General features: G+C 63.6%; 218 protein-coding genes, 2 tRNA genes, 1 other RNA gene, 3 pseudogenes and 2 riboswitches (2 of these 226 running past the window's edge). Of the genes and pseudogenes, 79 read left to right on the top strand and 145 right to left on the bottom strand.

What is annotated here, in order from left to right:
* From AAG813_RS04190 to panC, 10 genes are all read left to right on the top strand, one after another.
* Positions 1 to 486, top strand: partial view of a ShlB/FhaC/HecB family hemolysin secretion/activation protein gene (locus AAG813_RS04190; RefSeq protein WP_341912122.1) — the 3' end only. 1,269 nt of this gene lie to the left of the window's left edge; only the last 486 of its 1,755 coding nucleotides appear in the window; its start codon lies beyond the left edge, outside the window; it ends in the stop codon at positions 484 to 486.
* A gap of 47 nt (positions 487 to 533) precedes the next feature.
* Positions 534 to 2,768, top strand: a complete 2,235-nt coding sequence (locus tag AAG813_RS04185) for a filamentous hemagglutinin N-terminal domain-containing protein (protein ID WP_341912120.1) — start codon at positions 534 to 536, stop codon at positions 2,766 to 2,768.
* Positions 2,769 to 3,125: 357 nt separating this feature from the next.
* A complete protein-coding gene (locus AAG813_RS04180; protein ID WP_341912119.1) occupies positions 3,126 to 3,671 on the top strand; it encodes a L,D-transpeptidase in 546 nt (181 codons plus the stop codon).
* A 75-nt stretch (positions 3,672 to 3,746) separates the two neighbouring features.
* Positions 3,747 to 3,860, top strand: a riboswitch (TPP riboswitch).
* A gap of 93 nt (positions 3,861 to 3,953) precedes the next feature.
* Positions 3,954 to 5,855, top strand: coding sequence for a phosphomethylpyrimidine synthase ThiC (thiC, locus tag AAG813_RS04175; protein ID WP_341912117.1), 1,902 nt, complete (start codon positions 3,954 to 3,956; stop codon positions 5,853 to 5,855).
* Between the two features lie 36 nt (positions 5,856 to 5,891).
* Positions 5,892 to 6,968 carry a glycine oxidase ThiO gene (gene thiO / locus AAG813_RS04170; protein ID WP_341912115.1) on the top strand — a complete coding sequence of 359 codons (1,077 nt, stop codon included), beginning with the start codon at positions 5,892 to 5,894 and terminating at the stop codon, positions 6,966 to 6,968.
* Positions 6,965 to 7,174 carry a sulfur carrier protein ThiS gene (gene thiS / locus AAG813_RS04165; protein ID WP_341912113.1) on the top strand — a complete coding sequence of 70 codons (210 nt, stop codon included), beginning with the start codon at positions 6,965 to 6,967 and terminating at the stop codon, positions 7,172 to 7,174. Before thiO ends, thiS begins: the two co-directional genes overlap by 4 nt.
* Positions 7,175 to 7,258: 84 nt before the next feature.
* Positions 7,259 to 8,038 (top strand): thiazole synthase, encoded by a 780-nt coding sequence (locus AAG813_RS04160; RefSeq protein WP_341912111.1) that lies wholly within the window; start codon positions 7,259 to 7,261, stop codon positions 8,036 to 8,038.
* Complete coding sequence (locus AAG813_RS04155) at positions 8,035 to 9,246, top strand: thiamine phosphate synthase (RefSeq protein WP_341912109.1); 1,212 nt, start codon at positions 8,035 to 8,037, stop codon at positions 9,244 to 9,246. The genes AAG813_RS04160 and AAG813_RS04155 overlap by 4 nt, the downstream gene beginning before the upstream one ends.
* Positions 9,247 to 9,266: 20 nt before the next feature.
* A complete protein-coding gene (gene panB / locus AAG813_RS04150; protein ID WP_341912107.1) occupies positions 9,267 to 10,160 on the top strand; it encodes a 3-methyl-2-oxobutanoate hydroxymethyltransferase in 894 nt (297 codons plus the stop codon).
* Positions 10,161 to 10,325: 165 nt separating this feature from the next.
* Positions 10,326 to 11,174 carry a pantoate--beta-alanine ligase gene (gene panC / locus AAG813_RS04145; protein WP_341912105.1) on the top strand — a complete coding sequence of 283 codons (849 nt, stop codon included), beginning with the start codon at positions 10,326 to 10,328 and terminating at the stop codon, positions 11,172 to 11,174.
* A 121-nt stretch (positions 11,175 to 11,295) separates the two neighbouring features.
* Here the strand turns inward: panC and AAG813_RS04140 are convergent, their stop codons facing one another.
* From AAG813_RS04140 to AAG813_RS04130, 3 genes are read right to left on the bottom strand one after another with little or no spacing between them, the layout of a single operon-like run.
* Positions 11,296 to 11,673: a hypothetical protein gene (locus AAG813_RS04140; protein ID WP_341912103.1), complete on the bottom strand. Its 378-nt coding sequence runs from the start codon at positions 11,671 to 11,673 to the stop codon at positions 11,296 to 11,298.
* On the bottom strand, positions 11,666 to 12,109 hold the full coding sequence (locus AAG813_RS04135; RefSeq protein ID WP_341912101.1) for a phage holin family protein: 444 nt from the start codon (positions 12,107 to 12,109) through the stop codon (positions 11,666 to 11,668). Before AAG813_RS04135 ends, AAG813_RS04140 begins: the two co-directional genes overlap by 8 nt.
* Positions 12,110 to 12,155: 46 nt before the next feature.
* Entirely contained in the window at positions 12,156 to 12,461 is a 306-nt protein-coding gene (locus tag AAG813_RS04130) for a DUF883 family protein (protein WP_341912099.1), read from the bottom strand.
* Positions 12,462 to 12,640: 179 nt separating this feature from the next.
* Between AAG813_RS04130 and AAG813_RS04125 the strand changes: the two genes are divergently transcribed.
* Positions 12,641 to 12,997 carry a hypothetical protein gene (locus AAG813_RS04125; RefSeq protein ID WP_341912097.1) on the top strand — a complete coding sequence of 119 codons (357 nt, stop codon included), beginning with the start codon at positions 12,641 to 12,643 and terminating at the stop codon, positions 12,995 to 12,997.
* A 629-nt stretch (positions 12,998 to 13,626) separates the two neighbouring features.
* Here the strand turns inward: AAG813_RS04125 and AAG813_RS04120 are convergent.
* From AAG813_RS04120 to AAG813_RS04105, 4 genes are all read right to left on the bottom strand, one after another.
* On the bottom strand, positions 13,627 to 14,676 hold the full coding sequence (locus AAG813_RS04120; protein WP_341912095.1) for an NAD(P)H-dependent glycerol-3-phosphate dehydrogenase: 1,050 nt from the start codon (positions 14,674 to 14,676) through the stop codon (positions 13,627 to 13,629).
* A gap of 42 nt (positions 14,677 to 14,718) precedes the next feature.
* On the bottom strand, positions 14,719 to 15,186 hold the full coding sequence (secB, locus tag AAG813_RS04115; protein WP_341912093.1) for a protein-export chaperone SecB: 468 nt from the start codon (positions 15,184 to 15,186) through the stop codon (positions 14,719 to 14,721).
* A gap of 123 nt (positions 15,187 to 15,309) precedes the next feature.
* Positions 15,310 to 15,567: a glutaredoxin 3 gene (gene grxC, locus AAG813_RS04110; RefSeq protein WP_341912090.1), complete on the bottom strand. Its 258-nt coding sequence runs from the start codon at positions 15,565 to 15,567 to the stop codon at positions 15,310 to 15,312.
* 39 nt (positions 15,568 to 15,606) lie between these two features.
* Complete coding sequence (locus AAG813_RS04105; protein WP_341912088.1) at positions 15,607 to 16,017, bottom strand: rhodanese-like domain-containing protein; 411 nt, start codon at positions 16,015 to 16,017, stop codon at positions 15,607 to 15,609.
* Positions 16,018 to 16,204: 187 nt separating this feature from the next.
* On the opposite strand from AAG813_RS04105, the gene gpmA reads away from it, so the two are divergent.
* From gpmA to AAG813_RS04090, 3 genes are all read left to right on the top strand, one after another.
* Positions 16,205 to 16,948, top strand: coding sequence for a 2,3-diphosphoglycerate-dependent phosphoglycerate mutase (gpmA, locus tag AAG813_RS04100; RefSeq protein WP_341912087.1), 744 nt, complete (start codon positions 16,205 to 16,207; stop codon positions 16,946 to 16,948).
* A gap of 201 nt (positions 16,949 to 17,149) precedes the next feature.
* The gene (locus AAG813_RS04095; RefSeq protein WP_300536674.1) at positions 17,150 to 18,586 is read left to right on the top strand and encodes a S41 family peptidase; all 1,437 of its coding nucleotides are present in this window, start codon (positions 17,150 to 17,152) and stop codon (positions 18,584 to 18,586) included.
* Positions 18,587 to 18,664: 78 nt separating this feature from the next.
* Positions 18,665 to 19,420, top strand: coding sequence for a HesA/MoeB/ThiF family protein (locus AAG813_RS04090; RefSeq protein ID WP_341912084.1), 756 nt, complete (start codon positions 18,665 to 18,667; stop codon positions 19,418 to 19,420).
* Between the two features lie 54 nt (positions 19,421 to 19,474).
* On the opposite strand, the gene AAG813_RS04085 is transcribed toward AAG813_RS04090, so the two are convergent.
* A complete protein-coding gene (locus tag AAG813_RS04085) occupies positions 19,475 to 21,475 on the bottom strand; it encodes an AsmA family protein (RefSeq protein ID WP_341912083.1) in 2,001 nt (666 codons plus the stop codon).
* Positions 21,476 to 21,859: 384 nt separating this feature from the next.
* Here AAG813_RS04085 and AAG813_RS04080 point away from each other — a divergent pair, with 384 nt between their 5' ends.
* Positions 21,860 to 22,258, top strand: a complete 399-nt coding sequence (locus tag AAG813_RS04080; RefSeq protein WP_096698226.1) for a response regulator — start codon at positions 21,860 to 21,862, stop codon at positions 22,256 to 22,258.
* Positions 22,259 to 22,281: 23 nt separating this feature from the next.
* On the opposite strand, the gene AAG813_RS04075 is transcribed toward AAG813_RS04080, so the two are convergent.
* Entirely contained in the window at positions 22,282 to 22,914 is a 633-nt protein-coding gene (locus AAG813_RS04075) for a response regulator transcription factor (protein WP_096698225.1), read from the bottom strand.
* Between the two features lie 154 nt (positions 22,915 to 23,068).
* Here AAG813_RS04075 and AAG813_RS04070 point away from each other — a divergent pair, with 154 nt between their 5' ends.
* The 6 genes from AAG813_RS04070 (at position 23,069) to AAG813_RS04045 (ending at position 26,483) form a co-directional block, all read left to right on the top strand.
* Positions 23,069 to 24,385 carry a CHASE3 domain-containing protein gene (locus AAG813_RS04070; protein ID WP_341912080.1) on the top strand — a complete coding sequence of 439 codons (1,317 nt, stop codon included), beginning with the start codon at positions 23,069 to 23,071 and terminating at the stop codon, positions 24,383 to 24,385.
* Between the two features lie 218 nt (positions 24,386 to 24,603).
* Positions 24,604 to 24,768, top strand: a complete 165-nt coding sequence (locus tag AAG813_RS04065) for a DUF1328 domain-containing protein (protein WP_096667256.1) — start codon at positions 24,604 to 24,606, stop codon at positions 24,766 to 24,768.
* Positions 24,769 to 24,841: 73 nt separating this feature from the next.
* The gene (locus AAG813_RS04060; protein ID WP_341912077.1) at positions 24,842 to 25,240 is read left to right on the top strand and encodes a hypothetical protein; all 399 of its coding nucleotides are present in this window, start codon (positions 24,842 to 24,844) and stop codon (positions 25,238 to 25,240) included.
* Between the two features lie 41 nt (positions 25,241 to 25,281).
* The gene (locus AAG813_RS04055) at positions 25,282 to 25,647 is read left to right on the top strand and encodes a hypothetical protein (RefSeq protein ID WP_341912075.1); all 366 of its coding nucleotides are present in this window, start codon (positions 25,282 to 25,284) and stop codon (positions 25,645 to 25,647) included.
* 7 nt (positions 25,648 to 25,654) lie between these two features.
* Positions 25,655 to 26,074, top strand: a complete 420-nt coding sequence (locus tag AAG813_RS04050) for a hypothetical protein (RefSeq protein ID WP_341912073.1) — start codon at positions 25,655 to 25,657, stop codon at positions 26,072 to 26,074.
* A 94-nt stretch (positions 26,075 to 26,168) separates the two neighbouring features.
* Positions 26,169 to 26,483, top strand: coding sequence for a BON domain-containing protein (locus AAG813_RS04045; protein WP_096698221.1), 315 nt, complete (start codon positions 26,169 to 26,171; stop codon positions 26,481 to 26,483).
* A gap of 246 nt (positions 26,484 to 26,729) precedes the next feature.
* Here the strand turns inward: AAG813_RS04045 and AAG813_RS04040 are convergent, their stop codons facing one another.
* The 19 genes from AAG813_RS04040 to AAG813_RS03950 all read right to left on the bottom strand — a co-directional run bounded on the left by AAG813_RS04040 (position 26,730) and on the right by AAG813_RS03950 (position 46,108).
* Positions 26,730 to 27,185 (bottom strand): BON domain-containing protein, encoded by a 456-nt coding sequence (locus tag AAG813_RS04040; protein ID WP_341912070.1) that lies wholly within the window; start codon positions 27,183 to 27,185, stop codon positions 26,730 to 26,732.
* A gap of 42 nt (positions 27,186 to 27,227) precedes the next feature.
* Positions 27,228 to 27,425 carry a CsbD family protein gene (locus AAG813_RS04035; RefSeq protein ID WP_341912068.1) on the bottom strand — a complete coding sequence of 66 codons (198 nt, stop codon included), beginning with the start codon at positions 27,423 to 27,425 and terminating at the stop codon, positions 27,228 to 27,230.
* Between the two features lie 140 nt (positions 27,426 to 27,565).
* Complete coding sequence (locus tag AAG813_RS04030) at positions 27,566 to 27,979, bottom strand: thermonuclease family protein (RefSeq protein WP_341912066.1); 414 nt, start codon at positions 27,977 to 27,979, stop codon at positions 27,566 to 27,568.
* 68 nt (positions 27,980 to 28,047) lie between these two features.
* On the bottom strand, positions 28,048 to 28,881 hold the full coding sequence (locus tag AAG813_RS04025; RefSeq protein WP_341912064.1) for a DUF429 domain-containing protein: 834 nt from the start codon (positions 28,879 to 28,881) through the stop codon (positions 28,048 to 28,050).
* Between the two features lie 13 nt (positions 28,882 to 28,894).
* Positions 28,895 to 29,776: a DMT family transporter gene (locus tag AAG813_RS04020; RefSeq protein ID WP_341912062.1), complete on the bottom strand. Its 882-nt coding sequence runs from the start codon at positions 29,774 to 29,776 to the stop codon at positions 28,895 to 28,897.
* 64 nt (positions 29,777 to 29,840) lie between these two features.
* Positions 29,841 to 30,266: a BLUF domain-containing protein gene (locus AAG813_RS04015; RefSeq protein WP_096698215.1), complete on the bottom strand. Its 426-nt coding sequence runs from the start codon at positions 30,264 to 30,266 to the stop codon at positions 29,841 to 29,843.
* A gap of 9 nt (positions 30,267 to 30,275) precedes the next feature.
* Entirely contained in the window at positions 30,276 to 31,004 is a 729-nt protein-coding gene (gene folE / locus AAG813_RS04010) for a GTP cyclohydrolase I (protein ID WP_341912059.1), read from the bottom strand.
* Between the two features lie 162 nt (positions 31,005 to 31,166).
* Entirely contained in the window at positions 31,167 to 32,420 is a 1,254-nt protein-coding gene (clsB, locus tag AAG813_RS04005; RefSeq protein WP_341912058.1) for a cardiolipin synthase ClsB, read from the bottom strand.
* A 57-nt stretch (positions 32,421 to 32,477) separates the two neighbouring features.
* Entirely contained in the window at positions 32,478 to 32,924 is a 447-nt protein-coding gene (gene nudB, locus AAG813_RS04000; RefSeq protein WP_341912056.1) for a dihydroneopterin triphosphate diphosphatase, read from the bottom strand.
* Between the two features lie 163 nt (positions 32,925 to 33,087).
* Positions 33,088 to 34,875, bottom strand: a complete 1,788-nt coding sequence (gene aspS / locus AAG813_RS03995) for an aspartate--tRNA ligase (RefSeq protein WP_341912054.1) — start codon at positions 34,873 to 34,875, stop codon at positions 33,088 to 33,090.
* 63 nt (positions 34,876 to 34,938) lie between these two features.
* The gene (locus AAG813_RS03990; protein ID WP_341912052.1) at positions 34,939 to 35,559 is read right to left on the bottom strand and encodes a DUF502 domain-containing protein; all 621 of its coding nucleotides are present in this window, start codon (positions 35,557 to 35,559) and stop codon (positions 34,939 to 34,941) included.
* The gene (locus AAG813_RS03985; RefSeq protein ID WP_341912050.1) at positions 35,559 to 35,897 is read right to left on the bottom strand and encodes an FmdB family zinc ribbon protein; all 339 of its coding nucleotides are present in this window, start codon (positions 35,895 to 35,897) and stop codon (positions 35,559 to 35,561) included. Before AAG813_RS03985 ends, AAG813_RS03990 begins: the two co-directional genes overlap by 1 nt.
* A 170-nt stretch (positions 35,898 to 36,067) precedes the next feature.
* Positions 36,068 to 37,513 (bottom strand): sodium:solute symporter family protein, encoded by a 1,446-nt coding sequence (locus AAG813_RS03980; RefSeq protein WP_341912048.1) that lies wholly within the window; start codon positions 37,511 to 37,513, stop codon positions 36,068 to 36,070.
* A gap of 44 nt (positions 37,514 to 37,557) precedes the next feature.
* Positions 37,558 to 39,111: a ubiquinone biosynthesis regulatory protein kinase UbiB gene (gene ubiB, locus AAG813_RS03975; RefSeq protein WP_341912046.1), complete on the bottom strand. Its 1,554-nt coding sequence runs from the start codon at positions 39,109 to 39,111 to the stop codon at positions 37,558 to 37,560.
* On the bottom strand, positions 39,108 to 39,692 hold the full coding sequence (locus AAG813_RS03970; RefSeq protein WP_341912044.1) for a hypothetical protein: 585 nt from the start codon (positions 39,690 to 39,692) through the stop codon (positions 39,108 to 39,110). Before AAG813_RS03970 ends, ubiB begins: the two co-directional genes overlap by 4 nt.
* Before the next feature lie 160 nt (positions 39,693 to 39,852).
* Positions 39,853 to 40,803: a Tim44-like domain-containing protein gene (locus AAG813_RS03965; RefSeq protein WP_341912042.1), complete on the bottom strand. Its 951-nt coding sequence runs from the start codon at positions 40,801 to 40,803 to the stop codon at positions 39,853 to 39,855.
* A gap of 23 nt (positions 40,804 to 40,826) precedes the next feature.
* Entirely contained in the window at positions 40,827 to 41,558 is a 732-nt protein-coding gene (gene ubiE / locus AAG813_RS03960; RefSeq protein ID WP_341912040.1) for a bifunctional demethylmenaquinone methyltransferase/2-methoxy-6-polyprenyl-1,4-benzoquinol methylase UbiE, read from the bottom strand.
* Between the two features lie 160 nt (positions 41,559 to 41,718).
* The gene (locus tag AAG813_RS03955; protein WP_341912038.1) at positions 41,719 to 42,132 is read right to left on the bottom strand and encodes a DUF971 domain-containing protein; all 414 of its coding nucleotides are present in this window, start codon (positions 42,130 to 42,132) and stop codon (positions 41,719 to 41,721) included.
* 22 nt (positions 42,133 to 42,154) lie between these two features.
* Entirely contained in the window at positions 42,155 to 46,108 is a 3,954-nt protein-coding gene (locus tag AAG813_RS03950; protein WP_341912036.1) for an FAD/FMN-binding oxidoreductase, read from the bottom strand.
* Positions 46,109 to 46,296: 188 nt separating this feature from the next.
* Here AAG813_RS03950 and ugpB point away from each other — a divergent pair, with 188 nt between their 5' ends.
* From ugpB to ugpQ, 5 genes are all read left to right on the top strand, one after another.
* Positions 46,297 to 47,610, top strand: a complete 1,314-nt coding sequence (gene ugpB, locus AAG813_RS03945) for a sn-glycerol-3-phosphate ABC transporter substrate-binding protein UgpB (protein ID WP_341912035.1) — start codon at positions 46,297 to 46,299, stop codon at positions 47,608 to 47,610.
* Positions 47,611 to 47,673: 63 nt separating this feature from the next.
* Complete coding sequence (ugpA, locus tag AAG813_RS03940) at positions 47,674 to 48,555, top strand: sn-glycerol-3-phosphate ABC transporter permease UgpA (protein ID WP_341912034.1); 882 nt, start codon at positions 47,674 to 47,676, stop codon at positions 48,553 to 48,555.
* Complete coding sequence (gene ugpE / locus AAG813_RS03935) at positions 48,555 to 49,409, top strand: sn-glycerol-3-phosphate ABC transporter permease UgpE (RefSeq protein WP_341912032.1); 855 nt, start codon at positions 48,555 to 48,557, stop codon at positions 49,407 to 49,409. The genes ugpA and ugpE overlap by 1 nt, the downstream gene beginning before the upstream one ends.
* Positions 49,410 to 49,416: 7 nt before the next feature.
* A complete protein-coding gene (locus AAG813_RS03930; RefSeq protein ID WP_341912030.1) occupies positions 49,417 to 50,433 on the top strand; it encodes a sn-glycerol-3-phosphate import ATP-binding protein UgpC in 1,017 nt (338 codons plus the stop codon).
* On the top strand, positions 50,430 to 51,167 hold the full coding sequence (gene ugpQ, locus AAG813_RS03925; protein WP_341912028.1) for a glycerophosphodiester phosphodiesterase: 738 nt from the start codon (positions 50,430 to 50,432) through the stop codon (positions 51,165 to 51,167). Before AAG813_RS03930 ends, ugpQ begins: the two co-directional genes overlap by 4 nt.
* A gap of 7 nt (positions 51,168 to 51,174) precedes the next feature.
* Here the strand turns inward: ugpQ and AAG813_RS03920 are convergent, their stop codons facing one another.
* Positions 51,175 to 51,465 carry a hypothetical protein gene (locus AAG813_RS03920; protein WP_341912026.1) on the bottom strand — a complete coding sequence of 97 codons (291 nt, stop codon included), beginning with the start codon at positions 51,463 to 51,465 and terminating at the stop codon, positions 51,175 to 51,177.
* A 127-nt stretch (positions 51,466 to 51,592) separates the two neighbouring features.
* Here AAG813_RS03920 and hemA point away from each other — a divergent pair, with 127 nt between their 5' ends.
* From hemA to grxD, 4 genes are all read left to right on the top strand, one after another.
* A complete protein-coding gene (hemA, locus tag AAG813_RS03915) occupies positions 51,593 to 52,873 on the top strand; it encodes a glutamyl-tRNA reductase (RefSeq protein WP_341912024.1) in 1,281 nt (426 codons plus the stop codon).
* Positions 52,874 to 52,977: 104 nt separating this feature from the next.
* Entirely contained in the window at positions 52,978 to 54,096 is a 1,119-nt protein-coding gene (gene prfA, locus AAG813_RS03910) for a peptide chain release factor 1 (protein ID WP_341912022.1), read from the top strand.
* Positions 54,097 to 54,195: 99 nt separating this feature from the next.
* On the top strand, positions 54,196 to 55,068 hold the full coding sequence (prmC, locus tag AAG813_RS03905) for a peptide chain release factor N(5)-glutamine methyltransferase (protein ID WP_341912020.1): 873 nt from the start codon (positions 54,196 to 54,198) through the stop codon (positions 55,066 to 55,068).
* A 92-nt stretch (positions 55,069 to 55,160) separates the two neighbouring features.
* Entirely contained in the window at positions 55,161 to 55,481 is a 321-nt protein-coding gene (gene grxD / locus AAG813_RS03900) for a Grx4 family monothiol glutaredoxin (RefSeq protein ID WP_341912019.1), read from the top strand.
* Between the two features lie 84 nt (positions 55,482 to 55,565).
* Here the strand turns inward: grxD and AAG813_RS03895 are convergent, their stop codons facing one another.
* From AAG813_RS03895 to AAG813_RS03855, 9 genes are all read right to left on the bottom strand, one after another.
* Entirely contained in the window at positions 55,566 to 55,811 is a 246-nt protein-coding gene (locus tag AAG813_RS03895; RefSeq protein WP_341912017.1) for a hypothetical protein, read from the bottom strand.
* An 86-nt stretch (positions 55,812 to 55,897) separates the two neighbouring features.
* Positions 55,898 to 56,104, bottom strand: coding sequence for a DNA gyrase inhibitor YacG (locus tag AAG813_RS03890; RefSeq protein ID WP_341912145.1), 207 nt, complete (start codon positions 56,102 to 56,104; stop codon positions 55,898 to 55,900).
* Between the two features lie 55 nt (positions 56,105 to 56,159).
* A complete protein-coding gene (zapD, locus tag AAG813_RS03885; RefSeq protein WP_341912015.1) occupies positions 56,160 to 56,915 on the bottom strand; it encodes a cell division protein ZapD in 756 nt (251 codons plus the stop codon).
* Between the two features lie 38 nt (positions 56,916 to 56,953).
* Positions 56,954 to 57,553 (bottom strand): dephospho-CoA kinase, encoded by a 600-nt coding sequence (gene coaE, locus AAG813_RS03880; RefSeq protein ID WP_341912012.1) that lies wholly within the window; start codon positions 57,551 to 57,553, stop codon positions 56,954 to 56,956.
* Positions 57,554 to 57,557: 4 nt separating this feature from the next.
* Entirely contained in the window at positions 57,558 to 58,418 is an 861-nt protein-coding gene (locus AAG813_RS03875; RefSeq protein WP_341912010.1) for a prepilin peptidase, read from the bottom strand.
* Positions 58,418 to 59,635: a type II secretion system F family protein gene (locus AAG813_RS03870; RefSeq protein WP_341912008.1), complete on the bottom strand. Its 1,218-nt coding sequence runs from the start codon at positions 59,633 to 59,635 to the stop codon at positions 58,418 to 58,420. Before AAG813_RS03870 ends, AAG813_RS03875 begins: the two co-directional genes overlap by 1 nt.
* Positions 59,636 to 59,718: 83 nt before the next feature.
* Positions 59,719 to 61,455 (bottom strand): type IV-A pilus assembly ATPase PilB, encoded by a 1,737-nt coding sequence (gene pilB / locus AAG813_RS03865; protein WP_341912006.1) that lies wholly within the window; start codon positions 61,453 to 61,455, stop codon positions 59,719 to 59,721.
* 158 nt (positions 61,456 to 61,613) lie between these two features.
* Positions 61,614 to 61,690: transfer RNA gene (locus AAG813_RS03860), tRNA-Pro, on the bottom strand.
* A gap of 19 nt (positions 61,691 to 61,709) precedes the next feature.
* Positions 61,710 to 62,693 (bottom strand): polyprenyl synthetase family protein, encoded by a 984-nt coding sequence (locus tag AAG813_RS03855; RefSeq protein WP_341912003.1) that lies wholly within the window; start codon positions 62,691 to 62,693, stop codon positions 61,710 to 61,712.
* Positions 62,694 to 62,852: 159 nt separating this feature from the next.
* Here AAG813_RS03855 and rplU point away from each other — a divergent pair, with 159 nt between their 5' ends.
* The 4 genes from rplU (at position 62,853) to proB (ending at position 65,894) form a co-directional block, all read left to right on the top strand.
* A complete protein-coding gene (gene rplU / locus AAG813_RS03850) occupies positions 62,853 to 63,164 on the top strand; it encodes a 50S ribosomal protein L21 (RefSeq protein ID WP_300511790.1) in 312 nt (103 codons plus the stop codon).
* 28 nt (positions 63,165 to 63,192) lie between these two features.
* Positions 63,193 to 63,450 (top strand): 50S ribosomal protein L27, encoded by a 258-nt coding sequence (rpmA, locus tag AAG813_RS03845; protein ID WP_096667180.1) that lies wholly within the window; start codon positions 63,193 to 63,195, stop codon positions 63,448 to 63,450.
* 131 nt (positions 63,451 to 63,581) lie between these two features.
* Positions 63,582 to 64,667 (top strand): Obg family GTPase CgtA, encoded by a 1,086-nt coding sequence (gene cgtA, locus AAG813_RS03840; protein WP_341912000.1) that lies wholly within the window; start codon positions 63,582 to 63,584, stop codon positions 64,665 to 64,667.
* 90 nt (positions 64,668 to 64,757) lie between these two features.
* Positions 64,758 to 65,894, top strand: a complete 1,137-nt coding sequence (gene proB / locus AAG813_RS03835; RefSeq protein WP_341911998.1) for a glutamate 5-kinase — start codon at positions 64,758 to 64,760, stop codon at positions 65,892 to 65,894.
* On the opposite strand, the gene AAG813_RS03830 is transcribed toward proB, so the two are convergent.
* Together AAG813_RS03830 and AAG813_RS03825 are read right to left on the bottom strand one after the other, a co-directional pair.
* Positions 65,884 to 66,381 carry a CNP1-like family protein gene (locus AAG813_RS03830; RefSeq protein WP_341911996.1) on the bottom strand — a complete coding sequence of 166 codons (498 nt, stop codon included), beginning with the start codon at positions 66,379 to 66,381 and terminating at the stop codon, positions 65,884 to 65,886. The two genes, proB and AAG813_RS03830, sit on opposite strands and share 11 nt — an antisense overlap.
* The gene (locus tag AAG813_RS03825; protein WP_341911995.1) at positions 66,371 to 67,069 is read right to left on the bottom strand and encodes an RNA pyrophosphohydrolase; all 699 of its coding nucleotides are present in this window, start codon (positions 67,067 to 67,069) and stop codon (positions 66,371 to 66,373) included. Before AAG813_RS03825 ends, AAG813_RS03830 begins: the two co-directional genes overlap by 11 nt.
* A gap of 113 nt (positions 67,070 to 67,182) precedes the next feature.
* On the opposite strand from AAG813_RS03825, the gene AAG813_RS03820 reads away from it, so the two are divergent.
* Positions 67,183 to 68,928, top strand: coding sequence for a proline--tRNA ligase (locus AAG813_RS03820; protein ID WP_341911993.1), 1,746 nt, complete (start codon positions 67,183 to 67,185; stop codon positions 68,926 to 68,928).
* A gap of 119 nt (positions 68,929 to 69,047) precedes the next feature.
* Positions 69,048 to 69,617: a lytic transglycosylase domain-containing protein gene (locus AAG813_RS03815; RefSeq protein ID WP_341911991.1), complete on the top strand. Its 570-nt coding sequence runs from the start codon at positions 69,048 to 69,050 to the stop codon at positions 69,615 to 69,617.
* A 117-nt stretch (positions 69,618 to 69,734) separates the two neighbouring features.
* Here the strand turns inward: AAG813_RS03815 and AAG813_RS03810 are convergent, their stop codons facing one another.
* The 5 genes from AAG813_RS03810 to AAG813_RS03790 form a co-directional block, all read right to left on the bottom strand.
* Entirely contained in the window at positions 69,735 to 70,205 is a 471-nt protein-coding gene (locus AAG813_RS03810) for an NUDIX domain-containing protein (protein WP_341911989.1), read from the bottom strand.
* Positions 70,202 to 71,182: an ATP-binding protein gene (locus AAG813_RS03805; protein ID WP_341911987.1), complete on the bottom strand. Its 981-nt coding sequence runs from the start codon at positions 71,180 to 71,182 to the stop codon at positions 70,202 to 70,204. The genes AAG813_RS03810 and AAG813_RS03805 overlap by 4 nt, the downstream gene beginning before the upstream one ends.
* 17 nt (positions 71,183 to 71,199) lie before the next feature.
* Positions 71,200 to 72,441, bottom strand: coding sequence for a bifunctional glutamate N-acetyltransferase/amino-acid acetyltransferase ArgJ (gene argJ, locus AAG813_RS03800; RefSeq protein ID WP_341911985.1), 1,242 nt, complete (start codon positions 72,439 to 72,441; stop codon positions 71,200 to 71,202).
* 37 nt (positions 72,442 to 72,478) lie between these two features.
* Positions 72,479 to 75,244, bottom strand: a complete 2,766-nt coding sequence (gene secA, locus AAG813_RS03795) for a preprotein translocase subunit SecA (RefSeq protein ID WP_341911983.1) — start codon at positions 75,242 to 75,244, stop codon at positions 72,479 to 72,481.
* A 135-nt stretch (positions 75,245 to 75,379) separates the two neighbouring features.
* Positions 75,380 to 76,360, bottom strand: a complete 981-nt coding sequence (locus tag AAG813_RS03790) for a M23 family metallopeptidase (RefSeq protein WP_341911981.1) — start codon at positions 76,358 to 76,360, stop codon at positions 75,380 to 75,382.
* Positions 76,361 to 76,395: 35 nt separating this feature from the next.
* On the opposite strand from AAG813_RS03790, the gene AAG813_RS03785 reads away from it, so the two are divergent.
* Entirely contained in the window at positions 76,396 to 76,713 is a 318-nt protein-coding gene (locus AAG813_RS03785; protein ID WP_341911979.1) for a DciA family protein, read from the top strand.
* 112 nt (positions 76,714 to 76,825) lie between these two features.
* Here the strand turns inward: AAG813_RS03785 and AAG813_RS03780 are convergent.
* The 6 genes from AAG813_RS03780 to petA all read right to left on the bottom strand — a co-directional run bounded on the left by AAG813_RS03780 (position 76,826) and on the right by petA (position 81,195).
* Positions 76,826 to 76,901, bottom strand: a tRNA-Thr gene (locus AAG813_RS03780).
* Positions 76,902 to 76,913: 12 nt separating this feature from the next.
* Positions 76,914 to 77,447 carry a ClpXP protease specificity-enhancing factor gene (locus AAG813_RS03775; RefSeq protein ID WP_341911978.1) on the bottom strand — a complete coding sequence of 178 codons (534 nt, stop codon included), beginning with the start codon at positions 77,445 to 77,447 and terminating at the stop codon, positions 76,914 to 76,916.
* Positions 77,448 to 77,610: 163 nt separating this feature from the next.
* Positions 77,611 to 78,222 (bottom strand): glutathione S-transferase N-terminal domain-containing protein, encoded by a 612-nt coding sequence (locus AAG813_RS03770; RefSeq protein ID WP_096667159.1) that lies wholly within the window; start codon positions 78,220 to 78,222, stop codon positions 77,611 to 77,613.
* Between the two features lie 87 nt (positions 78,223 to 78,309).
* Entirely contained in the window at positions 78,310 to 79,077 is a 768-nt protein-coding gene (locus AAG813_RS03765) for a cytochrome c1 (RefSeq protein ID WP_341912143.1), read from the bottom strand.
* Positions 79,078 to 79,096: 19 nt separating this feature from the next.
* On the bottom strand, positions 79,097 to 80,497 hold the full coding sequence (locus AAG813_RS03760; protein WP_341911975.1) for a cytochrome bc complex cytochrome b subunit: 1,401 nt from the start codon (positions 80,495 to 80,497) through the stop codon (positions 79,097 to 79,099).
* Positions 80,498 to 80,571: 74 nt separating this feature from the next.
* The gene (petA, locus tag AAG813_RS03755; protein WP_341911973.1) at positions 80,572 to 81,195 is read right to left on the bottom strand and encodes a ubiquinol-cytochrome c reductase iron-sulfur subunit; all 624 of its coding nucleotides are present in this window, start codon (positions 81,193 to 81,195) and stop codon (positions 80,572 to 80,574) included.
* Positions 81,196 to 81,428: 233 nt separating this feature from the next.
* On the opposite strand from petA, the gene mscL reads away from it, so the two are divergent.
* Positions 81,429 to 81,851 carry a large conductance mechanosensitive channel protein MscL gene (gene mscL / locus AAG813_RS03750; protein WP_341911971.1) on the top strand — a complete coding sequence of 141 codons (423 nt, stop codon included), beginning with the start codon at positions 81,429 to 81,431 and terminating at the stop codon, positions 81,849 to 81,851.
* 105 nt (positions 81,852 to 81,956) lie between these two features.
* Here mscL and pdxA read toward each other — a convergent pair whose 3' ends face one another.
* Positions 81,957 to 83,009 carry a 4-hydroxythreonine-4-phosphate dehydrogenase PdxA gene (gene pdxA, locus AAG813_RS03745; RefSeq protein ID WP_341911969.1) on the bottom strand — a complete coding sequence of 351 codons (1,053 nt, stop codon included), beginning with the start codon at positions 83,007 to 83,009 and terminating at the stop codon, positions 81,957 to 81,959.
* Positions 83,010 to 83,207: 198 nt separating this feature from the next.
* On the opposite strand from pdxA, the gene AAG813_RS03740 reads away from it, so the two are divergent.
* Entirely contained in the window at positions 83,208 to 84,500 is a 1,293-nt protein-coding gene (locus AAG813_RS03740; RefSeq protein WP_341911968.1) for a GGDEF domain-containing protein, read from the top strand.
* A gap of 10 nt (positions 84,501 to 84,510) precedes the next feature.
* Here the strand turns inward: AAG813_RS03740 and AAG813_RS03735 are convergent, their stop codons facing one another.
* Together AAG813_RS03735 and cysK are read right to left on the bottom strand one after the other, a co-directional pair.
* Positions 84,511 to 85,302: a Nif3-like dinuclear metal center hexameric protein gene (locus AAG813_RS03735; RefSeq protein WP_341911966.1), complete on the bottom strand. Its 792-nt coding sequence runs from the start codon at positions 85,300 to 85,302 to the stop codon at positions 84,511 to 84,513.
* Complete coding sequence (cysK, locus tag AAG813_RS03730; RefSeq protein WP_341911964.1) at positions 85,299 to 86,222, bottom strand: cysteine synthase A; 924 nt, start codon at positions 86,220 to 86,222, stop codon at positions 85,299 to 85,301. Before cysK ends, AAG813_RS03735 begins: the two co-directional genes overlap by 4 nt.
* Positions 86,223 to 86,467: 245 nt before the next feature.
* Between cysK and AAG813_RS03725 the strand changes: the two genes are divergently transcribed.
* Positions 86,468 to 87,622: a trypsin-like peptidase domain-containing protein gene (locus tag AAG813_RS03725; protein ID WP_341911962.1), complete on the top strand. Its 1,155-nt coding sequence runs from the start codon at positions 86,468 to 86,470 to the stop codon at positions 87,620 to 87,622.
* 233 nt (positions 87,623 to 87,855) lie between these two features.
* On the opposite strand, the gene tatC is transcribed toward AAG813_RS03725, so the two are convergent.
* From tatC to AAG813_RS03540, 37 genes are all read right to left on the bottom strand, one after another.
* The gene (gene tatC, locus AAG813_RS03720) at positions 87,856 to 88,656 is read right to left on the bottom strand and encodes a twin-arginine translocase subunit TatC (RefSeq protein WP_341911960.1); all 801 of its coding nucleotides are present in this window, start codon (positions 88,654 to 88,656) and stop codon (positions 87,856 to 87,858) included.
* 63 nt (positions 88,657 to 88,719) lie between these two features.
* On the bottom strand, positions 88,720 to 89,199 hold the full coding sequence (gene tatB, locus AAG813_RS03715) for a Sec-independent protein translocase protein TatB (protein ID WP_300541498.1): 480 nt from the start codon (positions 89,197 to 89,199) through the stop codon (positions 88,720 to 88,722).
* Between the two features lie 43 nt (positions 89,200 to 89,242).
* Complete coding sequence (tatA, locus tag AAG813_RS03710; RefSeq protein ID WP_096667138.1) at positions 89,243 to 89,485, bottom strand: Sec-independent protein translocase subunit TatA; 243 nt, start codon at positions 89,483 to 89,485, stop codon at positions 89,243 to 89,245.
* Between the two features lie 364 nt (positions 89,486 to 89,849).
* Entirely contained in the window at positions 89,850 to 90,224 is a 375-nt protein-coding gene (locus AAG813_RS03705; RefSeq protein WP_341911955.1) for a histidine triad nucleotide-binding protein, read from the bottom strand.
* Positions 90,225 to 90,248: 24 nt separating this feature from the next.
* A complete protein-coding gene (locus AAG813_RS03700) occupies positions 90,249 to 90,620 on the bottom strand; it encodes a hypothetical protein (RefSeq protein ID WP_341911953.1) in 372 nt (123 codons plus the stop codon).
* A gap of 22 nt (positions 90,621 to 90,642) precedes the next feature.
* Entirely contained in the window at positions 90,643 to 91,023 is a 381-nt protein-coding gene (locus tag AAG813_RS03695; RefSeq protein WP_341911951.1) for a phosphoribosyl-ATP diphosphatase, read from the bottom strand.
* A 3-nt stretch (positions 91,024 to 91,026) separates the two neighbouring features.
* Positions 91,027 to 91,416 carry a phosphoribosyl-AMP cyclohydrolase gene (gene hisI / locus AAG813_RS03690; protein ID WP_341911949.1) on the bottom strand — a complete coding sequence of 130 codons (390 nt, stop codon included), beginning with the start codon at positions 91,414 to 91,416 and terminating at the stop codon, positions 91,027 to 91,029.
* 214 nt (positions 91,417 to 91,630) lie between these two features.
* Positions 91,631 to 92,410 carry an imidazole glycerol phosphate synthase subunit HisF gene (hisF, locus tag AAG813_RS03685; protein WP_341911947.1) on the bottom strand — a complete coding sequence of 260 codons (780 nt, stop codon included), beginning with the start codon at positions 92,408 to 92,410 and terminating at the stop codon, positions 91,631 to 91,633.
* 26 nt (positions 92,411 to 92,436) lie between these two features.
* Positions 92,437 to 93,177 carry a 1-(5-phosphoribosyl)-5-[(5-phosphoribosylamino)methylideneamino]imidazole-4-carboxamide isomerase gene (gene hisA / locus AAG813_RS03680; RefSeq protein WP_341911944.1) on the bottom strand — a complete coding sequence of 247 codons (741 nt, stop codon included), beginning with the start codon at positions 93,175 to 93,177 and terminating at the stop codon, positions 92,437 to 92,439.
* A gap of 92 nt (positions 93,178 to 93,269) precedes the next feature.
* Complete coding sequence (gene hisH, locus AAG813_RS03675) at positions 93,270 to 93,938, bottom strand: imidazole glycerol phosphate synthase subunit HisH (protein WP_341911942.1); 669 nt, start codon at positions 93,936 to 93,938, stop codon at positions 93,270 to 93,272.
* A gap of 83 nt (positions 93,939 to 94,021) precedes the next feature.
* Complete coding sequence (gene hisB / locus AAG813_RS03670) at positions 94,022 to 94,642, bottom strand: imidazoleglycerol-phosphate dehydratase HisB (protein ID WP_341911940.1); 621 nt, start codon at positions 94,640 to 94,642, stop codon at positions 94,022 to 94,024.
* Positions 94,639 to 95,715: a histidinol-phosphate transaminase gene (gene hisC, locus AAG813_RS03665; protein WP_341911938.1), complete on the bottom strand. Its 1,077-nt coding sequence runs from the start codon at positions 95,713 to 95,715 to the stop codon at positions 94,639 to 94,641. Before hisC ends, hisB begins: the two co-directional genes overlap by 4 nt.
* Positions 95,712 to 97,031, bottom strand: a complete 1,320-nt coding sequence (hisD, locus tag AAG813_RS03660; RefSeq protein WP_341911936.1) for a histidinol dehydrogenase — start codon at positions 97,029 to 97,031, stop codon at positions 95,712 to 95,714. The genes hisC and hisD overlap by 4 nt, the downstream gene beginning before the upstream one ends.
* A gap of 7 nt (positions 97,032 to 97,038) precedes the next feature.
* Positions 97,039 to 97,686 (bottom strand): ATP phosphoribosyltransferase, encoded by a 648-nt coding sequence (hisG, locus tag AAG813_RS03655; protein ID WP_341911934.1) that lies wholly within the window; start codon positions 97,684 to 97,686, stop codon positions 97,039 to 97,041.
* A gap of 28 nt (positions 97,687 to 97,714) precedes the next feature.
* Entirely contained in the window at positions 97,715 to 99,001 is a 1,287-nt protein-coding gene (gene murA, locus AAG813_RS03650) for a UDP-N-acetylglucosamine 1-carboxyvinyltransferase (RefSeq protein ID WP_341911931.1), read from the bottom strand.
* A gap of 4 nt (positions 99,002 to 99,005) precedes the next feature.
* Entirely contained in the window at positions 99,006 to 99,251 is a 246-nt protein-coding gene (locus AAG813_RS03645; protein ID WP_341911930.1) for a BolA family protein, read from the bottom strand.
* Between the two features lie 17 nt (positions 99,252 to 99,268).
* Positions 99,269 to 100,024, bottom strand: a complete 756-nt coding sequence (locus tag AAG813_RS03640) for an ABC transporter permease (RefSeq protein ID WP_341911928.1) — start codon at positions 100,022 to 100,024, stop codon at positions 99,269 to 99,271.
* A complete protein-coding gene (locus tag AAG813_RS03635; RefSeq protein WP_341911926.1) occupies positions 100,021 to 100,962 on the bottom strand; it encodes an ABC transporter ATP-binding protein in 942 nt (313 codons plus the stop codon). The genes AAG813_RS03640 and AAG813_RS03635 overlap by 4 nt, the downstream gene beginning before the upstream one ends.
* Positions 100,963 to 101,075: 113 nt before the next feature.
* Positions 101,076 to 101,363 carry an STAS domain-containing protein gene (locus AAG813_RS03630; RefSeq protein ID WP_341912141.1) on the bottom strand — a complete coding sequence of 96 codons (288 nt, stop codon included), beginning with the start codon at positions 101,361 to 101,363 and terminating at the stop codon, positions 101,076 to 101,078.
* An 8-nt stretch (positions 101,364 to 101,371) separates the two neighbouring features.
* Positions 101,372 to 102,025: an ABC transporter substrate-binding protein gene (locus AAG813_RS03625; RefSeq protein WP_341911924.1), complete on the bottom strand. Its 654-nt coding sequence runs from the start codon at positions 102,023 to 102,025 to the stop codon at positions 101,372 to 101,374.
* Between the two features lie 148 nt (positions 102,026 to 102,173).
* The gene (locus AAG813_RS03620; protein ID WP_341911922.1) at positions 102,174 to 102,902 is read right to left on the bottom strand and encodes a VacJ family lipoprotein; all 729 of its coding nucleotides are present in this window, start codon (positions 102,900 to 102,902) and stop codon (positions 102,174 to 102,176) included.
* Between the two features lie 14 nt (positions 102,903 to 102,916).
* On the bottom strand, positions 102,917 to 103,423 hold the full coding sequence (gene mlaD, locus AAG813_RS03615) for an outer membrane lipid asymmetry maintenance protein MlaD (RefSeq protein ID WP_341911920.1): 507 nt from the start codon (positions 103,421 to 103,423) through the stop codon (positions 102,917 to 102,919).
* 10 nt (positions 103,424 to 103,433) lie between these two features.
* Positions 103,434 to 104,213: a lipid asymmetry maintenance ABC transporter permease subunit MlaE gene (mlaE, locus tag AAG813_RS03610; protein ID WP_341911918.1), complete on the bottom strand. Its 780-nt coding sequence runs from the start codon at positions 104,211 to 104,213 to the stop codon at positions 103,434 to 103,436.
* Positions 104,210 to 105,055: an ABC transporter ATP-binding protein gene (locus tag AAG813_RS03605; protein WP_341911916.1), complete on the bottom strand. Its 846-nt coding sequence runs from the start codon at positions 105,053 to 105,055 to the stop codon at positions 104,210 to 104,212. The genes mlaE and AAG813_RS03605 overlap by 4 nt, the downstream gene beginning before the upstream one ends.
* A gap of 372 nt (positions 105,056 to 105,427) precedes the next feature.
* Positions 105,428 to 106,906 (bottom strand): glutamate synthase subunit beta, encoded by a 1,479-nt coding sequence (locus tag AAG813_RS03600; protein WP_341911914.1) that lies wholly within the window; start codon positions 106,904 to 106,906, stop codon positions 105,428 to 105,430.
* A 24-nt stretch (positions 106,907 to 106,930) separates the two neighbouring features.
* Entirely contained in the window at positions 106,931 to 111,727 is a 4,797-nt protein-coding gene (locus AAG813_RS03595) for a glutamate synthase-related protein (RefSeq protein WP_341911913.1), read from the bottom strand.
* 237 nt (positions 111,728 to 111,964) lie between these two features.
* Positions 111,965 to 112,663, bottom strand: coding sequence for a transposase (locus AAG813_RS03590; RefSeq protein ID WP_341911911.1), 699 nt, complete (start codon positions 112,661 to 112,663; stop codon positions 111,965 to 111,967).
* Between the two features lie 80 nt (positions 112,664 to 112,743).
* On the bottom strand, positions 112,744 to 113,895 hold the full coding sequence (locus AAG813_RS03585; protein ID WP_341911909.1) for an ABC transporter substrate-binding protein: 1,152 nt from the start codon (positions 113,893 to 113,895) through the stop codon (positions 112,744 to 112,746).
* Between the two features lie 248 nt (positions 113,896 to 114,143).
* Positions 114,144 to 115,361, bottom strand: coding sequence for an MFS transporter (locus AAG813_RS03580; protein WP_341911907.1), 1,218 nt, complete (start codon positions 115,359 to 115,361; stop codon positions 114,144 to 114,146).
* Complete coding sequence (locus AAG813_RS03575; protein WP_341911905.1) at positions 115,358 to 116,572, bottom strand: deoxyguanosinetriphosphate triphosphohydrolase; 1,215 nt, start codon at positions 116,570 to 116,572, stop codon at positions 115,358 to 115,360. The genes AAG813_RS03580 and AAG813_RS03575 overlap by 4 nt, the downstream gene beginning before the upstream one ends.
* 84 nt (positions 116,573 to 116,656) lie before the next feature.
* Positions 116,657 to 117,772: a 3-dehydroquinate synthase gene (gene aroB / locus AAG813_RS03570; protein ID WP_341911903.1), complete on the bottom strand. Its 1,116-nt coding sequence runs from the start codon at positions 117,770 to 117,772 to the stop codon at positions 116,657 to 116,659.
* A gap of 102 nt (positions 117,773 to 117,874) precedes the next feature.
* A complete protein-coding gene (locus tag AAG813_RS03565) occupies positions 117,875 to 118,417 on the bottom strand; it encodes a shikimate kinase (protein ID WP_341911901.1) in 543 nt (180 codons plus the stop codon).
* Positions 118,418 to 118,595: 178 nt separating this feature from the next.
* Positions 118,596 to 120,773 carry a type IV pilus secretin PilQ gene (locus AAG813_RS03560; RefSeq protein ID WP_341911899.1) on the bottom strand — a complete coding sequence of 726 codons (2,178 nt, stop codon included), beginning with the start codon at positions 120,771 to 120,773 and terminating at the stop codon, positions 118,596 to 118,598.
* Positions 120,770 to 121,330 (bottom strand): pilus assembly protein PilP, encoded by a 561-nt coding sequence (locus AAG813_RS03555; protein WP_341911897.1) that lies wholly within the window; start codon positions 121,328 to 121,330, stop codon positions 120,770 to 120,772. Before AAG813_RS03555 ends, AAG813_RS03560 begins: the two co-directional genes overlap by 4 nt.
* Positions 121,327 to 122,001 carry a type 4a pilus biogenesis protein PilO gene (locus AAG813_RS03550; protein ID WP_341911895.1) on the bottom strand — a complete coding sequence of 225 codons (675 nt, stop codon included), beginning with the start codon at positions 121,999 to 122,001 and terminating at the stop codon, positions 121,327 to 121,329. The genes AAG813_RS03555 and AAG813_RS03550 overlap by 4 nt, the downstream gene beginning before the upstream one ends.
* Before the next feature lie 27 nt (positions 122,002 to 122,028).
* Positions 122,029 to 122,688, bottom strand: coding sequence for a PilN domain-containing protein (locus AAG813_RS03545; protein WP_341911893.1), 660 nt, complete (start codon positions 122,686 to 122,688; stop codon positions 122,029 to 122,031).
* A complete protein-coding gene (locus tag AAG813_RS03540) occupies positions 122,685 to 123,764 on the bottom strand; it encodes a pilus assembly protein PilM (RefSeq protein ID WP_341911891.1) in 1,080 nt (359 codons plus the stop codon). Before AAG813_RS03540 ends, AAG813_RS03545 begins: the two co-directional genes overlap by 4 nt.
* Positions 123,765 to 124,031: 267 nt before the next feature.
* Between AAG813_RS03540 and AAG813_RS03535 the strand changes: the two genes are divergently transcribed.
* Positions 124,032 to 126,458 carry a penicillin-binding protein 1A gene (locus AAG813_RS03535; RefSeq protein WP_341911890.1) on the top strand — a complete coding sequence of 809 codons (2,427 nt, stop codon included), beginning with the start codon at positions 124,032 to 124,034 and terminating at the stop codon, positions 126,456 to 126,458.
* Here the strand turns inward: AAG813_RS03535 and cyaY are convergent.
* Positions 126,448 to 126,810, bottom strand: coding sequence for an iron donor protein CyaY (gene cyaY / locus AAG813_RS03530; protein WP_341911888.1), 363 nt, complete (start codon positions 126,808 to 126,810; stop codon positions 126,448 to 126,450). The two genes, AAG813_RS03535 and cyaY, sit on opposite strands and share 11 nt — an antisense overlap.
* A 323-nt stretch (positions 126,811 to 127,133) precedes the next feature.
* Between cyaY and lysA the strand changes: the two genes are divergently transcribed.
* Entirely contained in the window at positions 127,134 to 128,426 is a 1,293-nt protein-coding gene (gene lysA, locus AAG813_RS03525) for a diaminopimelate decarboxylase (protein ID WP_341911886.1), read from the top strand.
* An 86-nt stretch (positions 128,427 to 128,512) separates the two neighbouring features.
* Positions 128,513 to 129,340, top strand: a complete 828-nt coding sequence (locus AAG813_RS03520; RefSeq protein WP_341911884.1) for an MBL fold metallo-hydrolase — start codon at positions 128,513 to 128,515, stop codon at positions 129,338 to 129,340.
* A gap of 70 nt (positions 129,341 to 129,410) precedes the next feature.
* Here AAG813_RS03520 and AAG813_RS03515 read toward each other — a convergent pair whose 3' ends face one another.
* The 5 genes from AAG813_RS03515 to AAG813_RS03495 all read right to left on the bottom strand — a co-directional run bounded on the left by AAG813_RS03515 (position 129,411) and on the right by AAG813_RS03495 (position 135,595).
* Positions 129,411 to 130,055, bottom strand: a complete 645-nt coding sequence (locus AAG813_RS03515) for a protein-methionine-sulfoxide reductase heme-binding subunit MsrQ (RefSeq protein WP_341911882.1) — start codon at positions 130,053 to 130,055, stop codon at positions 129,411 to 129,413.
* A 69-nt stretch (positions 130,056 to 130,124) separates the two neighbouring features.
* Positions 130,125 to 131,123 (bottom strand): protein-methionine-sulfoxide reductase catalytic subunit MsrP, encoded by a 999-nt coding sequence (msrP, locus tag AAG813_RS03510; RefSeq protein ID WP_341911880.1) that lies wholly within the window; start codon positions 131,121 to 131,123, stop codon positions 130,125 to 130,127.
* 78 nt (positions 131,124 to 131,201) lie between these two features.
* Positions 131,202 to 132,548 carry a c-type cytochrome biogenesis protein CcsB gene (ccsB, locus tag AAG813_RS03505; protein ID WP_341911878.1) on the bottom strand — a complete coding sequence of 449 codons (1,347 nt, stop codon included), beginning with the start codon at positions 132,546 to 132,548 and terminating at the stop codon, positions 131,202 to 131,204.
* Entirely contained in the window at positions 132,545 to 134,773 is a 2,229-nt protein-coding gene (locus AAG813_RS03500; protein ID WP_341911876.1) for a cytochrome c biogenesis protein ResB, read from the bottom strand. The genes ccsB and AAG813_RS03500 overlap by 4 nt, the downstream gene beginning before the upstream one ends.
* 177 nt (positions 134,774 to 134,950) lie before the next feature.
* Positions 134,951 to 135,595, bottom strand: coding sequence for a c-type cytochrome (locus AAG813_RS03495; protein ID WP_341911874.1), 645 nt, complete (start codon positions 135,593 to 135,595; stop codon positions 134,951 to 134,953).
* A 221-nt stretch (positions 135,596 to 135,816) separates the two neighbouring features.
* Here AAG813_RS03495 and yihA point away from each other — a divergent pair, with 221 nt between their 5' ends.
* Both yihA and AAG813_RS03485 read left to right on the top strand, forming a co-directional pair.
* Positions 135,817 to 136,542 (top strand): ribosome biogenesis GTP-binding protein YihA/YsxC, encoded by a 726-nt coding sequence (gene yihA / locus AAG813_RS03490; RefSeq protein ID WP_341911872.1) that lies wholly within the window; start codon positions 135,817 to 135,819, stop codon positions 136,540 to 136,542.
* 99 nt (positions 136,543 to 136,641) lie between these two features.
* Positions 136,642 to 137,568 (top strand): alpha/beta fold hydrolase, encoded by a 927-nt coding sequence (locus AAG813_RS03485; RefSeq protein ID WP_341911870.1) that lies wholly within the window; start codon positions 136,642 to 136,644, stop codon positions 137,566 to 137,568.
* Positions 137,569 to 137,644: 76 nt separating this feature from the next.
* Here the strand turns inward: AAG813_RS03485 and AAG813_RS03480 are convergent, their stop codons facing one another.
* Together AAG813_RS03480 and AAG813_RS03475 are read right to left on the bottom strand one after the other, a co-directional pair.
* Positions 137,645 to 138,541: a lipid A biosynthesis acyltransferase gene (locus AAG813_RS03480; RefSeq protein WP_341911868.1), complete on the bottom strand. Its 897-nt coding sequence runs from the start codon at positions 138,539 to 138,541 to the stop codon at positions 137,645 to 137,647.
* Positions 138,538 to 139,425: a lysophospholipid acyltransferase family protein gene (locus AAG813_RS03475; protein ID WP_341911866.1), complete on the bottom strand. Its 888-nt coding sequence runs from the start codon at positions 139,423 to 139,425 to the stop codon at positions 138,538 to 138,540. The genes AAG813_RS03480 and AAG813_RS03475 overlap by 4 nt, the downstream gene beginning before the upstream one ends.
* Positions 139,426 to 139,607: 182 nt before the next feature.
* On the opposite strand from AAG813_RS03475, the gene metK reads away from it, so the two are divergent.
* From metK to AAG813_RS03455, 4 genes are all read left to right on the top strand, one after another.
* Entirely contained in the window at positions 139,608 to 140,789 is a 1,182-nt protein-coding gene (gene metK, locus AAG813_RS03470) for a methionine adenosyltransferase (protein WP_341911864.1), read from the top strand.
* Between the two features lie 888 nt (positions 140,790 to 141,677).
* Positions 141,678 to 141,968 carry a co-chaperone GroES gene (groES, locus tag AAG813_RS03465; RefSeq protein WP_096667046.1) on the top strand — a complete coding sequence of 97 codons (291 nt, stop codon included), beginning with the start codon at positions 141,678 to 141,680 and terminating at the stop codon, positions 141,966 to 141,968.
* A 104-nt stretch (positions 141,969 to 142,072) separates the two neighbouring features.
* Positions 142,073 to 143,731, top strand: a complete 1,659-nt coding sequence (gene groL, locus AAG813_RS03460) for a chaperonin GroEL (protein ID WP_341911862.1) — start codon at positions 142,073 to 142,075, stop codon at positions 143,729 to 143,731.
* Between the two features lie 51 nt (positions 143,732 to 143,782).
* Positions 143,783 to 143,857, top strand: a non-coding RNA gene (locus tag AAG813_RS03455) — sX9 sRNA.
* 67 nt (positions 143,858 to 143,924) lie between these two features.
* Here the strand turns inward: AAG813_RS03455 and AAG813_RS03450 are convergent.
* From AAG813_RS03450 to tal, 3 genes are all read right to left on the bottom strand, one after another.
* Positions 143,925 to 144,248, bottom strand: coding sequence for a DUF805 domain-containing protein (locus AAG813_RS03450; protein WP_341911860.1), 324 nt, complete (start codon positions 144,246 to 144,248; stop codon positions 143,925 to 143,927).
* 83 nt (positions 144,249 to 144,331) lie between these two features.
* Complete coding sequence (gene pgi, locus AAG813_RS03445; protein WP_341911859.1) at positions 144,332 to 145,897, bottom strand: glucose-6-phosphate isomerase; 1,566 nt, start codon at positions 145,895 to 145,897, stop codon at positions 144,332 to 144,334.
* 9 nt (positions 145,898 to 145,906) lie between these two features.
* Positions 145,907 to 146,854, bottom strand: a complete 948-nt coding sequence (gene tal / locus AAG813_RS03440) for a transaldolase (protein ID WP_341911856.1) — start codon at positions 146,852 to 146,854, stop codon at positions 145,907 to 145,909.
* Between the two features lie 120 nt (positions 146,855 to 146,974).
* Here tal and zwf point away from each other — a divergent pair, with 120 nt between their 5' ends.
* On the top strand, positions 146,975 to 148,441 hold the full coding sequence (zwf, locus tag AAG813_RS03435) for a glucose-6-phosphate dehydrogenase (RefSeq protein ID WP_341911854.1): 1,467 nt from the start codon (positions 146,975 to 146,977) through the stop codon (positions 148,439 to 148,441).
* Between the two features lie 141 nt (positions 148,442 to 148,582).
* Positions 148,583 to 149,431 (top strand): SIS domain-containing protein, encoded by an 849-nt coding sequence (locus tag AAG813_RS03430; RefSeq protein ID WP_341911852.1) that lies wholly within the window; start codon positions 148,583 to 148,585, stop codon positions 149,429 to 149,431.
* 574 nt (positions 149,432 to 150,005) lie between these two features.
* Here the strand turns inward: AAG813_RS03430 and AAG813_RS03425 are convergent.
* From AAG813_RS03425 to AAG813_RS03385, 9 genes are all read right to left on the bottom strand, one after another.
* Positions 150,006 to 151,028, bottom strand: coding sequence for a dipeptide ABC transporter ATP-binding protein (locus tag AAG813_RS03425; protein WP_341911850.1), 1,023 nt, complete (start codon positions 151,026 to 151,028; stop codon positions 150,006 to 150,008).
* Entirely contained in the window at positions 151,025 to 152,002 is a 978-nt protein-coding gene (locus AAG813_RS03420; RefSeq protein ID WP_341911848.1) for an ABC transporter ATP-binding protein, read from the bottom strand. Before AAG813_RS03420 ends, AAG813_RS03425 begins: the two co-directional genes overlap by 4 nt.
* A 106-nt stretch (positions 152,003 to 152,108) precedes the next feature.
* Positions 152,109 to 153,020 (bottom strand): ABC transporter permease, encoded by a 912-nt coding sequence (locus AAG813_RS03415; RefSeq protein WP_293594298.1) that lies wholly within the window; start codon positions 153,018 to 153,020, stop codon positions 152,109 to 152,111.
* A 9-nt stretch (positions 153,021 to 153,029) separates the two neighbouring features.
* Positions 153,030 to 154,613, bottom strand: coding sequence for an ABC transporter substrate-binding protein (locus tag AAG813_RS03410; protein WP_341911845.1), 1,584 nt, complete (start codon positions 154,611 to 154,613; stop codon positions 153,030 to 153,032).
* Positions 154,614 to 154,640: 27 nt separating this feature from the next.
* Positions 154,641 to 155,879 (bottom strand): M20 aminoacylase family protein, encoded by a 1,239-nt coding sequence (locus AAG813_RS03405; RefSeq protein WP_341911843.1) that lies wholly within the window; start codon positions 155,877 to 155,879, stop codon positions 154,641 to 154,643.
* Complete coding sequence (locus AAG813_RS03400; RefSeq protein WP_341911841.1) at positions 155,879 to 156,859, bottom strand: ABC transporter permease; 981 nt, start codon at positions 156,857 to 156,859, stop codon at positions 155,879 to 155,881. Before AAG813_RS03400 ends, AAG813_RS03405 begins: the two co-directional genes overlap by 1 nt.
* Positions 156,860 to 156,987: 128 nt before the next feature.
* Positions 156,988 to 158,568 carry an ABC transporter substrate-binding protein gene (locus AAG813_RS03395; RefSeq protein WP_341911839.1) on the bottom strand — a complete coding sequence of 527 codons (1,581 nt, stop codon included), beginning with the start codon at positions 158,566 to 158,568 and terminating at the stop codon, positions 156,988 to 156,990.
* Between the two features lie 162 nt (positions 158,569 to 158,730).
* On the bottom strand, positions 158,731 to 159,429 hold the full coding sequence (locus AAG813_RS03390) for a DUF3047 domain-containing protein (protein WP_341912139.1): 699 nt from the start codon (positions 159,427 to 159,429) through the stop codon (positions 158,731 to 158,733).
* A gap of 199 nt (positions 159,430 to 159,628) precedes the next feature.
* Positions 159,629 to 160,708, bottom strand: coding sequence for a porin (locus tag AAG813_RS03385; RefSeq protein ID WP_341911837.1), 1,080 nt, complete (start codon positions 160,706 to 160,708; stop codon positions 159,629 to 159,631).
* Positions 160,709 to 161,269: 561 nt separating this feature from the next.
* On the opposite strand from AAG813_RS03385, the gene coq7 reads away from it, so the two are divergent.
* Complete coding sequence (coq7, locus tag AAG813_RS03380) at positions 161,270 to 161,899, top strand: 2-polyprenyl-3-methyl-6-methoxy-1,4-benzoquinone monooxygenase (RefSeq protein WP_341912138.1); 630 nt, start codon at positions 161,270 to 161,272, stop codon at positions 161,897 to 161,899.
* Between the two features lie 67 nt (positions 161,900 to 161,966).
* Here coq7 and AAG813_RS03375 read toward each other — a convergent pair whose 3' ends face one another.
* A complete protein-coding gene (locus tag AAG813_RS03375) occupies positions 161,967 to 162,440 on the bottom strand; it encodes an OsmC family protein (protein WP_341911835.1) in 474 nt (157 codons plus the stop codon).
* 243 nt (positions 162,441 to 162,683) lie between these two features.
* Between AAG813_RS03375 and ilvA the strand changes: the two genes are divergently transcribed.
* The 6 genes from ilvA to AAG813_RS03345 are packed head-to-tail and all read left to right on the top strand — an operon-like array spanning position 162,684 to position 167,962.
* Positions 162,684 to 164,297: a threonine ammonia-lyase, biosynthetic gene (ilvA, locus tag AAG813_RS03370; RefSeq protein WP_341911833.1), complete on the top strand. Its 1,614-nt coding sequence runs from the start codon at positions 162,684 to 162,686 to the stop codon at positions 164,295 to 164,297.
* An 11-nt stretch (positions 164,298 to 164,308) separates the two neighbouring features.
* A complete protein-coding gene (locus AAG813_RS03365; RefSeq protein ID WP_341911831.1) occupies positions 164,309 to 164,551 on the top strand; it encodes a cysteine-rich CWC family protein in 243 nt (80 codons plus the stop codon).
* Entirely contained in the window at positions 164,514 to 165,563 is a 1,050-nt protein-coding gene (gene cobT, locus AAG813_RS03360) for a nicotinate-nucleotide--dimethylbenzimidazole phosphoribosyltransferase (RefSeq protein WP_341911829.1), read from the top strand. Before AAG813_RS03365 ends, cobT begins: the two co-directional genes overlap by 38 nt.
* Positions 165,564 to 165,569: 6 nt before the next feature.
* Complete coding sequence (locus AAG813_RS03355; RefSeq protein WP_341911827.1) at positions 165,570 to 166,418, top strand: adenosylcobinamide-GDP ribazoletransferase; 849 nt, start codon at positions 165,570 to 165,572, stop codon at positions 166,416 to 166,418.
* A complete protein-coding gene (locus tag AAG813_RS03350) occupies positions 166,415 to 166,981 on the top strand; it encodes a histidine phosphatase family protein (RefSeq protein WP_341911825.1) in 567 nt (188 codons plus the stop codon). The genes AAG813_RS03355 and AAG813_RS03350 overlap by 4 nt, the downstream gene beginning before the upstream one ends.
* A 12-nt stretch (positions 166,982 to 166,993) precedes the next feature.
* Positions 166,994 to 167,962 carry a 5'-nucleotidase gene (locus AAG813_RS03345; RefSeq protein WP_341911823.1) on the top strand — a complete coding sequence of 323 codons (969 nt, stop codon included), beginning with the start codon at positions 166,994 to 166,996 and terminating at the stop codon, positions 167,960 to 167,962.
* Positions 167,963 to 168,081: 119 nt separating this feature from the next.
* On the opposite strand, the gene AAG813_RS03340 is transcribed toward AAG813_RS03345, so the two are convergent.
* Positions 168,082 to 168,894 (bottom strand): crotonase/enoyl-CoA hydratase family protein, encoded by an 813-nt coding sequence (locus AAG813_RS03340; protein ID WP_341911821.1) that lies wholly within the window; start codon positions 168,892 to 168,894, stop codon positions 168,082 to 168,084.
* Between the two features lie 98 nt (positions 168,895 to 168,992).
* Between AAG813_RS03340 and AAG813_RS03335 the strand changes: the two genes are divergently transcribed.
* Positions 168,993 to 170,834, top strand: a complete 1,842-nt coding sequence (locus AAG813_RS03335) for an ABC transporter ATP-binding protein/permease (protein WP_341911820.1) — start codon at positions 168,993 to 168,995, stop codon at positions 170,832 to 170,834.
* On the opposite strand, the gene queC is transcribed toward AAG813_RS03335, so the two are convergent.
* From queC to AAG813_RS03310, 5 genes and pseudogenes are all read right to left on the bottom strand, one after another.
* Complete coding sequence (gene queC / locus AAG813_RS03330; protein WP_341911818.1) at positions 170,835 to 171,542, bottom strand: 7-cyano-7-deazaguanine synthase QueC; 708 nt, start codon at positions 171,540 to 171,542, stop codon at positions 170,835 to 170,837.
* A 51-nt stretch (positions 171,543 to 171,593) separates the two neighbouring features.
* Positions 171,594 to 173,723 carry a TonB-dependent receptor gene (locus AAG813_RS03325; protein WP_341911816.1) on the bottom strand — a complete coding sequence of 710 codons (2,130 nt, stop codon included), beginning with the start codon at positions 173,721 to 173,723 and terminating at the stop codon, positions 171,594 to 171,596.
* Positions 173,724 to 173,831: 108 nt separating this feature from the next.
* A complete protein-coding gene (locus tag AAG813_RS03320) occupies positions 173,832 to 174,170 on the bottom strand; it encodes a cytochrome c (RefSeq protein WP_341911813.1) in 339 nt (112 codons plus the stop codon).
* 79 nt (positions 174,171 to 174,249) lie between these two features.
* Positions 174,250 to 175,479, bottom strand: coding sequence for a PQQ-dependent sugar dehydrogenase (locus AAG813_RS03315; RefSeq protein ID WP_341912135.1), 1,230 nt, complete (start codon positions 175,477 to 175,479; stop codon positions 174,250 to 174,252).
* 363 nt (positions 175,480 to 175,842) lie between these two features.
* Positions 175,843 to 177,135: pseudogene (locus AAG813_RS03310) on the bottom strand (D-amino acid dehydrogenase); the annotation flags it as partial.
* A gap of 79 nt (positions 177,136 to 177,214) precedes the next feature.
* Here AAG813_RS03310 and AAG813_RS03305 point away from each other — a divergent pair.
* Positions 177,215 to 178,117 carry a LysR family transcriptional regulator ArgP gene (locus AAG813_RS03305; RefSeq protein ID WP_341911811.1) on the top strand — a complete coding sequence of 301 codons (903 nt, stop codon included), beginning with the start codon at positions 177,215 to 177,217 and terminating at the stop codon, positions 178,115 to 178,117.
* 55 nt (positions 178,118 to 178,172) lie between these two features.
* Positions 178,173 to 178,649, top strand: a complete 477-nt coding sequence (locus tag AAG813_RS03300; protein ID WP_341911809.1) for a peptidylprolyl isomerase — start codon at positions 178,173 to 178,175, stop codon at positions 178,647 to 178,649.
* 9 nt (positions 178,650 to 178,658) lie between these two features.
* Here the strand turns inward: AAG813_RS03300 and AAG813_RS03295 are convergent.
* Positions 178,659 to 178,862: pseudogene (locus tag AAG813_RS03295) on the bottom strand (zinc ribbon domain-containing protein YjdM); the annotation flags it as partial.
* 3 nt (positions 178,863 to 178,865) lie between these two features.
* Between AAG813_RS03295 and AAG813_RS03290 the strand changes: the two are divergent.
* Positions 178,866 to 178,995 (top strand): annotated as a pseudogene (locus AAG813_RS03290) (IS5/IS1182 family transposase); the annotation flags it as partial.
* 260 nt (positions 178,996 to 179,255) lie between these two features.
* On the opposite strand, the gene AAG813_RS03285 reads toward AAG813_RS03290, so the two are convergent.
* The 6 genes from AAG813_RS03285 to ruvA are packed head-to-tail and all read right to left on the bottom strand — an operon-like array spanning position 179,256 to position 185,006.
* Positions 179,256 to 179,984 (bottom strand): ABC transporter ATP-binding protein, encoded by a 729-nt coding sequence (locus AAG813_RS03285; protein ID WP_341911807.1) that lies wholly within the window; start codon positions 179,982 to 179,984, stop codon positions 179,256 to 179,258.
* Between the two features lie 4 nt (positions 179,985 to 179,988).
* On the bottom strand, positions 179,989 to 181,215 hold the full coding sequence (locus tag AAG813_RS03280) for an FtsX-like permease family protein (protein WP_341911805.1): 1,227 nt from the start codon (positions 181,213 to 181,215) through the stop codon (positions 179,989 to 179,991).
* Positions 181,216 to 181,221: 6 nt separating this feature from the next.
* Complete coding sequence (locus AAG813_RS03275; RefSeq protein WP_341911803.1) at positions 181,222 to 182,526, bottom strand: efflux RND transporter periplasmic adaptor subunit; 1,305 nt, start codon at positions 182,524 to 182,526, stop codon at positions 181,222 to 181,224.
* Between the two features lie 7 nt (positions 182,527 to 182,533).
* A complete protein-coding gene (gene ruvB / locus AAG813_RS03270) occupies positions 182,534 to 183,607 on the bottom strand; it encodes a Holliday junction branch migration DNA helicase RuvB (protein WP_341911801.1) in 1,074 nt (357 codons plus the stop codon).
* 13 nt (positions 183,608 to 183,620) lie between these two features.
* A complete protein-coding gene (locus AAG813_RS03265) occupies positions 183,621 to 184,412 on the bottom strand; it encodes a hypothetical protein (protein ID WP_341911798.1) in 792 nt (263 codons plus the stop codon).
* 21 nt (positions 184,413 to 184,433) lie between these two features.
* Complete coding sequence (ruvA, locus tag AAG813_RS03260) at positions 184,434 to 185,006, bottom strand: Holliday junction branch migration protein RuvA (protein WP_341911797.1); 573 nt, start codon at positions 185,004 to 185,006, stop codon at positions 184,434 to 184,436.
* Positions 185,007 to 185,100: 94 nt separating this feature from the next.
* On the opposite strand from ruvA, the gene AAG813_RS03255 reads away from it, so the two are divergent.
* Positions 185,101 to 186,114 carry a PhoH family protein gene (locus tag AAG813_RS03255; RefSeq protein ID WP_341911795.1) on the top strand — a complete coding sequence of 338 codons (1,014 nt, stop codon included), beginning with the start codon at positions 185,101 to 185,103 and terminating at the stop codon, positions 186,112 to 186,114.
* Positions 186,104 to 186,559, top strand: coding sequence for an rRNA maturation RNase YbeY (gene ybeY / locus AAG813_RS03250; RefSeq protein ID WP_341911793.1), 456 nt, complete (start codon positions 186,104 to 186,106; stop codon positions 186,557 to 186,559). Before AAG813_RS03255 ends, ybeY begins: the two co-directional genes overlap by 11 nt.
* Positions 186,560 to 186,610: 51 nt before the next feature.
* Here the strand turns inward: ybeY and dtd are convergent, their stop codons facing one another.
* Positions 186,611 to 187,066: a D-aminoacyl-tRNA deacylase gene (dtd, locus tag AAG813_RS03245; RefSeq protein ID WP_341911792.1), complete on the bottom strand. Its 456-nt coding sequence runs from the start codon at positions 187,064 to 187,066 to the stop codon at positions 186,611 to 186,613.
* Positions 187,063 to 187,977 (bottom strand): cation diffusion facilitator family transporter, encoded by a 915-nt coding sequence (locus tag AAG813_RS03240; RefSeq protein ID WP_341911790.1) that lies wholly within the window; start codon positions 187,975 to 187,977, stop codon positions 187,063 to 187,065. Before AAG813_RS03240 ends, dtd begins: the two co-directional genes overlap by 4 nt.
* A 46-nt stretch (positions 187,978 to 188,023) precedes the next feature.
* Between AAG813_RS03240 and AAG813_RS03235 the strand changes: the two genes are divergently transcribed.
* From AAG813_RS03235 to AAG813_RS03220, 4 genes are all read left to right on the top strand, one after another.
* A complete protein-coding gene (locus tag AAG813_RS03235) occupies positions 188,024 to 189,499 on the top strand; it encodes an ATP-binding protein (protein ID WP_341911788.1) in 1,476 nt (491 codons plus the stop codon).
* Positions 189,496 to 190,134 (top strand): response regulator, encoded by a 639-nt coding sequence (locus tag AAG813_RS03230; RefSeq protein WP_341911786.1) that lies wholly within the window; start codon positions 189,496 to 189,498, stop codon positions 190,132 to 190,134. The genes AAG813_RS03235 and AAG813_RS03230 overlap by 4 nt, the downstream gene beginning before the upstream one ends.
* 134 nt (positions 190,135 to 190,268) lie before the next feature.
* Positions 190,269 to 190,763, top strand: a complete 495-nt coding sequence (locus AAG813_RS03225; RefSeq protein ID WP_341911784.1) for a heme-binding protein — start codon at positions 190,269 to 190,271, stop codon at positions 190,761 to 190,763.
* A 41-nt stretch (positions 190,764 to 190,804) separates the two neighbouring features.
* Positions 190,805 to 191,518 carry an ankyrin repeat domain-containing protein gene (locus tag AAG813_RS03220; RefSeq protein ID WP_341911782.1) on the top strand — a complete coding sequence of 238 codons (714 nt, stop codon included), beginning with the start codon at positions 190,805 to 190,807 and terminating at the stop codon, positions 191,516 to 191,518.
* A gap of 7 nt (positions 191,519 to 191,525) precedes the next feature.
* Here AAG813_RS03220 and tyrS read toward each other — a convergent pair whose 3' ends face one another.
* Positions 191,526 to 192,758, bottom strand: coding sequence for a tyrosine--tRNA ligase (gene tyrS, locus AAG813_RS03215; RefSeq protein WP_341911780.1), 1,233 nt, complete (start codon positions 192,756 to 192,758; stop codon positions 191,526 to 191,528).
* Positions 192,759 to 192,967: 209 nt separating this feature from the next.
* On the opposite strand from tyrS, the gene AAG813_RS03210 reads away from it, so the two are divergent.
* Together AAG813_RS03210 and AAG813_RS03205 are read left to right on the top strand one after the other, a co-directional pair.
* Positions 192,968 to 194,329 (top strand): peptidoglycan DD-metalloendopeptidase family protein, encoded by a 1,362-nt coding sequence (locus AAG813_RS03210; RefSeq protein ID WP_341911778.1) that lies wholly within the window; start codon positions 192,968 to 192,970, stop codon positions 194,327 to 194,329.
* Between the two features lie 197 nt (positions 194,330 to 194,526).
* A complete protein-coding gene (locus AAG813_RS03205; protein ID WP_341911776.1) occupies positions 194,527 to 195,693 on the top strand; it encodes an anhydro-N-acetylmuramic acid kinase in 1,167 nt (388 codons plus the stop codon).
* Between the two features lie 157 nt (positions 195,694 to 195,850).
* Here AAG813_RS03205 and erpA read toward each other — a convergent pair whose 3' ends face one another.
* The 6 genes from erpA to AAG813_RS03175 form a co-directional block, all read right to left on the bottom strand.
* The gene (gene erpA, locus AAG813_RS03200; RefSeq protein WP_096698577.1) at positions 195,851 to 196,216 is read right to left on the bottom strand and encodes an iron-sulfur cluster insertion protein ErpA; all 366 of its coding nucleotides are present in this window, start codon (positions 196,214 to 196,216) and stop codon (positions 195,851 to 195,853) included.
* A gap of 114 nt (positions 196,217 to 196,330) precedes the next feature.
* Entirely contained in the window at positions 196,331 to 196,729 is a 399-nt protein-coding gene (locus AAG813_RS03195) for a polymer-forming cytoskeletal protein (protein WP_341911772.1), read from the bottom strand.
* A 39-nt stretch (positions 196,730 to 196,768) separates the two neighbouring features.
* Positions 196,769 to 197,476 (bottom strand): DUF6776 family protein, encoded by a 708-nt coding sequence (locus AAG813_RS03190; protein ID WP_341912133.1) that lies wholly within the window; start codon positions 197,474 to 197,476, stop codon positions 196,769 to 196,771.
* Positions 197,477 to 197,659: 183 nt separating this feature from the next.
* Positions 197,660 to 198,052 carry a 30S ribosomal protein S9 gene (rpsI, locus tag AAG813_RS03185; RefSeq protein ID WP_096667344.1) on the bottom strand — a complete coding sequence of 131 codons (393 nt, stop codon included), beginning with the start codon at positions 198,050 to 198,052 and terminating at the stop codon, positions 197,660 to 197,662.
* Between the two features lie 11 nt (positions 198,053 to 198,063).
* Entirely contained in the window at positions 198,064 to 198,492 is a 429-nt protein-coding gene (gene rplM, locus AAG813_RS03180; protein ID WP_077593211.1) for a 50S ribosomal protein L13, read from the bottom strand.
* A 216-nt stretch (positions 198,493 to 198,708) separates the two neighbouring features.
* Positions 198,709 to 200,439 carry a serine/threonine-protein kinase gene (locus AAG813_RS03175; RefSeq protein ID WP_341911765.1) on the bottom strand — a complete coding sequence of 577 codons (1,731 nt, stop codon included), beginning with the start codon at positions 200,437 to 200,439 and terminating at the stop codon, positions 198,709 to 198,711.
* Positions 200,440 to 200,624: 185 nt separating this feature from the next.
* Here AAG813_RS03175 and rlmJ point away from each other — a divergent pair, with 185 nt between their 5' ends.
* The 7 genes from rlmJ to AAG813_RS03140 all read left to right on the top strand — a co-directional run bounded on the left by rlmJ (position 200,625) and on the right by AAG813_RS03140 (position 207,606).
* Complete coding sequence (gene rlmJ / locus AAG813_RS03170) at positions 200,625 to 201,623, top strand: 23S rRNA (adenine(2030)-N(6))-methyltransferase RlmJ (protein ID WP_341911763.1); 999 nt, start codon at positions 200,625 to 200,627, stop codon at positions 201,621 to 201,623.
* A gap of 31 nt (positions 201,624 to 201,654) precedes the next feature.
* Complete coding sequence (locus tag AAG813_RS03165; protein WP_341911761.1) at positions 201,655 to 203,706, top strand: protein kinase; 2,052 nt, start codon at positions 201,655 to 201,657, stop codon at positions 203,704 to 203,706.
* A gap of 103 nt (positions 203,707 to 203,809) precedes the next feature.
* Positions 203,810 to 204,817: a 1,2-phenylacetyl-CoA epoxidase subunit PaaA gene (gene paaA, locus AAG813_RS03160; RefSeq protein ID WP_341911759.1), complete on the top strand. Its 1,008-nt coding sequence runs from the start codon at positions 203,810 to 203,812 to the stop codon at positions 204,815 to 204,817.
* The gene (paaB, locus tag AAG813_RS03155) at positions 204,814 to 205,107 is read left to right on the top strand and encodes a 1,2-phenylacetyl-CoA epoxidase subunit PaaB (RefSeq protein ID WP_293594372.1); all 294 of its coding nucleotides are present in this window, start codon (positions 204,814 to 204,816) and stop codon (positions 205,105 to 205,107) included. Before paaA ends, paaB begins: the two co-directional genes overlap by 4 nt.
* Positions 205,104 to 205,901 carry a 1,2-phenylacetyl-CoA epoxidase subunit PaaC gene (gene paaC / locus AAG813_RS03150; RefSeq protein WP_341911754.1) on the top strand — a complete coding sequence of 266 codons (798 nt, stop codon included), beginning with the start codon at positions 205,104 to 205,106 and terminating at the stop codon, positions 205,899 to 205,901. The genes paaB and paaC overlap by 4 nt, the downstream gene beginning before the upstream one ends.
* Positions 205,902 to 205,969: 68 nt before the next feature.
* Positions 205,970 to 206,470: a 1,2-phenylacetyl-CoA epoxidase subunit PaaD gene (gene paaD, locus AAG813_RS03145; RefSeq protein WP_341911753.1), complete on the top strand. Its 501-nt coding sequence runs from the start codon at positions 205,970 to 205,972 to the stop codon at positions 206,468 to 206,470.
* A gap of 11 nt (positions 206,471 to 206,481) precedes the next feature.
* Positions 206,482 to 207,606 (top strand): 2Fe-2S iron-sulfur cluster-binding protein, encoded by a 1,125-nt coding sequence (locus tag AAG813_RS03140; protein WP_341911751.1) that lies wholly within the window; start codon positions 206,482 to 206,484, stop codon positions 207,604 to 207,606.
* A gap of 159 nt (positions 207,607 to 207,765) precedes the next feature.
* Here AAG813_RS03140 and AAG813_RS03135 read toward each other — a convergent pair whose 3' ends face one another.
* The 8 genes from AAG813_RS03135 to ahcY all read right to left on the bottom strand — a co-directional run bounded on the left by AAG813_RS03135 (position 207,766) and on the right by ahcY (position 215,659).
* Positions 207,766 to 208,092 (bottom strand): hypothetical protein, encoded by a 327-nt coding sequence (locus AAG813_RS03135; RefSeq protein WP_341911749.1) that lies wholly within the window; start codon positions 208,090 to 208,092, stop codon positions 207,766 to 207,768.
* A 66-nt stretch (positions 208,093 to 208,158) separates the two neighbouring features.
* Positions 208,159 to 209,190, bottom strand: coding sequence for a cytochrome d ubiquinol oxidase subunit II (locus AAG813_RS03130; RefSeq protein ID WP_341911747.1), 1,032 nt, complete (start codon positions 209,188 to 209,190; stop codon positions 208,159 to 208,161).
* Complete coding sequence (locus AAG813_RS03125; protein WP_341911744.1) at positions 209,183 to 210,583, bottom strand: cytochrome ubiquinol oxidase subunit I; 1,401 nt, start codon at positions 210,581 to 210,583, stop codon at positions 209,183 to 209,185. The genes AAG813_RS03130 and AAG813_RS03125 overlap by 8 nt, the downstream gene beginning before the upstream one ends.
* Before the next feature lie 2 nt (positions 210,584 to 210,585).
* Positions 210,586 to 211,212: a GbsR/MarR family transcriptional regulator gene (locus AAG813_RS03120; RefSeq protein ID WP_341911742.1), complete on the bottom strand. Its 627-nt coding sequence runs from the start codon at positions 211,210 to 211,212 to the stop codon at positions 210,586 to 210,588.
* Between the two features lie 358 nt (positions 211,213 to 211,570).
* Complete coding sequence (locus AAG813_RS03115; RefSeq protein WP_341911741.1) at positions 211,571 to 212,218, bottom strand: septal ring lytic transglycosylase RlpA family protein; 648 nt, start codon at positions 212,216 to 212,218, stop codon at positions 211,571 to 211,573.
* Between the two features lie 13 nt (positions 212,219 to 212,231).
* The gene (metF, locus tag AAG813_RS03110; protein WP_341911739.1) at positions 212,232 to 213,062 is read right to left on the bottom strand and encodes a methylenetetrahydrofolate reductase [NAD(P)H]; all 831 of its coding nucleotides are present in this window, start codon (positions 213,060 to 213,062) and stop codon (positions 212,232 to 212,234) included.
* Between the two features lie 38 nt (positions 213,063 to 213,100).
* The gene (locus AAG813_RS03105; RefSeq protein WP_341911737.1) at positions 213,101 to 214,096 is read right to left on the bottom strand and encodes a TlyA family RNA methyltransferase; all 996 of its coding nucleotides are present in this window, start codon (positions 214,094 to 214,096) and stop codon (positions 213,101 to 213,103) included.
* Positions 214,097 to 214,219: 123 nt separating this feature from the next.
* On the bottom strand, positions 214,220 to 215,659 hold the full coding sequence (gene ahcY, locus AAG813_RS03100) for an adenosylhomocysteinase (RefSeq protein ID WP_341911735.1): 1,440 nt from the start codon (positions 215,657 to 215,659) through the stop codon (positions 214,220 to 214,222).
* 103 nt (positions 215,660 to 215,762) lie between these two features.
* A riboswitch (S-adenosyl-L-homocysteine riboswitch) is annotated at positions 215,763 to 215,837 on the bottom strand.
* Positions 215,838 to 215,913: 76 nt separating this feature from the next.
* On the opposite strand from ahcY, the gene AAG813_RS03095 reads away from it, so the two are divergent.
* Positions 215,914 to 216,741: an HAD-IIB family hydrolase gene (locus AAG813_RS03095; RefSeq protein ID WP_341911733.1), complete on the top strand. Its 828-nt coding sequence runs from the start codon at positions 215,914 to 215,916 to the stop codon at positions 216,739 to 216,741.
* A gap of 6 nt (positions 216,742 to 216,747) precedes the next feature.
* On the opposite strand, the gene AAG813_RS03090 is transcribed toward AAG813_RS03095, so the two are convergent.
* Together AAG813_RS03090 and uvrA are read right to left on the bottom strand one after the other, a co-directional pair.
* Complete coding sequence (locus AAG813_RS03090; RefSeq protein ID WP_341911731.1) at positions 216,748 to 217,584, bottom strand: DUF4399 domain-containing protein; 837 nt, start codon at positions 217,582 to 217,584, stop codon at positions 216,748 to 216,750.
* A gap of 308 nt (positions 217,585 to 217,892) precedes the next feature.
* The gene (uvrA, locus tag AAG813_RS03085; RefSeq protein ID WP_341911729.1) at positions 217,893 to 223,769 is read right to left on the bottom strand and encodes an excinuclease ABC subunit UvrA; all 5,877 of its coding nucleotides are present in this window, start codon (positions 223,767 to 223,769) and stop codon (positions 217,893 to 217,895) included.
* A gap of 180 nt (positions 223,770 to 223,949) precedes the next feature.
* Between uvrA and AAG813_RS03080 the strand changes: the two genes are divergently transcribed.
* Entirely contained in the window at positions 223,950 to 225,062 is a 1,113-nt protein-coding gene (locus AAG813_RS03080; protein WP_341911727.1) for an ABC transporter substrate-binding protein, read from the top strand.
* 15 nt (positions 225,063 to 225,077) lie between these two features.
* On the opposite strand, the gene AAG813_RS03075 is transcribed toward AAG813_RS03080, so the two are convergent.
* Positions 225,078 to 225,146: the end of a hypothetical protein gene (locus AAG813_RS03075; RefSeq protein ID WP_341911724.1), read on the bottom strand. It continues 399 nt past the right edge of the window; the window shows 69 of its 468 coding nt (coding positions 400–468); the start codon falls outside the window, past its right edge; it ends in the stop codon at positions 225,078 to 225,080.

Raw genomic sequence — 225,146 nt, 5'->3', positions numbered from 1 at the left:
ACCAACGGCTCCTACAACAAGCTCGCTTTCACCGCCACGCGGCTGCAGCGCGTCACCAACGTCGTGTCGCTGTATGGGTCCATCAGCGGGCAGGTCGCCTCGAAAAACCTCGACTCCTCGGAGAAGATGGACCTGGGCGGCATGAACGGTGTGCGCGCCTATCCACAAGGGGAGGCCTCCGGCGACCAGGGTTACCTGGTCAACCTCGAAGCCCGGCTGCTGCTGGCCGGACTCTCGGAACGCGTGCCGGGCCAGGTGCACCTGATCGGTTTTGTCGATGCCGGCAGCGTCACCATTCACAAAAACCCCTGGTTCACCGGGAACAACCACAGAAACCTCGGCGCTTACGGCGTGGGCGCCAGCTGGGGCGAGCCCGGCAACTTCCTCGTGAGGACGTATTACGCCCGCAAGCTCGGCAACGAAGAGGCGATCTCCGCCCCTGACAAATCAGGCCGGTTCTGGATCCAGGCCATCAAGTATTTCTGACATTTGCCAGCTTCCGCGCCCACCCGACAGCACACAAGGAATTACCCATGAACCGCATTCACCAATCCGTCTGGAGCAACAGCTCTGGCACCTTCGTCGCCGTGTCTGAAAACGCCGGCGGCGCAGGCAAGAAAAAATCCTCGTCCACGACGGGACGCCCCAGCGCCGCGAGCTTCGCCGTTACGGCCCTGTCCACCTGCCTGATGCTCGGCCTGGGTGCCTCGGCGTACGCCTTGCCCACAGGCGGTGTGGTGGCCGCCGGCGGCGCCACCATCGACAGCGGCGCGTCCAAGACGACCATCACGCAATCCACCGCCAGCACGGTGATCAACTGGCAGAGCTTTGGCATTGCCGCCGGCCAGACTGTGCAGTTCGTGCAACCCGGCAGCACCTCTGTGGCCCTGAACCGGGTCACGGGCACCGATGCTTCCAACATCATGGGCAGTCTCCAGGCCAATGGCAGGGTCTTTCTGCTCAACCCAAACGGCGTCCTGTTCGGTAGCGGCGCATCGGTGAACGTCGGCGGGCTGGTCGCCTCCACCATGAGTCTCAGCGATGCCAAATTCATGGCAGGCGACTATGGCTTCACCGACGCAGGAAGCGGCTCGGTCGTCAACCAGGGCAATATCACCGCGACCGATGGCGGTTACGTGGCGCTGATGGGAAAAACGGTCAGCAACCAGGGCGTGATTTCGGCCCGACTCGGTTCGGTGGCGCTTGCCGCCGGCAACGCCGTCACCATGGACGTGACCGGTGACGGCCTGCTCAATGTGTCGGTGGCGCAAGGTGCTGTCAACGCGCTGGTTGAAAACGGTGGCCTGATTCGCGCCGATGGCGGCAACGTCCTGCTGACGGCCCAGGCAGCCGGCAACCTGCTGCAAACCGCGGTCAACAACACCGGCGTGATCCAGGCGCAGACCATTGGCAACCGTAACGGCACCATCCTGCTGCTGGGCGACATGCAGAGCGGCACCATGAATGTCAGCGGCACGCTGGATGCCAGCGCGCCGAACGGCGGCAACGGCGGCTTCATTGAAACCTCGGCGGCCAACGTCAGAATCCGCGACGACGTGCGCGTCACCACCGCCGCGCCGCAGGGCCTGATGGGCACGTGGCTGATTGATCCGCAGGACTTCATCATCGGCGCAGGTGGCAACATTTCCGGCGCCACGCTGTCGGCCCAGCTGGTGAACAACAGCGTGAACATCACGACGGCACCCGGTACCGGCAACGGCGATATTTTTGTCAACGACGCCATCACCTGGACCGCCGCCGGCGCCCCGACGACCCTCACACTCACGGCGGCCCGGGACACCAACATCAATGCGGCCGTTACTGCCACCAACGGAAACTTTGTGGCCTGCTGCGGACGCGATGTCAACGTGAACGCCGCCATGACCACCACCAACGGAAGCATCCTGCTGAGCGCAGGACGCAATGTCAACGTCAATGCCGCGATCACCACCACCGATGGCAACCTCATGATGTGTGCGGCCAACGATGTCAATATCAGCAGCAAGATCACGGTGACCAACGGCACGCTGGATGCCACCCGCAGCCTGAGCCTGCCCCGCGGTCTGACCCTCAGCGCGGACACGGACGGCACAGGCCCTGGCGTCGCGGGCGGCACGGTGATCTTCGCGCCACTCGCACCACTGGTGACCGTGACCAACGCACCGGTCGTCATCACCTACAACCCGGTCTCGTACACCACGCCGACGGACTATTCGACCAAATTCACCTTGACCACGGGTGCGACGCTGACACAGCGCATGCTGGTGTTTCCCGATGTCACCCGATATTTCGACGGCACCAACAATGCCGTTCTCACCACACTCAAAGGCAACCCCGCCGGTGTAAGCCTGATTGCCGGCCCCGGGGCCACCGCCACTTTCGACAATTCAACCGCAGGAACGAACAAAGCCGTCACCTTCAGCGGCTATACGCTGGGTGGGCCGAATGCCAGCCAGTATGCTTTCGCGTCGAATTGCTGCGGGCCCATCGTCCAGAAAACCACCGCGACCATCAGGCCAGCGATTCTCCCGTCGACCGTCAGGGGTTTCAACCCGGATGGAAGTATCGACCTCCCGTATGTCGAACTGGCCATGCCGGCACTGGCCACCTTGGCCTCGTACCGGTCGGGGCTGATGCCAACCTACATGTCTGATGCTGGCGATGTGTTTTTTGTCACCAAGGAAGAAGTGGCGCCCACGGTGATCCCGTTCACCCCGCCGCCTCCGTACGTCGCGCCGCGTTATGCACCCCGGCCAGCGCGCAACTGACCACCGTGGACTTGGTGGGTCACTCGTGAAGCACAGGTGTCCGGCATGCCGATGCAAAACCATCCGATGCAGGTAGCAAAAGCACGCCGGCCGTCCGGCCTGAGACGGGCCGGGCTCTGCCTGGCGCTGCTGGCCGCAAGCCTTGCGTCTCCTGCGGCCTTTGCTGGGGGGGATGTGGGGCAGCCGCCTGGACCCACCCCGCCGTCAGTCAAGCCATCCGGCCCTGCCCTGGCCACCCCTGCTGCGCGAGACCTTGCGGCCAGTCAGCCCAGGCGCGCCCATTTCGGCCAGGAACGCGCGTCCCCGGAGGCCTCCCACATCGCTGACTGGGTCGTCCACTCCGGAGACAACCAGGGCATGCCCTTCATGATCGTGGACAAAGTACATGCGAAGGTGCTGATGTTCAATGCCGACGGCCGGCTGCAAGGCGCGACGCCTGCGCTGCTGGGCCTGGCGCGCGGCGATGACTCCGTGCCTGGCATTGGCGAGCGCATGATGTCGACTATTCGCCCCGAGGAGCGGACGACACCCGCCGGTCGTTTCGTCGCATCCCTGGACCGTGACATTCATGGCCAGGAAATGCTCTGGGTGGACTACGAGACGGCCATCTCGCTGCATCGCGTGGTCAAAGGCAAGCCCAGCGAACAGCGTGCGCAGCGCCTGAGCAGCGTCACCACCGATGACAACCGTGTTTCCTACGGCTGCATCAATGTGCCGGTGAATTTTTACGACAAAGTGGTGAGCCCGGCATTCACGGGAACAAACGGTGTCGTTTACGTCTTGCCGGAAACCCGGTCGGCGCGAGAAGTCTTCGGTTCCTACGACATCCGTGGAGACGCCCTCCAGGTGGCCAGGCAGCAAGCCGCCACACCGACGGACCTCTCTGCCGCCATCCGGAACTAGCCGCGGGCGAGTCCTTGCCAGTCGGGCATGCCGCCGAGCTCCGGAATCCTATGACGCGCCTCAGTGGACTAGAATGGCCATGCTCCGGGGTGCAACCCGACCATGGTGGTCGGGTCGCTGAGATGGCCAACCCAAACCCGTGAACTTGAATCGGTTCGTACCGACGTAAGAAGAGCTGACTGCCACCGGTCCCCGGCCCAGTCAACGACCCACACCACAGCGCTGGTGCGGGCCACACCTTCGGAGCATTTTGTGCCGCAACGCACGTCAAGGAATGCCCCGATGAACGCTCCCGACAAGTTCGCCCAGCTGCTGTCCCTCACCCGCGAGCCTTTCCCCGCCTCGCGCAAGGTCCACGTGCCCGGCCAGATCCATACCGGCCTTCGTGTGCCCATGCGTGAAGTCAGCCTGAGCAACGGCGAATCCGCCACGCTCTACGACACCTCCGGCCCTTACACCGACCCGGCCGCCGACATCGACGTGCGTCGCGGGCTGGAAGCCCTGCGCACGCCGTGGATCGAGGCACGCGGCGACACCGAGGTGTACGCCGGCCGTGCGGCCCAGCCGGTTGATGACGGTACGCGCCGCCAGGACCGCGATGATCCGCAAGACCCGGAAGCCCAGCGCATCGCGGCGCTGCGCACCCAGGCCGCCGGGCTGCAACGCGCGCCGCGGCGCGCCAAAACCGACGCCAATGTTACCCAGATGCACTATGCGCGCCGCGGCATCATCACGCCCGAGATGGAATACATCGCGCTGCGCGAAAACACGAAACGCGAATGGATGGCCGAATACCTCGGCGATGCCGAACGCGCAGCCCGTGTGCGTGGCAACCCCATGGGCGCACAGCTCCCCGCCTTCGTCACGCCCGAGTTCGTACGAGACGAAGTGGCGCGCGGCCGCGCCATCATTCCCGCCAACATCAACCACCCGGAAGTCGAGCCCATGATCATTGGCCGCAACTTCCTGGTGAAGATCAACGCCAACATCGGCAACTCGGCGGTCACCTCCAGCATTGAGGAAGAAGTCGAAAAACTGGTCTGGGCGATCCGCTGGGGCGCCGACAACGTGATGGATCTGTCCACCGGCAAAAACATCCACACCACGCGCGACTGGATCATCCGCAACTCGCCGGTGCCGATCGGCACGGTGCCGATTTACCAGGCGCTGGAAAAAGTCGGCGGCGTCGCCGAAGACCTGAGCTGGGAGATCTACCGCGACACGCTGATCGAACAGGCCGAGCAGGGTGTGGACTACTTCACCATCCACGCCGGGGTGCGCCTGCCCTTCATCCCGATGACGGCCAATCGCCGCACCGGCATCGTCTCGCGCGGCGGTTCCATCCTGGCCAAGTGGTGCATGTCGCACCACAAGGAGAACTTCCTGTACACGCACTTCGAGGAGATCTGCGAGATCATGAAGGCCTACGACGTGAGTTTTTCGCTGGGCGACGGCCTGCGCCCCGGCTCGGGTGCCGACGCCAACGACGAGGCGCAATTTGCCGAACTGCGCACGCTCGGCGAGCTGACCCAAATCGCCTGGAAGCACGATGTGCAGACCATGATCGAGGGACCCGGCCATGTGCCCATGCACATGATCCAGGCCAACATGGACGAGCAGCTCAAACACTGCCACGAGGCGCCTTTCTACACGCTGGGCCCGTTGACCATCGACATCGCGCCGGGTTACGACCACATCTCGAGTGCCATCGGCGCGGCCATGATTGGCTGGTTCGGCACCGCCATGCTGTGTTACGTCACGCCCAAGGAACACCTGGGCCTGCCGGACCGCAACGATGTCAAGCAGGGCATCATTGCCTACAAGATCGCCGCGCACGCCGCCGACGTGGCCAAGGGCCACCCGGCTTCGCGTGCACGCGACGAGGCCCTGTCGAAAGCCCGCTTCGAGTTCCGCTGGCATGACCAGTTCAACCTGTCGCTGGACCCGGACACGGCGCGCGAATTCCACGACGAAACCCTGCCCAAGGAAGTCAGCAAGGTCGCCCACTTCTGCTCCATGTGCGGACCGAAGTTCTGCTCCATGAAAATCAGCCAGGAAGTGCGCGAGTTTGCGGCGCAACAAGGGATTGCGGAAAACGCGGCGCTGGATCAGGGAATGCAGGCAAAATCGGCCGAGTTCCGCGAGGGCGGCAGCGAAATCTACATCCCGATCCAGAAGCGCTGAGCGTCTGGGCGCACCCAAAAAAAGGCGAACATCATCATGCACATCGGCATCGCAGGCGCAGGCCTGCTCGGGCGGCTGCTGGCCTTCGAGTTGTCCCGGGCCGGCCATTCGGTCGAGGTTTTTGACCCCGCGCCGGGTCCACAGCCCCCCGTCTGCGGCCCGGGCACGGCACCCTATGCGGCAGGCTGGACCGCCGCCGGCATGCTCAGCCCCACGGCAGAACTGGAGTCAGCCGACGAACATGTGTTCACGCTCGGCCTGCGTTCGCTGGAGCTGTGGCCGGCCATCGTGGCGGCCTTGGGCGTGCCGGTGGAACTGCACCGGCGCGGCAGCCTGCTGCTGGCGCACCGCGGCGACGAAGGCGCGGCGCACCGCGTGGTGGACCTGCTGCAGCACAAGGCGCCGGCCGGTCATGCGCCGCAGCGGCTCGACGCCGCGGCACTGCGCGAGCTGGAGCCCGACGTCCACGGCGTGGCGCACGCCTGGCTGCTGCCGCACGAGGGACAGATCCATACCGTGCAGGCGATGCAGGCCCTGGCCCATGCCGCCGGTGCGGCGGGCGCGCAGTGGCACTGGGGCGTGGCGGCAAGCCAGTTGCAGGCCGGCGAAATCCACACGCCACAAGGGATCAGCCGGTTCGACTGCGTGTTCGATGTGCGCGGCACCGGGGCCCGTCCCGCCCCCGCCGCCGTTGCACCCAACGACGGTTTCACGCCGCAGGTCCGCGGCGTGCGCGGAGAAATCATCTGGCTGCATGCGCCCGGCGTGGCGCTGCAGAGGCCGGTGCGCCTGCTGCACCCGCGGCACCGGGTCTACCTGGTGCCGCGCGAGGGCGGCCACATCGTCGTCGGTGCCAGCGAAATTGAAAGCGAGGACCGCTCGCCGATCTCGCTGCGCAGTACGGTCGAACTGCTGGCCGCGGCGCACAGCATCATTCCGGAATTGGCCGAAGCGCGTATCGTCCATAGCGAGACGAACCTGCGCCCGGCGCTGCCCGATAATCTTCCACGCGTCGAACAAAGCCCCGGGCTGGTCCGCATCAACGGCCTGTTCCGCCACGGCTGGCTGATTGCACCGGCGCTGGTCGAGCAAACGCTGCAACATCTGACATGACAACCATCAACATCACATTCAACGGCGAGGCCCGGCAGGTGCCGGGCGGCTGTACGCTGGCCGAGCTGCTGGAGGCCAGCGGACAGCCGGCGGCTTCGTTTGCCAGTGCGGTCAACGGCGAGTTTGTGGCACGCGACACACGCGCGCAAACCGTGCTCGCGGAAGGCGACGCGGTTTTCACCTTCCAGGCCATCACCGGAGGCTAGCCAATGACGACCCCCACGCTCTCTTCGCTCGCTGCCCCCCAAGGGGGCCTTCAGAGCCCTTCGGGCGGCCGTGCGGGCACTGCTATGACTTTTTCCATCGCAGGTACCGAACTGAACAGCCGCTTTTTTCTGGGCACCGCCAGCTACCCGTCACCACAGGTTCTGCAGGAGGCGATCGCGGCTTCGGGCGCGCAGGTGGTCACTGTCGGACTCAAGCGCCAGCTGGCGGCCGGTGGCGGCACACAGAACGACTTCTTTCAGCTCATCCGGGACAGCGGCGCCCGCCTGCTGCCCAACACCGCCGGCTGCCGCAGCGCACGCGAAGCCATCACCCTGTCGCAGATGGCGCGCGAGCTGTTTGGCACCAACTGGATCAAGCTCGAAGTGGTCGGTGACGAACACACGCTCCAGCCCGACCCGTTTGAACTGGTGACGGCGGCAGCCGAGCTGGTGCGCGATGGTTTTGAGGTGTTCCCCTATTGCACCGACGACCTCGTCAGCTGCCAGCGCCTGCTCGACGTCGGCTGCCGCATCCTGATGCCCTGGGGCGCACCCATTGGCTCGGGCCAGGGCCTGGTCAACCCCTACGCGCTGCGCACCCTGCGCGCCCGCCTGCCCGGGGTGCCGCTGATCGTGGATGCCGGCATCGGCTCGCCAGCCGACGCGGTGCAGGCCATGGAACTCGGTTACGACGCGGTGCTGCTCAACTCGGCCGTGGCCCATGCACGCGACCCGGTGCAGATGGCACGCGCCTTCAAGCTCGGCATCGAGTCCGGGCGCCTCGCGTACGAAGCCGGCATCATGGCCCAGCAGGACATGGCGGTCGCCTCGACCCCGGTCACCGGACGGCCGTTCACCCTATGACAGCGCGCGCCAACACTCCCTCGGTCTGGACCTTCACGGGCAACGCGAAGGAGATACAAGCGCTGCTGGCCGGCAGCGCGCAGCACCTGCCGCGTCCCGCCCTGCTCTGCCTGAACCGCAGTGAAGCAGCCACCTTGTTGGGCACAGCCGCACTGGACAACCCCGCGGCCGTGACACAGGCCGCAGCCCGTTTGCGCGCCGCCGTTGGCGAGGCGGTGGTGATCACGGGCGACGAAGCCGACTATGCCGACACGCCGCAGGCCAGTGGCTGGCTGGGTCCTTCCGCCGCGGCCGGACACCCCAAAAGCCACCCCGACGCGGGCGCAGTGTTCGCCAACGCTGCCGCACAGGCGCTGGCAAAGGGCTTTGTGGCCATGGAAGCCATCGTATTGGCCTGCATGGCGAGAAACGATGCCTTGAGCCAGCACACGGGGACGGGACCTGTGCAGCCGCGTCCCGACTTTGCGCAGCGTAGCGCCAACCTGCCGCACTTCAGCCTGCCCCGGTCCACGACGGTCAGTGGCTTTGCGGCGCTCAGCGACCCGGACCTGGGGCTGTATGCCGTGGTGGACAGCGCCGCCTGGGTAGCCCGTGTCGTGAGTGCGGGTGTGCGCACCGTGCAGCTGCGCATCAAGGACGCCGAGGCGTCGGAACATCGCGCCATGGTTCGCGAGCAGATCCGGGAGAGCATCCAAGCCGCCACGGCAGCCGGCGCCCAGCTGTTCATCAACGACCACTGGCAACTCGCCATCGAAGAGGGCGCCTACGGCGTGCACCTGGGCCAGGAAGACCTGCACGTCGCCGACCTGGCTGCGATCAAACAAGCCGGCCTGCGCCTGGGCATCAGCACCCATGCCTACTGGGAAGTCTGCCGCGCCTGGGCACTGCGGCCCAGCTACATCGCCTGCGGACCCATCCATCCCACCCAGGCCAAGGCCATGCCGTGGGTTCCGCAAGGCAACGACAACCTGGCCTACTGGTGCGCGCTGCTGCCGACCCCGGTGGTCGGCATTGCCGGCATGGACGTGGCGCGGACAGAACAGGCCGCACGGGCCGGTGCCGCCGGTGTGGCGGTGATCAGCGCCATCACTGCGGCAGCCTCGCCGGAAGCCGCCATCGAACAGCTGCAGCAGGCCGTGCAGCGCGGCCGCAGCCAGCCGCGGGTGACCGCACCGCTGCTGCCCCAGCCCACCCTGTTGCCCACCTGACCTGTCGCCAAGGCCCTGCCATGACCCAGCCCCCTGCCCAAGCTCCCGCCAGCGCCGCCAGCCCTTACGGCACACTGCCCCCCGCGCCGCCCGCGGCGGTACGCAAACCCGTCAGCCTGCCGCGCCTGCGCGAGATGCATGTGCAGGGCGAAAAAATCACCATGCTGACCGCCTACGACGCGACCTTTGCGGCCGTGGCCGATGCGGCCGGCATCGAATGCCTGCTGGTCGGCGATTCGCTGGGCATGGTCTGCCAGGGCCTGTCCAGCACCGTGGGGGTGACGCTGGAAACCATGCGCCACCACACCGAATGCGTGGCGCGTGGCCTGCGTAGGGCCCAGGCCACCGCCTGGCTGATCGCCGACCTGCCTTTTGGCAGCTACCACGAGTCGAAAGAGCAGGCACTGCGCAGCGCCGTGGTGCTGATGCAGGCCGGCGCCCACATGGTCAAGCTCGAGGGCGGCGGCTGGACCACCGAGACCGTGTTTTTCCTGGTCGAACGCGGCATTCCGGTCTGCGCCCACCTGGGCCTGACGCCGCAAACCGTGCATGCCCTGGGCGGCTACCGCGTGCAGGGCCGGGGCGACGAGGCCGCCGCTACCTTGACCAGCCAGGCCCACGCGTTGCAGGACGCGGGTGCGTCCATGCTGGTGCTCGAAATGGTACCGGCCGCGCTGTCGGCGGCGCTGACCAAGGAACTCACCCATTGCGCCACCATAGGCATAGGCGCCGGCGTGGGCACCGCCGGCCAGGTGCTGGTGTTGCACGACATGCTGGGCATGAACCTGGGGAAAATGCCGAAGTTCGTGCACAACTTCATGGCCGAAGCGCACAGCGTGCAGGGCGCCATGCAGGCCTATGTGCAGGCGGTCAAGCAAGGACGTTTCCCCGTTGATGCGCTGCACGCCTGGTGAAGATGCCCCCCACGTTCGCTCACTGCGTGTAGCTCTCTGCCCCCCGAGGGGGCGCTGCGCCTGCGGCCCGGCGGAGCCGGTTCCGCGGCCCTGGCTGGTAAAGAGAGAGTGCCCCACGCGAGTCGCTTGTATAGTCGCCCCTTTTGAACACGCCCTTCGCACCGCATGAAAATCGTTCACACCATCCCCGACCTGCGCGCCGCGCTGGCGCCTTTCGAGCACCCCGCCTTCGTGGCCACCATGGGCAACCTGCACGACGGTCACATCGCGCTGGTGAACCAGGCCAAACCGCTGGGCGACGTGACGGTGGCCAGCATTTTTGTGAACCGCCTGCAGTTTGCGCCGCACGAAGATTTCGACACCTATCCGCGCACCTGGGAGGCCGACTGCGACAAGCTGCAAGCCGCCGGCTGTGACGTGCTGTTTGCGCCGCGCGAAACCGACCTCTACCCCGAGCCGCAAACCTACAAGGTGCACCCGCCGGCCGAACTGGCCGACATCCTCGAAGGGCATTTTCGCCCCGGTTTTTTCATCGGCGTCAGCACCGTGGTGATGAAGCTGTTTTCCTGCGTGTTCGCCGGTAAGCCCGGGGGCACCGCGCTGTTCGGCAAGAAGGACTACCAGCAGCTGATGATCATCCGGCGCATGGTGCAGCAGTTTGCCCTGCCGATCACCATCGTCCCCGGTGAGACTCTGCGCGCTGCGGACGGCCTGGCGCTGTCCTCGCGCAACGGATACCTCAATGTCCAGGAGCGGACCGAAGCCGTGCACCTGTCCCTGGCATTGAAGGCGCTGGGCGAAGCCGCCAGGGCGCAGGGGCTGGACAAGCTCGATGCCCTGGAAGCCCAGGCCATGCAGGCGCTGACCGCCCGCGGCTGGGCACCCGACTACCTGACCGTGCGCCGCCGCGCGGACTTGCTGCCGCCCGGAATCAGCGGAGCAGCGGAAGCGCTGGTGGTGCTGGGTGCGGCCAGGCTGGGCACCACGCGGCTGATTGACAATCTGGAAATCTGAGGCCAGCCAGCAGTTTTTGGAATAAAAAGGCCTTCAGCCCAATAGATACGGGCGCAAGCAGCTATTTATTCAGGAGCACCCAAGGCGCGGTGAACGCGGACGCCGCCGCTCAGCCGCACGATCAGAAGGCCGGCGGCGGGGCGCCCTCGTCAGCCGGCCCGGTCGCAGGCTGGCGCTGATCTGCCAGCCACTGGTAGCCCTTCCACACCAGCAGGGCCGAACCCGCACCGAGCAGGGCGTAACGCAGCAGGGGCCGGCGCGCGCCGGCCAGCACCAGCGACAACACCGGGGCAATCAGCGGCGCACGCTTGAGCAGACCCAGCGCCAGCGGCAGACTTTTGCCGAGCATCCCTCCCGGGACCCCCCCTTTTTTGAGCACCGCCACCGACTGCCGCGCCGCACCGAGGGCCTGGACCAGTTCGGCGCGCTCGGTCGCCGAGTGCATCAGCAGCAACTGCTTTCTCAGCGCCCGCTGACTCTGGCTGGTGGCGCTATCCATGGCGGTCTCCGCCCTGCGGCATGGCACCGACCGAGGCGGCCTGCAGCGCCTCGCGGTCCTGCGCCATTTCGGCAAAAGTGGCCTGCAGGAAAGGCGGCCGCGTGGCCAGCGCGTGCCGCACGCGCCACCAGAACCAGCCGGCCAGCCCGAGGTACGCCGCTGCAAAAAATGCCAGCACCGCGACACGCTGCGCAGGATCCACGGCCAGCACCACCGTCAAGGTGACCGTCAGAACGCCGACCAGACCGAACACCAGCAGCCCCAGCAGGCTCAGCAACAGGCCGATCAGCCGCTGCAGTTCTTCCTCGAGCTCGACACCGGCCAGCGCCACGCGCGTGTGAGCCATGGACAGCGCCGTCAGGCCCAGCTGGCGCAGCGAGGCGAACAGGCGCGGCGGCGGGGGGCCGTCCTGGCGCTCGTGAGAGGGTGTGTTCATGGCAACAACAGGCACACCGGCAAGCCGGTGCTTCCCGCCATGGCAATCATGGTCTGCGGTTGACCAGCAGGCCGATCAGGAAACCGGCCGCGGCCGCGATCCCGACGGCCTTCCAGGGATGGGCGTGGACATACTCGTCCGTGACCTTGGCCGCTTCCTTGCCCTTGAGCAGCGCCGCTTCCTGCAGGCCGGTCAGTTTTTCGGTGGCGAGCTTGAGCTTGCCCGCAGCCTTTTCACGCAGCGCCGCCGCCGTTTCGCCAGTGGCAGCGGTGGCGGCCTTGAGCAGGTCCTCCACGTCGGTGAGGACCACTTTCATGTCGGTGATCAGTTTGTCCTTGCTGGTATTGTCCATGGCATGCTCCCAAGTGCGGTGGTAAAAAGTCAGGCATCGCGCGCGCCTTCGGCGAGTTTAGTCCCTTCCCAAAGCCGCAGGCTGCGCACAGGTTGAAACCTGCCGCGGACTTGATTCACCGCAATAATGCGGGCTGCAAAAATCCGGCAACCCCCTGATCAACCCACACCGAGCCCGCCATGGACCCCAACCTTCTGACCCCCCTGTTCACCCTGTTGGGCACGCTCGTCGGCGCTCTGGTGACCTTTGCGGTGAACCGGCAGCAGTTCAAGCACCAGATCCAGGCGCTGCAGCAGCAGTACCGGACCGAGTTCATGGCCGAGGAAACCGCACGCCATTTCCTGAGCCACAAAAGCTTCACCGACCGGTCCTTCGACGTGCTTAAAAAGCATCTGGGCGGTTTTGAAGACGACGAACTGCGCAAGATCCTGGTCCGCGCCGGTGCGGTGCGGACCTACCGCGATGACGACAGCGAGTGGTGGTACCTGCTGTCGCGCATGGGTGAGCGGATTGAGAAGATGCAACAACGGAGTTGAGCGGGTTCGCTAACCCGCGGATTTCATCGCCGGCATCACGCTGCGTTCCTGGTTCGTGCTGGACAGTAGGAGCAACTCCCCACTCCCTCCCCCCGCCCCTCCCTCGCCCCGCTGGGCGATGGCGGGGAGCTTCATTTGGCCGCGTGTGCTGCAAGCGCGTGCATACATGACAGTCCCGTGAGTCGGACATGACGCGCTTCGCGCGTCATGTCTCCCCGCGCCCGAACCCGCATTTATTCCCCCACCCGTCGGGCTGGGCCGAGGAGCGCAGCCGAAAGCGGATCAGGGCGCGCGAGTGTCTGAGCGTAGCGAGTTTGAGCTCGACCCCGCTTTCGGCGAGCACCGCAGGTTGCCCGTAGCGAAGCGAAGGGCCCCAGACCATCGGGTCGCCTTTCTTTTCCTTAGGTTTCTTTGGCGAAGCAAAGAAAAGTAAGTCGCCCGCCGGGGCGAGTCCCGGCTTGCAGGCACACCTCAAAGCGCGAGTTAGCAAGCATGGATCCCGGATCAAGTCCGGGATGACAAGTCATAAAAAATATTTGCTATAAATTCAATAGCTTCCTGCGCACACTGAATAAGGGCTGGAGCCACAAAACACCATCAACTGGAAACGGACCGAACCGCCGCAGCCCCTAACGCAGCTCAGCCGCCGGATCCCGTCCCATCAGCGCCGCCACCGCCTCAGCCGGCTTCACCAGCCCGTCCAGCAGCGCGACCACGCCTTCGGAAATCGGCATCTCGACACCGAGCCCTTGCGCGCGCTGCACCACCGTGCGGGCACAGTACACCCCTTCTGCCACATGGCCCAGCGAAGCAACGGCCTGCTGCAGGGTCTGGCCCTGAGCCAGGAGCAGGCCGACCTTGCGGTTGCGGCTGAGGTCGCCGGTGGCCGTCAGCACCAGGTCGCCCAGGCCCGACAGGCCAGTGAAGGTTTCGGCCCGCGCGCCCAGGGCCAGGCCCAGGCGCGTCATTTCGGCCAGGCCGCGCGTGATCAGCGCGGCGCGGGCATTGAGCCCGAGATTCAGCCCGTCGCACAGGCCGGTGGCGATGGCCAGCACGTTCTTGACGGCGCCGCCGACCTCGACACCGACGATGTCGTCGTTGGCGTAGATGCGCAGGGTCGGGCTGTGGAAGGCCGCCACCAGTGCGTCGCGCACTTCGGCGTGTTCGCTGGCCGCCACCAGCGCGGTCGGCTGGCCACGCGCCACTTCCTGCGCAAAGCTAGGGCCGCTGAGTGCGCCCGCTCTCAAATCAATAGCTACCTGCGCCCGTATTTCATGGGCCAGGAGCCCAAAAGGCTTGAAGGATAAGGCGGTAGCCGAAGGGGCAGGCAGTGGCGCTTCAAACCCCTTGCACAGCCAGGCCACCGGTACGCGAACGTTCTGCATGCGCTGCAACATGCTGCGCAAGGCCGCGATCGGCGTGGCGATGACGATCAGGTCCTGCTGCGCCAGCACGGCGTCCAGCGAGGCGTCGGAGCCGCCCGCCAGCAACAGGGCATCGGGCAAGGCGATGCCGGGCAGGTAGCGGGTGTTGAGCCGCTGCGCCTGCATTGCCGCCAGCTGCGCGGCGTCACGCGCCCACAGGGTCACCTGATGCCGCGCAGAGGTGCCGCCTGCATGGGCCGCGCTGATGGCCAGCGCCGTGCCCCAGGCACCCGCGCCAATGACGGCAATTTTCATGGGAATGAGAAGGCGAGGGGCAATGCCAGCACCACGGCGCCCTTAAACGATGATTTGCGGGGCTTCCTGGGCTGCCGAGGCTGCCGCGGCCTGCTGCTGCTCGAACATGGCCTGGAAGTTGATCTCCGCCAGGTTGACAGGCGGGAAACCGCCGCGCTGGATCACGTCTGCCACATTGCCGCGCAGGTAGGGGTACACGATTTGCGGGCAGGCAATGCCCAGCACCGCGTTGAGCTGCTCGGGCGCCATGTTGCGGATCTCGAAGATGCCGGCCTGCTTGGCTTCGACCATGAACACGGTCTTGTCTTCGATCTTGGTGTGCACCGTGGCGGTCACGCTGACTTCGTAGAGGCCGTCGGCGATCGGGGTCGCCTCGACGCCGAGCTGGATATCGACCGCGGGCTGCTCCTGATTGAGCAGGATTTCGGGAGAATTGGGCTGCTCCAGCGACACGTCCTTGAGGTAAACGCGCTGGATCTGGAACACGGGATCAAGGTTGGCTTCGGCCATGGTGGTCTTTCGGATTGCTTGAAAAATAAAAGCCCGCTGGACAGCAGGCACGGCACATTATCCCTGTTCGGCCCACCGTCCCCGGGCAGCGTCGCCCGACGAGCGGTCGGGCGGCCTGGGCGCTCAGCCAGCCAGCAGGGGCAGCAGGCCGCCACGGCCGTCCAGCGCCATCAGGTCATCGCAACCACCCACATGGGTCTGGCCGATGAAGATCTGGGGCACGGTCCGGCGACCGGTGATGTCCATCATTTTCTGGCGCTCGTCCGGTTGCAGGTCAACGCGGATCTCCTCGATCTCGGCCACGCCGCGCTGCTTGAGCAATTGCTTGGCCTGAATGCAGTAAGGGCAGGAGGCGGTCAGGTATATCTTCACAGGGGACATCGAAATCTCCGGGTCGGGTCAATGGGCAGCGGCAGGTTTTCAGGCCTTCTCGATGGGAAGGTTAGCCTCTTTCCACGATTTCAGCCCGCCCGACAGGCATTGGGCCTGCTCGTAACCGAGCTTCTTGGCGATCGCCAGCGCCCGGTTCGCGCGCGCGCCGGAGGCACACACCAGAATCAGCGGGAGCGCCTTGTTTTTCACGGTGGCCGGCAGTTTTTCCTCGAATTGTCCCAGCGGCAGGTTCTTGGCGCCGGCGACGTGGCCCGCGGCAAATTCCGTCGCCTCACAGACATCGATGACCACGGCCTTCTCACGGTTGATCAGCTGCACGGCGCCGGCGGCGCTGAGCGAACCGGCTGCCATGCCGCTGGAAATCAGGGGCCAGAGCAGCATGCCGCCGGATGCCAGCGCAATGGCGATGAGCATCCAGTTGTCGATGAGAAATTTCACTGTAAGTCCTTCTTGGGTATTGCAATTAAGGAGTGATTTTAGAATGCAGGGAGCGCTGCCGGCTTTCCCTGGGCTTTCTCTGATGCCTGCCGCAGTCTTTGCCCGCCCTTTTGGACACTTTTTTTTCGCCCCGGGCGCCCCGTCGGGACCCTCCCCTTTTTCCAACTTCACGAAGCTGCCTCACACCATGTACAAACTTGTGCTCATCCGCCACGGCGAATCAACCTGGAACCTGGACAACCGCTTCACCGGCTGGACCGATGTGGACCTGACCGCCACCGGCGTGCAGCAAGCCGTCAACGCCGGCCGGCTGCTCAAAAAGGAGGGTTACGACTTTGACCTGGCCTACACCAGCGTGCTCAAACGCGCCACGCGCACCCTGTGGCACACGCTCGACGAGATGGACCGCACCTGGTTGCCGGTGGTTCACAGCTGGCGCCTCAACGAGCGCCACTACGGCGCCCTGCAGGGCCTGAACAAGGCGGAAACCGCCAAAAAATATGGCGACGAGCAGGTCCTGATCTGGCGCCGCAGCTACGACGTGCCGCCGCCACCGCTGGAGCCCAACGATCCGCGCTGCGAACGCGATGACCCGCGCTACGCCAAACTGAAACCCGGCGAGGTGCCGCTGACCGAATGCCTGAAAGACACGGTGGCCCGGGTGCTGCCCTTCTGGAACGAGTCCATGGCGCCGGCCATCCAGGCCGGCAAGCGCATTGTGGTCGCGGCCCACGGCAACTCGATACGCGCGCTGGTGAAGTACCTCGACAACATTGCCGACAAGGACATCGTGGGCTTGAACATTCCCAATGGCATTCCGCTGGTGTATGAGCTCGATGCCAGCCTCAAACCGCTGCGCCACTATTACCTGGGCGACAGCGAGGCGATTGCCAAAGCCGAGGCGGCGGTCGCCGCCCAAGGCAAGGCCTGAGCCCGCGGAGCGCTGACAGCGCCCCGCTGGCACTCCCGTGTCAACGTGAGGTAAAGCTGGCCCGTTTTTGAAACATTTCAGCCGGCTGGCGCCAGAGGCAGCGCCGGCTGCGGGAACTGTTAGCCAAGGCCTTTCTCCAAGGTGTATATTGTTTCAAATTCTGTGACAACTGCTCCGAAACCGGGGCGAATGAAGGTGTTTATGGGTCAGAAACTCAAGATAGCAGGCTGGATTTCCATCGGCGCGGTCGCCGGTGCGTTGACGACCGTGCAACTGCAGGCGGTGGCACGGGGCGGACTCACGCCCCTGCCGCTGGAAGAGCTGCAGCAGCTGGCCGCCGTGTTCGGCATGGTCAAAACCGACTATGTGGAGCCTGTTGACGAGAAAAAACTCATCACCGACGCGATCTCCGGCATGGTCGCCAGCCTGGACCCGCATTCGGTTTATTTCGACAAGAAGTCCTTCAAGGAATTCCGGGAGGGCACCAGCGGCCGCTTTGTCGGCGTCGGCATCGAGATCTCGCAGGAAGACGGGCTGGTCAAGGTGGTTTCACCGATCGAAGGCTCCCCAGCCGACCGCGCCGGCCTCAAGCCCAATGACCTGATCACCAAAATCGACGACACCGCGGTCAAGGGCCTGAGCCTGAACGACGCCGTCAAGAAGATGCGCGGCGAGCCACGGACCAAGGTCACGCTGATGATCTTCCGCAAGGACGAAAACCGCACCTTCCCGGTGACCATCACACGCGAGGAAATCCGCACCCAGTCGGTCCGCAGCAAGGTGATCGAGCCCGGTTACGCGTGGATCCGCCTGAGCCAGTTCCAGGAACGCACGGTCGATGATTTCGTCGCCAAGCTCGAACAGATCTACAAGCAGGAACCCAACCTCAAGGGGCTGGTGCTGGATCTGCGCAACGACCCGGGCGGCCTGCTCGACGCCGCCGTGGCGGTGTCCGCTGCCTTCCTGCCCGAGAACGTCACCGTGGTGTCGACCAACGGGCAACTGGCCGAAAGCAAGTTCACCTACAAGGCCTCGCCCGAGTTTTACCAGCGCCGCAATGCCGCCGATCCGCTCAAGCGCCTGCCCGCAGCCGTCAAGAACGTGCCGCTGGTGGTGCTGGTCAACGAGGGTTCGGCATCGGCCAGCGAAATCGTCGCCGGTGCGCTGCAGGACTACAAACGCGCGACCATCATGGGCAACCAGACTTTCGGCAAGGGCTCGGTGCAGACCGTTCGCCCCCTGGGTCCCGACACCGGCCTGAAGCTCACCACCGCGCGTTACTTCACGCCCAGCGGCAAGTCGATCCAGGCCAAGGGCATCGTGCCCGACGTGATGGTGGACGAAACGCTGGAAGGTAGCCCGTTTGCGGCCCTGCGCACGCGCGAAGCCGATCTGGAGAAACACCTCGCCAGCGGCCAGGGTGCCGAAGTGAAAGACCCGGGCCGTGAAAAAGCCCGCGAGGAAGCGCTCAAGCGCCTGGAAGAGGAGTCCAGGAAGAGCCCCGAGCAGCGCCGCCCGCCCGAGTTCGGCAGCGACAAGGACTTCCAGCTCGCGCAGGCCATCAACCAGCTCAAGGGCCGGCCCGTGATGATCAGCAAGACCATGGTCGAGCGCAAGGAAGAGAAAAAGGAAAACTGACCGCGTCTGTCTGCCTGGCTGCGGGTCCGGATGGACCGGCCGCCAGGTTGCCCCGCACTGCCCGGGTCACGTCCGCCCATGAACGATACCCAGCTGCTGCGTTATTCGCGCCACATCCTGCTCGACGAACTGGGCGTGGAAGGCCAGAACACCCTGCTGTCGTCGCGTGCGCTCATCGTGGGGGCAGGCGGGCTGGGCTCACCCGTCGCACTTTATCTGGGCAGCGCCGGGGTCGGACACATCACCGTGGTGGATGACGACCGGGTCGATGCCACCAACCTGCAGCGGCAAATCGCCCACACGCTGGCACGTGTCGGCCAGTACAAGGCGCACTCCGTGCAACAGGCCGTCGCCGCCATCAATCCGGACGTCGAGGTCACTGCCGTCACCGCGCGCGCCGACGCTGCCGTGCTCGACGACCACGTCCAGCAGGCCGACGTGGTGCTGGACTGCACCGACAACTTTGCCACGCGCCAGCTGATCAACCGTGCCTGCGTGAAGCACCGCAAACCGCTGGTCTCCGGTGCGGCCATTCGTTTCGACGGCCAGGTGACGGTCTACGATCCGCGCCAGGGCAGCTCACCTTGTTACGCCTGTGTCTTTCCGCCGACGGAGACGGTGCAGGAGGCCCAGTGCGCCACCATGGGCGTGTTTGCCCCGCTGGTGGGCATTGTCGGCACGGTGCAGGCGGCCGAAGCGCTCAAGCTGCTGTGCGGCATTGGCCAGGCGCTCACGGGGCGGCTGGTGATGCTCGACGCACGCAACATGGACTGGCACCACGTGCGGGTTGCACGCCAGCCCGCCTGTCCGGTGTGCGGCAGCCCTCAGGCCTGATCGCCGGCCAGCCCCGGCGCCCCTGAGGCGCCGCTGCCTATTCGGCCTTTCGGCTTATCGTTTGGCCGCCGGGCTGGCCGCTGCGGGCTTTTCCGGTGGTTTCACCGGGCTGGCCACTGCCAGCACCCGTTCGCAATCGGCATCTTTGCCAGGCCCGGTTTCCACCGTCGCGGCCAGCGCGAGCAATGGGTTGATCGCGCCCAGCAGCAGAGCAATACCGGCCCGGCCCGCCAGCGCCGCCTTGTCGGGGCCCACCGCCGGCTTCGCAAATGTGCCGGTGATTTTGAGGGGGGAGCGCAGGCTCAGGATGCTCTGGTCCTTGGGCTGTGGGTACAGCACCAGGTCCAGCGTTTCATTGGCCAGGCTGACCTGGCCAACGCCGTTGACCAGGGTGTCGGTGGTGTCCAGCAGGATGGCCCGGCTGGTCATCAGGCCCTGCTTGACATCAAATGCTGCGGCAGCGCAGCGCAGGGTGACATTGCGGTCACCGCTGGCCAGAAACTTGATGATCTCGCCGCCGTCCAGTCCCATGAACTCGAGCAGGATGTTGCTGACCTGGCCCCGGCCCATCAGCAGGGCCACGCTGCCGGAGGACGAACCGAGCACCTGGGCGCCGGAATTGCCGCGGCCGGTCAGGTCGATCCGCCCGTTGAGTTTGCCCAGACTGCCTTCGGTGCGTTCGATGCGCGGGAACAGCTGGTTCAGCTGCAGCGTGCGGGCTTCGAGCCTGGCCTGCACCAGGGCGGGTTTGCTGTTGGCATCGATGCGGATCAGGCCGGCAAGCCGGCCGCCAGCCACCCCCATGTCCAGCGGATCGAGCTGCAACACGCCGTCCTTCAGGAGAATGCGCGCGTCAAAACGGTCCAGCGGAAAGGCGCCAGCGTTCTTGACGTCCACCACCTTGTAGTTGACGTCGGCATTCATGGTTTTGAGCCGCTCGAAGTCCAGCGTGGCCGTCGGCAACACCTTGCCGGCCGCCTGCACCTGCTTGGCGGCCGAGGAAGGCTTGTCCTTGGCAACGGTTTTGGTCGTTGCGCGTGAATCCCCCGTGGGCACGCCAATCAGCGGGCCCAGGTCCTCGAAATCGAGTGACCGGGACTGCACCTTGCCCGACAGCAGGGCCAGCTGGCCCGAGCGGTCATAGGCGAGATCACCCGACAGGTCGGATTTGCCAAGACGCCCCTGGATGGCGGTTACCTTCCAGACCGCCCCCTGCTTGCCGAGGTGACCGCGCAGGGCATAGGTGGGCGTATCCGGCAACACGACGCCCAGCAGGTTGTACAGGTCGGCCAGCGTGCGGCCCTTGAGGTCGAAATTGGCATCCAGCCCATCGAGCGCGGCCAGATTGCCGATACTGCCCCTGGCCTGCAGCGTGGTTCGGCCCGCACTGGCATTGATTTCGATCGGAAACGGATTGACCTGGGTGTCGCTGAGCTGCAGCACGCTGCCGGTGCGCCCCTGGGCCGAGAAGGCCTCTTTTTTCCAGGTGCCGCGCGCCTGGTAGCTCAGCGGCATGTCGCGCGCCGCCGCCGCTGTTCCGGCCTCGGCCTTACTTGCCGCGGTCACGCCGAACTCGGTCTTGATGTCGGCCCCCTGCGCCTCGGCCAGGTAGTTGAGCACACCCTTGTCCACCAGCAACTGGCCAATGCGTGGCACGGTACCGGCATCGGACGTGTCCTTGCCCAAGGCCCAGGTGCGCCGGCCATCCGGCAGGATCTGCAGCCCCAGCACCGGCTGGCTCAGGCTGACGCGCGGGAGCTCAATCTCGCCGCGCAGCAAGGGCCAGAACCGGATGTCGAACTCGGCGGACTCGGCCTTGACCAGGTAAGGGTCACGTGCCCAGTGGGGATTGGCGAAAGTGATGCCATCGGCCTTGACCGTGATGGTGCGTCCCAGCTGCACATCCAGCCGCCGGGTGATTTCGAACTGGCGCCCGGTCTGGTCACTGACGTAACGGTTCACCGGCCCGCGCAACCAGTCCCAGGGGAAAAACACGATCACCAGCATCAGGACCACCAGCACCAGTGCCGCGCCCGCCACAAACCGAGCCCACATGGGGAGGAGGCGAAGCCGGGAGAGGGAGGTTGCGACACGGGTCATGGGGACGGCCTGCGATTCTTGAATGGGAAGACCGGGAGAGGCCCGACACCTGCAAGTGGTTGGCACCGCGCTGTTGTAAGCGAAGGGGAAATCAACCGACAGTGAAGTATCTGCCGGGAAGCGCTGGTGCACCGTGGGCAACAGCCATCGATGACTGTCAGTGCCTGCCTACAGTCCCCGAGTAGGAAACATCCTACAGGCCGACCACGCCCACCCTGTCAAAATGGCGGTGGAAATGTAGATACATTAGTTAACAGCTAATTGTGTACCCAGCCAGGGGTCGTTGTAACTGTTTGAAAAATGCCGCGGTCAGGGATGGCAGACCGGGATTGAAGCTCAGTGGGACTAAAAACTTATATCGTCGAAGACAACGCCACCATCCGTGACAATCTCATGGCTACGCTGGAAGAGCTGGCCGGTATTGACGCAGTCGGCACGGCGGAGACGGAAAATGAAGGCAAGGCCTGGTTGCTGGCGAACGGTCAGCAATGGGACCTGGCGATCGTGGACCTGTTTCTCAAGCAGGGGAGCGGACTGGGTGTCCTTGAAGCCTGCCGCAACCGTCAGGTGCATCAAAAAGTCATCGTGCTGAGCAACTACGCGACGGCCGACATACGCAAGCGTTGCGCCCAGCTCGGCGTGGACGCGGTCTTCGACAAATCCAACGAGATAGACGCGCTGGTCGACTACTGCATCGAGCAGTGTCGATCCATCAACGCCAGCCAGCCCCAGAAATAGGGCGGGCCGCAGGCGCCAGGGCCTCAGTCGATCAGCTTGTTCTTGAGCGCGTAATACGTCAGGTCGCTGTTGGACGCCAGGCTCATTTTTTCCATCACACGGGTCCGGTAGGTGCTGACCGTCTTGACACTCAAGGACAGCGCCTTGGCAATGTCGCCCGCGGTTTCACCCTTGGCCAGCTTGAGAAACACCTGAAACTCGCGCTCGGAGAGCTGCTCGTGAGGCGTGGCGTCGTTTTTCCTGTTCAGCTGTTGCGCCAGCAACTCGGCCACTGCCGGGGTGATGTAGCGTTTTCCGAGCGAAATCACGCGGATCGCATTGACGATCTCCATCGGATCACACTCCTTGTTCAGGTAACCGCTGGCGCCCTGGCGAATCAGGTTGACGGCGTAATGCTCTTCCGGGTATCCGCTGAGAATCAGGATGCCGACATCGGGGGCCTTGGCGCGGATCATGGCCAGGGCATCGATTCCGCTCTGGCCGGGCATGGACAGGTCCATGACCAGAATGTCCAGTTCGACATTTCGCACCAGGTCAATGGCCTCGCGGCCACTGGCGGCTTCACCCACGACCCTGAAATCGACCTGATCCGAGAAGAACTGCTTGAGCCCGGAGCGCACGATGGCATGGTCATCCACAATTCCAATTTTGATCATTTCATGTCCTCTTGGTTAGGCTGGCATCGCCAAACGGCACAATGCAGCAACACAGCCTCGCGCAATTACGGGCTTCTTTCTTCAGTAGCGATTATTCACGATTATTGATCCATGCCGAACGGAGATCAGGATGAGATGGTTTGCAATCCCAAAAATGGCAATCAGCCTGCCGCTGGCGGTGCTGGCAGCGGTCGTCCTGATTTCCATCAACGAGGCGGGTTTTCGCCTGTCCACCGAGGCCGTCAGCCGGATTGAGGAGTCGCAGGCCACACGCGGCGCCGTCAATGTCCTGTTGCAGCAGATGCTGGATGCCGAGACCGGGCAGCGCGGCTATCTGCTGACCGGGGACCCAAAATACCTGGAACCTTACGACGCGGCGACCGCCGACCTCAACCAGACCCTGGACACCCTGCGCCGGCACTACACCCCCTACCCCGCGGAGCTGGCGGAGTTCGGCCTGCTGTCGCGCAGCGTGTCGCGCAAGCTGGCGGAGATGGACCTGAGCGTGCGCATGCGCAAGCAGGGCAACGAAGAAGCCTGGAAGTTTGTGCTGACCACCGACGTGGGCATGGACCAGATGAACGCCATCCGCAGCCAGATCGTCAAGCTGGTCCACGCCAGCAACAACAAAATGAGCACGGCCCAGGCCCAGATCAGCCGGTCGCTGCAGTTGTCGCGCATCGGCATCGCCCTGATGGCGCTGGCCGGGCTGCTGGCGTTTTACATGTATCTGCGGCAAACCCGGGCCCTGCTGGATGCCGGCAGGCGCGAACAGGAAGCCCTGCAGCGCGAACGCGACCAGCTGGACAAGGAAGTGCGCGACCGCACGGCCACCCTGGCCGAACTGGCTACCCACCTGCAGCAGGTGCGGGAAGACGAACGCGGCCACCTGGCACGTGAGCTGCACGACGAACTGGGCGCCCTGCTGACGGCGGCCAAGCTTGATGTGGCGCGCATCAAATCGCGGCTCGGTGTGATTTCTCCGGAAGCCGCCGAACGCATGCAGCACCTGATCGAAACGCTCAACAGTGGCATTGCGCTCAAGCGCCGCATTGTGGAGGACTTGCGGCCCTCCTCGCTGTCGCACCTGGGGCTGGTCGCATCGCTCGAAATTCTGGCGCGCGAATTCGAAGACCGGTCCGGCCTGAGCATCATCACCGACCTGGAGACAGTGGAGCTCGGCGGCTCGGCACAGCTCACGGTCTACCGGCTGGTGCAGGAGTCGCTGACCAACATCGGCAAATACGCCGAAGCGAAACAGGCAGAAATCAGCCTGCATGATTTTGACGGCTACATCACGGTCGAGGTCCGGGACGACGGCACCGGCTTCGACACCACGCAGATCAAGGGATCGAGCCACGGCCTGGCCGGCATGCGCCACCGGGTCGAAGCGGCAGGCGGACGCCTGACCGTGGTCTCCAGTCCCGGTCAGGGCACCCGCATTTCCGCCGTGTTGCCCAAAACGATTTAAGCGCAGACCCTCCCGCAGCCCCGGCCTCGGGCACAGAGTGGCCTCCTGCACAAAAAAATGCCTATCGGCTGCGTCCTACACGGCATGTTCATGCCAACCGACAAAGGCATCCGGCACTCACCGATGAACACGCGGAGCTTCCACGTTTAATCTTGCTACAGGTGTTTCAACTGCGAGCACCACACATATCAAGGGCGCACCCCTGCAAGGAGATCGACATGCTGCACTATTCCGTTGTTTTCCTCGTGATCGCCCTGATTGCAGCCGTGTTCGGTTTCGGAGGCATTGCCGCTGGCGCCGTCGAAATTGCCAAGATCCTCTTTTTCATCTTTGCCATCATGGCTGTGATCAGCTTCGTGGTCGGCCTGATGAAAAGAAAGTGACACCCCACCCTCTTCCAGTTCCTGCGTGCATCGCGCTGGTACCAGCCTTTTCCCTTCATTTTCCAAGGATCCCATGAAAAACCCCCTCTCCCAATCCCCTGAACAAAACGCCCTGTCGGGTTCGCGTCATCTGTCCGAACAGATGTTGAGCGGTGCCGAGCGGGCCATGGACAGCACCCGCAGCCTGGCCAACGACACCCTGGACCGCGCCGAGGACAAGGTCCGCCATTTGCGCGGCAGCATCGACCCGCTGGTCGACAAGCTGGCCACCCAGGCGCAGAAGCTGGCACGTCAGAGCCTGGACATGGCCTCCGAGGCCAGTGACCGTGCGCAGCGTTCCATGCACCGTTATGCAGACGCCACGACGCGTTATGTGTCCAATGAGCCGGTGAAGTCCGTGCTGATCGCCGCCGCAGTCGGCGCAGCCGTGGCCTTGCTGGTGGCCTCGACCGTGCATCGCGACAAGCGCTGATCTCCGCCGTTTCGCTTTCTTTGCCCCACTACTGAGCGCCCATGCTGCATCCGCTGTTTTCCATTCTCGTCAGACGCCCCGACCTGGTGGTCGATCACCTGTCGGCCTATGGCGCCCTGGTCCAGGAGGAAGCTTCGGAAGCCGGGTCGGAGCTGCTTCAGCGCGGACTGGCGTGGGGCCTGGTCATCCTGTGTGCCGGCGTGTTTTTGACGCTGGCGGGTGTGGCGCTGATGCTCGGTGTGTTGCTGAACCAGTTTCACTGGGTGCTGGTGGCCATTCCTGCCGTCATGTTGGTGCTGCTGCTGATCGCCTTCGGCAAAGCGCGGCAACCCCTGGCCGCCAGCCCTTTTGAAGAACTCAAGGCCCAGCTGGACCGCGATGCGCAGGCATTGCGCGCAGCCGCCTGACCCGATGATGAACGACAACACTGCGCTTTCTCCCCGCGAACGCCTGGCCAACAGCCGGCAGGCGATTGTTCGCCAGATGGGGCATGACACTGCCACAGCGGTCGAGCATGGCGGCAGCGCTGACGAAATTGACGCGTCGGCCAGCACCTGGTCGCTCGTCAAACAGACCGCCCTGTCCTGGTGGCAAGGCCACCCGGCCAGCCTGGCACTGGATTTTGCCCAGCCCAGGATGGAGCGTTTTGCCCAGGAGCATCCCGTGAGGCTGCTGGCCATTTCTGCGGGCCTGGGCGCGGCGGCCGTGCTTTTCCGGCCCTGGCGCCTGATATCGCTGACCGGCCTCGTTTTCGCGGCGCTGAAGTCATCCGAGGTCGCCGGCCTGGCCAGCTCCCTGCTGGCTTCCGGCACCCGGAGCGACCGCTTTCGATGAATTCCATTCGCAAACCGACTGGCGTGGTGCCGTCAGTCGGCCAGCTTCTCAACTCTCCGCACCAAAACATATTTATAAACTTCAAGGAAAAACCATGAAATACGCTCGCGCAATTGCATTCGCCGCCCTGGCTGGCATCACCATCATCAGCGCTGGTTGCGCCGTGACCCGCGGTCAGGAAACTGCCGGTTCTTACGTTGACGACGCCGCCATCACCACCGCGGTGAAAGCCAAGTTCGCCGCAGACAAGACCGTTGCCGCCACGTCCATCAGCGTCGAAACGCTGAACGGCACGGTGCAACTGTCCGGTTTTGCCAAATCGGCTGCCGAAAAAGCCCAGGCTGAAACCATTGCACGCAACACCAAGAACGTCCGCGCTGTGCGCAACGACATCGTCGTTCGTCCTTGAACTAGCCCCGATGGGGTGACACGGGCTGGCCCTGCCAGCCCGTGAAGCGGGGTCCGGTTGTTTTCAACCGGACCCCGCTTTGCTTTTGGCGGGTCAGCATGCGATACCGCGCCCTCGGGGCGAACCGACCCGCTTGCATGAGGCCGGCACCATGCTGCGCCCAGTCCACCAGTCGGAGCTCAAAAAAAAGTCACTGGGCGCTACCCGAAGGTGCGTGCCAGTGACTGATTTGGACAAAAAAGTGACTTAACCGGGTTTGACCACCAGCTGGTTGTTGACCGATGTCACACCCTTGACCTGCTTGGCGATGTCGGTGGCCTTGTCTTTGGCTGCCGCGCTGGGTGCCGGGCCATTCAGGGTGACCACGCCATCCTTGGTGTCGACGTTGATCTTGATCGCGCTCAGATCCGGGTCCTTGGCGAGCCCGGTGGAAACGGTCGCCGTGATGGTGACGTCGTCTATCTTTTCACCCATGGTGGTGCTGGCCTGGCTGCCCGTGGCCTGCACATCCTTGGATGCTTCCTTCATGGCATTGCCGGCATCCTTGGCAGCCTGCTCGGTCTTGGCGATGCCGGAGTCGACCGACTGGCCGACGGTCTTGCCGTCATCCGCCTTGTTGCAGGCCGTCAGTGCCAGCAGGACGGCAGCGGAACACGCCAGCGCCAGTAGCGGTCGCCGCGCTGGAAAAGGGGTCGGGTTCATGAGGGCTCTCCTGTGTTGAGGTGAGATTCGCAACCGGTACGCTCAGATCTTGTCGATCAGCTTCTTGGCGTTGTCCTTGATGTTTTCCTTGGCGTCGCCGTAACCCGCCTCGGTTTTGCCCTTGGCCTGGTCAGCCAGTCCTTCGGCCTCCAGCTTTTCATTGCCAACCACGCGGCCCGCCACTTCCTTGGCTTTGCCCGCAGCCTGGTCCACACGGCCTTCGACTTGATGCTTGTTCATGGTGCTTTTTCCTTTGAAAATGGAGTTCGGCCCGCCAGGATGGCGAGCACAGTTCCACTGTAGGCAGGCCGCTTGGGCCAGCCCGTCAGCGTCTGCGGAATTTTTTGTAGGACGGCAGGCAATCCCTGCGCACCCGGCGCCTAAGGGTGACAGGTGCCGTGCCGCTTGCGGAAAAGGCGGGGCGGCAGCGCCTGCGGATCGGCAAACAGCCCACGCTGCGCCGAGCGGGCCTGCGCCTGCAAGCGCAGGTAGGGCCCGCCCTCACGGCCATACCGGTAGGACCAGGCATGGCCTTGCTCGACCATCCAGCCGGCCATGTCTTCGCCGTTCAGATGCACGGTCGCCACGGCGCGGCCGTAGTCGTCAAAACGGTGCGTCGCCACGACCACCGTGCGGCGCGCCACGCGGCTGGCCAGGGCAACACGCGCGGCACGGCCACCGGCCTGGCAGATCTCGGGCGCATCGATGCCGGCCAGGCGCAGCTTGACCGGCTTGCCGCCTCCGGCGGGCCGGACCCAGAGGGTGTCTCCGTCGGTGACATGGGTGACTTTCATGCGTTCAGCCCATGCACAATGGGCGGTAGCAGCTATCAAAAATATAGCAATTCTGAAGACGGCCATGGTCATGCAGTAACGATCCAGCCCTCGAGCGGGTCGACGCCGGCGGGCAGGCCGTACTGCGCGGCGCCCTGCGCATGCTGCGCCTGGGCCCACGCGGCCTGCATCAGGCAGAGCGTCGCATCCAGGCTGTCGCCGCTGGCGTCGTCGACCAGCGTGTCGCGCTGCGCATGGCTGAGCTTCAGGCGCAGGCCCAGCCGGGTCTGGCCCATCTCCAGCGCGGTGATCAGGTCCTTGCGCGCAATCAGCCGGTCCGGCGTCTGCTTGAGCCGGTCGTCGCTTTTGTAGGAACGCCGCCCCAGCACCTCGCGCGCGAGCAGCCCCGGGTAGGCTTCGAGCGCAACGCGCGACAGGTCGCCCGCGTGCAGGCCAGGCAGGTGAACGCCGGCGGCCAGCAGCCGCGGCACACCGGCGTGCAGCATGAAGGCCACCGGCGGGTTGATCCATTTCATCGACGGGCTGGAGCCGGCCGGCAGGTCGGTGGCGCGGTGCGCAAACTTGCCGCCCACAGGACGCGCCGCACAGAAGGCTGCAAACGTCTGCCGGATCTCTTCCCGGCTGAGGCTGGCGTAGTGGGCCATCAGTTCCGTCCAGGTGCCGGGCCAGCCGAGCTGCTCGACCAGCTCGCGCGGCAGGCCGAACGGTAAGTCAAAAGCGCCCAGCCAGGCACGCGGCTGGCTCAGCCAGTCCCCGAAGGCTTCCAGCGACGCGATGCGCTCCAGTCCGCTCAGCAACACCCGCCCGCTGGAGAGCGATCCACTGGCCAGGACGATGGGCTTGCGGCGTGTCGGGCTGCTGGAAAAATCGCAGCCTATCAGCAGGGGCAGTGTCGGGGTCATGGGCCGCTTCCGTTCAACCCAGCGCCAGCGCACTCACGCCCGCCGCAATCAGGCCGGCGCCCAGCAGGCGCTGCAGACGGTCGCCCTCGCCGAGCAGATGCCCGCCGATCAGCGCAGCGAACAGCATGGAGACCTCGCGCGCCGGCGCCACATGCGACAGCGGCGCCACCTGCATCGCATACAGCACCAGCACGTAGGAGACCGGGCTGATGGCGCCGACCAGCAGCGCGTACTTCCATTGCTGGCGCCACAGCCGCGCCGCCGTCGGCCGGTCACGCAGCACCACCGGCGCCAGCAGCGCCAGCCGCACGAAATTGCCCAGGTAGTCGAGCAGGATGGGCGACATCAGCATGAATTTGACCGCGTAACCGTCCACCACCGTGTAGCTGGCGATGAAGGCCCCGGTGAGCAGGCCGTACAGCATGCCCTTGTGCACGCGGCGACGCTGGGCCGGGTCGTGCGCGGCACGCAGCAGGCCGGGACCGCCGGCAATCAGGAACACGCCAAGCACCACGCCGGCGATGCCGGCCAGCCCCAGCGCCGAAATCTGCTCGCCCAGCAGCGTGATGGCCACCAGCGAGGACAGCAGCGGCGCGGAGCCGCGCGCCAGCGGGTAGACCACCGTCAGGTCGGCCTTGCGGTAGCCGCGCAGCAGGATCACGTAATACAGCACATGCAGCACGCCGCTGACGGCGATGAAGGCCCATTCGCGCCAGCCCCAGCCGGGAAGCACGCCCCAGGCGGCCCACGCACCGACCGGCGCCCAGACCAGCATCAAGGTCACGCTGGTGAAAAAGGCGAAGCGGGCGTCGCCGCCGGCTTTTTTGGCCGCAATGTTCCAGCTGGCGTGAATCAGGCCGGCAAGCAGGACCAGGGCAAAAGCGGACAGCGGCATGGCGCAAGCGGCGGGCAGCGCGCACGAACGCCGTGCGCCCGCGCCTCCGCCTGACCCGCAGGACTCAGACCTTGCCGCAGATGGAAGCGGTGGCCATCAGGTCTTCCAGCAAAGCCAGCGACACCTTGCCCGACACCGAATACGGGTCGAGCTCGGCCTTCTCGGAGTATTTGAGCAGGATGGAGGCGTTGATGCGCTCGACATTGACCTGGCCCATGGTCCAGCCGCCAAAACGCCGCTCGGAGATCTCCTCGTAATGCAGCAGCACCACGTCCTTGTGACGCGGGTCCCTCTGGATGTGGCCGTAGAGGTCGCTGACCTGCATGCGCCCGCCCTCCAGGGCCTGCAGAAAAATGCCGCCGCCGTAGCAGAGGATGCCGGTGATGCCCATGGCCGGGTTGTGGCTGCGCGACTGCGCAAGGATGGATTCGGTGAGATCGCTGGAGCCGGGGTTGACCGAGCGGCTGGCGTAAAGAAGGCGTACCAACATCGTGTGTCCTTAGCTGCTCTTTTTCGGGATGAGCGACAAAAATTCGCGGCGCAGGTTCGGGTCCTTGAGGAACACCCCGCGCATGACGGAATTGATCATTTTGCTGTCCAGGTCCTTCACGCCGCGCCAGCCCATGCAGTAGTGGCTGGCCTCCATGACGATGGCCAGGCCGTCGGGCCGGGTTTTTTCCTGGATCAGGTCGGCCAGCTGCACCACCGCTTCTTCCTGGATCTGCGGCCGGCCCATGATCCACTCCGCCAGGCGGGCGTATTTGGACAGGCCGATCACGTTGGTGTGTTCGTTGGGCATCACGCCTATCCAGAGCTGGCCGATCACCGGGCAGAAATGGTGCGAGCAGGCGCTACGCACCGTGATCGGACCAACAATGATCAGCTCGTTGAGGTGCTCGGCATTGGGGAACTCGGTGACGGTGGGACCGGCCACATAACGGCCCTTGAACACCTCGTTGAGGTACATCTTGGCCACGCGGCGCGCGGTGTTGTTGGTGTTGTGGTCGCGCTCGGTGTCGATCACCAGGCTGTCGAGCACGCCCTGCATCTTGCCTTCCACCTCGTCCAGCAACTGCTCCAGTTCGCCCGGCTCGATGAAGGCGGCAATGTTGTCGTTCGCGTTGAAGCGTTTTTTCGCCAGAGCGAGGCGTTCGCGGATCTTGACGGAGACCGGCGTGCCTTCGTCAAGAAGGGCGGGGGAATCAGGCGTATTGGATTTCATAAGCATGGGCAGATGTTACCAGTCTGCCTCAAAACAGCCATGCCCCTTTTTTGCAAGGGTTTTAGGCCTCCAGCCCTTGATAGCCGTGCACTGACAGCTATGAATTAAGGAGCAATTCCAGCGCCAGCGGGAGAACGGGCCGTGTGCCGCCAGGGAAACGGCGCGGGCTCAATAACGCTGGCCGGCGATCAAGAGGGCCAGGCGCATCAGGGCGTAGGCGATGTAGTCCAGCACCCGCTGGCGCCAGGGCCGGCGGCTGTAGATGTCCGGATCCAGCCGCACGCCGCTGGTGGTCATGGCCAGCACCAGGCGCTCACGCAGGGCCTGCGCAAAGCCCGGGTCCTGCACCACCACATTGGCCTCGCGCGCCAGCAGCAGGCTCAGGGGATCGAGGTTGGACGAGCCGACGGTGGCCCAGCGCCCGTCGATCACCGCCACCTTGGCGTGCAGGAAACCGGCGTCGTATTCATGGATTTCCACCCCCGCGGCCAGCAGCGCGCCGTACACCGGCCGCGCCGCATGGTATTGCATGAAGTATTCGTAGCGGCCCTGCAGCAGCAGGCTCACCTTGACGCCGCGCCTGGCAGCCCGGATCAGGGCCCGGCGCAACTTTCCGCCCGGCACGAAGTAGGCATTGGCAATGATGATTTCGTCCCGCGCCTTGCCAATGGCCTTGCGGTAGGCGCGTTCGATGGTGCGGCGATTGCGCAGGTTGTCGCGCAGCAGCAGGCCGGCGGTGTCGCTGCGCCCGCGCGTCGTGCGAGGAGAGGCGCCGGGACCCAGCCCCCGGGACCGGCCACCGTAACCGGCCGCCTTGACCGCTTCCCAGGCGGCGAGCAGGTGGCGCTGGCGCGCGCTGTAACCGGCTTCCACCCGCCACCAGAGCAGCGCCATGGCGTCGGAAGCTTCCACAGCCAGCGGCCCGGTGACTGCCACGGCAAAGTCGAAACGCGGCTCCGTCAGTGGCCCGTGGTTGGGGTCGTAAAAATCGTCCAGGATGTTGATGCCGCCGCAAAACACGATGTGTTCATCGACCACACACAGCTTGCGGTGCAGGCGGCGCCAGCGTTCGGGGACCAGCAGCCCCAGCGCCGCAAACCGGCCGCGGCCCAGCGGCGCGTAAACCCGCCACTGCACCCCGGCCTGGTCGAACTTCTCCTGCCATTCCGGGGAAATGCGGTCGGTGCCTATGCCGTCGACCAGCACCTGAACCAGCACACCGCGGCGCGCCGCCCGGACCAGCGCCTCGGCAACGTCCGCACCCTGCCCGTGGACATCGAAAATATAGGTTTCCAGCTGCACCCAGCCCGTGCCCGCGTCGATCGCCTGCACCAGCGCCGGGAACAGCGCCTGCCCGCCCTGCAGCAATTGCAGCGCGGACGCGGACGCGGGGGATGGGGACGGGGAAGAAAGCGGGGCCATGGTCTCGGGTGGGGATGGTCGCGCCGGCGTCGGGTTCAGGCCGGCCACAGGCGAGGGTCAAGCGGCAAATTTTGGCAGCATCAGCACGGCCTCGGCATTCGAGGGGGAAAAACACCGGTCTGCCGCTTCGCGCCAGGGCAGCCACTGCCAGGCACGGTGTTCGCGGGGGCTGAGCGTGACGGCCGTGCCCGGCGGCACACACAGGCTGAAGACATGTTCGGTGTTGCGCGTCACGCCCGGCGCGTAGCGATGCCGCCAGACCGGGTAGATCTCATAGACGTTGGCCAGCGCCCAGTCCCGGAAATCTTCCGGCCGCGCTGAAATGCCGGTTTCCTCCAGCACTTCGCGCGCGGCGGTCAGCGCCAGGGGCTCATCCAGCGCGTCCATGGAGCCGGTGACACTTTGCCAGAACCCGGGCTGGTCAGCACGCTCGATCAGCAGCACCTCCAGCGCCGGTGTGTGAATGACAACCAGCACCGACTCGGGAATCTTGAAGGAAGTCATGGGCTGGGTCCTCTTCTGTCTGGACAGACCACGCGGCGCGGGCGCTGAGCGGCCCCCGGCGCGCACCGTACCCATGGCCTGTTTTTACAGGACAAATGGCATCCAGCCCAATAAACACGGGCGCCAGCAGCTATCAATATCGCAGCACGTCGCTGCACCGGCATCAGACCGGCTGCGGATTGCGTAGGCGGATGTGCAGCTCGCGCAGCTGCTTCTCGTCGACCGGGCTGGGTGCGTGCGTGAGCAGGCATTGCGCGCGCTGGGTCTTGGGGAAGGCAATCACGTCGCGGATGGACTCGGCGCCCGTCATCATGGTCACGATGCGGTCCAGGCCGAAGGCCAGGCCACCGTGCGGCGGCGCGCCGTACTGCAGCGCGTCGAGCAGGAAGCCGAACTTCTCCTGCGCTTCTTCCGGCCCGATCTTCAGGGCGTTGAAGACCTTGCTCTGCACCTCGGCGCGGTGGATACGCACCGAACCGCCGCCTAGCTCCCAGCCGTTGAGCACCATGTCGTAGGCCTTGGCAATACATTTGCCGGGATCGGTGTCCATCCAGTCCTCATGGCCGTCCTTGGGCGCGGTGAAGGGGTGGTGCACCGCGCTCCAGCGCTGGCCTTCCTCGTCGAATTCGAACATCGGGAAGTCCACCACCCACAGCGGCTTCCAGCCGGCGGTGAAGATGCCGGTCTTCTTGCCGAAGGGGCTCAGGCCGACTTTCAGGCGCAGCGCGCCTATGCTGTCGTTGACCACCTTGGCCTTGTCGGCACCGAAGAAAAGGATGTCGCCGTTCTGCGCACCGGTGCGCTTGAGGATCTCGGCCACCGCCGCGTCATGGATGTTCTTGACGATGGGGCTTTGCAGGCCGTCGCGGCCTTTGGTGATGTCGTTGACCTTGATCCAGGCCAGGCCCTTGGCGCCATAGATCTTGACGAACTCGGTGTAGCCGTCGATCTCGCCGCGGCTCATCTCGGAGCCGCCCGGCACGCGCAGGGCGACCACGCGGCCGCCCGGTGTGGTGGCCGGTGCGCTGAAGACCTTGAAGTCCACATCGGCCATCACGTCGGTCAGCTCGGTGAACTCGAGGTTGACGCGCAGGTCGGGTTTGTCGGAGCCGAAGCGGTGCATGGCGTCGGCATAGGCCATGACCGGGAATTCGCCGAGGTCGGTGGCCAGCACGGTCTTGAAGATGTTGCTGATCATGCCCTGGAACATGTCGCGGATGTCCTGCTCGCCCATGAAGGACGTCTCGATATCGATCTGCGTGAATTCGGGCTGGCGGTCGGCGCGCAGGTCCTCGTCGCGGAAACACTTGGTGATCTGGTAGTAGCGGTCGAAGCCGGCCACCATCAGCAGCTGCTTGAACAGCTGCGGGCTTTGCGGCAGCGCGAAAAACATGCCTTCGTTGACGCGGCTGGGCACCAGGTAGTCGCGCGCGCCTTCCGGCGTGCTCTTGGTCAACATCGGCGTTTCGATGTCGATGAAACCGTTGGCGTCGAGGAACTTGCGCGTTTCCATGGCCACGCGGTAACGCAGCATCAGGTTGTTCTGCATGTAGGGCCGGCGCAGGTCCAGCACGCGGTGCGTCAGGCGCGTTGTCTCCGACAGGTTGTCGTCGTCGAGCTGGAACGGCGGCGTCACGCTGGGGTTGAGCACGGTCAGTTCGTGGCACAGCACTTCGATCTTGCCGCTTTTCAGCGCGTCGTTGGCCGTGCCGTCCGGGCGGGCGCGCACCAGGCCCTTGATCTGCACGCAGAACTCGTTGCGCACGCCCTCGGCCGTCTTGAACATGTCGGCGCGGTCGGGGTCACACACCACCTGCACATACCCCTCTCGGTCGCGCAGGTCGATGAAAATCACGCCGCCGTGGTCGCGCCGGCGATTGACCCAGCCGCACAGGCTCACAGTCTGGCCCATCAGGGCCTCGGTCACCAGACCGCAATAGTGGGAACGCATTTGGGAAGTCATAGATAAATCGCTTTGCTTGTGGGCGCTCGCGCGCCGGGGGCTGGTACTTGATTATTTGGGCTTGTAGCTGGCGGCGCTGCCGGGCACCACCACACCCATGGAAATCACATAGGTCAGGGCTTCGTCCACACTCATTTTGAGTTCAATGCAGTCGGCCTTGGGCAGCATGATGAAATAGCCGCCGGTGGGATTGGGTGTCGTCGGGACATACACACTCAGGTAGTCCCCCTGCAGGTGGTTGGCCACATCGCCGCCCGGCATGCCGGTCTGGAACGCGATGGTCCAGACGCCTTCGCGCGGCCACTGCACCAGCAAGGCCTTGCGAAAGGCATTGCCGTTTTCCGAAAACAGGGTGTCGGAAACCTGCTTGACGCTGGAATAAATGGACCGGACGATGGGAATGCGGCTGAGCAGGGCATCCCACCAGCTGACCAGCTTTTTGCCGAGAAAATTGGTCGCCAGCGCACCTATCGACAGCACGATGGCCAGTGCCAGCAAGACACCGAAGCCCGGGAGGTGAAAACCCAGCAACTTGTCGGGATGCCAGTCCGCCGGAAGGATTTGCAGCGTCTGGTCCAGCGTGCCGATGATCCAGTTGAGCAGCCAGACCGTGACCGCGAGCGGCACCAGGACCAGCAACCCGGCCAGCAACCATCGACGTATCGGACCCATCAGCTCGCCTTGGCAGGGCCGGAAGGGGCCGGCGCAGGAGCGGGTGCAGCCGCAGGGGCCGCCGCAGTTTTCCCCGCCGGCTCGGCGGGCTTGCTGTCTGCTGCGGCAGCCGGGGCATCGCCGCCGCTGACGGGCGGAACCGCGGTGGCACCGCCGCCGCCGCGAAAATCAGTCACGTACCAGCCCGAACCCTTGAGCTGGAAGCCGGCCGCGGTGAGCTGCTTCTTGAACGCGGGCGCGCCGCACTGGGGGCAGTCGGTCAGCGGGGCATCGGACATTTTTTGCAAAACGTCCTTGGTATGCCCGCAGGACTCGCATTTGTAAGCGTAGATTGGCATGGTTTCAGAGGTTTTGTCAGAGGGGGTGCTGTCCCGAAGTGGCCCTCAGGATGCAAAACCTTCAATTATAGGCGCTGCGGCTCACTGCAGCCGCCCCCAGACTGGCCAAGTGCGGGCACCGGGCGCCCCCACCCGCGCGGGCGAGCGCCTGGCCATCCTGGTGGCGCCGGTCAGCCCTCGGTGGACAGCCGGTGGTGGCTGCCGCGGCTGTTCTCTATCGTCTGCGGCGTCAGGGAGCCCACCAGCATGCCCAGCGTGGCGGCCAGCACACCCGCCAGCTGGGCGGGGAACTGCTCGCCCAGGGTACTGAAGGTGAACAGCAGCCAGGTCGCAATGCCGCAGACCACCGAGAAAATGGCGCCCTGGGTGCTGGCCTTTTTCCAGTACAGCCCAAACACCAGCGGGACAAACGCGCCGACCAGGGGCACCTGGTAGGCGCCCGACACCATGTCGTAGATCGAGGTGCCCTGCATGAAGATGGCGTAGCTCAGGACCAGGGCGCTGAAGATCAGCACGGTGGTCCGCATCAGTTTGAGTTCACGTTTGTCGCTCATGCGCGGCTTGAACTGGCGCCAGATGTTCTCCACAAAGGTCACGCTGGGGGCCAGCAGGGTCGCCGACGCGGTGGACTTGATGGCCGACAGCAAGGCGCCAAAAAACAGCACCTGCATGATGAAGGGCATTTTTTCGAGCACCAGCGTCGGCAGGATTTTCTGCGGATCTTCCTTGAGCAGCAGGGCCGTCTGCTCCGGCATGATGATCAGTGCGCTGGCCACCAAAAACATCGGGACAAAGGCAAACAGGATGTAGAAGATGCCGCCGATGACCGGCCCCTTGGTCGCCGCGCTCTGGCTGTTGGCCGACATCACGCGCTGGAATACGTCCTGCTGCGGAATCGAGCCAAACATCATGGTGATGGCCGCGGCAAAGAAAAACACCATGTCCCTGAAGTTCGGTTCCGGCCAGAACCTGAACATGTCCTGGCTGGTGGCCAGGGCAACGACCTTGTCCGCGCCGCCGGCCAGGTTGCCGGCAAAAATGGCCAGCACGGCCAGGCCGGCGACCAGCACAATCATCTGGATGAAGTCGGTCACCGCGACCGACCACATGCCGCCGAACAGGGTGTAGGCCAGCACCGAGGCCGTGCCGATGATCATGCCGGTGGTGGTGCTGATGGCGCCGCCCGACAGGAGGTTGAACACCAGACCGAGCGCCGTGATCTGGGCCGCCACCCAGCCGAGGTAGCTGATCATGATGATGATGGAGCAGGCCACCTCGATGGTGCGGCCGTAACGCTCGCGGTAGTAGTCGCTGATGGTCAGCAGCGACATCTTGTAGAGCTTGCCTGCAAAAAACAGGCCCACCAGGATCAGGCAGGTGCCGGCGCCAAAGGGGTCTTCCACCACGCCGTTCAGGCCGCTGCTGACGAACTTCGCCGGGATGCCGAGTACGGTTTCGGAGCCGAACCAGGTCGCGAACGTCGTCGTCACGATCATGATCAGCGGTAGATTGCGCCCCGCGATCGCATAGTCGGCGGTGTTTTTGACGCGCCGGGCGGCGTACAGACCGATGATGATGGTGATCAGAAGATAGACAAAAACCAGGGTCAAGAGCACGGCGATCTCCTCAGGAATGCGTGATTATCACCAGATTTTCCGGCTCAAAAAAGCCGGATTCTCAGCACAATTTGCATGGCCAGCAGGCCCAAAGCAAAACCCAGACCACCATAAATCAGGCTTTGCAGCAGTTTGTTGGTGCGCCGCTGCTCCTGCAGCAGCGCCTGAAGCTCCTGGCGGTTTCCGCCGCTCTGGCCCTTGAGGTATTGCTGCAACAGGCGCGGCAGGCCGGGCAACAGCTTGGCGTAGGTCGGCGCCTCGGCCTTGAGTTGCTCCAGCAATTTTTCCGGCCCGACCTGCTCGAGCATCCAGGTCTCCAGAAAGGGCTTGGCCGTGCTCCACAGGTCCAGCTCGGGGTCGAGTTCCCGGCCCAGGCCCTCGATGTTGAGCAGGGTTTTCTGCAGCAGCACCAGCTGCGGCTGGATTTCCACGTGGAAACGGCGCGAGGTCTGGAACAGGCGCATCAGCACCATGCCCAGAGAAATCTCCTTGAGCGGCCGGTCGAAATAGGGTTCGCAGCAGGCACGTATGGCCGACTCCAGCTCATCGACCCGCGTCTGCGGCGGCACCCAGCCCGATTCGATGTGCAGCTCGGCCACGCGTTTGTAGTCGCGCTGGAAAAAGGCGCTGAAATTCTGCGCCAGGTATTCCTTGTCGACCTCGGTGAGCGTGCCGACGATGCCGAAGTCCAGCGAGATGTAGCGGCCGAAGGTCGCCGGGTCCAGGCTGACCTGGATGTTGCCGGGGTGCATGTCGGCATGGAAAAAGCCGTCGCGAAAGACCTGGGTGAAAAAGATGGTGACGCCGTCACGCGCCAGCTTTTTCATGTCCACGCCGGCGTCGCGTAGCCGCTGGGTCTGGCTGATGGGCACGCCGTCCATGCGCTGCATCACCATCACATCGGGCATGCAGAAATCCCAGACCATTTCCGGAATCAGCACCAGGTTCAGATCCTGCATGTTGCGGCGCAGCTGGGCCGCATTGGCGGCTTCGCGCAGCAGGTCGAGCTCGTCATGCAGGTACTTGTCGAACTCGCCCACCACCTCGCGCGGCTTGAGCCGCTTGCCGTCGGCCGACAGGCCTTCGACCCAGCCAGCCATCATGTGCATCAGCGCCAGGTCTTTTTCGATGGCCGGCAGCATGTTGGGACGCAACACCTTGACCGCCACCTCGCGGCCACCGGGCAGCGTGGCGAAATGGACCTGCGCAATCGAGGCGCTGGCGACGGGCTGGCGCTCGAAGCTCGCAAAAATCTGGGCGATCGGCCGGCCGAAGGCCTTCTCGATGATGGCAATGGCCACATCGGAGTCGAACGGCGGGACGCGGTCCTGCAGGCGGGCCAGCTCGTTGGCGATGTCCAGCGGCAGCAGGTCGCGGCGGGTCGACATGACCTGGCCGAACTTGACAAAAATCGGTCCCAGGCTTTCCAGGGCTTCGCGCAGGCGCTCGCCGCGGGGTGCTTTCAGGTTCCGGCCCAGCGACACGACACGCGTCAGCCTCCTGACCCAGGGCCGGGTGAAACTGGAAAGCACCAGTTCGTCGAGGCCGAAGCGCAGCACCGTCCAGACAATGAAGACGCCCCTGAACAGGCGGCTCATGCGGAAGCTTTCGGAGGCTCCGTGACCGGCGGCACACCGGGCTGCGCCGGGACCACGGCTGAAGAAGAAGGCCGCGGTGCCTGGGCCAGAAACTGCCGCAAGCCCGCCAGGCCCTGGCGCGCCGCGCTGGCCAGCGTATGGGCCGGCACGTCGCCGATCAGGCGCGACAGGTCTTCCTCCACATCCCAGCGCAGGTTGTCCGCCAGCCAGCCGAGTTCGGCGGCCAGCTGGACATCGCCCTCGATCTTGACCGGCGGCGCTTTGCCTGCCAGCACCGACTGCAGCACCACGCCCGGTGATTCCGCCACCACCGCGAGCAACAGATCTGGCCTGGTCGCGGCCGGTGCACGGTCCACCAGTCCCGCGGGGGTGATCAGCAAATCCAGCGCAAACACACCCCAGCGGACATGGATCACGCTGCCCTTTTTTCGCAAAAGACGGTTTTGCGCCTCTTTTTCCTGCATCAGGACATGGTTGAGCAACAGCACCAGCTTCTGCTGCCCTTCATCAACCGCCCAGGCGGGGGGCTGAAAACGGGTGGCCAGGGACTGCAGAAAAGAAAATGGGGACGTGGTATTCATACGTCCCCGATTTTGCAGCAGATTGAAAAAGCCCCTTCACCGCGCCAGCGATTGAAGGGGCTTTAGTTCAGTAGGGGCCGCGGATCCGGCTCTGCCGGTCCGCAGCCGCAGCGCCCCGTCGGGGGGGCAGCGACCCGCGCAGCGGCGGAGCGTGGGGGCCTTATTGCAGAGCCTGGACGCCTGCGACCAGCCAGCCGCCACCGTTGCGCGGCTTGGTCATGTTCCAGACTTCGCGGAACGGGCTCGGGCCCGCCGACGCGTCTTCACGGATCATGCCGGAGAACTCCACGCTGGCCATGTAGACGTCGCTGAGCTCTTCAATGCCCAGCAGCTGGGCATCAAGCATGACCACGTCGGTCTTGTTGGCCACACCGCCGGTGTGTGATTCACGGTCGGCCAGCTGCGCCTTGATCTGCTCGAGCATCTCGTCGGTCATCATGGCGCGCAGGCTGTTGACATCGGAGCGGTCCCAGGCGTCCTGCAGGGTCACGAAATTGGTCTTGCAGGCCTTGAGGAAGCCTTCGGCATCAAAACCCGCAGGGACACCCCAGGACTGCGAACCACCGAGGGAGGAACCGATCATCGATCCGCCGGCAGCGGCACCCGCGCCGGTCTTGTTGGCCTCAAACGCCATGCTGCCGCGCTCCCAGGGCCGGGCCGAGGCGTCGTTGCCGACATTTTCGGGGCTGTAGTTGCGCGGTGTGGTGGCGTTGCCCGCCCCCTGCATGGCGTAAGGCGTCGCGCCCTGCCCGTTGTTGGCCTTGAGCCTGCGCATGATGAAGCCGACAGCCACCATCACCAGCATGGCGAGCAGGGCAAACATGATGATCTGCCCGAAAGCGCCGCCCAGACCGAGCGAGGATGCCAGCCAGGCCAGACCCAGACCCGCGGCCAGACCGCCCAGCATCGCGCCCCAAGGCTTCTTGGGCGCTGCCGCAGCGGCCCCGGTGTTGGCCGGCGCAGCCGGTGGTGTCGCCTGCCGTTGCGTCACGTTGGACGATTGCCGTCCGACGGAGCCGCCGCCGCCCATGCGTTTGGCTTCCGCAGGCGCGTACGCCAGCAGCATGGTGGTGGCCAGGACAGCCGCCAGAATCGCAGACCAAAGTTTCATACCGTCTCCTCTAATTAAATATCTCAACACTTGATTCCAACATGCAATGCCACTACCCCGCCGGTGAGGTTGTGATAGTCCACATGGCCGAAACCACCTTTATGCATCAGGGCCTTTAGCTCTTCCTGGCTGGGATGCATGCGGATGGACTCCGCCAGATAGCGGTAACTCGAGTCGTCGTTGGCCACCAGCTTGCCCAGCCGGGGCAAGACCTTGAAGGAATACCAGTCGTAGGCTTTCTCCAGCGGCTTGGCGATTTTGGAGAATTCCAGCACCAGCAGCTTGCCACCCGGCTTGAGCACGCGGTTCATCTCCCTGATCGCCTCGTCCTTGTGCGTCATGTTGCGCAAACCGAAAGCCACCGTCACCAGATCGAAGCGGCCATCGGGAAACGGCAGGTGCTCGGCATCACACACGGTGGTCGGCAAGACCTTGCCGGCGTCGAGCATGCGGTTGCGGCCTTCGCGCAGCATGGCTTCGTTGATGTCGGTGTGCACCACGCAGCCGGTGCTGCCGACCTTGGGGGCGAACGCCAGGGCCAGGTCGCCGGTGCCGCCGGCGATGTCCAGCACGTACTGGCCCTCCCGGACATCGGCCACCATCACGGTGTAGGCCTTCCAGACCCGGTGCAGCCCCATGGACATCAGGTCGTTCATGACGTCGTATTTCGGCGCCACGGAATCGAACACGCCACGCACGCGGCGCGCCTTGTCCTTTTCGTCAACCGACTCAAATCCGAAATGGGTGCTGCTCATAAGGTAATGCTAGGGGTGAATGCCGGCGATTCAAGTGACAACCCTGCCCCCGATTGGGGCATTGCCGCCGATTTATGTTGAAAAACAACAGCTGCGCGCCAACGCCGGGCGCCAGCAGCTATGAAAAATATAGCGAGCGAGGGTTTGCCCGCATCCACCATCAATGGCTGCCGCAGGCATGGCCGCCCGCCGCCATCATGGGCGCATCGCGCTGCATGCCGGCCGCCTCCAGGCGCTGCGTGTAATCGGCCCACAAACGCGCCTGCTCCGACCCCAGAAAGTAGAGGTAGTCCCAGGAAAAAATGCCGCTCTCGTGGCCGTCCGAAAACACCGGCTTGACCGCGTAGTTGCCGATGGGCTCGAGTTCGACCACCGTGACCTCGCGTTTGCCGGTCTGCAGCACCTCCTGGCCAGGGCCGTGGCCCTGGACTTCGGCCGAGGGCGAATAGACACGCATCAGTTCGAACGGAATCCTGAACTCGCTGCCGTCCGAAAACGCGATCTCGAGCACCCTCGACTGGGCGTGCACGGTCAGCGCGGTGGGCGTGGGGGTGTCGGGAGTGAGGCCTGCCATGGTGTTCTTTCTGAAAGGATGCCTAAACCAGCACGCGTTCGATGCCGCCGTTGTTGGCCGCTTCGACATAAGCGGGCAACCACTCCTTGCCCAGGATCTGGTTGGCCATTTCCACCACGATGTAATCGGCTTCCAGCAAACCGTTTTGCAGGTCGTCGCCGTAACGGGTCAGGCCCTGCAGGCAGCTCGGGCAGCTGGTCAGGATCTTGACGTTGCCGGTGTCGGCCACGGCACCACTGGCGCGCAGTTTGGCTTCGTCCTTGCGTAGCTCTTCTTCCTTGCGAAAGCGGACCTGCGTGGAGATGTCCGGTCGCGTCACCCCCAGCGTGCCCGACTCGCCGCAGCAGCGCTCGGACTTGAGCACCTGGTCGCCGAGCAGGGCCTTGACGGTTTTCATCGGCTCCTGCAGCTTCATCGGGCTGTGGCAGGGGTCGTGGTACAGATAACCCTGGCCCGGCTGGTCCGTCCTCAGGGTGATGCCTTTTTCCAGCAGGTACTCGTGGATGTCGATGATGCGGCAGCCGGGGAAGATCTTGTCGAATTCATACCCCTGCAGCTGGTCGTAACAGGTGCCGCAGCTCACCACCACGGTCTTGATGTCCAGGTAGTTCAGCGTGTTGGCCACGCGATGGAACAGCACCCGGTTGTCGGTGATGATTTTTTCGGCCTTATCGAACTGGCCGCTGCCTTTTTGCGGGTAACCGCAGCACAGGTAACCCGGCGGCAGCACGGTCTGCACGCCGGCATGCCAGAGCATGGCCTGGGTCGCGAGACCCACCTGCGAGAACAGGCGCTCCGAACCGCAGCCGGGGAAATAAAACACCGCCTCGGTCTCGGCCGTCGTGTTGGCCGGATTGCGGATGATGGGAACGTAGTCCTTGTCCTCGATGTCCAGCAGCGCACGCGCGGTTTTCTTGGGCAGGCCGCCGGGCATCTTCTTGTTGATGAAGTGGATCACCTGCTCCTTGACCGGCGCCGGACCGACCGTCGCGCGCGGCCTGGCCGTCTGTTTGCGCGCCAGGCGCTTGAGCAGCTGGTTGGCCACACGCTGGGCCTTGAAGCCGACGTCCACCATCGCGCCGCGCATGAATTTGATGGTTTGCGGGCTGGTGGCGTTGAGGAAGAACATGGCGGCCGCATTGCCGGGACGGAAGGACTTCTGCCCCATCTTGCGCAGCAGGTTACGCATGTTCATGGACACCTCGCCGAAGTCGATGTCCACCGGGCAGGGGCTCAGGCACTTGTGGCAGACCGTGCAGTGGTCGGCCACGTCCTCGAACTCTTCCCAGTGCTTGATGCTGATGCCGCGCCGCGTCTGCTCTTCGTAGAGAAAGGCTTCCACCAGCAGCGAGGTCGCAAGGATCTTGTTGCGCGGGCTGTACAGCAGGTTGGCGCGCGGTACATGGGTGGCGCAGACCGGTTTGCACTTGCCGCAGCGCAGGCAGTCCTTGACGCTGTCGGCAATCGCACCGATATCCGACTGCTGCATGATCAGCGACTCGTGGCCCATCAGGCCGAAACTCGGCGTGTAGGCGTTGGTCAGGTCGGCCAACAGACTCTCCGGCGCGGGCTTATCAGTCTTTTTGGCCTTCAGCCCAATTCCGGCGGGCGCAGTCAGCTCCTGATTTCGTAGCAGCTTACCCTTGTTGAAACGCCCCTCGGGATCGACCCGCAGCTTGTAATCGGCAAACGGCTGCAGCTCGGCGTCGGTCAGGAACTCCAGCTTGGTGATGCCGATGCCGTGTTCGCCGGAGATCACGCCGTCGAGCGAACGCGCCAGCACCATGATGCGGGCCACTGCCTCATGCGCGGTCTGCAGCATCTCGTAGTCGTCGCTGTTGACCGGCAGGTTGGTGTGTACATTGCCGTCGCCGGCATGCATGTGCAGGGCGGCCCAGACGCGGCCCTTGAGCACCTGCTTGTGGATGGCGCTGCACTCGGCCAGGATGGGCGCAAAGGCCGCGCCCGAAAAAATCGTTTGCAGCGGCGCGCGCAGCTGGGTTTTCCAGCTGGCGCGCAGCGAATGGTCCTGCAGCTGCGGGAACAGCGTGTCCACATCGCGCAGCCAGCCCGACCACAATGCGCGCACCTCGGCGATCAGCGTGACGGCCTGGCCGACGCGGTCTTCCAGCAGTTCGGCCGAAGGGATTTCGCCGGCGTCGTCCGACTTGCCCAGCGGCAGCTTGCCCTTGAGGAAAAACGCCTCCAGCGCATCGCACAGCCTGACCTTGTTGGCCAGGCTCAGCTCGATGTTGATGCGTTCAATGCCGTCGGTGTATTCGGCCATGCGCGGCAGCGGAATCACCACGTCCTCGTTGATCTTGAAGGCGTTGGTGTGGCGCGAAATCGCCGCGGTGCGCTTGCGGTCCAGCCAGAACTTCTTGCGGGCATCGGGGCTGATGGCAATGAAACCCTCGCCGCGGCGCGAGTTGGCGATGCGCACGACTTCCGAGGTCGCGCGCGCCACCACGTCGGCGTCGTCGCCGGCGATGTCGCCGAACAACACCATCTTGGGCAGGCCGCCATGGGTCTTGGACTTGGTCGCGTAACCGACCGCTTTCAGGTAGCGGTCGTCGAGGTGTTCCAGGCCGGCGAGAATGGCGCCGCCGCGCTTCTGCTCGGCGAACATGAAATCCTTGATTTCAACGATGCTGGGCACCGCGTCCTTGGCATTGCCAAAAAATTCCAGGCAGACGGTGCGGGTGTGCGCCGGCATGCGGTGCACGATCCAGCGCGCGCTGGTGATCAGGCCGTCGCAGCCCTCCTTCTGGATGCCGGGCAGGCCGCTGAGGAACTTGTCGGTCACGTCCTTGCCCAGGCCTTCCTTGCGGAAGGTCTTGCCGGGGATGTCGAGGCGTTCGGTGCGCACCGGCGTTTTGCCGTCCGCCTCGAAATATTTCAGCTCGAAGCTGGCCATCTCGGCGTCGTGGATCTTGCCCAGGTTGTGGTTCAGGCGGGTGACTTCCAGCCACTGCGCTTCGGGCGTGACCATGCGCCAGGAGGCGAGGTTATCCAGCGCCGTGCCCCAGAGCACGGCCTTCTTGCCGCCGGCATTCATCGCGATGTTGCCGCCTATGCAGGAGGCTTCGGCCGAGGTCGGATCCACCGCAAAAACATAACCACCGCGTTCGGCCGCATCCGCCACACGCTGCGTGACCACGCCGGCTTCGGTCCAGACGGTGGCCACGGGATGGTCCAGCCCGGGCAGGGCCACCTGCTCGACCTCGGTCATGGCCTCGAGTTTTTCGGTGTTGATGACGGCCGACTTCCAGCTCAGCGGAATCGCGCCACCGGTGTAGCCGGTGCCGCCGCCGCGCGGAATGATGGTCAGCCCGAGCTCGATGCAGCCCTTGACCAGACCGGCCATCTCGACTTCGGTGTCCGGCGTCAGCACCACAAAGGGGTATTCGACGCGCCAGTCGGTGGCATCGGTCACATGCGAGACACGCGACAGGCCGTCGAACTTGATGTTGTCCTTGAGCGTGAATTTGCCCAGCCGGCGCGCGGTCTGACGGCGCAGCTCGGCCATATCCTCGAACGAGGTGGAAAAACGGCTGACGGCGGCGCGTGCGGTTTCGAGCAGTTCGCCCACAACGGCATCGCGCTGGCTGTCCGCCTCGGGCGTGCGGCGTTTTTCGACTTCGGAGAGGCGGTGCTGCAGGGCTTCGACCAGCATCCGGCGGCGTTTGGGGTTGTCCAGCAGGTCATCCTGCAGATAGGGGTTGCGCTGCACCACCCAGACATCGCCCAGCACCTCGTACAACATGCGGGCCGAACGGCCGGTGCGGCGCTCGTCGCGCAGCAGGTTCAGCAGGTCCCAGGCCCGTTCGCCAAGGAGGCGGATCACGACTTCGCGGTCGGAAAACGAGGTGTAGTTGTAGGGAATCTCGCGGATGCGGGCTTGCCCATGCTCCGCGTCGGGTGTCGCGTCGGCAGCGAAAACGTTCAGGTCTTGGAGGGTGTCAGGGGCGTTCATCGTGGGGGAAATTCCGCCGCGCTCAGCGGCCGTGCGTGCTGTGGGCCTATGTTACCGCAGTGCCACAAGACCCTGAGGCTGTCGCCCGCCTCATGGAAATCCCGCTGGTGAAAGCCCCGCGGATCCGATTAAATCCCTTTGTCACAATCAGTTTGTACACTGACCGTTACCCCAACTCAGGAGTTTTGATGAAGAACCGTTTTACGGCGGCGGCCCTTGCTGCCTGCGCTTTTTGCCTTCCGCTTGCCAGCCAGGCACAAACCGAAGTCCAGTGGTGGCACTCCATGGGCGGCGCCCTCGGCGAATGGGTCAACGACCTGGCCAAGGACTTCAATGCCAGCCAGAAAGACTACAAGATCACGCCCACCTTCAAGGGCAGCTACGCTGAGTCGATGACCGCCGGTGTGGCCGCCTACCGCGCCGGCAATGCGCCGCACATGATCCAGGTGTTCGAGGTGGGCACCGCGACCATGATGGCTGCCAAGGGCGCCACCGTGCCGGTCGCCAAGGTGATGGCCGACGCCGGCCTGAAATTCGATCCCGCCGCCTATGTGCCGGCCGTCGCCGGCTACTACACGGCCCCCAACGGCCAGATGCTGAGTTATCCCTTCAACAGCTCGACGCCGGTGTTCCATTACAACAAGGACGCGTTCAAGGCTGCCGGCCTGGACCCCGAGAAACCACCGACCACCTGGCCTGAAGTCGCGCTGGCCGCGGCCAAACTCAAGGCCTCCGGCCACAAGTGCCCGTTCACCACCAGCTGGATCAGCTGGACGCAGCTCGAGAGCTTCTCGGCCTGGCACAACGTGTTGTACGCGACCAAGAACAACGGCTTTGGCGGCACCGACACGCGCCTGGCCTTCAACAGCCCGCTGCACGTGCGCCACATTGAAAACCTGGGCAACATGGCCAAGACCGGCCTGTTTGTCTACAAGGGCCGTGAGAACAAGGCCGACGCCACCTTCGTGTCGGGCGAGTGCGCCATGGCCACCGGCTCGTCCGCCCTGGCGGGCAGCGTCAAGCGCAACGGCAAGTTCGGCTACGGCACCGGCACCCTGCCCTACTACCCTGACGTGCAGGGCGCACCGCAGAACACCGTGATCGGCGGCGCCAGCATCTGGGTGATGTCCGGCAAGAAGCCCGAGGAATACAAGGCTGTGGCCGCTTTCCTGAACTACCTGTCCAGGCCGGAAGTGGCGGCCGCCAGTCACCAGCGCACGGGTTACCTGCCGGTGACCAAGGCCTCGTTCGAGCTGACCGAAAAATCCGGCTTCTACAAGCAGAACCCCGGCGCCGATGTGTCGGTCAACCAGATGATCCGCAAGACCACCGACAAATCGCGCGGCGTGCGCCTCGGCAACTTCGTGCAGATCCGCACCATCATCGACGAGGAACTCGAAGGCGTGTGGCAGGGCAACAAGACGTCGAAAGATGCGCTGGACAATGCGGTCAAGCGCGGCAACGAGCAACTGGAGCGTTTCCAGAAGGCAAATAAGTCGTAAACTTCTGCGATTCTCCCCAAAAAAACAAGGCCCCATGAGGGCCTTGTTCGTCAATAGGCCTCCATGGAAAAACGAGTTCTTTTTAAATCGCCCTGGCTGCCGTGGGTGCTGATCGCGCCGCAGATGGCGATCATTCTGGTGTTCTTTTTCTGGCCGGCCGGCCAGGCGCTGTACCAGAGCGTGCTGCAGGAAGACGCCTTCGGCTCGACCCGGGAATTCGTCGGCCTGGAGAACTTCCGCCGCCTGTTCGCCGACCCCGGGTATATGGATTCGTTCCGGATCACAGCCGTTTTCTCCGCGCTGGTCTCCGTCGGCGGCCTGGCCATTTCGCTGCTGCTGGCAGTGATGGCCAACCGCGTGGTGCGCGCCGCCGGCATCTACAAAACGCTGCTGATCTGGCCTTACGCGGTGGCCCCTGTGGTTGCCGGCGTGTTATGGCTGATGATGTTCGCTTCTCCCTACGGCGTGATCCGCTACGCGCTGATCGAGATGGGCTTCAACTGGGACCACGTGCTCAACGGCAACCACGCCATGGCGCTGATTGTCATGGCGGCCATCTGGAAGCACATCTCCTACAACTTCCTGTTTTTCCTGGCAGGGCTGCAATCCATTCCGCACTCGCTGATCGAGGCCGCCACCATTGACGGCGCCAGCCCCTGGCGGCGCTTCTGGACCATCGTGTGGCCACTGCTGTCGCCCACCACCTTCTTCCTGCTGGTGATCAACGTGGTGTATGCCTTCTTCGAGACCTTCGCCATCGTGGACGCCGCCACCAACGGCGGGCCGGGCAAGGACACATCGATCCTGGTCTACAAGGTGTATTACGACGGCTTCAAGGCCATGGACATCAACGGCTCGGCCGCCCAGTCGGTGGTGCTGATGGTGATCGTGATCGCGCTGACCGTGGTGCAGTTCAAGTTCGTCGAGAAGAAAGTGAACTACTGATGGTTCAGAAAAATCCCGTCCTCGACTTCTTCTCGCATCTGATTCTCATCATCGGTGTGGTTGTGGTTTTCTTCCCGATCTACGTCACCTTCATCGGCTCGACGCAGACCGCCACGCAGATCATGACCAGCAACCCGATCTCGCTGCTGCCGGGCAGCAATTTCCTCGAGAGCTACCGCCTGGCCCTGTTCGGCGGAAAGACCGAAGCCGGCGCCAGCATAGGCGCTGCCGGGCCGATGATGCTGATCAGCCTGTCCAGCGCGCTGATCATCGCCATCGGCAAGATCGCAATTTCGCTGCTGTCGGCCTTTGCCATTGTCTACTTCCGCTTTCCCGCCAAGAACCTGGTGTTCTGGATGGTCTTTGTGACGCTGATGCTGCCGGTGGAAGTACGTATCGGGCCGACCTACGAAGTCGTGGCCAGCCTCGGCATGCTCAACACCATGCAGGGCCTGACGGTTCCGCTGATCGCTTCGGCGACGGCCACCTTCCTGTTCCGCCAGTTCTTCCTCACGGTGCCTGACGAGCTGGTCGAAGCGGCACGCATGGACGGTGCCGGCCCGATGCGGTTTTTCAAGGACGTGCTGCTGCCCCTGTCCAAAACCTCGATGGCAGCGCTGTTCGTGATCCAGTTCATCTATGGCTGGAACCAGTACCTGTGGCCACTGCTGGTGACCACCGACGAACGCATGTACCCCATCGTCATGGGCATCAAGCGCCTGATTTTCGGCGAGGTCTACGTCGAGTGGAACGTCGTCATGGCCACGGCCATCCTGGCCATGCTGCCGCCGGCGATCGTTGTCATCCTGATGCAGAAGTGGTTCGTCAAGGGCCTGGTAGACACTGAAAAGTAAAAAAGATATGGCTTCAATCCAACTCAAAGACGTCGTCAAGAAGTACGGCAAGGGCAAGCAGGAACTGCAGGTCATCCACGGCGTCAATGCCGACATCGCACATGGCGAATTCATCGTCATCGTCGGGCCGTCAGGCTGCGGCAAATCCACCCTGCTGCGCATGGTGGCCGGCCTGGAGGAAATCTCCGGCGGCGAGATCTCCATCGGCGAACGGGTGGTCAACGAACTGGAGCCGGCCGAGCGCGACATCGCCATGGTCTTCCAGAATTACGCGCTGTACCCGCACATGAGCGTGTTCGACAACATGGCTTACGGCCTGAAGATCAGGAAGATGCCGATCGCCGAGATCAAGCAGCGCGTTGACAAGGCTGCCGGCATTCTTGAACTGGGCCACCTGCTGGACCGCAAGCCGCGCCAGCTCTCGGGCGGCCAGCGCCAGCGCGTGGCCATGGGCCGCGCCATCGTGCGCCAGCCGCAGGTGTTTTTGTTCGACGAGCCGCTGTCCAACCTGGACGCCAAGCTGCGCGTGCAGACCCGCCTGGAAATCCAGAAGCTGCACCGCGAACTCGGCATCACCTCGCTGTTCGTCACGCACGACCAGGTCGAGGCCATGACGCTGGCGCAGCGCATGATTGTCATGAACGCTGGCCGCATGGAGCAGTTCGGCACGCCCGAAGAGGTCTACAACCGCCCGGCCACCACGTTCGTGGCGAGTTTCATGGGCTCACCGCCGATGAACCTGCTCAAACACGCGCCCAACGCCGACTTCGGCGGCCGGCCCGGCACCATCCTCGGCATCCGCCCCGAACACCTGCAGGTCGGCAGCACGGGCTGGGCCGTCCAGGTCGACACGATGGAGATGCTGGGTGCCGAGCGCCTGGTGTACTGCCGTTTCGGCGACGAATTCCTGATTGTCCGCACCGATGAAAGCCAGGCCACGCCCGAGATCGGCGCCACCATCCATGTCGCCCCTCGCGTCGACCGGCTGCACTGGTTCGACGCCGAAACAGGCAAGCGGCTTTGACACCCTGGCCCTATCCGCGCTGGATCGCCCACCGCGGAGCGGGCAAGCTGGCGCCTGAGAACACACTGGCCGCCTTCCGGCTCGGTGCCAGCCATGGCTACCGCATGTTCGAATGTGATGTGAAGCTCAGCGCCGACGGCGTGCCCTTCCTGATGCATGACGCCACGCTGGAACGCACCACCAGCCGCCGGGGCACCGGCGGTGACCACCCCTGGGAAGCGCTGTCGCGGCTGGACGCCGGCAGCTGGCATTCACGCACTTGGGCCGGCGAGCCGCTGGCCAGCCTGGACAACGTCGCGCGTTATTGCCTGCGCAATGGCTATTTTCTGAACATCGAGATCAAGCCCACCCCGGGCGCGGAAGCGCAAACCGGCACCGTCGTGGCCAACGCCGCGGCCCGCCTGTGGGAAGGCGCCGCCGTGCCGCCGCTGCTGACCTCGTTCCAGCCCGCCGCGCTGCAAGCCGCCCAAGCCGCGCAACCGCAGCTGCCACGTGGCCTGCTGCTCGACAGTTTGTGGAAGGGCTGGCTGGAAACAGCACTGACGCTGGACTGCGCGGCGCTGGTCTGCAACCAGGCCCTGTGGGACAGCTCCTCCGTCCTGCAGGCCAAAAGCGCCGGATTTCGCTGCCTGAGTTACACCGTCAACGATGAATGGGCGGCCCAGCGCCTGCTCGATCTGGGGACCGACGGCATCATCACCGACCGGATCGACCTGTTCGCGCCCGACGCCTGAACAGCGTTCAGGCTTTCCAGCCGCGCAGCAACAGCCACTGGCAGGTCGCCGCGCCCACGACCAGCAGGGCATAACTGGCCATCTTGCCGTCGCGACCAAAAATGGCCAGCCCGGCCACCAGCAGGATCAACGATGCTACAAAAACAATAGCTATCTGCGCAGGTACGGAAAGGGCCAACGGCCTGTTTGATCTGAAAAATCGGGCAAAAACCCGGGCCATCAGCACCACGAACAGCGCCACAAAGGCGGCCGGAGCCATGAAATTGAGCAGCTGGTTGGTCAGGTTGAGTGCGGTCATGCCGGTGGCGGATTGGGAGAGTCGTTCGAAAGGGCCGGTCGCGCCTTCGGCATCCCCGCTTGCCCTGTATCAAGGGCATTGAAAGAATGTCCGCGTCCGGCCACCCCTTCAATTTTATAATCGGGCCATGTCAGTCTGGACCTTGGGCATCAACCATACCACCGCACCGCTCGATTTGCGCGGCCGGTTTGCGTTCGCCATCGACCAGATCGAGCCCACTTTGCGGGGCTTGCGCGAGTCGCTGGCGCGCCAGCCCGAAGCCACGCTGCTGTCAACCTGCAACCGCACCGAGATCTATTGCGCCGGCGACAAGTCCGACCTCGAGCACACGCTCGAATGGCTGGCGCACCGCGGCGGTGTCTCGCCGGCCCTGCTGCGCTCGCATGCCTACACCCTGGAAAACGACCACGCCGCGCGCCACGCCTTTCGCGTCGCCAGCGGGCTGGACTCCATGGTGCTGGGCGAGCCGCAGATCCTGGGCCAGATGAAGGATGCCGTTCGTGCCGCCGAAGACGCCGGTGCCATGGGCACGACACTGCACCAGCTGTTCCAGCGCTCCTTCGCGGTCGCCAAGGAAGTCCGCACCAGCACCGAAATCGGCGCGCACAGCATCAGCCTGGCGGCCGCTTCGGTGCGGCTGGCCGGCCAGCTGTTCGAGGATTTGAGCGACATCAAGGTGCTGTTTGTCGGCGCGGGCGAAATGATCGACCTGGCCGCCACCCACTTTGCCGCCAAAAACCCGAAAGCCATGACCGTGGCCAACCGCACCCTGGAACGCGGCGAAAAACTCGCCGGGCGCTTCGGTGCCGAGGTCATGCGCCTGGCCGATTTGCCGAGCCGCCTGCACGAGTTCGACGCCGTGATCAGCTGCACCGCCAGCACCCTGCCCATCATCGGCTTGGGCGCGGTCGAGCGCGCCGTCAAGCTGCGCAAGCACCGCCCTATGTTCATGGTCGACCTGGCCGTGCCGCGCGACATCGAGCCGGAAGTCAAGGAACTGCCGGACATCTACCTCTACACCGTCGACGATCTGGCGCATGTGGTGCAGACTGGCAAGGACAGCCGGCAGGCCGCAGTGGCCGAAGCTGAGGTCATCATTGATGCCGGTGTGCAGAACTTCATGCACTGGCTGGACCAGCGGCGCACCGTGCCGCTGATCCAGCAACTCAACGCCCAGACCGACGAATGGCGTGCGCTGGAAATTGCCCGCGCCAAAAAACTGCTGGCCAAAGGCGAACCTGTGGACGCGGTCCTCGAGGCCCTGTCGCGCGGGTTGACGCAGAAAATGCTGCACGGCGCACTCGCCGAACTGCATGCCGGCAATGCGGACAACCGCGAAGCGACGGCGCAAACCGTCTCACGGCTGTTTTTGCGCGGCAACCTGCCCAGGGAACAGAAAGAGCGTTAGCGCCACTTTCTTCGCCAGCCAGGCGGCCCGCGCACCGGGCTGCATGCGGCGCCGGCCCGGCCGGCGACCTGTCCTGAACGTTTTGCCCCTGAGGCCTTTTCCCAATGAAACCGTTTCTCCGCCAGACCCTGGACCGCCAGATTTTCCGGCTGCACGAGCTCGACGCCCTGCTGTCGGCCGCCGACGTGGTCAGCAACATGGAGCGTTTTCGCAACCTGACGCGTGAACACGCCGAGGCCAGCATCGTGGTCACGCAGTACCAGCAGCTGACAGCACGCGAGGCTGATCTGGCCAGTGCGCAGGCCATGCTGGCCGAGGCCAAAGACGACCCCGAGATGGCGACCATGGCGGAAGAAGAAATCACCGCCGCGCAGGCCGACATTGCCCGGCTGGACGAAGCCCTGCAGCTGATGCTGATCCCCAAGGACCCGGACGATGCGCGCCCGGCGTTCATCGAGATCCGCGCCGGCGCCGGCGGCGATGAGTCCGCGCTGTTCGCGGCCGACCTGTTTCGCATGTACACGCGTTACGCCGAGCGCAAGCGCTGGGCCGTCGAGATCATCAGCGAATCGGTCAGCGAGCTCGGCGGCTACAAGGAAGTGGTGCTGCGTCTGGACGGCCCGCCCGATGCCCTGGGCGTCGGCGTTTACGGCAAGCTGCGTTTCGAGTCGGGCGGCCACCGCGTGCAGCGCGTGCCGGCCACCGAAACCCAGGGCCGCATCCACACCAGCGCCTGCACGGTCGCCGTGCTGCCCGAACCCGACGAGGCGGTGGCCATCCAGATCAACCCGGCCGACCTGCGGATCGACACCTACCGCGCCAGCGGCGCCGGCGGCCAGCACATCAACAAGACCGACTCGGCGGTGCGCATCACCCACCTGCCGACCGGCATCGTGGCCGAGTGCCAGGAGGGCCGCAGCCAGCACGGCAACAAGGCCCAGGCGCTGAAGGTACTGACCGCCCGCATCCATGAAAAAGACCGCTCCGAACGCGCCGCCAAGGATGCGGCCATGCGCAAGGGCCTGATCGGCAGCGGTGACCGCAGCGACCGGATACGGACCTACAACTTTCCGCAGGGGCGGCTGACCGACCACCGTATCAACCTGACGCTGTACAAGCTGCTGTCCATCATGGAAGGCGATCTGGACGACGTGGTCACCGCCCTGCAGGTGGCACGCGGCGCGGAACTGCTGGCGGAGCTGGAAACCTCGTCGAACGGTTGAGGGCTGAATCTTCAATGCAAAATTGGCCGTCAGCCCTTGATTGACAAGCGCCATCAGCTCCTGTTTTCATAGCAATTCACCGTGTCTGAACCTCTCCCCGTGAACACCCTCACCTGCGCGCAGGCACTGACGGCCGCCCGCACATTCGGGCTGGAGCGTCTGGACGCCCAGCTGCTGCTACTGCACACATTGGGCAAACCCGGCGCTGACCGCGCCTGGCTGCTCACGCATGACACAACGCCCTTGCCGCAGGAGGCAGCGCGGTGGTTTCAAGAACTCAGCCTGCGCCGCGCCGCCGGTGAGCCGCTGGCCTATCTGGTCGGCAGCAAGGAGTTCTTCGGCCTGGAACTGCAGGTCGATGGCCGCGTGCTGGTGCCGCGTCCGGACACGGAAACCCTGGTGGAATGGGCCCTGCAACAACTGGCCCAAGCGGGCATGCCGGCGTCCGCCCGGGTGCTCGACCTGGGCACCGGCAGCGGCGCAATTGGCCTGGCACTGAAAAAAACCCGGCCCGCGATCGACGTCACGGCGGTGGATGCCAGCAACGACGCGCTGGTGGTAGCGGCCGCCAACGCCGGGCAGCACCAGTTGCCGGTCCATTTTCTGCAAAGCAACTGGTTCGAAAATGTAAGCGGCCGCTTTCACCTGATCGTCAGCAATCCGCCCTATGTGGCCGACGCCGACCCGCATTTGCCCGCCTTGCGCCATGAGCCCCTGCAGGCCCTGACAGCCGGGAAAGACGGCCTGGACGATCTCCGGCGGATCATCGCGCAGGCGCCAGCCTACCTGCAGCCGCAGGGCTGGCTGCTGCTCGAACACGGCTACGACCAGGCCCGGGCGGTGTGCGAGCTGCTTGAGCAACGCGGTTTTACCGATGTGCAGAGCCGGACAGACCTGGCCGGCATCCCCCGCTGCTCGGGAGGGCGCTGGCCCGACCCTGCTCCGGGCACCGGCAGCGAAACGGCAGGATAATCACCCATTGATTTACCGCTTCTGACATCCATTTATTCGAGCAAAGGCCGGCTTTCTTCGGTCGCCCAACACCCCATCCAAAGGACCCCCTCATGAGCGATACCCAGCAACGCATTGACCAGATCGTCAAATCCAGCGAGGTTGTGCTTTTCATGAAAGGCACGGCCCAATTTCCCATGTGCGGTTTTTCCGGACGCGCGATCCAGGTGCTCAAAGCCTGCGGCGTGACCAAGCCCGTGACGGTGAACGTGCTCGAGGACGAAGAGATCCGCCACGGCATCAAGGAATACAGCAACTGGCCGACCATTCCCCAGCTGTATGTGAAAGGCGAATTTGTCGGCGGCTCGGACATCATGATGGAGATGTACCAGAACGGCGAGTTGCAGCAGGTGCTGGGCACGCCCGCCGAGTAAATAGCCTCCCGGCCCTTTCCGCAGACCTTCCGGTCACCGGCAGGTCGTCCTGCACTCGGGCCTGTGCCGACGTCTACTGGGGGTTTACTGGGTATACCCTTCACACGCCCCGGCATTGACCCGCCCCTTGCACTCGCGCTTGAGCCTGGCAGAGCGCTCTCTGGCGGTTTCCTGTGACCCGGGCATGAATTTGACGCTTTTGCCCGGTGGGGCGCTGGCTTTTTTTGGGGTCTTCTTGCTGGCCGCCAGGCTGGGGCCTGCCGCAAAGCCAAGCAGCAGGGTCGCTGCCAGCACAGCCGCCGCGCGGCGTGCCAAGGATGTTTGAATCATGTCCTGCTCCTCCCGTTGACCGACGGGCCTGCCATTTTTCCGTCCTGTCGTCTTGCCGTCTTGCCGTTTTTACACGATGACAGGCGCTATTGCAATCTGGCGTCGCCGTAAACCTGGTCATCTGGCGGTGCGTCCGCCGGCATGCGAAAACTCTCGCTGGCCCAGGCGCCCAGATCGATATTTTTGCAGCGCTCGCTGCAAAACGGCCTGAACCGGTTTTCGGGCGCATAAATGCTGGGGCCGCCACAGGTGGGGCAGACCACTGTTTTGGGTGGGGTCTGGTCTGGATTCATCGTCACAAGCTCAAGCTGGAAATCAGGGGTCAGGACGGGCGTCCGGCGGCCAGTCTCAGGAACAAAGCGTCAGTTCAAACGCGGCGTCGTCGGTGCAGGCGTGCAGCCGGTCGTCACTTTCATGGCGCATGAGGCGCACGGACACCATCAGGCGGTTGCCGCTGATCTCCGGAATCATCCCCAGGCCCGGATCGATCAGCAGACGAAGCAGCTGGAAGGTACGCCCCTGCGGCAGGGTTTGCTGGTATTGCCCGCCCGCCGCCACCACTTTTTGCGGCAGGCCGGAGTCGCGCAACAGCTTGAGCAACATCCGGACCGACTCGGCCAGTGGCACCAGCGTGGCGATCCAGCGCTGCAGGTCCCGCTGCCGCTGCTGCGCGTCAAAGTGTTGCCAGGCGTAATACGCCGGCAGATCGAATTCACAGGTTCCGCCGGGGATGCCGATGCGGCTGCGAATGCTCATGAGCCAGTCGTTTTCGGTCAGGGACTGCCCCGCTTTTCCGGGCAGGCTGTTCAAGGCCGCAAAACAGCCATCCAGCCGGCCGGTGACCTCATCCAGCACCGCCTCGGAAATCGCCGGGTTGCCGCGGTAGCCATTGAGCGTGTGTTTCTGCCGGTCCAGGTCCTTCAGTACATCGGTCTTCAGGTCGGCACGGGCCGCCACGTCCATGATTTCGAAAATGGTCGTGATCGCGTAGTGGTGGTCGGTCGGGTGCTCGCGCGCGGCCAGTTCGCCCAAGCGGTGAAACAGATGCTCAAGTCGCAAATAGGTACGAATGCGTTCGTTGAAGGGATACTCGTAAAGGATCACTGCGATATATCTTTTTCAGCGGGTTGGTGGTCCGTCCATCATAGCCCGAAGCGTTGCGACAGTTGCTGCACCATCACTGCCAGCGCCGCCAGTGACAGGGGTGCATCGTTGTAAATGCAGATGTCGGCGGCGGCTAGCCGCTGGTCGCGGCTCGCCTGTCCGGCCATGACACGCTCGACCGCTTCACGCGTCCATCCATTGCGCGCCATCACCCGGCTGACCTGGGTGGCCTCGCTGCAGTCCACCACCAGCACCTGGTCCACACGCTGGCGCCAGCGGCCTGACTCGACCAGCAGGGGAACATCAAACACGATGCAGGCACTGGCGGCCTGCGCTGCCTGACGGGCGGTTTCTTCGCCGACCAGCGGATGCACAATGGCTTCCAGCTGCTTTTTTGCCCCGGCATCCGCAAAAACCAGTTCGCGCATCGCGTCGCGGTTCAGGCCGCCTTCCGGCGTGATGAAGCGGGCACCAAACTGCCTGGCAAGCCCCTCCATGGCAACGCCCCCCGGCGCCGTGACCTGGCGCGCAATGGCGTCGGAATCAATCACCGCGGCGCCGCATTCGACCAGCATGGCGGCAACCGTGCTTTTTCCACTGCCAATGCCGCCCGTCAAGCCCACACGCAACGCCCGCATGCGGCTACAACCCGATGAAACGCAGGATGGACTGGGGACCAAACACCATGGCCGTCAACCCCGCACCTGCGAGGAAAGGTCCAAACGGCACATACCCGCCTTCGCGCAAGCCGCTGGAAAACTTCAACGCAATGCCGACCAGGGCACCGATCACCGACGCCATCAGGATCATCGGCACCAAGGCGCTCCAGCCGAACCACGCGCCCAAGGCCGCAAAAAGCTTGAAATCGCCGTAACCCATGCCTTCCTTGCCGGTCACCAGCTTGAAAGCCCAGTACACCAGCCACAAGGACAGGTAACCGGCCACCGTTCCCCACAGCGCATCCATGAGTTGTACCGCCGGGTTCCAGCCCAGCGCGGCGACGATCAACCCCGCCCAGAGCAGCGGCAGGGTCACGTCGTCCGGCAAAAGCGTGGTATCCCAGTCAATCAGCGCCAGTGCCAGCAAGGCGGCCGCAAAACCGCTCCAGGCCAGTCCGGTGGCGGTCAGGCCCCAACGCCAGGCGCAAAAAAAGAACAAGGCACCGGTGACAGCCTCCACCAGCGGATAGCGCCATCCGAATTTCGCGCCGCAGACAGAACATTTCCCCCGCAGAAAAAGGTAACTCAGGATGGGAATGTTTTCATACCAGGCAATCACATGACCGCAGCTTGAGCAGCGGGAACGGGGCACCATCAAGTTGAATTTTTCGGCGCTGTCTGCGACCTTGCCGGCAAGCTCGGCGCACTCGGCCGCCCACTGCCGTTCCATCATTTTCGGCAAGCGGTAAATGACCACATTGAGGAAACTGCCGACCAGCAGCCCCAGAATACCGGCCAGCGCAGCGTTGAATTCGGCCGACAAACCGAGCGCGAGCCCGGGCATCAGACCACTTGGCCCAGTTTGAAGATCGGCAGGTACATGGATACCACAATCCCGCCGATCAGGCCACCGAGGAACACGATGATGATGGGTTCCATCAGGCTGGACAGCCCGGCCACCATCTCATCGACCTCGGCCTCGTAAAAATCTGCTGCTTTGCCGAGCATGTGGTCCACGGAACCCGACTCTTCGCCGATGGCGCACATCTGCAGCACCATGGTTGGAAACAGGTTGGCATTGCCCATGGCCGCTGTCAGGCTGGTGCCGGTCGAGACTTCCTGCTGGATCTTCCGGGTGGCGTCCTCGTACAGGGAGTTGCCGGAAGCGCCACCGACCGAGTCGAGAGCCTCCACCAGCGGCACACCTGCGGCGAACATGGTCGACAGCGTGCGCGTCCAGCGGGCGATGCAGGATTTTTCAATCAGGGCGCCAAACACCGGCACCTTCAGCAGGAGCCGGTCCATCACCCGTTGCACTTTTTCATTGCGCTTCCAGGCCTGCATGAAAAAATAAATCCCACCCCCTACGCTGCCAAAAATAAGCCACCAGTAAGCCACAAAAAACTCGCTGATGGCCATCACAAACAATGTCGGGGCCGGCAAATCCGCACCGAAAGAGGTGAACACCTCCTTGAACGCGGGAATCACGAAAATCATGATCACCGCAACCACCACAAATGCCACCACCACCACCGAGGTCGGGTACATCAGTGCCGACTTGATTTTCGACTTGATGGCCTCGGTTTTTTCCATATAGACAGCGAGGCGGTCCAGCAGCTGCTCCAGGATACCGGCGGCCTCGCCGGCCTCCACCAGGTTGCAATACAGTGCATTGAAGTACAGCGGGTACTTGCGGAAGGCGGCGCTCAGGGAGGTGCCGGTTTCCACATCGGTGCGCACGTCATTGAGCAGTTTGGTCACGCTGGCATTGGCGTTGCCGCGTCCGACAATGTCGAAAGCCTGCAGCAGCGGCACGCCTGCCTTCATCATGGTGGCCAGCTGGCGCGTGAAAATGGCGATATCCCGGGGCTTGATGGACTTGCCCGAACGCATGCTGCGCTTTTTGATCTTGGTTGCCAGTACGCCCTGACGGCGCAGGGAGGCCTTGACCTGGTTTTCCCCCACAGCCCGGGTTTCACCCCGCACCTGCTTGCCGTTGCGATCCTTGCCTTCCCACTCGAAGACAAATTCCTTGATGTCTCTGGATGCTGCAGTTGCCATGGTGCCTTCTTCAGTAAGGAAGTGATGTTGGGGACTCGAAATGTCCAGCGACGCGACCGACCCGCTTGTTGAAGTGCAAGTGCCTACACATTGGTGCAGGCCAGCACTTCCTCGAGCGAGGTCATGCCGAGTTTGACTTTGTGCAGCCCCGCTCCGCGCAGGCTTTTGACACCTTCGCTCTCTGCCTGCGCAGCGATTTCGAGCGCGCTGCCATCACGCAGGATGATGCGCTGGAGTTCCTCCGTGATGGGCATGACCTGGTAAACCCCGACCCGGCCCTTGTAACCGTTGTTGCACATCGAGCAGCCGACCGGCCGGTAAGGCGTCCAGGACCCGTCCACATCCTCTTCCTTGAACCCGGCTTCCAGCAGGGTTTCGCGCGGGATGTCGGCGGGTGCCTTGCAGTTGGGGCACAGACGCCGCGCCAGACGCTGGGCCGTGATCAGGATGACGCTCGATGCGATGTTGAAAGGGGCAATACCCATGTTGCGCAGGCGCGTCAACGTGGCCGGCGCATCATTGGTGTGCAGGGTGGACAGCACCAGGTGGCCGGTCTGGGCCGCCTTGATGGAGATTTCGGCGGTTTCCAGATCACGGATCTCACCCACCATGATGATGTCGGGATCCTGCCGCAAAAAAGCCTTCAGCGCCACAGAGAAAGTCAGGCCAGCCTTGTCATTCATGCTGACCTGGTTGACGCCAGGCAGGTTGATCTCGGCCGGGTCCTCGGCCGTGGCGATATTCACGCCCGGCTTGTTCAGGATATTCAGGCAGGTGTACAGGGACACGGTTTTGCCGGAGCCGGTCGGACCGGTCACCAGCACCATGCCGTAGGGACGCTGCACTGCCTTGAGCAGGCGCTCCTTTTCAATGGGCTCGTAACCCAGTGCATCAATGCCGAGTTTGGCGCTGCTCGGATCCAGGATACGGATCACGATTTTTTCACCAAACATGGTGGGCAGGGTGCTGACGCGGAAATCGATCACTCGGTCGGGACCGATTTTCAGCTTCATCTTCCCGTCTTGAGGAACCCGCTTTTCCGAAATGTCCATCTTCGAGATGACCTTGATCCGCGAGGCCAGCTTCTCCTTGATGGCCACAGGTGGCGAGGCAATCTCGCGTAGCTCGCCGTCGATGCGGAAGCGCACCCGGTAGGTGTGCTCGTAAGGTTCGAAATGCAGATCCGAGGCCCGCATGCTGAATGCGTCAAGCAGCATTTTGTGCAGGAATTTGACGACCGGCGCGTCCTCGACCTCCGAAACACCGGTGTCGTTGCTGTCCGCGCTGGCCGCCTCAGCGGTGGACTCATCAAATTCAAAATCATCACCAATGATGCTGTCCATGGCTTCGGACGCGGTGGTGGCAGACGCCTCCACCATCTTGGACAGCTTGTCGTATTCGGCGATGACCCAGTCCACGCCCATCTGGGTGGAAAACTTGATTTTTTCTGCAGCTTCCTGATCGGACGGATCGGCGGTGGCGACGATCAGGCGATTGCTGCGCTTGCTCAGGACCACAATCCGGTATGCCTGACAGATTTTGGCGTCCAGCAAACCTTTGGGCAGGCGCTGTGTGTCTATCGCGTTCAGATCAAGCAGGGGGGCCGCAAACGCGGTGGACATGGTGTGTGCGAGGTCCGACGGGGATACCGCACCGGAACCGGTCAATTCGGCAATAAAGCTGGTACGCCCGCTTTGGGCCTTGCGAAAGATGTCTTCCGCGGCCTTCTGCCCCAGCTTGCCGGCAATGACCAACGCCCTGCCCAAGCCGGGCAATGCCAGCGCGGCGGGTGCATTGCTTACAGAATCGACAGCTGCCATGGTTTAGAGAATCCAGCCCGAATTGATAAAATTGACATCATCGTCGATAGATCTGGCGGTGTAAATCTAAAAGCGTTCTGTCTTTGACCCGGTGTTGGAACAAAGCAAAGATCAGGCATCCGCGGACGGGATGAGGGGGAACGGGAGCGGACCATGAATGGTCGGGGTGAGAGGATTCGAACCTCCGGCCTCTACGTCCCGAACGTAGCGCTCTACCAGGCTAAGCTACACCCCGAAAAGTGCCGAACCAGGCGTCAGGAACGACGCTGCAGCAGCTGAGAAGCCAATTGTAGCAAGGCCCCGCTGCAGGGGTTATCCCCAAGTACTGCCAATGCCTGGACAGCACGTTGGGCCTCCGCAGCGGCCGCATCCCGGGTCGCCTGCAAGGCACCGGTCTTGCGGACAATGGCCACAATTTCGGCCAGCTGAGCCGTCCCGCCGGTCTCGATGGCCTGCCGGATGGTGGCCTGCTCATCGGCGGTGCCACGCTGCATGGCGATGATCAGCGGCAGGGTCGCCTTGCCCTCGCGCAGGTCGTCCCCGAGGTTTTTCCCCATTTCCTCGGCATCACCGTCATAGTCCAGAACATCGTCAATCACCTGAAAGGCGGTTCCCAGCGCCTGTCCGTAGTCGGCGCAGGCAAGCTCTATCTCAGCCGGCGCCTGCGCGAGCAAGGCAGCCAGCCGGGCGCTCGCCTCGAACAGCTTGGCGGTTTTGGAGCGGATCACGCGCAGATAGCCTTCTTCGGACAGGCCGGCATCGTGCATGTTCATCAATTGCAGCACTTCACCTTCAGCAATGATGTTGGTCGCCTCGGCCAGGGTTTGCATGATGCGCATGTCGCCGGCATCAACCATCATCTGGAAGGCCCTGGAATAAAGGAAATCTCCCACCAGAACACTGGCCGGATTGCCAAAGGCAGCATTGGCGGTGGCCCGGCCCCGGCGCAGGGCGGACTCGTCCACCACGTCGTCATGGAGCAAGGTCGCCGTATGTATGAATTCCACCACAGCGGCCAGATTGAAACGCTGCTCGCCCCGATAACCCAATGCGCCGCACATCAGCAGCAGCAACGCAGGGCGCAGGCGCTTGCCACCGGCGGCGATGATGTACTGCGATATCTGGCTGACGAGGGGCACCTCGGTGCTCAGGCGGCGTGCGATCACCGCGTCCATGGCCTGCATGTCATCGGCAATCAGGGCCAGTGCGGCGGCGGTGCTAGAAGAATTTACAGACAAAACGGTCCAGACATGAGATTTCAGGAATTATAGAAAGCAAGCACACCGGCCGGCACATCCAGCGGCGCCGAACCGAGGTCGTGTGACAAATAATCGCGCCGTGCTAGAATCTAGGGCTCTGTGGAAATCCGTCCGCAGAACTCACATACGAGGTCTCACATGTACGCGGTCATAAAAACCGGCGGCAAACAATACAAAGTTGCCACTGGTGAAAAAATTAAAGTAGAACAGATTGCTGCGGACGTAGGCCAAGAGATCGTTATTGACCAGGTATTGGCAGTCGGAAGCGGCAGCACAATCACGGTTGGTACGCCCTTGGTGTCCGGCGCTACTGTTACGGTAACTGTCCTGTCTCACGGCAGAGGCGACAAAGTGCGCATTTTCAAAATGCGTAGGCGCAAGCACTACCAAAAACGTCAAGGTCACCGTCAGAACTTCACGGAACTGCAAATCGGCGTCATCGCCGGCTAAGCAGCGACGCACCAAGGAGTATTGAAAAATGGCACAGAAAAAAGGCGGCGGCTCTACGCGAAATGGGCGCGATTCCAAGCCAAAGATGCTGGGCGTCAAGAAGTTTGGCGGCGAAGTGATCAACGCAGGCAGCATCATCGTGCGCCAGCGTGGCACCAAGTTCCATCCGGGCGTCAATGTCGGCATCGGCAAGGACCACACCCTGTTTGCACTCGTGGACGGTTCGGTCTCGTTTGCAGTCAAGGGCGCGCTGAACAAGCACACCGTCAACGTGACACCAGCGTAAGCTGATCACTTCGATGGCATCGAAGCCCCGCTTGGTCGGGGCTTTGTTGTTTGGGTCCCTCTTGTTTTCCAGTCTTTGTAAACTATCTTAAGGATACAAGCAGCCCCTGCTGCCGACCCCCTTTCAAAATCATGAAATTTGTTGACGAAGCCTATATTGACATCGCCGCGGGCGATGGCGGGAGTGGCTGCGTCTCCTTCCGCCATGAAAAGTACAAGGAGTTCGGGGGCCCGAACGGGGGTGACGGCGGACGCGGCGGGCATGTGTATGCCCTCGCGGACGTGAACCTGAACACCCTGGTGGATTTCCGTTTTTCGCGCCGTCACCATGCGCGCAACGGCGAGCACGGTATGGGTTCGGACATGTTTGGCGCCAAGGGCGACGACATCATCCTGAAGATGCCGGTGGGCACCATCCTGACCGACGCTGAAACCGGCGAGGTGCTGTATGAGCTGCTGGTGCCCGGTGAGGAAGTTCTGATCGCCAAGGGCGGCGACGGCGGTTTCGGCAACCTGCGCTTCAAGAGCTCGACCAACCGCGCGCCGCGCAGCAAGACGCCAGGCTGGCCCGGTGAGCACAAAAGCCTCAAGCTGGAACTGAAAGTGCTGGCCGACGTGGGCCTGCTGGGCATGCCCAATGCCGGTAAATCCACCTTCATTTCGGCGGTTTCCAACGCCAGGCCGCGAATTGCCGACTACCCCTTCACCACCCTGCACCCCAACCTCGGTGTGGTGCGGGTCGGCCCGGAACAGAGTTTTGTCGTTGCCGACTTGCCCGGCCTGATCGAGGGCGCCTCCGAAGGTGCCGGTCTGGGCCACCTCTTCCTGCGCCACCTGCAGCGCACCCGCCTGCTGCTGCACATTGTGGACATGGCGCCGTTTGACGACAGCGTCGATCCGGTGGCACAGGCCAAGGCGATTGTCGGCGAGCTCAAGAAGTACGATGCGGCCTTGTATGACAAGCCTCGCTGGCTGGTGCTCAACAAGCTCGACATGGTGGATGCGGACAAGCGTGCCGCGCTGGTCAAGGACTTCGTCAAGCGTTTCAAGTTCAAGGGCCCGGTTTTCGAGATCTCGGCCCTGACCCGCGAGGGCTGCGAGCAGCTGGTCAAGACGATTTACCAGCATGTCAAGTCGGTGCAGAAAAGCGAGCAGGAACCGGAAGAGGTCGACCCGCGTTTTGCGGACTTGCCGGCCGAGCCGCCGGCGGCCGGCTGAAACCGCCTGCCACCTTCTTCTTCCGCGCTACATAAACAGTAGCTACTCGCGTCCAGCCAGCTTGGGCTGGAGCACTAAAATACCCTGAACATGCAGGAAAAAACAGCGTCCACCGTCCTTCTCCACGCCAGACGCATCGTCGTCAAGGTCGGCTCCAGCCTGGTCACCGACGAAGGCCGGGGGCTGGATGCGCAGGCCATCGGGCAGTGGTGCCAGCAGCTCGCCGTGCTGGTCAAAAGCGGCCGGGAGGTCATCATGGTCAGCAGCGGCGCCATCGCCGAGGGCATGAAGCGGCTGGGCTGGGCGACGCGTCCCAAGGCCATCCATGAACTGCAGGCCGCTGCCGCGGTCGGCCAGATGGGTCTGGTGCAGGTGTACGAAAGCCAGCTGCGTGAAAACGGCGTCGGCAGTGCACAGGTGCTGCTCACCCATGCCGACCTGGCCGATCGCGAACGTTACCTCAACGCCCGCTCCACCCTGCTGAGCCTGCTGCAGCTCGGTGTGGTGCCGGTCATCAATGAAAACGACACCGTGGTCACCGACGAAATCAAGTTCGGCGACAACGACACCTTGGGCGCGCTGGTCGCCAACCTGGTTGATGCCGATGCGCTGATCATCCTGACCGACCAGAAGGGCCTGTACACCGCAGACCCGCGCAAGGATGCCTCCGCGCGGTTTGTCCATGAAGCCCAGGCCGGTGACCCGGCGCTGGAAGCCATGGCGGGCGGCGCCGGCTCCAGCATCGGCAAGGGCGGCATGATCACGAAAATCCTGGCGGCCAAACGTGCCGCTGGCTCCGGCGCCTCCACCGTGATTGCCTGGGGCCGTGAACCGAATGCCCTGATCCGCCTGACGCAGGGCGAGGCCATCGGCACGCTGCTGGTTGCCCAGACGGGGAAGAACCAGGCCCGCAAGCAATGGATTGCCGACCACCTGCAGCTGCGAGGCGCCGTGACGGTGGACGCCGGCGCCGCCGTCAAGGTGCGCGATGAGGGCAAAAGCCTGCTGCCGATCGGCATGACCACCGTGCAGGGCGAGTTTTCCCGGGGCGACGTGATTGCCATCCGCGACGGCGACGGTACCGAAGTCGCGCGGGGGCTGGCCAACTATTCCAGCGCCGAGGCCCGGCTGATCTGCCGCAAACCCTCTTCAGAATTTGAAAAGCTGCTCGGTTACACCGGCGAAGCCGAAATGATTCACCGGACCAACCTGGTGCTTACGGCCTGAGCCCCTGGGTCTTGAGCAGGCGGACCATTTCCTCGACCGAGGTCGGGGGCGCCGAGTTGTTGCAGGCACCTGCCCTGGCCAGCTGCAGCGCATGCCGCGTCGCCGGGTTGCCAAAAAGCGAGCGCCACTGCGGCTCGTTCACCTTGACCCAGGCACCCTCCGGGGTGTAGCGGGCATAGGTCTTGAGCTCCCCGCTGACGCAGCGCAGGCCTTCGTAAAACACATTGCGCGCACCGCTGGCGCTGCTGGCGACCATCACGTAGCGGACGATCCCGTCGTCCGATATGCGCAAGGTGGCCGGATCCACGCCAAACACCAGCGAGGAACCCGTCACTTCAAACGTCAGCAATTTGCGCGTGTCAAAAGCCGGCGGCGCCGGCACCTCGCCCTCTTTCCAGTCGAGCGGATCGGTGTTGATGTTCGGTTGCGCCGAGGCCGTCAAAGACAGGCCCAGCAAACATGCTGCCCCCCAGGATTTAAATGTCATGCTTGTCTTTTCTGGCAGCCGCCATGAAGCTGGTTTGGGGATCGGGTTCAAAGGTTGCGCCGGGCGGCAACTCGAAGGATGCGCCGGGCATGCCGGCACCGCGCAAGCCCTGAAGCCCCGGTTCGCCAGCACCGGCATCGGCCGGATCGCGGTGGCGCATGCCCCCACGCAAATAGCGGTTGCGGTGGTCGGGCCGCGGCTCGAAGCGATGGTCGAAACGCGGTACAAAACGCGACAGCTCGGTCAGCGCCATTTCATAGACGCCGCGCTTGAATTCCACGACCACGTCCAGCGGGACCCAGTAGTCGTTCCAGCGCCAGGCGTCGAACTCCGGATGGTCGGTGGCGCGCAGGTTCAGGTCCCAGTCGTGACCGACCAGCTGCAGGAGAAACCAGATCTGTTTCTGGCCTTTGTAATGTCCGCGCGCATCGCGGCGGATAAACCGGTCAGGCACCTCATAGCGCAACCAGTCCCGGGTCCGGGCAAGCAACTGCACATGTTGCGGCATCAGCCCCACTTCTTCATGCAGTTCGCGGAACATGGCCTGCTCGGGATTTTCGCCCCGATCAATGCCACCCTGCGGAAACTGCCACGAGTGGGTACGGATACGCTTGCCCCAAAATACCTGACTTCTCTGGTTGAGCAAGATGATGCCGACGTTGGGCCGAAAGCCGTCCCGGTCAAGCATAATCAAACCTCAATTTTTTAAACTGAGTCCATTATGCACAGCAGAATGCTCAGAGCCAAGCGCACGCCGGGGCGGCAGTCCCAAAAACCTCACGAAGCCCGGAAAAACCGTCCATGAAAGCCTCCCAGTTCTTCATTTCCACCCTCAAGGAAGCGCCCGCCGACGCCGAGGTGGTCAGCCACCAGCTGATGATGCGCGCCGGCATGATCAAGAAACTGGGCGCCGGCATCTACAACTACATGCCCATGGGCCTGCGCGTCATCCGCAAGGTGGAAGCCATCGTGCGCGAGGAAATGAACCGCGCCGGCGCCGTTGAAATGAGCATGCCGGTGATCCAGCCGGCCGAGCTATGGCAGGAAACCGGCCGGTTCGCCGCCATGGGGCCGGAACTGCTGCGCATCAAGGACCGCCATGGCCGCGACTTTGTGGTGCAGCCGACCAGCGAAGAGGTCGTGACCGACGTGATGCGCCAGGACATCAAGAGCTACAAGCAGCTGCCGAAAAACCTGTACCAGATCCAGACCAAATTCCGCGACGAACGCCGGCCGCGTTTCGGCCTGATGCGCGGGCGCGAGTTCATCATGAAGGATGCCTACAGCTTTGACCGCGACCAGACCGCCGCCAAAGCCAGCTACCAGGTGATGGCGCAGGCCTACCGCCGGATTTTTGACCGCTTCGGGCTGACCTACCGCGCCGTCGCGGCCGACAGCGGCGCGATTGGCGGCGACCTCAGTGAAGAATTCCAGGTGATTGCGGCCACCGGCGAAGACGCCATCGTTTACTGCCCGGAGAGCAGCTACGCCGCCAACATGGAAAAAGCCGAGGCGCTGGCGCCCCAGACGGCGCGCCCAGATCCGGCGCAAGCCATGACCCGGACACCGACGCCGGGCAAGGCCACCTGTGCCGACGTGGCCGAACTGCTGGGCCTGCCGCTGGCACGCACCGTCAAGTCGCTGGTGCTGGCCACCGATGAACTCAACGACTACGACGAAGTGGTCAAGACCCAGGTCTGGCTGCTGCTGCTGCGCGGTGACCACGACATGAACGAAGTCAAGCTTGGCAAGCTGCCGGGGCTCAATACAGGCTTCCGTTTTGCCACCCTGGAGGAGATCGAAGCGCACTTTGGCTGCAAGCCGGGTTACCTCGGACCGGTGGGCCTGAAGAAGCCGCTCAACATCGTGGCCGACCGGGAGGTGGCGGTGATGAGCGACTGGATCTGCGGCGCCAACGAAGCTGACTTTCACCTCACCGGCGTCAACTGGGGCCGGGACCTGCCCGAGCCCGACCTGATCGCCGACATCCGCAACGTGGTGGCGGGTGACGCCTCACCCGACGGCCAGGGCCTGCTGGCGATTGAACGCGGCATCGAGGTGGGCCATGTGTTCCACCTCGGCACCAAATACAGCCAGGCGATGAACGCGACCTTTCTCGACGAAAACGGCAAGCCGCAGTTCCTCGAAATGGGCTGCTACGGCATCGGCATCACACGCCTGCCGGCCGCCGCCATTGAGCAGAACCATGACGAGCGCGGCATCATCTGGCCGGACGCGATTGCACCGTTTACCGTGGTGCTCTGCCCCATCAGCCCGGACCGCTTTCCCGAGGTGAAGACAGCGGCGGAGAAGCTGCATGACGAGCTGGCCGCGGCCGGCGTGGACGTGATCCTGGACGACCGCGGTGAGCGGCCCGGGGCCATGTTTGCCGACTGGGAGCTCATCGGGGTGCCGCACCGCGTCACCATCGGCGACCGCGGCCTCAAAGACGGCCAGCTGGAATACCAGCACCGCCGCGACGCCGCATCGAGCAAGATCGACGTGGCCGACGCCTTCACTTTCCTCAAGGGAAAGCTGACCCTCTGAGCGCAATGAGGCCGTCCCACGTCTTCCTATCGCCACCGGCACCTGCGGCAGCCGCCCTCCCGTCGGCTGCCGGACTTTCAAGAAGAAAGTGCCTGCAGTCCTTTTCCGCTTTGGGGGGAGTGCTCCTTTTTTCGGAGCAATCCTGGGCTGGCGCGCAGATCGAAGAACCCCTGATCGACTCGGTTCGCACGGCGCTGAGTTCAGCCATCGCCAGCCAGGCACCGCCGGTGCCCGAATTTCGCGACACCGAAAGCCGCCTCGCCTACCTGCGCTGGCTGGGCGCCATGAGCGACCGGCTCTGGAAGAAAAAGCCGGAATGGCAGATCCGCAAGGAGTTCCTGCAGACGGTCTGGTACGAAAGCAAACGCGCCGGCCTGGACGTGGCGCTGGTGTTGGGCCTGATCCAGGTCGAAAGCAACTTCCGTAAATTTGCGGTCAGCCGTGTCGGTGCCCGGGGTTACATGCAGGTCATGCCCTTCTGGACCCGGGTCATTGGCGACGGCGACCCCGGCAAGCTGTTTCACATGCAGACCAACCTGCGTTTTGGCTGCGTGATCCTGCGGCACTACCTGGACCGGGAAAAGGGCGACCTGTTCCTGGGCCTGGGCCGCTACAACGGCTCGCGCGGCAAGGCGCCCTACCCGGATGCAGTGCTGGGAGCGAGAAAACAGTGGGAGCTTGCAGCCTGAGGCCGAGTCTCCGGCAGCAGCCGGATTGACCAGTCAAAAGTACCTCAAGCCCTTATCCAGCAAGCGCAAACAGCTATAAATAACATAGCAATTCAAGGCCGCCTGTGACCGAACCGGTCAGCCGGCGGCGTACGTGGCCCCGGCAAACTGGCGTTCGGTGGCGAACCACGCCAGCACCGGCAGCGTGCCCGGCAAGACCGGCTGGACCGCCACCGGCAGGCGCTGCCAGGCAAACTGCTGGCCCTCGTGCATCTGCAGCTCACCCGTCCAGTCGAACACCTTGCAGAAATGCAGCCGCACCAGCGCATGCGGGTAGTCCACCACTTCCACCTTCCAGGGCTGGACCGCGCCTATCGTGATGCCGATTTCCTCGTGAAGCTCGCGGCGCAGGGCCTGCTCCACCGTCTCGCCGGCCTCCAGCTTGCCGCCGGGGAACTCCCAGTAGCCCTCGTAGACCTTGCCCGGCGGGCGCGAGGTCAGCAGGAAGTCGCCATCCGGCCGCAGCAACACACCCACGGCGACATCGACCACCTTGCGGTCAGCGCCGCCCTCACGCGGACGTTGGCCGTCGGCGATCAGCACACTCATGTTGCGTGATCAGCCGCCTGGTCGCCAGGTTCAGACGCCGCAGCCGCGCTAGCAGCGGCAGCGGGCCGCTCGTAGGCGGCGATGGACGCCGGGGCGGTGGGCCGTTGGTCACTGTCGCGGCCGGCGTAGTCGCGGGCGAACTGGTAGGCCACGCGGCCGCTGCGTGAGCCGCGCTCCAGTGCCCAGACCAGCGATGCCGGTTTCGCTGCGTTGATCGCCTCCTGGCCCACGCCAAACGACGACAGCCACTGCGCAACGATGGTCAGGTATTCGTCCTGGCTGAACGGGTAGAAGCTGACCCACAGGCCGAAACGCTCGGACAGCGAAATCTTTTCCTCGACGACCTCGCCGGGATGCACCTCGCCGTCTTCGCTGCGGCTGTAGGTCAGGTTCTCCGTCATGTACTCGGGCAGAAGGTGGCGCCGGTTGCTGGTCGCGTAAATCAGCACGTTCGGCGTGGCCGCGGCGATGGAGCCGTCGAGAATGGACTTGAGCGCCTTGTAGCCGGGCTCGCCTTCCTCAAAACTCAGGTCGTCGCAGAACACGATGAATTTTTCGCTCAGGCCGGAGACCACGTCGACGATGTCGGGCAGGTCGGTCAGGTCGGTCTTGTCGACCTCGATCAGGCGCAGGCCGCGCGCCGAATAGGCGTTGAGACAGGCCTTGATCAGCGAGGACTTGCCAGTGCCGCGGGCGCCGGTCAGCAGCACGTTGTTGGCGGGCTTGCCGAGCACGAACTGCTCGGTGTTGCGCCGGATCTTTTCCTTCTGGTCCTCGATTTCCTTGAGGTCCGTGAGGCTCATGTTGCCGATGTGGCGCACCGGCTCCAACGAGCCGTGGCCGGAACTGCGCTTGCGGTAGCGGTAGGCGACCGAGGCGCTCCAGTCCGGCGCCGACAGCGGTTGCGGCAACACGGATTCAATACGCGCCAGCAGGGATTCCGCACGCACCATCAGGCGTTCAAATTGCTCGTTCATGTCGGTGGTGGCAGCACTCAGCTGCGGTAATCGGCGTTGATCTTGACGTAGTCGTAGGACAGGTCACAGGTCCAGACCGTGTCAACGGCCTGGCCGCGGCCCAGCACCACGCGCACCGTGATTTCGCTTTGTTTCATCACGCGCTGGCCGTCGGCCTCGACGTAACCCGGATGGCGTCCGCCGTGTTGGGCCACCAGCACTTCGTCCAGGTAAAGATCGATTTGTGTCTGGTCCAGATCGGCGATGCCGGCGTACCCAACCGCCGCCAGGATGCGGCCCAGGTTGGGGTCGCTCGCAAAAAACGCCGTCTTGACCAGCGGCGAATGCGCAATCGCGTAAGCCACCTGGCGGCACTCGGCGCCGGTCTTGCCGCCCTCGACGCGGATGGTGATGAACTTGGTCGCACCCTCGCCGTCGCGCACAATCGCCTGCGCCAGCTTTTTCGCGATGTCCAGCATGGCCGACTTCAGCGTCTGGCCGTCGGGGCTGTCCAGCGCGGTGATGGGCGCATGGCTCGCGCGGTTGGTGGCCATCACCACAAAGGAGTCGTTGGTCGAGGTGTCGCCGTCCACGGTGACGCGGTTGAACGAGCCCTCGGCCAGTTCGGTGGCCAGTTGCGCCATCAGGCCCTGGGCCACACAGGCGTCGGTCGCCAGGAAGCCCAGCATGGTCGCCATGTTGGGCCGTATCATGCCGGCGCCCTTGCTGATGCCGGTGATGGTCACGGGCACGCCGCCCAGGGTGATGCGGCTGGAAAACGCCTTGGCCACGGTGTCCGTGGTCATGATGGCTTCAGCGGCCCGGCCCCAGTGGTCGGCTTGGGCATCGGCCAGAGCGGCGGGAAGGCCTGCGGCAATTCGCTCATGCGGCAGTGGCTCCATGATCACACCGGTGGAAAACGGCAGGATCTGCTCCGGGGCGATATTGAGTTCGCGCGCCAGCGCGATGCAGCTGGCATGTGCCCGGCTCAGGCCGTCCGCGCCGGTGCCGGCATTGGCGTTGCCGGTGTTGATCAGCATGGCGCGTATGCCCAGGCTCTGGCCGCCGTTTTTGGCGAGGTGCTCGCGGCATATCTGCACCGGTGCGGCGCAAAAGCGGTTTTGCGTGAACACCGCCCCCACCGAGGCGCCCTCATCGAGCAGCAGCACCGACAGGTCCTTGCGGCCGGCCTTGCGTATGCCCGCCTCGGCAATGCCCCAGCGCACGCCAGGCACGGGATGGAGCTGGTCGGCAGGCGTGGCAAGCAGGTTCACGGGCATGGTGTCTTGGCTCCAGAAGCAGGCCGACGGACGCTACTCAATTGAGTTTGCCGTGGCAGAGTTTGTATTTTTTCCCCGAGCCGCAAGGGCAGGGGTCGTTGCGGCCCACGCGTGGGACGGCGCCGGCCGGCATGGCCTGCTTGTAACGCAGCGATTCCTCGTCCACCGTGGTTTCCACCTCGCCGGTTTCGGTCGGCGCCGTGTAGGTCACGTTGGCGATCCGCTCGGCGCGGTCTTCCATTTCCTCGGCGGCCTGGCCAAGCTGTTCGCCCGACTGGACCTGGACCGTCATGAGCAATTTGGTGACTTCGTTTTTCACGCTGTCGAGCAGCTGGCCGAACAGCTCGAAGGCCTCGCGCTTGTACTCCTGCTTGGGCTGCTTCTGGGCGTAGCCGCGCAGGTGAATGCCCTGGCGCAGGTAGTCGAGCGAGCTCAGGTGCTCGCGCCAGTGCGAGTCAATGCTCTGCAGCAGCACGATGCGCTCGAACTGGGTGAAGTTGTCCGCGCCGATTTTCTCGACCTTGTCGGCAAAGGCGGCATTGGCGGCGGCGATCACCTTTTCCAGCAGGTCCTCGTCGGTGATGGCGCTGGCCGCCTGGACCTCGTCGTGCAGGGAGATCTCGATATGCCATTCGTCACGCAGCACTTTCTCCAGGCCCGCAATATCCCACTGCTCTTCCACGCTTTCGGCCGGGATGTACTGGCGCACCAGGTCGGTGAAGCAGCCCTCGCGCAGCGAGGCGATCTGCCCTTCCAGGTCGGCCGCGTCCATGATGTCGTTGCGCTGCTGGTAAATCACCTTGCGCTGGTCGTTGGCGACGTCATCGTATTCCAGCAGCTGCTTGCGGATGTCGAAGTTGCGTGCTTCCACCTTGCGCTGGGCAGACTCGATGCTGCGTGTCACGATGCCGGCCTCGATGGCCTCACCGTCCGGCATCTTGAGCCGCTCCATGATGGCGCGGACCCGGTCGCCGGCAAAAATCCGCATCAGCGTGTCATCGAGGCTCAGGTAAAAACGCGAGGAGCCGGGGTCACCCTGACGGCCCGAGCGGCCGCGCAGCTGGTTGTCGATACGGCGGGACTCGTGCCGCTCCGTTGCAATGATGCGCAGTCCGCCGAGCGCCTTGACCTTTTCGTGGTCCTGCGCCCACTGCGCGCGCAGACGGGCGATTTCAACGGCTTTGGCATCAGCGTCCAGCGACTCGTCGGCCTCGACGGCTTCGACCAGTTTCTCCACGTTGCCACCCAGCACAATGTCCGTGCCGCGGCCGGCCATGTTGGTGGCGATCGTGATCATGCCGGGACGGCCGGCCTGGGCCACGATGTCGGCCTCACGCGCATGTTGCTTGGCGTTGAGCACCTGGTGCGGCAGGTTTTCCTTGTCCAACAGCTGGTCGATGATTTCCGAATTCTCGATCGACGTGGTGCCCACCAGCACCGGCTGGCCGCGTTCGTGGCATTCGCGGATGTCCTTGATCGCCGCCTCGTATTTTTCACGCGTGGTCTTGTACACGCGGTCGAGCTGGTCCTCGCGCCGGCTCGGACGGTTCGGCGGAATCACCGTGGTCTCGAGTCCGTAGATTTCCTGGAACTCGTAGGCCTCGGTGTCGGCGGTGCCGGTCATGCCGGCCAGCTTGCCGTACAGGCGGAAGTAATTCTGGAAGGTGATCGATGCGAGGGTCTGGTTCTCGGCCTGGATCTCCACGCCCTCTTTCGCCTCGACGGCCTGGTGCAGGCCCTCGCTCCAGCGCCGGCCCGACATCAGGCGGCCGGTGAACTCGTCGACAATCACAATCTCGCCGTCCTGCACCACGTAGTGCTGGTCGCGGTGGTACAGGTGGTTGGCACGCAGGGCTGCGTACAGATGGTGCATCAGCGAAATGTTCGCCGGGTCGTACAGCGTGGCGCCTTCGGGAATCAGGCCCAGGCTGAACAGGATGCGTTCGGCGTTTTCGTGGCCCTGCTCGGTCAGGAACACCTGGTGGGTCTTTTCATCAAGCGTGAAGTCGCCGGGCTTGATGATGCCCTCGCCAGTGCGCGGGTCGGCTTCGCCTTCCTGTCGCGTCAGCAGGGGAACCACCTTGTTGATGGCCAGGTACATCTCGGTGTGGTCTTCGGCCTGGCCGCTGATGATCAGCGGCGTGCGGGCTTCGTCAATCAGGATCGAGTCCACCTCATCAACGATGGCGTAGTTCAGCCCACGCTGAACGCGGTCGGCCACTTCGTAGACCATGTTGTCGCGCAGGTAGTCAAAGCCGAATTCGTTGTTGGTGCCGTAGGTAATATCGGCAAGGTAGGCCTCCTGCTTCTCGGGGCGCTGCATGTTCGGCAGGTTGATGCCGACCGTCAGGCCCAGGAAGTTGTAGAGCTTGCCCATCCAGCGGGCATCGCGGTTGGCGAGGTAGTCGTTGACCGTGACCACATGCACGCCCTTGCCGGTCAGCGCATTGAGGTAGACCGGCAGCGTCGCCGTCAGGGTCTTGCCTTCGCCGGTTCCCATCTCGGAAATCTTGCCGTTGTGCAGCGCCATGCCACCCAGCATCTGCACGTCGAAGTGGCGCATCTTCATGACACGCTTGCTGCCTTCCCGGACCACGGCAAAGGCTTCAGGGAGGATTTCATCCAGGGTCTCGCCCTTGGTCACGCGGTCTATGAATTCCCGGGTCTTGGCACGCAGCTGCTCGTCATCAAGGGCTTCCAGTGGCGCTTCCAGCGCATTGATTTGCTCGATGGATTTGCGGTAGGTTCTGAGCAGGCGGTCGTTGCGGCTGCCGAAGATTTTGGTCAGGATATTGGAAGCCATAAATGCGAGGCCGCGCTGACAGCTCCCATGAGCGGGCAGTGCGGCCGAAATCCTTATTGAGTATCGACTTAGGTAGGGGCGCTGCCAGCTGGTTTCAACTGCGCGCGAAGCGCCGATTTTACCTCTGCCGCGCCCTTACTTCGGCCGGACCGCCTGAACGGACGCTCCCAGGGCCGGAGGAACAGTGGCAAGCGCCACCGGCGCGGGCAGTTTCTGGCCCGCCGTCAGGAATTTCTGGGGATCCTGGAACACGCCCTGCACCAGCACTTCAAAATGCAGGTGCGGCCCGGTCGAGCGCCCGGTCGTGCCCACCTCGGCAATTTTTTGGCCCCGCCTGATCAGGTCGCCCTTTTTGACCATCACCCTGGAGGCATGGCCATAACGCGACACCAGGTCGTTGCCGTGGTCGATTTCGACCATGTTGCCGTACGCCGGGTGATATTCCTGCGTGACCACCACGCCACCCGCTGCGGCAAGAATCGACGTGCCGGGTTCTGCCGGGAAATCCAGGCCCGTGTGCAGCGCGGAGCGCCCGTTCAGCGGATCAATCCGCCAGCCGAAGGCCGACCCGAGCACGCCACCTGCGACCGGCTGCTGGGTGGGCACCATCATTTTCTTGATCTTCTGGTCAAACAGCCTGGATTCCATCACGGTCATGAGGTCCACGCGTTGATCCGTCAACTTGTCGAGATCGGCCAGGGTCACCTGCAGCTCTTCCATGCTCAGCGAACGTCCTTCCACCAGCGCGCCGCCGCGCCCGGGCTGGCTCCTGATCTCGCTGGGGTTGACACCTGCCAGGCCCGACACCCGTTCACCGAGCGATTCGAGCTGAATCATCTTGGCCTGCATCTCGCCCAGGCGTTTGGCCATGGCGTCGAGGTTTTCCCGCATGAAGCGGTCCCGTTGTTCGAACTCGTCCTTGACCACCAGTTTGACGAGGCCACCAATCACCGGCCAGCCCTCGCGCGCGCCCTTGAGGAAAACCCAGTGGTACATGCCCGCCGCCACCAGCATCAACGCCAGTGCCGCGACAAAACCCGCCACCACCAGCTTGGTCCCGCTCAGATAAATGGCACGGCTTTGCGCCAGCCAGGCATCCGTGATAATCAAATGCACGTGTTCGTCTCCTTCACAATCAGAGCCTGATAACCTTGACCTCCAGCCCCCGCCTTCACCAGGCTGTCACGTTCAGCCAGGCTGTCGAGAACTCGCCATCGCTGGCGCGGCTGGCCGGGCTCGTCCAGGAATCCAGCGACAGGCTCAGGGCTGTCGAGTCCCTGATTCCCGAAGCCTTGCGCCCCGCGATTCAGGCCGGTCCAATCGAAGACGGGGTATGGTGCCTGCTGGTCAGCAGCAATGCCGCTGCAGCCAAAGTACGCCAGTTGTTGCCCCTGCTCCTGACTCGCCTGACCGACAAAGGTTGGAAGGTTACCTCAATTCGGTTGAAGATACTAATCAGCCGAAAGTAGCAGGAAGCCTGACCCTGTGCATGGCGAAGGCGTGACCTGCCTTCGGCAGGCTGCTATCAAAAGAGTGGTTGGCCCTGCCCTTGGGCACATGACCGGGGCAGGAGGAAATGAATGGTGCCGCTTGTCGGATTCGAACTGACGACCTACCGCTTACAAGGCGGTTGCTCTACCAACTGAGCTAAAGCGGCACAAACTCTATCTTACTTGACGCGCGTGAGTGAAGGGCGCTTGCCCTGCGGCGGTTTGGGTGGTTCGGGCGGTTCCGTATCATCGTCGCGCGCCGAAGAGGTGGTGTTGGCTGGCACCAATTGTACGATCTTCGCTTCTGCCGCTGCAGACGGATCCGCCTCCGTTGCGACCGACTGCGCTTCTTCCGACTGAACCGGTGACTGGGAAACGCCCACCGACGGACCTGCCGCCAGCGGAAACGCCATCCCCTGGCCATTTTCGCGGGCGTAAATCGCAATCACACGGCCGATGGGCACCATGATCTCGCGGGCACTTCCGGCAAAACGCGCCTTGAACTCGATGAAGTCGTTGCCCAACTTGAGCGAGCTCGTGGCATCAAAACTGATGTTGAGCACGATCTCGTTGTTCTTGACGTATTCACGCGGCACCTGAACGGTTTCATCCACCGCCACCGCCACATAAGGCGTGAGTCCGTTGTCGGTACACCAGTCGTACAGCGCACGTATCAGGTACGGGCGTGTGGAGGTGGAGTCCAGGGCGTTCATGAAATCAGCCACGCGAGATCCGGGCCAGCGCGATCAACGAAGCTGCAAGTCTGGGGCCCCGCTCCTTCAAGCAGGGGCCGCGGGTCCGGCTCTGCCGGCCCGCAGGCGCAGCGACCCCCTCGGGGGGCAGCGCAGTACGCGAAGCGACAAGCGTGGGGGCCATTTATTTCCTCATGACCTTCTCGGACGGCGTCAGCGCCTCGATGTAGGCCGGACGCGAGAAGATGCGCTCGGCGTACTTGAGCAGCGGCGCGGCGTTCTTCGACAGGTCGATGTCGTAGTAGTCCAGGCGCCAGAGCAGCGGCGCAATCGCCACGTCGAGCATGGAGAAGTTGTCACCCAGCATGAACTTGTTTTTCAGGAACACCGGGGCCAGCTGCGTCAGGCGGTCGCGGATGTGCGAACGGGCCTTTTCGAGTGCCTTTTCATTGCCCTTGGACGCGCGTGCTTCCAGCGTGCTGACGTGGACGAACAGTTCTTTCTCGAAGTTGAGCAGGAACAGGCGAACCCGCGCACGGTCGACCGGGTCGCCGGGCATCAGTTGCGGGTGCGGGAAACGCTCGTCGATGTACTCATTGATGATGTTCGACTCGTACAGAATCAGGTCACGCTCCACCAGAATCGGCACCTGGCCGTAGGGGTTCATGACATTGATGTCTTCGGGCTTGTTGTACAGGTCCACATCGCGGATTTCGAAATCCATGCCCTTCTCAAACAGCACAAAACGGCAGCGATGCGAAAACGGGCAGGTCGTGCCTGAATAAAGGACCATCATGGTTCGGAACTCCTAAATGCAAAGGAGTGGAAGCGTTGAAGGCATCCACTCCAGAAGGTGCCGGGAAGCCAGCCCCGGCGAAAAAAATTACTTGATGTCTTTCCAGAACGCCGCGTTCAGGCGCCAGGCAACAAAAGTCAGACCCAGCAGAAACAGCAGCACCCAGGCACCCACCCTGACGCGGGTGTTCTGTGCAGGCTCGGCCATCCATTGCAGGTAGCCCACCAGGTCACCCATGGCCTGGTCGTACTGCAGGTTCGTCATGGTGCCGGGTGTCACTTGCTGCCAGCCCTTGAAGACCGCGACCTTGTGGCCGTGCTCTTCCTTTTCCTCGTACAGCGGCTTGCGCTCGCCGGACAGTTCCCACAACACATGCGGCATGGCAACAGAGGGGAACGCCAGGTTGTTCCAGCCGGTGATAGTGGTGTCGTCGCGGTAATACGTACGCAGATAGGTGTAGAGGTAATCCGCACCCGTGCCCCCCGCGCCGGCGCGTGAACGCGCGACCACGGTCAGGTCAGGCGGGTTAGCGCCAAACCAGTCCTTGGCCTGCTTCGGGTCGATCGAGGCCTTCATGGTTTCGCCCACCTTGTCGGTGGCAAACAACAGGTTGTCCTTGATCTGCTGCTCGGTCAGACCGATGTCGCGCAGGCGGTTGTAGCGCATGAACGCAGCGGAGTGGCAGTTCAGGCAGTAGTTGACGAACAGCTTGGCGCCGTTCTGCAGCGCGCCCAGGTCGTTGGTCTTGTTGGGCGCCTTGTCCCAGGCAATGCCCGTGGACGCCGCGTGCGCGCCCGTACCGGCCAGCGCCAGCACGACGGCAAAACCCAGAGCCAGTTGTTTCAGTGTCTTCATCATGTCAGGAGTCTCCGGCTCAATGGGCAGCAAAAGTCACGCGGTCAGGAACCGGCCGGAAAGTGCCCAGGCGGCTCCACCAGGGCATCAGCAGGAAGAAGCCGAAATAAAACAGCGTTCCGACCTGCGAGACACGCTCGTTGATCAATGAGGGGGGGTTGATGCCGAGGTAACCAAGCACCAGGAAGTTGACGACAAAAATGCCGTACAACCACGAATGCCAAGTGGGCCGGTAACGGATCGATTTGGCGGCGCTGTTGTCCAGCCAGGGCAGGAAAAACAGGATGATGACCGCGCCACCCATGACAACCACGCCCCAGAACTTGGCGTCAATCGCCAGCATCGCGGCGATCAGCACCACGGCGGCGCCAACAATCACCAGCTTGAACAGCGCGGAGATTTTTGCCTTGAGCACACCCAGCACCGCACCCGCCAGCACGCAGGCAATCAGCGCATACATCATCTCGCTGGTGATCGCGCGCAGCATCGAGTAGTAGGGCGTGAAATACCAGACCGGCGCGATGTGCAGCGGCGTTTTCAGCGGGTCGGCCGGGATGAAGTTGTTGTACTCGAGGAAATAACCGCCGGCCTCGGGGGCAAAAAAGATGATGGCCGAGAAAATCATCAGGAACACGCTGACGGCAAAGATGTCGTGCACCGTGTAGTAGGGATGGAAAGGAATGCCATCGAGCGGCTTGCCGGCAGCGTCTTTTTTCGCCTTGATTTCCACGCCGTCGGGGTTGTTGGAGCCGACTTCATGCAGCGCAATCAGGTGTGCGACCACCAGGCCGAGCAGCACCAGCGGCACGGCGATCACGTGGAAGGCGAAGAAGCGGTTCAGCGTGGCGTCACCGACCACGTAGTCGCCGCGGATCAGCAGGGCCAAGTCGGGACCGATGAAGGGAATGGCGGCAAACAGGTTGACGATCACCTGGGCGCCCCAGTAGCTCATCTGGCCCCATGGCAGCAGGTAACCCATGAAGGCCTCGGCCATCAGCGCCAGGAAAATCGCGCAGCCGAAAATCCAGATCAGCTCGCGCGGCTTGCGGTAGCTGCCGTAAAGCAGGCCGCGGAACATGTGCAGGTAAACCACGACAAAAAATGCCGAGGCGCCTGTCGAGTGCATGTAGCGGATCAACCAGCCCCAAGGCACGTCGCGCATGATGTACTCGACCGAGCCAAACGCCAGCGCGGCATCGGGCTTGTAATGCATGGTCAGGAAGATGCCGGTGACGATCTGGATGACCAGCACCAGCAGCGCCAGCGAGCCGAACACGTACCAGAAGTTGAAGTTCTTCGGTGCGTAGTATTCGCTCATGTGCTCTTTGTAGAGCTTGCTGGCCGGGAAGCGGTTGTCGACCCAGTTCATCAACCTGGCGGCAGCCGGCGCATCGGGGGAAATTTCTTTGAATTCAGCCATAAGGGGTCCTATTTGCTACTCGATGGGGGACTTGGCGGGCGCCACGCGGCACCAGCGGCTTGTCCAGCAAAGCTTCAGGCTTTTTTGTCCTCGCCAATCAGCAGCTTGGCATCTGACAGGTACATGTGAGGCGGCACTTCGAGGTTGTCCGGTGCCGGCTTGTTCTTGTACACGCGGCCGGCGATGTCGAAAGTCGAACCGTGGCAGGCGCACAGAAAACCGCCCGCCCAGTCGTCAGGCAGCGATGGCTGGGCACCAGGGGTGAACTTGTCGCTGGGCGAGCAGCCCAGGTGGGTGCAGATACCGACAGCCACAAAATATTCGGGCTTGATGGAGCGGTTTTCGTTGCGCGCGTATTCGGGGGTGAGTTCGCCGGGCTTGCGCTCGGACTTCGGGTCGGCCAGCTGCGGGTCCAGCTTGGCCAGGCCGGCCAGCTGCTCGGGCGTACGCCTGACGATCCAGACCGGCTTGCCGCGCCACTCCACCGTGAGCTTTTCGCCAGGCTTCATGCTTGAAATATCAACTTCCACCGAAGCACCGGCGGCTTTGGCACGCTCGGAAGGCTGGAAAGTGCTGACAAAAGGCACAGCGACAGCGGCCACACCGGCACCGCCGACGGCGCAGGTCGTCACGATCCAGTTTCTTTTGTCTTTGTCAATCGGTGCGCCGGGCGGCACGTTAAGGCTTGCTTGGGTCATGGATGTCCTACAAGAACAGGGCTTGAAAAACTTGAAAGAGGGCTTATTGGGGTCAACCCGGGATTGTAACGGAGCGCGAATGGCATTTTCAAGCGGCGAGCCCCATTCCGACAGCGCGGCTGCGACATCGGCAGGGCCGCCGCGTTGGCACCGTGCGAAGCTGCATCGTTACGTTCTCGCCTCGCCGCCCGGGCACAATGACGTGTGTTGACCAACCACACAAGGAGCACACCATGGGAATGATGAAGGAATTCAAGGAATTCGCCGTCAAGGGCAATGTCATTGATCTGGCTGTGGGCGTGATCATAGGCGCCGCCTTCGCCAAGATTGTTGACTCTGTGGTTAGCGACCTGGTCCTGCCACTGGTCGGGGCGGTGATTGGCAAGCTCGACTTCTCGAATCTTTTTGTGGTCCTGGGCACGGTGCCCGCGGGCACGGCCATGACGCTGGACGCGCTGAAGAAAGCCGGCGTTCCGGTGTTTGCCTATGGCAACTTCATCACGGTGGCGGTCAACTTCGCCATCCTCGCGTTCATCATCTTCCTGATGATCAAGCAGATCAATCGCCTGAAAAAGGAAACGCCGGCGGCGCCCGCCGCCACGCCTGAAGACGTGATGCTGCTGCGCGAGATCCGCGACAGCTTGAAAAACCGCTGACCCCCCGTTTGGCGCAGACAGTTGCTATCGAATTGGTAGCTTTCTGCGCCCACCCCTTCTGGGCTGCAGGCACTTTTACCTTGAACTTTCGGGCAATACAGCGGTTCAGGCCACCAACTGCCGCGCCATGCGAATGGCCGCCAGCAGGCTGGACGCGTCGGCCCTGCCCGTGCCGGCGATGTCAAACGCCGTGCCGTGGTCCGGGCTGGTGCGCACCAGCGGCAGGCCCAGCGTGACATTGACGCCCTGCTCCACCCCCAGGTACTTGACCGGGATCAGGCCCTGGTCGTGGTACATCGCCACCACCACGTCGAACTCGCCGCCCTGACCGGCCGGGGCGCGGGCCCTCATGAACACGGTATCGGGGGCGAAGGGGCCGCTCACCTCCAGCCCCTCTTCCCGGGCCCTGGCGATCGCCGGCGCGATGATGTCCACCTCTTCGCGGCCGAACAGGCCGCCTTCGCCGGCGTGCGGGTTCAGGCCGGCGACCGCGATGCGCGGCCGGGCGCCCGAGGCGCTGCGCACAGCCTGGTGCGTGATGCGCAGGGTCTGCAACACGTTGTCGAAAGTCACGGCAGCTATCGCCTCGCGCAAGGAAAGATGGATGCTGACCAGCACGGTCTTGAGCTCATCGTTGGCCAGCATCATGCGCACCGGCAACGCGGACACTTCCTTGCCGAGAAAAGCCGCGGCTTCGGCCTGCAGCAGTTCGGTGTGGCCGGGGAAACGGGCAAACGCCGCGCCAGCGGCGGCCAGCGCCTCCTTGTGGATGGGTGCGGTGACCATCGCCGCACATTCGCCGGCCAGCGTCGCCCGGGCCGCCCAGACAATGCAGTCCGCTGCCGCCTTGCCAGCCAAAGCACTGATTCGCCCAAAAGGCACGGGCGCAGCAAGCTCACATTTTTGTAGCACGGGAATGCAGCGCGGCGGCGCCGACTGCCAGTGGCTGACCGCTTCAAGCTGGACCACGGGTGAGGCCAGGGCCGGACCACCGCCCACCAGCTGCGCGGCGCGGCGCAGGGTGGCGACATCCCCGATCACCACGCAACCGGCCAGTTCGGCCGGCGCGTCGCGAAAGGCCTTGGCAATGATTTCCGGCCCGATCCCGGCCGGATCGCCCATGGTGATGGCCAGTGGCCGGTTTCTCAGGTCCTGCATCTCTTCCCCTGGCGGTCTGTACGTCTCATAATGGTTTGCATGGCGCGGCGCGCCATGGTGTCCACCAGCTGCTTGCCGGCCCACCTGACGGACAGGCAGCCGGCAAGGCCACTGAACAGGGGAAAGCGAAGACATGCATCCTGCCGGTATTCTCGCGCAAACCCTGGACCGCGCCCCTGCACTGTGGCGAAAGGCGGCATGAATACGGCCGAAACCATCATCTGGAGCGCCGCCGCCGGATCGATTGGCCTGGTGGTCCTGCTCAGCGCGGCAGATGCGCTTTTCAGCCGGAGCCGCGCCAGTGCGCAGAGCCTGATTTACCTCACGGCCTGCTGGCTGTTTTTCATGCTGCTCAGCGGTCTGGCGGCCACCATGCTGCCAAACCCCAATGCGACTTGGCTGCATACCGCCCAGGTGCTGATCGGGCCCCTGTGCGGGGGCCTGGGCACTTACGGTGCGGGCCAGTGGCTGGCCGCCGCCCGACGCGACCGGCTCACCGACCTGAGCCTTCGCACCGTCAGCACCCTGTGCCTGGCAGGCGGGCCGCTGTGCCTGCTGCTGGCACCCGGCCTCCAGCTGCCCGCCTCGGCGGGGCTGGCCGTGCTGAGCCTCTCGGTGTCGTTGTGGCTGGCCGTACGCGCGGCGCAACAGGGGGACCGGCTCGCCTGGGGGCTGGCCGGTGGCTGCCTGTTGACGCTGCCGCTCCAGCTCGGCCTGTACTGGCTGGTGCTCAACCCCAGCCGACCCTCGGTCCTGTTGCAGGGCGGCGTGGCCCTGCTGGGCTTGCTCAGCGTCTCGGTGATCGCCGTGACCCTGTGGCTGCGCAACCACCAGGACCTGGCCATCCGCCATGCCGGCCAGTCGCGACGCGACCCCACCACCCAGCTTTACAGCAGTGTCGTGCTGGTGCAGAAAATCCTGAAGGCGCAGCGCCGGCTGGCGCGCACCCGGCGCGACGGCGCGATCATGGCGGTGCGGGTGTTCGAGCCCGAGCGGCTGCTCGACCAGGTCGGTCAGCACGGCCTCAACGAAATTTACGCGCAGCTGGCGCGCCGCATGCAGCGCCACACCGGCGTCGTCAACCCCGCCGGGCGGTACTACGACCGCTGTTTTGTGGTGCTGATCGAAAGCCTGCATTCGCCCGGCTGGATACGCACCCTGGGGCTGCGCGTGGCCTCCAGCCTGCGGCGGCCGCTGGAGATCAGCGCACTGAACGGCGAGCGCATCCGGATCAGCGCCGACATCAGCGTCGGCATGGTCCATCTGACGGGCGCGGGTCGGGACGTGGCCCAGCTGCTGCACGAGGCCGAGGAAATGGCCATGGCCGCCCGCAGCATGCGCTCACGCGCCGCGCTGCTTGACGAGATCAGCCGCGAGGCCGTGCCGGTGGAAAATGCCCAGCTCGGCGCGAGCTGGCATGCCATGCGCTCAGGTCGGCCGCACCACGCACGCAACGGCCGCGGTGCCCGGCTCCGCAGGACACCCGTCTGAGCCGCGGCGCTCAGGCCGGGTTGTCGATGTCGATGAACTCGTGCGCCAGCCCGAACTGCGCGGCCACGTGCGCCGCCACCGCGGGCGCGCCGTAACGCTCGGACGCATGGTGACCGCAGGCAATGAAGGCCACGCCCATTTCACGCGCGTAATGCGCCTGCGGCTCGGAGATCTCGCCGGTGATGAAGGCGTCGGCCCCGGCGGCAATCGCGTCCTCGAAGTAGCCCTGCGCGCCGCCGCTGCACCACGCTATGTTTTTAATAGCTGTCGGCGCTCGTCCAACAAGGGTGACAGGCCGATTTAATGCATTTTTGACATGGGAGGCCAGGCTCTCGGCGCTGTCAAAGCCTTCGACGCTGCCGCTACGCCCACCGAGGAAACCCAGCTTGTTCTCGCCGAACCAGCGGTCCGCCTTCAGCCCGAGCTGCAGACCCAGCTGGGCGTTGTTGCCGAGTTCGGGGTGGGCATCGAGCGGCAGGTGGTAGGCGTAGAGGTTGATGTCGTGCGCCAGCAGCAGGCCCAGGCGCTGCTTCATCCAGCCCGTCACGCGGCCGTCCTGGCCGCGCCAGAACAGGCCGTGGTGCACAAAAATCGCATCGGCCTGCGCGGCCACCGCCGCTTCAATCAGGGCCAGGCTGGCGGTCACGCCGGAAACGATCTTGCGCACCTCGGCCTTGCCCTCGACCTGCAGGCCGTTCGGCCCGTAGTCCTTGAAACCGTCGGGCTGCAGCAGCTGGTCGAAAGCAGCCAGCAGCAGCGCGCGCGGCGCTACCGGTGCTCCGGAAGCCTGGGGGGAGTTCAAGGAAGAAAGCCCTCGATGGACAGGTAACGCTCACCGGTGTCGTAGTTGAAGCCCAGCACCGTGCTGCCGGGAGGAATCTCCGGCAGCTTCTGCGCGATGGCCGCCAGCGTGGCCCCTGAGGAAATGCCGACCAGCAGGCCCTCTTCGGTCGCGCTGCGTCGGGCATAGTCCTTGGCGGCATCGCCTTCGACCTGGATCACGCCGTCCAGCAGGCCGGTTATCAGGTTGGCCGGAATGAAGCCCGCGCCTATGCCCTGGATCGGGTGCGGCGAAGGTTTGCCGCCGCTGATCACCGGTGAGGCCGAGGGCTCCACCGCAAAGACTTTGGTGTTCGGAAATCTGGCCTTCAGCACCTGCGCCACGCCGCTCAGGTGGCCGCCGGTGCCGACCCCGGTGATCAGGTAGTCCACGCCGCCGGGGAAGTCCGCCAGGATCTCCTCGGCGGTCGTGCGCACGTGAATGTCGATGTTGGCCGGATTTTCAAACTGCTGCGGCATCCAGGCGCCAGGGGTCTGCGCTACCAGCTCTTTGGCACGGGCAATCGCGCCGTTCATGCCTTTTTCGCGCGGCGTCAGCTCGAAACTGGCGCCGTAGGCCAGCATCAGGCGGCGTCGCTCGATGCTCATGCTGTCGGGCATCACCAGCACCAGCGTGTAGCCCTTGACCGCCGCAACCATGGCCAGGCCGACACCGGTGTTGCCCGAGGTCGGTTCGATGATGGTGCCGCCGGGCTTCAGCGCGCCCGACTGTTCGGCCGCTTCCACCATGGACAGCGCGATGCGGTCCTTGATGGAGCCGCCCGGGTTGCTGCGCTCGGACTTGATGTAGATCTGGTGGGTCTGGCAGGCCGCACCAAAAAGCCGGTTGATCCGGATATGCGGTGTGTTGCCGATGGTGGCGAGGACGCTGGCAGCTTTCATGACGGATTCCTTGTGTTTGGGCCCGGAACCGGAGCGGTCGCGCGGACGCCGGGGTGCTGCAAATTATGTCCCCTCCCACGGCTGCGCGCAGGACACCTGGCGCGGGCCGGCAGCGCCCGGCCAAAGTGGGGGAAAATCGCAACTCTTGGTAATTTGCTGGCGGCCCCCAACTTTGCTGTCCAGCCGCATTTTTTGTTTTCTGCTCTGTTTTTCTGTCTTCACGGCCGTTTCCTTCTGGACCCACCATGCGTAAATTCTGGCTTCTGTTCTCCCAAACCGTGACGGTTCTCCTGGCCGCCTACTTTGTCGTGGCCACGCTCAAGCCCCAGTGGCTGAACCGGCCTGGCATGGGCGCGGTGGCGGTGATCGAAGCGCCGGCAGGCCTGCCGGGCGCCCCGGCGCCGGCCGGCAGCTTTGCCGCGGCGGCCAAGTCGGCTTCGGCGGCGGTGGTCAGCATCAACACCAGCAAGGCGGCAGCGCGCAACCCGAACATGGACGACCCCTGGTTCAAGTTCTTTTTTGGCGACCAGGGCGGGCAAAACGAGCCGCAGGTCGGGCTGGGCAGCGGCGTGATCGTCAGCCCCAACGGTTACATCCTGACCAACAACCACGTGGTCGAGGGCGCGGACGACATCGAAGTCATCCTCAACGACACGCGCAAGGCCAAGGCGAAAATCATAGGCACCGACCCTGAAACCGACCTGGCGATCCTGAAAATCGAACTCGACAAGCTGCCGGTCATCGTGCTCGGCAGCTCGGACACCCTGCAGGTTGGCGATCCGGTGCTGGCCATCGGCAACCCCTTCGGCGTCGGCCAGACGGTCACCAGCGGCATTGTCAGCGCGCTGGGCCGCAACCAGCTGGGCATCAATACCTTCGAGAACTTCATCCAGACCGACGCGGCCATCAACCCCGGCAACTCGGGCGGCGCGCTGGTCGACACCCAAGGCCGGCTGCTGGGCATCAACACCGCGATTTATTCGCGTTCGGGCGGCTCCATGGGCATCGGTTTTGCCATTCCGGTGTCCACCGGCAAGCAGGTGCTGGAAAGCATCGTGAAGGACGGCCAGGTGACACGGGGCTGGATAGGCGTGGAGCCGCAGGACCTGAGCCCTGAAGTGGCCGAGACCTTCGGCATCAAGCCCGAGGCACTGGGCGCGGGCGGCGTGATCATCACCGGCGTGCTGCAAAACGGCCCGGCTGCGCAGGCCGGCATCGTGCCGGGCGACGTGATCACCACCGTGGCAGGCAAGCCGGTCCGAACCGTGACCGAACTTCTGAGCGCCGTGGCGGCCCTTAAGCCTGGCGTGGCGGCACCGCTGGGGGTCCTGCGCAAGGACAAAAAAACGGAAATCGCGGTGGTTCCGGGGACCCGGCAGCGGCCGAAAATCCAGCGTTGAACGCTCCTAACGCTATCGATTCAGGAGCTTCCTGCGCCCTTCAGAAAAGGGCTGCAGGCCTTTTTCTCTTAGGGAAGCGCTGAATAAGTCCTTGCGGAGGCGCGGCAGCCGGATCGGGATGGGATGCAAGGCGGATGTCGCAGCCAATAGTTGGCTATTGGCAAGAAATTCAACGCAGCAGGCCGCCCGAGCCCGGCTGATCGCGCGCCGCAGGGGACTTATTCAGCGCTTCCTTACGGCTTGGCGGCTTCGGTATCGCTGTCGGCGTCGGGTTTTTTGGTGTGTTTGGCGAACATCTGCGCGGCCACAATGCCGACTTCGTACAGACTGCCGACCACCAGCAGCAGGATGATCATCGAGCCCGCATCGGGCGGCGTGACCAGCGCCGTGGCAATCGCGGCGATCACCCAGAAATAACCGCGGTATTCGCGCAGCTGCGCCACGGTGAGCACACCCATGCGCACCAGCAGGATCACCGCGATCGGCACCTCAAACGCCAGGCCGAACGCCAGGAACATGCCGAGCACGAAGTTGAGGTATTCCTCGATGTCCGGCGCGGCGGTGATCGACTTGGGCGCAAAGCTCTGGATGAAGCTGAACACCTGACCGAACACGAAATAGTAGGAAAAAGCCACGCCGATAAAAAACAGCAGGGTGCTCGATACCACCAGCGGCATCACCAGCTTTTTCTCATGCGAATACAGGCCGGGCGCCACAAAGGCCCAGACCTGGTAGAGCACCACCGGCAGCGCAATCATGAAGGCGGCCATGAAAAGAATCTTGATCGGCACCACAAACGGCGAGATCACGTTGGTGGCGATCAGCGTGGCGCCCTTGGGCAGGGCTGCGACCAACGGCGCCGCGAGCAGGTCGTACAGCGCGCCGGGGCCGGGGTACAGCGCCAGCAGGGCGGCACAGACCCCAATGGCGATGACCACCTTGATCATCCGGTCGCGCAGCTCCATCAGGTGCTGCACGAAAGGCTGCTCGGTGCCCGCGAGTTCGTCGGGCTTGTCGGTGTTGGGGTCGCTCATGGGAGGTGTTTGCGCTGAGGAGGTGGCGCCGGAAGGTGCGCGGGAAAGAAAGATCAGGAAGGATCAGGCATTGCGCCCGGAAGAGGGGCCGGACCGGGGGCGATAACGTGCCACACGCGCGGCGCCGGACTGCGCGCGCGTACGCGTGCCCGAACGCGCCTTGTACCACTGCGGCGTGGCGCCCTGCTTAAGGCGCCAGTTCTTTTTCGGGTGTTTGTACTCGGGGAAACTGATCATGCCGGGCAACTCGTCGCTGGCGGCCGTACCGGTGGTTTCCGCCCATGATTTCTCGAAATCACTGGCATTGGTCTGGATGGAGTTTTCGACGTCGCGGGCGGCGCCCTCCATCGTTTCCTTCATCTTCTTGAGTTCGTCGAGCTCCATCGAGCGGTTGACTTCCTGCTTGACGTCGGCCACATAACGCTGCGCCTTGCCCAGCAGGGTGCCCACTGTGCGTGCCAGGCGCGGCAGTTTTTCCGGACCGATCACGATCAGGGCCACAGCGCCGATCAGCGCGATTTTTGAAATGCCTAGATCAATCAATGCCGTTCAGCCCGGTAGGCCGCCAAGAGGAAAACACTGCGCGTCAAGACTTCTGCTTGGCTTCCACGTCGATCGTGGCTTTGTCGGTAGCCTGGGCGTGGCTGACCTGGCCGGGCGGGGTGTCCTTGGCATCGGCGGCGCTCTGACCGCCCTCTTTCATGCCGTCCTTGAAGCCCTTCACGGCGCCACCGAGGTCGCTGCCCATGTTCTTGAGTTTTTTGGTGCCAAACACCATCACGACGATCAACAGCACGATCAGCCAGTGCCAAATGGAAAATGAGCCCATGGTTCTCTCCTAAACTTTAATTGCAAGCTTGCACAACATTGTGTCCATTCTAAAGGCCTTGTCAGGGGGATGGACGGGAATGACCCGCATTGACCACCCTGGCAACACGCCTGCCTTAATTGGGGTCCGGTCCGACCGCTGCAAGTGAGGATTTACCCTGCGAACAAGCGGGGACGTTTAACGCAACCGGGGCCGCGGGTCCGGCTCCGCCGGCCCGCAGGCGCAGCGCCCCCTCGGGGCTGGAGCCTGCGGCTCCAAAGCTGCCTGCGCAGCTTTGGACAGGCGACAGAAGCGAAGCCTCTGGCGAGCGGCGGCCTGCAAGGTACAGCGACCCGCGCAGCGGCGGAGCGGCGGAGCGTGGGGGCTAACCCTTCAACCAGGGCCGCGGCCCACCCATCACATGAATGTGCAGGTGGTGCACTTCCTGGCCGCCTTCTGCGCCGGTGTTGCTCACCATGCGGAAGCCGCCTTCGGGGTAGGGGTTGCAGCCCTGCGCCACCGCAAGCCGCGGGGCCAGCACCATCATGCGGCCCAGCAAAGCCTCGTGTTCAGGCCCGACCTGCGCCAGCGACGCAATGTGCGCCTTCGGGATCATCAGGAAATGCACTGGCGCCCAGGGATGGATGTCGTGGAAAACGAAAATCTCGTCGTCCTCATACACCTTTCGGCTGGGGATCTGGCCGGCGGCAATCTTGCAGAAAATGCAGTTGTCGGGGGCGTGGGGGCTGGGCTGGCTCATGGCAGGCTCTTGCGGGAAAAGGGGTCAGAGGGAGGACACGCTGCGGGCGGGCCGATGGCTGTTGAAACGCATCCAGCCGCGCACGCAGCGGTACAGGTACCAGAGCCAGACGATGCCGTAGGCAATGGCGCCCGGCAGGACCAGTAGCAGCCACAGCGGCGACAGCAGGACCAGCCACATCAGCGTCCACCAGAAGGTCTGGATCATGTAGTTGTGGTGGTCGATGTACAGCGCGTCGGACTCCTCGCCACGCCGGATGTAGTTGACGATCAGCGCAATCACCGCAAAAACGCCGCCGCTGAACCAGGCCAGCGTGTGCAGGCCGTAAAGCACATGCATGACGATGCGATCGTTCGGGTTCTTGGTGTCGAATTCGGCCAGGTCGGTCTCGCTCATGGTTTCCCTTTCTTGCTTCGTTTTATTTTTCGGTCGCTTCACGCGCCTGCACCTTGCGCAGGGCTTTTTCCTCGATGCCACTGGTGCCTTCGCGGCGCTCCAGCTCGGCAATCACGTCGGCCGGCGACAGGCCGTAGTGCGCCAGCGCGATCAGGCTGTGAAACCACAGGTCGGCGACTTCACCGACCAGTTTGGCGCTGAGTTCGGGGGTGGCGCCGCCGTGGTCCATGTCCTTGGCGGCCATCACGGTTTCGGTGGCCTCTTCGCCGATTTTCTTCAGGAAAGCGTCCGGACCCTTGTGCAGCAGCCGCGCCACGTAGCTGGTTTGCGGGTCGCCGCCGCGGGCCGGCTTGCGGCTTTCGATGATTTGCGCCAGGCGTTGCAGGGAGTCGTTGGAAGTCATGGCTTACTTGTAAATGGTGGTCGGGTCTTTGAGGACCGGCTCGGTCACCACCCATTGGCCGTCTTTGTAGAGGCTGAAAAAGCAGCTGTGGCGCCCGGTGTGACAGGCAATGCCGGGTTCGTGGCCGAGCTGCGTCACTTTCAGCAAAATCACATCGTTGTCGCAGTCCATCCGGATCTCGTGCACGGTCTGCAGGTGGCCGGACTCCTCGCCCTTGTGCCACAAGCGCCCGCGCGAACGGCTGAAATACACGGCCTGGCCGAGTTCGGCGGTCTTTTGCAGCGCCTCGCGGTTCATCCAGGCGAACATCAGCACGTCGCCGCTCGATGCCTCTTGCGTGATGACCGGGATCAGGCCCTTGTCGTCCCATTGAATGTCGTCTAGCCAGTTCATGGAAGTATTATCGCCCGCCATATAAGGTCCCCACGCTGGTCACTTCGTGTACTGCGCTGCGCCCCGAGGGAGCCGCTGCGCCTGCGGCCCGGCAGAGCCGGTTCCGCGGCCCCGACTGGAATGGACACCAGCACCGCCGCCTGCCGGCATTACTATCGAATTTATAGCTGTTTGCGCCCGTCAGCTATGGGCTGGGAGGCTGAAAGGCTTGAAACTAGAGACGAACGGGGATACCACGGGCCGCCATGTGCTGCTTGGCCTGCTGCACCGTGTATTCGCCGTAATGGAAGATGCTGGCGGCCAGCACGGCATCGGCGCCGCCGAGCTGGATGCCGTCGGCCAGGTGGTCGAGGTTGCCGACGCCACCGGAGGCGATCACCGGCACGCTGACCGCGTCGCTGACCGCTCGGGTCAAGGCCAGGTCGAAGCCGGACTTGGTGCCGTCGCGGTCCATGCTGGTCAGCAGGATTTCGCCGGCACCGCGCCGCGCCATCTCGGTCGCCCAGGCCACGGCGTCCAGCCCGGTGTTCTTGCGCCCGCCATGGCTGTAGACGTCCCAGCCCGGCCCGCGTGTCAGCGCCTCCTCGTCGGAGCGGCGTTTGGCGTCGATGGCCACCACGATGCACTGCGCGCCGTATTTGCCGGAGGCGTCTTCGATCACCTGCGGGTTGGCCAGCGCGGCCGAATTGAAACTGGTCTTGTCGGCGCCGGCGTTGAGCAGCCGGCGCACGTCATCCACGGTGCGCACCCCGCCGCCCACCGTCAGCGGAATGAACACCTGCGAGGCCACCGCTTCGATGATGTGCAGGATCAGGTCCCGCCCGTCGCTGGTGGCCGTGATGTCCAGAAAGGTCAGTTCATCGGCGCCCTGCTCGTTGTAACGCGCGGCAATTTCCACCGGATCGCCGGCGTCGCGCAGCTCGACAAAGTTGACACCCTTGACCACGCGGCCGCCGGTCACATCAAGACAGGGAATGATTCGTTTAGCGAGCATGCTGATCGACGGGTAAGGGCTGTCGATCAGCCGTTCAGCTCATCTGCTCTGGTCTGGGCCGCGGCGAAATCAAGGTCACCGCTGTATATCGAACGGCCGCAAATCACGCCTTCAACGCCTTCATCTTCCACCGCACACAGCGCTTCAATGTCAGCCATGTTGGACAGGCCGCCCGAGGCGATCACCGGAATGGTCAGCGCCTGCGCGAGCTTGACGGTGGCCTCGATGTTGATGCCGGTGAGCATGCCGTCGCGGCCGATGTCGGTGTAGATGATGGATTCGACGCCGTAGTCCTGGAATTTCTTGCCGAGGTCGACGACTTCATGGCCGGTCATCTTGCTCCAGCCGTCGGTGGCGACCTTGCCGTCCTTGGCATCGAGACCGACGATGATGTGGCCGCCAAAAGCCGTGCAGGCGTCCTGCAGGAAGCCGGGGTTTTTCACCGCGGCCGTGCCGATGATCACGTAGCGCAGGCCGGAGTCGAGGTAACGCTCGATGGTGTCCAGGTCGCGGATGCCGCCACCGAGCTGCACGTCGATCTCGCTGCCGACTTCGGCCAGTATCTTGCGGATGGCCGCCTCGTTTTTCGGCTTGCCGGCAAAGGCGCCGTTCAGGTCCACCAGGTGCAGGCGGCGCGCGCCCTTGTCGACCCAGCTGCGCGCCATGGCGGCCGGGTCTTCGCTGAAGATGGTGGACTGGTCCATATCGCCCTGTTTGAGGCGCACACAATGGCCGTCTTTCAAGTCAATCGCGGGGATGAGTAGCATGGGCAATGAGGCAACGGTGGATGAAAGTGGGACGTGAGGAAAGCGATGCGGCAGAGATGGCTGGGACAGGGGCAGGCATGCCGGGTAGTGAATCAGGGATTCCAGTGCAGGAAGTTGCGGTACAGGGCCAGCCCCTGGTCGGCGCTTTTTTCGGGGTGAAACTGGGTGGCGAAAATATTATCGCGCGCAACCGCCGCGGTAAAGCGCGCGCCGTAGTCGGCCTCGCCCGCGGTGTGGCGCGCATCCGACGGGCGCGCGTAGAAGCTGTGCACGAAATAAAACCAGGCGCCATCAGGGATGCCCGCCCACAGGGGATGGACCGGCACCGACTGGAAGACCTGGTTCCATCCCATTTGCGGCACCTTGTAGCGGCTGCCATCGGGCTGCAGCCGGCCGGCCAGCTCAAACTTGAGCACCTCGCCCGGAATCAGGCCCAGGCCACGCGTGCCCTCAGCGCCCCGCCCTTCCGCGCTGTGGTCCAGCAGCATCTGCATGCCGACACAGACGCCGAACAGCGGCTTGCTGGCGGCCGCCTGCAGCACGGCCTCCAGCATGCCCGAGGCCTGCAGCTCGTGCATGCAGTCGGCAATCGCGCCCTGGCCGGGCAGCACGATGCGGTCAGCGTCCAGCACGTCCTGCGCGCTGGAGGTCACGACCACCTCGAAACCGCTGTCGGCCGTGACATGCTGGACCGCCTGCGACACCGAGCGCAGGTTGCCCATGCCGTAGTCCACCACCGCGATTTTCTTGAATTTGGCCATCAGGACGAAAGTTTGCTACTGTTTTTATAGCTGTCTGCGCAAGTACAGCATGGACTGGAAGGCAAAAACATACAAGGTTTTGCCTACAGCGAGCCCTTGGTCGAGGGAATCACGCCGGCCGACCGGGGGTCGATCTCGAGCGCCATGCGCAGGGCGCGCGCAAAGGCCTTGAAGACGGTTTCGGCCTGGTGGTGCGCGTTGTCACCCTTGAGGTTGTCGATGTGCAGGGTCACAAAGGCGTGGTTCACAAAGCCCTGGAAGAACTCGTAGGCCAGCTGGCTGTCGAACGCGCCTATCATGCCGCTCTTGAAGGGCACATGCATGTCCAGCCCGGGCCGTCCTGAAAAGTCGATGACCACGCGCGACAGCGCCTCGTCCAGCGGCACATAGGCATGGCCGTAGCGGCGCAGGCCCTTCTTGTCGCCGACGGCCTGGGCCACGGCCTGCCCCAGGGTGATGCCCACGTCTTCCACCGTGTGGTGGCCATCGATGTGCAGGTCGCCCTTGGCCTGGATGTCCAGATCGATCAGGCCATGCCTGGCGATCTGGTCCAGCATGTGGTCGAAAAAGCCGATGCCTGTGGACAGGCTGGCCTTGCCCGTTCCGTCGAGGTTGAGCTTGACGGTGATCTGGGTTTCGGCGGTGTTGCGCGAAACTTCGGCCGTTCTCGGGGCAAGGGGGGCCAGCGTGGTGGGGGTGGTCATAGGGATTCTTTGAGGGCTGCCAGCATCTGCACATTGTCGTCGGCGGTGCCAACGGTCAGGCGCAGGCAGTTGGCCAGCAATGGATGCATTTTAGAAACGTTTTTGACCAGCACCTTGCGCGCCCGCATGCCCTCGAAGGTTTTCTGGGCATCGGGCACCCGCACCAGGATCATGTTGGCATCGCTTTTCCAGGTCTTGAGCCCCGGCAAGGCCTGCAGCGCTTCGAAAAGAATAGCACGTTGCGCCCGTATGTCCTCGGCTTGCGCCGCAAACACCTCGGCATGTTCGAGCGCAAACAGCGCGCACTCGTAATTGAGCGCACTGATGTTGTAGGGCGGGCGCACCTTGTCGATCTCGGCAATCAGGGCTTTCGGGCCCATCATGTAGCCGATCCGCACGCCGGCCAGGCCGAACTTGCTCAACGTACGCATCAGCAGCACGTGGCTGTGCCGGCCGATGCGGTCGATGTAGCTTTTGCTCGAAAAGGGCTGGTAGGCCTCGTCGATCACCACCAGGCCGGGCGCCGCGGCAATGATTTTTTCAATCACCGCGTCGTCCCAGAGGTTGGCCGTCGGGTTGTTCGGGTAGGCGATGTAGATGATGGAGGGTTGGTGTTCGGCGATGGCGGCCAACATGGCGGCCTCGTCGAGCTCGAAGTCTGCCGTCAAAGGCACACCGATGAATTTCAGCCCCTGCAGTTGCGCACTCATGGCGTACATCACAAAACCGGGCAGCGGCGCAAGAATCGAGGCGCCGGGCACGTCGCAGGCCATGGCCAGCAGCGAGATCAGCTCGTCGGAGCCGTTGCCCAGCATGATGTCGAAGCCTTCGGGCATCTGCGCGTAGGAAGCCAGGGCCGCGCGCAGGTCGTTGACGCGCCCATCTGGATAGCGGTTCAGGGCCAGTGCGCCCAGGCGCTGGCCCAGCTGTGCCTGCAGGGCGGGCGGCAGCCGGTGCGGGTTTTCCATCGCGTCGAGCTTGACCATGCCTGCGGAATCCTGGATGGCGTAGGCGTGCATGGACTGGACGTCCTGTCTGATCAGCTTTTTCAGTCCGGGCGCGACATCGTTCATTTTTTCATTCTCATTTCAGCGGCGCGGGCGTGCGCCTGCAGGCCTTCACCATAGGCCAGTTCGGCAGCAATTTTTCCCAATGTCTGCGCGCCGGCTTCGCTGACCTCGATCAGGCTGGAACGCTTCTGAAAATCGTAGACACCCAGCGGGCTGGAGAAACGCGCGGTGCCGCTGGTCGGCAACACATGGTTGGGGCCGGCGCAGTAGTCGCCCAGCGATTCGCTGGTGTAAGCGCCCAGGAAAATCGCGCCCGCATGTTTGAGCAGCGGCTCCCAGCGGTGCGGGTCGCGGCTGGAGACTTCCAGGTGTTCGGGCGCAATGCGGTTGCTGATGGCGCAGGCCTCTTCCATGCTGCGCGTGTGGATCAGCGCACCGCGGCCGCTGAGGGACTTGGCGATTATGTCCGCACGCGGCATGGCGGGCAGCAGGCGGTTGATCGCTTCCTGCACCGCATCGATATAAGCCGCGTCCGGGCACAGCAGGATGCTTTGCGCGAGTTCGTCATGTTCGGCCTGGCTGAACAAATCCATCGCCACCCAGTCGGCCGGCGTGCTGCCGTCGGCCAGCACCAGGATTTCGCTGGGGCCGGCAATCATGTCGATGCCCACCGTGCCAAACACACGCTTTTTGGCGCTGGCCACATAGGCGTTGCCGGGGCCGGTGATCTTGTCGACCTTGGGCACGGTCTGCGTGCCGTAGGCCAGCGCCGCCACCGCCTGCGCGCCGCCGATGGTGAAGGCGCGCGTGACGCCCGCCACATAAGCGGCAGCCAGCACCAGCGCGTTTTTTTCGCCTTTGGGCGTGGGCACCACCATGATGATTTCGCCGACACCGGCCACATGGGCGGGAATCGCGTTCATCAGCACCGACGACGGGTAGGCCGCCTTGCCGCCCGGCACGTAAATGCCGACGCGGTCCAGTGGCGTGACCTTCTGGCCGAGCAGGCTGCCGTCTTCGTCGCGGTAACTCCAGCTCTCGCCATTGGCCCTTTTCTGCGCCTCGTGATAGCTGCGTACGCGGCGCTCAGCGGCTTGCAAGGCGTCGCGCTGCGCCGCGGGAATCGTGTCGAAAGCGGCCTTGAGTTCGGCCTGCGTCAGTTCCAGCGCGTGCATGCTGGCTGCGCTGAGCCCGTCAAAACGCGCGGTGTATTCCAGCACGGCGGCGTCGCCGCGCTGCTGCACATCGGCCAGGATGTCAGCCACACGCTGCTCGATCGCGGCGTCGGTGTCCGCCGACCAGTGCAGGCGCGCCGTGAATTGGGCCTCAAACGTGGCCTCAGCCGTTGACAGGCGGGCAGGAGAAGCTATTAAATTCATAGCAACCTCATGCAACAGGTCGGACGATGGCCGACGAGAAAGCATCGATGATGGCGCGTATCGGCGCCTGCTTGAGCTTGAGCGCGACCTGGTTGACCACCAGGTGCGAGCTGATGTCCATGATGCGCTCGACCTCGACCAGGTGGTTGGCCTTGAGGGTGTTGCCGCTGCTGACCAAGTCGACAATCGCGTCGGCCAGGCCCGTCAGCGGCGCGAGTTCCATGCTGCCGTACAGCTTGATCAGGTCCACATGCACGCCCTTGGTGGCGAAAAAATCGCGCGCGATGCTGACAAACTTGGTCGCCACCTTCAGGCGCGAACCCTGCTTCACCGCCGCTTCATAGTCGAAACCGGCACGCACCGCCACACTCATGCGGCATTTGGCAATCTGCAGGTCCAGCGGCTGGTACAGGCCCTGGCCGCCGTGTTCGATCAGCGTGTCCTTGCCGGTCACGCCGATGTCGGCGCCGCCGTACTGCACATAGGTCGGCACGTCGGTGGCGCGCACCAGCACCACACGCACGTCGGCACGGCTGGTGCCGATGATCAGCTTGCGCGATTTTTCCGGGTCTTCCAGCACCTCGATGCCGGCGGCCTTCAGCAGCGGCAGGGTTTCGTCGAAGATGCGGCCTTTGGACAAAGCAAGCGTGATCACGATGGCGCCTCCTGTTGATCGAGCGTGATCATGACTTGATCCGTTCGATATCGGCACCGATGCCGCGCAGCTTGGCTTCCATCTGGTCGTAGCCGCGGTCCAGGTGGTAGATGCGGTCAATCAGCGTCTCGCCCTCCGCCACCAGGCCGGCGATCACCAGGCTGGCGGAGGCACGCAGATCGGTCGCCATCACGGTGGCGCCGGAGAGTTTTTCCACCCCTTCGATGACCGCGAACTTGCCGTCGATCTCGATCTTCGCGCCCAGGCGCACCATCTCGTTGACGTGCATGAAGCGGTTCTCAAAAATCGTTTCCGTCACCTTGCTCGGGCCCTCGGCAATCGCATTGAGGGCCATGAACTGGGCCTGCATGTCGGTCGGAAAACCCGGGTACTCGGTGGTGCGGAAGGACTGCGCCTGCATGCGTCCCGACGCCTGGACCCGGATGAAGCCGTCACCCGCGGAGATCACCGCACCGGCTTCGCGCAGCTTCTCGATCACGGCTTCCAGGTGCTCGGCGCGGCCGTGGCGCAATACCACGTCGCCGCCGGCCGCCGCCACCGCGCACAGAAAGGTGCCTGTCTCGATGCGGTCGGCCACCACCTGATGGGTGCAGCCGTGCAGGCGCTCCACACCCTGGATACGGATGCGGCTGCTGCCATGGCCTTCAATTTTCGCGCCCATCTTGATCAGCATTTCGGCCAAGTCGCCGATTTCCGGCTCCTGCGCCGCGTTTTCGAGAATGGTTTCGCCCTCGGCCAGGCTGGCCGCCATCATGAAATTTTCGGTGCCAGTGACCGTGACCATGTCGGTCAGGATGTTGCAGCCCTTGAGACGCCCGCGTTGACCATTGGGGCCGGCCGGTAGCTTGGCAATCATGTAGCCGTGTTCGACCACGATGTCGGCACCCATGGCCTGCATGCCCTTGATGTGCTGGTCCACCGGCCGCGAACCGATGGCGCAGCCGCCGGGCAGCGAGACCGTGGCCTCGCCAAAACGCGCGAGCAGCGGGCCCAGCGCAAGCACCGACGCGCGCATGGTCTTGACCAGCTCGTACGGTGCTTCCGGCGAACTCAGGGCGCCCGCGTTGATGACCACGCTGCCGGGCGCGCTGTCGCTGCGCTCGGCCGTCACGCCCATGTTGCGGATCAGCTTGAGCATGGTGGCCACATCCTGCAGGCGCGGCACGTTTTCCAGCGTCACCGGGTCGGCGGTCAGCAGCGCCGCACACAGCTCCGGCAGGGCCGCGTTTTTGGCACCCGAAATATCGACGGTGCCGGCGAGCGTCTTGCCGCCCTTGATCAATAGTTTGTCCATGGTCTTACTCTGCGGGGTGGTTGGCCCATTCGGCGGGCGTGTAGGTTTTCATCGACAGGGCATGCACCTCGTCGGTCTGCATGCGCCCGCCCAGCGTGGCATAGACCCGCTGGTGCCTCTGGATCAGGCGCTGGCCTTCAAAGGCGCTAGACACGATGGTGGCATACCAGTGCCGGCCGTCGCCGGTGAGTTCGATGTGTTCGCAGGGCAGGCCTGCGGCAATGATGGTTTGGAGTTCTTCGCTGGTCATGTTGTGCAGGGATCCGGTCAATGTCTTATTTTGTAGCCAATGCGCAGCAAGTTCACCGCGATGCCGCTGACCACCAACAGCGCGCTGCCCACGATGGCCAGGCTCAACCACGGAGACACGTCGCTGACGCCGAAAAAGCCGTAACGGAAGCCATCAATCATGTAGAAAAACGGATTCAGGTGGCTGACGGTCTGCCAGAACGGCGGCAAGGAGTGGATGGAGTAGAAAACGCCGCTGAGAAACGTCATCGGCATGATCACGAAATTCTGGAACGCCGCCATCTGGTCGAATTTTTCAGCCCACAGGCCGGCGATCAAGCCCAGCGAGCCGAGCAGCGCCGCACCAAGCACTGCAAACACGATGATCCAGACCGGCGCCACAAAGCTGGGCTGGCCGAAATACACGGTGACCACAAACACGCCCAGGCCGACCGCCAGACCGCGCACGACCGAGGAGCCAACGTAGGCGAAAAACCAGTGCCAATGCGACAGCGGGCTGAGCAGCACAAACACCAGGCTGCCCATGATCTTGCTCTGGATCAGCGAGGAGGAGCTGTTGGCAAAGGCATTCTGCAACACGCTCATCATGACCAGGCCGGGCACCAGAAAAGCGGTGTAACTGACCGATCCGTACACCTTGACCTGGTCCTGCAGCACATGGCCGAAGATCAGCATGTACATGACGGCGGTGAGGATGGGCGCACCGACGGTCTGGAAGCCGACCTTCCAGAAGCGCAGCACTTCCTTGTAGAACAGGGTTTGCCAGCCGGTCATGCCTTTACCCCTTCGGCCACACCGATTTTTTCAGCCATCACTTCGAGGAACACGTCTTCGAGGTCCGCCTTGCGGATCTCGACATCTTCGGCCACCAGGCCGGCCTCGCGGATGGCGCTCAGGTATTGCTCGATTTCATGCGCATTGTGGGCGGGGAGCTGCACGATGCGGCCAGTGATGCGGGCCTTGTCGGCCAGCGCCTTGGGCAGTTCGCTGTCGATCTTGAAACGCAGCACGTTCGACGACGCGGACTTGAGCAGCTCGGAGGTCTGGGCCAGCGCCACCATGCGGCCATGCTTGAGCATGGCGATGCGGCTGCACAGCGCCTCGGCCTCTTCAAGGTAGTGGGTGGTCAGCAGCACGGTGCTGCCCTGCTTGTTGAGCCGGGCGACAAATTGCCAGAGGGTCTGGCGCAGTTCCACGTCCACGCCAGCGGTGGGTTCGTCCAGCACGATGACCTGGGGTTTGTGCACCAGCGCCTGCGCCACCAGCACGCGGCGCTTCATGCCGCCCGACAACTGCCGCATATTCGAATCGGCCTTGTCGGCCAGCCCCAGACTGAGCAGCAATTCATCGATCCAGGCGTCGTTGTTCTTGACGCCGAAATAGCCGGATTGAATGCGCAGCGCCTCACGCACCGTGAAAAAGGGATCAAACACCAGCTCCTGCGGCACGATGCCGAGCTTGCGGCGGGCCGCGGCGTAGTCGGTCACCACATCGCTGCCATGCACCAGCACACGGCCGCTGCTGGCCCGCGACAGGCCGGCCAGGATGCTGATCAGCGAGGTTTTGCCGGCCCCGTTGGGGCCCAGCAGCCCGAAAAATTCGCCCTGCTGAATGTCAAAGCTGACATTGTCCAGCGCCCGGACGCCGGGACCAGTCTGGCTGCGAGTCGAGGGATAGATTTTGGAGACGGACTGGAATGAGATGGCGGGCATGAGCGAGCTATTTTAAGGGCTGACGCCTGATTCTTCCGGCCCGGCAGCGTAAATGCCCTAGGGCCGTGCCCCCAGGCAAGACCCCAACTCCTCAAACCCGCCCGCCTCCGGGTTCAGGCCGTGGCAGCCGCTGCGGGCGGAATCAACTCCGCGACGCCATACAGCTCGGCCAGTTCCAGCAGCCGCGCGGGCGCACCCCGCACAGAAAAACGCTTGCCTGCGGCCAGCGCATGGCGCCGGCACTCCAGCAGAACCGCCAGCGCAGAGGAATCAAACTGCTGAAGCGCACCGGCATCGGCCACCACCTCGGCGGGCCCGGCAAACAGCTCGGGCTTGAGGCTGCGGGCAAAACCGGCCGCCACAGCGTGGGTCAGGACAGGAGGAAGCGTCAGCACGGCAATGGTTCTGGTCAGGACTTTTTCTCGCCCACGTTGGTTTTCTCGCTCGCGTTCGACTTGTTGCGCTCGGACAGGGCGGCGATCAGTCCATCCACGCCCTTGGTCGAGATTTCCTGCGCGAACTGGGTCCGGTAGGTTTCCACCATCCAGATGCCAAGGACGTTCAGGTCATAGATCTTCCAGCCGGTGGGGGTTTTTTCCATGCGGTAATCCAGCTGGATCGGCTCGCTGCGGCCAATGACCTCGGTACGCACGATCACTTCCTTGTCCGTTGGCGCGGCCCGCAGGGGTTTGACATTGACCGTCTGGTCCTTGACCTGGGCCAGCGCCCCGGAATAGGTGCGCACCAGCAAGGTCTTGAACTCTTCCTGCAGGCGTTTTTGCTGCTCGGGTGTCGCCTGACGCCAGTTCCGGCCCACGGTCGCCGCCGTCATGCGCGTGAAATTCACATGGGGCATGACCTTGCCATCGACCAGGGCGATGACTTTCCCGGTGTCGCCGGACTGGATGGCCTTGTCGGCCTTGATGATGTCCAGCACTTCGGTGGACGTGCGCTTGATCAGCGCATCCGGGGCTTCGTCGGCAGCAGCTGCGACAGGGCCCGCGACCAGCAGGACGCCGGCGAGGCAGACACCCAGGACATGGCTAAAATTTCGACGGTTCATGGTGTTCTTTCGGTTCGAATCACAGGCCTGCCGGGCCGGAGCGGTCGCTCTTTGGCACAACTGGCAGACAAGTGCTTGATTTGACAGCGTTTTTCAGGCTTTCGTTCACACGATTCAGTGAAGTTATGGCACTGGGTGTAAGTGTTCTTTACCTGGCGGGTGCCGGCGAAGGCGCTTCGGGCAGGTCATAACGCTCCTCGGTGTCGCCGTTGGTCTCTATCACCACGCCGCGGCGCTGCAGGTAGGCGTCGCGCGTGAAACTGTATTTGTCCAGGGCGGCCTGATCCAGCACCTCGCCGGCGCGCAACAGACTGGAGCGAAGATCCACCGCGCGCAGGACATACAGCGAATTACGGACAGGCACCTTGTCGATTTGCATCACCAGGTCGCCTTGGGCGTCGACCACACGGGCAGCCGCATCACGCACTGTGGAGGGGCCCAGCACCGGCAGCACCAGGTAAGGGCCGGTTGCCATGCCCCAATGGCCCAGCGTCTTGCCAAAATCCTCGCTGTGACGCTCTATGCCCATGGGGGTGGCCCAATCGAGCACGCCACCCAGGCCAATCAGCGTGTTGACGCTGACACGCATGAAGCTGTCGACGGCGGCTTGCGGCTTGGCCTGGAGCACGTTGTTGACGAACGACCAGACGTCCGACAGGTTGCCGAAAAAATTGTTGACACCGGTACGCACTGGCGGGGGCACCGTATTCTGGTAAGCCTGCGCCACCGGTTTGACGATGGCTTCGTCGAGGCCGTCGTTGAAACGGGTCACGCTGCGGTTGAACGGTTCGAACGGGTCGCGCGGGTTGAGGCCGATGGCGCAGCCCTGCAACAGCGCCAGCGCCAGCAGCCCAGTCCAGAGGCCGGCTTTGTTCATTGTGATTCGTGGTTTCATTTTTTTTCGTTGCTCCCTGTGGGCGGTGCAGTCACCGAGCCAGAACTGCTGTCCGCCGCCTTGCTGTACAAAAACTGGCTAATGAGATTTTCCAGCACAACTGCTGATTGCGTACTGGAAATGGTGTCGCCAGCCACCAGATTCTGCTCGCTGGAGCCGGCCTCGATGCCGATGTACTGCTCACCCAGCAAACCGCTGGTCAGAATTTTCAGCGAACTGTCCTTGGGGAAGGCGTAACGGCTTTCCATGGCCAGCGTCACGCTGGCCTGGAAGGCCTTGTCGTCGAACACCAGCGACTCGACACGGCCGACCACGACACCGCCGCTGCGCACCGCGCCCTTGGGCTTGAGGCCACCGACGTTGTCAAACTTGGCCGTGATCCGGTAGGTGGACTGGAAACTCAGGTTCAGCAAATTGGCGGCCTGCAGCGCCAGAAACAGGATGGCCGCAGCGCCAATCATGACAAAAATACCCACCCACACATCAATTTTTGAGCGTTGCACAACACCCTCCTCAGGTAAACATCATCGCGGTCAGGATGAAATCCAGACCCAGGACAGTCAGGGAAGCCACCACCACCGTGCGCGTCGTGGCGCTGGCCACGCCTTCCGGTGTGGGTTGCGCCTCGAACCCCTGCAACAGGGCAATAAACGTGACGGCAAAGCCGAAAACAACACTCTTGATCACGCCGTTGCCCACATCTTTCCAGACATCGACCCCCCCTTGAATCTGGCTCCAGAAAGACCCTGCATCGACGCCAATCATGACAACGCCCACGGCCCAACCGCCAATCACGCCCATCGCGCTGAACACGGCAGCCAGCAGGGGCATGACAATCACGCCCGCCCAGAAGCGGGGCGCCAGGATGCGTTGCACCGGATCGACGGCCATCATCTCCATGACGCTGATCTGCTCGCCCGCCTTCATGAGGCCGATTTCAGCGGTCAGCGAGGTGCCGGCCCGCCCCGCGAACAGCAAGGCCGTCACCACCGGCCCGAGTTCGCGCACCAAGGTCAGGGTCACCAGCAGGCCCAGCGCATCCGACGAGCCAAAACGCTGCAGCGTGTAATAACCTTGCAGTCCGAACACAAAACCCACAAACAGGCCGGACACCGCAATGATGACCAGCGAATAGTTGCCCAGGAAATGGATCTGGTCGCGCACCAGGCCAAAACGCCGGAACGTGGAAGGCAGGGACACCAGGAGCCGCCAGAACAGGCGCGCGCCCAGCCCCAGATCAGCCAGTTTGGTGCGGGTGGCAAAGCCGACATCCGAGGGCTTGTACCAGCTCATGGTGTTACTCCCGGCTGCCGGGCGCCGGACTTGGGGCTGGCGCCAAAGTCCTCTTCAACCGAGAGGCCGGGATAGTGGAACTGAACCGGGCCGTCCGGCAGGGCATGGACATACTGATAAACCAGCGGATCGGTGCTTTGCCGGACCTGCTCGGGCGTCCCCTCGGTTGCAATTTTCCCGTTGGCCAGGATGATCACATGGTCGGCCACGGCAAACGTCTGCTCGAGCTCGTGCGAGACAAAAATGCTGGTCAGCCCCATGGCGTCGTTCAGGTGCCGGATCAGCCGCGCCGCCGTTCCCAGCGAGATCGGGTCCAGGCCGGAAAAAGGTTCGTCATACATCACAAGCTCCGGGTCCAGCGCGATGGCGCGGGCCAGCGCGATACGCCGCGCCATGCCGCCGGACACCTCGCTGGGCATGAGATCGCGCGCACCGCGCAGGCCCACCGCGTTGAGCTTCATGAGCACAATGTCGCGAATCAGGGCTTCGGGCAGGTCGGTGTGTTCGTGCAGCGGAAATGCCACATTTTCATAAACGCTCAAGTCGGCAAACAGGGCACCGAACTGGAACAGCATGCCCATGCGGCGCCGCGCCGCATAGATCTGCTCCTGATCCATCCGGGTGACATCCTGGTCATCGAACAGCAATTCGCCGGATTGCGCACGGATCTGGCCGCCAATGAGACGCAAAATGGTCGTTTTACCGCCGCCGGACGCCCCCATCAGCGCCGTCACCTTGCCCCGGGGTACCGACAGGGAAATGTCGTCCAGAATGACTCGCTCACCGTAACCAAAGGTAAGGTGACGCAGTTCAACAAGGGAGGGATTGGAAGAGGAGGCCATAAAAAGACAAAAGCCGGTTATCCGGCTTGAGGATCATAAGGGATTACTCTGACCCACGTGGGCGGTCGGAATGGTTCATTTTTCACAGGAATAGCCTGCAAAGCCGCTCGGTTCAGGCCTACCGCCCGACTTTCCTTCCCCGCGCCACCGATAGCGAAGGAAAGCCTGCCGTTACGCGCGACAGGTCGCGGCAAGGCTCAAGGTCGTTACATTTTCCTGCCGTCACACCGGTTTCTCGGCAGTGGGTTGGGCGCAGTCTCCACCCAATCGGAGACCGCCGGTAAAAAGCTCAGCGCGCACCCCGCGGCGCTGCCAGCACACCCCGGACTTGCTGTCGCCCACCCTCGGCCACTCGCGAGGGGGCTGCCGCTTTCAGCGCGGCAAGTCGCTGAAGCCCATCAGGAACTCGTCGACCGAACGGGCCACCTGGCGACCCTCGCGAATCGCCCAGACCACCAGGCTCTGCCCACGACGCATGTCGCCCGCCGCAAATACCTTGGGGACATTGGTGGCATAACCGCCCGTGAAGTCGGTGGTTGCCTTGGCGTTGCCGCGTGCGTCTTTCTCGACCCCAAAGGCCTCCAGCACCGGCGCAACCGGCGCCACAAAACCCATGGCCAGAAGCACAAGATCGGCCTTGAGCAACTGCTCGGACCCGGGTACTTCCTGCATCTTGCCGTCTTTCCACTCCACGCGCACTGTTTTCAGGCCGGTGACCTTGCCCTTCTCGCCGATGAATTCCTTGGTGGAAATGGCGAATTCCCGCTCGCAGCCCTCCTCATGGCTGGAACTGGTACGCAGCTTGATGGGCCAGTAAGGCCAGGTCATGGGACGGTTTTCCTCTACAGGAGGCTGCGGCAGCAGTTCGAACTGCGTGACGCTGGCTGCGCCATGGCGATTGCTGGTGCCGACACAGTCCGAACCGGTGTCACCGCCGCCGATCACGATCACATGTTTGCCGTCGGCGCGCAACTGGTCCTTGACCTTGTCGCCGGCGTTGACCTTGTTTTGCTGCGGCAAAAACTCCATCGCGAAATGGATGCCGGCGAGTTCACGGCCGGGCACGGGCAGGTCACGCGACTGCTCGGCTCCTCCGGACAGCACGATCGCGTCGAAATCCTTTTGCAACTGTTCGGGCGTGATGGTTTCCTTGGCCCAGTTGATGACTTTCGAGTCCTTCCCCAACGCGTCCTTCGCACGCCCGATCATGACGCCGGCACGAAAGGTCACCCCTTCGGCCTGCATCTGCTCGACACGGCGGTCGATATGGATTTTTTCCATCTTGAAGTCGGGAATGCCGTAACGCAGCAGGCCGCCAATGCGGTCATTCTTCTCGAACACCGTCACATCGTGGCCGGCCCGCGCCAGTTGTTGCGCCGCAGCCATGCCCGCCGGACCCGATCCCACCACAGCCACCTTTTTCCCGGTCCTGTGCGCGGGCGACTGCGGCTGGACCCAGCCTTCGGCCCAGGCGCGGTCGATGATGGCGTGTTCGATGGACTTGATGCCCACCGCGTCGTCGTTCACGTTGAGCGTGCAGGCGGCCTCGCAGGGTGCGGGGCAAATCCGGCCGGTGAACTCGGGAAAGTTGTTGGTGCTGTGCAGGGTGTCAATGGCACTTTTCCAGTTGCCCCGAAACACCATGTCGTTGAAATCCGGAATGATGTTGTTGACGGGGCAGCCGCTGTTGCAGAACGGCGTGCCGCAGTCCATGCAACGCGCCGCCTGCTTGTTGGCCTGCGCATCGTCGAGCCCGATCACAAACTCCTTGTAGTTTTTCAGCCGCTCGGGCACAGGCTTGTAGCCTTCCTCGATGCGCTCGTATTCCATGAAACCGGTGACTTTTCCCATGAGGCTACTCCAGATACTTCTTGTTTAGGCTGCGGCTTTGGCGGCTTTTTCGCCGGCCGGTTTGGACGCCGCTTTTGCGGGTGCGGCGGCAGCGAGCTTCCTGGCCGCCATTTCGCCGAGTGCCCGCTTGTATTCCAGCGGGAACACCTTGACGAACTTGCCGCGCGCTTCTGCCCAGTTGTCCAGCAACTCGCGGGCACGCTTGCTGCCGGTCCAGCGGTTGTGGTCTTCAAGCAGTTTCTTCAGTTGCGCTTCATCGGTCTTGCCGCCGTGCCACAAGCCGTGGTCGGTCCCGGCCTCCTGCTGGGCAACAGGCTGGACTTTTTCCAGCGACACCATGGCCGTGTTGCAGCGTTTGGCAAACTGGCCGTCCTCGTCGTACACGTAAGCCACGCCACCGCTCATGCCGGCCGCGAAGTTGCGCCCGGTTTTTCCAAGCACCGCGACGGTGCCGCCGGTCATGTATTCACATCCGTGGTCGCCCGTGCCCTCAACGACCGCCGTGGCACCCGACAGGCGCACTGCAAAACGTTCGCCGGCCACACCACTGAAAAAAGCCTCGCCGGTGGTCGCACCGTAAAGCACGGTGTTGCCGACGATGGTGTTCTTGACCGCGTCGCCACGGAAATCGATGCTGGGCCGCACCACGATGCGGCCACCCGACAGGCCCTTGCCGGTGTAGTCGTTGGCATCGCCGATCAGGTACATGGTGATGCCCTTGGCCAGGAAAGCGCCGAAAGACTGGCCGCCCGTGCCTTCGAGCTGGATGCGCAAGGTGTCGTCCGGCAGGCCCTCCGGATGGCGCCGCGTCAGCTCCCCGGACAACATGGCGCCGACAGTGCGGTTGACGTTGCGTGCCACCTCGATGAACTGGACTTTTTCACCCTTTTCGAGGGCTGCTTTCGATTTCTCGATCAGGCGCACGTCCAGCGCCTTTTCCAGCGCGTGATCCTGCTCCATGACGTGTTTGCGCGGCACATCGGCCGGCACGTTGGGCTGGTAGAAAAGACGCGAGAAGTCCAGGCCGTCTGCCTTCCAGTGCTCAATGCCCTTCTGGGTATCGAGCAGGTCGGCACGACCAATCAGTTCGTCGAACTTGCGCACGCCGAGCTGCGCCATCAATTGGCGGGCCTCTTCGGCCACGAAGAAGAAGTAATTCACGACGTGTTCGGGCTTGCCGCTGAATTTCTGGCGCAACACCGGGTCCTGCGTGGCGACGCCGACCGGGCAGGTGTTGAGATGGCATTTGCGCATCATGATGCAGCCCTCGACCACCAGCGGCGCCGTGGCAAAGCCGAATTCGTCGGCACCGAGCAAGGCGCCGATCACGACGTCACGGCCGGTTTTCATCTGGCCGTCGGCCTGCACACGGATGCGACCACGCAGGCGGTTGAGCACCAGCGTCTGCTGGGTTTCCGCCAGGCCGATTTCCCAAGGTGATCCGGCATGCTTGATGGACGACCAGGGCGAGGCGCCGGTGCCACCGTCGTGGCCGGCAATCACCACGTGGTCGGACTTGGCTTTGGCCACGCCGGCAGCAATCGTGCCGACCCCGACTTCACTGACCAGCTTGACGCTGATGCTGGCGCGCGGGTTGACGTTTTTCAGGTCGTGAATCAGCTGCGCCAGATCCTCAATCGAATAGATGTCGTGGTGCGGCGGCGGCGAGATCAGGCCCACACCCGGCACGGAGTAACGCAGCTGGCCGATGTACTCGCTGACCTTGCCGCCCGGCAGCTGGCCACCCTCACCCGGCTTGGCACCCTGCGCCATCTTGATCTGGATCTGGTCGGCCGACACCAAGTATTCAGCCGTGACGCCGAAACGTCCCGAAGCGACCTGCTTGATGCGCGAACGCAGCGAATCCCCGTCCTGCAAGGGCAAGTCCACTTCGACCACGCTTTCGCCAATCACACTCTTGAGCGTCTCGCCCTTTTTGATCGGGATGCCCTTGAGCTCCTGACGGTAGCGGTTCGGATCTTCGCCGCCCTCCCCGGTGTTGCTCTTGCCGCCAATGCGGTTCATCGCCACGGCCAGCGTGGCATGCGCCTCGGTGCTGATGGAACCCAGCGACATCGCGCCGGTGGCGAAACGCTTGACGATTTCCTTGGCCGGCTCGACCTCATCAATCGGGATGGCTTTCGACGGATCGATCCTGAACTCGAACAGGCCGCGCAAGGTCATGTGGCGGCGGTTCTGGTCGTTGATCAGCTGGGCATATTCCTTGTAGGTGTTCCAGTTGTTGGAACGTGTGGAATGCTGCAGCTTGGCTATCGCATCCGGTGTCCACATGTGGTCTTCACCACGCACGCGCCAGGCGTACTCGCCGCCGGCGTCCAGCATGTTGGCCAGCACCGGGGCGTTGCCGAAGGCGGCCTTGTGCATGCGCAGCGCTTCTTCGGCGATTTCAAACACGCCCATGCCTTCGACCTGGCTGGCGGTACCGGTGAAAAACTTGTCGATGGTCACACGGTTCAGGCCGATCGCCTCGAACAGCTGGGCACCGCAATAACTCATGTAGGTGGACACGCCCATCTTCGACATGATCTTGGACAGTCCCTTGCCAACCGCCTTGGTGTAGTTGTAGATCGCCTTGTCGGCACTCAGGTCCCCGGGCAAATCCCTGGCGAGTTCGACCAGCGTTTCCATGGCCAGATACGGGTGCACGGCTTCCGCACCATAACCGGCGAGCACCGCAAAATGATGAACTTCCCGGGCCGAGCCGGTTTCCACCACCAGACCTGCCGTCGTGCGCAAGCCTTCCTTGACCAAGTGCTGGTGAATCGCCGACAGAGCCAGCAAGGCCGGAATGGCGACTTGGGTCGGGCTGATGCCACGGTCGCTGACGATCAGGATGTTCTTGCCGCTTTTGATCGCATCGACCGCCTCGGCACACAGCGACGCGAGCTTGGCTTCCACCCCTTCGTGGCCCCAGGCCAGCGGGTAGGTGATGTCCAGCGTATAGCTCCTGAATTTGCCCTGGGTGTGGGTTTCGATGTCGCGCAGCTTGCGCATGTCGGCGACATTGAGCACCGGCTGGCCAACCTCCAGCCGCATTGGCGGGTTGACCTGGTTGATATCGAGCAAATTGGGCTTCGGTCCCACAAAGGACACCAGCGACATCACGATGGCCTCGCGGATCGGGTCGATGGGCGGGTTGGTGACCTGCGCGAACAACTGCTTGAAATAGTTGTAGAGCGGCTTGTTCTTGTTGGACAACACGGCCAGCGGGCTATCGTTGCCCATGGAACCGGTGCCTTCCTCGCCATTGACGGCCATGGGCGACATCAGGAACTTGATGTCTTCCTGGGTGTAGCCGAAGGCCTGCTGGCGGTCCAGCAGGGAGTGGGACTCGGTCAGGCCGGAGCTCGACGCCGAGGTTGCGCTCGCCTCGTCGGCGCCCATCTTCAGTCCATCCGTTGGCGCAGGCACTGTCGTCGCCTGCACATCGTCGAGCCGGATGCGCAGGTTTTCAATCCATTGTTTGTAGGGCTTGCTGTGCGCCAGCGTGGCCTTGATCTCTTCATCGTCGATCATGCGGCCTTGTTCCAGGTCGATCAGGAACATCTTGCCGGGCTGCAGACGCCATTTGCGCACGATCTTGTTTTCCGGAATCGGGAGCACGCCCGATTCGGATGCCATGATGACCAGGTCGTCGTCGGTCACGCAGTAACGCGAAGGGCGCAGACCGTTGCGGTCCAGCGTCGCGCCGATCTGGCGACCATCGGTGAACACGATGGACGCCGGACCATCCCAGGGCTCCAGCATGGCAGCGTGGTACTCATAAAAGGCCTTGCGGCGCTCGTCCATCGTGGTGTGCTGCTCCCAGGGCTCGGGAATCATCATCATCACGGCCTGGCTGATCGGGTAACCCGCCATCGTCAGCAGTTCCAGGCAGTTGTCGAAGGTGGCGGTGTCGGACTGGTCGGAGAAGCTGATCGGGTAGAGCTTTTGCAAGTCGGCACCCAGCACCGGCGAGGACATCACGCCTTCGCGTGCTTTCATCCAGTTGTAGTTGCCCTTGACGGTGTTGATCTCGCCATTGTGGGCGACATATCGGTAAGGGTGGGCCAGCGGCCACTCGGGAAAGGTGTTGGTCGAAAAACGCTGGTGCACCAGGCCCAGCGCTGACACGCAACGCGGGTCGGTCAGGTCCAGGTAATAGGTACCGACCTGGTCGGCAAGCAGCAGGCCCTTGTAGACCACGGTGCGGCTGGACATGCTGGGAACGTAATATTCCTTGCTGTGCGTCAGCTTCAGGCGCTGGATCGCGGCGCTCGCGGTCTTGCGGATCACGTAAAGCTTGCGCTCCAGCGCGTCCTGCACGATCACATCATTGCCGCGGCCAATGAAAATCTGGCGCAGGATGGGTTCTTTCTCGCGCACCGTCGGCGACATCGGCATGTCGCGGTTGACGGGCACATCACGCCAGCCCAGCAACACCTGGCCCTCCATGCGCACGGCACGCTCGAGCGCCTGTTCACAGGCCAGCCGCGAGGCATGTTCTTTGGGCAGGAACACCATGCCCACGCCATACTCGCCTGGAGGCGGGAGATTGACGCCCTGTCTGGCCATCTCTTCGCGGTAAAGCGCATCGGGCAGCTGGATCAGGATGCCGGCACCGTCACCCATCAGTTTGTCGGCACCCACAGCGCCCCGATGGTCCAGGTTCTCGAGAATCTTCAGGCCCTGCTGAACGATGGCATGGCTTTTGTGGCCCTTGATATGCGCCACAAAGCCGACGCCGCAGGCGTCGTGCTCGTTGGCCGGGCTGTAAAGACCGTTTTGTTCAAAATGCTTGATTTCAGCAGCCGTGGTCATGGCTTACTCCTGGGTCGGTAGGTAGAACAGCGCTGGTGCACGTTGCACACCGGCCTGTCCTGCCAAGTTTCGTAAAGGGTCGCGGGGAAGAAGAGCATAGTGCAGTGCAACAACAATGCCAAGCACAAAAATTGGGGTCAGATTCCAATTAAAATACACACGATACTTTTTATATTTAATTGGGGACAGATCATAGGAGAGGTTGCTATTGGAAGCGGTAGTTATCGCGAGTCCTATTCAAGGGATTTTTGGCTTTCGCGTTGGGCGCCCCACCCGCGCTTTGACGACCCGGCGTTCCGTGCGCTTTTGCAGGTCCCCCAGGAAGTCAGCATCTCCCAAGGCCCAACCGCTCAGGGCCGACTCCGTCAGTGCTGCCTGCTGACTGGCGGACACACCGCTGCTCACCATGTCGGCGTAGGCCGCTTCCCGCGCAAAAGGTGTGTTCCCCAAAGTCCAGAACAGGGGATGCGGCGTGACCAGTTTGTCGCTGCGCAATCCGACGTAGTGGCCGTGGCTGGACCAGGGATAGTCGCGCGCCTCGGCGACCAGCCCGGCCCGCACCGGATTGAGATCGATATAGGCCATGCAGGCCAGCAGATAGGTTTCGGTCTGGATGGGCGTGGAACGGTAGCGCCCCTCCCACAGGGTGCCCGATCGCCCCTGCCTGTCATTGAAATAACGCACATACCGCCTGCCCACGGCCTGCATCATGCGTGGCAGGGAATCGGCAGCCTCCGGTGTGACCAGCAAGTGAACGTGGTTGCTCATCAGCACATAGGCGTGCACGGCAACGCCTGATTTTCTCGCGTGTTCCTCGATCAGGTCCAGCAAGGTCTGGTAATCAGCGGGACACGAAAATATGGCCTGCTGGTTGTTGCCGCGCAGGATGACGTGGTGCGGATAGCCGGGAAGGCTCAGACGGGGAAGGCGGGCCATGACAATGTGCGCTGTGATTCAGCGCCATCATAGGGGCACTCGCGTCCCCGGATGCACTTCTCGATCAGACGCGCGTGCGCCTAGCGGACCACTTTGCCGTCCGGGGTGATGGTCACCAGATCCACCAGACGGACCGATTCGTATTTTTTGGCACGCAGATTGACGCGAAAGCCGCCCACGTCATAGTCGGTCATGGATTCAAAGGCTTTCTGGAGCCCGGCGCGATCGGCTTTTCCACCGCCAGCGGCACTGCGCCGAACACCCTCCGCAAAGGTGCGTGCTGCAATGTAACCCTCGACACTCTCGTAACTGGGCGTCTGGTCGGTCACGTTCAGGGCGTCCAGGTACTCCTTGATGATGGGGGTTCCCGCGCTGCGCGGCGAAGGTACAACTTGCGAGATGACCACGCCGCCGATTTCCTTGCCCAGCGCGGTGAACAACGGGTCAATCCCGACTACCGAGAAGTTGAGAAACTGGCCGGCAAAACCCGTCTTGCGCATGGCGCGGATAAAGGCCGCGGAGGTGTTGAACAGACTGACCTGAATGATGGCCTGGGGCTGGGCCTTGGCCAGCAAGGCAACTGCAGTTCCGACCTTGTCGCTGTTGACCGGCGCGAAGGCGCTTGCCACAAGAGGGGGGCGTTTCAGATCAGCCAGCGCCTGGTTCACCGCTGCCAGACCTGCACGACCCATGGCATCGTCTTCAGCAAAAACAGCGATGCGGTCCTGACTCAGCGTCGCGCAATGGCGCACCATTTTGTAGGCCTCGTCAGCCAGCGCCGGACGGACATGAAATGCGTTGGTCAGCGCGGCTTCACGCAGTGCGTCCGATGCGGCGAATGGAGCCACAAACAGTGTGTTGGCCGGTTTGGCGACGGCAAAAGCGGCATCGCAACTGGCCGTTCCCACAAAACCAAACAAGGCATCCACACCCTCGTCAATCAACTGCCTGGCGTTGCTGGCAGCCTTGGCCGGGTTGTAGCCATCATCCATCGCCTTGACCTCTATCCTGTAGCCTGCCGCACCGTTTCTGGCATTGATCGCATCAAAATAGAGCTTCGCACCATTGAGGTAGGCCAGTCCGATCTGGTCGGCCGCCCCCGTCAAGGGAACCGATTGCCCGATCACCAGTTTGCGGCCACCCTTGCCGGTCTGTGAATGCGCCAGCGAGGTCAGCGTCGCCACGCCAGCTGCCAGTCCGCCCATCACGAGCGCACGTCGATTGAGTCTCATGCCATGCCTTTTGAAATGTCATGTCCTTAAGCACGATGGATGCCTGAATGCGGTCCAGGCTCTCTTCGTAACAAATTGAACAGGTCCTGCAGGGTAGTCGTTCGGGACGAAAAAAGGCGGTGCGGAAAATGCCAACACGTCATAAGCCTATGCAAGGGCGGGTTACCGGCCATGGGTAAACCCGGCCAGGCCATGGCGCATGGCATGACCACTTCGTGCGGGTGACCCTGGAGCGGGTCGGCACAAAACTAGCGCTCGCGTCCCAGCAAGCCGTGAATCTGCCAGGCCAGCCCCATGCCGGCCAGCGCGCAGGCACCGGTCACCGTCCAGGTCAGCTGCCAGTGTCCCGCCCGACCAGCCACCCACGCCACCAGCGGGGGCCCGCAGAACTGGCCAAAGGCCGACCATTGCTGCATCCAGCCCACCGTGGTGGGCACGGTGGCCGTGCTCGGGGCCAGACGAACCGCGAGGCTGAACAGTGTCCCCGGGATCAGCCCCCCCAGCATCGAGAAAGCCAGCACCGCCAGATACTGAAACCACGGACTGGCATCCACCCCGAAGGCCAGCAAGGCGCCCCCGCCCATGGCGGCGAAACCTGCAACAAGCAAGGCCAGCGGAGGTACACGCCGGTGCAGCAAGCGGCCAGCCGCGAGGTTGCCGATGATGTTGACCGCCGCCGCCAGTGCGGTGAGCCAGGCGGTGGCGCCGGGCGCCAGCCCGGCCTGCGCGTAAATTGAAGGCAAAAAGCCGACAACAGCCAGCCACTGACCCGAATACATGGAAAAGCACAGCGCCACCAGCCAGACGCCGCGTGAGCGCAGCGTTAGCTGCAGGAGACCCAAGCCGCCGGGAAAAAACGACGTCGCAGGGGATGGGGTTCGCGATGGTTCCACCCCCAGAGACTGGTCCGCCGGGACACTGCGATACAACAGGACGGCGAGCAGAACGGATAAAGCAGACAGGAGCCACCACCAGATTCGCCATCCCCAGGCGAGATCGGCCTGCGCCATCACCCACGGCCCCAGGAGCATGGCCAGTGCTGCGCCCAGCGGCATGTAGGCCCCCCAAGCGCCCAGCGTGCGACTCAAACGCCCGGCAGGCACCAGCGCGCGCAGCAGCCCGGGCGCAGGCAAAACCACACACAGAAACCCCAGCCCCTCAAAGACGCGGCTTGCCAGCAGCCCGGCCGTCCCCTGCGCTGCGCCGCCCAAGGCGCTGGCCAGGCTGAGCACCAGCAAACCGGCGAGCATGCTGCGCCGCGGACCGTGGCGCTGAATCAGCAAACCGGCAGGCAACCCCAGTGTCATCCCGGCGAGCTGGAACAGCGCCAGCAGAAAACCCGCCTGCACCAGGGACACACCCAGCACCTGTTGCAGCGCCGGTAGCGCTGGGGGCAGCTTGCCTACATGCAGCGCCGCCACCACGCCGGCGGCGATCACCAGGCTGGCAGGGTGAACGGCCTTCACACAGGAAACACCACGCGGCCGTTCAGGCGCTCGTGTTCCTTCGCGGCAAAACGGTCTGTCATGCCGGCAATGTAGTCGGCCACCACGCGCTCGGGCCTGGCCTGGTGTCGTGCACTGCCGGCCGGCCGGCTGTCAAGTTGATCGAAGCGATCGCTGTGCGCCTGCGGCATCTGCGCCGGGTCGGCCATGTAAGCGGCAAACAGGTCACGCACCACCTGCTGGGCAGTCTGGGTGGTCTCCACCACCTGCGGATGGCGGTATAAATTTTGTAGCAGAAACCGCTTGAGGGTCGCGGACTTCACGGCCATTTCATCACTGAAGCAGACCAGCGGCGGAAGTTGACGCACAGCCTGCACATCGACCGGCATCGCAGCGCGCAAGGCGGCGCCGGTGGCGTCCATCACGTCGTAAACCTGGGCACTGAGCATGCGGCGTATGGTTTCAAACAACAACCGCCGTCCCTGTAAACCAGGGTGACTGGCGAGCGTTTCCCGGTGGTAAGCCTCAAACAACTCGACCTCCTGGAGCTGCTCCAGGCTGAGCAGGCCGGAGCGCACACCATCGTCGATGTCATGGGCGTTGTAGGCAATCTCATCGGCGAGATTGGCAAGCTGGGCTTCGAGGCCGGGCTGCTGCGTGTGCAGGCCGTCGCCAGAAGGCTCCAGGAAACGCTGCGCCACGCCACCGGGCTCGCGCCCTTCCATGCGCCGGGCGTTGCGGCGGGAGCAATGCTTGAGAATGCCTTCCCGGGTTTCAAAGGACAGGTTCAGGCCGTCGTAGTCCGGGTAGCGTTCCTCCAGCGTGTCCACCACACGCAGGCTTTGCAGGTTGTGCTCGAAACCGGCACTGTCCGGGTTGTAGCTTTTCAGACAGCTGTTGAGCGCATCCTGACCGACGTGGCCAAACGGCGTGTGGCCGAGATCGTGGGCCAGCGCGATGGCTTCGACAAGGTCTTCGTTCAACTGCAGCGTGCGGGCGATGGAACGGCCAAGCTGCGCGACTTCGAGCGAATGAGTCAGGCGGGTGCGAAACAAATCGCCCTCATGGTTCAAGAAGACCTGGGTCTTGTAAACCAGGCGGCGAAATGCGGTGGAATGCACAATGCGGTCGCGGTCACGCTGAAAGGCCGAGCGGGTCGGCGCAGCGGGCTCGGGGTAGCGACGGCCGCGCGAGCGGGCCGGGTCGCAGGCGTAGGGAGCCAGTGCAGTCATGAATCAAGCATCCAATCGGGCTTCTGCCCTTTTAAAACGTGCGCAGATAGCTATTGTTTTCATAGCAATTGATCGGGAAAGCATTCATTCGCAGCTCACGTCGATCACCTCGCGCACCAGTGCATCCGGCGCACTGCGCACAGTGGCGTGGCCAGGGCCGCTGATCACGACAAACCTGATTTCGCCAGCTTCTGCCTTTTTATCCACGCGCATCAGTTCCAGATAACGCCCCGCGTTGTCGGCGGCAGACAGCTTGGGGCCAACCACCGGCAGGCCGGCGCGCTGGACAAGCGCGTCCAGGCGCTCGACAAACGCCGCGTCGACGAGGCCCAGCCTTTGCGACAGCCGGGCAGCCATCACCATGCCACAACCCACACCTTCGCCATGCAGCCATTGGCCGTAACCCAGCCCCGACTCGATCGCATGCCCGAAGGTGTGCCCGAAATTCAGGATGGCGCGCAACCCGGCTTCACGTTCATCTTGGCCCACCACCGCAGCCTTGATCTCGCAGCTGCGCCGCACGGCGTGTGCCAGCGCCGCCGGTTCACGCGCGAGCAGGGCCCCGATGTTTGTCTCGATCCAGTCCAGAAAAGCCATGTCGGCAATCGGTCCGTACTTGATGATCTCCGCAAGCCCGGCGCTCAACTCGCGCGGGGGCAAGGTCTGTAGCACGTCCAGGTCGCAGATCACCCGCTCCGGCTGGTAAAACGCGCCCACCATGTTTTTGCCCAGCGGGTGATTGATGGCCGTCTTGCCACCGACCGAAGAGTCCACCTGCGCCAGCAAGGTGGTGGGCACCTGCACAAACGGCACACCGCGCATGTAGCAGGCCGCCGCAAATCCCGTCATGTCACCGACCACGCCGCCGCCCAGGGCAAAAAGCACGGTCTTGCGATCGCAGCCGTTGGCCAGCAGAGCGTCGAAAATCAGTTGCAGGGTGGGCCAGTCCTTGTGCGCCTCGCCATCAGGCAGGATCACCTGCAGCACCCTGTTGTAATGCCCCTGCAGTGACTGCTGCAAGGCCTGGGCATACAGCGGCGCCACCGTGTCATTCGACACAATCAGCGCGGTGCTTGCGGTGGGCAGATTCAGGTAGGTGCCGGGGTCACCGAGCAGGCCGGCACCAATGGTGATGGGGTAGCTGCGCTCGCCCAGGTCAATGAAAACCTGTTGCGTCGCCAAGGGAGAATTTGAAGCCATGAGCCAAGTGTAGAGGCTCCGCTGGCCTGTACGGCGTCCGGTGGCCTGCATCACGGCGCTGCGCCCTCTGTCGAGTGGCGCTGTATCTGCAGCAGATGGGTGTCAGGCGCCGGGAGCAGGAAGGACACCCGCCAGTTCCAGCTGCATCACCACCATGTTCACCAGAGCAGCCACCGAAGGCCGCCCGGTTTCCACCACAAACCGAGCGCTTTCGCGGTACAGCGGGTCACGCACCGCATACAGTTCACGCAAGCGCGCCAGCGGGTTAGGCACCTGCAACAGCGGGCGATTCCGGTCGTGCCTCAAACGGCGAAAAACCTCTTCGGGCGCCGAATGCAGGTACACCGCCTGGGTGCGCTGCTTCAAATGCTGGCGATTGGCCGGCCGCAACACCGCCCCACCACCCGTCGATATAACGCAGGGCTCACCCAGCGTCAATTCGTCGATGACGCTTTGTTCAAGGTCACGGAAGGACTCCTCGCCCTCCCGCTCAAAAAACTCGCGGATCGACAAGCCGACGCGTTGCTCGATGAGCTGGTCGGTGTCAATGAATGGTCGGCCGAGACGTCGGGCCAGTTGCCGCCCGATGGTGGACTTCCCCGAGCCGGGAAGACCGATCAGTGCCACATGAGCAGGCCCGCTCATCGGCTTCTCCAGTCAGGATGAATCACGGCGACAAACAATGAAGAAAGAAGGCGTCGTTGAACATATCTGCCGCGGACCGGGTCCATGCAGAATTTTCCTGCAACGTACCCAGGCCATACCGCAAGCCTGCAATAACGAGCCGGGAGGCCATCCCGGTTTCGCTTCGCACAGCCAACGCTCAGCGCAGGGCCGCGCCGTTGGAAATCATTTTGGGCGAGATGAAGACCAGCAATTCGGACTTGTTGGCGGTACGTGTCCTGGTTTTAAACAGGTTGCCCACTCCGGGCAGATCACCCAGCAACGGAACTTTGGTTTCGTCCTCACGCTCGTTCTGCTCGAAAATGCCGCCAATCACCACCGTGCCACCATTTTCAACCAGTACCTGGGTCTGGATGTGTTTGGTATCGATCGCAAAACCGTTGGCCGTCGACCGCCCCACGCTGTCCTTGTTCACATCAACATTCAGGATGATGTTTCCTTCAGGCGTGATTTGAGGGGTCACTTCCAGCTTCAGGTTGGCCTTGCGGAAGGCGATGGAGGTCGCACCGCTGGAGGTCGCTTGCTGGTAAGGCAGCTCGGTACCTTGCTCGATCAGGGCCTTGACCTGGTCGGCCGTCACGATACGCGGGCTAGACACAATTTTGCCTTTGCCATCGGCTTCCATGGCTGAAATTTCAAGGTTCAGGAGACGGGACAGATTGGAACTGAACAGGGAGACGGCAAAAGTGGCGGCCTGAAAACCATTTTGTCCAACACCCGGCAAATTGACAAAGTCGCCGCCTGTCGTTCCAAAATTCCGCCCGAGTTGGGGAGCTTCGCCTGTCACGTTCCCCGCAGCGTCTATGGACTGCCCAAATTCCGGAGTTATATAAGTGGCACCAAATTGAGAGTTGCGGCTGTTGTTCAAAGTGAAGGGCCGCCCGCCCAGCCTCACACCCAATGACTTTCCGAAAGTATCCGCGGCTTCCACAATACGCGCCTCGATCAGGACCTGCCGCACGGGGATATCGATTTTCGCGATGAAGGCCTGCACCTGCTCAAGCTTGGAGGGAATGTCGGTCACAAACAGCTGGTTCGTTCTGGCCTCGGCAATCGCGCTGCCGCGGTTGGACAGGATGCGAGCACTGGTCGGCCCGGTGCCGCCCGCGGTGATTTGCGCGCCGATATCCGCTGCTTTTGCATAGTTGATCTGGAAAGACTGCGTGCGCACCGACTCCAGGGTCTGGATCGCGTTGCGCGACTCCAGCTCGAGCTTGTCTTTTGCGGCCAGTTCGTCCTTGGGCGCTATCAGCAACACATTGCCCGTTTTCCGCATCCCCAGACCTTTGGCCTGCAAAATGATGTCCAGGGCCTGATCCCATGGCACATCCTTGAGGCGCAGGGTCACGGCACCCGACACACTGTCGGACGTGACGATATTGAAATTGGTGAAGTCGGCGATCACTTGCAGCAGGGACCGTGTCTCGATGTTCTGGAAATTCAGGGACAGTTTTTCACCCGTGTAGCCCGGCCCCTGCGATAGCTTGGAGGCGTCCACTTTTTGCTGACGGACTTCCAGCACAAACTGGTTGTCGCTCTGATAAGCACTGTGTTCCCACGAACCTTTGGGCTCGACGACCATCCGAACCTTGTCGCCCAGCTGGGAGGTGGTCACGCTTTGAACCGGCGTGCCGAAGTCGGACACGTCCAGCCGGCGACGCAAACCTTCGGGCAAAGCGGTTTTCAGGAATTCCACCACCAGGGTCTGCCCCTGCTGCCGGATGTCGACGCCCACCTGGTTGTTGGCAAGATCGACCACAATGCGGCCGGAAGCGTCCGTCCCTCGCCGGAAATCGATGTCTTTCAGCGGCAAGGTGTCGCGGTTGCGATTCTCGGCAAAAACAGGTGCAACGACGGGTGAGGGTGTGGCAACGGCGACAGGGTCCAGCGTGATCAGCAAGGATTTCCCCTGAATCTGCGCCGTGTAGGCCGTCGAAGCCTTCAGGTTGAGAACGACACGCGTTCTTTCGCCCGCTTGGACCACGTTGGCAGACCGGAGATTGCCCAGGTTCAGGTCAAGGGCCGAGCGCCCCATGGAGTTGCTGACGCCAGGAAAATCAAGCGCAATCCGAGCGGGAGACTGAATCGTGAAGCCAGTGGGAACGGCGGTCAGGGCTTCTTTCAGATCGATGCGAATAACTTCCGAGCCTCCCTGGACGGAACCCGACACTGCCTCGATGGCATTGGGCGTCTGGGCCCATGCGTGCGGCGCCAGCGCAAGCGTCACCCAGGCAGCAGCGATGGCCAGGCCACCCGATATCCGCGCCCACGCACCCCGCAGCGGGACTGCCTGCATCGTCCAAACATTCTTGTTCATTTCGACCCCTCTTGAAGCTGTAAAGTCGCTGTCCGCTCTAACCACTCGCCTGCAGCGTCCTGCACAATTTCCCGCAGGGCGACCTCAGTCTCAGAAATTTTGGTGATGCGTCCGTAGTTCTGACCCAGGTAGTTGCCCACCCGCACCTGATAAAGCAGGTTATCCACCCGCACCAGTGCCACTGGCTGACCCTGCTTGATCAGGCTGCCTACCATGGCGACCGCATCGAGTGGCATGGCTTCCAGTGGCTCCTTGCGTCGGCTCAACTCAGGCGCAATCAGGCCGGCGTTGGCAGTCGCCCGATTGGAGTCGCGGTTCAGCGCCTGGGTCAATTTCTGGGGACTAAAGGGCTCGACAGCCCCCTCCTGCGTATACGCTTGAGGTGAAAACCTGGTGGGCTCCGGCAAGGGTTCCACCTTGGGTTTTGTCAGGTTGCGTTGCTCGGTCATCCACTGCTGCAGTTCCTCCTGCTCGGAAGAACTGCAGGCTGTCAGAACCACGCACACCACGGCTGTCGACACCAGCGCAAGCGCCTTTTCAATACCTGTCCGCTTCATTTTTTGGGGCCTTTCGCGGGCGCCGCTTTACGCTGCAAGGCAACTTCTTCGGGATCGAGATAACGGAAGGTCTTGGCGGTGGTGTCCATGCTCATCATCCCGTCCTTGACCGGCACAATTGTCATGTTGTTGAGCGTCACAATGCGCGACAGATTGGCGATATCAGCTGCAAAAGCCCCGATATCGTGATAACGCCCAGACACCTTGATCGCAATGGGCAGTTCCGCGTAATACTCCTTGACGCTGACCTGCCCGGGTCGAAACAGCTCAAACTGCAGACTCCGGCCCAGTCCGGCCTGGTTGATATCCGACAGCAGTGCGTCCATTTCAGCCTTGCTCGGCAGCTGTTTCTCCAACTGGGTCACATACTGCTGAACCTGTTCGCGCTGCTTCTTCAAAGCCTCCAGATTGACCGCTTGCGCCAGCTTTTTCTTGAAATCTTCGCGCAACTGCACTTCTTTGGCCTGTTCGGCCTTAAGTTCATCGTCAGAATCGGCAAGCCATACAAACCAGAGCGCAACCACCACGGCGGCGGTCACAAACACACATAGAAGAAAACGGGGGAACGCCGGCCAGGAAGAGGGGTCGTTCGGGTTGAGGCCGACAAACTGCGCTTTCAGACCGTCCTGAAGCGCAGAAAAATTCACATTGAATTTGGGGTTACGTGCCATAGTCAGTGTTCGTTCTGGACCGGTGGGTCAGCTCTTCGCCGCAATCGGGCTTGGCAGGGCGGGCTTGCCCGCGGCGGCACCGGAAGGCCCCGCCGCTGATGCGGCAGCGGCGGCTTTCTGCACATCCGTGGCCCGCTTGAGCCCCACACGCATCGAAAAATTCGCCACACGCCTCTGGTCGCGTGCACCCAGCGTGATCGTTCTGCCCGTGATTTCAATCAACTCGGGCCGGGTCAGCCAGGGACTGTTGTTGCCCAGATTGCGCAGCAACTCGGAGACCCGCTCATTGGACTGCGCCACACCAGTCAACAGCACCACCTGGTTCTCCTGTTTCATGCTGGTGATGTAAACACCATCAGGCAATTGCCTGACCAGCTCATCGAGCAGGTAGACAGGCAGATTCCGGTTGCCCTGCAGGTCTTCCACCGCCATTTGTCGGGCACGCAAGGCGGCGATTTCCTGCTGCAAGCCTGAAATTTCCTTGATCTGGTTCTCAAGACGGGTAATTTCGGTTTTAAGAAACGTATTCTTGTTTTGCTGCCCCGAAATTTGGGCCTGATACCAGGAATAGACCGCGCCACAGAGCAGACCGCCGGTGAGTGCAGCAATACCCAAGGCGACGAAGAAAGCCTCGCGACGGCGTTTGCGCGCCGCTTCGCGGTGGGGAAGCAGGTTGACCAGAATCACTGGAAGAACCTCCGTAAAGCCAGTCCACAAGCGGTCAGGTAAGACGCTGCTTCACGCTTCACTTTGCTCTCCCTTACATTGTTGCCCAGAACCATGCCCTCAAAGGGATTGGCGACCATGCAGGCAAATGAGGTCTGCTGGGTTACCGCTTCGGTCAATCCCGGCAGTGCCGACGAGCCACCCGCCAGCATCACGTAATCCACCTTGTTGTGGGGCGTGCTGGTAAAAAAGAACTGGAGCGCGCGGCCAATTTCCTGCGCCATGCTGTCGACAAAGGGCTTGAGCACGCTGGCATCGTAGTCATCCGGCAAGTCGCCGCTGCGCTTTTTCCCTTCGGCCTCTTCCGGAGAAAAACCATACTGGCGCACGATCAACTGGGTCAGCTGAGCCCCGCCAAAAGCCTGATCGCGCTCATAAAGCACTTCGTCGTTCTTGATCACCTGCATGCTGGTGGTCAGGGCACCCACTTCGAACAGGGCCACCATGGTGTCCAGTCCCTTGTTCGGCAGGCTTTCGATCAACCGGGCTGTCGCCAGCCGTGAAGCATAGGATTCCACATCCACCACCACCGGTTTGAGACCTGCCGCTTCGGCCAAGCCCTGCCTGTCGTTGACTTTTTCCTTGCGCGATGCAGCGATCAGCACCTCGACGTCACCCGCCGAGCTGGCGCTGGGGCCGATGACACAAAAATCCAGACTGACTTCATCCAGCGAAAAGGGGATGTATTGATTGGCCTCGGCCTCAACCTGGATCTCCAGCTCCTGCTCGCTCATTCCGCCGGGCAGGATGATTTTCTTGGTGATCACGGCCGACGCGGGCAGGGCCATGGCCACATTTTTGGTCCGTGTCCCGCTTTTTTTGACCAACCGGCGCACGGCCTCGGCAACTTCGTCAAATTTCTCGACGTTGCCGTCGGTGATCCAGCCACGCTCCAGCGGCTCGATGGCGCACCGGTCCAGCACCAGATTGCCGGCCTTGTCGCGGCTGAGCTCCACCAGCTTGACGCTGGACGAACTGATGTCCAGACCCAGCAAGGCTGACGATTGACGGTTGATTAAAGACCCCAGAGAGATCAAAACGGTCCCCAGATGACGGCTAATATGTAGCCCTACAAACTTAAGAAATCACTTGAATGCTATCAGTAAGGTCCTTGTACAACAAAGGATTTTCCGGTTTTAGCTTACTATTACCGTTGTCAAAAGTTGACGCTTTCGATAGCTTGGCCGGGTTGGTTCCGGCGCGGCGACAAGGCCACAATTGCAAAATGTGAAATCCCTGACAACCTGCCAAGTCTTCCAGCATCGGGGATTTTTACAATGCTGGCGCGAACTTACGTTAAACCCATGCCGTCAAATTCATCGACATCTGAATCCCGTCCCTCCTCTGTCCACCAGCTGTCCTGGCTGCGCAAGCTGCTCAAGGTCCTGGCATGGGGCTTGGGTCTGGCGCTGGCAGGTTTTGTCTCACTTCTGATCATCATTGCGGTTGCGCTGGCGGTCGCCTACCCGAACCTGCCGGATGTGTCCGATTTGCTGGACTACCGCCCCAAGCTGCCTCTGCGCGTCTATTCAGCAGACGCCGTTCTGATTGGGGAGTTTGGCGAGGAGCGCCGCAACCTGACACCGATAGGCGAGATACCCAAAGTGATGAAAGATGCGGTGCTGGCCATTGAGGATGCACGCTTCTTCTCGCACGGCGGGGTGGATTACATCGGCGTGATCCGGGCCGGCCTCGCCAATGTGGGGCGCGCCAAGAGTCAGGGCGCCTCGACCATCACCATGCAGGTCGCCCGCAACGTCTACCTGTCTACCGAAAAGAGCTACACGCGGAAGATCTACGAGATTCTGCTGACCTTCAAGCTGGAACACCTTCTGAGCAAGGACCAGATTCTGGAGATCTACATGAACCAGATTTTCCTCGGACAACGCGCTTACGGCTTTGCCGCCGCGTCCGAGATTTATTTCGGCAAGCCGCTGAAATCCATCAGCATTGCGGAGGCCGCCATGCTCGCGGGCCTGCCCAAGGCCCCGTCCGCCTACAACCCGGTCAGCAACCCCAGGCGGGCCAAGTCGCGCCAGCTCTACATCATTGAGCGCATGGAAGAAAACGGATTTATCACGCCGCAACAGGCGGTGGCGGCCAAAAACGAGGACATCAAGGTCAAATCCGGCCCTGACACCGGGCGGGTACATGCCGAATTCGTGGCAGAAACTGTGCGCCAGCTGGTGTACAGCCAGTATGGCGACGAAACCTACACGCGTGGCCTCAATGTGTTCACCACCTTGCGGGCGGCCGACCAGACCATGGCTTACAAGGCGCTGCGCAAAGGCATCATGGATTACGAAAGGCGGCAGATCTACCGCGGCCCCGAAAAATTCATTGCCCTGTCCAGCGACCCCCGGGAGAACGAAGACGCGATTGACGATGCACTGGCCGAAAGTCCGGACAATGATGATGTGATGTCGGCGGTGGTGCTGGAAGCCGGCCCGAAAAAAATCGTGGCACTCCGCCAGAACAGCGAAACCATTGAAATCACTGGCGATGGCCTGAAACCGGCCCAGTCAGGCTTGTCCGAAAAAGCGGCTCCCAACATCAGGATCCGTCCCGGCGCCCTGATCCGCGTGACCAAAACGCCCAAAAACACCTGGGAAATCACGCAGCTACCGGAGGTCGAGGGCGCTTTCGTGGCACTTGATCCGCGCAACGGCGCCATCAAGGCACTGGTCGGCGGCTTCGACTATGAAAAAAACAAGTTCAACCATGTGACGCAGGCCTGGCGCCAGCCTGGCTCCAGCTTCAAGCCGTTCATCTATTCAGCCGCCCTCGAAAAAGGCTTCACCCCGGCGACGGTTGTTAACGACGCCCCCCTGTTCTTTGATGCCGGTGTCACCGGCGGCCAGCCCTGGGAGCCCAAAAATTACGACGGCACCTTCGAAGGCCCGATGAGCCTGCGACGGGGTCTGGCCAAGTCAAAAAACATGATTTCCATCCGGATACTGCAGGCCATCGGTCCCAAATATGCCCAGGAATGGGTCACCCGGTTTGGTTTTGACGGCGAGAAGCACCCCGCCTACCTGACGATGGCCCTGGGTGCCGGTTCGGTCACACCGCTGCAAATGGCCTTGGGCTATTCCGTGTTTGCCAATGGCGGCTACCGCGTCAATCCCTACCTGATCACCAAGATCACCGACCAGAAAGGCAAGGTCGTGGTCGACAGCCCGGCGCCGACGCTTGACGAGTCGGTGCGGGGCATCGAAGCGCGCAATGCCTTCATCATGTCCAGCCTCTTGCAGGAGGTGGCCCGCAGCGGCACCGCCGCAAAGGCCCAGGCGACCCTGAAACGGCCCGACCTCTACGGCAAAACCGGCACCACCAACGATTCGATCGACACCTGGTTTGTGGGCTTCCAACCGACCCTCACCGCGGCCGTATGGATGGGCTACGACACACCGAAAAAACTCGGTGATCGGGAAACCGGTGGCGGCCTGAGCCTGCCGGTCTGGATCAACTTCATGGAGTACGCGCTCAAAGGCGTACCTGTGACCGAGTTTTCAGCGCCCGAAGGTGTGGTCAATATCGGGGGTGAATGGTTTTATGACGAATACGCCAAAGGGTCCGGCATCAGCAGCGTGGGTCTCGGAAACCGCCCCGCCGCCGGCGCTGGTGTGGAAGACCCGGTCACCGGCCAACCCGTGCCGCCCGGCGCCGTCATCCAGACCCCGCCACCGAGCGACGAACGCCGCCGGATTCTGGACCTGTTCAAGAACTAGCGGAGCGCGCGCCTGACGGTGACGGTGCGCTGAAAACCAGCGGCTGCCCGGCCTGTGCGCTCGCATAACGCGAGAGTTCCGCAAACAGCGCGCTGCCATCCTTGGTGTCTATCCACTGGCCCTGGCTGAACCGGTAATGAAAACCACCCGCGCGGGCGGCCATCCAGATTTCCTGAAGCGGCTTCTGGAGGTTGATGATGATCTGGCTGCGGTCGGAAAAAGTCAGCGTGATCATGCCCCCGGTCCTCTGGTTGTCGACGTCGGCATCGGTCTCGTCGTTGATGCGGTCACATGCCATCTCAATCGCCTTGAGGGCGGCTTCGGCATGGTCCAGATATTCCAGGTCGGTCATTACAATCCCATCATGTTTGCAAGATTTCAAATCCAGCGTCAAATTCTAGGCCGCCGCCAGGCGACCTCCTGTGCTCATGGCCTTTCAACCGTGGCCGCGGCCCTCGCCATGACCCTGGGTCTTGCGGCTTGCGGCCAGAAGGGCCCCCTTTTTCTGCCCCCGCCGCCCAAAGCGCGTCCGGCGGGCATGGCCCCTCTTGCGGCGCCCGTGCCCGCCTCCGCCGCCAGCGCGCCGGAAAGCGCCGCAGCCACCCCGACCGATCTGCCGGCACCGCCACCCGCCTCCGGTCCCGCGACCTTGCCGCTGCGATGAAAGCACCGGCCATGACCTCCACCGCACCATCGTCTGAACTGCCGGGCGCACCCCAACTGGCCTATCGCCAGGACGGTCTGTACCTCGAAGCGGTCCACCTCGATGCCTTGGCCAGCCAGTACGGCACGCCGCTGTTCGTGTATTCCAAAGCGGCGATGCTGGCGGCCCTGGCGGCCTACCAGCAGGGCTTTGCCGGACGCGATGCGCAGATCTGTTACGCCATGAAAGCCAATTCCTCGCTGGGTGTGCTGCAGGTGTTTGCCCGTGCCGGCTGCGGTTTTGACATCGTGTCCGGTGGCGAACTCGAGCGGGTGCTGGCGGCTGGCGGCGACATGCGCAAAGTCATTTTTTCCGGCGTCGGCAAAACACGCTCGGAAATGCAGCAGGCCCTGACCGCAGGTATCGGCTGCTTCAACGTCGAAAGTGAAGCCGAACTGGATGTGCTGTCCGGGGTGGCGCTGGCCATGGGCCGCGTCGCGCCGATCAGCATCCGCGTCAATCCCAATGTCGACCCGAAAACCCACCCCTATATCTCGACCGGCCTCAAGGGCAACAAGTTCGGCGTGGCGCACGAGGATGCCCTGCGGATTTACCGCCACGCGGCGTCGCTGGCGGGATTGAAAGTGGTCGGCATCGACTGCCACATCGGCTCGCAGATCACCGAGACCACGCCTTACCTGGACGCCATGGACCGGATACTGGACCTCGTCGATAGCATAGAAGCGGCGGGCATCCCGATTGAACACATCGATTTTGGTGGCGGCCTGGGCATCAACTACAACCAGGACGCACCGCCCGCGGCAGATGTGCTCTGGCAGGAACTGCTGGCGAAACTGGATTCCCGCGGCCATGGCGGCAAAAAGCTCATGGTCGAGCCAGGCCGCTCGCTGGTGGGCAATGCCGGCGTCTGCCTGACCGAGGTGCTTTACCTCAAGCCCGGTGAGCAGAAGAATTTCTGCGTGATCGACGCGGCGATGAACGATCTGCCGCGTCCCGCCATGTACCAGGCGTTTCACGCCATCGTTCCGCTGGAACCGCACCAGGACAGGCCGCAGGCGTCTTACGACGTGGTGGGCCCGGTCTGCGAAAGCGGCGACTGGATAGGCCGCGACCGCACACTGGCTGTGACCGCCGGCGATCGCTTGGCCGTGCTTTCAGCGGGAGCCTACTGCATGAGCATGGCCAGCAACTACAACACCCGGGGCCGCGCCGCCGAGGTGCTGGTCGATGGTGCACAAGCCCACCTCATCCGCGAGCGCGAGACAGCAGCCGACACTTTCCGCGGCGAAAAATTGTTGCCCTGAGGACAACGTCTCTTGATGCCCATCAAGAGACGTCTGCCGAGGTGGACGTACAGTCGGTTTCCTTCAAATCGACGTTACGCACTGACATGCCTCTGGAACTTTACCGCGACAAAAATCACGCCTGCCTGATGTTCACCGACCTCATCGAGGAAGATGGACAGGCGGTTCAGGCCAACCAGTTTCTGATCGTGGACCACGGCACGGGGGCCATCATCGATCCCGGCGGCAACCTGGCCTACAACGAACTATTCATGGGCATGACGCAGCATTTTCCGCCGCACAAGCTGTCTTACATCATCGCTTCGCATGCCGACCCCGACATCATCGCGTCCTTGGATCGTTGGCTGAGCAGCACCCAGGCCATGCTGGTGATCTCGCGGGTATGGGAGCGTTTTGTTCCGCATTTCACCAAGGTCGGCAAGACCGACAAACGGGTGATCGGCGTGCCCGACGGTGGCGGGCGCCTGCCTCTGGGCGCCAATGAACTGTGGTTGATCCCGGCGCACTTCATGCACTCCGAAGGCAATTTTCACTTCTACGATCCGGTCAGCCGTATCCTGTTCACCGGCGATCTCGGGGTGTCGATGATGTCCGGCGCCCAGGCGCGCCAACCGGTCACCAGCCTCAAGCCGCACATTCCGCTGATGGAAGGTTTCCACCGCCGCTACATGGTTTCGAACAAGATCCTGCGGCTGTGGGTCAACATGGTGCGTCCCCTGGACATCGCCATGCTGGTGCCGCAACACGGCGCGCCCATCGTCGGCAAGCAGGCCGTGAACGAATTCTTCGACTGGATTGAAAACCTGGTGTGCGGGATCGACCTGTTTGACGATCGCGCCTACCAGTTGCCTGTGGCAGGCATTGATCCGGTCGCACGTCAGACCCGGCCGGCATTGCGTGCGGTGAACGCCTAAGTTTCAGGTAAAAACCCGCTCCAGCCCTTATCAGCCGTGCGCTGGCAGCTCCTGAATCAGGAGCAGTCAGTCACTGCAGGCGCGTTGCTGCGGCAGGACTGGGGCCCGCGGGACGCTTGCCCCGCCCCCAGCGTTGCCAGACACGCCAGCCCAGCAAGGCCGCGATGATGGCCGCATAAACCGCCACCTCGGCAAAGTCGTTTTTGCCGGAGCGCATCCAGAAAAAATGCAGCAGGCCCAAGCCCGCAATCAGGTACACCAGTTTGTGCAGCATCTGCCAGCGCTTCGCGCCAAGCCGGCGGATGGCCGCATTGAAGGAGGTTGCGGCCAGCGGCGTCAACAACAGGAAAGCGGCAAATCCCACCAGGATGAACGGGCGCTTGATGATGTCCCTGACAATGTCGGCCACATCAAAGCCCATGTCGAACCAGCTGTAGCTGAGCAGGTGGACCAGCACGTAAAAGTAGACAAACAGGCCCAGCATCCGGCGAAAACGCGCCAGCGCGGGCGTGTTGCTGATCACCCGCAGCGGCGTGACTGCCAGCACGATGCACAGGAAACGCAGGGTCCAGTCGCCCGTCGCGCGGATCAGCGCCTCGGCGGGGTTGGCGCCCAACTGGTTGGTCAGCGCGCTGTAGAACAGCCAGGCGAAAGGCAGCAGGCACGCAAGAAATACCACCGGCTTGGCCGCAGGATGGAGGAGAAGTTTTTTCATGATGTAGAAGCCGAATCGGCGCCGGAGTGCCGGACAACGGGTCGCATTCCGGCCAGCCCCGACGGCGAATCAATAAAACTTCTTCAGGTCCATGCCCGCGTACAGCTGCCCCACCTGAGCCTCGTAGCCGTTGAACATCAGGGTTTTGCGCTTTTTGGCAAACAGGCCGTCTTCGCCAATACGGCGCTCGGTCGCCTGGCTCCAGCGCGGATGGTCCACGGACGGGTTCACATTCGAATAAAACCCGTACTCATTGGCCGCGGCCTTGTTCCACGCGGTGCGCGGTTCCTTGTCGGTAAAGCGGATCTTGACAATGCTCTTGCCGCTCTTGAAGCCGTATTTCCAGGGTACCACCAGGCGCACCGGCGCACCGCTCTGGTTGGGTAGCACTTCGCCGTACATGCCGAAGCTCAGGAGAGTCAACGGGTGCATCGCCTCGTCCATGCGAAGTGCCTCGACATAGGGCCAGTCAAGCACACGCGAGCCGACAAACGGCATGGTTTTCGGGTCGGCCTGGGTGATGAACTCGACATATTTGGCGTTGCCCAGCGGCTCGACCTTCTTGATCAGCTCCGCCAGCGAATAGCCGACCCAGGGAATCACCATGGACCAGCCTTCGACGCAGCGCAGGCGGTAGATGCGTTCCTCCTGGGCACTGAGCTTGATCAGGTCTTCAATGGCATAGGTCCTCGGCTGCTTGACCAGACCTTCGATGGCCACCGTCCAGGGCTTGGTCACCAAGGTGTGGGCATTTTTCGCCGGATCCGACTTGTCGGTACCGAATTCATAGAAGTTGTTGTAGCTGGTGACGTCCTTGTAGTCCGTGACTTTCTCCATGGTGACCGCGCCGGCCACCCCCGATTTGGCGCCGGGCAAAGCGGCCAGCTTCCCGGGTTTGATAACCGCCTGCGCCAGCGCTTCCCGACCGGCCCAGGAGGCGATGGTCGCACCAGCGGCGCCAGTGGCCATCAGCTTGATCAGATCACGCCGCTGCTGGTAAACGCCCTGGGGCGTGATGTCGCTGGGAACGGCGTGGTCGAAGCCACTGTGGTCGGTCTTGATCAGCATGGTGTGTCCTTGTTGTGGCGTGGATGGTGAAAGTTAGTCTTGGTACGCAGCCATTCCTTACAAGGATTCAAACCCCGGCTACAAGGTTCCGTAACTGTGCAGGCCGGACAGGAACATGTTCACCCCCAGGAAGGCAAAGGTGGTGACGGCCAGCCCGACCAGCGCCCACCAGGCGGCCACGGTACCGCGCAGGCCCTTCATAAGCCGCATGTGCAGCCAGGCCGCGTAGTTGAGCCAGACGATCAAGGCCCAGGTTTCTTTCGGGTCCCAGCTCCAGTAACCGCCCCAGGCCTCGGCCGCCCACAAGGCGCCCAGCACGGTGGCGATGGTGAAAAACGCAAAACCAACGGCAATCGCCTTGTACATCACGTCGTCGAGTACTTCGGCGCTCGGCAGACGTGCCGCGATGCGCTGGCGGCCCAGCAGAATCGCGGCGGCAATCAGGCCGGAAACCAGCAGGTAACCGAGCCAGTAATTGGTGCCGCCGATTTCGGTCGACTTGCGAAACACGATCGGCACAAAACACAGGACCACGCCCAGCAGCCACAGCGGCGTCAGCTTGTACCATCGTGTCTCCAGCGCCTGCTGCTTGATCAGATAAGCCAGCGAGACCATGGCCGCCAGCGAGAACATGCCGTAACCGATGAAGTTGGCCGGCACATGCAGCTTCATCCACCAGCTCTTGAGGGCGGGCACCAGCGGCTGGATTTCATGCGCCTCGCGGACCACGGTGTACCAGAGCAGAAAACCCACGGCCGCACTGACCACCAGCATCACGAACGCACCCATGGTGCGGGTCTTGTACTGCGCTTCGAAGTAAAGGTAAAACGCCGCGGTCATCCAGCTGAACAGCACGAACACCTCGTAGAGGTTGCTGACCGGAATGTGGCCGACGTCGGCGCCGATGAGGTAACTTTCGTACCAGCGCACCATGGTGCCGATCAGCGCCATGCCCACAGCCACCCAGGCGATCCGCGAGCCCAGCAGCTCCATCGTGCCGCTCTGCCCCCGGGCGAACATGCCTATCCAGTAAAACGCAGTGCTCATGAAAAACAGCACACTCATCCACAGGATGGCCGACTGGCTGGACAGGAAATACTTGAGCCAGAACACCTGTTCGGCGCGCGCCAGATCACCCTGGTAGGACATGATGCCGAGCAGGGAGAAGCCCGCGACCAGCAGCATCAGCGCGCGCAACGGACGCCAGAACCAGCCCATCGCGATCACGGCAGGAATGGCGCCCAGCAAAATGCCTTTTTCATAGACGTCCATGAAAGCGCTGTAGCGGAAAAAACCGTACAGCCCGCCAGCCAGCGCGATGGCCGCAAAAATCCAGTCCAGCGCATTGCGTTTGGCGAAATAGCCTTCCTGCAGGCTGATGGTGGTCGCGTCCGTGGTGCGCGAGCTCAGGGTGGTGGTGTTCATCGTGGCACCTGTAAAAGTTTGGTTTTCAGCATTTCGAATTCCTTGCCGCCATCCATGGTCTGGCGGTTGGTCGACATGGCCATGGTCGCCTGACTGCCTGCGCCCGATTCTGGCCCCTTTTCAAGCCCTTTTCCGGGTTCCGTGGCGTCCGCACTGTCTCCGGCCGGCGCCAGCCAGACCCAGAGGCGGCGCTCACGCACATACAGCATGGCAAAGATGCCCAGAATGAGCAGCGCACAACCGAGGTAGACGATATTTTTTCCGGGTGTACGCGCCACCTGGAACACACTGGCCTGCAATTGGGTGAAGTCCTTCAGCTCAAACGCCATGGGCGCCGGGTAATGGTGGGCATCGCTCAAAGACAACACGGCCTGCGCCATGAAAGCCTGGGTGGTGTCGTCGCGCGGCAGTGGCGGCAAGCCGTTTTGCTCACGCGTGAGCTGTGCCAGTTCGAACAGCACACCATTCAAAATACGCACCAGCACTTCGCCGGCACGGCTGCGCTCGTCTTCCGGCACGTTGGTTTCCATGAAGTCGGAAATCGCCTGCAGCCCGGCCAGCGGCTTGGTCTGGCCTGCGGTCACGGGCTGGTCGGGGCCCGCGAACAGGGCCAGGGCCCGCGACGCGGACGCGGACAGCTGCTCGGCCAGATCAGGCCGGTCCGTCGCGATGGCCTGGCGAACATAACGCTGGACGGCTTTGTCGCGCTGAGCCGGGTCGGCCAGCGCGCGACGCAGGCGCAAGAAACCCTCCATGCTGCCCTGCTCGTCGGCAGGGATACGCAGGTACTGGAAAGGCTCGGCTGGGGTTTCGCGCACACCCAGCAAAAACAGCGCGGGGCTGGCCTCGGCCGTGTCCATCTTGACCGGCAGCATGTAGTTGTGAAACTCCCTGGCCTGGCCGGACGCGTCGCGCAGCTTGTAGGTCACGCTGGGACCGACGTTGCGCAGTTCCTTCTTTTCTCGGGTCTTGTTGGCCGCGCCCAGGCGTGAATCGAGGGCCTGGCGCAAATCGACCTTGCGCACATCCGCACCCGACGTCGCACCCATGCTGCCCGAGCCGCCAAAATTCTCGACGTTGATGACACGCAGCGCGGTGTACTCCAGCGTCATCTTTTCGGCCCCGTTGGTCAGGCTGCTGGAGCCGCCAATCGTGCCCTGGATTTCAAAAGCCTTGCTGGCCCCCTGGCTGCCGGTGGCCAGCGGCACCGCCTTGAGCGTGACACTGGAACCCCCATCGTCAAAACTGGACTGGTAGATTTCGATGCCCTTGTGACGGGCCGGATGGTTGACCTCGACCCGGGCCGGAATCTTCTCGCCGGTTTCCTTGTCGTGAATCACGATCTCGCTGGCAAACAGCTTGGGCATGCCGGTCGAGTAGTACTCGACAATGAATTTTTTCAGCTCCACCGCAAAGGGCAGATCCTGCAGCAGAACGCCGCCGGGCTGGTTCAGGATGGCGGTGCTCGACTGCGTGCCCTCGGCAACCAGCAGGTTGGCGCGGAAGGTGGGATTGCGCTCGCTCAGCCGGTGCTGGGCCGGTACGTCAGCAATCAGTCCGCCGCCGGCGTATACCGTCTTGTTGTTGAACCACATCTGCGCACGCACGATCAGATCGCCATCGAGCAGGCCGCCCACACACACCAGCACGATGGCGCTGTGTGCCGCGATGTAGCCCAGCTTGTTGGCAGCCCCGGCCTTGGCCGCCACCATCCAGCCTTCGCCGCCGGACGTGGTTCTCTGCTGCAGCTTGACCTTCCAGCCGCCCTGCACCAGCGTCTGCCCGATGCGCCGCGCGGCCGCTTCAGGTCCTTCATCCAGCGCCGCTTCGGCGCGGTGCCCGAAAGCCTTGAGGCTTTGTTCGCGAACGTTTTCCTTGAGCTGGTTCAGGTCCGCGAGGATTTTCGGGGTGTTGCGGCTGATGCACAGGGAGGTGGAGATCACCAGGAAGGCCAGGATCAGCATGAACCACCAAGCGCTGTACACCGTGTACAGGCTGACGGCGCCAAACACCTGGGCCCAGAACGGGCCGAACTGGTTGACGTAGTTGCCGATCGGCTCCTGCTGCTTGAGCACCGTGCCTATCACCGAGGCGATGCAGATCACCGTCAGCAGCGAGATGGAAAAGCGCATCGACGACAGCAACTCCACGGTGGAGCGCAGGGCGTGCGAGCCCGCCTTGAGCCTCAGGCCGTGGGTGGAAACTGCGTGGCTGGGAACGGTCATGCGTGGTGTTCGGTAGGGCGGCAATAAAAAAGGCGGGTCTTCTGCAAAAGACCCGCCCTGTATGGAGTGATTATTCTGGCTGGGGTTCAATACAAACTGGGCGAGCCCCTGTATTTTCCCGGGAAAGAGGTTTCCCCCTTGCCCCCAGCCATGGATCCCATGGGTTTTTCAGGGAATTCAGCGCAAACCGGCGATGTAGTCAGCCACGGCGCGGATTTCCCTGTCGTTCAGTTTGGCCGCAACCTGCGTCATCTGAAGGTTGTTGTTGCGCCCACCGTCGCGGAAGGTCGTCAGCTGGGTCGCGGTGTATTCGGCATGCTGGCCGCCCAGACGCGGGTATTGCGAAGGAATGCCGGCGCCGTTCGGGCTATGGCAACCGGCGCAGGCCGGCACCTGACGGTCGGCGATGCCACCACGGTAAATGCGCTCACCCAGCGTCACCAGTGCCTTGTCCTTCGCGAAACCGGGCTTGGCCTTCTTGCTGGTCACCCAGTAAGCGATGTTTTTCATGTCGTCGTCGCTGAGGGCGCTGGCAAACCCCTTCATGACGGCATTGTTGCGCTTGCCCGACTTGAATTCCTGAAGCTGCTTGACCAGGTATTCGGGGTGTTGCTGCGCCAGTTTCGGATTGGCGGCAATCGCGGAGTTGCCGTCCGCCGCGTGGCAGGCGACACACACTGCGGTGTAGGTGGCCTCCCCCTTGACCAGATCCGGCTTGGCCACCTTGGCCGGAGCGGCCTCGCCGGCCGCCCGCGAGACAGCTGGTACCAGCAGCAGGGCGGCAAATAAATAAGTAATCAACGAAGTGGAAACAAGCTTCATATCGGGGGTTTAATAGTTGACTCTAAAGTGGACCAGGCAATCGGCGCACAGCCTTGGGCTGAAAATAACAGCCCGCTGGGGCGCCGACCAACGCAAAACTCCCTGATTTTACAATGGCTTGGGGGACAATCCCAAATATGAGCATATCTCCCCGATCTACACCCGTTAAAACGCAGAAGCCGACCGCCAAGCGGGCGCCGCCCAAGGAAGCAGCGGCCAAAATGGCTGCCGCGCTGGCCGCCCAGCCGCCCCAGTCGGCCGAGGCGAAGATTGCCATGGGCTGGCTGCACACGGCCAAGTTCCTGACCACGGCCCCCGAACTCAAACACCTGCCGGTGTATGAGTATCCCGAGATTGCCTTTGTCGGCCGCTCCAACGCGGGCAAGTCCACCTGCATCAACACGCTGACGCAGATCAACCGCCTGGCTTTCGCCTCCAAGACCCCGGGCCGTACGCAGAGCATCAATTTGTTCTCGCTCGGCAAACAGGGGGTGACCGATGCGGTGCTGGCCGATTTGCCGGGTTACGGCTACGCAGCCGTGCCCAAGGCCGCCAAATACCGCTGGCAACAGGTGATGGGCAACTATCTGCAGACGCGTGACAACCTCAAGGGCGTGGTGCTGCTGTGCGACCCGCGTCTGGGGCTGACCGAACTCGACGAAATTTTGCTGGATGTGATCCGCCCGCGGGTCGCGGAAGGCCTGAAGTTTCTGGTGCTGCTGACCAAGTCCGACAAGCTCAACAAAACCGAGGCCGCCAAGGCGCTGTCCATTGTGCGACTGCAGGCTGGCGGCGGCGATGTCAAACTGTTTTCTGCGCTCAAGCGGCAAGGCGTGGAAGAAGTGGCCCAGCACCTGTGGCAGTGGGCCCATCCGCCGGTCAAGCCTGCCAAAGCAGCCAAGGCGGAGACAAGCCCGCCACCGGAAGAAGAATCCGGCGACGCCTGAGTTCCGCCCCGGCCGGCCCTGCCGCTTGTGCATTTTCAAGCAAAAACTGCCCTCAGCCCATACCCCATGGGCACGAGCAGCTACTGAATGCATAGCATCATGATCGACACCCGCCTGATCCCCCTGCCCCACGGCATCACCCTGTCCTGCCGCGTGGCGGGTGAATCGGGCCGACCGGTCCTGATGTTCCTGCACGGCTTTCCGGAAGGCGCGTTTGTCTGGGACACCCTGCTGGCGCACTTTGCCCGGCCCGAAAACGGCGCCTACTTCTGCATCGCGCCCAACCTGCGCGGTTTCGGGACGTCGAGCGCACCGCCGGAGGTGGACGCCTACCGGCCCAAACACCTGATGCAGGACATCGCCGCGCTGGTGGGGGCTGTCTGTCCGGCCGACCAGCCCCAGCTTGAATGCCTGGTGGCGCATGACTGGGGCGGCGCGATTGCCTGGAACCTGGCCGCCGCCATGCCGCAGCTGATGAAAAAACTCGCCATCATCAACTCGCCCCACCCCGGCACGTTTCTGCGCGAGCTGCAGCAGTCGCCGGCCCAGCAGGCCGCCAGCGCCTACATGAATTTCCTGATCCGTCCGGACGCCGAGGCGCTGCTGGCCAAGGACGACTTCCGCCGCCTCTGGCAATTCCTGACCAACGGCAGCGACCACGTACCAGCCTGGCTCACTGACAGCGTACGGGACCAGTACCGCGAAGTCTGGCGCGCCGGGCTCACCGGCGGCTGCAACCTGTACCGCGCATCGCCCCTGCGCCCGCCCCGGCCCGGGCCACCGCACCACGACCCGGCCGCCGCCGCCGTCACGCTGGCGCGCGAGCGCTTGATGGTCCTGCTGCCCACGCTGGTGATCTGGGCGCTCGACGACATTGCCTTGCCGCCGGCGCTGATCGAGGGTCTGGCCGACTACGTGCCTGACATGCAGTTACAGCAGGTGCCGGGCGCGTCGCACTGGATCGTGCATGAGCAGCCCGAACGGGTGGCCGGCTATCTGCAGGACTTTCTGGGTCAGGTCCGTTAGCTACTGTTTTTATAGCTTCCCGCGCTTTCCCCATCAGGGCCGGAGACCAAAAAAACCTGCAAGCTGGGTGATCCACCTAATACAACGAAGGCTGCTCCTCCGGCCGGGTCTTGAAGCGTTTGTGCACCCAGTAATACTGCGCCGGCATGGTGTCGATGTAGGCCTGCAGCTGGGCATTCATGAAGGCGGTATCCGCCACCGGGTCCTCCGAAGGGAAATGGGTCCAGGCCGGCAGGACCTCCACCTCGTAGCCCGAGGGCGTCAGGCGCGGCACCAGCGGCACCACCTTGGCGCGGCCCAGGCGCGCAAAACGCGACAGCGAGGGCACGGTCGCTGTCGGCACACCGTAAAACGGCACAAACACCGAATCGTCGGGACCGAAATCCATGTCGGGCAGCAGGTACAGCGGCTGCCCTTCGCGCAATGCCGTCACGATGGGCTTGACGCCGTCGGCCCGCCCGAACAGGCGCAGGTGGCCAAAACGCCGGCGGCCGCGCAGTATCCAGCGGTCCACCAGCTTGTTCGACTGGTCGGTATAAATCGTGGTCGAGGGGCGTGGTGAATACAGGGCGGCGGCGGCCCAGGCTGCGTCGAGGCCGACAAAATGCGGCAGAAAGATCACCGTGGGCTCGTTGCCGGCGAGTTCATGCACCGCACCGGTCAGCCGCACGCGGCGCCGCACCCAGGCTTGCGGCGCGTGCCACAGCCAGGCGCGATCCAGCCAGGCCTGGGCAAAATACACAAAGGTCTGCCGGGTCAGTTGGCGCCGTTCCGCCGCATCCAGGGAGGGAAAGCACAGCTGCAGATTAGCCTGCACCACACGCCGGCGCGCCCCGACCAAGCCATACAGCGCCCAGCCCAGGGCGACGCCGAGCGCCCGCGCCAGGGGCAGCGGAAATACCGCCAGCACCTGCATCAGCCAGATGCCGGTTCGGGTGACCAGACGGCCAAGCCACTGGCGGGCGGGCTTCAAAACGCGTCCTTGCGGGGTGTCTTGTAGCGCGCGTAGCCCCACAGGTATTGCCCGGGCTGGCTCAGGACGATGGCCTCAATCGCCTGGTTGATGCGTGTCACGACATGCAGAATGTCGGCCTGCGATGGCCCGCTGCGCGGGCCACCTTCAACCGGCGGCAAGGCCTGCGCCTGCAGGCCGGCCACAGACGGCCAGATCTTGAGGAAATAACCTTTGCCGCGCGGCAGGCGCTCGCAACTCACCGGCAGCAGCACGGCCCCGCTTTGCAGCGCCAGCCGGGCCGCCAGCGTCATGGTGTACGCCGGCTGGCCGAAAAACGGCGCCCACACTCCCAGGCCCTCGGGCGGCACCTGGTCTGTCAGCAGGGCCACGGCCTGGTTGGCCTTGAGCGTCCGGTGCATCAGCCGGATACCGCTGAGGCTGGCCGGCACCACCGTCAGTTGCGGCCGCTGCCGGGTCGCTTGCTCAAGCGCCGCCAGCCAGGGCTTGCGGGCCGGCCGGTAAATCGCGGTGATCGGGCCATACAGCTCGGCCAGCGCCTGCGGGCCCAGCTCGAAGCTGCCACAATGCGGCCCGAAAAAAATCACCCCGCGTCCTTGGCCAAAGGCCTGCTCGGCATGGATCTGGCCTTCAACCTGCACATTGCCCAGGCAGGACTCGGTCTGCGGCCGCATCCAGAGCTTGGGCAGTTCGCCCACAAACCGTCCGGCCTCGGCAATCGCCGGCCGGGCCGCCTCGAAAGTGACGCCGGCCTGCGCCACGTTGGCGCGAAACTGCCGGCGGTAGCTGGGGCTGAGCAGCCAGACCAGCCAGCCCAGGGCCGCGCCCAGTGCATGCAGCGCGCGCAAGGGCCAACGGGAGAAAAAACGGAACAGCAGGATCATGGAAAGACTGGAAGCGGGAGGCCGAGGTGGGCGGACTGAGCCGGCGGAGGGAAAACGATATAATGAGCGCTGTCGCCGAGTTATTGAACTACTTGCAGGGCGACATTAAACCAAACTGCTAAAGCGTTCGCCGAGGCACCCCAAGCCGGCAACGCGCCGACTAACTTCATGGAGTGTACGCAATGGCGAACGATTTTCTCTTTACTTCCGAATCCGTCTCCGAAGGCCATCCCGACAAGGTTGCCGACCAGATCTCCGATGCCATCCTCGATGCCATCTTCAAGCAGGATCCGCTGTCACGCGTGGCCGCCGAGACCCTGACCAATACCGGCCTGGTCGTGCTGGCCGGTGAAATCACCACCAACGCCCATGTGGACTACATCCAGGTCGCACGTGACACCATCAAGCGCATCGGCTACGACAACACCGAATACGGCATCGACTACAAGGGTTGCGCCGTCATGGTCTGCTATGACAAGCAGTCCAACGACATCGCTCAGGGCGTGGACCATGCCTCCGACGACCACCTGAACACCGGCGCCGGTGACCAGGGCCTGATGTTCGGCTACGCCTGCGACGAAACGCCCGAGCTGATGCCCGCGCCGATTTATTACGCGCACCGCCTGGTCGAGCGCCAGGCCCAGCTGCGCAAGGATGGCCGCCTGCCTTTCCTGCGCCCGGACGCCAAAAGCCAGGTCACCATGCGTTATGTGGACGGCAAGCCGCACAGCATCGACACCGTGGTGCTGTCGACCCAGCACAGCCCGGACCAGTCCGAGTCCGCCACGAAGATGAAAGCGTCATTTACCGAGGCCATCATCGAGGAAATCATCAAGCCGGTGCTGCCCAAGGAATGGCTCAAGGACACCAAGTACCTGATCAACCCCACCGGCCGCTTTGTCATCGGCGGCCCGCAGGGCGACTGTGGCCTGACCGGCCGCAAGATCATTGTGGACACCTACGGCGGCGCCTGCCCGCACGGTGGCGGCGCCTTCAGCGGCAAGGACCCCTCGAAAGTGGACCGTTCCGCCGCGTACGCCGCCCGTTATGTGGCCAAGAACATCGTCGCGGCCGGCCTGGCGCGCCAGTGCCAGATCCAGGTCGCTTACGCGATTGGCGTGGCACGCCCGATGAACGTCACGGTGTACACCGAAGGCACGGGCGTGATGTCCGACGAGAAACTCTCGGCCCTGGTCAACGAACACTTCGACCTGCGTCCGAAAGGCATCATCCAGATGCTGGACCTGCTGCGCCCGATTTACGAGAAGACCGCCGCCTACGGCCACTTCGGCCGCGACGAACCCGAATTCACCTGGGAAAAGACAGACAAGGTGGCTGCGCTTCGCGCGGCCGCAGGCCTGTAAGGCCTCGAGCAAAGCGAGCTTGTCTGCTTTCAGCGCAGGCTAACTTCGCGAAGCGGAGTTAAGGGCCGTCGGCCCGGCCGAAGCTAACGTACCGATAAAGTTGCAGCCCTCCGGGCTGCGGCCGGCCTGTAAGGCACTGAGCGCCCCGCGGGGCAAGAAAAAAGCCACCCAACAGGGTGGCTTTTTTCTTTGAAGGAGCCGGTGTCAGCGGACAGAAGGGGCTTCGGTCAGGGATTTGTTTTGTTCGTGCCGGCTTGTGCTGCAGTCACTTCATGCAGAGGCGATTTTTGGAGAATGCCTGCGACCGGCTCAGCTTGAAAAGCTCCGGAGATCGTCATGGTCCGACACTTGGGGCTTTTCATGATCACGTTTGGCGGCGACGAGAAACGGCCAGACCGGCCGGGAGAAACCCATACGGCCGGCGCCAGCGGAATTCTTACGGTCGTGGGAGGCCCTGTCACCCGAGCGAACTCCGGCAGACCTGCTTGCCAAGTCGGCGGGGAAGTGGTTCATGTGATTCATCGCTGTTCCTTGGTAAGGGGGCCACACCGTCCATGAAAGGATGACCATGAGTTTGACTATAGGCAAGCAGGCTGGTTACCTGCTGTCAGAAGGTGATGAAAGCGGTGTAGGACAAAAACACAGCCAGCCGGGGGAGCCGGTAGCGGCGTGCGGCTTTCGCCACGCGCGCGTGGCAGACCAACAGATCGCCCCTTGACGCTGTTTTGCAGGGACAGGCTTGAAACCGCCGTCAAACGGCCTTATGATTAGCACTCGCTAGTTTGGAGTGCTAACAACAGCAACTTCACTCCAGCCCATTCACAGACAGCACGCTAGCGCGTGGTGTTTTTTGATCCCAAACCCACTGTTTCAAAACAAGGAGCTCCCATGAAACTTCGTCCCCTGCACGATCGCGTGATCGTCAAACGTGTTGAAAACGAAACCAAAACCGCCTCCGGCATCGTCATTCCTGACAGCGCCGCCGAAAAGCCTGATCAAGGCGAAGTGCTGGCTGTGGGCCCCGGCAAAAAGAACGACAAGGGCGAAATCAGCGCCATGGCTGTCAAGGTTGGCGACCGCGTGCTGTTCGGCAAATACAGCGGCCAGACCGTCAAGGTCGACGGCGACGAGTTGCTCGTCATGAAAGAAGACGACCTGTTTGCTGTCGTCGAGAAGTAATTCTCCAGCGACCTTCAGTCACTATCAAATTAATAGCTGCTTGCGCCCGTTTTCATTGGGCCGACGGCTTAATTGACCCTTATTTAACTTTTTAGGAGCCACACATGGCAGCAAAAGACGTAATTTTCGGCGGCGAAGCCCGCGCACGCATGGTCGAGGGTGTGAACATCCTGGCCAACGCCGTCAAGGTCACCTTGGGCCCCAAAGGCCGCAACGTGGTGCTTGAGCGCTCTTTCGGCGCTCCTACGGTGACCAAGGACGGTGTGTCCGTCGCCAAGGAAATCGAACTGAAAGACAAGCTGCAGAACATGGGCGCGCAGATGGTCAAGGAAGTCGCTTCCAAGACTTCCGACATCGCTGGTGACGGCACCACGACCGCTACCGTTCTGGCACAAGCCATCGTCCGCGAAGGCATGAAGTATGTCGCCGCCGGCATGAACCCGATGGATCTGAAGCGCGGCATTGACAAGGCTGTCACGGCCCTGGTCGAAGAGCTGAAAAAAGCTTCCAAGCCCACCACCACCAGCAAGGAAATTGCCCAGGTCGGCACGATTTCCGCCAACAGCGACGAAGAAGTCGGCAAGATCATCGCCGAAGCGATGGACAAGGTTGGTAAAGAAGGCGTGATCACCGTTGAAGACGGCAAGTCGCTCAACAGCGAACTCGACGTCGTCGAAGGCATGCAGTTTGACCGCGGCTACCTGTCGCCCTACTTCATCAACAACCCAGAAAAGCAGTCCGCGATTCTGGACAACCCGTTTGTGCTGCTCTACGACAAGAAAATCAGCAACATCCGTGACCTGCTGCCGACCCTGGAGCAAGTTGCCAAGTCCAGCCGTCCGCTGCTGATCATCTCGGAAGACGTCGAAGGCGAGGCCCTGGCCACGCTGGTGGTCAACACCATCCGCGGCATCCTGAAAGTTGTGGCTGTCAAGGCCCCTGGTTTCGGCGACCGCCGCAAAGCCATGCTGGAAGACATCGCCACCCTGACCGGTGGCAAGGTCATCGCTGAAGAAGTCGGCCTGACGCTCGAAAAAGTGACGCTGGCCGACCTCGGCCAGGCCAAGCGCATCGAAGTGGGCAAGGAAAACACCATCATCATCGACGGCGCCGGCGCAGCTGCTGACATCGAAGCCCGCGTCAAGCAGGTTCGTGTCCAGATCGAAGAAGCAACCAGCGACTACGACCGCGAAAAACTGCAGGAGCGTGTTGCGAAACTCGCCGGCGGTGTGGCCGTGATCAAGGTTGGCGCTGCCACCGAAGTCGAAATGAAAGAGAAAAAAGCCCGCGTCGAAGACGCCCTGCACGCTACCCGTGCTGCTGTGGAAGAAGGCATTGTGGCTGGCGGCGGCGTGGCTCTGCTGCGTGCCAAGCAGTCGGCTGGCACCATCAAGGGTGACAACGCTGACCAGGACGCCGGCATCAAGCTGATCCTGCGCGCCATCGAAGAGCCGCTGCGCATCATCGTTTCCAACGCCGGCGAAGAGCCAAGCGTTGTCGTGAACGCAGTGCTGGCCGGTAAAGGCAACTACGGCTACAACGCCCAGAACGGCCAGTACGGCGACATGATCGACATGGGCATTCTGGACCCCACCAAGGTGACCCGCACGGCCCTGCAAAATGCAGCGTCTGTCTCGTCGCTGATGCTGACGACCGAGTGCATGGTTGCCGAGGCTCCGAAAGACGAGTCCGGCGCTGGCGGCGGCGGCATGGGTGGTGGCGATATGGGTGGTATGGGCGGCATGGGCGGCATGGGCATGTAATCCGGCTACTGCGCAGGCGCCATGCGTCGTTGGGCGGTGCTCGGAATCCTCACGTACCCCAAGGTACGCTCCGGTTCCTGCGCTCCGTCCGCCTAGCCTGACACCTGCTCGCTACGCCGTCCGGACTTCCGGGCAGCAAACAAAAAACCCGCAGGGCGCGCGCCCTGCGGGTTTTTTCATGTGCGTTCGAAACTCAGGCCGACGCGTATTCGCTGCCCGCGTCGCGAGCCGGCTGCGCCCACCAGTAAACCAGCACGAACCAGCCGATACCGGTCAGCATGATGAGTTGCCACCAGCCGCTTTTGCCAATGTCGTGCAGGCGGCGCGCGCCGGCAGCCAGGGCCGGCAGCAGCAGGACCAGACCTACCAGGCCGCTGAGCATGTCACCCATCATCGAAGCGGCAATGGAGACCAGGACCTGAAACAGGAAAAACCACCAGAATTCAGGGCGCGATGCGCGCCCTGAAAAGGTCGCGTACTTGGCGAAACAGGTGGAAATGGCTTGACCGAAGTTCATGTTTTTTCTCCTCCTCAGGATAAAGACGGGGCAAATGCCCCGCGCCATGATAGGCCAGACCTGTGTCCGTGCTGCGGCTGTCCTTAGCGCAGGCGCTGCAACAAGCCCGCCGTCGAGGCGTCCAAGCCCGAAACATCCCCACTGCGCAGACGCGGCTCAATGTCTTTGGCCAGCACCTTGCCGAGCTCGACCCCCCACTGGTCAAAGCTGTTGATGCCCCAGATGGCGCCGCTGACAAACACGCGGTGTTCCTGCAGCGCAATCAGCGCGCCCAGGCTGGCCGGGTCCAGCGCTTCGAGCAAGAGGAAGGTGCTGGGCCGGTTGCCCGGAAAATGCCGGTGGCCCCCTGCGTCGCTCTGCCCCAGCATCAGCGACTGGCCCTGGGCCAGCACGTTGGCCAGCAGCTTGTCGTGGTGGCCCGGCAAGCCATGGGAGGATTTTTTGACTGCGACAAACTCGACCGGCACCACGTCGGTTCCCTGATGCAACATCTGGAAATAGGCGTGCTGGCCGTTGGTGCCGGGCTCGCCCCAGAGCACCGGTGCGGTGGCAAACGGCAGCGTCCGGCCCTGGGCGTCCACGCGTTTGCCGTTGCTCTCCATCTCCAGCTGCTGCAGGTAGGCCGGCCAGCGGCGCAAGGCGCTGCTGTAGGGCGCGATGCTGCGGCTGGTGAAACGGTGGAAGTTGCGGTACCAGACATCGAGCAGACCCAGGCGCACCGGCAGGTTCTGCGCCAGCGGTGCCGTGCGGAAATGATCGTCCATCGCATGGGAGCCGGCCAGCAACTCGCGAAAACCCTGGGCGCCTATGCTGATGGCCAGCGGCAGGCCAATGGCCGACCACAACGAATAACGCCCGCCTACCCAGTCCCAGAAGCCGAAGGTCGTGCGGATGCCAAAGGCCTGGGCCGCGGCGACGTTGGTCGTCAGTGCCGCGAAATGACGCGCAATGTCCTGGCCACCCTGTGCCTCGAACCATTGCCTGGCCGACAGGGCATTGGTCATGGTTTCGGTGGTCGTGAAGGTTTTTGACGCGATCAGGAACAGGGTGTTCTGCGGCTGGAGTTGCGCCAGGACGCCGGCGAGCTCCTGCCCGTCGACGTTGGAGACGAAGTGAAAACGCTTGCCGGGGATGCGGAAGGCGTCGAGCGCCAGCACCGCCATCTGCGGACCGAGGTCGGAGCCGCCTATGCCGATGTTGACGATGTCGGTGATGCCAGGGTCTGCACGCACCTGCTCGGCGTAGGCCAGCATGGCAGCCAGGGTCTCGTGCACCCGGAGCAGCCCGGACGCTATATTTTCAGGAGCTTCTGGCGCCCGTCCCGTCTGGGCTGGAGCCGAATTTCTCAATAAAAAATGCATGACCGCACGGTCTTCGCTGCGGTTGATTTTCTCACCGGCAAACATCGCGTCGCGGTAGGGCTCCACGCCACGCTGGCGCGCCAGGTCCAGCAGCAAGGCCTGGGTGGGCGCGTCGATCAGGTTTTTGGAGAGATCGGCAAAAACGTGCGGTGCCTCCTGGCTGAACGCAGTGAACCGGCCGGGATCGGCTGCAAAAGCCTGGCGCAGGTCGAAACTTTTCCCTGTCGCCTCAAACTGCGCCTGCAGCGCAGCCCAGGCCGGGGTCTGGTGGCAAGGGGGTCGGTTCATCGGCCGGACTCAGGCGGCCAGCATCAGCTGTTCAAGTTTGACCGCATCCGCCGCAAAGGCGCGTATGCCTTCGGCCAGCTTTTCGGTGGCCATCGCATCTTCGTTCAGTGCGTAGCGGAAAGTCACCTCATCAAAGCCGGCGGCCGGCAGGTCCAGCGCCTGCGCGGCCCGGGCGTCCAGCGCGCGCACCAGTGGCGCCTCGCTGGCAGCGAGCTGGCCCAGCAGCTCGGGGCTGATGGTCAGCAGGTCGCAGCCGGCCAGGGCGGTGATCTGCCCGATGTTGCGAAAACTCGCGCCCATGATCTCGGTCTTGATGCCGAATTTCTTGTAGTGGTTGTAGATCTGGCGCACCGACTGCACGCCGGGGTCGTTGGCGCCGGCATGCGCGGCCTCGTCCCACGCGGCCCCGGCCGACTTCTTGTACCAGTCGTAGATGCGGCCGACAAAGGGTGAGATCAGCTGCACCCCGGCCTGGCCGCAGGCCACCGCCTGGCAGAAGGAAAAAAGCAGCGTCAGGTTGGTGTGGATGCCCCTGTCTTCGAGCCGGCGCGCCGCCTGGATGCCCTCCCAGGTAGCCGCCACCTTGATCAGCACACGGTCGATGTGGATGCCTTCGGCCTCATACAGCTCGATGATGCGTTCGCCACGCGTGAAGGTGGCGTTGCTGTCGAAGCTCAGGCGCGCATCCACTTCGGTCGACACCCGGCCCGGGATGATGGACAGGATCTCGCAGCCAAAACGCACCAGCAGCCGGTCCATGGTTTCATCCAGCGCGCGGCCGCGAAACTTCGCCACGGTGTCACGCAGCAGCGGCTGGTAGTCGGGCTTCTGCACGGCCTTGAGGATCAGCGACGGGTTGGTTGTCGCGTCCTGGGGCTTGTAGGCGTCGAGCTGTTTGAAATCACCGGTGTCGGCCACCACCGTGGTGAACTGCTTGAGGGCTTCGAGTTGGTTCATGGTGAAAGTGTAGAGGGATCGCGGCCAGGGCCCTGTAAGACCAGAACCTGGTTGAGTTACGATTATGGCAACATCCTATGAAACTTTATTACATATCGGCCGTTCGGCAAGGTTGGGCGCATGAGTTTTGATCTGGTCCTGTTTGGCGGCACGGGCGACCTGACCTGGCGCAAGTTAATGCCCGCGCTGTTCCAGGCCTTCCGGCACGGCTCGCTGCCCGCCGACGGCCGCATTGTGGGCGTGGGCCGTGACGCCATGAGCGATGCAGAGTACCGTGCCCTGATACGCGCACGTTTTGACAGTGTCGAGTTGGCCAAACGCCCCACCGGTGACGAGTTCGAACGGTTTGCCGCGTTGCTGCATTACCTGCGCATGGACCTGTCCGGCCCGGCCGACTATGCGGCACTCGCCACCCTCCTCCAGGCGCGCCAGGCCGACACCGTGGTGATGTACCTGGCCACCGCGCCGACGCTGTTCCAGCCGATCTGCGAGCACATGGCGGCCGTCGGACTCAATGGCCCGCAAACCCGCGTGGTGCTGGAAAAACCACTGGGCCATGACCTCGCTTCGAACCGCGCCATCAACGAAGCCGTGCTGCGTGTGTTGCCGGAAAAGCAGATCTTCCGCATCGACCACTACCTCGGCAAACCTTCGGTGCAAAACCTGTTTGCGCTGCGTTTCGGCAACTCGTTGTTCGAACCGTTGTGGCGCCGCGAGACGATTGCCAACATCCAGATCACGATTGCCGAAGAACTCGGCGTGGAAAAACGCGGTGCCTTTTACGACAGCACCGGCGCCCTGCGCGACATGGTGCAAAACCATGCGCTGCAACTGCTCTGCGCCATCGGCATGGAGCCGCCGATCAACGCCCACGCCGATGCGATCCGTGACGAAAAGCTCAAGGTGCTGCGCTCACTCAAGGCCTGGACACCGGACACCCTGAAGCACCACGTGATTCGCGGCCAGTACACCGCCGGCAACATCAATGGCGAGGCCGTGCGCGGCTACCTGCAGGAAAGCGGTGTCAGCCCGGACAGCCGGACCGAAACCTTCGTCTCCCTGCGCGCCGAGATCGCCAACTGGCGCTGGGCCGGCGTTCCGTTTTACATACGCACCGGCAAGCGCCTGGCCGACCGCGACGCCCACATCGAGGTGAACTTCCGCCCGACGCCGCATGCCATCTTCAAATCGCCCCTGGGCGCCGGCAACCGGCTGGTGATCAACCTGCAGCCCAAGGACGGACTGGAGCTGCACCTGCTGGCCCAAGGCCAGGACAACCGGCTGGGCGCACGCGCCGCCAGTCAGACGCTGGCACCGGTGCAGCTGGATCTCGACTTTGACAAGCGTTTTGGCACCGAACGTGTCGGTGCCTACGAGCGACTGCTGCTGGACGTGATTGATGGCCGGCTGAACCTGTTTGTGCGCAGCGACGAACAGGAAGAAGCCTGGCGCTGGGTCGAACCGATTCTGGACGCCTGGCAACACGACACCGACGGCCCGCGCCCCTACACGGCCGGCACCTGGGGCCCCAGTGCCTCCAGCGCGATGATTGCGCGGGACAGCCACTGGTGGAGCGAAGAGAGTTGAGCCCCCACGGTCGCTCACTGCGAGCCTGCGGCAACTCCCTGCCCCTTGCACGGAAAAAGGGGCCGCTGCGCCTGCGGTGTGGCAAAGCCAGTCCCGCGGCCCCTGCTTGCAGTTTCCATCCGCTGCCGTTTGGGGGTCGCCGTGCTTGACCGCATCAAAGCCTGCCTGCCGTCGTTGGCACCGGCCGAGCAGCGGGTGGCGCAACTGGTGCTCAGCGATGCGCGTGCCTTTGCCAGCCTGCCGGTCACCGAGCTGGCCGCACGTGCCCATGTCAGCAAACCGACGGTGATCCGGTTTTGCCGCAGCGTCGGGTACGACGGCCTGTCGGACTTCAAACTCAAGCTGGCCGGCAATGTCAGCGAAGGTGTTCCCTTCATTCACCGCAGTGTCGACGCGGATGACAAGACCGGCGACGTGCTGGTCAAGGTGATTGACAACACGGTGGCCGCCTTCCTGAAGTACCGCAACGACGCCAGCTCGGCGCTCATCGAAAAGGCCGTGCTGGCCCTGGTGGCGACCTGCTCCAGCGGCCAGCGCATCGAATTTTTCGGCGTCGGCAACTCCGGCATCGTGGCGCAGGACGCGCAGCACAAGTTCTTCCGCCTCGGGGTGCACGCCATTGCCTACAGCGACGGCCACCTGCAGGTCATGAGCGCCTCGTTGCTCAGGCCGGGCGACTGCGTGGTGATCATCTCCAACTCGGGCCGCACGCGTGACCTGATGGACGCCTGCGACATCGCCCGCAAGAACGGCGCCACCACCATCGTGATCACGGCCAGCGGCTCGCCGCTGGCCGCCGCCGGCCACATCCACCTGGCCGCCGACCACCCGGAGGGCTACGACCGCTACAGCCCCATGGTGTCGCGCCTGCTGCATCTGATGATCATCGACATCCTGGCGACCTGCGTGGCGTTGCGCATTGGCAGCCCGACCCTGCATCCTTTGCTCAAGGAAATGAAGAACAATTTGCGGAGCAAGCGCTACACCTGAGTTTTTTGGCTCTGGTTGCGCCTATGAGGCCTGTGCAAGCTTGCTCTTTGGTGGGTCTTCAAACAGGCCGGGTCTCGCCCCGGCGGGCGAGGCACTTTGTCTTTGCTTCGCCAAAGAAAAGTACCCAAAAGAAAGGCGACCCGATGCTCTGGGTCCCTGCGCTTCGCTACGGGCAACCTGCGGTGCTCGCCAAAAACGGGGGCTGGCTAAACTCGCATGCGGCTCAAACAACGCCAGCCCTTATCCGCTTTTGCCTGCGCTCCTCGGCCCAGCCCGACGGGTGGGGGAAACGAATACGGATGCGGGGAGACATGACGCGCAAAGCGCGTCATGTCGGACTCAACAGACCGTCATGTTTGCACGCGAGCGCAGCACACACGGCCAAATGAAGCTCCCCTCCATCGCCCCGCGGGGCGAGGGAGGGGCGGGGGGAGGGAGTGGGGAGTTGCGCCTACTGTCCCAAGCGAACCGGGAACGCAGCGTGATGCTGCAAAGGACTTCCTCCGAATTCATGATTGAAATCGGCCTCCGGCCCATACCCAACAAGCGCAAGCAGCTACAAAAACAGGAGCAACTAGATGCGTCCCTCTTCCACAGCGTGGCAGGCGATCTTCACACCCTGGATGGTCAGGAGCTGCGGCCGCTCGGCGCGGCAGCGGTCGTTAACATGCGGACAGCGCGGATGGAAGGTGCAGCCGGTCGGCGGGCTCAGGGGGTTAGGCACCTCGCCCTGCACCGGGGTGCGGGCGCGGCCGGTGTCGTGCATTTTCGGGATCGCGTCCAGCAGCATGCGTGTGTAGGGGTGCTTCGGGCTGGCAAACAGCGTCTGCTTGTCCGACAGTTCAACCAGCCGTCCCAGGTACATCACGCCCACCTGGTCGCTGACATGGCGCACCACTGCGAGATTGTGCGAGATGAAAAGGTAGGTCAGCCCGCGCTCGCGCTGCAGGTCTTTCATGATGTTGAGCACCTGCGCCTGCACACTCACGTCGAGCGCGGAGGTTGGCTCGTCGCAGACCAGGAATTCCGGCTCGGTGGCGAGCGCCCGGGCAATCGAGATGCGCTGGCGCTGGCCGCCTGAAAACTGGTGCGGAAACTTGACCATGTCCAGCGGGGACAGGCCGACCGACTTGAGCAGTTCGCCCACGCGCGCCTTGAGCTCGGCCTCGTTGGTGATCAGACCGTGTTCCTTGAGCGGCTCGCCCACGATGTCTTCCACGATCCAGCGCGGGTTCAGGCTCGCGTACGGATCCTGGAAAATCATCTGGATGCGGCGTCGCAATTGCCGGCCCTGCGGCGTCTTGAAGGCGGCATGGGCATCCTGGCCGTCGAAGGTCAGGCCGCCACGGGTCGGCTCGTACAGCCCCACCAGCAAACGGGCCACTGTGCTTTTGCCACAGCCCGACTCGCCGACCAGGGCCAGGGTCTTGCCTTTTTCGATCTCGAAGCTGACGCCATCGACGGCATGCAGCATCAGCCGGGGCTTGCCTTCGAGCACGCGGTTTAGCCAGGGCGGGGACACATCAAAGGTCTTGGCCAGGTCAAAGGCCTGAACGAGGGGTGCCCCCGTGTTTGTCGTCATTTCACTGTTGCTCATGCGGTCACTCCCACCGTGGCATCGTGCAGCCAGCAGGCAGCACGTGTGGCACCGGCAGGCAGCAGGTCCGGCCTGTCCTGCGTGCAGCGGTCAAACACCTTGGGGCAACGTGGATTGAAGGCGCAGCCTTGCGGAATGGCGTTCAGACGCGGCATGGCGCCGTCAATCTGGTTGAGCCGTTCGCGGTCCAGCGTGATGTCGGGGATCGCTTCCATCAGGCCGGCGGTGTAGGGATGCGAGGGGTGGTTGATCACCTCGTGGACCGGGCCGATCTCGGCAATCCGTCCCGCATACATCACGGCCACACGGTCACAGGTCTCGGCAATCACGCCCATGTCGTGGGTGATCAGCATCACCGCGGCACCGCGCTTCTTGCAGATGCTTTTGAGCAGCATGATGATCTGTGCCTGAATCGACACGTCCAGTGCGGTGGTCGGCTCGTCGGCCACAATCAGTTTGGGCTCGGCGGCCAGCGCCAGGGCAATCACCACGCGCTGGCGCATGCCGCCCGAGAACTGGTGCGGGAAATGTTCGATGCGCTGCTCGGCCGCCGGAATGCCGGTGTCCTGCAGCAGGGAAATGGCGCGCTGGCGCGCTTCCGCATTGCTGACCGGCAGATGCGCCTGTATCGTCTCGATCAACTGTCGCCCTACCGTGTACAACGGGTTCAGCGAGGTCAGCGGGTCCTGGAAAATCGCCCCGATCTTGCGGCCGCGGATGTGGCGCATCTGCTCGTAAGGCAGGTTGTCGATGCGCTCGCCTTCGAGCAGGATCTGCCCGCCACCGATGCGGCCCGGCGGCTCCAGCAGTCCGATGATGGCGGCGCCAGTCAGCGACTTGCCGGCGCCCGACTCGCCGACCACGCCCAGGATTTCACCGGGGGCGATATCGAACGAAATGTCGTCCAGCGCCCGCAGCGTGCCACGCCGGCCGGGAAACTCGACGATCAGGTTCTTGACTTGTAATAGGCTCATTGATTGGACGGGTAGGTTCTGTTCGAGCAGTCACCGCGGAGCCGGCTTGGCCGGGCCACTGGTGGCGCCGCCTCGAGGGGAGGCTGCCGCGGGCTGCTTCGGGGTCTCATCGTAGTCTCGGGTTCAGCGCGTCGCGCAGCCAGTCACCCAGCAGGTTCACGCTCAGCGAAATCAGAACCAGCATCAGGCCGGGAAACACCGTGATCCACCACTCGCCGGAAAACAGGTAGTCGTTGCCGATGCGGATCAGGGTGCCCAGCGAAGGCGAGGTGGGCGGCGCGCCCACGCCCAGAAAGGACAGGGTGGCTTCGGTGATGATGGCCGTGGCCACCTGGATGGTCGCCAACACCAGCACCGGCCCCATCACATTCGGCAGCACATGGCGGCGCATGATGCGCATCGGTGTCACACCGGTCACACGTGCCGCCTGCACGTATTCCTTGTTGCGTTCGACCAGGGTCGAGCCACGCACCGTTCGGGCGTACTGCACCCATCCGGTGAGCGTGATCGATATGATCAGCACCCCCAACGCCAGGGAATCTTGCGCATTGGGAAACAGCGCCCGCCCCACCCCGGCAATCAGCAGGGCCACCAGAATGGCCGGGAAAGACAGCATCACGTCGCACAGGCGCATCAGGGCTGAGTCAATCCAGCCGCCGTAGAAACCGGCCAGCAGACCCATGCCGACGCCAAACACGACCGACAGGATCACCGAGGCAAAACCCACCGCCAGCGACACGCGGGCACCATACATCAGGGCCGAGAGGATGTCTCGCCCCTGGTCATCGGTGCCCAGCAAATACTTGCTCGAGCCCTCGGCCGACCAGGCCGGTGGCAACCGGGCATCGCTCAGTTCGAGCGTCGTCAGGTCAAACGGGTTGTGCGGCGCCACAAAGCCCGCAAACACCGAACAGAAGATGCAGATGAGGGCGACTGCAGCTGCAGCCATCGCCACCGGGGAGGTGCGAAAGCTGTAGCCGATGTCGCCATCCCACCATCGGAATAGCGCGCTTTTCATCAACCCGTGTTACTTGTTGACTTTGACGTATTTCCAGGGCATGCCGTTGTCGGGCCACTGAACCATTTCGATATTCTTCCTGGACGCCCAGTTCAGCGCCTGCTGGTGCAGCGGCAAATGGCCGACCTCGTCCTGATGGATTTTCAGCGCTTCGTGGATCATCTCGTTGCGCTTCTTGTCATCGGTCTCGGAAGCCACGAGGTCGGTCAGCTGGTCAATCCGCGCATTGCTGTAAGCGCCCAGATTGAACTGGCCGCGGCCACCCTCACCTGGCGTGGACATGATGGGGTAGAGCACGTTGTGGGCGTCCACCGTGCTCGGTGTCCAGCCCAGCATGTAGAAGCTGGTGTCGCGGCGCAGGATTTTCGGAAAGTAGGTGCCCTTGGTTTCGGCTTCCAGATTGATCTTGACCCCGATACGCGACAGATTCGCGGCCACGGCCTGGCAGATTTCACCGTCGTTGACATAACGGTCATTCGGGCAGTTCATCTTCAGCTCGAAGCCGGCGCCATAACCTGCGTCGGCCATCAGCTTCTTGGCGGCTTCCACGTCAAACGGCAGGCGTTTGGCGAGGTCGGGCGCGTAACCCTTGATCTCGGGTGCCAGCAGCGTGGCCACCGGCGTGGAGGCACCACGCATCACACGGTTCTTGATGGCTTCGATGTCGATGGCCTGGTAGAAAGCCTGGCGAACACGCTTGTCCTTGAAGGGGTTTTTGCCCTTGACGCTGGAGAACTGCAGTTCGTCGCGCTTCTGGTCCATGCCGAGGAAAATGATGCGCAACTCGGGGCCTTGCAGCACCTTGAGTTCGGCATTGGCCTTGATGCGGGCCACGTCCTGCACCGGCACCGGTTCCATCACGTCAATTTCGCCGGACAGCAGTGCTGCAACGCGGGTGCTGTTGTTGCCGATGACGTTGAAGACCACTTCGTCCACATTGCCGTCGATCTTGCCCCAGTAGCTGCCGTTGCGGGTAAAGGTGGTGCGGACATTGGGCTGGCGCTCACGCACGCGGAAAGGGCCGGTGCCGTTGGCGCGGAAAGACGCAGCATTTTCGATGCCTTTGCGGCGGTCCACTGGCTTGGTGGCCTGGTTCGTTTCGCACCACTTCTTGCTCATGATGTGCCACTGCGTGAACAGTTCGGGCAGGATCGGGAAGGGGGTGTTCAGCACGAAGTCGATCGTGTGATCGTTGATCTTCTTGATTTCCTTGATCTGGCCGACATAACTCTTCATGTCGGAGCCGTCACCCTTGGCGCGTTCGTAGCTGAAGATCACATCGTCTGCGGTGAACGGCGAGCCGTCGTGGAACTGCACGCCCTTGCGCAGGTTGAAACGCCAGACCGTTGGGGAAGTCTGCTTCCAGTCGGTCGCCAGCGAGGGGGCCAGCTTGTAGCTGCGGTCGCGCGTGACCAGCGGCTCGTACACGTTGCCCACCACTGTCAGTTGCAGCGATTCGTTGAGCGAATGCGGGTCCAGCGAGAGGGCGTCACCCTGGTTTCCGACCCGCAGGGTCACCGCGGACGCTACAAAAGTTGTAGCTGCCAGCGCTGTACCCACAAGGGCAAAAGCGGCTTTTTTCGTGAAATTCATGGGACTCTCCTGTTGAACAAAAAATAATCAGCGCGGCACGGACAAAGGCATGGACTGCTCCACCAGCCCGGCATGCAGGGCGGCACCCAGCGGCAGGATGTCGTCGTTGAAATCGTAACGGCTGTTGTGCAGAAAACAGCTGCCGACACCGTTTTCGGCCCCTTGGCCGATGCGCATGTACGCGCCGGGTTTGACCTGCAGCATGAAGGAAAAGTCTTCGGCGCCCATGCTGGGCTCCATGTCGCGCACGACATGGTCCTCGCCCAGCAGGGTTTCTGCCACATCGGCTGCAAACATCGCTTCCTCGAAAGAATTGATGGTGGCCGGATAAATGCGTTCGTAGTGCACGGCGGCAGTTGCACCAAAGCCGAGCGCGACTGCGGTGCAGAGTTCGTTGAGACGCCGCTCTATCAGGTCCTGCACCTCGGGGTTGAAGGTGCGGACTGTACCCACCAGGGTAGCCTTGCCCGGCACCACGCTGAAGGCGCCCATATCGCCGGCGTGCATCGCGCACAGGCTGATCACGGCGCTGTCAATCGGCTTGACGTTGCGCGAAACAATGCTCTGCACCGCCGTGATGATGTGCCCCGCCACCAGCACAGGATCGACCGTCATGTAGGCGTGGGCGCCATGACCGCCGCGGCCGGTGATGTCGATGGTGATGCGGTCAGCCGCTGCCATCATGGGCCCGGGGTTGATGCCCACCGTGCCCGGCTTCATGGACGGCCAGTTGTGCATGCCGTAAACCGCCTGCACCGGGAACCGGTCAAACAGGCCGTCTTCAATCATGACCCGCGCGCCGGCAAAGCCCTCTTCGCCCGGCTGGAAAATCAGCACGGCCGTCCCGTCAAAATTGCGTGTGGCTGCCAGGTAGCGGGCTGCGCCCACCAGCATGGCCACGTGCCCGTCGTGGCCGCAACCGTGCATCATGCCGGCGCGCGAGGATTTCCAGGCAAAGTCGTTGTGTTCCGTCATCGGCAACGCGTCCATGTCGGCGCGCAAGCCGATCATCTTTCCGCTGCCACTTTGCTGGCCCTTGATGACGGCCACCAGCCCGGTCTTGCCGATGCCGGAATGCACCTCGTCCACGCCGCAGCGCTGCAGCGCTTCCTTCACACGGGCGCTGGTGTAGACCTCTTCAAAGCCGAGTTCCGGATGGGCATGCAGGTCGCGGCGAAAAGCCGTGATTTCGGGGTGGAACTCGCTGATGTGTGCAAAGGCGCGGCCGTTGGCCTTGAGCGCCGGAGCAGGCCGGGGCGACAACATCAGTGCCCCCCCGCCGAGCCGACACGCAAGCGTGGGTCCACCGCAAAATACAGCAGGTCAACCACCAGGTTGATCACGACAAAAATCAGGGCGATCAGGCACAGGTAGGCGGCCATCACGGGAATGTCGGCAAAAGTCACAGCCTGGATGAAGAGCAGGCCCATGCCCGGCCACTGGAAAACGGTTTCGGTGATGATGGCAAAAGCAATCAGCCCGCCCAGCTGAAGGCCGGTGATGGTCATGACCGGCACCAGGGTGTTTTTGAGCGCGTGCCCAAAATGGATGGCGCGGTTGGACAAGCCACGCGCGCGCGCAAACTTGATGTAATCTGTACGCAGCACTTCGAGCATTTCGGCGCGGACCAGCCGCATGATCAGCGTGAGCTGGAAGATCGCCAGCGTCACGGCCGGCAGCACGATATGGTGCCAGCCCTTGGCCGTCAGCAGGCCGCTGCTCCACCAGCCCATCTGCACCACGTCGCCACGACCGAAACTGGGGAACCAGCCCAGACCCACGGAGAAACCCAGAATCAGCAGGATCCCGATCAGGAAGGTCGGGAGCGACACGCCCACCAGCGACACCGTCATGAGCAGCTGGCTCATAAAGGTTCCACGGCGCAGTGCCGCATACACACCCATCGGGACACCAATCGCCAGGGCCATGACAGCCGCCACCAGCGCCAGCTCAAGCGTCGCGGGAAAACGCTCTGCGATCAGGCGCGAGACCTTGGCTCCCTGGCGCAGGCTGAGGCCGAACTCGCCCTGCACGGCATTGACCAGAAAGTGGCCGAACTGCACGAAAAAGGGCTTGTCCAGCCCCAGATCGGCGCGCAGCTGGGCAATCTGGTCAGGTTGCGCATCCTGCCCCAGCAGAAACACCACCGGGTCGCCAACATACTGGAACAGCATGAACGCAATAAAAGCCACAGCGACCATCACGATCACAGCCTGAAGCAGGCGACGGAGAATAAATGCAAACATTCGGTGTACGGTTTTGAGCGAGAGCCAATGCTAGCAGAGCAAGCCCTGTGCCGGCACCGGGATTTCCTTTAGGCCTAAAGAAAAGAACTGCAAAAAAGGGCCCCGCAAGGCCCTCTTTGACAACACGTTCAGTTGACCTTGATCAGACGCCAGTCGAGCCGGTTGTCGGCGCGGTGCACGACGTCAATGTTTTTCTTCATCGCCCAGGGAATGATCTGGTTGTGCAGCGGAATATGCGAGACCGTGTCGTTCGACAGTTGCAGGGCCTCGGTCAGCAGGCGGTTGCGTACCGGCAAATCGGTCTCCACCTTCACGCGGTCCACGATGTAGTCCATCCGCTGGTTGCTGTAGCGGCCCACGTTGTAGTTGCCATCACCGCCGGTGCCCACGCTGCGGACGAGCGACTGCAGACTGTAAAGCGCATCAAAGGTGGGCACACCCCAGCCCAGCATGTAGATGCTGGCTTCGTAGCGCTGGATCATCGGAAAATAGGTGACCAGCGGCAACGTGCGCAGCTTGGCTTTCACGCCGGCCCGTGCCCACATCGCGGTGACGGCCTGGCAGATTTCCTCGTCGTTGATGTAGCGGTTGTTCGGGCACGCAAAATCCACCTCGAACCCATTGGGGTAACCGGCCTGGGCGAGCAGCTTCTTCGAAGCCTCGGGGTCATAAGGGTGACGCTTGTGCACACCTTCGGTCCAGCCGTTGACCTGCGGCGCCACGATCGCTCCCGTCGGCTGGCTCAGGCCGCGCATGGTGACGCGCTGGATGGCGTTGATGTCTATGGCCTGGTACAAGGCCATGCGCACGCGCTGGTCCTTCAACGGGTTCTTGCCCTTGATGTTGGATCCGGGCAGTTCGTCGCGGGACTGGTCCATGCCGAAGAAGATGGTGCGATTTTCGATGCCGTCGATGACCTTGAGGTTGCCGGTGCTGCGCAACCGGCCCAGATCCTGGATGCTGGGGTCAAGGACTAAATCGACTTCGCCCGACAGCAGGGCAGCGACCCGGGTGGCTTCCGATTTGATCGGTGTGTAGACGACTTCGGTCACATTGGACTCGTTCTTGCCCCAGTAGTTGGGGTTGGAAACAAGAACCAGCTTCTGGTCAGGCTGCCACTCCTTGACCATGAAAGGGCCGGTGCCCATGGCATTGCGGTGCGCAAAGGTTTCGTCTTTGGCACGGATGTCTTTCGGCTCGGTCGACTTGTTTTTCTCGGCCCACGCCTTGCTCATGATGCGCAGTTCGGTCAACTGGTTGAGCAGCACCGGGTTCGGGCCTTTCATCATGATGTCCACGGTCGAATCGTTGACCTTGACCACCTTGTCGATTCCCTGGGTATACACCGCATAGTTGGAGGTTTTGGCCGTCGCGCGGGTCAACGAGAAAACCACGTCTTCTGCCGTCAGTGGTGTGCCGTCACTGAACTTGACGCCTGAGCGCAGGGTAAAGCGAACCTGCGTCGGCGAGACGTCACGCCATGAGGCGGCCAGCTGGGGTTCCACCTTGAAGGTGCGGCTGTTGTAGTAGACGAGTGAGTCGTAAACGGCTGCGTGGACGCCATTGCCCAGCGCATTATTCTGCGAGTGGATGTCGAACGTGGGGATGTCGCTCGCGCTCGACCATTTGAAGGTCTTGGCTTGCACGGCAGGAACAACAGCAAACGACGCGGCCGCAGCAGCAGCGATAAAAAGCGGGTGGAATTTCATGTGGTTCTCTTTGAAGTAAGCGACGAATATACAACCGGCCCATCAGGGCAACACGAGGGGTTTCCCCTGAAACAAGCGCCTCGGAACATGCACTAGACCCAGGGCTGCGCGATGATGGTGCGCGCCTTTCAGATGCCTGCAAATGTCGGGCCAGGCAGGCGGCTAACGCGCGTGCGCGACCTTGTCGAGCGTGACCGGCCCGTACCAGGCAGAGGTCGTCGAGCGTGTGTTGTCACTGTCGGTCATGATGCCTATGCCCACCAGCGCACCCGGCGCTTCGCCGAAAGCCTTCTCATAGTCAGCACGGATATTGCGCTCGTAGTCGACCCATTGGCGCAACTTGCCGGCACCGGATTCGACGACAAGCTTGCGTATCCTGTCGGTGCGCGGATTGACAATCACCGTGCCCGGCGGGCGCGTGTTGCACCAGACATACATCAGCGTTGCATAAGGCAGCTCTTCGCCGGTCAACGCTCGTGCCAGTTCGGACAACATGGCGTTCTTGCTGGAGAACTTGCTGCGGTCGCCTTCAAATACCAGCACCACGCGCACCGGCGAATCATCGGCCTCACGCAAGGCCATATCGGCTTGCGCCATCAGCTCGGGCACTTTCCATGAAAAGCGCACACTGGCCAGCTCATCCGGTTCCACGCGCAGCACCTGGCGCACCATGCTTGCCGACGAACTGGAAGTGGCAGCCATCGCCTCGCGCCCATCCTTGCGTTCATAACGAAACTGGCTAGGCTTCTTGCCCGGAAAAGGGTAATGCCGCCAGTCTGGCGTGACCTGATTACCTGTGGACGCAGTCACCCAGGGGGTGGCGCTGAGTCTTGCCGGACCAGCCGGGGCAGACGGCGGCATTAACGAAGCACAGCCGGCCAGTTGCAGCAAGGCCAATAACACCACGCCACCACCCGACCTGCCCCACAGCCACGCCCTGTCAACCTGCGACATGAGCATCTCCCAAAGCGGCATATTTTTGCATTTTCCATGAAAAAAGCCGCCCGAAGGCGGCTTTTTAAACTCTCTTGATTGAAGCTGGCACAAGACCAGCCGTCAATTAGAAGGAGTGCTTGATACCGAAGTCGTAACCGGTCGAACGTGCGTTCGCTGCGGTCACGGCACCGTTCAGAGCCTGGGCTGCGCCGCCGCTGTTGGTCACGCGAGCGAACGTGGTGTACAGAGCCGTACGCTTGGACAGGTTGTGCACATAACCCAGAGCCCATTTTTTGGACTTAGGTGTACCAGCAGCGTCGGTTTTGTAGGTGGAGTAAGCCACACGGATCTGGCCGGCACCCATTGGAACCAAAGCACCGACCAAAGCGCCCTTGCCCGTCACCGAAGTGGGGGTAGAAGAAACTTTGTCACGGGTCACCAAAGCCATGGCTTGGGCGACGCCGAAGTCATACGAGCCACCGAGGTTGGTGGAGCGAATCTTGCCAGTGGTGGCGGTCTCAGCAAACTTGGTGCTGGAAGTTGCCATGGCAACGTTGACCGGGCCGTTGGCATAACCGAGACGGATGGCAGAACCGTTACCGTCTTTTTCAGTCGCTGCGCCGGTTTTGTTGTTCTCACCGAGGTAGTGCTGGAACTGGCCGTAGAAGCCGCCCAGGTTGCCTGGCAGGAAGTAACCAATGCTATTGGAAGCGCGAACTGCAGTGTTGCCACCGAGGCCGGAATTCAGGGTCTGGGTGGTGCCCACGCCGTTGGTGCCGAACGGATCAAACACGGTCTGGTTCCAGAACTGTGGCGTGTAGTCACGGCCCAGACGCAGTTCACCCAGGCCGCTGGCCAAGCTGACCGTCGAACGACGGTTGAACGTCAGACCACCACCACCGGTAGTGCCGCCGGTTTGGTTGTTCAGGCTGGTCAGGTCGCCAGAGCCATTGTCGTTGTTCAGACCAGCTTCCAGCCAGAAAGAAGCAGACATGCCACCGCCGAGGTCTTCCGTACCGCGGAAGCCGAGACGGCTGGAGTTGTAACCAGAGTCAGTCAACTGGCTCTTGCTGGAAGAACCAACACCGGAGCCGGAGCCGTGAGCGTAAACCGCGTCAACAACACCGAACAGGGTCACAGAAGACTGGGCCGAAGCCACGCCAGCAGCAGCCAGGATAGCCAAAGCGACTAGGGATTTTTTCATTGCGAGTTTCTCCAAGGTTAAACATAGGGCTCCAGGATTTTGGATCCCCGGGCCAACCTCCGTTTAGGAAGTTGTATGTATTGCACCAGAGGCTGCGAGGTTTCGCAAAGGAATTGGCCCGATAAATTCAATTCCGTTGCACCTCTGCAACAAACGCAAAAACCCCTTGCGCGGCGTTAAGCCGTCTTTCCAAAGCATGTCGTCGCCGATCGTGATGTACTACAATTTGTACTACATTTACAAATCACCCGAAAAAAGCCGCAATTAATAACTTTCCGGCCCACCCTTTCCTATGCCATTCCAGCTGATTTCGCTGCGCGACGCCAACCAGAATTTCTCCAGGCTCATCGCCGCGGTTGAGCGTGGCGAGGCTTTCTGCATCACCCGGCGCGGGCAGGAGGTGGCGCGATTAACGCCTGCGCCTCTGGAGAAATTGCCTGGCGCTCAAAACCGGCTACCCGCCGACATACCCGCACTGGACACCTCCCTCGGGGACCGCGTCCGTCAGCTGGAAGTCCGACTGGATAAACTTTCATCTGCCCTTCCGCCTACTGACAAGCGATAAATACCACTATGGATGCCCTGCTCACTTCCGCCGACAGCGCCCTGCGCACCCTGTTTGCCAAGCCCCGTGCCAGCCGGACATGCCCGACCGTGCCGGCACACGACACCGAGCTGAGCGCGGCGGACAAGGCGCTGGCCGGCGCGCTGATGCGGGTCAACCATGTCGGTGAGGTCTGTGCGCAGGCGCTCTACGCCTCGCAGGCCCTGAGCACACGCAATCCCGCGCTGCGCCAGCAGTTTCTGGAGGCCAGCAAGGAGGAAGGCGACCACTTGGCCTGGACGCGTGAGCGGCTCGACGAACTCGGCGCCCGCCCTTCGCTGCTGAACCCGCTGTGGTACGCCGGGGCATTCGGGCTCGGCCTGTTGGCGGGCCGTCTCGGTGACCGGGTCAGCCTGGGTTTTGTGGTGGAGACGGAGCGGCAAGTCGAAACGCACCTGGCCAGCCATCTCGAACGCCTGCCGGAAGGCGACCATGCCTCCCGGGCCATCGTGGCGCAAATGAAAGACGACGAGGCGCGTCATGCGCAGGAAGCGCAAAGTACCGGCGCATTGGCGCTGCCCGCACCGGTCAAGGCGTTGATGCGGGCCTCCGCCAAAGTCATGACGACCACCGCACACTACATTTAAGACGCTATCTTTTCAATAGCTTGCAGCGCTTGATTCAAAAGGGCTACAGCCCAATTTATGTTGTACGTCAGGCTTCAATCAGTTCAAAACTGGTGGTGATGTCGGCCGTTTTTCCGAGCATGATGGTGGCCGAGCAGTATTTGTCATGGCTCATCGCAATCGCGCGTTCCACCGCGCTGGCCGCGATGCCGCGTCCCGTCACCACAAAATGCATGTGGATTTTCGTGAACACCTTGGGGTCGGTTTCGGCCCGTTCGGACGTCAGTCGTACCGTGCAGCCGCGCACATCGTGGCGGCCCCGCTTGAGGATCAGCACCACGTCGTAGGCGGTACAGCCACCGGTGCCGGCCAGCACGGTTTCCATGGGGCGTGGCGCCAGGTTGGCACCGCCGTTTTCCGGCTTGGCGGCATCAGGCGCGCCGTCCATCACCAGCGTGTGGCCGCTGCCCGTGGTAGCCAGAAAACTCATGGCCGAGCCAGAAGTTTTGGTTGTTGTCCCCGCTCCGGCGGCAGGGCCGGTCCAGCTCACTGTGCATTCCATGAATTGCCATCCTCAAAAGTCAGAAATTGTTGTCAAAAGTAGCGGCGAGTGTTTATTTTTCGCAACAAAACATTGTTGCAGCGCAACATGCCTCCGCTATACTGAAATCATCGCATGAAGACATCTCTGTTTTCATGCACCACTTGTCTCCTCCATCCCTGAAAGGGTGGATTTACAGGCCCAGACCGCAAGGTCTGGGCCTTTTTTCTTGCCCACTATGATGACGGGTTGCGAGAAAAACACATGCCCACTGCCGCCAAGCCCGCTCCCCGCCGTTCATCCGGCACCTCCCGGCCATCCGCCGCTGGGGCACTCACGCCCGCCGACTACCTGAAAAAAATCCTGACCGCACGCGTCTACGACGTGGCGGTGGAATCCCCGCTGGAGCCGGCGAAAAACCTCAGCCGCCGGGTGCACAACACCGTGCTGCTCAAGCGCGAAGACCAGCAGCCGGTGTTCAGCTTCAAGCTGCGCGGCGCCTACAACAAGATGGCGCACCTGAGCCCCGCCCAGCTCAAGAAAGGCGTGATCTGCGCCTCGGCCGGCAACCACGCGCAGGGCGTGGCGCTCGGCGCGCACAAGCTCGGCACACGCGCGGTGATCGTGATGCCGGTCACCACGCCGCAGGTCAAGGTCGATGCCGTCAGGGCGCTGGGCGGCGAGGTGATCCTGCACGGCGACAGTTACTCGGACGCTCACCTGCATGCCGTCACGCTGGAGAAAAAAAACGGCCTGACCTTTGTGCACCCGTTCGACGACCCGGACGTGATTGCCGGCCAGGGCACGATTGCCATGGAAATCCTGCGCCAGATCCAGACCATCGGCAAGGGCTCGCTCGACGCGGTGTTTGTGGCTATAGGCGGCGGCGGGCTGATTTCCGGCGTCGCCAACTACATCAAGGCCGTGCGTCCCGAGGTCAGGATCATCGGTGTGCAGATGAACGATTCCAACGCGATGGCCCAATCGGTCGACGCCGGCAAACGTGTCACGCTGCCCGATGTGGGCCTGTTCGCCGACGGCACGGCCGTCAAGCTGGTAGGCGAGGAAACCTTCCGCATCAGCCGCGAACTGGTCGATGAATTCATCACGGTGGACACCGATGCCGTCTGTGCCGCGATCAAGGACGTGTTCATAGACACGCGCAGCATTGTCGAGCCCTCGGGCGCCATGAGTGTGGCCGCTATCAAGCAGTACGTCGCCACGCACAAGACCAAAGGCGAGACCTACGCGGCCATCCTGTGCGGTGCGAACATGAATTTCGACCGCCTGCGTTTTGTCGCCGAACGCGCCGAAGTGGGCGAGGAGCGCGAAGCCTTGTTTGCAGTGACGATTCCCGAGGAGCGCGGCAGCTTCCGGCGCTTTTGCGAGCTGATCGGCGGGCTGCCGGGCGGCCCGCGCAGCGTGACCGAGTTCAACTACCGCATCAGCGACGCGAGCCAGGCACACGTGTTTGTCGGCCTGACCACCCATGGCAAGGGCGAAAGCACAAAAATCGCCACCAACTTCAGCAAACACGGCTTCAAGTCGCTGGACCTGACCCATGACGACCTGGCCAAGGAGCACATACGCCACATGGTGGGTGGCCACAGCGCGCTGTCGAAGGACGAGCGCCTGCTGCGTTTTGTGTTTCCCGAGCGGCCCGGGGCGCTCATGAAGTTCCTGGGCGCCATGAAGCCGGGCTGGAACATCTCGCTGTTCCACTACCGCAACCAGGGCGCAGACTATGGCCGCATCCTGGTCGGCCTGCAGGTGCCCCAGGCCGACAACAAGGCCTTCAAGGCCTTTCTCGACACGCTGGGCTACCCCCACGTGGAAGAGACCGACAACCCGGTCTACCGGCTGTTTCTGCAGAGCTGACGGGGGATTGCATGACGGCAGCAGGCGCACCCGTGCCACCCAACTCATCGTGCCCCGGCTGCGGCGCGACTTTTCGCTGCGGCATGGTCGGTGGGGACACGGAATGCTGGTGCGTCAAGCTGCCCCATGTCATGCCCGTACCCTCCGCTTGCGCGCCCATCACCGGCACGTCGGGAGCCTCCTGCTTTTGCCCCGCCTGCCTTCAGAAAATCACCGATGACCGACAACAAGATACTTCTCCTGCCCGCGATTGAACCGACCGCGGACGCCGCGCTGGCCGCCCGGCTGCAGCACAAGATCGACCAGAAAACCAAGCCGCTGGGCGCGCTCGGCCAGCTTGAAGCGCTGGCTCTGCAGCTCGGCCTGATCCAGCACAGCGAGGCCATCACTTTCCAGTCGCCGCAAATGGTGGTGTTTGCCGCCGACCACGGCATTGCCGGCGAGGGCGTGTCGGCCTTTCCGCAGGCCGTGACGGTGCAGATGGTGGGCAACATGCTGGCCGGCGGTGCCGCCATCAATGTGTTTGCGCGCCAGCACGGCTTTGCCCTGCAGGTGGTGGATGCCGGCGTGGCCGCCGATCTGCCCGACCACCCGCAGCTGCAGCAGCGAAAAATAGCGCCAGGCACGCACAACCTGTGCGAAGGTCCTGCCATGTCGCTGGCGCAGGTCCACGCCGCGCTGCAAGCCGGCATGGATGTCCTGCGCGGCCTGCCCGGCAACGTCGTCGCCTTTGGCGAAATGGGTATTGCCAACACCTCGCCGGCCGCCCTGCTGCTGGCCCGGCTGGCCGGCCGGCCGATCAGCGAGGTGGTCGGGCGCGGCACCGGTCTGGACGATGCGCAACTGGCGCACAAACAGGCGGTGCTCACACGCGCCCTCGCCCGCCACGCCGACGTGCGAGAGCCGCTGGCTGTGCTGGCGGCGCTGGGCGGCTTTGAAATCGCCATGATGGCAGGCGCCATGCTGCAGGCCGCCAGCGAGCGCCGCGTGGTGCTGGTCGACGGCTTCATTGCCAGCGCCGCCGCGCTGGTGGCCTGCGCCCTGCTGCCGGCCGTGAAGGATTACCTGGTGTTTTGCCACCGCTCGGCCGAGCGTGGTCACCACCTGCTGCTGGCGCATCTGCAGGTCACGCCGCTGCTGGACCTGGACATGCGCCTGGGCGAAGGCACGGGCGCCCTGCTCGCCTGGCCGCTGCTGCAGTCGGCCGCCCTGTTCATGGCCGAGATGGCGAGTTTTGATTCGGCCGGGGTCAGCGGGCGGGAGTAACCACGCATGTTGCAGTTCATCCGCCACTACCTGCTGGCCGTGCAGTTTTTCACCCGCATTCCGGTGACCGGCGCGCTGGCGGCGTGGACCGGTTACAGCCCGGCCATGCTGCGCGCCAGTGCCGCGCACTTCCCCGGCATCGGCTGGCTGGTCGGCGCCGTGGCGGCCGGCGTGTACAGCCTGCTGATGGCGCTGCTGCCGGCCACCGACTCTGCGCCGCTGGTGGCCGCCGTCCTGTCCACGGTGGCGACGGTGCTGCTGACCGGCGGCTTTCACGAAGACGGGCTGGCCGACGTGACGGACGGGCTGGGTGGAAGTTACGACCGGGACCGCGCCCTGGAGATCATGAAGGACTCGCGCGTCGGCGCTTTCGGCGCGATGGCACTGGTGCTGGCGCTGCTGGGCAAGGTGGCGCTGCTGGGCCTGCTCGGTTCGGTCGACAGCGCGCTGTCCGGTGGGGAGGAAACGCCGGCCGACCTGCCCCTGGACGGCTGGCTGGTCGCCGCAGCCCTGTTTAGCGCGCATGTGGTCTCGCGCATCCTGCCGCTGCTGCTGATCCGCGTGCTGCCGCATGTCGGCGACGCTGCCGGTTCCAAGTCCAAACCGCTGGCCGACCAGATCACGCTGACCAGCCTGGGGGTTGCGTTTATATGGTCATTTTCGGCCCTGGCCCTTGCCAGCTATGCACTGCCAGCTATGACTTTGATAGTGGCCTGCAGCTTCTCCGCGATCGCCCTGCTGTGGATGGGCCGCCTGTTCACGCGCCGTCTGCAGGGCTTCACCGGCGACTGCCTGGGCGCCACGCAGCAGGTCTGCGAAATCGCCTTCTACCTTGGCCTGGCCGTCGCCTTATGACCCTCTGGCTGGTGCGCCACGCGCAGGTGCTGCTGGCGCCGGGCACCTGTTACGGCGCGCTGGATGTGGCGGCAGACCTGGAGGCGACGCAACACAGCGCCGCGTCCCTGGCCGCGGCGCTTCCCGCCGGGGCCCGCATCAGCACCTCACCGCTACAAAGATGTGAGCAGCTTGCGCATGCGCTACATGGTCTGCGGCCCGATTTAACCCTTCAAACCGATGCCCGGCTGCAGGAGATGAACTTCGGCGCCTGGGAAGGCCGGCGCTGGAGCGACATCGCGCGCAGCGAGTTCGACGCCTGGACGGCCGACTTTGCCGGCCACGCCGTCGGCGGCCACGGCGAAAGCGTGCACGCCGTGATGACGCGCGTGGCCAGCGCTTTCGACGAACTGCCGGCCGGACCGGACACCGTCTGGATCACCCACGCCGGCATCATCCGGGCCGCGCAGCTGCTGGCCGGCGGCGTGCGCGAGGTCACGCAGGCCGACCAGTGGCCGACCGAGGGCGTGGCCTGCGGACAATGGCGCACACTTGAGCTATCGTTGAGTCCACCCCCGCAGTAAACAGGTAAACCCATGGCAGCAACTCTGGACGGACAACTGGTGGTGGCGATTTCATCGCGCGCACTGTTTGATTTCGAGGAAGAAAACCGGGTGTTCGAGGACGGCCTGGGCCAGCCACCCGCGCCCGGCACCAAGCGCGATGCCGCCTACATGCAGCTGCAACTGGACCGGCTCGACGTGCCGGCCAAACCCGGCGTGGCCTTCTCGCTGGTCAAAAAACTGCTGGCTTTCAACGACGCGCCCGACAGCCTGGACGACGCCTCGCCGCAAGCCAAACTGGCACAGCGCGTCGAGGTGGTGATCCTGTCGCGCAACGACCCGGTCTCGGGCATGCGGGTGTTCCGCTCGGCGCAGCACTACGGCCTGAACATCCAGCGCGGCACCTTCAACCGCGGCGAGCCACCGTGGCGCTACCTCAAACCGCTGCATGCCAACCTGTTTCTGTCCACCCACCTCAGCGATGTGCGCGAGGCACTGGCGGCCGGCGTGCCGGCCGCACAGGTCTACCCGCAGTCGGCCCATGCCAGCGACCAGCACCCGCACGAGGTGCGCATCGCCTTCGACGGCGACGCGGTGATCTTTTCCGACGAGGCCGAACGGGTGTTCCAGGCGCAGGGCCTGTCGGCCTTCCAGGCGCACGAACGCGACAAGGCCACGCAGCCGCTGCTGGCCGGCCCCTTCAAGCCGCTGCTCGAGGCCCTGCACCGGCTGCAGCAAGTCGGCACCTCGCGCATGCGCATCCGCACGGCGCTGGTCACGGCGCGCAGCGCGCCAGCGCACGAACGCGCGATCCGCACGCTGATGGACTGGAACATCGAGGTCGATGAAGCCATGTTCCTCGGCGGCCTGGCCAAGGGCGAGTTTTTGCGCGAGTTCGAGCCCGACTTCTTCTTCGACGACCAGACCGGCCATGTCGATTCGGCCTCGCAGCATGTGCCTTCGGGCCATGTGGTCAGCGGCGTGTCCAACCAGCTATCGTGAGACCGCATTGCCAAAGGTTTGTCATTGCGGACTTGATCCGCAATCCATGCCTGCAGACCGATAGGCCGGTAGTTCATACGGCATGGATCCCGGGTCACGCCCGGGATGACAGATAAAGCCTAACGCCCTACAAACCGCGCCGCGCGTTTTTCCACAAACGAACGCACACCCTCCGCCGCGTCCTCGCTGCGCGACAGGCCCTGCTGCACCGCTATGAAGTCCTGCATGGCCAGCAGCGGGCCGTGTTCCACCGCCTTGAGTGCATTTTTTCGCGTCGCCACCACCGCCAGCGGCGCCTGGGCGGCAATGGCGTCGGCAATCCGCAGGGCCTCGTCCAGCGCCTGCCCGGCGGGCACCACCTTCTGCACGAAGTTCAGCCGCAGGGCTTCGGCGCTACCGAACTCGTCGCCGGTCAGCAGGTGCAGCAGTGCATTGCCCAAGCCGGCGCGTTCGGCCATGCGCAGGGTCGCGCCGCCGGTGGCCATGATTCCGCGCTTGACCTCGAGCTGCGAAAACCGGCAGTCGTCGGCGGCCACCACGATGTCGGCCGCCAGCATCAGTTCGATGCCCAGCGTGTAGGTGATGCCCTGCACCGCGACCACCATGGGTTTGCTGCGGCGCCGGTAAGCTTCCATGCCCAGGTCCAGCGGATCGACCAGGCCCGGCGGCACGGCTTTTTCGCCGCGCTGCATCAGCGGCGCAATCGTCGGCAGGTCCAGCCCGGCGGTGAAGTGGTCGCCCAGCGCATGCAGCACGCCCACGCGCAGCGCCGGGTCGTCGTCCAGCCGCGTGTAGGCTTCGCCGAGTTCACGGAACATCTTCGGCGTGAAGCCGTTGCGTTTGGCCGGGCGGTTGATGGCGATCAGCAGCAGGGGCCCGCGCACGCTGCAGTCGATGCTGCCTTCGGGGGAAGGGGACGTGGAGGTGTTCATCCTGCCATCCTAGCGAATTCCCGCGCTGCGCCCATGCACTCGCGCGACAGGGCGCGGCACTACACTGGCTTTCATTTCCGCCTCCAAGGATGACTCCCATGCCCCTGACGCCCCTGGTCCCCGCCGTGCACGGCAAGTTGGCCGCTTTCAAGGACTTCTGCCGCAAGGCCTGGGCACTGACGCGGCCCTACTTCGCGTCCGAGGACAAATGGAAGGCGCGCGGGCTGCTGGTCGCCATCGTGCTGCTCAACCTCGGCGCGGTCTACATGCTGGTGCTGATCAATGAATGGAACCGGGTGTTTTACGATGCGCTGCAGGAGAAGAACCAGCCGGTGTTCTGGGAGCAGCTCGGGCGCTTCACCTACCTGGCCTTTGCTTTCATCATCATCGCGGTCTACCGCTTTTACCTGACGCAGCTGCTGGAGATCCGCTGGCGCGCCTGGATGACCGCCCACTACCTGCAGCGCTGGCTGGCCGACCACGCCTTCTACCGCATGGAGCTGGCCCGTTATGCGAACACCGGCACGAACGGCACCAACAGCACAAATGGCGGCAATGGCACGGCCGCACCGGACAACCCCGACCAGCGCATCCAGGAAGACCTGAACCTGTTCACCACCTACACCATCTCGCTGAGCATGGGCCTGCTCAACGCCGTGGTGACGCTGCTGAGTTTTGTCGGCATCCTGTGGAGCCTGTCGGGGCCGTTTGGCTTCACCCTGGGCGGCACCAGCTTCAACATTCCCGGCTTCATGGTCTGGATGGCGGTGCTGTACTGCGCGGCCGGCAGCATCATCACGCACTACATCGGCCGGCCGCAGATCCGTCTCAATTTCCTGCAGCAGCGTTACGAGGCCGATTTCCGCCACCACCTCGTGCGGGTGCGTGAGTACAGCGAATCGATTGCGCTCGACAAGGGCGAGGCCGTTGAACGCGTGCACCTGGAAAGTCGCTTTTCCACCGTGCTGGGCAACTACCTGACCCTGATCAGGAAGCAGAAAAACCTGATCTGGTTCACCAACTTTTTTGGCCAGGCCGCCGTGGTGTTTCCCTTTGTGGTGGCCGCGCCGCGCTTTTTCAGCGGCGCCATCCAGCTCGGGCAGCTGATGCAGATCTCGTCGGCCTTCGGCCGCGTGCAGGACTCGCTGAGCTGGTTTGTCGACAACTACAGCAGCCTGGCTGCCTGGCGCGCGACGACCGACCGCCTGACCAGTTTTGAAGAGAGTTTTGCGGCCCTGGCCCAGGCGCGGCAAGCGCAGACAGCTATGAATTCCGTAGCAACCAGCGACTCCGCCACCGGCCTGGACACGCAGGACCTGACTGTGGCCCTGCCCACCGGGGCGGTGTTGCTGGAAGGGGTCTCGCTGCATGCCGAAGCCGGAGAGAACGTGTTGATCAAGGGCCCGTCGGGCAGCGGCAAATCGACGCTGTTTCGCGCGCTGTCCGGCATCTGGCCCTTCAGCCGCGGCCGTACCGTGTTGCCGGCCAACACCATGTTCATTCCGCAACGCCCCTACTTTCCGAACGGCAGCCTGCGCGACGCGCTGGCCTACCCGCAACCGGCCGCTAGCTACAGCGATGCGCAACTGCGACAGGCGCTGGAAGACGCGCTGCTGCCCAAGCTGGTGCAGCGCCTCGACGACGAGGACGCCTGGAGCCAGAAACTCTCGGGCGGCGAGCAGCAGCGCCTGGCGATTGCCCGCGTGCTGCTGAAAAAGCCGGCCTGGCTGTTTGCCGACGAAGCCACCAGCGCGCTCGACGAGGATGCCGAAAAAACACTCTACGAACGACTGCTGGCCCAGACCCGGCAAGCGGGAGGCGCTATTGTTTCAATAGCGCATCGACCGACGGTGGCAGCTTTTCACGGCAAGCGCTGGGAGCTCGAGAAACTGCCCGACGGCGCAGCGGCGTTGTACCGGCTGACCGAAACCCGCGCCTGATCAGCGCCCGGCCGCCGCACCCGCGTAAGCCGCATACCCGCGCAGGCGCAGCTCGCACGCCGGGCACTGGCCGCAGCCGTAGCCCCAGGCGTGGCGGTGTGTGCGGTCGCCCAGGTAGCAGGTGTGGGTGTGTTCGATGATGAGTTGCACCAACGCCTGACCGCCCAGTGCCTCGGCCAGCGCCCAGGTCGCCGCCTTGTCTATCCACATCAGCGGCGTCTCGATCAGGAAACGTTTGTCCATGCCCAGCGACAAGGCCAACTGCATGGCTTTCATCGTGTCGTCGCGGCAGTCGGGGTAACCGGAGAAATCGGTCTCGCAGACCCCGGTGACCAGCACCTGCAGATCGCGCCGGTAGGCCAGCGCCGCCGCCAGCGTCAGGAACAGCAGATTGCGCCCCGGCACAAAGGTGTTGGGCAGGCCCGAACTCTCCATCCTGAACGCCGTGTCGCGTGTCAGTGAGCTTTCGCTGACCTGGCCCAGCACGGCGAGGTCGAGAACATGATCCTCACCAAGCCTGGACGCCCACTGCGGAAACTGCGAGCGGATCTCGCGCAGCACCACCAGGCGCGCCTGCAGCTCCACGCTGTGGCGCTGGCCGTAGTCGAAACCCACGGTTTCCACACGTTCGTACTTTGACAGCGCCTGGGCCAGGCAGGTGGTGGAGTCCTGCCCACCGGAGAACAGGACGAGGGCGGTGGTGTGCATGGGGGGAAAGCAGTCAGGGCATGGTGCGGAGCGGCTATTGTGCCGCGCCGCCTAAAACCGGTAACTCGCCGACACGCTCAGCACATGGTTGCGGCCGGCGGCCGGTTCGAAATAGCGGCCATTGCCTTCATTGACGATGACCGACCCTGCATAACGGCGGTTGGTCAGGTTGTCGAGGCGGGCTGCGGCCGAGAGGGTCCAGCGATTGATCTCGGCCACGTAACCGACATGGGCGCCCAGCGTGACAAAAGACGCCGCGGCATCGCTGTTGACATCGTTGACAGCCACGCTGCCGAGGTAACGCGCGTCGACGCCGGCACGCCAGCCGGTGGGCGGCCGCCAGCCGATCTCGGCCGCCAGCGCGGTGCGGGCCGTGCCCGGGATGCGGTTGCCGGCGGGCACCAGCGCGGCCGGACACAGGACAACATTGCCCACGCAGGCGAAACCATCGCGGTAGCGGGCATCGAGCAGCGTGTAGGACAGCTGCGCCAGCCAATGGCGCGCCGGCGCGATGCTGCCGGCCAGCTCCAGCCCGCGGCGGCGCGTGGCCCCGGCGTTCTGGAAGGTGCTGCGACCACCGACGTTGCTCTGCGTGACGATTTCGTCCCGGGTCGCGGTATGAAAAACCGCCAGCGTGGATTCGATGCGCGGCATGGCGCCGGCGACACTGCGCCATTTGAGACCCGCCTCGAGGTTGTCGCTGCGTGAGGGACGCAGCGCAAAGTTCAACCCGGTGCCGGACGGCCGGTAAGCCAGCTCGTTGAAGGTTGGCGTTTCGAAGCCGCGCCCGGCGGCCGCGTACACCCGCCACTGCGCCGAGGGCGCATAGGTGATGCCAGCGGCAGGCAGGGTGGCGCTGTAGCGCACGCTGCCGCTGTCATCGCGATTGGTCCCAACGATGTAGCGGTCGGCGGAACTGAAACGCACCAGGCTGTGGCGCACACCGGCATTCACGGTCCAGTGCGGCGCCGGCTTCCAGGTGGCTTGAACGTAGGGGTCCAGGCTGGTAACGCGGTTGTCTTCCTCGCGCCGCAGGGCGCCCTGCACCCCGAGTTCGGCACCCTGGAAGTTCTGCCAGCCGCGCCGCGTTTCCTTCATCGCGTCATAGGCCAGGCCGCCAACAATTTCAAGTGGGCGCTGCGCCAGCTGGGTGCGGCTGGTCCAGCGCAGGTCCAGCCCGCCGTAGTCGCGCGCCAGGCCGATCACGCCTCCGGGGTGCAGCGGATTGGCCTGCACGCCAGTGGGGATGGCCTGGAACTGCGTGGTGGACCGCTCGCCGCCATACACCATCAAGCGCCACTGGTGGTCCGTATCGACCCGCTGCTCATACACCGCACCGAGCTGGCTCTGGCGCACGGTCTTGCGGGTGTTGAAGGTGGTGGCCGAGGCATCGGCACTGCGCGGCGCGGCATCGAACTGCGCGCGGCTCAGGCCCAGCGGATCCTGCGCATCCACCGACACTGTGTTGGCCAGCAGGGTCAGCTTGCGGTCGCCGTCCAGCGCCCAGTCCAGGCGCAGGTTGGAGCCCTCGCGTTCGGCGGCGCTGTGCGCGCGGTAGCCGTCGGTGCTCAGGCGCCCGGCGCTCAGCACATATCCCAAGGCCCCGGTGGCACCGCTGGCCTTGATGTCGAAACGCCGGAGGCCATCCGAGCCGGTCGCCGCGCTGCTGCTGACCACCGGGCTGCCCTGGCCTTCTTCGGTGAAGACCTGCATGACGCCGCCCGACGAGTTGCCGTACAGCGCGGAAAAAGGGCCGCGCAGCACCTCAATGCGGCCGACCGATGCGAGGTCGATGTGCGAGAGCTGGCCCTGGCCATCGGGCATGGTTGCGGGAATGCCGTCCACATACAGGCGCACGCCGCGCACGCCAAAGGTCGAACGTGCGCCAAAACCGCGCACCGACAGTTGCAGGTCCTGCGCCTGGTTCTGCCGGTCGCGCGCCAGCAGGCCGGGCACCAGCGCCAGGCTTTCCGACAGGTTGACCTGCGCGCGCCCATCGCTGCGCAAGCGCTCGCCGTCGATCACGTCCACCGAGGCCGGCACGTCGAAGGGCGGCAGCTCGGTGCGTGTGGCGGTGACGCTGATGGGCGCGAGCGTCTGGGCGCCCGCCGGCGCCGACATCACGGAACCCGCCACCAGGGCGGCAGCAAGTGTGTGCGGACAGGAAAATAAACGGGTCATGGTGCTTCCTGCGCCATCTCCCCCATGGCAAATGGCAAACGACAAAAGGCAGATGCCGGATGGTAGGGCAAGCGCGCGCGAAGGAGGTGCGGCCTTCCCGATGCCCCCTTACTTCGGGGTCACTGAAATCTGTATCGACGCGTACCAGGCTGCCAGGTCTTCGATCTCCTGGTCGGTCAGCGGTTTGGCAATCACGGCCATCACCTCGTGCTGACGTTTGCCGCTGCGGTAGTTTTTCAATTGCTCCACCGTGTAGATGGCGGGTTGTCCGGCCAGGTTGGGCGCATTGGGCAGCTGGCTCAGGCCCAGCGGGCCATGGCAGGTGACACACAGGGCCGCCGCCCGCGCCTGGCCGGCCACCGGATCACGCGCCTGGGCGACCAGAGGCTGCGCCAAGGCGCAGCCCAGCAGCAGGCCCAGCCGCGCCAGCGTGGAAAAGGAAGTCATCGCAGGCCTTTCAGAAAAGCAGCGCGCCCGGACCGCTGTTCGGGCGCGCCGATGACGGGATCAACCAGCCCAGCCCGGCTCAGGGCCCGGTGTAGCTGATGCGGTAGATCGCGCCGGCAAAATCGTCCGACACCAGCAGGGACCCATCGGGCAGGTTGGCCACATCCACCGGCCGGCCGCGGTACTGGCGCGTCTCGGGGTCCAGCCAGCCTTCGGCGAACACCTCGGTCTTGTCGGCCGAGCCATTGGGCTTGAGGCTGGTGAACATGATGCGCGCGCCTATCGGCTCGGTGCGGTTCCAGGAGCCGTGTTGCGCCGAGAAGATGCCGCCCTGGTATTTGGCCGGGAATTTCTTGCCGGTGTAGAAGGTCAGCCCCAGGTCGGCCGCATGGGCGTCCATGTAGACCTCGGGATTCGTCACATTGGATGGCAGCGGGTCCTTGTCGTAGCCGTGTTCGGTGATGCGGGTCTTGCCCTGGATCCAGGGGTAGCCGAAGAACTGGCCGGCCTTGGTGGCGCGATTGATTTCTCCGGCGGGAATCAGGTCGCCCATACCGTCAGTCTGGTTGTCGGTGAACCACAACTCATTGTTCTTCGGATTGAATTCCAGGCCCACGGAGTTGCGGATGCCGCGCGCATAAACCTCGCGCTTGCTGCCGTCAAACGGATTCATGCGCACAATGCCGCCTATGCCCAGCTCGTCATACAGCTTGAGCTTGTCACGCGGCTGCACGTTGTGCGGCTGGCCCAGCGTGATGTAGAGCATGCCATCCTTGCCGACCCGGCAGGTGCGCGCGCCGTGGTTGTAGCTTTCCTCTTCCACCGGTATCAGCTTGCCCTGCGGCACCACCTCGATCACCGCCACGTCCGGGCCTTCATAGAAAAATTCGGCCGCCGGGAAATTGAGCACCCGGTTGTGCTCGACCACGATCAGGAAGCCGTCCCGGGTCCAGCAGACCCCGTTGGGCACACTGAACTTCAGCGAAGGCGCAAACGACTTCACCTCGGTGGCCATCTCGCCGCTGTTGCGGTTGGTCACAGCCCAGACCGTGGTCTTGCGCGTGCCGACAAACAGCATGTTGGTCGAAGGTGCCACCGCCATGTGGCGGGCATCGGGCACCACGGCATACAGGGCGATCTTGAATCCCGGCGGCAGCTTGATGCGCTTGAGGTTTTCGCGGATGGCGTCAGCATTGGGACCGCTCTGCGGCACGACCGGAATGTTCAGATCGGTTGTTGCCACCTTCATCTGCTTGAGTTTTTCGATGTTCGCCGGTGGCGCCACCGGCGCCGGCGGCACCTGGGCCATCGCCGCGCCTGCCAGGCCCAGCACGGCGGCGGCAAGCATACAAGACCTTGTTGTTGTATCCACAGCTGTCTCCTCGAGGTAAACAGGTGCCGAGTTCCGCGGGCGGAGAGTCGCCCGCGCAGCACTGAACCTGTAAACGCAGGAAGCACTTTGCTTGCAGGAACGCTGCGCGAAGGCAGGGCCTTCTGCGCCCGTCCCGACGCGCCCAGCCGGCCTTGACAGGTTGGAGGACATGCTAGTCCTGGCGTTTTTTCATGACAAGCCGGCGCGCGGGGCGTACGGCCCGGATTTCACGCCAAAGCGGTGTTTACCCTAGGGGCTATTTCTGCGCCGCATGATCCATGTCAATTCCGCGGCGAAGCCTCACACCCCAAGGAAGCCAAACGTCAGGGCCGGCCGCTGGCCGTCGATCAGCTCGGCGATGGCCTTGCCCGACCCGGCGCCATGGGTCCAGCCCAGCGTGCCGTGGCCGGCGTTCACCCAGAGCTTGCCGACCTTGGTCCTGCCGATGTAGGGAATGTTGGTCGGGGTGGCAGGGCGCAGGCCGGTCCAGAAGTTGGGCTGGCCGCCCTGTGCCTCATTGCGGGTGTCGCACACGCCCGGCAACACCTGCTCGATGCGGTCGGCCAGCATCTGGCAACGCGCCCTGGCCAGCGGCGTGTCGAGCGAAAGGTCGTAACCCGCCACCTCAATGGTGCCGGCGACACGCAGGGTGTCACCCAGACGGCTGATGGCGCACTTGACCTCGTCGTCGATGGTGCTGACATACGGCGCGAGCTCAGGCTTGAGCAGCTTGAAGGTGGCGCTGTAGCCCTTGCCGGGGTAGATGGACAGGTCCACGCCCGCCGTGCGCAGCAAGGGGGCCGACCAGGAACCGCAGGCCACGACGAAGGCATCGGCCTGACGGGCCAGCAACTCCCCGGTGCTGCGTTTCCTGAGCTGGACCGCGCTGATCTCGCCGCCGGTTTTCTCCAGCCGCACGATGTCGTGTTCGTAGACAAACTGCACGCCGGCTGCCTCGCAGCGTTGCGCCAGCTCCTGGGTGAACACCCGCGCGTCCCCGCTTTCATCGCTGGCGGTGTAGGTGCCACCTACGATGTGATCGGCAAACGAGCGGTAGGCCGGTTCGATCTCGAACAGCTCGCTGGGGCGGATCACCCGGCGGTCCACACCAAACCCCCGCATCAGCGCGGCGGCCTGCGCTGCCGCGTCAAACGATTGCTGGTCGGTGTAGTAATGCGCGATGCCGCGCTCCAGCCGGTTGTAGTCAATGCCGGTCCCCTGCACGATGTCCTTGAGCGCCGCATGGCTGTAGGCGCCCAGCGCCACGATCTGCTCGACATTGCGGCGAAAGGCCGCGTCGGTGCACTGGCTCAGGAACTGCAGACCCCAGCGCCACTGGCGCCAGTCCAGCCGGGGCCGGAACAGCAGCGGCGCGTCCTTGCGAAACATCCATTTCAGCAGCTTGGCCGGCGCCTCCGGGTTCGCCCAGGGCTCGCAGTAGCTGACGGAGATCTGCGCTGCATTGGCAAAACTGGTTTCCATGGCAGCGCCGCTCTGGCGTTCGACCACCGTCACTTCGTGCCCGCGTTGGGCCAGGTGCCAGGCCGTGCTGACACCGATGATCCCCGCGCCCAAAACAATGATTTTCATGGGCGCTAGTCTGGATGAGCTTGCCGCAAATTAACAGCCTCGTTAAACTCTTTGGCAAATCATTAGGAAGGCTAATAAGCCTATGTACGATCCCCTTGCCCTCGAATGCCTGGCCGCCATCGTCGAAGAAGGCGGTTTCGAGCGTGCCGCCCAGCGCCTGAACGTCACGCAATCGGCCATCTCGCAGCGCCTGCGGGTGCTGGAGGGCCAGGTCGGGGCCATCCTGATCGTGCGCAGCCGGCCGCTGAAGGCCACCTCGGCCGGCAAGCTGTTGCTCAAACACACCCGGCAGCTGCGCCTGATACGCGCCGACCTGGAGCGCGACCTCAAGGAACTGGCGCCAGGCTTGTCGGGCGGCGTGCGCGAGGAAGAACGCATCTCGATTGCGGTCAATGCCGACAGCATTGCCAGCTGGGCGCTCGATGCCCTGACCGGCCTGGTCAGGCAGGGGCTGCCGGTCGAGATCATCGTCGACGACCAGGATTTCACGCACGACTGGCTGCGCCAGGGACATGTGCTGGGGTGCGTCACCACCCTGAAGCAGGCACTGCGCGGCTGCAAGGTGGCCCAGCTCGGTGCCATGAACTACGTCGCCGTGGCCGAACCGGCTTACGCGAAAACACATCTGCCCGGCGGGCTGGACGCATCGAATTTTCGCGCCCTCACCTATGTGGCGTTCAACCGCAAGGACGACATGCAAAGCGAGTTTGTCGCCCGGGCCGTCGGCCTTAAGCGGGTTTCGCTGAGCCAGCTGTTTGTCCCCAGCTCCGAGGGTCAGCTGCGCGCCGCCCTGGCGGGATGGGGGGTCAGCGTGCTGCCGGAACTGCTGGTGCGGGGCTTGATCGACGACGGCAAACTGGTCAATGTCGCGCCCCGGCACACGCTGCCGGTGCAGCTGTTCTGGCACTGCTGGAACCTGGAATCGGCGGTACTGGACTCGATTTCCGCCGCGCTGGCTGCCGAGGCCGACAAACTGCTCCACTGAGACCCCGGCCGTCTTTGCGCGAAAATGGGACTTTGTCATTCCACCAAGACCCGCCATGAACATCGAAAAAGACACCGCCGTGACCCTGCGCTTCAAGGTCTCCGAAATCGGGGGCAAGCTGATTGAAGAAAGCAAGGAGCCCATGGTTTACCTGCACGGGGGTTATGGCAACACCCTGCCCAAGATCGAGGAAGCCCTGGAAGGAAAGACGCGCGGCTACCAGACCACGCTGGAACTGCAACCCGAAGACGCCTTTGGCCTGCGTGACGAAGCGCTGCTGCGGAGCATTCCCAAAAGCCAGTTCCCGCCCGGCGTGAAAGTCGGCGGCCAGCTCGAAGGGCGCGACAACGACGGCAAGGTGCACGCTTTCACCGTGACCAAAATCAAGGGCGACACCGTGCTGATGGACGGCAACCATCCACTGGCCGGCAAGGCGCTACGCTTCAGCCTGACCGTCACCGATGTGCGCAAGGCCAGCGATGAAGAAATTGCGCACCGCCATGTGCATGGCGAGCACGGGCACCATCACTGAACTGCAGGATCAGGCCTTCCTGAGGTAACAGGCCTTGAGCATGAAGCTGCCGGCGTCCATCTTGCAGTCCACCTCATGGTCGCCGCCGGTCAGGCGGATGCTCTTGACCTTGGTGCCCATCTTGAGAGTGATGGACGACCCCTTGACCTTGAGGTCCTTGATCAGCACCACGGCATCGCCGTCGGCCAGCACCTTGCCGGTGCTGTCTCTGACCTGAGCGATCCGGCGGTGGAGGAGGCGCTGTACAAGTCCACCTCGATGCGCGAGTTCGTGGACATCAACCTGGGCCACGAGCATGTGCCCAACAACACCACGGTGCTGAACTCTACTGGAGCGCCATGAACTGGGCCATCAGATCTACAAGCAGGCGGGCGCTTACCTGCAGGCCAAGGGCTTCAAGCTGTCCACCGGCACCATCGCCGTCCCCGCGTGGCAGACATCAATACTTGATCAGGGTTTCCCTAACCCCTCGCTCGAGCAGAATGTTAAACGTCCGCTTTTAGACCTTTGTACATTATTCATAAACAAAATTTCTGAGCCCACTCGCTGGTGACTGCCCTCCGAGAACGCTCAAGAGAGGCGCATTTCGACCACCGGCTCTCCGAATCAACTGGCCGGCTCGCGCGTCACGGCCTCATCACGCGCGATGCGCCCATCGATCAGCTCGACCAGCCGGTCGCAGCGGGCGGCCAGGCGCGGGTCGTGGGTGACCACCACAAAGGTGGTGCCGAGTTCGACGTGCATGCGCCGCAGCTGCACAAACACCTCGTCGGACGACGCGGTGTCGAGGTTGCCGGTGGGTTCGTCGGCCAGCACCAGCGCCGGCTCCATCACCAGGGCGCGGGCAATCGCCACGCGCTGCTGCATGCCGCCCGACAGTTCGGCGGGCCGCTTGTCCATGGCGTTGGCCAGGCCGACCGAGGCCAGCAACGCGCGCGCATGCTCGCGTTGTTTGGCGCTGACGTGGCCGCCGCGCATCAGCGCGGGCAGCGTGACGTTTTCCAGCGCCGTGAAGGCCGGCAACAGGTGATGGAACTGGAACACAAAACCCAGCGTGCTGCGCCGCAGCAGCGTCAGGGCTGCGTCGTCCAGGCCGTGCACCTCCTGGCCCTGCAAGCGGTAGCTGCCGGCCGTCATGCCCTCGAGCAGGCCGACGATGTTGAGCAGCGTGCTTTTGCCGGAGCCGGAGGGCCCGATCAGCGCAATGAATTCGCCGCGTTGCACCTGCAGCGACACGCCGTGCAACACCTCGGCCTCGCTGGGCAGGCCGATGTTATAGCGCTTGCGCACCTCGCCCATGTCGATCAGCGCGCGGGAGTCGGTGGCGGCCGTCATGGGCTCACATCCGTATCGCCTGCGCCGGGTCCAGCGCGGCGGCGCGGCGTGCCGGCGCCACCGCGGCCAGCACGCCACACACGGTGGCAATCAGCGCCACCTGCACGGCCGTGGCCAGCGGCAGGCCGATGACAAACAGCGGCAGACCGTCGGAGCCGCGCACGAATTTCGTGAACAGCCAGATCATCAGGACGGCCAGCGCAATCCCGAGCGCCGAGCCAAGCGCGCCCACCACCGCGCCCTGCACCAGGAAGAGCCGCAGGATCTGCCCGCGGGTGGCGCCCATGGCGCGCAGGATGCCGATCTCGCGGCGCTTTTGCACCACCGACACGACCAGCACGCTGGCAATGCCCAGCACCACGACCACCAGCACCACCCCGCGTATCAGCGCGGTGCTGACCGACTGGGCGTTGAGGGCCGACACCAGCTGCGCGTTGCTCTCCTGCCAGCTTTCGATCTTGTAAGGAAACTGCTGGCGCAGGTCGCTGGCCAGCGCCTGCGCCGACCAGACGTCCTTCACCGTCAGGTCCAGGCTGGTGGCGCCGCCCGGCAGCCCAAGCAGGTTTTGCGCTGCGCGCAGCGGCACGATGACGGTGCGCCGGTTCAAGTCCTTGACGCCCAGGTCCACCAGCGCCGTGACACGCACCGAGTCGCTGACCAGGCCGGTCTGCACGGTCAGGCGGTCACCGGCGCGCACGCCCAGGTCGGCCGCCAGCTCCTTGCCGACGATGGCCTCGCCCGGCGCCAGCCGCGCAGTGCCGCTGATCACCTTGCTGCGCAGCCCGACGACGCGGTCGTAGCGGTCCAGGTCCACGCCCAGCAGCGCAATCGCCTGGGTGGCTTCGCCGCGCAGTGCCAGGCCGGCGCCCGACACCATGGGCGACACGCCGGCAATCGCCCGCATGGCCTCGAGCAGCGGCAGCAGGGCCTGCCAGTTGGCGACCGAGCGCAGGCGCTGGGCGCGCGGCTGGGTGTCGGTCAGCGTGGTGCTGCCGGGCACGTCCGGCCACGCGGGCGTGACGATGTCGTCGGGCGCACGCAGGCTGATGTGCGCCTGCGCGCCCAGGGTCTTGGTCAGGGTGCTGCCCTGCAGCCCGCTGATCAGCGCCGAAATGTAGGCAATGACCGCCACGCCGGCCGCCACGCCGACGATGATGAGCACGGTCTGCATGCGGCCCTCGCGCAGGAAACGCAGCGCCACGCGCCATTCGAAACCGAGCCCGGGGATCATGCCGCTTCAGCGCCCGATGGCGTTGCTCATGGCCGAGCCGGCTTCGGACGTGGCCGCAGTTTTGGCGACCGGCTGCCCCGGCGTCCAGGCCACGGCCCGCGCGCGAATCCGGGCGCCGGCGGGGACGCTGCTGCCCAGCAGCACGGCATCCCCCTCCGCCAAGCCCTCCAGCACCTCGGCCGCGTCCAGCGAGCGCAGGCCCAGGCGCAGCTGGCGCTCCTGCGCGCGGCCCGCCTCGGCAACCAGCACCGTCGCCGTGGTGGATGACGGCTGCGTGCGCAGGGCGCTCAGCGGCAGCACCAGCGCACGTTCGCGCCGGCCAGTTTCGACCTCGACCGACAGCGTCATGTCTTCGCGCAAAAAGGCCGGCGCCTGCTGCTCGAGGGCAAACTTGACTTCGATCGCACCACGCTGGGCATCGACGGCGGGGGCGATCGACAACACGCGGGCGGCAAACCGCTGGTCGGCAAACGCGTCGGCCACCACCGCCGCCTTCTGCCCCGGCTGCAGCTGGTCGAGGAAACGCTCGTCCACCTGCGCGCTGAGTTGTGTAGGGCCGGCCAGCGCCAGGCGTATCAGGGCCTTGCCGGGCTGCACGATCTGGCCCGGCTCGACATCGCGCGTCAGCACGCGCGCATCGGTGGGTGCCAGTACGGCCGCCTGCGCCAGGCGCGCGCACGCAGCTGCCGTGGCGGCGCTGGCGAGAGCCAGCTGCGCCTGGGCCTGGGCCACATCGGTGCCGGCATCGGCATTGGCCTGGATCTGTGCACGTGCGCCGGCCTGCTGCGCCCGGGCCACTTCGACGGCGCGCCGCACTTCATCAAGCCGCGCTTCGCTGAGAAAACCCTGCTTCACGAGTTGTTGCGTACGTGCCAGCTCAGCCTCGGCCGCCTTCAGCGTCGAATCGGCCTGCGCCAAGCTGGCTTGGGCGGCCGAGCGGCCGGTGCTGCGCAAGCCGGCCAGCCGTGCCTGCGCCTGGCGCTCCGACGCCAGCGCCTGCGTCACCGCGGCACGCAGCTCCTCGGTCTCCAGCTGGACCAGCACCTCGCCCTGGCGCACCTGCGCGCCTTCGGCGACACGTACCTGCGCGACGCGCCCGGTCACGGTGCTGCCCACGTCCACGCGCGACAGGGTCGCCACGCGGGCAGAAAACTGCAGGGTCCGCAGCAGCGGCGCGTAACGCAGTTCCAGCACATCGACCCGGGGACTTTTCTGGACAAACCAGGCTGCGCCGGCCGCCACCACGATGATGGCCACGACCCCCATCCAGATCCAGCCGCGCTTCAGGGAAAAGGTGTGGGCCAGGCGCATGGGGAAATCAGGTTCCGGGTTCAAACAAGCCGGCGCCGGTTCCGGGCGGTGTCACGCCCAGATGCCGGTAGGCCGCCAGCGTGGCAATACGGCCGCGCGGCGTGCGTTGCAGATAGCCCTGCTGGATCAGGTAGGGCTCGATCACGTCTTCGATCGTGTCGCGCTCCTCGCCGATGCTGGCGGCGATGTTGTCGAGGCCAACCGGTCCGCCGTCAAAGCGGTGGATCACGGCTTCGAGCAGTTTGCGGTCCATCACGTCGAACCCCTGGGGATCGACATCCAGCATGGCCAGCGCCTTGTTGGCGATGTCCAGGGTGATGTGGCCGGCGCCCTTGACCTCGGCGTAGTCGCGCACGCGGCGCAGCAGGCGGTTGGCAATACGGGGTGTGCCGCGCGAACGGCGTGCAATTTCAAAACCGCCGTCTTCGTCCATGGGCACGTTGAGCAGGCCGGCGCTGCGCCGCACAATGCGCGCCAGCTCGTCGGAACTGTAGAACTCCAGCCGCGCGACGATGCCGAAACGGTCGCGCAGCGGATTCGTCAGCATGCCGGCGCGCGTCGTCGCGCCCACCAGCGTGAAGGGCTGCAGGTCGAGCTTGATGGAACGCGCTGCCGGGCCTTCGCCGATCATGATGTCGATCTGGTAGTCCTCCAGCGCGGGGTAGAGGATTTCCTCGACCACCGGGCTCAGGCGGTGGATCTCGTCGATGAACAGCACATCGTTTTTTTCGAGGTTGGTCAGCAGCGCCGCCAGGTCCTTCGGCTTTTCCAGCACCGGCCCCGAGGTCTGGCGCAGGTTCACGCCGAGCTCGTGCGCAATGATGTGGCTCAGCGTGGTTTTGCCCAGGCCGGGCGGGCCGAACAGCAGCACATGGTCCATCGCCTCGCTGCGTTTGCGGGCCGCGCCGATAAAAATCTCGAGCTGCTCGCGCACCTTGGACTGGCCCACGTAGTCGTCGAACAGCTTGGGCCGCAAGGCGCGCTCGATCGCCTCCTCGTTGGGCGAGGCCGGCGCGGCGGATATCACCCGTTTGACGGGTGGCACGCCGGACATGTCGAAGTCGTCGGTCTGGATGGTCATGCTTCTGGGGCCACTAACATTGCCCCTTGTCGTTCAATTGAAAGCCAGCGCTGACGCATAGCTCCTTTACTCGCCGTTGGTAACTCAAAGAAATGCAATTGGCATCGTATTTGCAAGAGTTTCGATCTTTCAGCCAAGACGCCTGTTTTTGCTTTTCACCAGCGCCTTCACCCGCATATTGCCAAAGCTCTGCTACCCGGAAGTCAAGCTTTGACAAATCCCAATTCAGACATACCAATTGCTCGGCTGGCTGGTTCGCCTTCGAGCAGTTGAAGGAGGGAGTAAATGGGAATCCTGCATTCCCGCCAAAGGAGATGGACCCCACATTGTTATTCATGCCGCACATTCCGCTGCACAAAGATAGTTCTTGGAAGGCAAACCCTGAGAAGCCTTTAGGTTTTGCGCTATTCCAAGTCAGAGACACCTTGCATAGTTCGGTTAGCTCTTTTCGCTCGAAGTCATAGAGGGCTCCAACAATTGAACGTCCTTTTTGTCGCCCTAATCCCATGACTGTGCAATTACTTTGAGTGGTGGCAAATTGGGAGTAGTCCGCATAAAAACCAAATACACCATCAGCAAACTCTCTAATCAACAAAGTATTGATCGGTGGCGTCTGGCAAGGTTGGTAGGGTTGAGGGTCGTTATCCAGTGATCCGTTACCTCTGCGCTCTGCGCAGCTCGACAATTCCTGCACAAGCACTTCTTTGGGAGTTTGAGAAAAACCAGGCAAACTGAAGAAGCCCAGCCAAAGCACAAAAAAAAAGCTTTTTGCCCAAGAACTTTGCCGACTTTCTTTTGCGCTCATGGTCACGTTTTTCCCCTGGCGTCATTTCGCCAGCGCCTTCAGCGCCAGCTTGATGCCGTCACTGACCCCAATGTCTTTCGGCAGCGCCTTCAGCGCCAGCGCCGCATCGCGGTCGCTGTAACCCAGCGCCACCAGGGCCTGCAGGATGTCGGACTGGGCGTCGTCAGCCACGCTGACGGTGATGCCCATGTCGGCGCCGAGCTTGCCCTTGAGTTCGAGCAACAGGCGTTCGGCGGTTTTTTTGCCGATGCCGGGCACCTTGATGATGCAGCCGGCTTCCTGCTGGGTCACCGCCTGCGCCAGCTCGTCCACACTCATGCCGCTGAGCACGCTGAGCGCGGTGCGCGGGCCGACGCCGGAAATCTTGATCAGCTGGCGGAAGGCCGCACGTTCGCTGGCGCTGCCGAAGCCGTAGAGGATCTGCGCGTCCTCGCGCACGACAAAATGCGTGAGCAGCGAGACTTTTTCGCCGAGAGCAGGCAGGTTGTAGAAGGTGCTCATGGGTACCAGCACCTCGTAACCCACGCCATTGCAGTCCACCAGCAGTTCCGGGGGGTTCTTTTCGGCCAGCAGGCCAGAGATGCGTCCAATCATGGGCAAATCTTATCAGTGCGTCGGCGCCCCCAGCGACTTGAATATCGGGGGACAATCACCCATCTGCCTGCCTTGCCCCAAGGAAAACACCCTTTTGATCCTCCGCCACACTTTCACCCCGCCGAACAACACCCGCATGGGTCACCTGTGCGGCCCCATGGACTCGCACATCCGCACCGTCGAGGCGGCGCTGCAGGTCACGATTGCGCACCGTTTCGAGCAGTTCAAGATCGACGGGCCCAAGGCCAAGGCCCAGCAGGCGCTGGAAGTGCTGCAGGCGCTGTATGAAATGGCCCAGCGCCCGATTCCCGAGGAAACCGTGCAGCTGATGCTGGCCGGCGACACCGCGCTGAGCATTGCGCCCGATGGCGCGATGGCGCTGTCCACCCGCCGCGCCGACCTGCGCGCGCGCACCACCAACCAGGGCGCCTACCTGGAAAACATCGCCACGCACGACATCACCTTCGGCATCGGCCCGGCCGGCACCGGCAAGACCTACCTGGCCGTGGCCTGCGCGGTGGATGCGCTGGAACGCAGCGCCGTGCAGCGCATCGTGCTGACGCGGCCGGCGGTCGAGGCCGGCGAGCGCCTGGGTTTTCTGCCCGGCGACCTGAACCAGAAGGTGGACCCTTACCTGCGTCCGCTCTACGACGCGCTGTACGAGCTGATGGGTTTTGAACGTGTGCAGAAAGCCTTCGAACGCCAGCAGATCGAAATCGCGCCGCTGGCCTTCATGCGCGGCCGCACGCTGAACCACGCCTTTGTGATCCTCGACGAGGCGCAGAACACCACCCCCGAGCAGATGAAGATGTTTTTGACGCGTATCGGCTTCGGCAGCAAGGCCGTGGTCACCGGCGACGTCAGCCAGGTCGATCTGCCGCGCACGCAGCTCAGCGGGCTGATCGACGCCGAACGGGTGCTCAAGCGCATCAAGGGCATTGCGATCATCCGCCTGACCAGTGCCGACGTGGTGCGGCACCCGCTGGTGGCACGCATCGTGGACGCCTACGATGGCTACAAGGGCAACAGCCCGGGCATCGACGATGCTATTGATTCGATAGTGCCTGTCGCCCGTCCCACAAGGACAAAAAGCCGAAATGGCTCTTAAACAGCTGAGCCTGTCACTGCAGTTCGGTGATCTGCAGGACGCGAAGCGCCACCGCGCCGCCCTGCCGCGCCACAGCGTGGCGCGCTGGATTCGCCACGCGCTGGACAGCGATGCCGAGATCACGGTGCGCATCGTGGACGCCGAGGAAGGCCAGGCGCTGAACCGCAGCTACCGGCAGAAGGACTACGCCACCAACGTGCTGACCTTCGACTACACCCGGGAACCCGTGGTCACAGCCGACCTGGTGCTGTGCGCGCCGGTGGTGGAACGCGAGGCCCGCGAGCAGGGCAAAACCCTGCAGGCGCATTATGCGCACCTGTTGGTGCACGGCACGCTGCACGCGCAGGGCTGGGACCACGAAACGGGTGACGCTGATGCGCAGGCTATGGAGGCGCGCGAGATCGAGATACTGGCCGGCCTGGGTGTGCACAACCCGTACGACTGAGTTTTCATGCGTCAAACCGGCCTCCAGCCCTTGCTGGACGGTCGCCAGCAGCTATCCAATCGATAGCGAATTCATGCGCAGCGGAATTGTCACCGGCCCGTCATTGACCAGCTGCACCTGCATGTCCGCGGCAAACTGGCCGGTCTCGACCTTCGGGTGCGCCAGCCGCGCCTGCGCCACGAAATAATCGTACAGGCGCCTTCCTTCGTCCGGCGCCGCCGCGCCGGTGAAGCTCGGCCGGTTGCCGCCCGACACATCGGCTGCCAGCGTGAACTGGCTCACGATGAGCAGGCCGCCAGCCGTGTCCTGCACGCTGCGGTTCATCTTGCCGGCGTCGTCTGAAAAAATGCGCAGCTTGAGGATTTTGGCGAGCAGCTTGTCGGCCTGCGCATCGGCGTCCCCCCGCTCGGCACACAGCAGCACCAGCAGGCCGGCGCCGATCTCGCCGATCACCTCGCCGCCCACCCTCACCTGCGCCTGGCTCACGCGCTGCAGCACGCTGATCAAATCAGGTCCTTCTCGTCGTCAAAATGCGCTTCCACATCGGTGGGCAACAGCTGGATGGTGGCGCGCAGGCCAGGCACCGCACTCATGAGCGCCTGCTCGACGCTGGCGCGAACCGCCGCTGCGCGCCCCAGCGTCCAGCTGCCCGGCATGTGCATGTGCAGGTCGACAAATCGCCGCTGGCCGGAGCGGCGCGTGCTGATGTGGTCGAAGCGGATGGTGTGGTGCTGGAACCCTTCCAGGGTCTTGTGAATGTCGGCCTGCACCTCGGGCTCCACCGCCTCGTCCATCAGGCCCTGCGACGAGCGCCACATCAAATGGCCGCCCTCCCACAGAATGTTCAGTGCCACCCCGATCGCCACCAGCGCATCGAGCCACAGCCAGCCCGTCAGCGCGACGGCACCCAGGCCGACCACCACGCCGGCCGAGGTCCAGACGTCGGTGACCAGGTGCCTGGCATCGGCCTCCAGCGCGATCGAGCGGTGCTCCCTCGCGGAGCGGAACATGATCCAGGCCAGCAGGCCGTTCAGACCCGAGCTGACCACGGACAGCGCCAGGCCCCACCCCACCTGCTGCAGGGGCTGCGGGTCAAGAATCCGGTGGCCCGCCGCCCAGATGATGGCCAGGGCCGCGGCGATGATCAGCACCCCCTCGAAGCCGGAGGAAAAATACTCGGCCTTGTGGTGACCGTAGGGATGCTCGTCGTCGGCAGGCCGCTGCGCAATCGTGACCATGGTCAGCCCGAAGATCGCGCTGGCCAGATTCACGAAGGACTCCATCGCGTCGGCCAGCAAGCCCACCGAATCGGTGATGTACCAGGCCCCGGTTTTCAGCACGATGGTGACCAGCGCCACCACCACCGAAGCCATCAGCAGGCGTTGCGGGGTCAGGGATTGCAGGGTGGGCCACTTCATCCGGCCATTGTCCCCGATGCGCGGCACGCTATGCAAAAATGCAGCGATGGTCAAAGCTCAACAACACCGCTGGATCGGGCTTCTGCTCTGGGGCCTGATCACGGCGCTGGGGGGCGTGGTACTGGCGCGCATGGAACTGACACGACAACGAGAGGCCTTTGAGACCGACGCGCGCATTGTTCACCGGCTGCTGAGTCAGCGCGTCGTGCAGCACGATGCGGTGATGGCCACGCTGGCGCTGCTGCAACCCGCCCCCAATGCATCACAGCCCGAGCAGCGCCTGACTTCGCTTTATCCGCAAATCCTCTCGGTGCAGCGTCGCGACAGTGGCGCCAACTGGCCCGATGAGCGCCTGCGTGTCGCGGAAACCCTGTCACGGGCGCTGCGCCGCCCGGCGCTGGCCGGTGTCGACTTTGCGCGCGGGCGCTACCAGCTGGTGCTGGCAGCTGAACCCACCAGTTTTGCGCTGCAGATGGACTTGCGCGCCGTGGTCCCCTGGAGTGAGTGGCCGATGGCGCCGGAGACCAGTCCGGTGCGTGTGATGCTGGCGCACGAAGGCCAGGACTGGGTCGTGCAGCCGGGCCGGCTGGGAGAAGGCGGCTGGCTCTTCGACTTCCACAAACACCTGGCCGCGGACAGCCAGCCTTTCGACGTGGTCGCCTCGCGCCAGGTCGGCTGGCGTGAGCTGCCCTGGGCCTGGATGCTGACGTGGGCCGCGCTGGTGGCAGCGGTGCTGGCCGGCTGGCTGGCCTGGCTGCGCCAGCGTGCAGCGCGCCGGCGCGCCGAAGAGCTGCTGCGCCTGGGCCAGGTCGCGCGCCTGAACACCCTGGGGGAGCTGGCCGCCGGCATGGCGCACGAGCTGAACCAGCCGCTGACCGCCCTGCTGGCCAACACCCAGGCCTGCACCCGGCTGCTGGACGAGGAACCGCCGGATCTGCCGGTGGTCCGTGGCGCGATGGCCCAGGCGGTCGAGCAGGCCCGCCGCGCATCGTCGGTGGTGAACCGGCTGCGCCGTGCGGTCGAACGCCCGGACCTGGCGGCGCAACTGCAGCCCGTCGAGCTGCAGCAGGCCGTGCAAAACGCGCTGTACCTGCTGGAGCCGGAATTCAAACGGCGCGAGGTGGTACCCAGGCTGGAGCTGCCGGCGGCGCCTGTCGCCGTACGCGCGGATCCGGTGGCACTGGAACAGATCATCCACAACCTGCTGATGAATGCACTGCAGGCGTTGGAGCAGGTCCCTGTCAACGAGCGCCAGTTGACCGTAACCGTGCAGGCAGGCGGCACCCAGGGCAGCATCACCGTCACCGACACCGGACCGGGCATGACCGAGGCGGTGCTGGCGCGCATCTTCGAGCCGTTTTTCACCACCCGCGAAGCCGGCTTGGGACTGGGCCTGAGCCTGTGCGACACCCTGGCCACCGGCATGGGAGGCATCCTGAAAGCCGCACAGCATGCACCACGCGGCGCCGAGTTCCGGCTCTTGCTGCCGCTGGCACAGGGCGCGGCCGAAGGCCAGCCATGAACAGCGCCGGTGCGAGCGCCACGCTGTCGCCGCTAATCCACCTGATCGACGACGACGAGGCCGTGCGCAGCAGCCTGGCCCTGCTGATCGGTACGGTGGGCCTGCGTGTGCAGGCATGGCCGGACCCGCAGATGTTCATGGCCAGCTTTGACCGCCAGACTATTGGCGCCATCGTTCTCGACGTGCGCATGCCCGGCATCAGCGGCCTGACGGTGCTGGACACGCTGGTGGCCCAGGGCGTGGACCAGCCGGTGATCATGCTGACGGGGCACGGCACGGTGGAGATGTGCCGGCGCACCTTCAAGGCCGGTGCTGCCGAGTTTCTGGAAAAGCCGGTCGATGACGAAGCCCTGCTGGAAGCGCTGCAGAACGCGGTGCGCCAGCATGTCCAGTCGCGCGAACGCAGCCAGGCCGACCGGCACGCGCAGGACCGGTACGCACAGCTCTCCGCACGCGAACGGGAGGTGCTGGGCCTGATCGTGGCCGGCCTGACGAACAAGGAAATCGGCCGCGCGCTCGATGTTTCGCCGCGCACCGTGGAAACCCACCGGGCCAACCTGTTCGCCAAGCTGGAGGCCGAATCGCTGGCGCAGCTGATCAGGCACTACGCCTCGCTGGTCGAAGCCAACCCCTGAAAACGCCGGCCGGGCCGCCACACTCCGTAGTTGTACGGAGCCGCGCGCGTAGCGCTACGAATGGCCGGAACAACGGCACTTTTTTAAAGTTCTCCCACGGTTGATTGAACCGTAACCACCCCCAGGAGAACACCATGCACCCCATCATCATCAAGGCTTCCGCCGTCTGCCTCGCCCTCTTCGCCGCCGCGGCGTCGGCCCAGGGCGTGCGCACCGAGAAAAACATGTCGCTGGAGCTTGCCAACCAGATCGCCGCCGCCACCGTCGCGGCCTGCTCGGCCAACGGTTATGCGGTGGCCGCCACCGTGGTGGACCGCGCCGGCAGCGTGCGCGTCGTGCAGCGCGCCGACAATGCCGGCCCGCACACGCTGGGCGCCAGCCTGCAAAAGGCCTTCACCTCGGCATCAGCCAAAAACACCACCCTGGCCATGATGGACGGCGCCCAGAAAAACCCCGCCGCGGCCAACCTGGTCCACATTCCCGGCTTCCTGCTGCTCGGCGGCGGCGTGCCGGTGAAGGCAGGCAACGAAGTGATTGGCGCCGTGGGCGTCGGCGGTGCACCCGGCGGCCACCTGGACGAACAATGCGCCATGGTCGCGCTGGACAAGGTCAAGGACCAGCTCAAGTAAGCGCAAACACCCTCAACCCCTCAACCGCCAGGAGAGCCACCATGAGCACCCGCCTTTCACGTTCCTTGTTGTCCCTGCTGCTGGGGGCGGCCTGTGGTATCGGCGGGGTGGCGCCCAGCCCGGCCGCGGCCCAGACCGCGCCGGGCGCGCAGGAAATCGCCGCCTACACCGGTCTGCATGCGGCCGCGCATACCGGCGATGTCAAACGCATCGCCACATTGGCGGCGGCAGGCGCGTCCCTGGATGCACGGGACAGCAACGGCCGCACACCGGTTCACGTGGCGGCTTTTGCACGGCAGCGCGAGGCGATCCGCGCGCTGGTCAAGGCGGGCGCCAACATCAACCTGCTGGACAAGGATCGATATGACGCGGTCACCATCGCCTCGGTGGCCGACGACGAGGAAACGCTGCGCACCCTGCTGGCGCTGGGGGCCAGTGCAAAACAGGTGACCAGCCGCTACGACGGCACTGCGCTGATCGCTGCCGCCCACCTGGGCCATGACGGGGTGGTCCGTCAGCTGATCGCAGCCGGCGCGCCGCTGGACCATGTCAACAACCTGCACTGGACGGCGGCCATCGAGGCGGTGGTGCTGGGCGATGGCGGGCCGCGCCACCAGAACACCCTGCAGGCACTGATCACTGCCGGGGCGAACCTGCAACTGGCAGACCGCCATGGCCAGACGCCGCTGCAGCTCGCCAGGTCGCGCGGTTATGGCGAAATGGTCAGCATGCTGGAAAAAGCCGGCGCGCGTTGACGCTGCCCTAGGCCAGGGTCACGCGCGCAAACTTGCGCTTGCCGACCTGCACGACATAGGTGCCGGCGTCCAGCTTGAGCGCCTTGTCGCTGACCACGCTGGAGTCCACACGCACACCGCCACCCTCGATCAGGCGATTGCCTTCGCCGGTGGAGGCGGCCAGGCCGGCCATCTTCAGCAGCGCGGCAATGCCCAGCGGCGCGCCGCTCAGGGACACTTCCGGGATCTCGTCGGGCACGCCGCCCTTGCTGCGGTTGATGAAGTCCTGCTCGGCGGCATCTGCGGCGGCAGCGGAATGGAAACGGGCCGTGATCTCCTTGGCCAGCGCCACCTTGGCGTCTTTCGGGTTGCGCCCGCCCTCGACTTCTTTCTTCAGCGCGGCGATCTCGGCCTCGGTCTTGAAGCTCAGCAGGGTGAACCACTTCCACATCAGCACATCGGAGATCGACAGCACCTTGGCAAACATGGTGTTGGCTTCCTCGGAAATGCCGATGTAGTTGTTCTTGCTCTTGGACATCTTCTCCACGCCGTCCAGCCCCTCGAGCAGTGGCATGGTCAGGATGCATTGCGGCTCCTGGCCGTATTCGACCTGCAGGTGGCGGCCCATCAGCAGGTTGAACTTCTGGTCGGTGCCGCCGAGTTCCAGGTCAGACTTCAGGGCCACCGAGTCATAACCCTGCATCAGCGGGTAGAGGAACTCATGCACGCTGATCGGCGTGCCGGCCTTGAAGCGGTCATGGAAGTCGTTGCGCTCCATCATGCGCGCCACCGTGTATTTGGCCGCCAGTTCGATCATGCCGCGTGCGCCCAGCGGGTCGCTCCACTCGCTGTTGTAACGAATCTCGGTCCGGGCCGGGTCCAGCACCAGGGAAGCCTGACGGTAGTAGGTGTCGGCATTGGCCTTGATCTGCTCCGGGGTCAGCGGAGGACGCGTGTTGTTGCGGCCCGACGGATCGCCGATCAGGCTGGTGAAGTCGCCGATGAGAAAGATAACGGTATGACCCAGATCCTGGAGCTGACGCATTTTGTTCAGCACCACGGTATGTCCGACATGAATGTCAGGCGCCGTCGGGTCCAGCCCCAATTTGACGCGCAGCGGAACGCCGGTAGCCTCCGAACGCGCGAGTTTTTTCAGCCATTCATCCTGGGGAATCAGTTCTTCACAGCCCCGCAGGGACACGGCCAAAGCCTCCCTGGCTCGGTCCGTCACGGGAAAGGATGTAACAAGCTCTTGATTCATAAGGGTTTTTCACAGGTCGGGCAGTTGTCTGACAGATATAATCGGTTTCTGCCATTGCAGGGGCCCCTAAATAGGTTGGCCCGCAAATTGCAAACCGATTCTAAGTTGTTGCACCGCCCGTCTTTTACAGGGCAGTGCACAACACCATCATCAGTCGCTATCGGGCTGCTTCTGCGGCCTGAAGCCTACAAAGGTTGGGAACCCCAGTTTTGATCAAAACCGATCTCGCTTACGCGCTGCAAGCACTCACAACCCTGCTTCGCCGCCATCCTAAAAGAATCACAGGCACGCTGGCCGCCTTGCTGCTGGGAACCGGGGTCACCGCCTTCGGCGTCGCACCGCTCGCACCCGATGCTGCCGACCTGCCGGTCCGCCAGGTCCTGGAAGCCGTCCAGAGCTTGCCCACCGAGGCTCAGTCCGAAGCCCTCGACAACTTCCAGTTCAAGCTGTTTCGCACCGAAACCACGCGCAGCACCGACACCGCCGACGCCCTGCTCAAGCGCCTGAACATTGACGACGCGGCAGCCGCTGCCTTTTTGCGCAGCGATCCTAACGGCCGCCTGACCCTGATGGGCCGCCCCGGCAAAAATGTAACGGTTGAAGCGACCGACAACAACCAGCTGCTCAAGCTGACGGTGCGCTGGGCCACCGACGACGAGGAAAAATTCACCCGGCTGGTGGTCGAACGTGCGGCAGACAACCGTTTTGCGTCCCGCGTGGAAACTGCGGCCTACACCAGCTCAACCCAGCTGGCCAGCGGCACCATCCGCACCTCGCTGTTTGCCGCCACCGACGATGCGGGCATCCCCGACGCCGTGGCGGTGCAGATCGCCGAAATTTTCTCGGGCGACATTGACTTCCACCGCGCCTTGCGCAAAGGCGACCGTTTCAGCGTCGTTTACGAAACGCTGGAAGCCGACGGAGAAGCATTGCGTACCGGTCGGGTGGTCAGCACCGAGTTCATGAACAACGGCAAGACACTTCAGGCCATGTGGTTCCGCGACCAGGCAGGCGGCAACAGCGCGGCCAAAGGTGGCTATTACACGCTTGATGGTCAGAGCCTGCGCCGCGCCTACCTGGCCTCGCCGATGGAGTTCTCGCGTGTCAGCAGCGGCTTCAAGATGCGTTTTCATCCCATCCTGCAGACATGGCGCGCCCACCTCGGTGTCGACTACGCTGCGCCGACCGGCACGGCCGTGCGCAGCATCGGCGATGGCGTGGTCGAGTTTGCCGGTGTGCAAAACGGGTTTGGCAACGTCGTGTTTGTCAAACACCGCAACAACCACACCACCGTTTATGCCCATTTGAGCCGGATTGACGTACAAAGAGGCCAGAACGTGAACCAGGGGCAGAACGTCGGCGCCGTCGGCTCGACCGGCTGGGCCACCGGGCCGCACCTGCACTTCGAGTTCCGCGTCAATGGCGCCCACCAGGACCCGATGACCATTGCCCAGCAGAACGACACGATTCCCCTGTCGGCGGCAGCACAACCCCTGTTCCGCAAACTCGCCGGCCAGGTCAAGCAACAGCTGCAAGCCGCGGCGGACATCTCGCAGACCCGGGCTGAATAAGCAGAGCCCCCACGCTTTTCACTTCGTGTAATGCGCTGTCCCCCCGAGGGGGCCGTTGCGCCTGCGGCCCGGCAAAGCCGGTTCCGCGGCCCCGGCTTGATTTTTTAGCTCACGTAGCGTCCCTGACGGACACACGGCCCTCTTGCTTGCTCGTCCCATGGAGCGTTGCCTCTGGCAACCGTACGGCAAAATGAGGCATGGCTGATTACTACATGGGGTTGATGTCGGGCACCTCGCTCGATGGTGCAGACGGCGTTCTGGTGGATTTCGACCCGCCGGTGCCGCGTGTCATGGCATCGGCGTCCGCCCCCTTCCCGGCCGCCTTCCGGGCCGAACTGATGGCTCTCAACACCGCCGGCCACAATGAACTGCACCGCGCAGCGCTGGCGGCCAACCAGCTGGCCATGCTGTACGCACAGGTGGTCCATGCCCTGATGGCTCAGGCGGGCCGACAGGGCATCACGGCAGACCAGGTGCGCGCCATCGGCGCCCACGGGCAGACCGTGCGCCACCGGCCGCGGGAATTCGGCGACGACCCGCTCAGCGGCGGAGCAGACGCAGGCTACACGCTGCAACTGAACAACCCGGCTCTGCTGGCTGAACGCACCGGACTGGACGTGGTGGCCGATTTCCGCACCGCTGACCTTGCGGCCGGCGGCCAGGGCGCGCCGCTGGTGCCGGCATTTCACCACGCTGTTTTTGCGCATGCTGAACGCAATGTCGCGGTTCTCAACATCGGCGGCATCAGCAACCTGACGCTGCTGCCGGCGCATGCTGGCCCGGTGACAGGCTTTGACTGCGGACCTGGCAACGCCCTGATGGACTTCTGGTGCCTGAAGCACACCGGCCAGCCGTACGACGCGAAGGGCGCCTGGGCCGCGTCGGGGACCGTGGTTCCCGGCCTGCTGGCGCGCCTGCTGGCGGCGCCCTACTTCGCCAAGGCACCGCCCAAAAGCACGGGGCGCGACCTGTTCAACCCCGAATGGCTGGCCAGTCAGCTCAGCGGCCAGGAGGTCAGCACACCGCAGGATGTGCAGGCCACCCTCACCGCGCTGACGGCACAGGCCTGCGCGCGCGACCTGATGCACCACGCCCCCCGTACCACCGAACTGCTGGTCTGCGGTGGCGGCGCTTTCAATGACGAACTGATGCGGCAACTGGCCCAGGCCCTGCCGGGGGTGAGCGTTCAGCCCACCACCTCGCGCGGCCTGCCTCCCCTGCAGGTGGAAGCCGCCGCCTTTGCATGGCTGGCCCGGGCCTGGCACCACCGGCAGCCAGGCAATTTGCCAGCCGTCACGGGCGCCCGCGGCCCGCGCGTGCTGGGCGCCTTGTATTTGGCCCCCACTGTCACTCACTGCGTGTAGTTCCCTGCCCCCCGAGGGGGCCGATACGCCTGCGGACCGGCACAGCCGGATCCGCGGCCCTGGCTCGAAGTGAAAACCCCAACGGTGTCGACTGCTCACGCTGAGCGGCGGACATGAAAAAAGGACCCGCAGGTCCTTTTTTTCGAAGCGGGAAGACTCAGGCCGAAAAGCTGGAGCCGCAACCACAGGTGCTGGTGGCGTTGGGGTTCTTGATCACGAACTGGGCGCCTTCGAGGTCGTCCTTGTAGTCAATTTCAGCGCCCACCAGGTACTGGTAACTCATGGCATCGATCAGCAGGGACACGCCATTCTTGGTCATGGTGGTGTCGTCTTCGTTGGTGATTTCGTCGAAGGTGAAGCCGTACTGGAAGCCGGAGCAGCCGCCGCCCTGCACAAACACGCGCAGTTTCAGGTCCGGATTGCCTTCTTCGGCAATCAGGTCCGCCACCTTGGCCGCCGCGCTGTCGGTAAAGACAAAGGGGGCGGGCATTTCGGTCTGGATGTTTTCAGCTACTGCGCTCATGGGGGACTCCGTTTTTCAGAACTTGACGTTTTCAATACTACAGCAATTCAATCAACCATAAGGCCCATACTGGCTTCCACCAGACCGTGAGCACTTACTGACGGGAATTCGCCCTCAGGCGTTGTTGGCTGCCAGCTTCAGGAGGGGCTTGTCGCTGACCTCGTGGTTGGTGGGACGCAACTGACCAAAAATGACGGCGCCCTGGTGCATTTCAAGCGCTTTGTAGGCCACATCGCCCTGGATCCTCGCCTTGGGCTGCAGCTCGAGCAGTTCCGCTGCATGCACCGGCCCCATGACGCGACCATTGATAATGACGTGGTCGGCATGGATGGCGCCGGTGACACAGGCCGACTCGCTGATCACCAGAATGCTGGGGCTGCCTTCGTTGGCACGGATGTCACCAATCACTTCGCCATCGATGCGCAAACCGTCGGTGAACTTCAGGTTGCCTTCTATACAGCTGCCTTGGGCAATCAGGCTTTTGATCGGGGGCTGCGATTTTTTACCGAACATGGGCACATCCTGTGAGGTTCTGGGTGTTGAAGCGGGGGGTCAGAGCTTGATGGTCTGCACGGAGCGGACGACCGTTCCTTCGAGGACCTTGGCGGTCACCGTTTTTACCACGGCCAGGGGGGGCAGGTCGAGCACCCCTTCAATGCGGCGGTACTGCTTGAACTGCAGAGGCTGGGCGCCACCCGGCAAGCCTGTTGTCCATGGTTTGCCCGCCAGGGTGCCGCTGAACGTCAGTTCCAGCTTGCCATTGAACACCGGGGCGTCCTTGACCGGCTGGATCACCAGCACCTGCCACTTGACCTGCATGTCGGTCAGGGCTTCGGCCTGCAGGCCGCGGATGGCGGCGTTTTCCGCACCGCCAGCAGGCAGGAGCTTTTCAAAGAAACCGAGATCGTCGCGCAGCAGCCGGTTGTCCGCCTCGAGCTGGCGGATCTGGGCCACCATCTTGTCCTGCGCGGCCTTTTCGGCGGTCAGCAGACTGCCCGAAATATTGGCGATTGATTGCGATTTGTCGCGTTCCGCGCGCAGCGCGGCAACCTCTTCCCGCAGCCGGGTCAGCTCCAGCTTGGCATCCTTGTCCAGGCCCGCGATGCTGACCCCGAGTTCAAAGGTCCACAGCGCGATGGCCGCAGAAAAGCCCAGCATCATCGCGCCCAGCGCCCAGCGCAGCGGCCAGGGCAAGGATGTGCGAATGGCCATGCGCGGAGAGCTGATGGTCAGGCGACGGCGAAACAAACGGAATTTCAAAAGCGACCTTGGGTTGTCTTCCAGGGAGTGCATTGTGCACTCAGATGCGGCCTGGGCTGGACGCTGCCGGACAGGCAGCGGCAAGGATGTGTATCGGCAGCAACCCCGAGTGCTGGCTGCAAACGCCATGAAAAAAGCCGCCAGGCGCAAACCAGGCGGCTTTTCGGGGACAGCAAAAGCGGATTAACGCTTGCTGAACTGCTTGCGACGGCGTGCCGAACGGAAGCCGACTTTCTTACGCTCGACTTCACGTGCATCACGCGTGACAAACCCGGCCTGGCTCAGCGCCGGCTTGAGGGTGGTGTCATAGTCGATCAGCGCGCGGGTAATGCCGTGGCGGATTGCACCGGCCTGGCCGGACTCGCCGCCACCATGCACGTTGACCATGATGTCGAAGGTTTCGACATGGTTGGTCAGGTACAGGGGCTGCTTGCAAATCATGATCGAGGTTTCGCGACCGAAGAAGGTCTGGATGTCACGGTCGTTGACCGTGATCTTGCCAGTGCCTTTTTTGATGAACACACGGGCGACGCTTGATTTGCGACGGCCGGTGCCATTGTTCCATTCACCAATCATCTCAAGGCTCCTTAAATTTCCAGCACTTTAGGCTGTTGGGCGGTGTGCGGATGCTCTGCACCACCGTACACCTTGAGTTTTTTGATCATGGCGTAACCGAGCGGGCCCTTGGGCAGCATGCCCTTGACGGCTTTTTCCAGGGCGCGGCCCGGGAACTTGGTCTGCATGTCGCGGAAATTCGTAGCCGAGATACCGCCGGGGTAACCCGAATGGCGATAGTAGATCTTGTCGGTCGACTTGGCGCCGGTGACACGAAGCTGGGCTGCGTTGATGATGACGATGAAGTCACCGGTATCGACGTGAGGCGTATAAATGGCCTTGTGTTTGCCGCGTAAACGGAGAGCAACTTCGCTGGCTACTCGTCCGAGGACCTTGTCGGTCGCGTCAATCACAAACCACTCATGCACCACGTCAGCGGGTTTTGCGCTGAAAGTTGTCATGGTTTACTTTTCAAAAGTTGGTTTGAGCAGCCCTTTTCCACGGTCGGTGTTTCTCTGATGGAAACCTCTTAGGTGGGGTTCAAGCCTCGCCGCGGGGCCAGCCGATCGCTGCGAAGCCTTCCATTATACAAAATCCGGGGCTGCGCGGGCGGCATGGCGGGGCCGGGCCGCCAAAGCACCCCGTTTCGGCCATTCGGCGGCCATTTTTGGGCGTTTTCAAGCCTTTTTGGAGCTAAAGCCCGTCGGCCCGCCGGCTGTTCTGCAGCCGGGCGTTGTTTTCAACACACAGGGGGAGCATGGCCAGCTCCGGTTTCTGGCACTGCCGGAAAAGGGTCGGGCCACGAAATTGCTGTCGGCACACAAGGCGAGCGGATCGGGGGGCTTCACACGCGGCAGCAGCTCCACCCGTTCCGGTGCCACCGCAACCACCGGCGGCGGTGGCGGCGACGAACTCGCGGTATCGACAGTCGGCGCCGTCTTTTTCGGGGGCGCGCGCCTGGCGGCGGGGCTTGGCCGCTGCTCCGTTGGCAGAGGCGCCCTGGCAGCAGCGGCGACCTGCGGCACCGGTGCAAGCGCCACCGCCATGGGTGCGGCAAGTGGGGCGGGTGGCCGATCCGCGACCCGCTGCACGGGCGCAGCAAGGGCCGGGAACTGCGCGATCCCGGTCTCGGACACGCGGGCGCCGCTTCCCAGCATCAGTCCCAGCAACAGGGCCACGACGGCCACGGCCAGCACGCCCGCACCCATACTCCACGAGGGGCCGGCCCGGGCGGGCGCGTCCGCGGCGGGCGTCGACGCCGGGACGGAAGCAGCCGGCCGCGGGGCAGCAAGATCCCGTCGCCGGGGCGCAGCCGCCATGGGCTGTGTCGGATCATTGCGAGGCACCGCTGCCGGGGGCGGCGGTGAAGGCAACGGCGACTCCGCCCTGGCCGCCGGCCGCGGGGCAGACAAACCCGGCGGTGCCCAGATCGGGCCCAGCTCGGCGCGCCAGTCGAAACGGGACATGCCATTGGGCGTTTCGAGCGCCATGAGTTGCACCAGGGCCCCTACGCTTTGCGGCCTGTCCTTGACCTCGATCGCCAGCGCCTGGCTGATCGCCTGCACAAACGGCTGCGAATAACCGAGGCCAAACTGCTCCTGCACCGTGCGCGCCACACGGGCAAACGGCGGCAGGCGGTCGCGCACGGCCCGAAAGGTCGCCGGCAGCGGCGGCTTGTTGCAGAGCACGCCGTGCACGACGGCGGCCAGCGCATACAGGTCGGTCCACGGCCCCTGGCGCATGTCGGGGGCGCCGGCGTGCTGCTCCAGCGGCGCGTAACTGAGCTTGAGGGCATCGGTCAGGTCCTGCGTCTTGCCGCCCATGGCATGGCGCGCCGCGCCCAAGTCCAGCAGCACCGGCGGGCCGATGTCCTGCAGGAAGATGTTGTCGGGCGAGACGTCGCGGTGCACCGCCCGCCCCTGGTGCAGGGTCTTGAGTGCGCCCAGCACCGCCCAGAGGACCTTGCGCAGCCAGGCCTCGGTCGGCGGGCTGCGCATCTGGCTGCGCGCCGCCTGCAGCGTGATGCCTCGGTAGAGGGGCATCACCATGTAGGCGGTCTGGTGCGCCTCCCAGTAACGAAAAACCTTGACCAGCGACGGATGATCGAACTGCGCCAGCAGCCGCGCCTCGGCCACGAACGACTGCAGCCCGGCCTGGAAGGCCGCCTGGTCGGCCGGGTCGCGAACCACCACCGCGCCGTCCGCGCCGCGGCAGGCCAGCGTGGCCGGCATGAACTCCTTGATGGCCACCGGCCGCTGCAGCGAGTGGTCAAACGCCTGGTAGACCATGCCAAAGCCACCGGCCCCCAGCAAGCCCTGCACCTCAAACTCGGCCAGGCGCGTGCCCACCGGCAAGGCATCCACATGCGTGATCAGTGAAACGGGGGTCGGACTGGGCGGGGCGGTCATGAACGGGAGCGGGCTGAGGCAGCGTAAGGGCTGTCATTAGGCATGGACACCCTGCTGCCGTCAAGGCGCCCGGGCGGCCGCAACGCCGCGCCCGTCGGTATTGTGTTGCAGATTGCAAGCAGCCGGCCTGGCGGCCCGGCGCGATTAAAAAGAGCCTGTTGGGCGGCGCCCGTTAACATAGCGACATGTTCAGTTATCGCCACGCCTTCCATGCCGGCAACCATGCCGATGTGCTCAAGCACACCACGCTGATTGCGTTGATGAAGTATTTGACCCAGAAAGACACGGCATTGACCGTGATCGACACGCACGCCGGCGCCGGCCTGTACCGCCTCGACGGCGACTACACCGAAACCAGCGGCGAGGCGCAGGAAGGCATCTTCCGCCTGGTTTCTGCATCAAAAACACCTGTAGCCGTTTCCGGATCAGCGCCAGCAGCTATAAAAAAGGTAGCAAACCCCAAAGCCCCGGGCACCGCGAAAGCCCCGGCCGACGAGCCCCTGGCCCCTGCGCTGCAGGACTATGTCGACCTGTTGCGCGGCCTGAACCCGCAGTTCGCCGCAAGCGGCGATCCGGCGCACCTGAAGATTTACCCTGGCTCGCCGTTCATCGAGCAACAGTTTCTCAGCGGCCGCGACAAGCTCAAGCTGTTTGAACTGCACCCGACCGATTTCAAGTCGCTGACCGGCAACATCGCGCAACTGGGTGTGGGCCGCCAGGTCACGGTGGCCTGTGAGGACGGCTTCGAGGTGCTGAAAACCTTTCTGCCGCCGCCGGCGCGCCGCGCCATGGTGCTGTGCGACCCGAGCTACGAGATCAAGAGCGACTACGCCCGCGTCGCGGCCTGCATGGGCGATGCCGTCAAGCGTTTTGCCACCGGCACCTACGTGGTCTGGTACCCCATCATTCCGCGCCCCGAGGCGCATGACCTGCCGCGCAAGCTCAAGACACTGGCGACCAAGGCCGGTCGCAGCTGGCTCAATGCCACGCTCACGGTCAAGTCCAGCAAGCTGACCACCGACGAGGCCGGCGACGTCAAACGCCCCGGCCTGCCGGCCAGCGGCATGTTTGTGATCAACCCGCCGCACACGCTCAAGGCCGACCTGCAGGCGGCCCTGCCACAGCTGGTGGCGCGCCTGGGGCAGGACCGCAACGCCGGCTTCACGCTGGACCACGGCGGCTGACCGAAAACTGCCACGGGTAAAGGGTCAGCGCATGCATGTGATCCTGGTGGTGGAGGACGACGACGCGATTCGCAGCAACCTCGCCCGCCTGCTGGCGCTGGAGGGTTTCGAGGCGGTGGCGGCCGCCGATGGCCGGTCCGGCCTCGCCCACGCCAGGGCCCGCACGCCGGACCTGATCATTTCCGACGTCAACATGCCCGGCATGAATGGCTTTGAGCTGCTGGCTGCAGTGCGAACCGACCCCACGCTGGCGACCACCCCGTTCATGCTGCTGACCGCGCTGGACGACCGCGGCAACATGCGCCGCGGCATGACCGGTGGCGCCGACGACTACCTGTCCAAACCTTTCACGCGCACCGAGCTGCTCGAAGCCGTCAGCGCGCAGTTACACAAGAAGAGCCTGGTCGACACACGTATTGCCGCCAGCCTGGTGGCAATGGAGGCGCGTCTGCGCACGGCCTTCGGCGGCGACATTGGCGGCAGCCGGTCTGAAGCCTTTCCAGTGGACATCCCGGCGGGCAGCGAGAACGGGCTGGCACTCGATGCCACAGTGCTGGTGTCGACGATCCGCCACTTCACCTCGCTGGCCGAAAAACTCGAAGCCAGTGAGGTCTCGGAATTGCTGACCGGCTACTTCGAGCGCAGCTGCCAGCCGGTGCTCAAGAACGGCGGGCGCCACCTCAAGTTTGTCGGCGACGGGCTGATGGCCGTCTTTGCCAATACGCTCAGCGACTCGCCGCTGTCGGCGTCGCGCCGCGCCGTTTCCGCAGCGCTGGCGATGGCCCTGGCCGCCGACGAGTTCCGGCACTGGCTGGCCCGGCGTTTCCCGGACCGTGGCCTGCCACCCTTCGCCATCGGCATTGGGCTGCACAGCGGCGAAACCACACTGTGCCGCATCGGCGCGCCGGGCAGCCCCGAGCTGATGCCGGTGGGCGAGACCGTCAGCCTCGCCGCGCGCCTGGAGGCGGTCACCCGCGAGCGCGGCTGGACCGTCCTGGCCAGCCGCGCTGTATTCGCCGGGGCGGGCGCCGGCATCCAGACGGGAACCCAGGACAGGCTGGCCGTGACCGGCAAACACCAGACCCTGGACGTGGTGGAAATCACTGGCCTGGTGACCGGCCTGGACGACAAGATCCACGGCATGGCCAGCCTGACCGAAAGGGCCGAAGAAATCAGCGCAGCGGTACGGACCAACTCCTCAATCACGGCCCGGGCCGTCAAGGACGCGCTGCAGTCCAAGTTGGCCGCGCTCAAAGGCCTGCGCTTCGAAGACGACGCCGAACCGGTACGCCTCAAGGGTTACCGCGTCACGAAAAAAATCGGCGCCGGCGGCATGACCGAGGTTTACCTGGCCGAACGCGAGACCGACGGCCTGCCCATCGTGCTCAAGGTGCTGGATTCACGCGGCAAGGAAGCGTCGGAGCATCTGGTCCGGTTTATCCAGGAATATGCGCTGCTGAGCCAGATCAGGCACCCCCATGTGATCCGCATCCACGACCAGGGCTTCAGCGACGAACACGCCTACATTGCGATGGAGTATTTCGAGCGCGGTGACCTGCGCGGCCTGTTCGGCCCCGGCATGACCCGCGAGCGGGCACTCGCCGTGGTGCAGCAACTGGCGCTGGCCTTGGCGGCGATCCACAGCCACGGCATCGTGCACCGCGACCTCAAGCCGGAAAACGTCATGCTGCGCAACGACGGTTCGGTGGCGCTGGCCGATTTCGGCATCGCCAAATCCATGCTGCAGGCCGAAAGCCCGGGCCTGACCCAGACCCGGCACGGCGATGTGGTCGGCACGCCCTATTACATGAGCCCCGAGCAGGTCAGCGGCAAAGCCGTGACGGCCCGCTCCGACCTGTACAGCCTGGGCGTCATGCTGTTCGAGATGCTGGCCGGACAGCGGCCCTTCATCGCGGAATCGCTGGAACTGCTGCTGGCCAGGCACCTGCACGCCGACACACCGGTGCTGCCTGCGGCCCACGCCGCGCTGCAGCCCATGGTCAACAAACTGATGGCGAAAAATCCCGACCACCGCTACGCATCGGCCGACGCCCTGCTCGCGGACCTCGCACGGGCGAACTGAAAGCCCCCTCCAGCGGAGTCAACAATTAACCGACCGATCGGTCGGTTAATTCGCTATACTCCGGCTGACCCCGTCCTGCAGACCGGGTGACAGGAGACAAGACATGTACACACAATCACTCGACGTGCCTGACGCGTCGGCCCCGGCCTTGGCGTCGGTGCCGGCCGCCCCCGATGCGTTGCAGACCCGCTTCGACGAAAAAATCGACGCCGACCAGAAGATCGAGCCGCAGGACTGGATGCCCGACGCCTACCGCCGCACCCTGGTGCGCCAGATCAGCCAGCACGCGCACAGCGAGATCATCGGCATGCAGCCCGAAGGCAACTGGATCTCACGCGCGCCCTCGCTCAAACGCAAGGCGATTTTGCTGGCCAAGGTGCAGGACGAAGGCGGCCATGGCCTTTACCTGTATTCGGCCGCCGAAACCCTGGGCGTGGGCCGCGACAGCCTGCTCGATGCCCTGCACACCGGCAAGGCCAAGTACAGCTCCATCTTCAACTACCCGACGCTGCAGTGGGCCGATGTCGGCGTGATCGGCTGGCTGGTCGACGGCGCGGCCATCATGAACCAGGTGCCGATCTGCCGCTGCTCCTACGGCCCGTATGCGCGCGCCATGATCCGCATCTGCAAGGAAGAAAGTTTTCACCAGCGCCAGGGCTTTGAAAGCCTGATGGTGCAGATGCAGGGCACGCCCGAGCAGCGCGCCATGGTGCAGGACGCGGTCAACCGCTGGTGGTGGCCGGTGCTGGCGATGTTCGGCCCGCCCGATGCGGCCAGCACCAACACCGCGCAAGGCATGCGCTGGGGCATCAAGCGCATTTCCAACGACGAGCTGCGCCAGAAGTTTGTCGACGCCACCGTGCCGCAGGCCGCGGTGCTGGGCGTGACCTTGCCCGACCCCGACCTGAAGTGGAACGAGGAACGCCAGCAGCACGACTACGGCGCGATCGACTGGGATGAGTTCTGGGCCGTGGTCAACGGCAACGGCCCCTGCAACAAGGAGCGCCTGGCGAACCGCGTGAAAGCGCATGAGGATGGCCAGTGGGTGCGCGATGCAGCGCAGGCCCATGCGGCTAAACAGAAAGCCCGCCAGATGAAGGAAGCAGCATGAGCAACACACACAACGACTGGCCACTCTGGGAAGTGTTTGTGCGATCCAAACAGGGTCTGGAGCACAAACACTGCGGCAGCCTGCACGCCGCCGATGCGCAGCAGGCGCTGCAGATGGCGCGCGACGTTTACACGCGGCGCCAGGAGGGCGTGAGCATCTGGGTCGTGCCCTCCAACACCATCACTGCCAGCGAGCCCGACGACAAGGCCGCGTTTTTTGAGCCCATGGCCGACAAGATTTACCGGCACCCCACCTTCTACGAAATCCCTGACGAAGTGGGCCACATGTGAAAACCGTTGAAGCTCCTGTTGGAACGAGAACAGCTGCGCCGGGCTACCTGCTGCACCTGGCCGACAACGCGCTGGTGCTCGGCCAGCGCAACGCCGAATGGTGCGGCAACGGCCCGGTGCTGGAAGAAGACATCGCCCTGGCCAACATGAGCCTGGACCTGATCGGCCAGGCGCGCATGTTGTACCAGCACGCAGCCGCCGTGGCCGGCAATGGTGCCACGGAAGATTCGCTGGCCTATTTCCGTAGCGCCGAGGAGTTCCGCAACTACACCCTGCTGGAACTGCCTCATGCGTCCGACAGCTCGGAGCGCGACTATGCAGTGACCATCGTCCGCAATTTCCTCTACAGCGCGCTGATGCTGCTGCTGTGGGATGCCTTGCAGAAATCGAAGGACGCGCAGCTGGCCGCGATTGCGGGCAAGTCGTTCAAGGAAGTGTCTTACCACTTCCGCCACTCGCGCGACTGGCTGGTGCGCCTGGGCGACGGCACTGCCGAATCGCAGGCCCGCACCCAGGCCGCCTTGGAGCATTTAATGCCTTACACCCAGGAGTACTGGGCGCCATCAGCTATTGAAAAGATAGCAAACGAGGAAGGCCACGGCATTGAAGCCGACGCGCTGAAAAGCAGCTGGGACGATCTCGTCAACGACGCCCTACAGGAAGCCGGGTTGCAGCGCCCCACCCTTGGCACAGGCTTGCCGCAGGGAAAGAACGGACAGCACAGCGACCACCTGGCACCGCTGCTGGCCGAGATGCAAAGCCTGGCGCGCGCTCACCCGAACGCACTATGGTGAGCGCTTCGCACCCACCACGAGCTCCGGAGAGCGGTTATGGAACACCTCCCGCAAGCGGGAAGGTGGTGGTGAACACCCTGCAGCAGGTCTGGGACGTGCTCGAAGCCGTGCCCGACCCGGAGATCCCGGTGGTGTCCATCCGCGAACTGGGCATCCTGCGCGACGTGCGCCACGTCAAGGACGGCGTGGAAGTGATCATCACGCCGACCTACAGCGGCTGCCCGGCCATGGGCCAGATCGAGGACGACATCCGCGCCGCGCTGGCGCAGCACCAGCTCAGCGCGCGCATCACGACCCAGCTGGCGCCGGCCTGGACCACCGACTGGATGACTCCAGCCGCCAAGGCCAAACTGCGCAGCTACGGCATTGCGCCGCCGCACACCACCACGCCCGGCAGCGACAAGGTCATCCGCTTTGCGCCCCGGCACCAGGCGGCGGAGGCCGTGGCCTGCCCGCAGTGCGGCTCGGTCAACACGACCGAAACCTCGCACTTTGGCGCCACCGCCTGCAAGGCGCTGTACAAGTGCCTGGACTGCCTGGAACCCTTCGACTACTTCAAACCTTATTGATTAAAGCGTCCATGTCTGTTCCCCACTTTCACCCGCTGGTCGTCACACGCGTCACCCCCGAAGCGGCCGGTGCCGTGGCCGTCAGCTTTGCGATTCCGGCGGAGCTGCAGGACCTTTACCGCTTCACGCCGGGCCAGTTCCTCACGCTCAAGGCCACGATAGACGGCGAGCCGGTGCGCCGCAGCTACTCGATCTGCAGCAGCACCCAGCGCCTGGCCGCAGAACACGACATCGAGGTCGGCATCAAGCCGGTCGAGGGCGGCGTGTTCTCCAACTGGGCCACGCACTTGCAGCCCGGCGACACCCTGGATGTGATGCCGCCGGACGGCCGCTTCACGCCGCGCCTGAGCGGCGCGGTGCACCGCGTCGGCTGGGCGGCCGGCTCGGGCATCACGCCGCTGCTCTCCATCATCGCCAGCACCCTGGCCGGCGAAGCCGCCTCCACCTTCACGCTGGTGTACTGCAACCAGCGCACCGGCAGCATCCTGTTCAATGAAGCGCTGCAGGACCTGAAGGACCGCTATCCCTCCCGCCTGAGCCTGGTCCACCTGCTCTCGCGCCAGTCGCAGGATGTGCCGCTGTTCAACGGCAGGCTCGACGCGGCCAAGGTCAGCGAACTGCTGGCCACGCTGATTCCGCCGGCCAGCATCGACGAGACCTTTGTCTGCGGTCCGGAAGCCATGATCGAAGGTTGCCTGCAGGCCCTGCTGGCGGCCGGCGTGCCCAAGGAACGCATCCACGCCGAACGTTTCACCAGCGCAGCGCAGCCCGCAAACGCTATGAAATCAGGAGCCATTGACGCAGCAGGGACGGGCGCTGGAGGCCAAAAAGGCTTGAAGAATGAGGGCAACCTCGGCGCCATCCGCCTGTCGGTGCAACTCGACGGCAAGGCGCACGAGTTGCGCATGCACCCGCATGAACGTGTGCTGGACGTGGCACTGGCCGCCGGCCTGGATTTGCCCTACAGCTGCAAGGGCGGCGTCTGCTGCACCTGCCGCGCCAGGGTGCTCGAGGGACAGGTCGCCATGGAAAAAAACTTCACGCTGGAAGACTGGGAAGTGCAAAAAGGTTTTGTGCTGAGCTGCCAGGCACGGCCCCTGAGCGACAGCGTGTCCATCAGCTACGACGACAGGTAGACCAACAGCCCCCCGGCTTTTCACTGCGTGTAATGCGCTGCACCTTGCAGGCCGCCGCTCGCCAGAGGCTTCGCTTCTGATGTCTGTCCAAACCTGCGCTGGCAGGTTCGTTTCCGCGGCCCCTGCTTGAAGGGGAAGTGCCCCTGCCGTGGGGCGGGCTCAGTGGGTTCTCGAATTCCAGACGTGCAACTCGAAAAACGCATTCTGGGCTGCAATTTTCATCTGGCGGAAAACTGCACGCGTGGCGTGGTCGGCGGCCTGTTCCCAGCGGACAATCGCCAGGGTTTCTTCGGCCGAACGCGGGACATCGGGGTTTTCGGCGCGAATCGAACGCGCCGCCAGCCATTCCACATAGGCGCCGCGCACCGCGGACGCGCCGCCCAGTACGTATTCCAGCACCTCAATAAATTTTTGCTCGGCGGTCTGGCGCTGCTCGTCGGTCAGCCCGTTGGCCGACTGCAGGGAGGCGTTGTATTTGCTCTGCATTCTCATGAGGATGGGTTGGCAAACGTGAGGAGAGCCTGATTTTATCGCCAGCCGGCCGCAACGCCCTCAATATTTCAGCGCCGTGCTTTTGCCCCAGAAAACGCGATAGGCAAACACCGTGTAGCCGATGATCATGGGCAGCACCACCAGCGCGCCCACCAGAATGACGCCCATCGCCTCAGGCGCGGTGGCCGCCTTCCAGATCGTGATCCGGTCGATGACCAGCCACGGAAACAGGCTGTAGGCCAGGCCGTAAAACGCCAGCAGAAACACACCCACCGTCGCACCGAAGGGCACCCAGGCGCCGTATTCGTTGCCCTGGCCCAGGCGCACCGGCAGCCGCTGCAGGCTGCGCCAGATCACGGCAAACAGCACGGCGGTGGCCACCGGAATCGGCAGCAGCAGCACGATGTTGGGAAAGGAAAACCATTTCTCGAAAATGCGCTGGCTGACCAGTGGCGTGGCGATCGAAATGGCGGCGACGCCGGCCATGGTGAACAGCAGGCTGGCCCGCGCCCAGCGCACCGCCCGCAGCTGCAGCGCGCCTTCGGACTTGATGATGAGCCAGCCGGCGCCCAGCAGGCAGTAGGCGGCCACCAGCGCCAGCCCGATCACAGCGTTGAACACCAGAGTCCACCAGGTGTCGGCAAAGCCCGTGATCAGCGAACCCAGCATGTAACCCTGACTCCAGCTGGCCAGCAGGGAGCCGGTGTAGAAGAGGCGGTTCCACAGCGGCTTGTGCGCGGCGCGCGCCTTCACGCGGAAGTCGAAGGCCACCCCGCGCAGCGTCAGGCCGATCAGCATGAAGGCCACCGGCAGGTAGAGCGCGCCGAGGATCACGCCATGTGCCACCGGGAACACGGTGAGCAGAATGCCGACGCCCAGCACCAACCAGGTTTCATTGGCATCCCAGAAGGGACCGATGCTGGCAATCATGGTGTCCTTGTCGTCGTCGCTGGCGCGGCGCATCAACACACCCACCCCCAAGTCGTAGCCGTCCAGGATCACGTAGGCCAGCATCGCCAGGCCCATGACCACCAAAAAAACAATCGGCATCCAGCCCGCGGCTTGGGTGAGGTCGGGCGCAAGGTCAAGCACGGGGAGCTCCTTCCTGTTCCGGGTAGGTCACGGGATTGGGCGTGTCTTCCAGGCCGGTGCCAAACGGCTTGTCCGCATGTTTCCGGTGGCGCGCCAGGTAAAACACCACCGAGACGTAGGCCACGATCAGCGCCGCATACAGCGTGAGGTAGAGGGCCAGCGTGAGGGCGATGCGCGGCGCGGGCACGCTGGATGCCGCCTCGGCCGCCGTCAGCACACCGGTCACCAGCCAGGGCTGCCGGCCGATCTCGGTGACGTACCAGCCGGCGATCAGCGCCACCCAGCCGGCAAACGTCATGGCCACCAGCAGCCTGGCCTGCCAGGTGCGCAGGGTACGCGTCGGATCACGCTTCCAGGGCGCGAACTGGAAGGCCGTGGACCAGCTGACCAGCAGCATCAACACACCCACGCCGACCATGATGCGGAAGGCCCAGAACACCGGCGCCACCGGCGGGTGTTTGCCCTCGAACTGGTCCAGGCCCTTGACCTCTCCGTCCAGCGAATGGGTCAGGTACAGCGAGGCCAGTTTCGGAATGGCGATTTCATAACGGTTCTCCTTCGCCTTTTCGTCGGGCAAGCCAAACAGCACGGCGGGCACACCTTTTTCGGTTTTCCAGATGCCTTCCATCGCGGCCAGCTTGGCCGGCTGGTGCTCCATCGTGTTCAGCCCGTGCAGGTCGCCCGCGATGATCTGCAACGGGATCAGCAGCGCCGCCATGTAAACACCGGTCTTCAGGCTGGCCATGACCTCGGCGCTGCGGTCCTGGCGCAGCCAGCGGTAGGCGGAGATGCCGGCCACCAGAAAGGCCACCGTCAGCCCGGAAGCCAGCAGCATGTGCACCAGGCGGTAGGGAAACGAGGGGTTGAAGATGACCTCGAACCAGCTGGTCACATGGGCCTGGCCGTTGATCATTTCAAAGCCGGCCGGCGTCTGCATCCAGGAGTTGAGCGCCAGGATCCAGAAGGCCGACAGCGTGGTGCCGCCCGCCACCAGCAGCGTGGCCACGGTGTGCATGGTTTCGCTGACGCGCTCACGCGCAAACAGCATCACGCCCAGCATGGTGGCCTCAAGGAAAAAGGCCGTGAGCACCTCATAGGCCAGCAGCGGCCCGGCAATGTTGCCGACCTTTTCCATGTAGCCCGGCCAGTTGGTGCCGAACTGGAAACTCATGGTGATGCCGCTGACCACGCCGAGCGCAAAGGTCAGCGCGAAAATTTTCACCCAGAACTGGTAGGCGTCCATCCAGTGCTGCTCGCCGGTCTTGACGAAGCGCAGCTTGAAGAACAGCAGCACCCAGGCCAGCGAAATGCTGATCGTCGGAAACAGGATGTGAAAAGTGATGTTGGCCGCGAACTGGATGCGCGCCAGCAGGAATGCGTCGAATCCGTCCATCATCAGCTCCGGTTGTTTTCTTCGGGAACAGCGGCCGGCGGTTCCACCAGCTTGGGTGCCGCGGCGCGGCCTGTCAAGCCGGCCTTCATCGTGCTGGCCACCTTGTCCTTGACCTCCAGCAGCTTCTGCACCTTGGCACCCATCTTCATCAGGCTGACCAGCGTGGCCGAGTCCATCTTCTGCACGTCGGCCAGCCAGCCCGTCATGAGTTCGATCAGGTCGTGCATCTGCTTCATGCGCGCCTGGGCGTGAATGTCATCTGGCGCCGAAGGCTGCTCCATCAGCGCGTCGCGCAGCATGGACAGCGTGGGGTCGATCTCGCGCTTGCGCCGCTCCTCGGCCAGCGTGCGGAAAATGGCCCACACGTCTTCCGGCGCCTGGAAGTACTCGCGCCTGTCGTTGGGCAGGTGCTGCAAGCGCACCAGATTCCACGACTGCAGCTCCTTCAGCCCCATGCTGACGTTGGAGCGCGAAAACGCCAGCGCCTCGCCGATGTCGTCGGCATTGAGCGCGCGCGGCGAGACGTACAGCAGCGCGTAAATCTGCCCCACGGTGCGGTTGATGCCCCAGCGGCTGCCCATTTCGCCGAAGTGAAGGACAAAACGCTGGGTCAGGGGGGCGAGGTTCATGGCGGTCCGATTTACTGAGTTTTCAGGAATTACTGAAATTCTAGTAAGCCAAGGATATTGGTGCCGACACCGAGGCCTTGCCATACCTGCACAAGGGGCTATTGCGGATTCGGCCGATAACGAATCGTGTAGTTCAAGTGGAGGGATGCACTGGGCGCGAGCAAACCCCAGACGCCAGACTGTAGGCGGGTCAGGGTTGCCCGTGGCCTGGCGGACCACGTTCTTCCATCGCGGTTGTTTGTCTGCAGTCGATCAATCCGCACTCGTGCGATTCATCACGGCCAGCCTGTTGCTATTTATTCAGGAGCTGCAACCACCTGCAGAATATGGGCTGAGGGCCAATTTCATATTCAGATGTTTAGCGTACCCTGGGCACCGGCAACCGCCTGACACTGCCCCGGGATTTTCTGACAGGTCGCAACGGTGCGGCAGCCACAGCCGCTGTGGATTCCGGCACCAGCAACACCACCTCCTTGAAGCCCAGGCCCAGCATGCCGAGTTCCGCCGCGGCCGCGCGGCTCACGTCGATGATGCGGTTGTGGCTGAAAGGGCCGCGATCGGTGATGCGCAGATCCACTTCGCGGCCGTTGACCAGGCTGTGGACCCGCACCATGGTGCCGAACGGCAAGGTGCGGTGCGCGGCCGTGAAGGCGTTCATGTTGTAGCGTTCGCCGTTGGCCGTCAGCCGGCCATGAAACCCGGGGCCGTACCACGAGGCGGCACCACGCTCGAACTCGCGCGCGGGTTCCCCCGCCAGCAACGCTGGCCGCGGCCGATTGCTGAAGGGCTCCAGGGCTAAGGGCGGTGGCGGTGGCGGTGGGGCAGCGTCCGTCGGCATGCCGCCGGCCTCGGCGCTGGCTGGTGCGGGTATCGGTGCGGCCACCGGCACAGGGCCGGGCGCGGCGCGGCCAGGTGACGACGGCGCGGTGGTGCAGGCCGCCAGCAGCACCAGCAGGCCGAGCGCGAAGGCCTGCCCGATGGAGCGCGTCTTCAGCAGGCCGGCCAAAACAGGGCTCGCTTCAAACCGGCTGCAGACGCCGGATGATCTCGGACGTCGCGCCGGCCTGGTTCATCGTATAAAAATGAATGCCGGGCACACCCGCGGTATGCAGCTGGTCGCACAGGTCGGTGATCACGTCGAGGCCGAAGCTCTTGATCGATGCCGTGTCGTCGCCGAAACCCTGCAGGCGCAGGCGGATCCAGCGCGGAATCTCGGCACCGCAGGCATCGGAAAACCGCATCAGCTGGGTCGAGCTCGTGATCGGCATGATGCCGGGCACCACGGGCACATCCACGCCTAAACGGCGGGTGTCCTCCACAAAGCGGAAGTAGGCGTCCGCGTTGAAAAAATACTGGGTGATGGCCGAATTGGCACCGGCCTTGACCTTGGCGGCGAAGGCCTGCAGGTCGGCATCGGCCGATTTGGCCTGCGGGTGGATCTCCGGGTAGGCCGCCACCTCGATATGAAAGGCATCGCCGGTGAACTCACGGATGAAGGCCACGAGGTCGCTCGCGTAATGGAACTCGCCACCCATGCCGTAACCGCTGGGCAGATCACCGCGCAGGGCGACCAGGCGCTTGACACCCATGGCCTGCAGGGCGGCGAGCTGCTCGCGCACCGTGGCCTTGGTCGCGCCGACACAGGAGAAGTGGCAGGCGGCCGCCATGCCTTCCTTCAGGATTTCGCCGACGGTGCCAAAAGTGCCCTCCTGGGTGGAACCGCCCGCGCCAAAGGTGACCGAGCAGAAGTCGGGCTGGTGCGTGTACAGCGCCTGGCGTGTCAGGCGCAGCTTGTCGGCGCCTTCGGGGGTCTTGGGCGGGAAAAATTCAAAGCTGATCGGAAGATTCATCACCAGTCTCACTTGTTCTTGGGAGCGCGCAACGCGGCTCAGTCGTCTTTGTCGCGGCGCTTGCCGCGCGCCGGGCCGTGCTGGCCCGCGTGGGCTTCTTCAGAGTCCTCATGCGCCTCGTGCAGCGCGCGCAGTTCGGCGCGCGGTGTGCGTTTGGCGGCCTTGCGCGGCGGCGCCGCCGGCAGCGGCTGGTCTTCACCGGTCGTATGCAGGCCTTTGACCGCATGAATGAAAAACTCGCGGTTGCCGTCCCCACCTTCAATCGGCGAGGCCAGCCAGGCTTTCACGTCCAGCCCCAGCGCAGCGCAGGCGTCACGCAGACGCTTTTCGACAAATTCGAAATGCACGGCATCACGCACAATGCCGCCCTTGCCGATCTGGCCGGGCTGCAGCTCGAACTGGGGCTTGACCAGCATCAGCAGATGACCGCCGGCTTTCAGCAAGCGCACCACGGCGGGCAACACCAGCGTCAGGGAAATAAAGGACAGGTCGCCGGTCAGGAAATCGAAATCGGCGTCGACGGCCTCGCCCTCGTCCGCCTCGAAATCATCATCGTCAAATTGGCCTTCAGCCTCCGCCGCATGGGCGGGGCCTGCTATCAAATCGGAAGCGGTCATGGACCGGGCGTTGAGGCCTTCGATACACACCACGCGCGGATCGCCGCGCAGGCTGGGGTGCAGCTGGCCATGGCCCACGTCCACACCCACCACCTGCACGGCGCCGTGCTGCAGCAGGCAGTCGGTGAAGCCGCCGGTGGATTGGCCGATGTCCAGGCAGCGCAGGCCCGCCACGCTGAGGCCGGTGCTTTTGAGCGCTCCTTCGAGCTTGAGCCCGCCGCGCGAGATGTACTTGGCTTCGGTCGTGTCGGGAATTTCGACCTCGGCGCCCGCCGGAATCTCGTCGCCATTCTTGGCAACCTTCTTCCAGGGCGAACTTTCCTCGGCGCGCCATTGCACTCCCGACGCAATCAGGCGCTGGGCCTGGGAACGGGTGGCGGCGTAGCCGTTGTCGACGAGGAAAAGGTCAGCGCGCATGATGGCTTTCAATGACGCCACACGGCATGTCATTGCGGGCTTGACCCGCAATCCATGCCGCATGCATCGCCAGGGGTGGAAGACATGGATGCCGGATCAAGTCCGGCATGACATGGCTTGTGATCAATACCTGTAGGTATCGGCCTTGTACGGACCGGCTTTCGAGACGCCGATATACGCAGCCTGCTCGTCGCTGAGCTCGCTGAGCATCGCGCCGACCTTCTTCAGGTGCAGGCGCGCGACTTTTTCGTCCAGGTGTTTCGGCAGCACGTAGACCTTGCCCACTTCGTAGTCGGCCTGTTTCGTGAACAGTTCGATCTGCGCAATGGTCTGGTTGGCAAAGCTCGACGACATCACGAAGCTCGGGTGGCCGGTGCCGCAGCCGAGGTTGACCAGGCGGCCCTTGGCCAGCAGGATGATGCGTTTGCCGTCCGGGAAGATCACGTGGTCGACTTGCGGCTTGATCTCTTCCCAGGTGCATTTTTCCAGCGCAGCGACGTCGATTTCGTTGTCGAAGTGGCCGATGTTGCAGACGATGGCCTGGTCTTTCATGGCCGCCATGTGTTCGTAGGTGATGACGTTCTTGTTGCCGGTGGCAGACACGAAGATGTCGCACTTGTCGGCGGCATATTCCATGGTCACGACCTTGTAGCCTTCCATCGCGGCCTGCAGGGCGTTGATCGGGTCGATCTCGGTCACCCAGACCTGGGCGGACAGTGCGCGCAGCGCCTGGGCCGAGCCCTTGCCCACGTCGCCGTAACCGGCCACGCAAGCCACCTTGCCGGCGATCATCACGTCGGTGGCGCGCTTGATGGCGTCGACCAGCGATTCGCGGCAGCCGTACAGGTTGTCGAACTTGGACTTGGTCACCGAGTCATTGACGTTGATGGCGCGCAGGGCCAGCGTGCCCTTGGCCGACATTTCGTTCAGGCGCAGCACGCCGGTGGTGGTTTCTTCCGTCACGCCAATGATGTTGGGCAGGCGGCGGCTGTACCAGGTCGGGTCGATGGCGAGCTTGGCCTTGATGGCGTTGAACAGGCAGATTTCCTCTTCGCTGGTCGGCTTGGAGATCAGGCTGGCGTCTTTTTCGGCCTTGGTGCCCAGGTGCATCAGCAGCGTGGCATCGCCGCCGTCGTCCAGGATCATGTTCGGGCCTTCTTCAGGCGTGCCCTTGGCACCGCTGAATTCGAAGATGCGGTGGGTGTAGTCCCAGTAGTCGGCCAGGGTTTCGCCCTTGATGGCGAACACCGGCGTGCCGGCTTCGGCAATCGCAGCGGCCGCATGGTCCTGCGTCGAGAAGATGTTGCACGAGGCCCAGCGCACATCGGCGCCCAGGGCTTGCAGGGTTTCGATCAGCACGCCGGTCTGGATGGTCATGTGCAGCGAACCGGTGATGCGCGCGCCCTTCAGGGGCTGGGCCTTGGCGAATTCTTCGCGGATCGCCATCAGGCCGGGCATTTCGGTTTCGGCGATTTTCAGTTCCTTGCGGCCCCAGGCGGCCAGCGAAAGGTCGGCAATCACGTAGTCAGCGGCGGTCTGGGCGGGTTTCAATACGGCGTTCATGGGGTATCTCCAGGATCAAGGGTCCAATTGGGCAAAATAGCCACGGCCACAAGGCGACAGGTCGGCGGGGAGTTGGTTGGATCTCACCCGGCTTGACAGCACATGCGGGTGAGCGTGGTTGCAAATGAAAGTCCTGAGCCTAGACCACATGTCGTGGGTTGCAACGCTCCTCAGGAACTCGCTATTGTAGCCAACCCGGGCGGGCGCCGCAAAGTCCCGACAACCCGCTGCGGTACTCGTGCGAAAATTTCACCATGCAAGAACTGAGCACCTGGCCGGCCGCCGAGCGCCGCGCCATCACCGGCGTTTTCACCGACATCGACGACACCCTGACCACCGACGGCGCGATCACGCCCGACGCGCTACAGGCCCTGGGCGACCTGAAGGCCGCCGGCCTGCATGTGATTCCCATCACCGGCCGCCCGGTGGGCTGGAGCGAGCCTTTTGCCCTGCGCTGGCCGGTCGATGCCATCGTTGCCGAAAACGGTGCCGTGGCCCTGCTTGCAAGTGAAATCGGGCACCAGCCCATGACTGGCGGGCACCAGCAGCTATCAAAACTGTATCAACAGGATGCCCCGACACGCCTGGCCAACTACGCCCGCATGCAGCAGGTGGCGCGGCGGGTGATGCAGAACGTGCCCGGCGCCGTGTTGTCCGAAGACAGCCCCGGCCGGGAAACCGACATTGCCATTGACCACAGCGAGTTTGTGCACCTGCCGCCGGCGCAGATCGCGCAGGCGGTGCAGATCATGCAAAGCGAAGGCATGAACGCCACGGTGAGCTCCATCCACATCAACGGCTGGTTCGGCGCCCACAACAAGCTCGAGGGCGCGCGCTGGATCGTCCGCGAGCTGTTCGGCCGCGACCTGGCCGCGGAGATGGGAAGCTGGGTCTACGTTGGCGACTCAACCAACGACCAGCTGATGTTCGAGGCCTTTGCGCACTCGGTGGGCGTGGCCAACATCCGCCGCTTTGAAGCGGACTTGAGCCACAAGCCGCGCTACATCACCGAGGGCGAGCGTGGCGCGGGTTTTGCCGAAGTAGCGGCGGCGCTGCTGGTGGCGCGAAGTCTTCCGGTCTGAACAGACTCAGCGCGCGGCGACCGACAGGGTCGAGGGCTTGGCCGCACTGAGCACCTTGCCGTCTGCGGCATTGCTGATCATTTCCAGCCGCACGTTGTAGTCGCCAGCGGGCGGGTTGAGCCAGGTTTCGGTCTGGCCGCCGGTGAAATTGAGCACTTCCGGCTTGCGCCCGGCACGCTCCATGGTCAGCCGGAAATGCCCTGTATCCGCAGCCTTGGCAGCCGCATGCGACACGCTGTAGCCGCTGGCATGGAACTGCACCCGAAACGGCCCCTTGACGGTCTCACGGTCCGCCGGGCTCAGCAGCTCGACGCGTGGCGGCCCCTGCACCGCCGCCGGTGCCACAGCCTTGTTCTGCTTGCTGACGGTCAGCTGGAGCGGCTTGCTGTAGACGAAGTAGGGAATGTGACCCTGGTCAGCGAGCAACAGGCGGAACTGGTACTTGCCGGGCGGCAGGTTGACCAGCATTTCCATCTGTCCCTTGCCGAAGTGGATGTACTGGTCGGTGAAAGGCAGGGGTTTATTGAAGTCCAGCGGCAAATCCTGATTCACCAGCAAATGGTGGTGGCCGGCGCGGCCTGCGGTCTTGCCCGCAGGCACCAGTCCGCGCATGGACAGGCCAAACCGCGCGACAAAGGGCGCTTCATACACGCCGCCATCCTGCAGATTGGTGAAGTAGGTTTCAGCCGAACGAGGCGATGGCACCTCCCAGGGATGAAACGTGACTTCCGCCTCGTCCGTTGGCGATGCGGGGGTCTGCGCGGCAGCAGGCAGGGCGATGGCCAGCAGCAAGGCGGAGAGTAAAAAACCGGGCATGCAACGGTTGAGGGAAGTCAGTGTCATGGTGTTTGCCGTTCGAATGAAACAAAGAGTAATAATATTACTGGTTGGTAATTTTATGGCCTTGCCATTCTTTTTCCCTGACACCCCTACATATCCCGCCGGTTTTGCAGGTCTTTCCTTTAGGGCCTGTTCACACTATTTATACAAGATGCGTTGCGAGTCGAAAAAGTCATGCACGAGGCGCAAAATGCAGCCGGGCTGATGCCCGGCAAGGCTTTGTAACGCTGCGCATGGCCTTTTTGGCCGCAACCCCGAGGGAACGGGGTGAAAACAACGCCACTCCGCGTTGCACTCCTACGCCAGACGCCCTAACGTGCCAGTACCGGTGCCAGCGCCTTCCCGGTCGCCGTGCCCAGCTTGACCACCTGCTCCGGCGTCGTGGCCGCGACCACCTGGCCGCCGGCGTTGCCGCCGTCCGGCCCGAGGTCGATGACCCAGTCGGCTTCGGCAATCACGTCCAGGTCGTGCTCGATCACCACCACGCTGTGACCGCCGTTGACCAGTCTGTGCAGCACATGGATGAGTTTTTCGACATCCGCCATGTGCAGGCCCACCGTGGGCTCGTCCAGCACATACAGGGTGTGCGGCGCCTTTTGGCCGCGCCGTGTGATGTCGTCACGCACCTTGGACAACTCGGTCACCAGCTTGATGCGCTGCGCCTCGCCGCCCGACAGCGTCGGCGACGGCTGGCCCAAGGTCAGGTAACCCAGGCCCACGTCCTTGAGCAACTGCAGCGGGTGCGCAATGCTCGGCATGGAGGCAAAAAACCCGACGGCCTCGTCGACCTCCATGGTCAACACGTCGCCGATGTTTTTGCCGCGCCAGGTCACCGCCTGGGTCTCGGGGTTGAAACGCGCGCCGTGGCAGGTTTCGCAGAGCACCTTCACGTCCGGCAGAAAACTCATGCCGATGGTGCGCACACCGGCACCTTCACAGGTCGGGCAGCGGCCTTCGCCGGTGTTGAAACTGAAACGCCCGGCGCCGTAACCACGCGCCTTGGCTTCCAGGGTGTCGGCGAACAGCTTGCGCACGGTGTCCCAGAAACCGATGTAGGTCGCCGGGCAGGAGCGCGGTGTCTTGCCAATGGGCGTCTGGTCCACCTCGAGCACGCGGTCCACCACCTCGTAACCCTCGATGTGGCCGCAGCCGGTCCAGGCCGGGTGTTTGCCGGCATCGTCCGCGTCACGCCCGGCCCGCGTCGAACGTTGCGCCACGCCGGCCTGCACATTGGCCAGCAGCACATCGCGCGCCAGGGTGGATTTGCCGGAGCCCGACACGCCCGTCACCGCCACCAGCCGGTACAGCGGGACCTGGACTGAAACGTTCTTGAGGTTGTGAAGGTCGGCCCCGACCACGGTGAGCCAGGAGGTGAAAGGACTGGCTGCCGCCGGCGCGGCATTGTGCAGCGCGCTGGCGCTGGCCGCCGCTGCTTTCAGCGCCTGGGCCTTCAGCGCCGCGGCCTTCTGCTTGCTGACCGGTTTGGCGTCGGCAGCGACGGGCAGGGCCACCACCTCGGCGGGTGCAGCGCCGCTGCGTGTCTCGCGGCGGATCTGCAGAGGGTGAATCAGCGGGTTGGCCAGGTAACGCCCGGTCAGTGAATCGGGCAAGGTGGCCAAGTGGGCCGCCGTGCCCTGTCCCACCAGCTGGCCGCCGCGTTTGCCGGCGCCCGGCCCGATGTCGATGATGTTGTCGGCGCGGCGAATCGTGTCTTCATCGTGTTCGACCACCACCAGGGTGTTGCCACGTTCGCTGAGTTTGCCCAGAGCACGCAGCAGGATCTGGTTGTCGCGCGGGTGCAGGCCGATGGTCGGCTCATCCAGCACATAACAGACGCCCTGCAGGTTGGAGCCGAGCTGCGCGGCGAGCCGGATACGCTGCGCCTCGCCGCCCGACAGGGTGGGCGCACCACGGTCAAGCGTCAAATACCCCAGACCCACGTCTTCGAGGAATTCGAGCCGGCTCTTGATTTCGGGAATCAGGTCGCGCGCAATGCCGGCTTCACGCCCGGACAGCGATAGTTGCTCTACCCAAGTGCGGACGTCCGTCACAGACAGTGCGGCGATGTCGGCAATGCCCACGCCCGCAAACTTCACGGCACGCGCCTGCGCGTTCAGGCGTGAGCCCGCACAGGTCGGGCAGACGGCGTCCAGCATCTCGTCCACATCGGCTTCGACAAAACTTTGCTCGCGGCCCTTGTTGTCGTCGTCACGCACCGAGTCGTCGAACACCTTGCGCTGTTCCTTCGTCAGCCTGACGCCGGTGCCCACGCAGTCCGGGCACCAGCCATGTTTACTGTTGTAGCTGAACAGACGCGGATCGAGTTCGGGGTAGGAGGTGGCGCAGACCGGGCAGGCCCGCTTGGTGGACGAGGCCTGCAAGCTGCCGATCTGCCGGGTGGACGTGCCGGCCAGCATCGCACCGCGCAAGCCATCCAGCGGCGCCAGCACATGCACCACACCCTTGCCGTGCTCCAGCGCCGTGGCCAGCGCCTGGCGCAGCGCGGCCTCGTTGGCGGGGGTCACGTGGATGTCGGCAATCGGCAGCTCCACCGTGTGCTCCTTGAAGCGGTCGATGCGCGGGAAGTTCGTCGTCGGCAGAAATTCGCCGTCCACGCGCAAATGCGTGTAACCGCGCGGCCGCGCCCAGTCGGCAAGTTCCGTGTAGACGCCCTTGCGGTTGATCACCAGCGGCGCCAGCAAGCCGATGTGCTGGCCGCGGTGGGCCTTGAGCAGTTGTGCGGCAATACTTTCGGCGCTTTGCGGCATCACGGCCGCACCGTCCTTGGTGCAATGCTGGATGCCCAGCTTGACGTAAAGCAGGCGCAGGAAGTGCCAGACCTCGGTGGTCGTGCCCACGGTGGACTTGCGCCCGCCACGCGAGAGGCGCTGCTCGATCGCGACCGTCGGCGGAATGCCGTAAACGGCATCGACCTCGGGCCGGCCGGCCGGTTGCACGATGCTGCGCGCATAGGCGTTGAGCGACTCGAGGTAACGCCGCTGACCCTCGTTGAACAGAATGTCAAACGCCAGCGTGGACTTGCCGGAGCCCGACACGCCCGTCACCACATTGAACTGGCCGCGTGGAATGTTGACCGACAGGCTCTTGAGGTTGTGCTCCTTGGCGTTGACAATCTGGATCAGGTTGGAGAACGCCGGCTTGGTGCTCCAGGCCTTGGGCCGCGCCTCCTCGACACCATGCACCTTGCCCATGGCCTGCTCGTATTCGCGCAGGGCCAGCGCGGTGTGGGAGGTCGGGTGCTGGCGCACCTCTTCGGGTGTGCCCTGGGCCACCAGCAGGCCACCGGCCTCGCCGCCTTCGGGACCGAGATCGATCAGCCAGTCGGCCGAACGGATCACGTCGAGGTTGTGCTCGATGATGATCAGCGAATGGCCCACGTCGAGCAGCTTGCGCAGCGCGCGCATGAGTTTGGCGATGTCGTCGAAATGCAACCCGGTGGTCGGCTCGTCGAACAGGAACAGCGTGCCGCGGTTGATGTTCTTGAGGGCCAGCGGCTGGCGACTGGCGCTCGCGGTTTTTGACGCGCCGGCCAGGAAACCGGCCAGCTTGAGCCGCTGCGCCTCGCCGCCCGACAGCGTCGGCACCGGCTGGCCCAGTTTCACATACTCAAGCCCCACATCCACGATGGGCTGCAGCGCACGGATCACCTCGCGGTCCTGCGCAAACAGCGCGCAGGCCTCGCTCACAGTGAGGTCCAGCACGTCGGACACATTCATCAGGCGCGCGCGCACGTCGCCGATGGCCTTGCGTTCAATGGTGACTTCCAGGATCTCGGGCCGGTAACGCTTGCCGTCGCAGTCGGGGCAACGCAGGTAGACGTCACTGAGGAACTGCATCTCAACATGTTCAAAACCCGAGCCGCCGCAGGTCGGGCAACGCCCGTCGCCGTTGTTGAAACTGAACTTGGAGGCGGTGTAGCTGCGCTGGCGGGCCATGGGCGCCTGCGCAAACAGCTCGCGCACTGCGTCCCAGGCGCCAACATAACTGGCCGGGTTGGAGCGCGCCGTCTTGCCGATCGGCGACTGATCAACAAACACGACATCCGTCAGATAATCCGCGCCCATCAGCCGGTCATGTTGACCGGGCGTTTCCGTGGCCTTGCCGAACTGGCGCAACAGCGCGGGCGCCAGGATGTCCTGCATCAGCGTGGACTTGCCGGAGCCGCTGACGCCGGTGACGCAGACCAGGCGCTGCAGCGGAAACTCCACTGTCAGGTTTTTCAGGTTGTGGTCGCGCGCGCCTTCGAGGATCAGGCGCGGCGTGTTGTCGGTGACCGGGCGCTTGAAGCCCATGCCGACCTGCTTGCGCGAACCGAGGTAGGCGCCGGTCAGGGTATCCGCATGTTTGAGGTCTTCCGGCGTGCCGTCGAACACGATCTGGCCGCCCTTCTCGCCCGGGCCCGGGCCCATGTCGATCATGCGGTCGGCCGCCAGCATCACTGCCGGGTCATGCTCGACCACCACCAGCGTGTTGCCGGCATCGCGCAGCCGGTGCATGGCCTGGGTGATGCGGTTCATGTCGCGCGGATGCAGGCCGATCGACGGTTCGTCGAGCACAAACAACGTGTTCACCAGTGAAGTACCCAGCGCCGTCGTCAGGTTGATGCGCTGCACCTCGCCACCCGACAGCGTGCGGCTTTGCCGGTCCAGCGTCAGGTAACCGATGCCGACATCGCAGAGGTATTTGAGCCGGGTGTGGATTTCCTCGAACAGCGACTTGAGCGCCTTGAACTCGGCATCGGGGGCGCTGCCGTCCTGCAGCGCGGCCGGCGCCAGCCCGTTGAAAAATTCGCGCAGCCGGTCGATCGGCAGCTGCATCAGGTCATGCAGGCTCAGGCCGGGCAGGGCCTCGAGCTGCGCGCGGGTCCAGTCCACGCCGACCGGCATGAAACGTTTGGCTGGTGGCAGCGCCGCATCGGCGGCTTCCTTCGAGCCCAGGCGCCAGAGCAGGGCTTCGAGCTTGAGGCGCGCGCCACCACAGGTGTCGCAGGGCGTGTAGCTGCGGTACTTGGACAGCAGCACACGAATGTGCATCTTGTAGGCCTTGCTTTCCAGGTAAGCGAAAAAGCGCTTGATGCCGAACCAGTGCTGGTTCCATTTGCCATTCCAGTTCGGCGAGCCGTTGATGACCCAGCCCTGCTGTTCGGGTGTGAGTTTGTACCAGGGCGTGTCGCGCGGGATGCCGGCCGTCTCGGCATGACGCATCAGGTCGTCCTGCGCTTCTTTCCAGGCCGGCGTCTGCATGGGCTTGATGGCGCCCGAACGCAGCGTCAGCTTGTCGTTGGGAATCACCAGGCCGTAGTCCACGCCAATGACGCGGCCAAAACCGCGGCAGGTGTCACAGGCACCCATGGCAGAGTTGAAGGAAAACAGCGAAGGCGTCGGCTCGCCGTAACGCAGGTCGCTCTCGGGGCAATGCAGGCCCGTGGAAAAGCGCCACATCTCCTCCACGGCGCCCTCCTGTGCCGGCTGCACATAGACATTGAGGCGACCACCGCGTTTGAGCGCCAGCTCGATGGCTTCAACCACGCGCGCCTTCTCGGCGGTCTGCACACGGAAACGGTCGGCCACCACGTCGAGCAACTTATGCGGCCCGGCGGGTGTCGCCACGTCACGCTCTGCATGCACACGCGTGAAGCCACTGGCCGACAGCCACTGCGTCACTTCCTCGGCGCTGGTATTGCCCGGAAGTTCCACCGGGAAAGTCATGACGACTCTTGCATCGCTGCCTGCGGTGCGCGCCATCAACTCGGCATAAATCGACTCCGGCGTGTCATGGCGCACGGCCTGCGCTGTCTTCTTGTCGAATAACTGCGCGGCACGTGCATACAAAAGTTTTAAGTGATCGTTGAGTTCGGTCATGGTGCCCACGGTGGAGCGCGAACTGCGGACCGGGTTGGTCTGGTCGATCGCAATCGCCGGCGGCACCCCTTCCACCTTGTCCACCGCCGGCTTGTCCATGCGGTCCAGGAACTGCCGTGCATAGGCCGAAAAAGTTTCCACATAACGGCGCTGGCCTTCGGCAAACAGCGTGTCGAACACCAGTGAGGACTTGCCGGAGCCGCTGGGGCCGGTGACCACCGTCATTTCCCCCGTGCGGATATCCAGGTCAATGTTCTTGAGGTTGTGCTGTCGCGCGCCGCGAATGCGGATGGTTCCCTGGGTCATGGGTGGGGGGCTTTCCTTGTAGGTCAAACATTCTAGACAGCGCTCGTGCGAATCGGCGGCGTAGGGTTAAGCCGCCCGCCAGCCCGTTGCGTGGACCCGTCTTCTGGTTATCCCGCCCGTAGTTTCCACACCGAAAGGTCACATTGACAGCGTAAACTCGACCGCCCAAGGAGATATGACATGAAACAGCTGAATTTCTGGTGCGCTGCACTTTTGCTCGCGGCTGTGAGCCACGCCAGCCAGGCACAAATCCTGATCGGGCAGACCGCAGGCTTTACCGGCCCCGTGGGCGCCGGCGTGAAGGAAACCACGGATGGAGCGAAGCTCTACATTGATGCCACCAATGCCAAGGGCGGTGTCAACGGGCAGAAGATTGAACTGATTTCGCTCGACGACAAGTTCGACCCCAAGCTGGCCGGCGAAAATGCCCGCAAGCTGATCGAGGAACAGAACGTCGCAGCCATGTTCCTGACCCGTGGCACACCCCATACGGAAGCCATGCTTCCTCTCCTTGAAAAGCACGGCGTACCGCTGGTGGGCCCGTCCACTGGCGCCATGGTGCTGCACCAGCCGGTCAAGAAGCATGTGTTCAACGTACGCGCCACCTACCAGCGCGAAGCTGAAAAGGCCGTCACCCACCTGAACTCGATGGGCATCACGCGCATCGGCCTGGTGTATGCCGACGACAGCTTTGGCGCCGACGGCGTGGCCGGCGCACAAAAAGGTTTCGCTGCCGCCAAGCTGCAGCCTGCGGTGCTGGAAAAATTCAACCGCGGCAAGCCTGACTTCGGGCCGATCGCGCCCAAGGTGGTCCAGTCCAATGCACAGGCCATCATCATGGTGGCCTCCGGCCAGGCGGTGGTCGATGGCATGAAGGCCTTTCGTGCCGCCGGCTCCGCTGCGCAGATCGTGACGCTGTCCAACAATGCATCGAGCGGCTTCATCAAAAGCCTGGGTGACAATGCGCGCGGCGTGATCGTGACCCAGGTCTTTCCTTATGAACGCTCCATTGCCTATTCCATGGTCAAGGAAGCCCAGGAACTGTCCAAGGCCAAAGGCACTGGCGACATCAGCCCGGCCATGCTCGAAGGCTTTGCCGCTGCCAAGGTGCTGGTCGAAGGCTTGAAACGGGCCGGCGCCAAACCGACGCGCGAAAAAATCCAGGCGGCCCTGGAAAGCATACGCAAGTTCGATATCGGCGGTCTGGAAGTGAATTACTCCCCCGAAGACCACACCGGACTCGACTTCGCCGACCTGTCCATCATTGGCACAGACGGGAAATTCAGGCGCTAGAAACTTCCGGGGCCCTCAGCCCTTGAGGGCCTGTTCCAGCGCGCTGCACTTGCCCGCCCCGACGGCTTCCCTGATCTTTGGAAG

The organism is Polaromonas sp. YR568 (genome assembly GCF_943371715.1).
Taxonomy (GTDB): Bacteria; Pseudomonadota; Gammaproteobacteria; order Burkholderiales; family Burkholderiaceae_C; genus Polaromonas.
This window is presented reverse-complemented; position numbering and strand designations above follow the sequence as displayed.

Excerpts from the sequence above, each read along its gene's own strand:
- AAG813_RS03325 (WP_341911816.1), bottom strand. The coding sequence starts at position 173,723 with ATGACCCGTTTATTTTCCTGTCCGCACACACTTGCTGCCGCCCTGGTG.
- AAG813_RS04025 (WP_341912064.1), bottom strand. The coding sequence starts at position 28,881 with ATGACCCCGACACTGCCCCTGCTGATAGGCTGCGATTTTTCCAGCAGC.
- AAG813_RS03605 (WP_341911916.1), bottom strand. The coding sequence starts at position 105,055 with ATGGCCTCCTCTTCCAATCCCTCCCTTGTTGAACTGCGTCACCTTACC.
- cgtA (WP_341912000.1), top strand. The coding sequence starts at position 63,582 with ATGAAATTTGTTGACGAAGCCTATATTGACATCGCCGCGGGCGATGGC.
- ahcY (WP_341911735.1), bottom strand. The coding sequence starts at position 215,659 with ATGAACGCCGTATTGAAACCCGCCCAGACCGCCGCTGACTACGTGATT.
- AAG813_RS03320 (WP_341911813.1), bottom strand. The coding sequence starts at position 174,170 with ATGACTTCCTTTTCCACGCTGGCGCGGCTGGGCCTGCTGCTGGGCTGC.
- AAG813_RS03205 (WP_341911776.1), top strand. The coding sequence starts at position 194,527 with ATGGCTGATTACTACATGGGGTTGATGTCGGGCACCTCGCTCGATGGT.
- AAG813_RS03135 (WP_341911749.1), bottom strand. The coding sequence starts at position 208,092 with ATGCAGAGCAAATACAACGCCTCCCTGCAGTCGGCCAACGGGCTGACC.
- AAG813_RS04045 (WP_096698221.1), top strand. The coding sequence starts at position 26,169 with ATGAAATACGCTCGCGCAATTGCATTCGCCGCCCTGGCTGGCATCACC.
- hisB (WP_341911940.1), bottom strand. The coding sequence starts at position 94,642 with ATGACCACCCCCACCACGCTGGCCCCCCTTGCCCCGAGAACGGCCGAA.
- mscL (WP_341911971.1), top strand. The coding sequence starts at position 81,429 with ATGGGAATGATGAAGGAATTCAAGGAATTCGCCGTCAAGGGCAATGTC.
- AAG813_RS03890 (WP_341912145.1), bottom strand. The coding sequence starts at position 56,104 with ATGAATCCAGACCAGACCCCACCCAAAACAGTGGTCTGCCCCACCTGT.
- AAG813_RS03625 (WP_341911924.1), bottom strand. The coding sequence starts at position 102,025 with ATGAACCGTCGAAATTTTAGCCATGTCCTGGGTGTCTGCCTCGCCGGC.
- AAG813_RS03235 (WP_341911788.1), top strand. The coding sequence starts at position 188,024 with ATGGTCAAAGCTCAACAACACCGCTGGATCGGGCTTCTGCTCTGGGGC.
- ruvB (WP_341911801.1), bottom strand. The coding sequence starts at position 183,607 with ATGACCATCCAGACCGACGACTTCGACATGTCCGGCGTGCCACCCGTC.
- tatC (WP_341911960.1), bottom strand. The coding sequence starts at position 88,656 with ATGAGCGACCCCAACACCGACAAGCCCGACGAACTCGCGGGCACCGAG.
- coaE (WP_341912012.1), bottom strand. The coding sequence starts at position 57,553 with ATGCGGGCGTTGCGTGTGGGCTTGACGGGCGGCATTGGCAGTGGAAAA.
- proB (WP_341911998.1), top strand. The coding sequence starts at position 64,758 with ATGCAGGAAAAAACAGCGTCCACCGTCCTTCTCCACGCCAGACGCATC.
- hisI (WP_341911949.1), bottom strand. The coding sequence starts at position 91,416 with ATGAACTGGCTAGACGACATTCAATGGGACGACAAGGGCCTGATCCCG.
- AAG813_RS03705 (WP_341911955.1), bottom strand. The coding sequence starts at position 90,224 with ATGAGCCAGCCCAGCCCCCACGCCCCCGACAACTGCATTTTCTGCAAG.
- thiO (WP_341912115.1), top strand. The coding sequence starts at position 5,892 with ATGCACATCGGCATCGCAGGCGCAGGCCTGCTCGGGCGGCTGCTGGCC.
- mlaE (WP_341911918.1), bottom strand. The coding sequence starts at position 104,213 with ATGAGCTGGTACAAGCCCTCGGATGTCGGCTTTGCCACCCGCACCAAA.
- AAG813_RS04050 (WP_341912073.1), top strand. The coding sequence starts at position 25,655 with ATGAACGACAACACTGCGCTTTCTCCCCGCGAACGCCTGGCCAACAGC.
- ccsB (WP_341911878.1), bottom strand. The coding sequence starts at position 132,548 with ATGAACACCACCACCCTGAGCTCGCGCACCACGGACGCGACCACCATC.
- AAG813_RS04085 (WP_341912083.1), bottom strand. The coding sequence starts at position 21,475 with ATGTGGGCTCGGTTTGTGGCGGGCGCGGCACTGGTGCTGGTGGTCCTG.
- paaA (WP_341911759.1), top strand. The coding sequence starts at position 203,810 with ATGTACACACAATCACTCGACGTGCCTGACGCGTCGGCCCCGGCCTTG.
- AAG813_RS03405 (WP_341911843.1), bottom strand. The coding sequence starts at position 155,879 with ATGTTGTCGCCCCGGCCTGCTCCGGCGCTCAAGGCCAACGGCCGCGCC.
- AAG813_RS03220 (WP_341911782.1), top strand. The coding sequence starts at position 190,805 with ATGAGCACCCGCCTTTCACGTTCCTTGTTGTCCCTGCTGCTGGGGGCG.
- AAG813_RS03280 (WP_341911805.1), bottom strand. The coding sequence starts at position 181,215 with ATGATCCCCGGGCTCGGTTTCGAATGGCGCGTGGCGCTGCGTTTCCTG.
- AAG813_RS03425 (WP_341911850.1), bottom strand. The coding sequence starts at position 151,028 with ATGAGCAACAGTGAAATGACGACAAACACGGGGGCACCCCTCGTTCAG.
- AAG813_RS03355 (WP_341911827.1), top strand. The coding sequence starts at position 165,570 with ATGTTGCAGTTCATCCGCCACTACCTGCTGGCCGTGCAGTTTTTCACC.
- AAG813_RS03560 (WP_341911899.1), bottom strand. The coding sequence starts at position 120,773 with ATGAACAAGAATGTTTGGACGATGCAGGCAGTCCCGCTGCGGGGTGCG.
- cobT (WP_341911829.1), top strand. The coding sequence starts at position 164,514 with ATGACCGACAACAAGATACTTCTCCTGCCCGCGATTGAACCGACCGCG.
- grxC (WP_341912090.1), bottom strand. The coding sequence starts at position 15,567 with ATGTCCCCTGTGAAGATATACCTGACCGCCTCCTGCCCTTACTGCATT.
- AAG813_RS04095 (WP_300536674.1), top strand. The coding sequence starts at position 17,150 with ATGGGTCAGAAACTCAAGATAGCAGGCTGGATTTCCATCGGCGCGGTC.
- AAG813_RS04065 (WP_096667256.1), top strand. The coding sequence starts at position 24,604 with ATGCTGCACTATTCCGTTGTTTTCCTCGTGATCGCCCTGATTGCAGCC.
- AAG813_RS03555 (WP_341911897.1), bottom strand. The coding sequence starts at position 121,330 with ATGAAGCGGACAGGTATTGAAAAGGCGCTTGCGCTGGTGTCGACAGCC.
- AAG813_RS03870 (WP_341912008.1), bottom strand. The coding sequence starts at position 59,635 with ATGGCAACTGCAGCATCCAGAGACATCAAGGAATTTGTCTTCGAGTGG.
- panB (WP_341912107.1), top strand. The coding sequence starts at position 9,267 with ATGACCCAGCCCCCTGCCCAAGCTCCCGCCAGCGCCGCCAGCCCTTAC.
- AAG813_RS03495 (WP_341911874.1), bottom strand. The coding sequence starts at position 135,595 with ATGAAGCTTGTTTCCACTTCGTTGATTACTTATTTATTTGCCGCCCTG.
- AAG813_RS03095 (WP_341911733.1), top strand. The coding sequence starts at position 215,914 with ATGCAAGAACTGAGCACCTGGCCGGCCGCCGAGCGCCGCGCCATCACC.
- prfA (WP_341912022.1), top strand. The coding sequence starts at position 52,978 with ATGAAACCGTTTCTCCGCCAGACCCTGGACCGCCAGATTTTCCGGCTG.
- AAG813_RS03120 (WP_341911742.1), bottom strand. The coding sequence starts at position 211,212 with ATGAACCTCGCCCCCCTGACCCAGCGTTTTGTCCTTCACTTCGGCGAA.
- AAG813_RS03955 (WP_341912038.1), bottom strand. The coding sequence starts at position 42,132 with ATGGCAGGCCTCACTCCCGACACCCCCACGCCCACCGCGCTGACCGTG.
- queC (WP_341911818.1), bottom strand. The coding sequence starts at position 171,542 with ATGCACACCACCGCCCTCGTCCTGTTCTCCGGTGGGCAGGACTCCACC.
- AAG813_RS03810 (WP_341911989.1), bottom strand. The coding sequence starts at position 70,205 with ATGAGTGTGCTGATCGCCGACGGCCAACGTCCGCGTGAGGGCGGCGCT.
- secA (WP_341911983.1), bottom strand. The coding sequence starts at position 75,244 with ATGGCTTCCAATATCCTGACCAAAATCTTCGGCAGCCGCAACGACCGC.
- AAG813_RS03225 (WP_341911784.1), top strand. The coding sequence starts at position 190,269 with ATGCACCCCATCATCATCAAGGCTTCCGCCGTCTGCCTCGCCCTCTTC.
- AAG813_RS03740 (WP_341911968.1), top strand. The coding sequence starts at position 83,208 with ATGAATACGGCCGAAACCATCATCTGGAGCGCCGCCGCCGGATCGATT.
- AAG813_RS03230 (WP_341911786.1), top strand. The coding sequence starts at position 189,496 with ATGAACAGCGCCGGTGCGAGCGCCACGCTGTCGCCGCTAATCCACCTG.
- AAG813_RS03695 (WP_341911951.1), bottom strand. The coding sequence starts at position 91,023 with ATGACTTCCAACGACTCCCTGCAACGCCTGGCGCAAATCATCGAAAGC.
- AAG813_RS03125 (WP_341911744.1), bottom strand. The coding sequence starts at position 210,583 with ATGGACGGATTCGACGCATTCCTGCTGGCGCGCATCCAGTTCGCGGCC.
- hisD (WP_341911936.1), bottom strand. The coding sequence starts at position 97,031 with ATGAATTTAATAGCTTCTCCTGCCCGCCTGTCAACGGCTGAGGCCACG.
- AAG813_RS03365 (WP_341911831.1), top strand. The coding sequence starts at position 164,309 with ATGACGGCAGCAGGCGCACCCGTGCCACCCAACTCATCGTGCCCCGGC.
- AAG813_RS03420 (WP_341911848.1), bottom strand. The coding sequence starts at position 152,002 with ATGAGCCTATTACAAGTCAAGAACCTGATCGTCGAGTTTCCCGGCCGG.
- cyaY (WP_341911888.1), bottom strand. The coding sequence starts at position 126,810 with ATGACCGACCTGGAATATCTGGACCATGCCGAAGCCGCCCTCAAGGCG.
- AAG813_RS03335 (WP_341911820.1), top strand. The coding sequence starts at position 168,993 with ATGCCCCTGACGCCCCTGGTCCCCGCCGTGCACGGCAAGTTGGCCGCT.
- AAG813_RS03265 (WP_341911798.1), bottom strand. The coding sequence starts at position 184,412 with ATGAGCGCAAAAGAAAGTCGGCAAAGTTCTTGGGCAAAAAGCTTTTTT.
- AAG813_RS03080 (WP_341911727.1), top strand. The coding sequence starts at position 223,950 with ATGAAACAGCTGAATTTCTGGTGCGCTGCACTTTTGCTCGCGGCTGTG.
- yihA (WP_341911872.1), top strand. The coding sequence starts at position 135,817 with ATGGCTGCCGCGCTGGCCGCCCAGCCGCCCCAGTCGGCCGAGGCGAAG.
- AAG813_RS03635 (WP_341911926.1), bottom strand. The coding sequence starts at position 100,962 with ATGCCCGCCATCTCATTCCAGTCCGTCTCCAAAATCTATCCCTCGACT.
- gpmA (WP_341912087.1), top strand. The coding sequence starts at position 16,205 with ATGTACAAACTTGTGCTCATCCGCCACGGCGAATCAACCTGGAACCTG.
- AAG813_RS04040 (WP_341912070.1), bottom strand. The coding sequence starts at position 27,185 with ATGAACCCGACCCCTTTTCCAGCGCGGCGACCGCTACTGGCGCTGGCG.
- erpA (WP_096698577.1), bottom strand. The coding sequence starts at position 196,216 with ATGAGCGCAGTAGCTGAAAACATCCAGACCGAAATGCCCGCCCCCTTT.
- groL (WP_341911862.1), top strand. The coding sequence starts at position 142,073 with ATGGCAGCAAAAGACGTAATTTTCGGCGGCGAAGCCCGCGCACGCATG.
- AAG813_RS03300 (WP_341911809.1), top strand. The coding sequence starts at position 178,173 with ATGAACATCGAAAAAGACACCGCCGTGACCCTGCGCTTCAAGGTCTCC.
- AAG813_RS03725 (WP_341911962.1), top strand. The coding sequence starts at position 86,468 with ATGCGTAAATTCTGGCTTCTGTTCTCCCAAACCGTGACGGTTCTCCTG.
- AAG813_RS04185 (WP_341912120.1), top strand. The coding sequence starts at position 534 with ATGAACCGCATTCACCAATCCGTCTGGAGCAACAGCTCTGGCACCTTC.
- rplU (WP_300511790.1), top strand. The coding sequence starts at position 62,853 with ATGTACGCGGTCATAAAAACCGGCGGCAAACAATACAAAGTTGCCACT.
- AAG813_RS03550 (WP_341911895.1), bottom strand. The coding sequence starts at position 122,001 with ATGGCACGTAACCCCAAATTCAATGTGAATTTTTCTGCGCTTCAGGAC.
- AAG813_RS03515 (WP_341911882.1), bottom strand. The coding sequence starts at position 130,055 with ATGAAAAAACTTCTCCTCCATCCTGCGGCCAAGCCGGTGGTATTTCTT.
- AAG813_RS03315 (WP_341912135.1), bottom strand. The coding sequence starts at position 175,479 with ATGGCCCAGGTGCCGCCGGCGCCGGTGGCGCCACCGGCGAACATCGAA.
- AAG813_RS04055 (WP_341912075.1), top strand. The coding sequence starts at position 25,282 with ATGCTGCATCCGCTGTTTTCCATTCTCGTCAGACGCCCCGACCTGGTG.
- AAG813_RS03345 (WP_341911823.1), top strand. The coding sequence starts at position 166,994 with ATGGCAGCAACTCTGGACGGACAACTGGTGGTGGCGATTTCATCGCGC.
- secB (WP_341912093.1), bottom strand. The coding sequence starts at position 15,186 with ATGGCCGAAGCCAACCTTGATCCCGTGTTCCAGATCCAGCGCGTTTAC.
- AAG813_RS03825 (WP_341911995.1), bottom strand. The coding sequence starts at position 67,069 with ATGCTTGACCGGGACGGCTTTCGGCCCAACGTCGGCATCATCTTGCTC.
- AAG813_RS03090 (WP_341911731.1), bottom strand. The coding sequence starts at position 217,584 with ATGACACTGACTTCCCTCAACCGTTGCATGCCCGGTTTTTTACTCTCC.
- AAG813_RS03805 (WP_341911987.1), bottom strand. The coding sequence starts at position 71,182 with ATGAACGAGCAATTTGAACGCCTGATGGTGCGTGCGGAATCCCTGCTG.
- AAG813_RS03535 (WP_341911890.1), top strand. The coding sequence starts at position 124,032 with ATGCCGTCAAATTCATCGACATCTGAATCCCGTCCCTCCTCTGTCCAC.
- AAG813_RS03585 (WP_341911909.1), bottom strand. The coding sequence starts at position 113,895 with ATGAGACTCAATCGACGTGCGCTCGTGATGGGCGGACTGGCAGCTGGC.
- AAG813_RS03175 (WP_341911765.1), bottom strand. The coding sequence starts at position 200,439 with ATGACCGCCCCGCCCAGTCCGACCCCCGTTTCACTGATCACGCATGTG.
- AAG813_RS04130 (WP_341912099.1), bottom strand. The coding sequence starts at position 12,461 with ATGGACAATACCAGCAAGGACAAACTGATCACCGACATGAAAGTGGTC.
- nudB (WP_341912056.1), bottom strand. The coding sequence starts at position 32,924 with ATGACTTCCTTCAAGATTCCCGAGTCGGTGCTGGTTGTCATTCACACA.
- AAG813_RS04155 (WP_341912109.1), top strand. The coding sequence starts at position 8,035 with ATGACAGCGCGCGCCAACACTCCCTCGGTCTGGACCTTCACGGGCAAC.
- AAG813_RS03275 (WP_341911803.1), bottom strand. The coding sequence starts at position 182,526 with ATGCGCCTGGCCCACACCTTTTCCCTGAAGCGCGGCTGGATCTGGATG.
- AAG813_RS03410 (WP_341911845.1), bottom strand. The coding sequence starts at position 154,613 with ATGAATTTCACGAAAAAAGCCGCTTTTGCCCTTGTGGGTACAGCGCTG.
- metF (WP_341911739.1), bottom strand. The coding sequence starts at position 213,062 with ATGAATCTTCCGATCAGCTTTGAATTTTTCCCGCCCAAGACCCCCGAA.
- msrP (WP_341911880.1), bottom strand. The coding sequence starts at position 131,123 with ATGCTGATCAAGACCGACCACAGTGGCTTCGACCACGCCGTTCCCAGC.
- AAG813_RS03920 (WP_341912026.1), bottom strand. The coding sequence starts at position 51,465 with ATGACCGCACTCAACCTGACCAACCAGCTGCTCAATTTCATGGCTCCG.
- rpmA (WP_096667180.1), top strand. The coding sequence starts at position 63,193 with ATGGCACAGAAAAAAGGCGGCGGCTCTACGCGAAATGGGCGCGATTCC.
- folE (WP_341912059.1), bottom strand. The coding sequence starts at position 31,004 with ATGCTTATGAAATCCAATACGCCTGATTCCCCCGCCCTTCTTGACGAA.
- rlmJ (WP_341911763.1), top strand. The coding sequence starts at position 200,625 with ATGTTCAGTTATCGCCACGCCTTCCATGCCGGCAACCATGCCGATGTG.
- AAG813_RS03450 (WP_341911860.1), bottom strand. The coding sequence starts at position 144,248 with ATGAACTTCGGTCAAGCCATTTCCACCTGTTTCGCCAAGTACGCGACC.
- AAG813_RS03645 (WP_341911930.1), bottom strand. The coding sequence starts at position 99,251 with ATGACCAGCGAAGAACTCCAAACCATCATTGCCGCAGGCCTGCCCTGC.
- AAG813_RS03595 (WP_341911913.1), bottom strand. The coding sequence starts at position 111,727 with ATGACCACGGCTGCTGAAATCAAGCATTTTGAACAAAACGGTCTTTAC.
- AAG813_RS03165 (WP_341911761.1), top strand. The coding sequence starts at position 201,655 with ATGCATGTGATCCTGGTGGTGGAGGACGACGACGCGATTCGCAGCAAC.
- AAG813_RS03830 (WP_341911996.1), bottom strand. The coding sequence starts at position 66,381 with ATGACATTTAAATCCTGGGGGGCAGCATGTTTGCTGGGCCTGTCTTTG.
- AAG813_RS03930 (WP_341912030.1), top strand. The coding sequence starts at position 49,417 with ATGGCTTCAATCCAACTCAAAGACGTCGTCAAGAAGTACGGCAAGGGC.
- ugpA (WP_341912034.1), top strand. The coding sequence starts at position 47,674 with ATGGAAAAACGAGTTCTTTTTAAATCGCCCTGGCTGCCGTGGGTGCTG.
- aroB (WP_341911903.1), bottom strand. The coding sequence starts at position 117,772 with ATGGCTTCAAATTCTCCCTTGGCGACGCAACAGGTTTTCATTGACCTG.
- ubiE (WP_341912040.1), bottom strand. The coding sequence starts at position 41,558 with ATGAGCAGCACCCATTTCGGATTTGAGTCGGTTGACGAAAAGGACAAG.
- AAG813_RS03820 (WP_341911993.1), top strand. The coding sequence starts at position 67,183 with ATGAAAGCCTCCCAGTTCTTCATTTCCACCCTCAAGGAAGCGCCCGCC.
- AAG813_RS03475 (WP_341911866.1), bottom strand. The coding sequence starts at position 139,425 with ATGATCCTGCTGTTCCGTTTTTTCTCCCGTTGGCCCTTGCGCGCGCTG.
- AAG813_RS03195 (WP_341911772.1), bottom strand. The coding sequence starts at position 196,729 with ATGTTCGGTAAAAAATCGCAGCCCCCGATCAAAAGCCTGATTGCCCAA.
- hisF (WP_341911947.1), bottom strand. The coding sequence starts at position 92,410 with ATGCTCGCTAAACGAATCATTCCCTGTCTTGATGTGACCGGCGGCCGC.
- AAG813_RS03965 (WP_341912042.1), bottom strand. The coding sequence starts at position 40,803 with ATGAAACTTTGGTCTGCGATTCTGGCGGCTGTCCTGGCCACCACCATG.
- AAG813_RS03400 (WP_341911841.1), bottom strand. The coding sequence starts at position 156,859 with ATGTTTGCATTTATTCTCCGTCGCCTGCTTCAGGCTGTGATCGTGATG.
- pilB (WP_341912006.1), bottom strand. The coding sequence starts at position 61,455 with ATGGCAGCTGTCGATTCTGTAAGCAATGCACCCGCCGCGCTGGCATTG.
- AAG813_RS03105 (WP_341911737.1), bottom strand. The coding sequence starts at position 214,096 with ATGCGCGCTGACCTTTTCCTCGTCGACAACGGCTACGCCGCCACCCGT.
- paaB (WP_293594372.1), top strand. The coding sequence starts at position 204,814 with ATGAGCAACACACACAACGACTGGCCACTCTGGGAAGTGTTTGTGCGA.
- thiS (WP_341912113.1), top strand. The coding sequence starts at position 6,965 with ATGACAACCATCAACATCACATTCAACGGCGAGGCCCGGCAGGTGCCG.
- AAG813_RS03990 (WP_341912052.1), bottom strand. The coding sequence starts at position 35,559 with ATGGGTCCGATACGTCGATGGTTGCTGGCCGGGTTGCTGGTCCTGGTG.
- AAG813_RS04120 (WP_341912095.1), bottom strand. The coding sequence starts at position 14,676 with ATGAAAATTGCCGTCATTGGCGCGGGTGCCTGGGGCACGGCGCTGGCC.
- petA (WP_341911973.1), bottom strand. The coding sequence starts at position 81,195 with ATGACCCAAGCAAGCCTTAACGTGCCGCCCGGCGCACCGATTGACAAA.
- AAG813_RS03600 (WP_341911914.1), bottom strand. The coding sequence starts at position 106,906 with ATGGGAAAAGTCACCGGTTTCATGGAATACGAGCGCATCGAGGAAGGC.
- ubiB (WP_341912046.1), bottom strand. The coding sequence starts at position 39,111 with ATGAGCCGCCTGTTCAGGGGCGTCTTCATTGTCTGGACGGTGCTGCGC.
- murA (WP_341911931.1), bottom strand. The coding sequence starts at position 99,001 with ATGGACAAACTATTGATCAAGGGCGGCAAGACGCTCGCCGGCACCGTC.
- AAG813_RS04090 (WP_341912084.1), top strand. The coding sequence starts at position 18,665 with ATGAACGATACCCAGCTGCTGCGTTATTCGCGCCACATCCTGCTCGAC.
- groES (WP_096667046.1), top strand. The coding sequence starts at position 141,678 with ATGAAACTTCGTCCCCTGCACGATCGCGTGATCGTCAAACGTGTTGAA.
- hisC (WP_341911938.1), bottom strand. The coding sequence starts at position 95,715 with ATGAACGATGTCGCGCCCGGACTGAAAAAGCTGATCAGACAGGACGTC.
- AAG813_RS04180 (WP_341912119.1), top strand. The coding sequence starts at position 3,126 with ATGCCCTTCATGATCGTGGACAAAGTACATGCGAAGGTGCTGATGTTC.
- AAG813_RS04070 (WP_341912080.1), top strand. The coding sequence starts at position 23,069 with ATGGCAATCAGCCTGCCGCTGGCGGTGCTGGCAGCGGTCGTCCTGATT.
- AAG813_RS03970 (WP_341912044.1), bottom strand. The coding sequence starts at position 39,692 with ATGAATACCACGTCCCCATTTTCTTTTCTGCAGTCCCTGGCCACCCGT.
- tal (WP_341911856.1), bottom strand. The coding sequence starts at position 146,854 with ATGAACCAACTCGAAGCCCTCAAGCAGTTCACCACGGTGGTGGCCGAC.
- clsB (WP_341912058.1), bottom strand. The coding sequence starts at position 32,420 with ATGGCCCCGCTTTCTTCCCCGTCCCCATCCCCCGCGTCCGCGTCCGCG.
- AAG813_RS03565 (WP_341911901.1), bottom strand. The coding sequence starts at position 118,417 with ATGAGCGGGCCTGCTCATGTGGCACTGATCGGTCTTCCCGGCTCGGGG.
- thiC (WP_341912117.1), top strand. The coding sequence starts at position 3,954 with ATGAACGCTCCCGACAAGTTCGCCCAGCTGCTGTCCCTCACCCGCGAG.
- tyrS (WP_341911780.1), bottom strand. The coding sequence starts at position 192,758 with ATGAATCAAGAGCTTGTTACATCCTTTCCCGTGACGGACCGAGCCAGG.
- AAG813_RS03395 (WP_341911839.1), bottom strand. The coding sequence starts at position 158,568 with ATGAAATTCCACCCGCTTTTTATCGCTGCTGCTGCGGCCGCGTCGTTT.
- ilvA (WP_341911833.1), top strand. The coding sequence starts at position 162,684 with ATGCCCACTGCCGCCAAGCCCGCTCCCCGCCGTTCATCCGGCACCTCC.
- AAG813_RS03770 (WP_096667159.1), bottom strand. The coding sequence starts at position 78,222 with ATGATGGTCCTTTATTCAGGCACGACCTGCCCGTTTTCGCATCGCTGC.
- uvrA (WP_341911729.1), bottom strand. The coding sequence starts at position 223,769 with ATGACCCAGGGAACCATCCGCATTCGCGGCGCGCGACAGCACAACCTC.
- AAG813_RS03760 (WP_341911975.1), bottom strand. The coding sequence starts at position 80,497 with ATGGCTGAATTCAAAGAAATTTCCCCCGATGCGCCGGCTGCCGCCAGG.
- AAG813_RS03500 (WP_341911876.1), bottom strand. The coding sequence starts at position 134,773 with ATGACCGTTCCCAGCCACGCAGTTTCCACCCACGGCCTGAGGCTCAAG.
- hisH (WP_341911942.1), bottom strand. The coding sequence starts at position 93,938 with ATGGCCAAATTCAAGAAAATCGCGGTGGTGGACTACGGCATGGGCAAC.
- AAG813_RS03575 (WP_341911905.1), bottom strand. The coding sequence starts at position 116,572 with ATGACTGCACTGGCTCCCTACGCCTGCGACCCGGCCCGCTCGCGCGGC.
- AAG813_RS03140 (WP_341911751.1), top strand. The coding sequence starts at position 206,482 with ATGTCTGTTCCCCACTTTCACCCGCTGGTCGTCACACGCGTCACCCCC.
- AAG813_RS03350 (WP_341911825.1), top strand. The coding sequence starts at position 166,415 with ATGACCCTCTGGCTGGTGCGCCACGCGCAGGTGCTGCTGGCGCCGGGC.
- AAG813_RS04160 (WP_341912111.1), top strand. The coding sequence starts at position 7,259 with ATGACTTTTTCCATCGCAGGTACCGAACTGAACAGCCGCTTTTTTCTG.
- AAG813_RS03305 (WP_341911811.1), top strand. The coding sequence starts at position 177,215 with ATGTACGATCCCCTTGCCCTCGAATGCCTGGCCGCCATCGTCGAAGAA.
- AAG813_RS04035 (WP_341912068.1), bottom strand. The coding sequence starts at position 27,425 with ATGAACAAGCATCAAGTCGAAGGCCGTGTGGACCAGGCTGCGGGCAAA.
- AAG813_RS04015 (WP_096698215.1), bottom strand. The coding sequence starts at position 30,266 with ATGTTGGTACGCCTTCTTTACGCCAGCCGCTCGGTCAACCCCGGCTCC.
- AAG813_RS03765 (WP_341912143.1), bottom strand. The coding sequence starts at position 79,077 with ATGAAGACACTGAAACAACTGGCTCTGGGTTTTGCCGTCGTGCTGGCG.
- panC (WP_341912105.1), top strand. The coding sequence starts at position 10,326 with ATGAAAATCGTTCACACCATCCCCGACCTGCGCGCCGCGCTGGCGCCT.
- AAG813_RS04030 (WP_341912066.1), bottom strand. The coding sequence starts at position 27,979 with ATGAAAGTCACCCATGTCACCGACGGAGACACCCTCTGGGTCCGGCCC.
- ugpE (WP_341912032.1), top strand. The coding sequence starts at position 48,555 with ATGGTTCAGAAAAATCCCGTCCTCGACTTCTTCTCGCATCTGATTCTC.
- AAG813_RS04135 (WP_341912101.1), bottom strand. The coding sequence starts at position 12,109 with ATGAACACACCCTCTCACGAGCGCCAGGACGGCCCCCCGCCGCCGCGC.
- AAG813_RS03700 (WP_341911953.1), bottom strand. The coding sequence starts at position 90,620 with ATGAGCGAGACCGACCTGGCCGAATTCGACACCAAGAACCCGAACGAT.
- AAG813_RS04020 (WP_341912062.1), bottom strand. The coding sequence starts at position 29,776 with ATGCCGCTGTCCGCTTTTGCCCTGGTCCTGCTTGCCGGCCTGATTCAC.
- AAG813_RS03385 (WP_341911837.1), bottom strand. The coding sequence starts at position 160,708 with ATGAAAAAATCCCTAGTCGCTTTGGCTATCCTGGCTGCTGCTGGCGTG.
- AAG813_RS04075 (WP_096698225.1), bottom strand. The coding sequence starts at position 22,914 with ATGATCAAAATTGGAATTGTGGATGACCATGCCATCGTGCGCTCCGGG.
- AAG813_RS04125 (WP_341912097.1), top strand. The coding sequence starts at position 12,641 with ATGGACCCCAACCTTCTGACCCCCCTGTTCACCCTGTTGGGCACGCTC.
- AAG813_RS04060 (WP_341912077.1), top strand. The coding sequence starts at position 24,842 with ATGAAAAACCCCCTCTCCCAATCCCCTGAACAAAACGCCCTGTCGGGT.
- AAG813_RS03985 (WP_341912050.1), bottom strand. The coding sequence starts at position 35,897 with ATGCCAATCTACGCTTACAAATGCGAGTCCTGCGGGCATACCAAGGAC.
- AAG813_RS03620 (WP_341911922.1), bottom strand. The coding sequence starts at position 102,902 with ATGAACAAAGCCGGCCTCTGGACTGGGCTGCTGGCGCTGGCGCTGTTG.
- AAG813_RS03375 (WP_341911835.1), bottom strand. The coding sequence starts at position 162,440 with ATGGAATGCACAGTGAGCTGGACCGGCCCTGCCGCCGGAGCGGGGACA.
- AAG813_RS03285 (WP_341911807.1), bottom strand. The coding sequence starts at position 179,984 with ATGACGGCCGCCACCGACTCCCGCGCGCTGATCGACATGGGCGAGGTG.
- aspS (WP_341912054.1), bottom strand. The coding sequence starts at position 34,875 with ATGCGTTCCCACTATTGCGGTCTGGTGACCGAGGCCCTGATGGGCCAG.
- AAG813_RS03875 (WP_341912010.1), bottom strand. The coding sequence starts at position 58,418 with ATGCCCGGGCTCGCGCTCGGTTTGTCGGCCGAATTCAACGCTGCGCTG.
- hisA (WP_341911944.1), bottom strand. The coding sequence starts at position 93,177 with ATGCTACTCATCCCCGCGATTGACTTGAAAGACGGCCATTGTGTGCGC.
- pgi (WP_341911859.1), bottom strand. The coding sequence starts at position 145,897 with ATGAACCGACCCCCTTGCCACCAGACCCCGGCCTGGGCTGCGCTGCAG.
- metK (WP_341911864.1), top strand. The coding sequence starts at position 139,608 with ATGGCGAACGATTTTCTCTTTACTTCCGAATCCGTCTCCGAAGGCCAT.
- AAG813_RS03590 (WP_341911911.1), bottom strand. The coding sequence starts at position 112,663 with ATGGCCCGCCTTCCCCGTCTGAGCCTTCCCGGCTATCCGCACCACGTC.
- ugpB (WP_341912035.1), top strand. The coding sequence starts at position 46,297 with ATGAAGAACCGTTTTACGGCGGCGGCCCTTGCTGCCTGCGCTTTTTGC.
- AAG813_RS03415 (WP_293594298.1), bottom strand. The coding sequence starts at position 153,020 with ATGAAAAGCGCGCTATTCCGATGGTGGGATGGCGACATCGGCTACAGC.
- hemA (WP_341912024.1), top strand. The coding sequence starts at position 51,593 with ATGTCAGTCTGGACCTTGGGCATCAACCATACCACCGCACCGCTCGAT.
- AAG813_RS03640 (WP_341911928.1), bottom strand. The coding sequence starts at position 100,024 with ATGACCGGCTGGCAAACCCTGTTCTACAAGGAAGTGCTGCGCTTCTGG.
- AAG813_RS03520 (WP_341911884.1), top strand. The coding sequence starts at position 128,513 with ATGCCTCTGGAACTTTACCGCGACAAAAATCACGCCTGCCTGATGTTC.
- AAG813_RS03485 (WP_341911870.1), top strand. The coding sequence starts at position 136,642 with ATGATCGACACCCGCCTGATCCCCCTGCCCCACGGCATCACCCTGTCC.
- rpsI (WP_096667344.1), bottom strand. The coding sequence starts at position 198,052 with ATGATTGGTGAATGGAACAATGGCACCGGCCGTCGCAAATCAAGCGTC.
- pdxA (WP_341911969.1), bottom strand. The coding sequence starts at position 83,009 with ATGCAGGACCTGAGAAACCGGCCACTGGCCATCACCATGGGCGATCCG.
- argJ (WP_341911985.1), bottom strand. The coding sequence starts at position 72,441 with ATGCCCGTGAACCTGCTTGCCACGCCTGCCGACCAGCTCCATCCCGTG.
- cysK (WP_341911964.1), bottom strand. The coding sequence starts at position 86,222 with ATGAAAGCTGCCAGCGTCCTCGCCACCATCGGCAACACACCGCATATC.
- AAG813_RS03775 (WP_341911978.1), bottom strand. The coding sequence starts at position 77,447 with ATGAACGCCCTGGACTCCACCTCCACACGCCCGTACCTGATACGTGCG.
- zwf (WP_341911854.1), top strand. The coding sequence starts at position 146,975 with ATGAGTTTTGATCTGGTCCTGTTTGGCGGCACGGGCGACCTGACCTGG.
- AAG813_RS04140 (WP_341912103.1), bottom strand. The coding sequence starts at position 11,673 with ATGGATAGCGCCACCAGCCAGAGTCAGCGGGCGCTGAGAAAGCAGTTG.
- ybeY (WP_341911793.1), top strand. The coding sequence starts at position 186,104 with ATGGCTCTTAAACAGCTGAGCCTGTCACTGCAGTTCGGTGATCTGCAG.
- AAG813_RS03340 (WP_341911821.1), bottom strand. The coding sequence starts at position 168,894 with ATGAACACCTCCACGTCCCCTTCCCCCGAAGGCAGCATCGACTGCAGC.
- AAG813_RS03390 (WP_341912139.1), bottom strand. The coding sequence starts at position 159,429 with ATGCCGCCGTCTGCCCCGGCTGGTCCGGCAAGACTCAGCGCCACCCCC.
- ruvA (WP_341911797.1), bottom strand. The coding sequence starts at position 185,006 with ATGATTGGACGCATCTCTGGCCTGCTGGCCGAAAAGAACCCCCCGGAA.
- tatA (WP_096667138.1), bottom strand. The coding sequence starts at position 89,485 with ATGGGCTCATTTTCCATTTGGCACTGGCTGATCGTGCTGTTGATCGTC.
- AAG813_RS03950 (WP_341912036.1), bottom strand. The coding sequence starts at position 46,108 with ATGAACGCCCCTGACACCCTCCAAGACCTGAACGTTTTCGCTGCCGAC.
- lysA (WP_341911886.1), top strand. The coding sequence starts at position 127,134 with ATGACCTCCACCGCACCATCGTCTGAACTGCCGGGCGCACCCCAACTG.
- grxD (WP_341912019.1), top strand. The coding sequence starts at position 55,161 with ATGAGCGATACCCAGCAACGCATTGACCAGATCGTCAAATCCAGCGAG.
- AAG813_RS03240 (WP_341911790.1), bottom strand. The coding sequence starts at position 187,977 with ATGAAGTGGCCCACCCTGCAATCCCTGACCCCGCAACGCCTGCTGATG.
- rplM (WP_077593211.1), bottom strand. The coding sequence starts at position 198,492 with ATGACAACTTTCAGCGCAAAACCCGCTGACGTGGTGCATGAGTGGTTT.
- AAG813_RS03895 (WP_341912017.1), bottom strand. The coding sequence starts at position 55,811 with ATGATTCAAACATCCTTGGCACGCCGCGCGGCGGCTGTGCTGGCAGCG.